At 70.3% G+C, this 227,623-nt stretch carries 193 protein-coding genes, 3 pseudogenes and 1 riboswitch (2 of these 197 running past the window's edge); of the genes and pseudogenes, 106 read left to right on the top strand and 90 right to left on the bottom strand.

The genetic code is table 11. The annotated features are described in order from the left end of the window. The 3 genes from ACGFNU_RS05750 to ACGFNU_RS05740 form a co-directional block, all read right to left on the bottom strand. Positions 1 to 147, bottom strand: the 5' end (the start) of a protein-coding gene (locus ACGFNU_RS05750; RefSeq protein WP_392590509.1) for an ATP-binding protein. The gene continues 342 nt to the left of window position 1, outside the view; only the first 147 of its 489 coding nucleotides appear in the window; the start codon lies at positions 145 to 147; the stop codon falls past the left edge of the window. Between the two features lie 294 nt (positions 148 to 441). Then, positions 442 to 1,329 carry a phosphotransferase gene (locus ACGFNU_RS05745; RefSeq protein WP_392590508.1) on the bottom strand — a complete coding sequence of 296 codons (888 nt, stop codon included), beginning with the start codon at positions 1,327 to 1,329 and terminating at the stop codon, positions 442 to 444. Beyond that, a complete protein-coding gene (locus tag ACGFNU_RS05740) occupies positions 1,322 to 2,644 on the bottom strand; it encodes a helix-turn-helix domain-containing protein (RefSeq protein ID WP_392590506.1) in 1,323 nt (440 codons plus the stop codon). The genes ACGFNU_RS05745 and ACGFNU_RS05740 overlap by 8 nt, the downstream gene beginning before the upstream one ends. Positions 2,645 to 3,116: 472 nt before the next feature. Here ACGFNU_RS05740 and ACGFNU_RS05735 point away from each other — a divergent pair, with 472 nt between their 5' ends. The 4 genes from ACGFNU_RS05735 to ACGFNU_RS05720 all read left to right on the top strand — a co-directional run bounded on the left by ACGFNU_RS05735 (position 3,117) and on the right by ACGFNU_RS05720 (position 5,236). Next, positions 3,117 to 3,371, top strand: a complete 255-nt coding sequence (locus ACGFNU_RS05735) for a hypothetical protein (RefSeq protein WP_392590504.1) — start codon at positions 3,117 to 3,119, stop codon at positions 3,369 to 3,371. Further along, a complete protein-coding gene (locus ACGFNU_RS05730) occupies positions 3,371 to 4,447 on the top strand; it encodes an SAM-dependent methyltransferase (RefSeq protein WP_392590502.1) in 1,077 nt (358 codons plus the stop codon). The genes ACGFNU_RS05735 and ACGFNU_RS05730 overlap by 1 nt, the downstream gene beginning before the upstream one ends. Next, complete coding sequence (locus tag ACGFNU_RS05725; protein ID WP_392590500.1) at positions 4,444 to 4,836, top strand: hypothetical protein; 393 nt, start codon at positions 4,444 to 4,446, stop codon at positions 4,834 to 4,836. The genes ACGFNU_RS05730 and ACGFNU_RS05725 overlap by 4 nt, the downstream gene beginning before the upstream one ends. A 148-nt stretch (positions 4,837 to 4,984) precedes the next feature. After that, positions 4,985 to 5,236, top strand: coding sequence for a hypothetical protein (locus ACGFNU_RS05720; RefSeq protein ID WP_392590498.1), 252 nt, complete (start codon positions 4,985 to 4,987; stop codon positions 5,234 to 5,236). Here the strand turns inward: ACGFNU_RS05720 and ACGFNU_RS05715 are convergent. Further along, positions 5,233 to 5,406 (bottom strand): three-helix bundle dimerization domain-containing protein, encoded by a 174-nt coding sequence (locus ACGFNU_RS05715; RefSeq protein ID WP_392590497.1) that lies wholly within the window; start codon positions 5,404 to 5,406, stop codon positions 5,233 to 5,235. The two genes, ACGFNU_RS05720 and ACGFNU_RS05715, sit on opposite strands and share 4 nt — an antisense overlap. 132 nt (positions 5,407 to 5,538) lie before the next feature. Between ACGFNU_RS05715 and ACGFNU_RS05710 the strand changes: the two genes are divergently transcribed. Further along, the gene (locus tag ACGFNU_RS05710; RefSeq protein WP_392590496.1) at positions 5,539 to 6,285 is read left to right on the top strand and encodes a DUF6879 family protein; all 747 of its coding nucleotides are present in this window, start codon (positions 5,539 to 5,541) and stop codon (positions 6,283 to 6,285) included. Here ACGFNU_RS05710 and ACGFNU_RS05705 read toward each other — a convergent pair. After that, positions 6,270 to 7,145: a helix-turn-helix domain-containing protein gene (locus tag ACGFNU_RS05705; protein WP_392590494.1), complete on the bottom strand. Its 876-nt coding sequence runs from the start codon at positions 7,143 to 7,145 to the stop codon at positions 6,270 to 6,272. The genes ACGFNU_RS05710 and ACGFNU_RS05705 overlap by 16 nt on opposite strands. A 219-nt stretch (positions 7,146 to 7,364) precedes the next feature. Here ACGFNU_RS05705 and ACGFNU_RS05700 point away from each other — a divergent pair, with 219 nt between their 5' ends. From ACGFNU_RS05700 to ACGFNU_RS05680, 5 genes are all read left to right on the top strand, one after another. Continuing rightward, positions 7,365 to 7,748, top strand: coding sequence for a hypothetical protein (locus ACGFNU_RS05700; protein WP_392590493.1), 384 nt, complete (start codon positions 7,365 to 7,367; stop codon positions 7,746 to 7,748). Continuing rightward, positions 7,745 to 8,104 carry a hypothetical protein gene (locus ACGFNU_RS05695; RefSeq protein ID WP_392590492.1) on the top strand — a complete coding sequence of 120 codons (360 nt, stop codon included), beginning with the start codon at positions 7,745 to 7,747 and terminating at the stop codon, positions 8,102 to 8,104. Before ACGFNU_RS05700 ends, ACGFNU_RS05695 begins: the two co-directional genes overlap by 4 nt. Before the next feature lie 179 nt (positions 8,105 to 8,283). After that, positions 8,284 to 9,408 carry a radical SAM protein gene (locus ACGFNU_RS05690; protein WP_392590490.1) on the top strand — a complete coding sequence of 375 codons (1,125 nt, stop codon included), beginning with the start codon at positions 8,284 to 8,286 and terminating at the stop codon, positions 9,406 to 9,408. Next, positions 9,396 to 9,524, top strand: coding sequence for a hypothetical protein (locus ACGFNU_RS05685; protein WP_392590488.1), 129 nt, complete (start codon positions 9,396 to 9,398; stop codon positions 9,522 to 9,524). The genes ACGFNU_RS05690 and ACGFNU_RS05685 overlap by 13 nt, the downstream gene beginning before the upstream one ends. A 78-nt stretch (positions 9,525 to 9,602) precedes the next feature. Beyond that, positions 9,603 to 10,475, top strand: coding sequence for a GNAT family N-acetyltransferase (locus ACGFNU_RS05680; RefSeq protein ID WP_392590487.1), 873 nt, complete (start codon positions 9,603 to 9,605; stop codon positions 10,473 to 10,475). A gap of 132 nt (positions 10,476 to 10,607) precedes the next feature. Here the strand turns inward: ACGFNU_RS05680 and ACGFNU_RS05675 are convergent, their stop codons facing one another. The 3 genes from ACGFNU_RS05675 to ACGFNU_RS05665 all read right to left on the bottom strand — a co-directional run bounded on the left by ACGFNU_RS05675 (position 10,608) and on the right by ACGFNU_RS05665 (position 15,307). Then, positions 10,608 to 11,900, bottom strand: coding sequence for a BTAD domain-containing putative transcriptional regulator (locus tag ACGFNU_RS05675; RefSeq protein ID WP_392590486.1), 1,293 nt, complete (start codon positions 11,898 to 11,900; stop codon positions 10,608 to 10,610). Positions 11,901 to 13,317: 1,417 nt separating this feature from the next. Continuing rightward, the gene (locus tag ACGFNU_RS05670) at positions 13,318 to 14,502 is read right to left on the bottom strand and encodes a helix-turn-helix domain-containing protein (RefSeq protein ID WP_392590485.1); all 1,185 of its coding nucleotides are present in this window, start codon (positions 14,500 to 14,502) and stop codon (positions 13,318 to 13,320) included. Then, on the bottom strand, positions 14,489 to 15,307 hold the full coding sequence (locus ACGFNU_RS05665) for a hypothetical protein (protein ID WP_392590484.1): 819 nt from the start codon (positions 15,305 to 15,307) through the stop codon (positions 14,489 to 14,491). Before ACGFNU_RS05665 ends, ACGFNU_RS05670 begins: the two co-directional genes overlap by 14 nt. 287 nt (positions 15,308 to 15,594) lie before the next feature. Between ACGFNU_RS05665 and ACGFNU_RS05660 the strand changes: the two genes are divergently transcribed. From ACGFNU_RS05660 to ACGFNU_RS05640, 5 genes are all read left to right on the top strand, one after another. Then, on the top strand, positions 15,595 to 15,744 hold the full coding sequence (locus ACGFNU_RS05660; protein ID WP_392590483.1) for a hypothetical protein: 150 nt from the start codon (positions 15,595 to 15,597) through the stop codon (positions 15,742 to 15,744). 1,052 nt (positions 15,745 to 16,796) lie between these two features. Next, positions 16,797 to 18,059: an Eco57I restriction-modification methylase domain-containing protein gene (locus ACGFNU_RS05655; RefSeq protein ID WP_392590482.1), complete on the top strand. Its 1,263-nt coding sequence runs from the start codon at positions 16,797 to 16,799 to the stop codon at positions 18,057 to 18,059. Between the two features lie 64 nt (positions 18,060 to 18,123). Then, a complete protein-coding gene (locus ACGFNU_RS05650) occupies positions 18,124 to 20,478 on the top strand; it encodes an ATP-binding protein (protein ID WP_392590480.1) in 2,355 nt (784 codons plus the stop codon). A gap of 9 nt (positions 20,479 to 20,487) precedes the next feature. Beyond that, positions 20,488 to 21,633, top strand: coding sequence for a hypothetical protein (locus ACGFNU_RS05645; protein ID WP_392590478.1), 1,146 nt, complete (start codon positions 20,488 to 20,490; stop codon positions 21,631 to 21,633). After that, entirely contained in the window at positions 21,630 to 22,286 is a 657-nt protein-coding gene (locus ACGFNU_RS05640) for a hypothetical protein (protein ID WP_392590476.1), read from the top strand. The genes ACGFNU_RS05645 and ACGFNU_RS05640 overlap by 4 nt, the downstream gene beginning before the upstream one ends. Before the next feature lie 474 nt (positions 22,287 to 22,760). On the opposite strand, the gene ACGFNU_RS05635 is transcribed toward ACGFNU_RS05640, so the two are convergent. The 7 genes from ACGFNU_RS05635 to ACGFNU_RS05605 form a co-directional block, all read right to left on the bottom strand. After that, positions 22,761 to 23,060, bottom strand: a complete 300-nt coding sequence (locus ACGFNU_RS05635) for a recombinase family protein (protein WP_392590475.1) — start codon at positions 23,058 to 23,060, stop codon at positions 22,761 to 22,763. Between the two features lie 246 nt (positions 23,061 to 23,306). After that, positions 23,307 to 24,056 carry a hypothetical protein gene (locus ACGFNU_RS05630; RefSeq protein WP_392590473.1) on the bottom strand — a complete coding sequence of 250 codons (750 nt, stop codon included), beginning with the start codon at positions 24,054 to 24,056 and terminating at the stop codon, positions 23,307 to 23,309. A 430-nt stretch (positions 24,057 to 24,486) separates the two neighbouring features. Continuing rightward, positions 24,487 to 25,899, bottom strand: a complete 1,413-nt coding sequence (locus ACGFNU_RS05625; protein ID WP_392590472.1) for a (Fe-S)-binding protein — start codon at positions 25,897 to 25,899, stop codon at positions 24,487 to 24,489. Next, complete coding sequence (locus tag ACGFNU_RS05620) at positions 25,787 to 26,446, bottom strand: FAD-linked oxidase C-terminal domain-containing protein (RefSeq protein WP_392590470.1); 660 nt, start codon at positions 26,444 to 26,446, stop codon at positions 25,787 to 25,789. Before ACGFNU_RS05620 ends, ACGFNU_RS05625 begins: the two co-directional genes overlap by 113 nt. Before the next feature lie 165 nt (positions 26,447 to 26,611). Beyond that, on the bottom strand, positions 26,612 to 27,289 hold the full coding sequence (locus tag ACGFNU_RS05615; protein ID WP_392590469.1) for an FAD-binding oxidoreductase: 678 nt from the start codon (positions 27,287 to 27,289) through the stop codon (positions 26,612 to 26,614). A gap of 172 nt (positions 27,290 to 27,461) precedes the next feature. After that, positions 27,462 to 28,022 (bottom strand): branched-chain amino acid ABC transporter permease, encoded by a 561-nt coding sequence (locus tag ACGFNU_RS05610; RefSeq protein WP_392590467.1) that lies wholly within the window; start codon positions 28,020 to 28,022, stop codon positions 27,462 to 27,464. After that, positions 28,019 to 28,246, bottom strand: coding sequence for a hypothetical protein (locus tag ACGFNU_RS05605; protein ID WP_392590466.1), 228 nt, complete (start codon positions 28,244 to 28,246; stop codon positions 28,019 to 28,021). The genes ACGFNU_RS05610 and ACGFNU_RS05605 overlap by 4 nt, the downstream gene beginning before the upstream one ends. A gap of 644 nt (positions 28,247 to 28,890) precedes the next feature. Here ACGFNU_RS05605 and ACGFNU_RS05600 point away from each other — a divergent pair. The 5 genes from ACGFNU_RS05600 (at position 28,891) to ACGFNU_RS05580 (ending at position 37,717) form a co-directional block, all read left to right on the top strand. Next, a complete protein-coding gene (locus ACGFNU_RS05600; protein WP_392590465.1) occupies positions 28,891 to 30,513 on the top strand; it encodes a TIGR02677 family protein in 1,623 nt (540 codons plus the stop codon). Further along, positions 30,510 to 31,727, top strand: a complete 1,218-nt coding sequence (locus tag ACGFNU_RS05595) for a TIGR02678 family protein (RefSeq protein WP_392590464.1) — start codon at positions 30,510 to 30,512, stop codon at positions 31,725 to 31,727. Before ACGFNU_RS05600 ends, ACGFNU_RS05595 begins: the two co-directional genes overlap by 4 nt. Continuing rightward, positions 31,724 to 35,809, top strand: coding sequence for a TIGR02680 family protein (locus ACGFNU_RS05590; RefSeq protein WP_392590462.1), 4,086 nt, complete (start codon positions 31,724 to 31,726; stop codon positions 35,807 to 35,809). The genes ACGFNU_RS05595 and ACGFNU_RS05590 overlap by 4 nt, the downstream gene beginning before the upstream one ends. 28 nt (positions 35,810 to 35,837) lie before the next feature. After that, positions 35,838 to 37,088, top strand: a complete 1,251-nt coding sequence (locus tag ACGFNU_RS05585; protein ID WP_392590461.1) for a TIGR02679 family protein — start codon at positions 35,838 to 35,840, stop codon at positions 37,086 to 37,088. 248 nt (positions 37,089 to 37,336) lie between these two features. After that, positions 37,337 to 37,717, top strand: coding sequence for a hypothetical protein (locus ACGFNU_RS05580; protein ID WP_392590459.1), 381 nt, complete (start codon positions 37,337 to 37,339; stop codon positions 37,715 to 37,717). A gap of 15 nt (positions 37,718 to 37,732) precedes the next feature. On the opposite strand, the gene ACGFNU_RS05575 is transcribed toward ACGFNU_RS05580, so the two are convergent. Continuing rightward, a complete protein-coding gene (locus ACGFNU_RS05575) occupies positions 37,733 to 37,969 on the bottom strand; it encodes a hypothetical protein (protein ID WP_392590458.1) in 237 nt (78 codons plus the stop codon). 76 nt (positions 37,970 to 38,045) lie between these two features. Here ACGFNU_RS05575 and ACGFNU_RS05570 point away from each other — a divergent pair, with 76 nt between their 5' ends. Next, positions 38,046 to 38,264 (top strand): hypothetical protein, encoded by a 219-nt coding sequence (locus ACGFNU_RS05570; RefSeq protein ID WP_392590457.1) that lies wholly within the window; start codon positions 38,046 to 38,048, stop codon positions 38,262 to 38,264. Positions 38,265 to 38,900: 636 nt separating this feature from the next. Beyond that, positions 38,901 to 40,271 (top strand): glucose-6-phosphate dehydrogenase, encoded by a 1,371-nt coding sequence (zwf, locus tag ACGFNU_RS05565; RefSeq protein WP_392590455.1) that lies wholly within the window; start codon positions 38,901 to 38,903, stop codon positions 40,269 to 40,271. Between the two features lie 146 nt (positions 40,272 to 40,417). Here the strand turns inward: zwf and ACGFNU_RS05560 are convergent, their stop codons facing one another. Continuing rightward, positions 40,418 to 41,254 carry a MerR family transcriptional regulator gene (locus ACGFNU_RS05560; RefSeq protein WP_392590453.1) on the bottom strand — a complete coding sequence of 279 codons (837 nt, stop codon included), beginning with the start codon at positions 41,252 to 41,254 and terminating at the stop codon, positions 40,418 to 40,420. A 65-nt stretch (positions 41,255 to 41,319) separates the two neighbouring features. Here ACGFNU_RS05560 and ACGFNU_RS05555 point away from each other — a divergent pair, with 65 nt between their 5' ends. Beyond that, a complete protein-coding gene (locus tag ACGFNU_RS05555) occupies positions 41,320 to 42,417 on the top strand; it encodes an FAD-dependent monooxygenase (RefSeq protein WP_392590451.1) in 1,098 nt (365 codons plus the stop codon). On the opposite strand, the gene ACGFNU_RS05550 is transcribed toward ACGFNU_RS05555, so the two are convergent. After that, positions 42,414 to 43,097 (bottom strand): response regulator, encoded by a 684-nt coding sequence (locus ACGFNU_RS05550; protein ID WP_392590449.1) that lies wholly within the window; start codon positions 43,095 to 43,097, stop codon positions 42,414 to 42,416. The two genes, ACGFNU_RS05555 and ACGFNU_RS05550, sit on opposite strands and share 4 nt — an antisense overlap. Beyond that, positions 43,094 to 44,716 (bottom strand): ATP-binding protein, encoded by a 1,623-nt coding sequence (locus ACGFNU_RS05545; protein WP_392590447.1) that lies wholly within the window; start codon positions 44,714 to 44,716, stop codon positions 43,094 to 43,096. Before ACGFNU_RS05545 ends, ACGFNU_RS05550 begins: the two co-directional genes overlap by 4 nt. A gap of 204 nt (positions 44,717 to 44,920) precedes the next feature. Between ACGFNU_RS05545 and ACGFNU_RS05540 the strand changes: the two genes are divergently transcribed. The 3 genes from ACGFNU_RS05540 to ACGFNU_RS05530 are packed head-to-tail and all read left to right on the top strand — an operon-like array spanning position 44,921 to position 47,985. After that, positions 44,921 to 45,910 (top strand): Bug family tripartite tricarboxylate transporter substrate binding protein, encoded by a 990-nt coding sequence (locus ACGFNU_RS05540; protein WP_392590445.1) that lies wholly within the window; start codon positions 44,921 to 44,923, stop codon positions 45,908 to 45,910. After that, positions 45,907 to 46,479 carry a tripartite tricarboxylate transporter TctB family protein gene (locus ACGFNU_RS05535; RefSeq protein ID WP_392590444.1) on the top strand — a complete coding sequence of 191 codons (573 nt, stop codon included), beginning with the start codon at positions 45,907 to 45,909 and terminating at the stop codon, positions 46,477 to 46,479. Before ACGFNU_RS05540 ends, ACGFNU_RS05535 begins: the two co-directional genes overlap by 4 nt. Before the next feature lie 3 nt (positions 46,480 to 46,482). After that, positions 46,483 to 47,985: a tripartite tricarboxylate transporter permease gene (locus tag ACGFNU_RS05530; RefSeq protein WP_392590442.1), complete on the top strand. Its 1,503-nt coding sequence runs from the start codon at positions 46,483 to 46,485 to the stop codon at positions 47,983 to 47,985. A 153-nt stretch (positions 47,986 to 48,138) separates the two neighbouring features. Here ACGFNU_RS05530 and ACGFNU_RS05525 read toward each other — a convergent pair whose 3' ends face one another. After that, the gene (locus ACGFNU_RS05525; RefSeq protein WP_392590440.1) at positions 48,139 to 48,429 is read right to left on the bottom strand and encodes an SHOCT domain-containing protein; all 291 of its coding nucleotides are present in this window, start codon (positions 48,427 to 48,429) and stop codon (positions 48,139 to 48,141) included. Positions 48,430 to 48,499: 70 nt separating this feature from the next. After that, complete coding sequence (locus ACGFNU_RS05520) at positions 48,500 to 48,937, bottom strand: DUF6325 family protein (protein WP_392590438.1); 438 nt, start codon at positions 48,935 to 48,937, stop codon at positions 48,500 to 48,502. Between the two features lie 271 nt (positions 48,938 to 49,208). Between ACGFNU_RS05520 and ACGFNU_RS05515 the strand changes: the two genes are divergently transcribed. From ACGFNU_RS05515 to ACGFNU_RS05500, 4 genes are all read left to right on the top strand, one after another. Continuing rightward, positions 49,209 to 49,910: a C39 family peptidase gene (locus ACGFNU_RS05515; protein WP_392590436.1), complete on the top strand. Its 702-nt coding sequence runs from the start codon at positions 49,209 to 49,211 to the stop codon at positions 49,908 to 49,910. A gap of 174 nt (positions 49,911 to 50,084) precedes the next feature. Continuing rightward, positions 50,085 to 51,158 carry an alanine racemase gene (locus tag ACGFNU_RS05510; protein WP_392590434.1) on the top strand — a complete coding sequence of 358 codons (1,074 nt, stop codon included), beginning with the start codon at positions 50,085 to 50,087 and terminating at the stop codon, positions 51,156 to 51,158. 99 nt (positions 51,159 to 51,257) lie between these two features. Then, entirely contained in the window at positions 51,258 to 53,450 is a 2,193-nt protein-coding gene (locus tag ACGFNU_RS05505) for a S8 family serine peptidase (RefSeq protein ID WP_392590432.1), read from the top strand. A 163-nt stretch (positions 53,451 to 53,613) separates the two neighbouring features. Beyond that, positions 53,614 to 54,153 carry an alpha/beta hydrolase gene (locus ACGFNU_RS05500; protein ID WP_392590430.1) on the top strand — a complete coding sequence of 180 codons (540 nt, stop codon included), beginning with the start codon at positions 53,614 to 53,616 and terminating at the stop codon, positions 54,151 to 54,153. Between the two features lie 32 nt (positions 54,154 to 54,185). Here ACGFNU_RS05500 and ACGFNU_RS05495 read toward each other — a convergent pair whose 3' ends face one another. Beyond that, positions 54,186 to 54,893: an SDR family oxidoreductase gene (locus ACGFNU_RS05495; protein WP_392590429.1), complete on the bottom strand. Its 708-nt coding sequence runs from the start codon at positions 54,891 to 54,893 to the stop codon at positions 54,186 to 54,188. 101 nt (positions 54,894 to 54,994) lie between these two features. Between ACGFNU_RS05495 and ACGFNU_RS05490 the strand changes: the two genes are divergently transcribed. Beyond that, a complete protein-coding gene (locus ACGFNU_RS05490) occupies positions 54,995 to 55,834 on the top strand; it encodes a helix-turn-helix transcriptional regulator (protein WP_392590427.1) in 840 nt (279 codons plus the stop codon). Between the two features lie 6 nt (positions 55,835 to 55,840). Here the strand turns inward: ACGFNU_RS05490 and ACGFNU_RS05485 are convergent, their stop codons facing one another. From ACGFNU_RS05485 to ACGFNU_RS05475, 3 genes are all read right to left on the bottom strand, one after another. Next, a complete protein-coding gene (locus tag ACGFNU_RS05485; protein ID WP_392590425.1) occupies positions 55,841 to 56,713 on the bottom strand; it encodes a VOC family protein in 873 nt (290 codons plus the stop codon). A gap of 201 nt (positions 56,714 to 56,914) precedes the next feature. Continuing rightward, complete coding sequence (locus ACGFNU_RS05480) at positions 56,915 to 58,810, bottom strand: AMP-dependent synthetase/ligase (RefSeq protein ID WP_392590423.1); 1,896 nt, start codon at positions 58,808 to 58,810, stop codon at positions 56,915 to 56,917. 168 nt (positions 58,811 to 58,978) lie between these two features. After that, entirely contained in the window at positions 58,979 to 59,422 is a 444-nt protein-coding gene (locus ACGFNU_RS05475) for a hypothetical protein (RefSeq protein ID WP_392590421.1), read from the bottom strand. A gap of 239 nt (positions 59,423 to 59,661) precedes the next feature. On the opposite strand from ACGFNU_RS05475, the gene ACGFNU_RS05470 reads away from it, so the two are divergent. Next, entirely contained in the window at positions 59,662 to 60,243 is a 582-nt protein-coding gene (locus ACGFNU_RS05470) for an RNA polymerase sigma factor (RefSeq protein ID WP_392590419.1), read from the top strand. Then, complete coding sequence (locus ACGFNU_RS05465) at positions 60,236 to 61,474, top strand: CU044_5270 family protein (protein ID WP_392590417.1); 1,239 nt, start codon at positions 60,236 to 60,238, stop codon at positions 61,472 to 61,474. Before ACGFNU_RS05470 ends, ACGFNU_RS05465 begins: the two co-directional genes overlap by 8 nt. Positions 61,475 to 61,766: 292 nt before the next feature. On the opposite strand, the gene ACGFNU_RS05460 is transcribed toward ACGFNU_RS05465, so the two are convergent. Continuing rightward, the gene (locus tag ACGFNU_RS05460) at positions 61,767 to 63,287 is read right to left on the bottom strand and encodes a PQQ-binding-like beta-propeller repeat protein (RefSeq protein WP_392590416.1); all 1,521 of its coding nucleotides are present in this window, start codon (positions 63,285 to 63,287) and stop codon (positions 61,767 to 61,769) included. Between the two features lie 88 nt (positions 63,288 to 63,375). On the opposite strand from ACGFNU_RS05460, the pseudogene ACGFNU_RS05455 reads away from it, so the two are divergent. From ACGFNU_RS05455 to ACGFNU_RS05445, 3 genes and pseudogenes are all read left to right on the top strand, one after another. Next, positions 63,376 to 63,894, top strand: a pseudogene (locus tag ACGFNU_RS05455) (DinB family protein). A 64-nt stretch (positions 63,895 to 63,958) separates the two neighbouring features. Then, entirely contained in the window at positions 63,959 to 64,435 is a 477-nt protein-coding gene (locus ACGFNU_RS05450; RefSeq protein ID WP_392590414.1) for a hypothetical protein, read from the top strand. Between the two features lie 19 nt (positions 64,436 to 64,454). Beyond that, complete coding sequence (locus tag ACGFNU_RS05445) at positions 64,455 to 65,504, top strand: NAD-dependent epimerase/dehydratase family protein (RefSeq protein WP_392590412.1); 1,050 nt, start codon at positions 64,455 to 64,457, stop codon at positions 65,502 to 65,504. Positions 65,505 to 65,583: 79 nt separating this feature from the next. Here the strand turns inward: ACGFNU_RS05445 and ACGFNU_RS05440 are convergent, their stop codons facing one another. Then, positions 65,584 to 66,969 carry a DUF222 domain-containing protein gene (locus tag ACGFNU_RS05440; protein WP_392590410.1) on the bottom strand — a complete coding sequence of 462 codons (1,386 nt, stop codon included), beginning with the start codon at positions 66,967 to 66,969 and terminating at the stop codon, positions 65,584 to 65,586. Between the two features lie 1,370 nt (positions 66,970 to 68,339). On the opposite strand from ACGFNU_RS05440, the gene ACGFNU_RS05435 reads away from it, so the two are divergent. From ACGFNU_RS05435 to ACGFNU_RS05380, 12 genes are all read left to right on the top strand, one after another. Next, a complete protein-coding gene (locus tag ACGFNU_RS05435) occupies positions 68,340 to 69,167 on the top strand; it encodes an aldo/keto reductase (protein ID WP_392590408.1) in 828 nt (275 codons plus the stop codon). A 431-nt stretch (positions 69,168 to 69,598) separates the two neighbouring features. Continuing rightward, positions 69,599 to 70,132: a hypothetical protein gene (locus ACGFNU_RS05430; RefSeq protein ID WP_392590406.1), complete on the top strand. Its 534-nt coding sequence runs from the start codon at positions 69,599 to 69,601 to the stop codon at positions 70,130 to 70,132. A 37-nt stretch (positions 70,133 to 70,169) separates the two neighbouring features. After that, a complete protein-coding gene (locus tag ACGFNU_RS05425) occupies positions 70,170 to 72,770 on the top strand; it encodes a histidine kinase (RefSeq protein WP_392590404.1) in 2,601 nt (866 codons plus the stop codon). A 448-nt stretch (positions 72,771 to 73,218) separates the two neighbouring features. Next, entirely contained in the window at positions 73,219 to 73,950 is a 732-nt protein-coding gene (locus ACGFNU_RS05420; RefSeq protein ID WP_392590402.1) for an ABC transporter ATP-binding protein, read from the top strand. Beyond that, on the top strand, positions 73,950 to 76,487 hold the full coding sequence (locus tag ACGFNU_RS05415) for an FtsX-like permease family protein (RefSeq protein ID WP_392590401.1): 2,538 nt from the start codon (positions 73,950 to 73,952) through the stop codon (positions 76,485 to 76,487). Before ACGFNU_RS05420 ends, ACGFNU_RS05415 begins: the two co-directional genes overlap by 1 nt. 461 nt (positions 76,488 to 76,948) lie before the next feature. After that, positions 76,949 to 77,389: a nuclear transport factor 2 family protein gene (locus ACGFNU_RS05410; RefSeq protein ID WP_392590400.1), complete on the top strand. Its 441-nt coding sequence runs from the start codon at positions 76,949 to 76,951 to the stop codon at positions 77,387 to 77,389. Positions 77,390 to 77,527: 138 nt separating this feature from the next. Further along, entirely contained in the window at positions 77,528 to 78,022 is a 495-nt protein-coding gene (locus ACGFNU_RS05405) for a hypothetical protein (RefSeq protein WP_392590399.1), read from the top strand. Continuing rightward, positions 78,022 to 79,410 (top strand): hypothetical protein, encoded by a 1,389-nt coding sequence (locus ACGFNU_RS05400; RefSeq protein WP_392590397.1) that lies wholly within the window; start codon positions 78,022 to 78,024, stop codon positions 79,408 to 79,410. Before ACGFNU_RS05405 ends, ACGFNU_RS05400 begins: the two co-directional genes overlap by 1 nt. Beyond that, positions 79,407 to 80,900: a VWA domain-containing protein gene (locus ACGFNU_RS05395; RefSeq protein WP_392590395.1), complete on the top strand. Its 1,494-nt coding sequence runs from the start codon at positions 79,407 to 79,409 to the stop codon at positions 80,898 to 80,900. The genes ACGFNU_RS05400 and ACGFNU_RS05395 overlap by 4 nt, the downstream gene beginning before the upstream one ends. 269 nt (positions 80,901 to 81,169) lie before the next feature. Further along, positions 81,170 to 82,288, top strand: coding sequence for an AAA family ATPase (locus ACGFNU_RS05390; RefSeq protein WP_392590394.1), 1,119 nt, complete (start codon positions 81,170 to 81,172; stop codon positions 82,286 to 82,288). Positions 82,289 to 82,302: 14 nt separating this feature from the next. Next, complete coding sequence (locus ACGFNU_RS05385; RefSeq protein WP_392590392.1) at positions 82,303 to 85,530, top strand: hypothetical protein; 3,228 nt, start codon at positions 82,303 to 82,305, stop codon at positions 85,528 to 85,530. Between the two features lie 85 nt (positions 85,531 to 85,615). Further along, entirely contained in the window at positions 85,616 to 86,221 is a 606-nt protein-coding gene (locus tag ACGFNU_RS05380; RefSeq protein ID WP_392590390.1) for a DNA-binding response regulator, read from the top strand. 316 nt (positions 86,222 to 86,537) lie between these two features. Here ACGFNU_RS05380 and ACGFNU_RS05375 read toward each other — a convergent pair whose 3' ends face one another. The 4 genes from ACGFNU_RS05375 to ACGFNU_RS05360 all read right to left on the bottom strand — a co-directional run bounded on the left by ACGFNU_RS05375 (position 86,538) and on the right by ACGFNU_RS05360 (position 91,127). Next, the gene (locus tag ACGFNU_RS05375) at positions 86,538 to 88,766 is read right to left on the bottom strand and encodes a histidine kinase (protein WP_392590388.1); all 2,229 of its coding nucleotides are present in this window, start codon (positions 88,764 to 88,766) and stop codon (positions 86,538 to 86,540) included. Between the two features lie 153 nt (positions 88,767 to 88,919). Next, positions 88,920 to 89,351 carry a nitroreductase family deazaflavin-dependent oxidoreductase gene (locus tag ACGFNU_RS05370; protein ID WP_392590386.1) on the bottom strand — a complete coding sequence of 144 codons (432 nt, stop codon included), beginning with the start codon at positions 89,349 to 89,351 and terminating at the stop codon, positions 88,920 to 88,922. Between the two features lie 793 nt (positions 89,352 to 90,144). Next, complete coding sequence (locus ACGFNU_RS05365; RefSeq protein ID WP_392590384.1) at positions 90,145 to 90,780, bottom strand: SRPBCC family protein; 636 nt, start codon at positions 90,778 to 90,780, stop codon at positions 90,145 to 90,147. Beyond that, positions 90,777 to 91,127, bottom strand: coding sequence for an ArsR/SmtB family transcription factor (locus ACGFNU_RS05360; protein ID WP_392590382.1), 351 nt, complete (start codon positions 91,125 to 91,127; stop codon positions 90,777 to 90,779). The genes ACGFNU_RS05365 and ACGFNU_RS05360 overlap by 4 nt, the downstream gene beginning before the upstream one ends. Before the next feature lie 69 nt (positions 91,128 to 91,196). Here ACGFNU_RS05360 and ACGFNU_RS05355 point away from each other — a divergent pair, with 69 nt between their 5' ends. Further along, the gene (locus tag ACGFNU_RS05355; RefSeq protein ID WP_392590380.1) at positions 91,197 to 91,427 is read left to right on the top strand and encodes a ribbon-helix-helix protein, CopG family; all 231 of its coding nucleotides are present in this window, start codon (positions 91,197 to 91,199) and stop codon (positions 91,425 to 91,427) included. Next, positions 91,424 to 92,488, top strand: a complete 1,065-nt coding sequence (locus ACGFNU_RS05350; protein ID WP_392590379.1) for a Clp protease N-terminal domain-containing protein — start codon at positions 91,424 to 91,426, stop codon at positions 92,486 to 92,488. The genes ACGFNU_RS05355 and ACGFNU_RS05350 overlap by 4 nt, the downstream gene beginning before the upstream one ends. A 1-nt stretch (position 92,489) precedes the next feature. On the opposite strand, the gene ACGFNU_RS05345 is transcribed toward ACGFNU_RS05350, so the two are convergent. After that, positions 92,490 to 93,425, bottom strand: coding sequence for a GlxA family transcriptional regulator (locus ACGFNU_RS05345; RefSeq protein ID WP_392590378.1), 936 nt, complete (start codon positions 93,423 to 93,425; stop codon positions 92,490 to 92,492). A 73-nt stretch (positions 93,426 to 93,498) separates the two neighbouring features. Here ACGFNU_RS05345 and ACGFNU_RS05340 point away from each other — a divergent pair, with 73 nt between their 5' ends. Beyond that, on the top strand, positions 93,499 to 94,128 hold the full coding sequence (locus tag ACGFNU_RS05340; RefSeq protein ID WP_392590376.1) for a DJ-1/PfpI family protein: 630 nt from the start codon (positions 93,499 to 93,501) through the stop codon (positions 94,126 to 94,128). A gap of 6 nt (positions 94,129 to 94,134) precedes the next feature. Here ACGFNU_RS05340 and ACGFNU_RS05335 read toward each other — a convergent pair whose 3' ends face one another. Together ACGFNU_RS05335 and ACGFNU_RS05330 are read right to left on the bottom strand one after the other, a co-directional pair. Then, positions 94,135 to 94,722 (bottom strand): TetR/AcrR family transcriptional regulator, encoded by a 588-nt coding sequence (locus tag ACGFNU_RS05335; RefSeq protein WP_392590374.1) that lies wholly within the window; start codon positions 94,720 to 94,722, stop codon positions 94,135 to 94,137. A 58-nt stretch (positions 94,723 to 94,780) separates the two neighbouring features. Further along, positions 94,781 to 95,383: a TetR/AcrR family transcriptional regulator gene (locus ACGFNU_RS05330; protein WP_392590372.1), complete on the bottom strand. Its 603-nt coding sequence runs from the start codon at positions 95,381 to 95,383 to the stop codon at positions 94,781 to 94,783. Positions 95,384 to 95,488: 105 nt separating this feature from the next. Between ACGFNU_RS05330 and ACGFNU_RS05325 the strand changes: the two genes are divergently transcribed. Continuing rightward, positions 95,489 to 96,472: a hypothetical protein gene (locus tag ACGFNU_RS05325; RefSeq protein ID WP_392590370.1), complete on the top strand. Its 984-nt coding sequence runs from the start codon at positions 95,489 to 95,491 to the stop codon at positions 96,470 to 96,472. A gap of 64 nt (positions 96,473 to 96,536) precedes the next feature. On the opposite strand, the gene ACGFNU_RS05320 is transcribed toward ACGFNU_RS05325, so the two are convergent. Both ACGFNU_RS05320 and ACGFNU_RS05315 read right to left on the bottom strand, forming a co-directional pair. Beyond that, positions 96,537 to 97,400: a helix-turn-helix domain-containing protein gene (locus tag ACGFNU_RS05320; protein ID WP_392590368.1), complete on the bottom strand. Its 864-nt coding sequence runs from the start codon at positions 97,398 to 97,400 to the stop codon at positions 96,537 to 96,539. 60 nt (positions 97,401 to 97,460) lie between these two features. Next, positions 97,461 to 98,753 carry an aspartate aminotransferase family protein gene (locus ACGFNU_RS05315; protein WP_392590366.1) on the bottom strand — a complete coding sequence of 431 codons (1,293 nt, stop codon included), beginning with the start codon at positions 98,751 to 98,753 and terminating at the stop codon, positions 97,461 to 97,463. Positions 98,754 to 98,858: 105 nt separating this feature from the next. Between ACGFNU_RS05315 and ACGFNU_RS05310 the strand changes: the two genes are divergently transcribed. After that, the gene (locus tag ACGFNU_RS05310) at positions 98,859 to 99,767 is read left to right on the top strand and encodes a LysR family transcriptional regulator (protein WP_392590364.1); all 909 of its coding nucleotides are present in this window, start codon (positions 98,859 to 98,861) and stop codon (positions 99,765 to 99,767) included. A gap of 4 nt (positions 99,768 to 99,771) precedes the next feature. Here ACGFNU_RS05310 and ACGFNU_RS05305 read toward each other — a convergent pair whose 3' ends face one another. Genes ACGFNU_RS05305 through ACGFNU_RS05295 form a run of 3 tightly spaced genes read right to left on the bottom strand, consistent with a single transcriptional unit; the run spans position 99,772 to position 102,871 of the window. Continuing rightward, entirely contained in the window at positions 99,772 to 100,515 is a 744-nt protein-coding gene (locus ACGFNU_RS05305; RefSeq protein WP_392590362.1) for an ABC transporter ATP-binding protein, read from the bottom strand. 41 nt (positions 100,516 to 100,556) lie between these two features. Beyond that, positions 100,557 to 101,633, bottom strand: coding sequence for an efflux RND transporter periplasmic adaptor subunit (locus tag ACGFNU_RS05300; protein ID WP_392590360.1), 1,077 nt, complete (start codon positions 101,631 to 101,633; stop codon positions 100,557 to 100,559). A 14-nt stretch (positions 101,634 to 101,647) separates the two neighbouring features. Further along, a complete protein-coding gene (locus tag ACGFNU_RS05295; protein ID WP_392590358.1) occupies positions 101,648 to 102,871 on the bottom strand; it encodes an ABC transporter permease in 1,224 nt (407 codons plus the stop codon). Positions 102,872 to 103,055: 184 nt separating this feature from the next. Here ACGFNU_RS05295 and ACGFNU_RS05290 point away from each other — a divergent pair, with 184 nt between their 5' ends. Further along, the gene (locus ACGFNU_RS05290; protein ID WP_392590356.1) at positions 103,056 to 104,045 is read left to right on the top strand and encodes a zinc-binding dehydrogenase; all 990 of its coding nucleotides are present in this window, start codon (positions 103,056 to 103,058) and stop codon (positions 104,043 to 104,045) included. A gap of 30 nt (positions 104,046 to 104,075) precedes the next feature. Here ACGFNU_RS05290 and ACGFNU_RS05285 read toward each other — a convergent pair whose 3' ends face one another. After that, complete coding sequence (locus ACGFNU_RS05285; protein WP_392590354.1) at positions 104,076 to 107,321, bottom strand: BTAD domain-containing putative transcriptional regulator; 3,246 nt, start codon at positions 107,319 to 107,321, stop codon at positions 104,076 to 104,078. Positions 107,322 to 107,451: 130 nt separating this feature from the next. On the opposite strand from ACGFNU_RS05285, the gene ACGFNU_RS05280 reads away from it, so the two are divergent. Next, positions 107,452 to 108,348: an NAD(P)-dependent oxidoreductase gene (locus ACGFNU_RS05280; RefSeq protein ID WP_392590352.1), complete on the top strand. Its 897-nt coding sequence runs from the start codon at positions 107,452 to 107,454 to the stop codon at positions 108,346 to 108,348. Between the two features lie 50 nt (positions 108,349 to 108,398). On the opposite strand, the gene ACGFNU_RS05275 is transcribed toward ACGFNU_RS05280, so the two are convergent. After that, the gene (locus ACGFNU_RS05275) at positions 108,399 to 109,304 is read right to left on the bottom strand and encodes a LysR family transcriptional regulator (RefSeq protein ID WP_392590350.1); all 906 of its coding nucleotides are present in this window, start codon (positions 109,302 to 109,304) and stop codon (positions 108,399 to 108,401) included. A 102-nt stretch (positions 109,305 to 109,406) separates the two neighbouring features. On the opposite strand from ACGFNU_RS05275, the gene metE reads away from it, so the two are divergent. Both metE and ACGFNU_RS05265 read left to right on the top strand, forming a co-directional pair. Beyond that, entirely contained in the window at positions 109,407 to 111,704 is a 2,298-nt protein-coding gene (gene metE, locus ACGFNU_RS05270) for a 5-methyltetrahydropteroyltriglutamate--homocysteine S-methyltransferase (protein ID WP_392590348.1), read from the top strand. 62 nt (positions 111,705 to 111,766) lie between these two features. Then, positions 111,767 to 112,162 carry an AAA family ATPase gene (locus tag ACGFNU_RS05265; protein ID WP_392590346.1) on the top strand — a complete coding sequence of 132 codons (396 nt, stop codon included), beginning with the start codon at positions 111,767 to 111,769 and terminating at the stop codon, positions 112,160 to 112,162. On the opposite strand, the gene ACGFNU_RS05260 is transcribed toward ACGFNU_RS05265, so the two are convergent. Further along, complete coding sequence (locus tag ACGFNU_RS05260) at positions 112,062 to 114,788, bottom strand: ATP-binding protein (RefSeq protein ID WP_392590345.1); 2,727 nt, start codon at positions 114,786 to 114,788, stop codon at positions 112,062 to 112,064. The genes ACGFNU_RS05265 and ACGFNU_RS05260 overlap by 101 nt on opposite strands. Positions 114,789 to 114,979: 191 nt before the next feature. On the opposite strand from ACGFNU_RS05260, the gene ACGFNU_RS05255 reads away from it, so the two are divergent. The 5 genes from ACGFNU_RS05255 (at position 114,980) to ACGFNU_RS05235 (ending at position 118,577) form a co-directional block, all read left to right on the top strand. Further along, positions 114,980 to 115,903, top strand: a complete 924-nt coding sequence (locus ACGFNU_RS05255; RefSeq protein WP_392590343.1) for an ABC transporter ATP-binding protein — start codon at positions 114,980 to 114,982, stop codon at positions 115,901 to 115,903. Then, positions 115,900 to 116,721, top strand: coding sequence for an ABC transporter permease subunit (locus ACGFNU_RS05250; protein WP_392590341.1), 822 nt, complete (start codon positions 115,900 to 115,902; stop codon positions 116,719 to 116,721). Before ACGFNU_RS05255 ends, ACGFNU_RS05250 begins: the two co-directional genes overlap by 4 nt. Positions 116,722 to 116,928: 207 nt before the next feature. Beyond that, on the top strand, positions 116,929 to 117,894 hold the full coding sequence (locus tag ACGFNU_RS05245; RefSeq protein ID WP_392590339.1) for an AAA family ATPase: 966 nt from the start codon (positions 116,929 to 116,931) through the stop codon (positions 117,892 to 117,894). A 9-nt stretch (positions 117,895 to 117,903) separates the two neighbouring features. Further along, positions 117,904 to 118,350, top strand: a complete 447-nt coding sequence (locus ACGFNU_RS05240) for a MarR family transcriptional regulator (RefSeq protein WP_392590337.1) — start codon at positions 117,904 to 117,906, stop codon at positions 118,348 to 118,350. 32 nt (positions 118,351 to 118,382) lie between these two features. After that, positions 118,383 to 118,577: a hypothetical protein gene (locus tag ACGFNU_RS05235; RefSeq protein ID WP_392590336.1), complete on the top strand. Its 195-nt coding sequence runs from the start codon at positions 118,383 to 118,385 to the stop codon at positions 118,575 to 118,577. Positions 118,578 to 118,684: 107 nt separating this feature from the next. On the opposite strand, the gene ACGFNU_RS05230 is transcribed toward ACGFNU_RS05235, so the two are convergent. Continuing rightward, entirely contained in the window at positions 118,685 to 119,035 is a 351-nt protein-coding gene (locus tag ACGFNU_RS05230; protein WP_392590334.1) for a DUF3140 domain-containing protein, read from the bottom strand. A 125-nt stretch (positions 119,036 to 119,160) separates the two neighbouring features. On the opposite strand from ACGFNU_RS05230, the gene ACGFNU_RS05225 reads away from it, so the two are divergent. After that, positions 119,161 to 120,624, top strand: a complete 1,464-nt coding sequence (locus ACGFNU_RS05225) for an aminotransferase class I/II-fold pyridoxal phosphate-dependent enzyme (protein WP_392590333.1) — start codon at positions 119,161 to 119,163, stop codon at positions 120,622 to 120,624. A gap of 64 nt (positions 120,625 to 120,688) precedes the next feature. Continuing rightward, positions 120,689 to 121,795, top strand: coding sequence for a YihY/virulence factor BrkB family protein (locus ACGFNU_RS05220; protein ID WP_392590331.1), 1,107 nt, complete (start codon positions 120,689 to 120,691; stop codon positions 121,793 to 121,795). A 47-nt stretch (positions 121,796 to 121,842) separates the two neighbouring features. Here the strand turns inward: ACGFNU_RS05220 and ACGFNU_RS05215 are convergent, their stop codons facing one another. The 3 genes from ACGFNU_RS05215 to ACGFNU_RS05205 form a co-directional block, all read right to left on the bottom strand. Continuing rightward, a complete protein-coding gene (locus tag ACGFNU_RS05215) occupies positions 121,843 to 122,253 on the bottom strand; it encodes a polysaccharide deacetylase family protein (RefSeq protein WP_392590329.1) in 411 nt (136 codons plus the stop codon). Positions 122,254 to 122,365: 112 nt separating this feature from the next. Beyond that, a complete protein-coding gene (locus ACGFNU_RS05210) occupies positions 122,366 to 123,412 on the bottom strand; it encodes an NAD(P)H-dependent flavin oxidoreductase (protein ID WP_392590327.1) in 1,047 nt (348 codons plus the stop codon). Further along, positions 123,409 to 124,383, bottom strand: a complete 975-nt coding sequence (locus ACGFNU_RS05205) for a helix-turn-helix transcriptional regulator (protein WP_392590325.1) — start codon at positions 124,381 to 124,383, stop codon at positions 123,409 to 123,411. Before ACGFNU_RS05205 ends, ACGFNU_RS05210 begins: the two co-directional genes overlap by 4 nt. A 50-nt stretch (positions 124,384 to 124,433) precedes the next feature. On the opposite strand from ACGFNU_RS05205, the gene ACGFNU_RS05200 reads away from it, so the two are divergent. Beyond that, positions 124,434 to 125,342 (top strand): NAD(P)-dependent oxidoreductase, encoded by a 909-nt coding sequence (locus ACGFNU_RS05200; RefSeq protein ID WP_392590323.1) that lies wholly within the window; start codon positions 124,434 to 124,436, stop codon positions 125,340 to 125,342. Here ACGFNU_RS05200 and ACGFNU_RS05195 read toward each other — a convergent pair whose 3' ends face one another. The 6 genes from ACGFNU_RS05195 to ACGFNU_RS05170 all read right to left on the bottom strand — a co-directional run bounded on the left by ACGFNU_RS05195 (position 125,343) and on the right by ACGFNU_RS05170 (position 132,274). Continuing rightward, entirely contained in the window at positions 125,343 to 125,978 is a 636-nt protein-coding gene (locus tag ACGFNU_RS05195; protein ID WP_392590321.1) for a TetR/AcrR family transcriptional regulator, read from the bottom strand. Beyond that, positions 125,971 to 127,071 (bottom strand): NAD(P)-dependent alcohol dehydrogenase, encoded by a 1,101-nt coding sequence (locus ACGFNU_RS05190; protein WP_392590320.1) that lies wholly within the window; start codon positions 127,069 to 127,071, stop codon positions 125,971 to 125,973. The genes ACGFNU_RS05195 and ACGFNU_RS05190 overlap by 8 nt, the downstream gene beginning before the upstream one ends. A gap of 5 nt (positions 127,072 to 127,076) precedes the next feature. Continuing rightward, complete coding sequence (locus ACGFNU_RS05185; protein WP_392590318.1) at positions 127,077 to 128,387, bottom strand: cytochrome P450; 1,311 nt, start codon at positions 128,385 to 128,387, stop codon at positions 127,077 to 127,079. Positions 128,388 to 128,467: 80 nt separating this feature from the next. Then, positions 128,468 to 129,673, bottom strand: a complete 1,206-nt coding sequence (locus ACGFNU_RS05180; protein WP_392590317.1) for an Ig-like domain-containing protein — start codon at positions 129,671 to 129,673, stop codon at positions 128,468 to 128,470. A 112-nt stretch (positions 129,674 to 129,785) separates the two neighbouring features. Next, on the bottom strand, positions 129,786 to 130,550 hold the full coding sequence (locus ACGFNU_RS05175; RefSeq protein WP_392590316.1) for a crotonase/enoyl-CoA hydratase family protein: 765 nt from the start codon (positions 130,548 to 130,550) through the stop codon (positions 129,786 to 129,788). After that, complete coding sequence (locus ACGFNU_RS05170) at positions 130,547 to 132,274, bottom strand: acyl-CoA dehydrogenase family protein (RefSeq protein WP_392590314.1); 1,728 nt, start codon at positions 132,272 to 132,274, stop codon at positions 130,547 to 130,549. Before ACGFNU_RS05170 ends, ACGFNU_RS05175 begins: the two co-directional genes overlap by 4 nt. 67 nt (positions 132,275 to 132,341) lie before the next feature. On the opposite strand from ACGFNU_RS05170, the gene ACGFNU_RS05165 reads away from it, so the two are divergent. Then, positions 132,342 to 133,070, top strand: a complete 729-nt coding sequence (locus ACGFNU_RS05165) for a PaaX family transcriptional regulator C-terminal domain-containing protein (protein ID WP_392590313.1) — start codon at positions 132,342 to 132,344, stop codon at positions 133,068 to 133,070. 2 nt (positions 133,071 to 133,072) lie between these two features. Here the strand turns inward: ACGFNU_RS05165 and ACGFNU_RS05160 are convergent, their stop codons facing one another. Both ACGFNU_RS05160 and ACGFNU_RS05155 read right to left on the bottom strand, forming a co-directional pair. After that, complete coding sequence (locus ACGFNU_RS05160) at positions 133,073 to 134,212, bottom strand: zinc-dependent alcohol dehydrogenase family protein (RefSeq protein ID WP_392590311.1); 1,140 nt, start codon at positions 134,210 to 134,212, stop codon at positions 133,073 to 133,075. After that, positions 134,209 to 134,628: an acyl-CoA thioesterase gene (locus tag ACGFNU_RS05155; protein WP_392590310.1), complete on the bottom strand. Its 420-nt coding sequence runs from the start codon at positions 134,626 to 134,628 to the stop codon at positions 134,209 to 134,211. Before ACGFNU_RS05155 ends, ACGFNU_RS05160 begins: the two co-directional genes overlap by 4 nt. Positions 134,629 to 134,781: 153 nt before the next feature. On the opposite strand from ACGFNU_RS05155, the gene ACGFNU_RS05150 reads away from it, so the two are divergent. Next, positions 134,782 to 135,426, top strand: a complete 645-nt coding sequence (locus ACGFNU_RS05150) for a hypothetical protein (protein ID WP_392590308.1) — start codon at positions 134,782 to 134,784, stop codon at positions 135,424 to 135,426. Positions 135,427 to 135,467: 41 nt separating this feature from the next. Here ACGFNU_RS05150 and ACGFNU_RS05145 read toward each other — a convergent pair whose 3' ends face one another. The 3 genes from ACGFNU_RS05145 to ACGFNU_RS05135 form a co-directional block, all read right to left on the bottom strand. Then, positions 135,468 to 135,623, bottom strand: a complete 156-nt coding sequence (locus ACGFNU_RS05145; protein WP_392590306.1) for a hypothetical protein — start codon at positions 135,621 to 135,623, stop codon at positions 135,468 to 135,470. Between the two features lie 125 nt (positions 135,624 to 135,748). Then, positions 135,749 to 136,744: a ribonucleotide-diphosphate reductase subunit beta gene (locus ACGFNU_RS05140; RefSeq protein ID WP_392590304.1), complete on the bottom strand. Its 996-nt coding sequence runs from the start codon at positions 136,742 to 136,744 to the stop codon at positions 135,749 to 135,751. 20 nt (positions 136,745 to 136,764) lie between these two features. Beyond that, positions 136,765 to 139,065, bottom strand: a complete 2,301-nt coding sequence (locus ACGFNU_RS05135) for a ribonucleoside-diphosphate reductase subunit alpha (protein ID WP_392590302.1) — start codon at positions 139,063 to 139,065, stop codon at positions 136,765 to 136,767. Positions 139,066 to 139,269: 204 nt separating this feature from the next. Continuing rightward, positions 139,270 to 139,461: riboswitch (cobalamin riboswitch) on the bottom strand. Between the two features lie 229 nt (positions 139,462 to 139,690). Here ACGFNU_RS05135 and ACGFNU_RS05130 point away from each other — a divergent pair. The 7 genes from ACGFNU_RS05130 (at position 139,691) to ACGFNU_RS05100 (ending at position 145,286) form a co-directional block, all read left to right on the top strand. Beyond that, positions 139,691 to 140,308, top strand: a complete 618-nt coding sequence (locus ACGFNU_RS05130) for a hypothetical protein (protein ID WP_392590300.1) — start codon at positions 139,691 to 139,693, stop codon at positions 140,306 to 140,308. 72 nt (positions 140,309 to 140,380) lie between these two features. Further along, on the top strand, positions 140,381 to 141,106 hold the full coding sequence (locus ACGFNU_RS05125) for a YcnI family protein (RefSeq protein WP_392590299.1): 726 nt from the start codon (positions 140,381 to 140,383) through the stop codon (positions 141,104 to 141,106). Next, entirely contained in the window at positions 141,103 to 141,738 is a 636-nt protein-coding gene (locus ACGFNU_RS05120) for a copper resistance protein CopC (RefSeq protein ID WP_392590298.1), read from the top strand. The genes ACGFNU_RS05125 and ACGFNU_RS05120 overlap by 4 nt, the downstream gene beginning before the upstream one ends. Before the next feature lie 66 nt (positions 141,739 to 141,804). Next, the gene (locus tag ACGFNU_RS05115; protein WP_392590296.1) at positions 141,805 to 142,710 is read left to right on the top strand and encodes a LysR substrate-binding domain-containing protein; all 906 of its coding nucleotides are present in this window, start codon (positions 141,805 to 141,807) and stop codon (positions 142,708 to 142,710) included. Between the two features lie 93 nt (positions 142,711 to 142,803). Then, positions 142,804 to 143,379, top strand: coding sequence for a cysteine dioxygenase (locus ACGFNU_RS05110; protein ID WP_392590295.1), 576 nt, complete (start codon positions 142,804 to 142,806; stop codon positions 143,377 to 143,379). Next, positions 143,376 to 144,446 (top strand): YeiH family protein, encoded by a 1,071-nt coding sequence (locus ACGFNU_RS05105; protein ID WP_392590294.1) that lies wholly within the window; start codon positions 143,376 to 143,378, stop codon positions 144,444 to 144,446. The genes ACGFNU_RS05110 and ACGFNU_RS05105 overlap by 4 nt, the downstream gene beginning before the upstream one ends. Positions 144,447 to 144,518: 72 nt before the next feature. Continuing rightward, positions 144,519 to 145,286 (top strand): group II truncated hemoglobin, encoded by a 768-nt coding sequence (locus tag ACGFNU_RS05100; protein WP_392590292.1) that lies wholly within the window; start codon positions 144,519 to 144,521, stop codon positions 145,284 to 145,286. 54 nt (positions 145,287 to 145,340) lie between these two features. Here the strand turns inward: ACGFNU_RS05100 and ACGFNU_RS05095 are convergent, their stop codons facing one another. Beyond that, positions 145,341 to 145,907, bottom strand: a complete 567-nt coding sequence (locus ACGFNU_RS05095; protein ID WP_392590291.1) for a TetR/AcrR family transcriptional regulator — start codon at positions 145,905 to 145,907, stop codon at positions 145,341 to 145,343. Between the two features lie 88 nt (positions 145,908 to 145,995). Here ACGFNU_RS05095 and ACGFNU_RS05090 point away from each other — a divergent pair, with 88 nt between their 5' ends. From ACGFNU_RS05090 to ACGFNU_RS05065, 6 genes and pseudogenes are all read left to right on the top strand, one after another. Continuing rightward, the gene (locus ACGFNU_RS05090; protein WP_392590289.1) at positions 145,996 to 146,370 is read left to right on the top strand and encodes a DUF4267 domain-containing protein; all 375 of its coding nucleotides are present in this window, start codon (positions 145,996 to 145,998) and stop codon (positions 146,368 to 146,370) included. A 114-nt stretch (positions 146,371 to 146,484) separates the two neighbouring features. After that, positions 146,485 to 148,167, top strand: a complete 1,683-nt coding sequence (locus ACGFNU_RS05085) for an AMP-binding protein (protein ID WP_392590287.1) — start codon at positions 146,485 to 146,487, stop codon at positions 148,165 to 148,167. Beyond that, positions 148,167 to 149,813, top strand: a complete 1,647-nt coding sequence (locus ACGFNU_RS05080; protein WP_392590285.1) for an AMP-binding protein — start codon at positions 148,167 to 148,169, stop codon at positions 149,811 to 149,813. Before ACGFNU_RS05085 ends, ACGFNU_RS05080 begins: the two co-directional genes overlap by 1 nt. A 76-nt stretch (positions 149,814 to 149,889) precedes the next feature. Then, positions 149,890 to 150,753: a response regulator transcription factor gene (locus ACGFNU_RS05075; protein WP_392590283.1), complete on the top strand. Its 864-nt coding sequence runs from the start codon at positions 149,890 to 149,892 to the stop codon at positions 150,751 to 150,753. Between the two features lie 290 nt (positions 150,754 to 151,043). Continuing rightward, positions 151,044 to 151,679: a TetR/AcrR family transcriptional regulator gene (locus tag ACGFNU_RS05070; protein WP_392590281.1), complete on the top strand. Its 636-nt coding sequence runs from the start codon at positions 151,044 to 151,046 to the stop codon at positions 151,677 to 151,679. 74 nt (positions 151,680 to 151,753) lie between these two features. Then, positions 151,754 to 151,882, top strand: a pseudogene (locus ACGFNU_RS05065) (ClpX C4-type zinc finger protein); the annotation flags it as partial. A gap of 244 nt (positions 151,883 to 152,126) precedes the next feature. On the opposite strand, the gene ACGFNU_RS05060 reads toward ACGFNU_RS05065, so the two are convergent. From ACGFNU_RS05060 to ACGFNU_RS05050, 3 genes are read right to left on the bottom strand one after another with little or no spacing between them, the layout of a single operon-like run. Beyond that, positions 152,127 to 153,533 (bottom strand): GntP family permease, encoded by a 1,407-nt coding sequence (locus ACGFNU_RS05060; protein WP_392590280.1) that lies wholly within the window; start codon positions 153,531 to 153,533, stop codon positions 152,127 to 152,129. A gap of 31 nt (positions 153,534 to 153,564) precedes the next feature. Then, positions 153,565 to 155,163 carry an amidohydrolase family protein gene (locus ACGFNU_RS05055; RefSeq protein WP_392590278.1) on the bottom strand — a complete coding sequence of 533 codons (1,599 nt, stop codon included), beginning with the start codon at positions 155,161 to 155,163 and terminating at the stop codon, positions 153,565 to 153,567. Further along, positions 155,163 to 156,431: an amino acid deaminase gene (locus ACGFNU_RS05050; protein ID WP_392590277.1), complete on the bottom strand. Its 1,269-nt coding sequence runs from the start codon at positions 156,429 to 156,431 to the stop codon at positions 155,163 to 155,165. The genes ACGFNU_RS05055 and ACGFNU_RS05050 overlap by 1 nt, the downstream gene beginning before the upstream one ends. Positions 156,432 to 156,542: 111 nt before the next feature. On the opposite strand from ACGFNU_RS05050, the gene ACGFNU_RS05045 reads away from it, so the two are divergent. The 3 genes from ACGFNU_RS05045 to ACGFNU_RS05035 are packed head-to-tail and all read left to right on the top strand — an operon-like array spanning position 156,543 to position 158,744. Continuing rightward, positions 156,543 to 157,580: a sugar kinase gene (locus tag ACGFNU_RS05045; protein WP_392590275.1), complete on the top strand. Its 1,038-nt coding sequence runs from the start codon at positions 156,543 to 156,545 to the stop codon at positions 157,578 to 157,580. Next, positions 157,577 to 158,329, top strand: coding sequence for an IclR family transcriptional regulator (locus ACGFNU_RS05040; protein WP_392590273.1), 753 nt, complete (start codon positions 157,577 to 157,579; stop codon positions 158,327 to 158,329). Before ACGFNU_RS05045 ends, ACGFNU_RS05040 begins: the two co-directional genes overlap by 4 nt. A 10-nt stretch (positions 158,330 to 158,339) precedes the next feature. Beyond that, positions 158,340 to 158,744: a RidA family protein gene (locus tag ACGFNU_RS05035; RefSeq protein ID WP_392590271.1), complete on the top strand. Its 405-nt coding sequence runs from the start codon at positions 158,340 to 158,342 to the stop codon at positions 158,742 to 158,744. On the opposite strand, the gene ACGFNU_RS05030 is transcribed toward ACGFNU_RS05035, so the two are convergent. Further along, positions 158,741 to 159,505 (bottom strand): ABC transporter permease, encoded by a 765-nt coding sequence (locus ACGFNU_RS05030; RefSeq protein ID WP_392590269.1) that lies wholly within the window; start codon positions 159,503 to 159,505, stop codon positions 158,741 to 158,743. The genes ACGFNU_RS05035 and ACGFNU_RS05030 overlap by 4 nt on opposite strands. Positions 159,506 to 159,608: 103 nt before the next feature. On the opposite strand from ACGFNU_RS05030, the gene ACGFNU_RS05025 reads away from it, so the two are divergent. Beyond that, the gene (locus tag ACGFNU_RS05025) at positions 159,609 to 160,520 is read left to right on the top strand and encodes a polysaccharide deacetylase family protein (RefSeq protein WP_392590267.1); all 912 of its coding nucleotides are present in this window, start codon (positions 159,609 to 159,611) and stop codon (positions 160,518 to 160,520) included. A gap of 9 nt (positions 160,521 to 160,529) precedes the next feature. Here the strand turns inward: ACGFNU_RS05025 and ACGFNU_RS05020 are convergent, their stop codons facing one another. Next, positions 160,530 to 161,177 carry a hypothetical protein gene (locus ACGFNU_RS05020; protein ID WP_392590265.1) on the bottom strand — a complete coding sequence of 216 codons (648 nt, stop codon included), beginning with the start codon at positions 161,175 to 161,177 and terminating at the stop codon, positions 160,530 to 160,532. Between the two features lie 276 nt (positions 161,178 to 161,453). Here ACGFNU_RS05020 and ACGFNU_RS05015 point away from each other — a divergent pair, with 276 nt between their 5' ends. Together ACGFNU_RS05015 and ACGFNU_RS05010 are read left to right on the top strand one after the other, a co-directional pair. Beyond that, positions 161,454 to 162,773 (top strand): sensor domain-containing protein, encoded by a 1,320-nt coding sequence (locus tag ACGFNU_RS05015; RefSeq protein ID WP_392590263.1) that lies wholly within the window; start codon positions 161,454 to 161,456, stop codon positions 162,771 to 162,773. Beyond that, positions 162,737 to 163,384 (top strand): LuxR C-terminal-related transcriptional regulator, encoded by a 648-nt coding sequence (locus ACGFNU_RS05010; protein WP_392590261.1) that lies wholly within the window; start codon positions 162,737 to 162,739, stop codon positions 163,382 to 163,384. Before ACGFNU_RS05015 ends, ACGFNU_RS05010 begins: the two co-directional genes overlap by 37 nt. On the opposite strand, the gene merB is transcribed toward ACGFNU_RS05010, so the two are convergent. Next, on the bottom strand, positions 163,381 to 164,055 hold the full coding sequence (gene merB, locus ACGFNU_RS05005) for an organomercurial lyase (RefSeq protein WP_392590259.1): 675 nt from the start codon (positions 164,053 to 164,055) through the stop codon (positions 163,381 to 163,383). The genes ACGFNU_RS05010 and merB overlap by 4 nt on opposite strands. 255 nt (positions 164,056 to 164,310) lie before the next feature. Here merB and ACGFNU_RS05000 point away from each other — a divergent pair, with 255 nt between their 5' ends. Both ACGFNU_RS05000 and ACGFNU_RS04995 read left to right on the top strand, forming a co-directional pair. After that, positions 164,311 to 164,400, top strand: coding sequence for a hypothetical protein (locus ACGFNU_RS05000; protein WP_392590257.1), 90 nt, complete (start codon positions 164,311 to 164,313; stop codon positions 164,398 to 164,400). Between the two features lie 124 nt (positions 164,401 to 164,524). Next, complete coding sequence (locus ACGFNU_RS04995) at positions 164,525 to 165,487, top strand: hypothetical protein (RefSeq protein ID WP_392590255.1); 963 nt, start codon at positions 164,525 to 164,527, stop codon at positions 165,485 to 165,487. Here the strand turns inward: ACGFNU_RS04995 and ACGFNU_RS04990 are convergent. Further along, positions 165,462 to 166,241 (bottom strand): enoyl-CoA hydratase/isomerase family protein, encoded by a 780-nt coding sequence (locus ACGFNU_RS04990; protein WP_392590253.1) that lies wholly within the window; start codon positions 166,239 to 166,241, stop codon positions 165,462 to 165,464. The two genes, ACGFNU_RS04995 and ACGFNU_RS04990, sit on opposite strands and share 26 nt — an antisense overlap. A gap of 256 nt (positions 166,242 to 166,497) precedes the next feature. On the opposite strand from ACGFNU_RS04990, the gene ACGFNU_RS04985 reads away from it, so the two are divergent. The 3 genes and pseudogenes from ACGFNU_RS04985 to rho all read left to right on the top strand — a co-directional run. Further along, positions 166,498 to 168,624, top strand: a complete 2,127-nt coding sequence (locus ACGFNU_RS04985) for a PEP/pyruvate-binding domain-containing protein (RefSeq protein WP_392590251.1) — start codon at positions 166,498 to 166,500, stop codon at positions 168,622 to 168,624. A gap of 10 nt (positions 168,625 to 168,634) precedes the next feature. Next, entirely contained in the window at positions 168,635 to 169,639 is a 1,005-nt protein-coding gene (locus ACGFNU_RS04980; RefSeq protein WP_392590249.1) for a hypothetical protein, read from the top strand. 417 nt (positions 169,640 to 170,056) lie between these two features. Beyond that, positions 170,057 to 171,151 (top strand): annotated as a pseudogene (rho, locus tag ACGFNU_RS04975) (transcription termination factor Rho); the annotation flags it as partial. 50 nt (positions 171,152 to 171,201) lie between these two features. Here the strand turns inward: rho and ACGFNU_RS04970 are convergent. From ACGFNU_RS04970 to ACGFNU_RS04960, 3 genes are read right to left on the bottom strand one after another with little or no spacing between them, the layout of a single operon-like run. Further along, positions 171,202 to 172,710 (bottom strand): serine/threonine-protein kinase, encoded by a 1,509-nt coding sequence (locus ACGFNU_RS04970; protein ID WP_392590248.1) that lies wholly within the window; start codon positions 172,708 to 172,710, stop codon positions 171,202 to 171,204. 53 nt (positions 172,711 to 172,763) lie between these two features. Further along, complete coding sequence (locus ACGFNU_RS04965) at positions 172,764 to 173,759, bottom strand: lysylphosphatidylglycerol synthase domain-containing protein (RefSeq protein WP_392590246.1); 996 nt, start codon at positions 173,757 to 173,759, stop codon at positions 172,764 to 172,766. After that, entirely contained in the window at positions 173,756 to 174,631 is an 876-nt protein-coding gene (locus ACGFNU_RS04960; RefSeq protein ID WP_392590244.1) for a PIG-L deacetylase family protein, read from the bottom strand. The genes ACGFNU_RS04965 and ACGFNU_RS04960 overlap by 4 nt, the downstream gene beginning before the upstream one ends. A gap of 128 nt (positions 174,632 to 174,759) precedes the next feature. On the opposite strand from ACGFNU_RS04960, the gene ACGFNU_RS04955 reads away from it, so the two are divergent. Further along, positions 174,760 to 175,914 (top strand): glycosyltransferase family 4 protein, encoded by a 1,155-nt coding sequence (locus tag ACGFNU_RS04955; protein ID WP_392590242.1) that lies wholly within the window; start codon positions 174,760 to 174,762, stop codon positions 175,912 to 175,914. Here the strand turns inward: ACGFNU_RS04955 and ACGFNU_RS04950 are convergent. Further along, entirely contained in the window at positions 175,872 to 177,458 is a 1,587-nt protein-coding gene (locus ACGFNU_RS04950; protein ID WP_392590240.1) for an acyl-CoA synthetase, read from the bottom strand. The two genes, ACGFNU_RS04955 and ACGFNU_RS04950, sit on opposite strands and share 43 nt — an antisense overlap. A gap of 375 nt (positions 177,459 to 177,833) precedes the next feature. On the opposite strand from ACGFNU_RS04950, the gene sigE reads away from it, so the two are divergent. Beyond that, positions 177,834 to 178,370, top strand: a complete 537-nt coding sequence (gene sigE / locus ACGFNU_RS04945) for an RNA polymerase sigma factor SigE (RefSeq protein WP_392591010.1) — start codon at positions 177,834 to 177,836, stop codon at positions 178,368 to 178,370. 67 nt (positions 178,371 to 178,437) lie between these two features. After that, the gene (locus ACGFNU_RS04940; RefSeq protein ID WP_392590238.1) at positions 178,438 to 179,010 is read left to right on the top strand and encodes a GDSL-type esterase/lipase family protein; all 573 of its coding nucleotides are present in this window, start codon (positions 178,438 to 178,440) and stop codon (positions 179,008 to 179,010) included. Here the strand turns inward: ACGFNU_RS04940 and ACGFNU_RS04935 are convergent. The 3 genes from ACGFNU_RS04935 to ACGFNU_RS04925 all read right to left on the bottom strand — a co-directional run bounded on the left by ACGFNU_RS04935 (position 178,952) and on the right by ACGFNU_RS04925 (position 182,068). Continuing rightward, positions 178,952 to 179,701 carry a MaoC family dehydratase N-terminal domain-containing protein gene (locus ACGFNU_RS04935; RefSeq protein ID WP_392590236.1) on the bottom strand — a complete coding sequence of 250 codons (750 nt, stop codon included), beginning with the start codon at positions 179,699 to 179,701 and terminating at the stop codon, positions 178,952 to 178,954. The two genes, ACGFNU_RS04940 and ACGFNU_RS04935, sit on opposite strands and share 59 nt — an antisense overlap. Beyond that, positions 179,698 to 181,305 carry an acyl-CoA synthetase gene (locus tag ACGFNU_RS04930; RefSeq protein WP_392590234.1) on the bottom strand — a complete coding sequence of 536 codons (1,608 nt, stop codon included), beginning with the start codon at positions 181,303 to 181,305 and terminating at the stop codon, positions 179,698 to 179,700. The genes ACGFNU_RS04935 and ACGFNU_RS04930 overlap by 4 nt, the downstream gene beginning before the upstream one ends. Before the next feature lie 145 nt (positions 181,306 to 181,450). Then, a complete protein-coding gene (locus ACGFNU_RS04925; RefSeq protein WP_392590232.1) occupies positions 181,451 to 182,068 on the bottom strand; it encodes a TetR/AcrR family transcriptional regulator in 618 nt (205 codons plus the stop codon). 134 nt (positions 182,069 to 182,202) lie between these two features. Between ACGFNU_RS04925 and ACGFNU_RS04920 the strand changes: the two genes are divergently transcribed. Then, complete coding sequence (locus ACGFNU_RS04920) at positions 182,203 to 182,751, top strand: YceI family protein (protein ID WP_392590230.1); 549 nt, start codon at positions 182,203 to 182,205, stop codon at positions 182,749 to 182,751. Positions 182,752 to 182,827: 76 nt separating this feature from the next. Here the strand turns inward: ACGFNU_RS04920 and ACGFNU_RS04915 are convergent, their stop codons facing one another. Then, on the bottom strand, positions 182,828 to 184,159 hold the full coding sequence (locus ACGFNU_RS04915; RefSeq protein WP_392590228.1) for a sensor histidine kinase: 1,332 nt from the start codon (positions 184,157 to 184,159) through the stop codon (positions 182,828 to 182,830). Positions 184,160 to 184,382: 223 nt separating this feature from the next. On the opposite strand from ACGFNU_RS04915, the gene ACGFNU_RS04910 reads away from it, so the two are divergent. From ACGFNU_RS04910 to ACGFNU_RS04900, 3 genes are all read left to right on the top strand, one after another. After that, on the top strand, positions 184,383 to 185,864 hold the full coding sequence (locus ACGFNU_RS04910) for a glutamate--cysteine ligase (protein ID WP_392590227.1): 1,482 nt from the start codon (positions 184,383 to 184,385) through the stop codon (positions 185,862 to 185,864). A gap of 74 nt (positions 185,865 to 185,938) precedes the next feature. Next, on the top strand, positions 185,939 to 186,652 hold the full coding sequence (locus ACGFNU_RS04905; RefSeq protein ID WP_392590225.1) for a response regulator transcription factor: 714 nt from the start codon (positions 185,939 to 185,941) through the stop codon (positions 186,650 to 186,652). Continuing rightward, entirely contained in the window at positions 186,649 to 187,692 is a 1,044-nt protein-coding gene (locus ACGFNU_RS04900) for an ATP-binding protein (protein ID WP_392590223.1), read from the top strand. Before ACGFNU_RS04905 ends, ACGFNU_RS04900 begins: the two co-directional genes overlap by 4 nt. Here the strand turns inward: ACGFNU_RS04900 and ACGFNU_RS04895 are convergent. Next, a complete protein-coding gene (locus ACGFNU_RS04895) occupies positions 187,676 to 188,944 on the bottom strand; it encodes a helix-turn-helix domain-containing protein (protein WP_392590221.1) in 1,269 nt (422 codons plus the stop codon). The two genes, ACGFNU_RS04900 and ACGFNU_RS04895, sit on opposite strands and share 17 nt — an antisense overlap. Before the next feature lie 266 nt (positions 188,945 to 189,210). On the opposite strand from ACGFNU_RS04895, the gene ACGFNU_RS04890 reads away from it, so the two are divergent. Then, on the top strand, positions 189,211 to 190,866 hold the full coding sequence (locus ACGFNU_RS04890; protein WP_392590219.1) for a cytochrome bc complex cytochrome b subunit: 1,656 nt from the start codon (positions 189,211 to 189,213) through the stop codon (positions 190,864 to 190,866). A gap of 39 nt (positions 190,867 to 190,905) precedes the next feature. On the opposite strand, the gene ccrA is transcribed toward ACGFNU_RS04890, so the two are convergent. Next, complete coding sequence (ccrA, locus tag ACGFNU_RS04885; protein ID WP_392590217.1) at positions 190,906 to 192,231, bottom strand: crotonyl-CoA carboxylase/reductase; 1,326 nt, start codon at positions 192,229 to 192,231, stop codon at positions 190,906 to 190,908. Between the two features lie 42 nt (positions 192,232 to 192,273). Further along, positions 192,274 to 199,197, bottom strand: a complete 6,924-nt coding sequence (locus ACGFNU_RS04880) for an SDR family NAD(P)-dependent oxidoreductase (RefSeq protein ID WP_392590216.1) — start codon at positions 199,195 to 199,197, stop codon at positions 192,274 to 192,276. A gap of 350 nt (positions 199,198 to 199,547) precedes the next feature. Here ACGFNU_RS04880 and ACGFNU_RS04875 point away from each other — a divergent pair, with 350 nt between their 5' ends. After that, positions 199,548 to 201,881, top strand: a complete 2,334-nt coding sequence (locus tag ACGFNU_RS04875) for a DHA2 family efflux MFS transporter permease subunit (RefSeq protein ID WP_392590215.1) — start codon at positions 199,548 to 199,550, stop codon at positions 201,879 to 201,881. A gap of 19 nt (positions 201,882 to 201,900) precedes the next feature. Continuing rightward, positions 201,901 to 203,145 carry a glycosyltransferase gene (locus ACGFNU_RS04870; RefSeq protein ID WP_392590214.1) on the top strand — a complete coding sequence of 415 codons (1,245 nt, stop codon included), beginning with the start codon at positions 201,901 to 201,903 and terminating at the stop codon, positions 203,143 to 203,145. 52 nt (positions 203,146 to 203,197) lie between these two features. Here ACGFNU_RS04870 and ACGFNU_RS04865 read toward each other — a convergent pair whose 3' ends face one another. From ACGFNU_RS04865 to ACGFNU_RS04855, 3 genes are read right to left on the bottom strand one after another with little or no spacing between them, the layout of a single operon-like run. After that, on the bottom strand, positions 203,198 to 204,181 hold the full coding sequence (locus ACGFNU_RS04865) for an alpha/beta hydrolase (RefSeq protein WP_392590213.1): 984 nt from the start codon (positions 204,179 to 204,181) through the stop codon (positions 203,198 to 203,200). 28 nt (positions 204,182 to 204,209) lie between these two features. Further along, positions 204,210 to 206,921, bottom strand: a complete 2,712-nt coding sequence (locus ACGFNU_RS04860; RefSeq protein ID WP_392590212.1) for an MMPL family transporter — start codon at positions 206,919 to 206,921, stop codon at positions 204,210 to 204,212. Between the two features lie 45 nt (positions 206,922 to 206,966). Beyond that, on the bottom strand, positions 206,967 to 208,760 hold the full coding sequence (locus tag ACGFNU_RS04855; protein WP_392590211.1) for a fatty acyl-AMP ligase: 1,794 nt from the start codon (positions 208,758 to 208,760) through the stop codon (positions 206,967 to 206,969). A 1,974-nt stretch (positions 208,761 to 210,734) separates the two neighbouring features. On the opposite strand from ACGFNU_RS04855, the gene ACGFNU_RS04850 reads away from it, so the two are divergent. Beyond that, positions 210,735 to 211,487, top strand: a complete 753-nt coding sequence (locus ACGFNU_RS04850; RefSeq protein WP_392590210.1) for an IclR family transcriptional regulator — start codon at positions 210,735 to 210,737, stop codon at positions 211,485 to 211,487. A 492-nt stretch (positions 211,488 to 211,979) separates the two neighbouring features. Here the strand turns inward: ACGFNU_RS04850 and ACGFNU_RS04845 are convergent, their stop codons facing one another. Beyond that, positions 211,980 to 212,342 (bottom strand): YkvA family protein, encoded by a 363-nt coding sequence (locus ACGFNU_RS04845; RefSeq protein ID WP_392590209.1) that lies wholly within the window; start codon positions 212,340 to 212,342, stop codon positions 211,980 to 211,982. A gap of 208 nt (positions 212,343 to 212,550) precedes the next feature. Between ACGFNU_RS04845 and ACGFNU_RS04840 the strand changes: the two genes are divergently transcribed. Both ACGFNU_RS04840 and ACGFNU_RS04835 read left to right on the top strand, forming a co-directional pair. Beyond that, positions 212,551 to 212,916, top strand: coding sequence for a nuclear transport factor 2 family protein (locus ACGFNU_RS04840; protein WP_392590208.1), 366 nt, complete (start codon positions 212,551 to 212,553; stop codon positions 212,914 to 212,916). Between the two features lie 182 nt (positions 212,917 to 213,098). Next, the gene (locus tag ACGFNU_RS04835) at positions 213,099 to 214,079 is read left to right on the top strand and encodes an alpha/beta hydrolase family protein (protein WP_392590207.1); all 981 of its coding nucleotides are present in this window, start codon (positions 213,099 to 213,101) and stop codon (positions 214,077 to 214,079) included. A 92-nt stretch (positions 214,080 to 214,171) separates the two neighbouring features. Here the strand turns inward: ACGFNU_RS04835 and ACGFNU_RS04830 are convergent, their stop codons facing one another. The 3 genes from ACGFNU_RS04830 to ACGFNU_RS04820 all read right to left on the bottom strand — a co-directional run bounded on the left by ACGFNU_RS04830 (position 214,172) and on the right by ACGFNU_RS04820 (position 217,907). Then, complete coding sequence (locus tag ACGFNU_RS04830; RefSeq protein ID WP_392590206.1) at positions 214,172 to 214,762, bottom strand: septal ring lytic transglycosylase RlpA family protein; 591 nt, start codon at positions 214,760 to 214,762, stop codon at positions 214,172 to 214,174. Positions 214,763 to 215,291: 529 nt separating this feature from the next. Beyond that, on the bottom strand, positions 215,292 to 216,434 hold the full coding sequence (locus tag ACGFNU_RS04825) for a hypothetical protein (RefSeq protein ID WP_392590205.1): 1,143 nt from the start codon (positions 216,432 to 216,434) through the stop codon (positions 215,292 to 215,294). A 363-nt stretch (positions 216,435 to 216,797) separates the two neighbouring features. Then, positions 216,798 to 217,907, bottom strand: a complete 1,110-nt coding sequence (locus ACGFNU_RS04820; protein ID WP_392590204.1) for a ferritin-like domain-containing protein — start codon at positions 217,905 to 217,907, stop codon at positions 216,798 to 216,800. 210 nt (positions 217,908 to 218,117) lie between these two features. Between ACGFNU_RS04820 and ACGFNU_RS04815 the strand changes: the two genes are divergently transcribed. Beyond that, positions 218,118 to 219,257, top strand: a complete 1,140-nt coding sequence (locus tag ACGFNU_RS04815; RefSeq protein WP_392590202.1) for a sensor histidine kinase — start codon at positions 218,118 to 218,120, stop codon at positions 219,255 to 219,257. 27 nt (positions 219,258 to 219,284) lie between these two features. Here ACGFNU_RS04815 and ACGFNU_RS04810 read toward each other — a convergent pair whose 3' ends face one another. After that, complete coding sequence (locus ACGFNU_RS04810) at positions 219,285 to 219,884, bottom strand: hypothetical protein (RefSeq protein ID WP_392590201.1); 600 nt, start codon at positions 219,882 to 219,884, stop codon at positions 219,285 to 219,287. A gap of 63 nt (positions 219,885 to 219,947) precedes the next feature. Further along, on the bottom strand, positions 219,948 to 220,571 hold the full coding sequence (locus tag ACGFNU_RS04805) for a TetR family transcriptional regulator (protein ID WP_392590199.1): 624 nt from the start codon (positions 220,569 to 220,571) through the stop codon (positions 219,948 to 219,950). A gap of 168 nt (positions 220,572 to 220,739) precedes the next feature. Between ACGFNU_RS04805 and ACGFNU_RS04800 the strand changes: the two genes are divergently transcribed. Then, positions 220,740 to 222,074: a GH1 family beta-glucosidase gene (locus tag ACGFNU_RS04800; RefSeq protein ID WP_392590197.1), complete on the top strand. Its 1,335-nt coding sequence runs from the start codon at positions 220,740 to 220,742 to the stop codon at positions 222,072 to 222,074. Between the two features lie 82 nt (positions 222,075 to 222,156). Here the strand turns inward: ACGFNU_RS04800 and ACGFNU_RS04795 are convergent, their stop codons facing one another. From ACGFNU_RS04795 to ACGFNU_RS04775, 5 genes are all read right to left on the bottom strand, one after another. Next, a complete protein-coding gene (locus ACGFNU_RS04795) occupies positions 222,157 to 223,113 on the bottom strand; it encodes an LCP family protein (protein ID WP_392590195.1) in 957 nt (318 codons plus the stop codon). A gap of 421 nt (positions 223,114 to 223,534) precedes the next feature. Continuing rightward, on the bottom strand, positions 223,535 to 225,349 hold the full coding sequence (locus ACGFNU_RS04790; RefSeq protein ID WP_392590194.1) for an SDR family oxidoreductase: 1,815 nt from the start codon (positions 225,347 to 225,349) through the stop codon (positions 223,535 to 223,537). Positions 225,350 to 225,440: 91 nt separating this feature from the next. Next, on the bottom strand, positions 225,441 to 226,199 hold the full coding sequence (locus ACGFNU_RS04785) for a MerR family transcriptional regulator (protein WP_392590193.1): 759 nt from the start codon (positions 226,197 to 226,199) through the stop codon (positions 225,441 to 225,443). A gap of 32 nt (positions 226,200 to 226,231) precedes the next feature. After that, positions 226,232 to 227,311: a CapA family protein gene (locus ACGFNU_RS04780; protein ID WP_392591009.1), complete on the bottom strand. Its 1,080-nt coding sequence runs from the start codon at positions 227,309 to 227,311 to the stop codon at positions 226,232 to 226,234. Between the two features lie 136 nt (positions 227,312 to 227,447). Next, positions 227,448 to 227,623, bottom strand: the 3' end of a protein-coding gene (locus ACGFNU_RS04775) for a CapA family protein (RefSeq protein ID WP_392590191.1). The gene runs 901 nt beyond the window's last position; the window shows 176 of its 1,077 coding nt (coding positions 902–1,077); the start codon falls outside the window, past its right edge — the gene reads right to left on this strand; its stop codon occupies positions 227,448 to 227,450.

Raw genomic sequence — 227,623 nt, 5'->3', positions numbered from 1 at the left:
GTAGCCGGACCCGGTGAACAGGTAGACGGCGAAGTCGCGCACGACCTTCACCTGGTCGAAGCGGCCGGGGTAGGCGCGGCGCCAGGTCATCTCGCCGCCCCGCAGCCAGTCGACCGCCGAGCCGTAACCGATTTTGCCCTTCTTCATGCCGTTTTCTCCTCTTTGACCTGGCCGCAGGTCGCCGGAACGTCCGGCTGTATGGACACACGCGGCCGGACGCCATCACCACTCGACTCGGTCATGAAGGTCAAGGCCCGCCGGCCCCGCGGATCTCACCCGCACCCCCAACCTCATCGCCCAGCACCCTCCCCTCGGGGGCATTCACGCCTGCGCCGGCACCGGCGAGGACGCCGACGCTCTCGGCCGGTGCGACGTCGCCGCAATCCGCCAGGACTTCAAGGTTCTGTTGAGGATCACGGGCGTGGCGCTATGCGGGTTTCGTCAACCTCGCAGATTCCACCGGCGAGTGGCGTCCCCGGTCATGAGTGAGTCGAGACGGTGTCGCAGCTCGCGTGAGGAGAAGTGGTCTCCTGGGGCGTTGCGGACGTGGATGCCGATGGCGTAGAGGTCCCGGACCCTCATGAGGGCCGCGTAGCCCGCCCAGTCGCGAAGGTCGAATCCGTAGGCGTTGGCGAAGTCATCGACCTGGCTGGGCTCGATACCAAAACGGTTCTGACCGTGGTAGGTGTGAATCAGATCCCAGGGAGTATCGCCGATGGCGACGGCATCCCAGTCGTGTAGGACCGGATGGCCGTCATGCTGCAACAGCAGGTTGTCGATCCATGCATCGCCGTGCAGGATCCGGGCTGATCCGAGCCCGGGGAGGGACTGCCAGGTCGCGGTGAGTTCAGCGATCTGCCCGGTGAGCCAGGACCGTTCGGCGGGGGCGAGAATGCCGGGCCGATGGTGGAGATCGTGACGGATGCTGGCGAGTGGGTCAGTGAGCTGGCGGAGTTCGAAGGGCGGTGTCGGCAGGGTGTGGAGCCGACGCAGCAAAAACCCGAGGTCTTTCGTGGTGGGCCGTTCGGGGCTGGCGGTCAGGTAGTGCCAGAAGGTGACGGTCGCCTGGGGCAAGACGAGTGGCTGCTCAACGTCGAGGGGCCGGACGGTCGGGAAGCCTTGGTCGTGCAGCCAGCGAGTCATAGTGAGGACGCCGGGCATGCGGGCAGGGGCGGTGGCTGACCTGGAGATCCGGACGACGATGGGGTCTTGGAGCTTGTAGACGGCGTTGCTGCGCAGCCGAAGCAACTGAGCGCCAGAAGCGTTGAGGCCTACGGCCTGGCATGCCTGACGCAGGACTTCCTGTGCTTCGGCAGCGAGGTCAGGCATGATCTCGGTGCTGTCCTTCGATCTGGAGTAGCTCGCGAAACCCGCTGGTCACACCGGCGGCTCGCGGCGCGGGAAGAGCGGCGAGCACCTCATGGGCTCTTGCGAAGAGGATATGGGTTCGATGCGCGGGCGGTGTGACCAGGATGGCGTCTTGGCCGATTTGGCAGGCCGTGGCGGCGTCGCCGGCGCGGGCCAGGCTGATTGCTTGGTCGAGTTGGATGAGTCGCGGGTCGAGAGTGGCTGAGCTGGCCGGTTGCGCTTCGAATGCCTCAGTCTGGACAGACAGCGCAGCGCTGGTGTCGGGCAGGTATGCGTGTGTTCCGCTGATGTAGAGATGCAGGCGCTGTTCGCTGAAGTCGAAGGCTCGCCCTGGGACACCCTCGATGCGGGCAAAGGTGTTTCGTGCACGGCCAAGGGCACGTTCTGCCTCGGTTGGTTCGCCGACACGAGCGAGCGCCCGGGCCTCGGCGGCAGCGGCGAGCGCGACCGGCGAGCAAGCAAGCCCACGGCCGATCGATTGAGCCTCTCGCGCCAGGCGGATGACCTCCGAGAGGTCACCGCCGTACTGCGAGAGGTCGTCGCTGTAGTAGAACGGCAGCATCGCTTCCTGCGCTCGGACCAAGGCGCGCAGGCGACGGTCGCCGGTGTCGTCAGCAGCGGTTCTGGCGGTGGCGTACCAGGCGCGGGCCTGACGAGTGTCACCGAGCTTCATGAACGCGTCGGCGGCCAACACAGCGAGGGTCGCGGTCACGCCGGACAGCCTCCGCTGGATAGTGGCTGTCTGCCGGTCGGCCGCCAGGGCTTGGACATCACCGAGGTCGAGTATCAGCTGGCTGAGCATCGCCAATGGCGGCGTGGTGGTGTATGCGTCGCGATAGCGCAGGACCGTCTCGTCGAGGTCGTCGACTTGTTGGTGGGTGATGGTGCCAGCGACCAAGGTGCGATTCATGCGCTTTCGGAGCATTTCGGCTTCGGCGATGATCCGTCTCGCTGCCTCCCATTCCTCTCCACGAGGTGCCGACGCCGATGCGGCAAGTTCATCGTCGGCGTAGTCGGCTGCCAACCCCAGACGCACCGCGTTCGTCCGATAGAGGCGAGCTAGGCGATCTTGGGAGTCCGGACGAGGCCGGGATCTGCCGTTCTCCCAAGAGTTCAGCATGTCGGTGTTCACATGGGACGCTTCCAGACGCTCATTCCGGCAGAGCCGTTCCAGTTCTTGGACGGTCGTGCGCGCCGTCCAGCCCCGGGCCAGCCGGTGTGCTTTGAGCAGGCTTACGCCACAGCACTTATGGATCTCCTGAACGGTGCGCCACATCGTCCAGTGTTCGGCTTCGGCACGCTCACGCCACTGGCGCGCACAGCTGGGCCGGTGTTCACCTCGCGCCATAGCCCCTCCGCTGCGGTGGATCTCAGTGACTCCTGTAGGCAGCGTAGGCAGATCCAGGGCAGCGTCGATAGAAACTCGCACATCTGCACGGCCGCCGTTCTGCGCTCGGAGGCCGCGGCGTCGATAGTGCCGAGCAAGCCAGGCGATCAAAACCGTCGAACAAAGACGGTTTTGGGCCGCAGCAGTGGGTCAATCCCGCGAAACCGTCGATCAACTGCGATTGTCCACGCGCATTACCGGCTGTCACGTTTGCAGCGGACCCATTCTCCGAGGGAGGGACGTCTTCGTGCACAGGTGGCTGCGGCCAGAGTTCGGCGCGTCTGCGAGGACGGCGACGGTTCAGCGGAACGACGCGCTGCCCTTCCGGCTCCAGGATTGGGCGCGGTTGCGCTGCGAGGAGTTGCGCGAGCGCTACCCGGCCTGGACGGTTGTCGGTGCGCCGACCCGATTCATGGCCTGGCGTGCGGGTGGTTTCGAAGCCGCCGCCAGCACCCCCTCAGCGCTGGAGGCTCAGATCATCGGCTTCGGACAGCGCATCGCGGCTGCCGTCAAAGCCGAGGCCGAAGCGCAACCGGTGGTCCGGCTCTACGTCCTCGCGCAAGCACAAGCTGAGCCGGTGTCTCAGTTTTGCGGCTTGGAACGAGAGGGCGACTGATGACCGGCCCGTCCAGCGATCGGTTCCCGGACGAGCCCAGATCCGGGTCCGAGCAGCAGCAGCCGGATCCGCTGGTGCCGTGGGCAGCCACGCCCGACGACGCGCGGTTCTGGCGCAATGTGATCACGGAGGTGCTCGACGTGGAGACGACGCCGCCGTCGTGGGCGCGGGTATTGAACGCGCTGCGCTGTGGCAACGACTGTTTGCCCGTCGACATCGCGTTCGTGGACCGTACCGGCGCCGTGGATGAACTGGCCGATATCGCCTATGCGTGCTTGGGCTTCCGCAACCGAGTCGCCTGGCAGCTGGTCGTCGGGTGCGGAATCCGCCAGCTGCTGGTGATCGGCACGGATCTCCGGGTGTCCTGGACCGCCAACGTGCACTCGCACGTCAACCTGAGCCACTTGGAGCAGCCCTCACAGCCGGTGCGGGTGCTGTACGTCGACGACGATCCGTTCGTCCTGGGCAAGGCCCGAGCCTGGTCGGTCGAAGGCAACCCAGATCCACACCACGTCCGGCGGGCCGCTGTAGAGGACCCGCAGCAGATCATGCGGGCCGCCGCTGACACCTTCGACCTCAGTCAGCCGGTCGGCGTGCTGTTTCTGTACCTGGAGCGCTATGACAACGCCACCGCCGCGCACCTGACCGGGGAACTGGCCCGTCAGCTGGCACCGGGCAGCTATCTGGCGCTGGCCGGCATCACCGCCAAAGAACACGGCCCGGCGCTGCGGACGATCGCCCCGAAGCTGGCGCCGCTGCCCATGGTGGTACGCGACCCTGCCGATTTCCTGGATCTGTACGGCAGTTGGCAGCCGGTGACGCCGGTGGCGCCGCGGCACGTCTGCCAACCCGAGCCCGCGGCCACCGACCCCTTCACCCAGCTGATGCTGACAACGCTCGACGACCCGCTGGTCGAGGTGTGGGGCGGTGTCGCAACCCTGCCCGACAGCTGGCCATCGCCCTGGCACAACGACGACCGCGTGACCACCATGGCGCCCGCCGCCCGTCCGTCGGCCGCGTTGGTGGACGGCTGGGCCGGTGTAGGCGTCAAGCCAGATCAGGCAGAGCCGCGATGACCGACAAACCCATCCATCACCCCTTCCGCCTCTCCCACGCCCAGGCCGACATCGCCGCCGAGTACGCGCACCGGCTAGCACGGCGGCTGAGCGCCTACCCCAGCGTCACCGCCACGGTGTTCCGCAGCCCGCAGGGCCCGCCCGAGGTATCGGTCCGCGTCCAGATCACCTCCGGCAAGGTCCTGGTGGGGCTGCGCGTGCACGTGTGGCCCAGGCACGACAACGGTGATCTGTCGTGGTACCGAGAGCGACGGGCAAGGGGCTGCGTCCGCACCTACTTCCAGTACGTGCGGCTCCTCGCGGAAGCCGAGCTCGACCCCCTAGCCGCAGACTTGGTCGGCAGTCTCCAGCGGCGCGCTGCAGCCACCGCGGCAGGAGCTCAATCATGACCTCCACTTCAGCGTCCCAGCCCAGCCCGCAGCCACTCGAGCCCTACCCGAACACGCTGGCCTGCTCCACGGCGCCGACGCCGGTACGGCCGCTGGGGTGGTGTCTTCATCAACGCGCTGCGGCTGTGCCTGATCGAAGGAGCAGACGATGCCGGTTGAGTGGTCGCGCCATCCCATGTGGACGCAGGCGGGGTGGCGACCCGGGCGGCATCGCAAGCCGCGCACCGTGGCGCAGATCTACACCACGGTGGCCAGCTGGCAACTACTCACCGAGTCCGGCGACGACCTCACGCTCGCCCAACATCCTCCGCTACCGCCCAGCTGGGCCACCGATCACACCGCCAAGCACGCTTCCCGCACGACCGCGCTCGCCTCGTCCCCCCGGCACCGCAAACGCTAGCCGTGCCGCGACAGCCAGCCGTCTGATGCTTGGAGTTGGTCGCGGGCCATACGCCCAACCAGGATCGGCGCAAAACCGCGGATCGGCCTTCTGTCGAAGCGGTGATGAGCGGTGGTGACCGCTTGGACGACTTGGTCGTCGGGGTATGGCCGCGCACCCGCATGGAGCACAGGGTGTAGCGCCTGCTTGTTCAGTACGCATGATTCCTCGACTGCATCGGTATCACCCAGTGCCGCCCTTGACCCGGTACGGGGGCCGGGTGAGGGTCGGACCGGTGGCAATCTCACGAACTGGAGGCACTCATGGTGGATTTCGTCGGCGGCGACCCGGAGTCACAGACTGGCGAGTGCCCGGCGGTGTGGGGTGCGCCCGGTGGCGCCTTCATCAGAGGCAAGACCGTTACCGACCCTGAGCTGATCGGCGACTTCAATGTCGACATTGGCAAGGGTGAGGATGAGACCGACGTGTGGGTGCCGGAGCGGCTGTTCCCCGCGCTGCGCGAAGTCGTCGACGGCACGTACACCGAAGGTCGGCAGGGGCCGGGCAAGCCGTCGCTGAAGTACCTGTTCGAGGGCTGCACCCGATCAGCGATCCGGCTGGAACTGCGTGACGCCTACGACCCGAATGCCGGCGGGTTCGCCGAGTGGAGGGCCACCGGTGACACCTCGGCTTTCGACTGGGGCGACTGGTTGGACATTGTCGGTGACGCCACCGCGCGTGGCGTGCAGATCCGTCGGGTGCGGATCGTGAGTGAGCCGGTGTCGGAGTTCATCAAGTGGGAGCACGCGTGCACCGACGAGAACGTCAAGGCAGGTGAGGACATCCGCTGGCTGCCGCGGCATCAGGCGGTTGATCTCCTGCTTCCGTCCGCCGATCTGTGGATCTTCGACTACCGGCTCGTCCGGTGGAACTTCCAGAGCGGCGAGGGCGCCAATATGCCCGAGACCGCCACGTTCAGTTCCGATCCTCGCCTCATCCGCGACATCGCCGGGAGCTTCGCCATGGCGTGGGAACGGGCTATCCCGCACGCCGACTACCGGCCGTCCTGAGCCAGCGCGGCGATCGCGGCCTCGACGAGCGCCCGCGCCGGGTCGCCGACCACCGCGAGGTTGCTCAGCCGATTCCACGCCTGGCGGTACATGGCGACCTCGGCGGGGTGTGTGAGCCGTAGATAGCCTGACAGCAGCTCGATGGTGACGGTGTCCTCGTCGATGATCTCGAACGCCTCGCGCACTCGGTATCCTCCCCGGTCCGCGCTTTGGGGGATCACCCCGAACGACACCGACGGCAACCACATGACCTCCATCAGGTGGTGGAGCTGCTGGCGGTGCACCTCGGCTCCGAACATCCGGTACCGCAGCGCGGCTTCCTCCACGATGAACGCGAACCGCCGATGCGTTCGCAGATATCGGCTTCGGCTGAGGCGTTCGGTGACGGCCTCGGCCACGTCGTCCACCGCGAGCCGCCGCTCCTCACGCACACCGCGCAGTACGCCGGTCACATACGCCTCGGTCTGCAAAAGCCCGGGGATCACCTTGGTCTGGTAGCTGCGCCATCGGCTCAACTTCTCGAAGGTGTCACCGACGCCGAGTTTCTGGGTCGGGTTCAAGCCCGCTTGATGGGTCTCCTCCCGGTAGGAGGTCCACATGCGCGCGGTGTTGGCCTGCTCGGCGAGCAGTTCGGTCAGCAGCGCGTCGGGGGCTTCACAGATCCGGCACCACAGCCTGATGTGGTCGGCGGTGATGGTGCGTTTCCCGCCCTCAACGATGCTGACCATCGCCGACTGGCTCCAGCCGGCTCGGCGCGCGAACTCCACGCCGGTGAGGTCGGCGTCGGTGCGCATGCGCCGCAGTTGTTGCCCGAGCCGCTGACGGGCTTCCTGGGCGCTTGATGAGGGTGAGGTCGACATCAGTGCTGATCCTGGCGTATTCAACCGAAGCGGCTGGGAGGGATTAGCAGGGTTTAGCATGCCCGCGGCACGCCCTGGTGCTAAAGACTGCTAAACCCTTGGACCCGCAGGCCACAGCGGGTGAACCCTCGGTATCAGAACGAATCTGAACGCTTCTGAACATGCCCCAGGGGGCAGCCGACGGCTACGCCCTGGTCGTCGACGAGGAGTGATCGACCGATGGCCTTGGACGCACCGCGCCGGACCGACCTCCCGCAAGGTGACGAGATCGCCCGGCGCGAGGACTCGCGCGATCACAAGAGGGCGGCACGTCTGCGGCTGCTCACCCTCGCAGCCGACCTGGACGATGTCGGCGTGCACACCCGGATCATGGAGCACCACGAGCACCCAGTGGTGCTGCGCTGTTGGAACCCGGATCTGATGCGCAGGGCCCGAGAAGTGATCTGCGTCCCCGACGGCGCTCACGGGCCGCGCGCCTGGGAGTTCCAGTACCTGCTTCCAGTCGGCAAGACCATCGCCGATGCGACACATGCCCTGCAACCCGGGACGGCGACGGAGGCGGCCGGGAAGGTCCGCGACGAGTTGAAGGGTGCCGGGGTGTGAAGATGCTCATCCCCCGTGGCGACGAGATAGCCGCTGCCGAGCGGGCGGTGCGCCCTCGTGCAGCGCTGCTGGCGCTGGCGTCCGAACTGGACGAGGTGGGGATTCGGTCAAGGCTTGCCGACGACGGTCTGCCAGTAGACGGAGTTCTCCCGGCGGTGTTGCGGTGCTGGAACCCAGCCGGCACAGCTTCGATTCTGATCGCCTGCCTCTGGGATGAGGCCATCGGGTTGCGGCTCCGGCGCCTCCCGTCCGGCAACGACCTCGGTGACGCCGCCGCGATGCTTCAGCCGGGCGGCCCAGTGCGTAGGGAGATCGCCGCGATGGTCTCGGCGATGACCGAGGCAGAGGGGCAATGACGACCCAGAAGCCACGCGGGCGCAGTAGGAGCTACGCGCGCGTTCTGCTCGTCGTGTCCACCGCGCCACCGTGCTCGTCCTGATCTGGAAACAGCAATGAATCTCAAGCCCGGCGGACAGGAGACGCCATCCGAAGCTAACCACCCGCCCGCCCCTGCCAGCCCTGCGAAGGAGTCGCTGTGCATCACCTGGTCGCGAGTCCGACCAGCGGAGACCACGTCGTTCTCCGTCCCGGTTCTCCCAAGGCCCTGCGCATTGGCGCGAGCCGCTTCAAGGACTTGTCCACCGCTGTCGAATGCCCCGCCTGGCTCGTGGAGGCCGGACGGAACCTGTGGGGCTTGAACCTGGCGCAGGTTCCACTGTCAGGAACAGTGCTGGTGCGAGAGCCGCAGCCCTACGGGTGGATCCGGGCCACCCACGAGGTCAATCTCGGCTGCAACTACGACTGCGAGCACTGCTACCTGGCCACCAAGCAGTTCTCGGGTATGGAACTGGACGACCGGATGCGGATGCTCCAGATCCTCCAGGACGCCGGTGTGCTCTGGTTCCAGATCACCGGCGGTGAGCCTCTGGTCGATCGCTACTTCCGCGAGGTCTACACCAAGGCGTGGGACCTCGGGATGATCATCAGCATCCTGTCGAACGGGTCCCGGCTGCACGATCAACGGATTCTGGAGCTGCTGGACGCCCGCAAACCCCAGACGATCACGATCAGCGTCTACGGCGCGTCCGAGACCACCTACAACGCCCTCACCCGCACCAGAGGGGCATGGAACACGTTCATCAAGGGCATCCAGGCAGCCCGGGAAGCGGGCCTTTGCCTGCGAGCAAGCCTGATCGTGACCAAGCACAACGCTCATGAGCTGGATGAGATGCGCGGCCTCGCCGAGCGCTGGTTCGAGTCCTACGACGAGTATCCGATCATGGGGCCGACCATCTACGGCGGCCCGGAATCGATGTTCTCCCAGTCGTATGAGCATCTACGCAGCCGCAAACCGTTCACGGGCTGCAACGCCGGAACAACCTTCTTCCACGTCGATCCACACGGTCACGCCAGCCTGTGCAAGATCGGCCGGGACCCTTACGTGGACATCCTCACCGAAGGCGTGGAAGGGCTTAAGCGGCTCAACCAGATCGCGGACGTCGAGCTTCAGCGGGCCGGTGCGTGCACCGGCTGCGGCATCCAGGCCAGCTGCGGCGTCTGTCCGCCGCAAGTCAAGCTCTACCGCCAGTCAAAGGCCCCGCTGGCGACCTATTGCCAGCACGGCAAAGACCGAGAGGAGGTAGTCAGGTGGCTGTTGTAGACGTTCAGCTCACCCCGCGTCCGTTGGCCGACGACGAGGTGCGGGAAGCCGACATCGACGACGTGATGGCCGACGACACGTGCTCGTGCTCGGCCGGCGACGACAACCCGCACTGATCGCCCACCCACCACAGGCCCCGACGTGTTCCCGCGTCGGGGCCTGTTGCTGCTGTGGTCTTGGTTAACCTGCGGGCTATGCGATTGCGGTGGGACTGGCTCAGCCCAAGAATCTCAGCACCGTACATCCCTACGCTGGGAGTAGTCGGCCCTGGCTGCGTCTCCGCAGACCTGTTCGAGGCCGTGCTCGACGTCGCAGATACCGGACGATTTCTCCCCTGGGACAAAGATCAGCGCTGGTCAGACACCAAGGACGAACGTGTCCTGCCGTCCGAGATCGTCCATGATCCCGACCGGACGTTGATCCCCTCGCTGTCACTGCGCGGCCGCGGCCTGATCAAGCTCTACTGCTACGGCCCACCTCCGGCCCTTCACCAGACTGCAGAGCAAGCGGCCAAGCTCGCCGCCACCTACCGAGCCCACGGCGGCGCCAAACTGATCTGGTGCGACGACCACGCCGACGACGCCAAGAGCCGACTGATGCTCAAGGAACTGAGCGTCGACGACTCGCGCAACGACAACCAGATCACCGAACTCCGCCACTGCGCAGCCGCCGACACCTTCAACTCCTTCGCCGAAGAAGCCGACCAGGCCGGGGAAGGCGGATTCTTGTTCCTGCTCCAGCGAATGAGGGACGGCCACGACGACGGCACGACCCTCGTAGCGGTCCAGGACGGACGCATCGCAGGCGCGGTCGGCCCGCTGTCCACAATGGATGACGCCGTGCGGGTACGGCACCAACCGCCGCAGTACTTCACGGTGCTGCCCCGATATCGAGGCCGGGGCCACGGCCGCCGACTGTGGCAGGCATCCATGGCATGGGGCTGGACCAACGGCGCCCGCTACAAAGCGCTCCAAGCCGCATCCGGCTCGCCCGCCGAACGGCTCTACCTGAGTGAGGGCCTGCGAACTCTCGGATTCCTCCACGAAGTGACCGTGGTAAGTCCGTAGGCCACACCGCAGGCGCTTTCGTCCGCGCTGCGGGCCCCCGACGAGATCACCAAGGCGCTGAGCCTCTGCCGTTCCGCAGCGCCGATATGCCCGCATCCCACACGCAGGTGACCGCGCGGCCACGAGATGAACTCATGATGCCGTGAGGCGCTGATAGACCTCGGTGGTCTGGGGTTGCATACGGGCCTTCCGGGCGGTGAGAGTTTCGGCGAGCCGCTCGTAGCAGAGCTGGGCGGCTTTGATCCGGCCCATGTCGGCGTACAGGTGCATCCGGCGGCGGCAGATGTGCTGATCGGTGGGCGCGATCTCGGCAGCCTTGTCCAGGCGCAGCACAGCGAGGCCGGGGTCGTCTTCGAGGTCGGCCAGTTGGTCTAGGGCGTCCAGGAGGTCATGGCCGATCTTGCGGGATGCCGCGCGGGCCCACGAGTGCGGCACGTCCCGCAGGTACGGTCCGGCCCACAGGTCGACGGCGGTCGTGAGCAGGGCGCGCTTCTCGTGTTCCTCCGCGGTGGCGAGTTTGCGGTGCAGGTCGCGGAACTGCCAGACGTCGACGCTGTAGAGATCGGGGTTGATCATGAGGCCGTGGTTGTCGGCGCTGAGGATCACATCACCCTGGTCCAAGGGCAGATCGAGCGCGGTCCGTAGCTTTCTGCGGGTGCTCTTCAACAGGTTGTTGACACGGTCGGGGCTGACCTTCTCATCGCCCCAGAGCATCGTCTTGATGTCACCGCGGGCGAGCCAGTGAGATCGGTGCTCGGCCAGCAGGCCAAGGAGCGCTTCCACGTCACCGGAGGGGCTGACGCGTTCGCCGGGTCCGGTGACCTCGCTGCCGCCGAACAGGCGGATCAACCCCAGAGCCATCCGCTGCGAAGCGGAGGCTACGGCTGGTATGGGCGCGGTTTGCGCACTGGCGGTGGTCATGGGGACGAGCCCGACACCCAAAGCGGTCAGCTTGCGGGCCACATCCTGGAGGTCCACCGTCGTCAACTGCAGCCCGAGCAGACCTTCGGCAGCCGTTCCGACGGCGTCGACAACAAGGGCGCTGTCGTCAAGGGTCAGGGTGGTGCCGCGTGGCCAGTCCCCAAGCATGAGACCGCCGATCGCCATACGGGCTCCGCGCTGGAGTTCGTAGCTTGCGCGAGTCGCCTGCTCCAGCGGATCGAGCACGAACACCAACGGTGTCACCTCGGCATTCTCAACAGATTCCGCCGAGACGTCGTCAAGGTCGAACTGTTGCGTCCGGGCGGTGCGGTCGACGATTGCGGCGCCGACATGGTTGAGGGCATGTGTGACCGTGGGTGCCACATACAGTCCGGGGAGAGCGGCCTGCGTGACACGGCGGGCGGCGTCTTCGCCGAAGAGGCGAACCAGATCATCCTGGGTGGTGACGGCGTGGATGAGGCCAAGGGCGACGTCGCCGAGCACCTGGACCAGCAAAGCCCGTCCGGCGCCGTCCGCGCCTTGTCCGATCAGGCCCAGGCCCCCGGCCCGGACCAGGTCGACTTTGACCTGGACGTCGGCACGTTGCCCGAGCGCTACCGCGACCGTCCCGAGGGATCTCTCCTCGCGAACGTCCTCCTTCGCGGAGAGCGGCGCGGGGCAAGTCGTCGAAGCTCCACGGCGGCCATGCCTGACCGAAGTCTTCCGCCGCCGGACCACGCCCCCAACCACCGCCGAGTTCAATCGGTGGCGGGCCAGTACCCACACACCAGCAAGGCCCACCACAGCGCCGCCCAGCCAAACTCCGGCCAGTCCCGGGGCCCCGTCCCATGAGTTTCCGTAGGCGACCGGGCGTGTCTGCACCGATGGAGACGCCACGGCCGGCGGAGTCGCCTCCTTCGGCGGAGAGAGCCGAACTGACCGGGGTGCGCCAACCGTCGCCTTTGGGTTGTCCTGCTTGGGCACGTTCCGGGGCCCTACGCCCTTCTTGGGTGCGATTTCTGCAGGTGCGATATGCGGATGACCAGATTTCTTTGCAGAAGACGCCCGCTTATGCGGGGTGCCCCTTGTCCGGCCCGGCTTGCTTGCCGTCGTGGACTTGCGGGGCGCGCCGGCGCCGCTCCCACTTTGAGAACTTGAGGAGTTCGGGAAGGAGTTCTTCATCACCCAGCCCATGTCCGGGCTGCTCGACCCCTGTTGCTTGGCGAGGTTCCGGCAGAGCGCGTCGCCCTTTCCGTAGACCTTCTCCGCTGCACCCTTCAAATCAACGCAATCACGACGCGCGGCCGCACCGACTGGTGCGACAGCCACGATGACGAGGCCCGCGGCCCCCACAGTTGACAGAGCCCGGGGGACCCACGAGATCCCCCGCCGCGAGTCGGCGCGCGCTGCCTGAAGTCCACCCATCGCTTCCCCTGTGTCCGCATCATCACGCATCTTCATCGCGCATCGACTCGGCACACGAACCATGGCGAAGTCGGCACAGCTCAAGGATCAGTGGCCTGAACTGCCGGGATGGGAGCGACACCCCCAAAGTAGTTACAGAACTACGAATAAGAACTTGAGACGCGCAGGCTGCACCAGCCTTGCGCCGACCTGCTCCAGCTCCGTCTGGAATCTCCCGCTCCTGGCCGCCGGCCGCGCCGGATCCACCAGTTCGGCTTCTCCGTCGCCGCTGCCTCGACCTGGACGCCGCCCTCACCTGCCTCATGCTGGTCCCAGCGCTAATGCGGCTCCTGGTTCGCTAGAACTGGCGGCTTCCAGAACCGTTCGCAACCAGAGCATTCGCTACCCGAGGACTCGGCATCGCCCTCAACCCATGACGATCGGCCATCTGCCCATCCCCCGATAAATTCCGAACGCCTCGGGCTGGATCACGGCTATCCGGTCAGGGACTTACGGTTCAAGGGACGAGCCTGAGGGTTGGGCGCTGATCAGGGAGTCCGATCAACTCTCGCACGCGGGGAACGGTCCAGCAGAGCTCCCGCGCGAGGGCAGCCACAGATAGATCCGCTTCGTGGGCAGCAAGCTCGAACGCGTGGGCCAACAGGACCGGCTGCTCTCCTGGATAGCCGACCACGGATTCGCTGGCGAATCCTGGTTGATCGCGTAGGTTGTTCAGGCGCTGGTAGGCCCGGCTGGCAGCGGAATTGGAGAGCAGGCCAAGCTCGCGGCAGCGATAGAGCAACGAGTCCACCGAAACGCCCCAGGTCAGACGCAGCTCGGAGAGTCGTCGGAAGTCCGTTCTGGTGGGAAGTTCGTGAATGATGCTGTCGCGCGGAGTCAAGAACTCTGCGGCGAAAGCATCTGCCTCACGTTCCTGCCGCGTGTCGCCAGATGCCGTGTCACCGTGAAGTACGAGGTGTCCTAGCTCGTGTGCGCCGGTGAAGCGGTGACGGTAGACGTCATCGAATCGGTTGGGCGTCAGCACGATGATGGGGCGAGGCAAGCCTGAGGTAGAGAACGCATCGACGGTCACGGAGTCTTCGTCTTGGCGGGGGAAGGCGACCACGATGCCGTGCGCCTCTAGGTGGCGGACCAGGTGGCTGATCGGCCCGGTGCCCAAGCCCCAATACCTCCGAAGTGCACGCGCGGCCTCGATTGGGTCAGGCGGCAGTTGCTCGCCTGAGGAAACCTCCCCGCCGGCAAACCCAGGTAGGTCAACGGGTGGCAGGTGCACCCGTTTCTCCAGGGCGTAGGTCAACTCCCAGACCTGCTCGACGAAGGCGACTGCCTTGGCCCTCTGATAAGCACGCGCATTGCGCAGGCTACGAAAGTGGGCCTGGGCGCCATCGAGCTTTCCATGCGGTCTTCCGGGCAGGAAGAAGGCCATGGGGACCGACAGCGCCTCAGCCAGCAACGGCACCAGGTCCGGGCGAGGGCTGGTCGCCCCCGCCTCGTACTGGCCTACCGCGGCGGGAGATACACCAATCCGCTCGGCCACTTCCTTCTTGGTAAGAGCAGCGAGTCGGCGCGCCTGTGTGAGCCGCGTCCCCTCAAACGCGTTGGCGATGTCCCTAGGGCTGGCTTGAGACGTGCGGCTGCCGCCGACCGAGTCGAAGATGCGGAGCTGTTCACGGTCCTTCATCGTTGGCAGCATCCTGTGTAGGAGACTCGGCTTCGGTACGTGGCGGGAATGCCTCTTCGTTCTTGACCTCCAGAGGCGGCCGGGCATTGAGCGGCGGTCTGGGCATCGGCCCCTGGTCGAACCTCGGAGTCGCCGCAAGGTCGATCGGGCTCGTGGCCCCGGTGCCTGTGGCAGAGGTCCGCGGGAACGGAATCTCCTCGCAGTGGCGCCACTTCAGCCTGCCGTGCTCGTCCAGCAGCTCTGCTTCTCCCCACCACAGCTCCAGCAATCCAGCCTGAGAGTTGCAGGCATACGGGACGAGGACGAGCGTGGTGTCCTCGGGCAGTCGAGCGAGGCTATCAGCGACGGCCGCCAGCCTCTTGTTTTCCTCCTCATCGGTCGTGGCGAGAGCCAGCTGCACAACAGTCGGCTCGGGACCGAAGGCGTTGAAGAGCACCTTGAGCAGACCAGAGATCTTGGCGTCCCCGCCGATCCGGGCCTTCATCACATTGACCGAGCGGTCCTTGGCGAACTCGAAGGGGAACAGCAGGTTCCCTGACACCACGGTCAACTCGTGGAGCGACCCTTTGGGCCGAACGGTCGTCACATCGGGCATCTCGCTGAACGAACCCTCGAGAGCCTCGTACTTGCGAGACATGAGCGTGAATCCGAACGGATGCTGCCGTCCTGTCCCCGACGCCCCCTGCGCGTCCTGGGCACTCTCGATCGCCTCCGCGACCGACTCACCGACAAGCCGCCGCACAAGAGCAGCGCGCTCCCCGAACCTCTTCTCCGCCCAACGCGAGAGCGGCAGCTCAGCCAGCATGGATCCCCCTCAGGACTTTGGAGCGGGACGCGATCCAGCACCGCTCACTTCAGTTTTCGGCAGACTACTCTCACACAGACTTTCGCGCTAGTCACTCAAACATCACGACACGTCCTCATTCCCTGCAGAACACAGGACGTGCAGTACGGCCTCCGGACACTGGGTGCGGAGTGGGTGAGTGATCAAGAAGTTGAAGATGGCCGACCCCTACGAGTGGATCTGGCGCGACATGGAGTCCGTCTCTGCTGCGGCAAGCGGTAGGTGATGTGTGAGAGCGCGGGCAGCCAGTGCGGCAGAAGACACCGGAACTCGCCAACGAGCGCGTGTTCGACCTGCTGCAGGCGACTGAACTGCATGACGAGTCCGCCGAGTCTGCCGCTGAGTCGGCGGCCGAGTTGTTCGACGGCAGTGAACCTCAGCCAGCCGGGCGGCAGTAGCGCGCGGCACGGGCCCGGGTCGCCGAGGATGAAGATCGTGCTGCGAGAGTTTCTGGCGGTAGCGCGGCACGATCGATCGGCCGCGCGCACGCGACCGCGAGGCCAATGCCCAGGACCGGCTGGCCGCCCGTCAGCACCAGGAGACAGCGAGCCGTGACAGGAATGGGGTCCAGGCCGACCGCGACCAAACTGATCGACAGCGAGGAACTGGCTGAACGGGTGATCCAACGTCCAGACCCTTGACGGTGTCCGGCGCTTCCCCGGCAGGCTGATCTAGGCCGACCGGCGCCCCTTTGACCAGATCTCACGAACCCTGAGACAGTCCGGTGTTCATGTGGCCAGACACGGTAAGCGATCCCTACCCGGCTTAAGTTTGCTTCTACGGGTGGGCGGTGGCCGAGCACCGTTTCTGGCAGACTACGAAGGTGTATAGGGCTGGTGCGGATTGTTCGCTGTCGACTGATGTTGCCGATGGTGCTATGGACGGTGCCGGGGCCGTTAGGGCGGACGCGGAGGTTGCGGAGTTCGGAGAGCCCCCAGGTGTCGTCCTCAACGCGCTCGTCACTAGGTTGGTTCGGTGGTGTGCCCGGCAGAAGGCAGAACCTCTTCCCGAGGCTGCGGTGCCTGGGACCACGGATCGGCAGCGGGCGTTGCTTGCAGCGTTGGGCGGAGTCGCCGGCGGGCTAACTGATCATGGTCCTCATGCTGGCGGCAGCGGTGGGACCGGGATTGACAATTTTCCGCCAGAGGTGGTCGAGTGGTGCTCCGGCGCCCCACGCCCGTCGGATGCTCTTCTCTCGCAACTCTGCCAGGTCCTCGAGGGAGATATTGATCCCCTTGCGCTGACTTATGAGCGAATCGTTGCGGGGCCGAACCGGCGGCGCCTCGGTACTTTCTTCACACCGCCGCCGGTCCTGACCTATATGCGCCAGATTGTTGATGGTCGACTGTCTGGTAAGCCGTTGACTGTCGTTGACCCGGGTGCCGGGGTCGGCGCCTTTACCTCTGCTTCATTGCGGTGGTGGCCACGAGCTGAAGTTCATGCTGTGGATGTGAACCTGGTGACGCTGGGCCTGTTGGCGGCACGTTGCAAATATGAGGCTGGGCGATCGAAGCGTCGTGCTGCCGGTCGGCTCGCCGTCCGTCATGAAGACTTCCTGCAATGGCTGGACGAGCGGTGGCAGGGCCTGCCCGAACCTCGACTGATCTTCGGAAACCCCCCCTACACGCGGCACCAGCAACTGACCCGTAGCCAAAAGATAGCGGCGCAAATGAGCGCGGGAGGGTTGGCACCAGGGCAACGCGCAGGCTTGTCTACCTATTTTCTGGCGGCTAGTCTCAACCGGCTCGGCCCTCAGGATTCTCTGTGCCTGCTGTTGCCAGCCAACTGGTTGGAAGCCGATTACGCGAGGGCTGTCCGAGACTACCTGTGGGGGCTGGCTAGAAGGCGTGTCGAGCTCCACCTGTTCCCCGATGACATGCAGGTCTTTCCGGGCGCTCAGGTCGCCGCGATGGTCATCTTCGTTGGCTCCGAGAAGGGCCGCCGGCAGCCGATGATGCTGCATCAGATAACAGGAAGCACGGCGACGGGCTTCTCCTCTTCAACCCAGGAAAGGGTGGCCCGAGAGGGATCCGCTCCACCGACCTTCCTGTGGACGGAACTTTCCCGGCAGAATGGCCGCCGCCAGTCCACCTCGTCCTCGACGGAGGCTTTGGCACGGATCGCGATCATCCGCCGGGGTGTTGCGACTGGCGCGAACAGGTTCTTCCTGAAAACTACGCAGGAGGTGGAGTTGTTGCCCGCACATTGCTATGTGCGAGCGATCAGCCGTCTGCGTGAGGTCCCCGGAGACGTCCTCAGCCTTGAGGTACACCAGCAGATCGCCAAGGCCGACGTTCGGTGCTGGCTGCTCCAACTCAGTGAGGACCATGCTCAGGACCCGGAGATTGGTCGTCTCATCGCTGACGGTGTTCGGCAGGAGATTCATGAGCGATACCTGTGCAAGGTCCGCAAACCTTGGTATGCGGTAGAGCAAATCCCTGCTCCTGACTTGTTGATCGGCCCGATGGGTAAACAGCAGTTCAGGGTCGTGGCTAATGAAGCTGGCGCCATCCCGACGAACACCTTGTATGGGTTGCGGATGCGCCAGGGTGTACCGAGAAGCGTCCGCCACCGACTGGGAGAGTGGCTGGCGGGAGAGGAGGGGCAGCAGTCGATGCGTGCGATCGCGCGTCGACACGGGGACGGGCTGCTCAAGCTGGAACCTGGAGCGCTTGCGGCGCTGCGGATTCCGCTAAACGTCCTGGAACACTGAACAGTCCCGGACTTGACCCAAAGCTAATAGTCCCAAGCCGGGTCGGCGAGGAGAGGACCGAACGGTGCAGCACGAGTTCAACTTCTCGGTGGACACGCATCTGTTTAGCGAGCTTGGTGAACTACTGGTCGGACGTGACAGCACGGCCCTGGTGGAACTAATCAAGAATGCCTACGACGCCGACGCCACCAAGGTGACAGTAGAGGGACAGGACTTGCTAGGCGGCGGTGGAGTATTGACCATCACCGACGACGGAGTCGGGATGACTCCTGAAGTGTTCAACCAAGCGTTCCTGAGGATCGCTGGCCGGTACAAGGCTCAAGGACGGCGCACCAGCCCTCTGTTCAAGCGCAGATACACCGGCGCCAAGGGGGTTGGCCGCCTCAGCGCCCACAAACTCGCCGAGCGGTTGCAGATTTACACCATTCCTTACTCTGCCCCCGAACGTCCCCCGGGAGAGCCACTACAGGGTGTTTCAGCCCTGATCGACTGGCAGGCAATGGAAGACGATCATGCGACACTCGAAGACGTAGGCACCGCACTGAATGTTACGCCGATCCCAGCTTCGGATCAGAGCCGCGGCACACAACTGCGCCTGGACGGCACCCGCACACCTTGGACCAAACAGGCTTTGAACCAGTTCGTTCGCGAAGTCGCCGCCTGCATGCCACCCTCCGAACTTCTCGCTCCGCCACCTTTCTTGCAGGATTCGAACGGCAACCACCTCGGGACGATCACACCCTGGAGCCGCTGGTCCGAGGACCCTGGATTCACCGTGGATCTTCGCGGTGACCTTGAGGTCGGAGATGACCTGTGGCCGCTCATGCTGTCACGAACTAGCTGGCTGCTGGAGGTTGAAGCGACGCAGGCAGGGGTCATCTTCAATATCAATCCGTCTCCGTCAACCGTCACTGGTAACCCTGCCGCGCGCAGTTACCAGTTGCGACGCGACCATCCCGATCCGGTAAATGGTCCCTTCTTCGTCGCCCGCATCTACAGCCGCGACGGATCATGGGGAAAGGAACTGACCCGTTTCGTTGCCGGAAACACTGGGATCAGGGTGTACTTGGAGGGGTTTCGGGTCGTTCCCTACGGAGACCGTAACGACGACTGGCTCGGGCTCAAAGAGGACTACGTCCGCAGGACCCGCGAGCTGCGCATCACTCTGGATGAGGCATCCGATGCCCAACTACCCGAGCAGCAGCAGGAAGAGTTCGCAGTGCAAGGGCCCCAACAGTATATCGGTGGTGTCTTCCTTACCGCTGCTGGCGCGGCCTGCCTGCGGCCAGTGGTGAACCGTGAGGGCTTTCTTCGGGACAACAGCTTCGAAATTCTCCAAGAACTGGTCCGCAACGGAGTCGATCTACTTACCCGCGCCCGGGTTGCTGCCGAGGCCCAGAAGATACCAGCCTTGGCGAAGCAGTATGAAGACGCCCTCGAGGATGCCAATCGCCAAGCCGACAAGAGCAGTAAGACTGACAATTCACTGACCTCCGGCAGCCCAACGCCCGCCACCGAGTCTGCCCTGCGAGAGGTACGCAGTGCCCGCCGTAACCTGGACTCCTCGCTGTCGCAGGCGCGTCAGAGCCTCGACCGACTCCGCGACACGGTCACCTCCGGCACCGAGGTGGCCGAGAAACTCGAGGTCGTTTCCGCTGCGGTCGACCTAGCCCGGCATTCGGCCCGCCAGGAGCGCGCCGACCAGGCGATGCTGGAGGTACTGGCGAGCGTCGGACTACAGTTCTCGGCCTTTATCCACGAAGTCAACGGCCTGCTCAGCCAAGCGCAGGCCATCCGCACTCTCGCGTCCCAGATCGACTTGAGGGTCGTTCCCCCGGAGCAGCGAAGTCTCGTCACCGAGATACGCTCGGGTCTCGATATCTTGGTGCAGACTCTGGCACGGCAGGCTAGCTACCTTACTGAGGTTGTCGGGCCGGATGCTCGCCGTCGCCGTCGCCGTATCCCTCTCAGCCAGGCTCCGGCAGCGAGCTTGCGGCTCCTGGCAGGGGCGCTCACCGAGCGCGGTATCGACGTCATCAACGAAATAGACGAAAATGTCAGAACCCCCCCAGTGTTCCTGGCCGAGTTGACTATCATCTACACGAACCTGTTGACGAACGCGATCAAAGCCGTCGGCGCCAACGGACGGATTCTGCTGAGTGGTTCGGCCACCGGCGATCGTGGGGTCGTCTTGCGGGTGGAGAACACGGGAGCTGCCGTGGATCTTGAGGAGGCGGAGAGGTGGTTTCAGCCCTTCGAGACCACCACTACCCAGATCGATATCGTCCTCGGCCAGGGAATGGGGCTGGGGCTGCCTATCACGCGCAGGATCGTGACGGAATACAACGGCACAGTCAAGTTCGTGCCACCGTCACCTGGTTACCGCACCGCCGTTGAAGTCATCATCCCTGGACGCTAAAGGATGCCGATGTCCACGCCCCCGACAGTTCCTGCGGCACGACATGTGCTGATCATCGACGACGAGCCGGAAGAGCAGCAGCAAGCGGCTGCGGTTCTGCGGACCCAGGGGTTGGCTGTCGCCGTCCGTGCGCCGGAGGAGGTGACCGAAGACGACCTGATGCACGCTGATGTGTTCGCGATCGATCAATACTACCAGTGGGCTGGTGACGATCCTCGCCCACAGCAGGTGGCGTTCAGTCCCCCCGACGGTCTCGCGCTGGCCGGAATCGTCGCCCGCCGCAAACAAAACCGGATCAGTCGGCCTCCTGTGGTGGTGCTGAGGACCGGCCATCTGGACGAGCTAGCCGGTGGACTTCCCCGCGCTGTAAAAGTCCCGATGATGTCGGCCCAGTACAACATTGACTGGATGCTCTCCAAGACTGATGAGAGCGCGGGCGACAAGTTGATCCAGCTCGCGGATGCGGCGGACGCATTGCGCCGCTTGGGCGCTGCGGGGAACCAGGGTGCTGCCTGGCTTGCGGTGCCCCAAAACGCTTCCTGGGCCGATGAGGCCCTTTTGGAGGTCGCGGTCTGCCGGCCGCCAGAGCACTCCATGGCCGACTACACCCACGGAATCGCCTGGTTGCGGTGGTTTGCCCACCGCGTCCTTCCCTTCCCTTCTTTCTTGGTGTCTGACGTCAAGGCCGCCGTGCTGCTCGGCCTGTCACATGCCGAATTCCACGCTCAAGTATCCGATCCCGCCTCACCACTCGGAAGCAAGATCATCGAGTTCCGGTACACCGGTGAGCTTTGCGACCTGGTCGGGCGGCGATGGTGGCGGGCGGGACTGGAGACCTTCGCCGAGGATCTTCTTATCGATGCCCCTTCGGGTCTGAGCAGACCGGAGATGTTCGCTGAAGCATACCGGCGCACCTACCAGCAGCAGTTGAGGGTACTGCAGTTGGATCGACCGGTCGTCACCATCGACCCGGACTACGACGAGACTGGTGTTGAGGAGGCCGAGGATTGCCTGCGGCTCGCCCCGGATTTCTGGCCGACCTTTGCCGATGAGCCGTGGGCCCTTCGCGAGGATTTGGAAGACGATCCGGGCTTTGCCGAACTAATCGCTCGCGGTGACCGCGGACGGCTCGCCAGCGCAGGTGCCCTGCGGTGAATCAGGTACCCCACCCCCGCCCTGCATCCACACCACCTCAGGCCTCCGACAACGCCTCCCCGGGCGTCGCCGTCGACACCGGCCCACTCCTGTGCTTCGGCCTGGTCGGCCCGAGCCTGCTGATCGACCGTTATCGAGGCCGGCTGCTGTGGGCGAAGGCCGTCTCAGAAGAAATCGGCAATATCGCGCGAACGGCCGCACGCCGGCCCGGGAATCCGAAGGTCGGCGCTCTTCAGGCTGAAGCTGCCCGAAAGTGGGATCGAGCGCGTACACACCTCGGCGAGCCCCAAACGGTCTCCGACCGGTCAAAGGTCAACACGATGCGCACTCTCGTCCAGGATGCAGCCCGCCGGGAGGCCACGCCAGGCCGCGACCTCGGCGAATCAGAAACCCTGGTCCTCGCCCAGCAACATAACTCCAATGTACTGATCAACGAGATTCCCGCAACCAAGGTAGCTCGACAGTTGAGCATCCCCACTCATTGCGCCCTCGACCTCCTCATTACCCTCTGCCAAGAGGGCCAAATCGAACTACGCACACTCCAGAAGCACTACGAAAAGTTGAGGCAAGCCGAAATCGACCCAGGAGGCACTCTCCCATCCCCCTGTCGGGCCAAGACTCTCGCGAAATGGAACAATCTGGCGCCGAGATAAGTTCGCGGCTAGGGATCCGATGCTGCGCCGAGATACGGAGGTCCGTTTGGCCGACGCACCAAACTCGATCCGGCGACGATCACTGTTGGGGTACCACGTTCGCCAGTGGAATAGCGCGTTGGGTTACGGTCTCAGTCCTACCCGTCGAAATGAACCCCCGCCGAGTGCACGATGACTCGATTATGTCGTCACGTCCTGTGACGGACGCCCTGCAACGTAGTCGTACGGGTGACCGTGATGGCGCCATCCGGGGGATAGCGATCATCGCTGCACCCATGCCTTGTGCACCCCTGGCAGATTCGAACCAGTTGCGACACAAGCATGAACATCACCGATCTGGGCCACGTTGAGGCCCTGAACTGTGAAGCTTTGTGAACGATAATTGCTATGTGCTGCTGGGGTGTGATCGTCTCATCGCCATTATAGAAAGCACACTGGCTCCGCGGCAGAATGCCGCCGAGCCAGTGTGCTCGGCTAGTGCTGATACGGCCTCCGCAGTTGTTCCGGGTCGATGCCCATGGATCGGGCAGCGTCGGCCAGGTAGCACGAGTACAGCGCAGTGTCGATCGAGGAAGGCGACCAGCGGGCCCCGCCTCCGGCTGTGGGGATGCGCTCCTCGGTCAGGGTTCGCGCGATACGGATCCGGCTCAGGCCCTGCAGACGTAGCTCGATGATCCGGCGTTGTACCCACGGCGGATGTGGTGACCTGCGGCCAGCCCGCCGAGGTGAATCCTTGGGCTGCGGCGGCTGTGAGGGAGGTACGACCGCAGTCAATGCCGGCCCCGGCGGAACAGTTCGAGTAGGTCACGAAACACCTGGTAGCAGGTCTGAGCGTCTCCGCGGCGAAGGGTACTGAGCGTCGCGAGCCCTAGGAATGCGGTCAGGGCCAGCACCACCAGGGCAGCGACGACGAGGGCGATAGTAAGAGGTACAGATTCGGCCACCAGGTAAGTGGCGGACATGATAGGCGTAATCATTTGGCCTCCTCGGGACGTTAGACAAACGGCGAGGAGGCTTCGGTTAGCTCACCGGCAACTGCTCACACGCCGCGTTGACTCTCGATGCATCGCGCATCCCTGAGGAGGGTCGGTGGTCATCGTCGCTGCCTTCGTGACGGTGCCCATAGCGCAGGTACACCTCGATCAGCGAACGGGTGAACGGCAAAGGGACGAAACGCACCTGTGGCTTAAGCCGACGTGCCAGCCTCTTGAGCTGACGGCGGGTCCACTGCTCGGCTCGAGCAAGCGTGGCCACCCGCTGAGAAAGCTCAGTCACCAGATCGGCAACTAGATGTGCTGTGAGAGATCCCCACGGTGAGCTTGCCCGATGCCAGCCATCCAGGACGAACAAGCGGCCGCAGCCGCCGACGTACGGGAAAGCGAAGTCCTGCTCTCGATGGCCAATCCCGTCCAGCCGTTCTGAGCACGAGAGTCCCAGAGCGAAGAAGTGGCTGGCTTGATAACGCTGCGCCGCCTTCCCCCAGACCTGAACCGGGCGTAGCTGACGCCTGGCTAGTTTGACCTGCATCAGGAAGCGCTCAGTCTTGCCGAGCGCGATCTCGGCATCGACGCCGAAGCCTGCTCTGCTGAAGGGGGGTGTCCCTAAAAAACTTGCGCTGAACGACGTCACAGCCTCGCAAGCGGCCGTCGTACCGAAGCGGTTGGCTCCAACGAACGGGAACTTGACCTCGTACGCCCGATGAGTGGCCAGTACGGAGTCTCCGAGACACAGATCGATGACGGCGAGGAGTCTGCCGCGGTCTTCAGTCATACCGGTCCCCCTCCTGCGCCTGCTGTCGTCCTCCTGCCGCACGATAGCGAGGCACCAGGCGCGACCGGGAATCCTCGGGATCGACTTGATGGCACCGCTGGACGCCTCAAGATCAACGGTTGCCGATGGCACCACCTCCTGTCGGTACCTAGCCTGGATGAGCGCTTGATATCAGCTAGGCCCGACCGTAAGCCGGTAGCGACGACCGAAGGTGCCACGAGGATCATGTGTGGTCGAGTACGACCCGACCAGTGATGCAATCCGACAGCACATGGCTGGCTATGCGCCCACGGTGATCCGGTAGGTGTCGCCGATCGGAACGGTGGGAGCATGTGCAAATGGTTGTGATCCCCCCTCGGACACGTCATAGCAAAGCGGGAGAAGGATCTACTTCTTCCGCTTTGTCGCGTTCCGGGTGCGAGCACCCTGTTCAGGACGGTTCCGCTTGGGGGCGTGAGGCCCGCTCGAGTTGGTTGATCACCGACTCGTAGGCGCGGCCGGTGGTGTGGTGCAGGCCGATCTCGCAGGTGCGGTTGCCACTGAGATGGACGTCCGCGGCGAGTGCCGTCACCTCGGCCGCCTCTTCCCGTGTCGCGCTCTCGGTCAGCTCGGGGTGGAGGAGGCCGCGGTCCCCGGCGAATCCGCAGCAGGTGCTGGACGCGGGCTCGACGACGGTGTCGGCCAGCGAGCGGGAGAGTTCCTTGAGGCCGTGCCCTCCGTCCAGGTGCCGCATGGAGCAGGTCGGGTGAATGACCGCGGTGCCCGTCTTGGTCAGGGTCGCAAGGTGGGGGACGATTTCAGCGCGCGCCCAGTCCACCGCGTCGCGGAAGTCGAGTCGCTGGTGCCGGGCGGCGTTGGTGTCGTCGAGGTGGTCGACGACCTCGCGCGTTGCGCCGAGCGTGCAGGAGCTGGCGTCGAACACCACTGGCAGGCGTCCCTGGTCGGACCACCGCCACAGGTTGTCGACGAGATGGTTGGCCATGAAGCGGTTGCCTGATTGGAAGCCCTTGCTCTGCCAGATGGTCGCGCAGCACGTTCCCCATACGTCGTCGGGAATCCATACGGGGCGGCCGGCCCGTTCACTGACGCGTACGAACGCCTCGGGGAGCGTCAGCTCTCCTCCGGTGGACGGGGTGCCGAAGATCCTGTTCACGCACGCCGGAACGTAGACGGCGGCGGCGCCTGAACGGTCGGTCGGCGGGAGCCGTCGGGGCGCGGCGTCGGGGATCTCGTCGAGCCATTCCGGTATCAGTTCCGCGCTGAGGATCCGTCGCCCGAGGCCCGTGAGCGCCTGGAGGGGGCTCGGGCCGAAGGAGCGGTAGAGCCTTCTCCCGGCCAGTACGGCAAGGCGGGCGTCCCGTTCGGAAACCGAGAATCTTTGTGCGGCCAGCAGGGCGGCCCATTCGGCCAGTGGGCCATGGGCGTCCCGGCGTAGGTGCTTCATGGCCGAGCCGGTGTCGATGTTCACGGGGCAGGTGGTCTGGCAGCTGGAATCTGCTGCGCAGGTCTCGACGGCGTCGTAGGTGTAGTCCTTGCTGAGCTGCCGTACCAGTGCCGGCTCTTCCGGGTGGCGCGCGATTTCTCGCTGTAGTGCGATGCGTTGGCGCGGCGTGGTGGTCAGGTCGCGGCTCGGGCAGACCGGTTCGCAGAATCCGCACTCGATGCATGCGTCCAGTGTCGGGTCGACCTGGGGCATGGTCTTGAGGTTCCGGACGTTGGCGTGTGGGTCGTCATTGAGCAGGACGCCGGGGTTGAGGATGCCATGCGGATCGAACGCGGTCTTGATGCGGCGCATCAGGTCGACGGCTTGTGGGCCCCACTCTTGCAAGACGAACGGGGCCATGTTCCTGCCGGTGGCGTGTTCTCCCTTTGCCGGCAGCGGCATGGCCGGCGATCGACCCGTTGAAGCCGAACTGCTCCAAAACGGCTCGCAGGTCTCGGGCGGCCTCGGCTACGTCGGGTGGTGGGACGCAGACGTCTTCGCCGAGCAGGATGGTGCCGGTGGAACGGGATCCGCCCAATGCGGCCAGCAGGCCCTTGCGGACTCGCCAGTGGCGTCCGGCCACCGTCGGGTCACGGGTGAATTCGCCTTGGACGGCGGCGCCCGCCCGGCTGAGGACGTGGGATGCGGCCTGCTCGAACACCGGCAGGTCCGCCTCGGCGGAGGTGCGGAACTCCACCAGCAGCGCCGCGTCGTCCTCGACCTCTCGCAGCCAGGCTGGAGCGCCTTCGACGTCCTGCGAGGCTCGTAGGGAGGGCGCGTCCATCAGTTCGACCGCGGTCGCGCCGGCCGCGACGAGCGCGGGCACGAACTCGGCGGCCTCGTCGAGGCTGCGGAACCGTAGCAGGGCCGTGGCGTGGTGGCGGCCGAACGGCACCGTCCCGAACACGATCTCGTCAATGAACCCCAGGGTTCCCTATGAACCGACCAGCAGGCCCCGCAGGATCTGCGCGGGGGTCTCCGCGTCGAGGAACGCGTCGAGCCGGTACCGTTGGTGTTCTTGATCGCGAACTTCCTCCTGATTCGCGTGCTCAGAACCCCGTCCGACTCAAGATCATTTTTGATCGCCAGCAGCTCGGCCACCAGGTCCGGCTCGCGGTCGGCGAGAAGCGCGTCGGCATCGGGATCGCCGGTGTCGACCACGGTGCCCGACGCGAGGATCACCCGCATCGACCGCACCGTTCGATACGAGTTGTGTTCGGTGCCGCAGGACATCCCGCTGGCGTTGTTGGCCACCACCCCCGCCGACGGTCGCCGCGCCCGAACTGGCCGGGTCCGGCCCCAGCATCCGGCCATGCCGCGTGAGCAGGGCGTTGGCCCGTGCGACCACCATGCCGGGACGGGCCCGCAGGCGCAGCCCGCCGTCCTCGACCACGGCGGCGGCGAAGTGCCGCCGCACGTCCACCAGGATGCCGTCGCCTTGGGCCTGGCCGTTCAGGCTGGTCCCGGCCGCTCGGAAGGTCACGGGCAGCCGGTACCGCTCCGCGAACCGGAGGACGCCTGCCACGTCATCGCCGTCACGGGCCATGACGACCACCTGGGGAAGCATGCGGTACGGGCTCGCGTCGCTGGCGCACCGTGCCAGGTCCAGGGGCCTGGTGAGGACCTGGCCCTCTCCCACGACTGCGGCCAAGCCCTCGTGCAGCCACTGTGGTGTGGCGGTGAGACGGCTGTTCGTGCCCGTGGGATCGGCCTCTCGCGGGGCGGCTTCCGCCGCGTCCCTACTCCTCATTGGTCGAACTCCGTCTGTCAGAGATCGGACTTGCGGGTGTTTGGCGGCAGCGTCGGCACCGCCGCCCGGCAGCGGGGCCACGCGGCGTGGCTCCAGGCCGTGAACCGGCACCCGAAGCTCCTGGCTCGTGCCGATGGGGGATCCGAGCCGGTCACTGGGGTACCCGTGCCGGTCAGCCTTGCGGGCTGGAGCCCGCCGGACTACGGCTGCCGAGGGCGTGCGGGTCGGCTATGGCCGTGGCGTCGTCCTCGGTCCGTTTCCAGCCGAGCCGTCGTGCCGACAGTTGCGAGAGGTCGGTGCCCGCGGGCACCAGTCCGCGCGGGAGGAAGAGCATGACGAGGACCAGCAGCAGCGCGTACACGGCGTAGGAGAAGACCTGGGGCGCGTAGGCGGGCATGCCGGGTCGCGAGCCGAGGGCGTTCAGCCATTGCACCAGCAGAGTGACGGACGTGGCGCCGACCAGCGGTCCCCACAGGGTGCCGAGCCCGCCCACGACGGCCCTGACGACGAACTGGAAGGACAGCAGCACGCCGAACGATCCAGGGGCGATGTAACCGATGAAGAAGGCGAAGATCCCCCCGGCGAGCCCGGCGAACGTCGCCGAGAGGCTGAAGACCGCGAGTTTGTACCAGCCGACCGGGACGCCGGAGGAGGCCCCCGCCATCTCGCTGGTGGCGAGGGCACGCAGGCCCCGGCCGGGGCGGGAGCGGACGATGTTCCAGGTGACGATCATGACCAGCAGGAGGGCCGGCCAGGCCGCCCATGCGTAGCCCCGCAGGTCGGTGACCCGGTGCGAGCCGATCCCGAGGCGGGAATCCCGCTCAGTCCGATGTCCCCGCCCAGCCAGGCCGACTTGCCGATGAGCGACAGCAGGATGAGCTGGAAGGCCAGCGTCCCGAAGGCGAGGTAGTGCCCGCGCAGGCGCAGCAGCGGCACGCCGACCAGAAAGCCCAGCAACCCGGTGACGAGCGGCGCAACTGCGCCTACGCGAGCAATCTGGGCAGCGCACCGGCTCGTAGCCCGTGGACCATGTGCCGTCGGGTGTAATCGCCCCTCTTACACGACCTGACCGCTCACGGTCCGCTAGGCAGCAGCCGGGAACGGCAGGACGCCCGCTAGCAGGATGGCGTGTGTGGTCGCGGTCTCAGTCTCGGACACGCAATTTGTATATGGTCGCCCGACTTCGGGCACACTTGACCATCACTCAGGCCCAGCCTTCCGGCTGGGCCTGAGCTTTTGGTTTCGCTTACCCTCCACGGTGTCCACCCGCAGGCTGCGGGCGGCGGCGTCGGAGACGAGTGTGATCTTGTGGGTGCGCAGGTGCGCGACGACCTGCTCGCCGGCCGGGGTGGTGTCAGGCCAGTCCGCGGGGTCCGCGCCGTTCAGCAGAATGAACAGGGCGGGGAGGTGCGGGAGGATGCGGTCCTCGCGGATGTAGATGTGATGTCGAACGTCCCTTTTGGACAGTATGCTCGCCTGCTTGTGACGGATGCGGCTTCTCCCCCGGCGATCCGGCAGATCAGCGCGGTCGGGATCTCGCCCCTAGCGAACACATCTAGGAAAGGTGCAATGCGGAGGGCGCCGGATGCGAGGGCGGCATAATGAAGGTCGCCGCGCCTCGACCGAGGGAATTCATGGAGCAGCCGATTCCGCGACCGTTCGCGCATCTTGACGCACCGTTGTCGGAGCTTTATCGCCGGGTCATGCGTGTGTTCGTCGAGAACAAGCGGCGCTTCGTGGTGCACCTGCGTCCTGAGGATGTGGCCGAGACGCTGCGCGGCGACGGTGGTCAGGGCCTGCTTCAGGAGGCGGTCGACAAGGCGCTGGAGAGCCTGGCGGACTGGGGGAACCTGCGGGCCGATCCGGATACCAGCCGGGTCACCACCGTTGAGGACTTCTACCGGGCGCGTTATCTCTATCAACTCAGCCGGGAGGGCGAGGCGGCCGAGCGGGCGCTGGAGGTGTACGAGCAGGAGATCGGGCGGCGCGGCGAGTTGCAGGCGGTCGCGCTGGAGGACATCCGGGTGCGGCTTCGGGCGCTGCGAGACCTGGCCGAATATCCCGATCCGGCCGTGGTCCACAATCTGCTGCTGGAACTGGTCGGCCGGTTGGACAGTCTGGCGGCGAACGCGAGTGCGTTCATGAGCGGGCTGCAGCGCACCATCGATCTTCAGGAGGTCGATGAGGAGGCGTTCCTGGCCTACAAGGATCGGCTGATCGCCTATCTCGAGCGGTTCGTGTCCGAGCTGGTCGTCAAGCATCACGATATCGCCACCACACTGCGTTCGCTGGAACCGGAGCGGGTGGCGGCGCTGCTCGCGCTGGCCGCGACGCGGGAAGCGGCCGACACCGTTCCGGACGGGGCCGAAGGGCTGGACGGAAACGTCGCGTCCGGCGCGGATCCTTCGGCCGGGAGCTGGACCGCCGCTGCGGTGGGCACGGCGGCGGGCGAGAAGGTGGCGCTCTGGGAGAGCCGCTGGTCGGGCTTGTGGTCTTGGTTCGTCGGTGGCCGGGAGCGCCCCTGCCAGGCTGATCTGCTCCGGACGCGGGCGCGCAAGGCGATTCCGGACCTGCTCGCCACGATCAGCGTGCTGCAGGAACGCCGCGCCGGGCGCAGTGACCGGTCGGCCGACTTCCGGGCGCTGGCGCGCTGGTTCGCGCAGGCGCCGACCGACCAGGACGCGCACCGGTTGTGGCGGGCCGCGTTCGGGCTGGCCACGGCCCGGCATCTCACCGCGGAGCCGGGAGCGGCGCCGGCCGAGGTGACCGCGGCCACGAGCTGGCTGGACGCGCCGCGAGTGGAGGTGTCGGCGCGACTGCGGGCCAGCGGCCACTACGCCAAGCGGGGCGCGCCGAAGAACGTCCGCGACCGCACCGCCGACAAGGAGTTGCTCGCTCGGGAGGTGGCCGCCGAACGCGAGCAGACCGAGGCGGCCCGGCGCCGCCTGGCCACCGGACGGCCGACCCTGCTGAGCGATCTGGGCAAGCTGGACCGGCAGGAGTTCCCGCTGTTTCTGAGACTGCTGGGGGACGCGCTGGCGGCCGGTCCGCCCGGGCCCGATGGGGTGATCCGCACTCGCACCTCCGACGGCACGCTGGCGGTGACGCTGGAACCGAGGGACGGCCTGGCGGAGATCGTGACCGAGGACGGTGTGCTGCGCGGCCCCGACCATGAGATCACGATCGTCGATCTGACCGTTCCGGACCAGGCGGTGGTGCCGTGACGGGCACGCTGACCGACGTCCTGGACGCCCAGCGCGACGACGAACGGCGCCGCGCCGTCCGGGCGTTGCTGCGCAACCCGATGCTCACACCGCGTGACGCCGCGTACGCGCTGGTCCGCAAGCACTCCGGGTATCTGGCCCAGTGGTTCACCCGGGAGGCGGGCTGGTCTCTGCACACCGACCCCGGCGTGGCCCGGCTCCGGAAGATTCCCGGGGACCTGGCCGACGGTAGCCGCGCCGCGAGCGTCAAGGGGGGCGGCGCACGGGCGCGGCAGCCGTTCAGCCGCCGCCGCTACGTGCTGGCGTGCCTGGCGCTGGCGGCGCTGGAGCGTGCGGAGGCCCAGGTCACGCTCGGGTGGCTGGTCGACCGGGTGATGGCGTTCGCCGCCGACGAGGAGATCACCCGTGCCGGCATCACCTTCGCCATGGAGGACCGCGACGAGCGCGGCGACCTGGTCGCGGTCGCCCAGCTGCTGCTGTCGCTGGGGGTGCTGGTGAAGGTGGCGGGTGACGAGCAGGCGTTCGTCAACCGCAGCGGCGACGCCCTCTACGACGTGGACCGTCGCGTCCTGGCCGTGCTCCTGGCCACCCGGCGCGGTCCGTCCATGGTGGCCGCTCCCGGGCACGGCGAGCGGCTGGCCGCGGTCACCGAGGACCTGATCCCCGACACCGAGGACGGCCGGAACCGGGCGATCCGGCACGCCATCGCCCGGCGCCTCCTGGACGACCCGGTGCTGTACTACACCGACCTGACGGCCCAGCAGCGGGCCTATCTCGACATGCAGCGCGGTCCGCTGCTCAAACGGCTGACCGAGGCGACCGGCTTCCTAGCCGAGATACGCGCCGAAGGCATCGCGCTGATCGATCCGACCCGCGAGGCGACCGACTTCGGCATGCCGGAGGAAGGCACCGAAGGGCACGCGACATTGCTGCTGGCCGAGTATCTGTCCGAACGCATGCGGCAGGGCGAGGAAACGGTCACGGTGGCCGCGGCCGAGCGGCGCATGACCGGGCTGATCGCCGAGCACAAGGGGCACTGGCGCAAGAACGTCCGTGATCCCGGCGCCGAACGCGACCTGACCGAACACGCACTGAACCGGCTGGCCTCGCTCGGCCTGGTGCGGCTGGCCGGCGACGAGGTGACACCCCTGCCAGTGCTGGCCCGGTTCGGTTACCTCGAGCCCACCATCATCGGAAAGAAGGATCCGCGATGACCGTCGCTCCCCACTCGGGCACGGCGGTGGAGCTGCCGGTGGCGCGCACTCCGCGGTGGCAGCCGCTGCGCAACGGCTTGGTCGATCTGTTCTACTACGACCATCAGGAGTTCTGGTTCCGCGATGGGCGGGTGCTGTTTCGCGGCAACAACGGCACCGGCAAGTCCAAGGTGCTGGCGCTGACGCTTCCGTTCCTGCTGGACGGCGACCTCACCCCCAGCCGCGTCGAGCCGGACGGCGACCGCGGCAAGCGGATGGACTGGAACCTGCTGCTCGGCGGGCGATACGACGAGCGGCTCGGCTACACCTGGCTGGAGTTCGGCCGTGTCACCGAGGACGGCGAGCGCGCGTACCTCACCGTCGGGGCCGGCCTGAAGGCGGTCGCCGGGAAGGGCATCGCCGACCGGTGGTTCTTCGTCACCTCCCAGCGGGTCGGGCACGAGCTGTTCCTCATCGGCCCGGGCGGGGCCGCGCTCACCCGCGACCGGCTCACCGAGGCGATCGGGCTGAACGGCCGGGTCACCCAGCGCGCCGAAAGCTACCGGCGGATGCTCGACGAGCACCTGTTCCAGCTGGGTGAGGAGCGGTACGACGCGCTGATCAACCTGCTGATCCAGCTCCGTCAGCCGCAGCTGTCCAAACGCCCCGACGAGAAGCGCCTGTCGCAGGCCCTCTCGGACGCGCTCACCCCGCTCGACCAGGCGGTGCTGAGCGACATCGCCACCGCCTTCCACGATCTGGAGCAGCAGCGTGCCGAGCTGGCCGGGCTGCGCGACACCCGTGGCCACGTCGCCCGCTTCCTGGATCGTTACCGCCGCTACGCCTCGGTCGCGGCGCGCCGCCAGGCCCGCGAACTGCGCACCGCGCACAGCGCCTACGAGAACGTGCAGCGTTCCCTGGCCGGGGTGCGTGAAGAGATCGGGCGCGCGAAAGCCGAGGAAGACGAGGCCCGTGAGCGGCTCGCGGCCGCCCGTGTCGAGCACGCCGAGCAGACCGCCGTCCGCGAGGAGCTCAGCTCCGACCCCCGGCTGAAGAACTTCGCCGACGCCCAGCGCTATGCCGAGCAGGCCGAGCAGACCGCCCGCGCATCCCGCCGCGCCGCCGAACGCGCGGAGCGGGCGCGCGCGGAACGCCGGGCACGGCGGAACAAGGCCGCTCAGGAGGCCGAGCGCGCCACCGTCACCGTCGCCGAGGCGGCGGCACCGGCCACCGATGCCGCCGCGCGCGCCGGAATCGGCGACGGGCATGCCGCCATCGTCCTCGATCCGCCCGAGGAAACGACCCTGATCGCGGCCGAACGGCAGATGGCGAGCCTGGCCGGCGGCCGCACGGAAGCCGTCCAGCACGTGACCCGCCTCGCGGAGAAGACGGCCCGGGCCGAGGCCGAGCTGGCGCAGGCCCGCCGGATCCTGGGTGAGCGCGAGTCCGACCAGGACGCCGCGGCCGACGCCCTCGGCGAGGCCCAGGACGTCCTCGCCACGCAGGTGGACCGGCACCTCGAACAGTGGCGCGACTACGGGCGCTCGCTCACCGAACTCGCCGTCCCCGACCCCGCGGACGCAGACCTGGCGGGCTGGGCAGAGAGCCTTGAAGGTCCCCACCCGATGCGGACCGCTCTGCGGGCGGCCGCCGACGAGACACAGCAGGCTCTGGCCACCGCGGGGGCGGAGGCCGGGCTCCGGATGCGGACGGCCGAGTCCGGGCTGGGCGAGCTGACCGCCGAACGGGACCGTCTCGAAGCCGGTGTGGTCGAACGGCCGCCCGTACCCCACGCCCGGGGTGACGGCGCCCGCACGGGCCCAGGTGCGGCGCTCTGGCAGGTCGTGGACTTCGCCGGATCGTTCGAGTCCGGCCAGCACGCCGGGCTGGAGGCGGCGCTGGAGGCGTCCGGCCTGCTGGACGCCTGGATCACCCCGGAGGGCACCCTCCTCGACCGGGATACCCATGACGTCCTGGCCCGCGCTCAGGAGCCTGCCGCCCGGCCCCTCACCACGGCGCTGACCGTCGCCATCGACCCCGACGACGTGCAGGCCGCGGCGCTGACCGCCGAGACCGTTTCGGCCGTGCTGAGCGGGATCGGCCTGGGCGAGCAGGACGCCGCCGCCTGGGTCGACACCGGCGGCCGCTGGCGGCTTGGGCCGTTGCACGGCGCCTGGTCCAAGGACGCCGCCGCCTACGTCGGCGCGGGTGCCCGTGAGGAGGCGCGGCGCCGCCGCCTGGCCGAACTTGCCGACCTCATCGAGGCCGCCGAACGCGCCGTCACCGACGCACGTACGGCCGTGGAGACGGTCGAACGCCGCCGCGCCGCGCTGGCCGCCGAGCTGCGGCGCGAGCCCTCCGACCAGGTGCTGCGCGACGCGCACAGCGCCGTCTCCGGCGCGGCCGGTCAGCTGGAGAAGGCCCGCGTCCGGACGCGGCGGGCCGCCGACGACGCCGAGTGGACCGCGCGCGACCACGCCGCCGCCGTCGCCGAACGTGATCAGGCCGCCGCCGATGTCGGGTTGCCCGCCGGCACCGAAGGCCTGGCCGCGGTCCGTACCGCGCTCGACGACTACCGGCGGACGGCGGCGGCTATGCTCGCCGCGGCCCGCCGGCACGCCGACCGCCTCACCGAGCTCACCACCTGGACCGAGGAGCTTGCCGCCGCCACCGAGGAGGCCGAGGAGGCCGGCGCCCAGGCGCGTGCGGCCGAGGTCCGCGCGGCGGAGGAGAAGGGACGGCTGGAGGCGCTGCGCGAGTCGATCGGCGCGTCCATCGAGGAGCTACGCGAACGGCTCCAGGCCGCCAAAGCGCGCATCGAGGAACTCGACATCGCCATATCCCGTCTGGACGCCGAGCACCGCCGGGCCGGCGAGCTGCGCGCCCGGGCCCAGGGCCGCGAAGAACAGCTCACCAGCCAGCTCACCGAGACCGGCGGCCGCCGGGACACCGCCGTCACCGAGTTCCAGCGTTTCACCGTCACCGGTCTGCTCCGGCTCGCCTGCGAGGTGGAGCTTCCCGACACCGATGGCCCCTGGGCGGCCGACCCCGCCGTCCGGCTCGCCCGCCGCGCCGAGGACCGGCTCCGCGACGTCGACGACGGCGATGAGGCCTGGCGTCGCGTCCAGGACGAGATCACCCGCTACTACTCCGAACTGTCCGAGGCACTGTCGCGGCAGGGCCACCACGCGCTCGCCGGGCTCGACGACTGGTTCGTGGTCACCATCCAGTTCCAGGGCCGGGAGCGAGAACCCGGCGAGCTGACCGAGTTGCTGGACGGCGAGATCGGCTATCGCGAGCGGATGCTGACCGCCAAGGAACGCGACCTCCTCGAAGAACACCTCATCAACGACGTCGCCGGCCACCTCCAGGAGCTCATCGGCGAGGCCGAGGCCCAGGTCGGGTTCATGAACGACGAGTTGGAGGAGCGCCCCACCTCCACCGGAATGCGGCTGCGGCTGCGCTGGGAACCCGCCCCTGACGGGCCCGCCGGGCTCGCCGAGGCCCGGGCCCGGCTACTGCGGCAGAGCTCCGACCTGTGGTCGCCCACCGACCGCGCCGCTGTCGGGGATTTCCTGCAGCGCCAGATCGAGCGGATCCGCGCCGAGGACGAACATGGCACCTGGCAGGACCACCTCCGCAAAGCCCTGGACTACCGTTCCTGGCACCGCTTCGTCATCGAGCGCTACCAGGACGGCCGATGGCGCAGCGCGATCGGCCCGGCTTCAGGCGGCGAGCGCGTCCTGACGGTGTCGCTGCCGCTGTTCGCCGCCGCCTCCGCGCACTACCGCTCCGCGCATCCGCACGCTCCGCGCATGGTCGCCCTCGACGAGGCGTTCGCGGGCGTGGACGACGATGCCCGCGCCAAGTGCCTCGGCCTGCTCACCACCTTCGACCTGGACGTGGTGATGACCTCCGAACGCGAGTGGGGCTTCTACGCCACAGTCCCCGGACTGGCCGCCCACCACCTGGTCCGCCGCGACGGCGTGGACGCCGTGCACGTCGCCACCTGGGAATGGGACGGCCACGAACCCGTTCGCGTCGAACACCGAACCCCTGCACGCCCACCCGAACCGCCCCGGGAAGAGCCGGGCCTGTTCTGAACGGCGAACTCTCCAGGAGCGGTCTTCTATGAGCATCGACCAGCCACGGCTGCGCCGTACACTCGGTGATCCTGCTCTCGGCCGGCTGGTCACCGTGCTGGCTCGCCGAATCGAGCTGGGCCGGCCGCTGACCGGGCAAGTGGTGCTATCCCAGCCCTCCGATGCCGAGGTCCGCGCGATCCGCGCCCTGCTCGGTTCCGGCCGAGTCGGCCGCGGCGGCTCGGTCACGATCCCCCTCGATCAGGTCACCGCCGCCCTTGCGGGCGCCGGAGTCGCACCCGACCTGCGCTCAGCCGTGGAGGCCCTGGCCGGTCCGATCACTCCTCGCGCCACGATCGCGGCCACCGAAGACGCCTCCCGGCACGCGTCCCTGGACGCGCTGGCGGCCGGGCGTCACGCCGGCACCATCTGGTATGAGCAGTGGGCCACGGAGATGGCCGCGGGCGGAACGCTGACCAGGCTCGTCCGCCGGAACGAGACCGGCCTGGTGACCGCCGCCGTCGCCGTGCTCAACCTGCTGCCCGCCCCCGGCACCCCGCTTCCGGCCGTCGCCGAGCGCGCCACCGGCGACACCAAGGCCCTCTCCGGAACCCCGCTGGCGAACCTGATCCTGCGGGCCCTCGCCCTACGCGCGGGCTCCGGCCCGCCGCGTGGAGGGGAGGCGGAACGGATCCTGTGGGAGTCCGCCGGAGTCATCACCGATGACTTGTCCAGCCACGTCCTCGTGCTCGGTCTCCCCGCCCACGGCGACCACCCACTGGCCGACTGGCTGACCCAGGCCGCCGATCGTCACACCCCGTTCCGGATCACCCTGCACCAGCTCGTCACCATGCCGATCACGCCGCGCGCCACGGTGGTGCATGTCTGCGAGAACCCCTCCGTCCTGCGCGCCGCCGTCGCCGCCGCGATCACCGTTCCGCTGATCTGCACCGAAGGAGTCCCCTCCACGGCGTGCAACCGGCTGCTGCGAGCGCTGGCCGGCACCGGCGCGCGGATCCGCTGGCGCGGCGACTTCGACTGGACCGGCCTTCGTACCACCACCACCGCGATCGAGCGCTACGGCGCCGAACCATGGAGGATGTCCAGCGCCGACTACGATGCGGCCCTGGCCATCGGAGACTCCGAACCGCTGCGGGGCACCGCCACCTCCAGCCCCTGGGATCCCCGTCTCCGCGAGCGAATGATCGAGACCGGCCGTGCCGTGATGGAAGAGCGGCTGATCCCACTGCTACTCGCTGACCTCTCACCGAAGACAGGATCTGCGTACTCGAGCGAATGAGTCACCGATAGAGCTCGAAGAACCCGATGGCGAGCTCGACTGGTACCGCATCAGGCAACGTTCGCCCGGTGAACTACCCGACGAACGTCGGGGTTGCTGGTGTGGGGCGACGCGTCATCGCGGAAGCGGGACTGGCCGGGGCCCTGGCATGTCGCCGCCCATTGCTCTCACCTCCCCGAACTCGCCACACACGCCAGGGGCGGGCGGAGCACCAGGCTCTTCAACCGGCAGCGAATAGACTCGACAGCATGGCCTATCGCCCGATGTCCTTGGCAGAACTCGCCGACCGGCTGAGGGACTCTGAGAACGAGAAGATCCAGTGGAAGCTGGTTTGGGAGTTCCTCGAGGAGTACCGCTGGGAGCCTGACGCCGACCAGCCCCGCTTGCTCAAGGCGGAGCCGCTCTCAACCGGTGACGAGAAATGGGACGCGCTTCTGGCGGCCCTTGCCGAGCACCTGGCCGCCAAACACGATCTCGCTGCGCCTCCCTGGGCCGAGTCGCGAATCCTGCGCCGCCCCTGGTTCCCCGCGGAACTTCCCTCGCAGCGCGCCGAAGCTCTCGTCTGGGCGCCGGCCTCCTTCCGCAAACACGGCGTCTTTCTCTCTGCACGAGACCTCGAGGCGGCCTGAATGAGCGACGACCGGCTACTGGGCCGAGCCGAGCTGGAACGCGCGTTCACCGTTCTGGGTGAACGGCTCGTCCGCCGCGGAGTTGTCGCCGACCTGTTCATCGTCGGCGGGGCCGCCATGGCTCTGGCTTACGACGCTGTCCGAGTCACCCGGGACGTCGACGCTCTCTTCGTGCCCCACGGGGTCGTCCTGGACGAGGCCCGCGCAGTCGCCAAGGAACTCGATCTTCCGCCTTGGTGGCTGAACGAGCAAGCCAGCCAGCGTCTACATCTCCGGACAGGACGATCCCGGCAAGCGGCATGTCTTCGACCATCCGGGACTCCGGGTCATGGCCGCCTCACCCGAACATATCTTCGCCATGAAGGCCATCGCCGCCCGAACCCGCGACATCGATGACCTGCGCCACCTCGCGACTCTCACCAGCACCACGACCCTTCAGGACGCGCTCGCTTTGTGCTCTCAGTTCTTCCCCAGCGAAGAAATCGCGCCCCGTGCCCAAGCCGTCCTCGCGGACCTGTTCCCCGAGTCCGACCCGAACCACCGCTGACACGCGGAACTCCACCTCGGCGTCGCACAGGTTCAGCTAGCTCTCTCTGATCTCACGCGATCGCAGGAGCCGTTGGAGCGATGGCCTGACGTCGAAGAAGGTCATGACCGTGGTCGCCTCTGTGACTTGCGGAACCCATCACGACTCACCGCCGGCGAGGAACTCGGTTGAGAGTTCCCATTGGGATGTCGTGTGTGTCGGTCCTCGGACACCAACGCCCATTGAAGCGCCAGGTCTATGACCTGGCGCTTTGCGTTTCTCTGGTCATGGAGCCATCTGATGGTCTCCAAGAAACTGCAGGTCAGAGGTATGGGGGGTTCAGTCCCCGGTTTGGTTGACGGCGAGGCGAATGCCGCCTTTGGGAAGCCCTTCGTCCGTCGGCCCTCTCACCAACGAGCAGGCCCGCAGCGCGACCGTCAAGTTCGCGCCCCGCTGATCGGGTCACGGTCCGTCCGCCAACGCAAATCTCCGTGCACCGTGATGGTCGATGGGCGAGGTCGCTCGGCGGTGCCGAGTGGCAGGCATCGGCATGGGACGACACGTTCTGACCGTGACCGAGCACTATGTGATCCGCGGGACGCTTGTTCGCCGGATGGCCGAGACGGCAAGCTGTGAGCCGAGGAGAGGGGAACGACGATGGAGCGGGCCGACGCGTTGGTGCTGTTCGGGATCACCGGGAATCTGGCGTACAAGATGCTGCTGCCGGCGTTGTACCGGCTGACGGCGGACGGGGTCCTGGACCAGCCGATCGTGGGGGTCGCCAAGACCGACCTCGACCTGGCCGGGCTGCGAAGCCGGGCCCGTGAGGCCTGCGAGGCCAAGTACGACAAGGTGAACGACGCGGCGTTCGAGAAGTTCGCGGGGAACCTGCGGCTCGTCGCGGGCGACTACACCGACGGCGCCACCTTCGATGCGATCCGTGGCGAGGTCGGCGACGCGGGATTCCTCGCTCACTATCTGGCGGTTCCTCCTTCGCTGTTCGCGACGGTCGCGGAAGGCTTGGCCAAGGTCGGCCTGAACAGGAACGCCCGGATGGTCGTCGAAAAGCCGTTCGGCAAGGACCTGGAGTCGGCGCGGGCGTTGAACGCCGAGTTGCTGAAGTTCTTCGACGAGGACCATCTGAGGCGCGTCGACCACTTCCTCGGCAAGGAGCCGATCGAGGATCTGCTGATGTTCCGGTTCGAGAACATGCTCCTGGAGCCGATCTGGAACCGGCACTACGTCGACAACGTGCAGATCACCATGGCCGAGGACTTCGACGTCGCCGACCGCGGCTCGTTCTACGACGCCAACGGCACGATCCGCGACGTCGTTCAGAACCACCTTCTGCAGATCCTCGCGCTCCTGGCCATGGACACGCCGCCGTCGACCGACGCACGCGCCTTCATCGACGAGAAGTGGCGGGTGCTGCGCGCCGTCGAGTCCGTCGCGCCCGGCGATGTCGTCCGCGGCCAGTACGACGGCTACCTCGGCACCGAGGGCGTCCGTGAGGGTTCGACCACCGAGACCTACGCGGCGCTGCGCCTGCGCATCAACAACTGGCGCTGGGCCGGCGTCCCGTTCTACATCCGCTCCGGCAAGGCACTGAGCACCACCGACCTGGAAGTGGTCGCCCAGCTCCACACCCCGCCCATCACCTTCTTCGACGGCACCCCAGAGCCCAATCTGATCCGCTTCCGCATCCAGCCCGACGCGGGGGTCACGTTCGACCTGCGCGCCAAGGTCCCCGGACGCGACAGCACCCGGCAAGTCCCGCTCAGCGTGGACTTCACCAAGGTCCTGGGCCCTATGGAGGCGGCCTACCAGCGCATCCTCACCGACGCCATGACCGGCGACCCCCGCCGCTTCGTCCGCTTCGACCTGGCGGAAGAGTCCTGGCGCATCATCCAGCCCGTCCTCGACCTCCCCACCCAGCCCCTCCCCTACGCCAAAGGCACCTGGGGACCGGACGAAGCCGCCACCTTCGTTCCCGGCGGCTGGCACGAAATCTCCACCACCTTCGACTGATGCGCACGGGCCCGAGGGTGGCGACAACGACGGTGAAGCGTGCCTCCGTCCGGTGGGCTTTAACCGCACTTGGTCCCAACGGGAGTTACGCGGCCGCTGGGGAGTCGCGGTCGGCGCGCTGGTGAATGCCGCCATCCTGGGTGCGGTCATTCGCGGCATCCGAAGCCGCTGGTCAGCCATGCGTACTGCCTGACGGCCCACCGGACGTTCGGTTTGTCAACAAGGCCCTCCTTACCTCGGGCCTCATCCATTTCATATGCCTGTGCCTCAATACCCGCGGACCGGAGACGCACTTTTGTCCGACACGATTCTTTCGAAGAACGGGTAGGACCCGGCCTTCGTTGGGAGCGGCGTTCGGGGCGGGCTGTGCCGCCGTAGCGGAGGCGTACCTCGGCGCGGTTGGCCGCGGCGAAGTACTCCAGTCGTAGCTTCGCTCCTTCCGCCTTCACTCCGCTCGGCTGAATCACCCTCACTCCGTTCGCGGCTATTTCCCTGGGGCTCCCAGAAAAGGTTCTTGGAGAAGCTTCGGGAGCTAGGGTCCTGTTCAATTCTTTTGCTCGCTCGCGGGGGGGCTGGGTCAGCGCGGTGTGCACTGCTTGGTCTAGTTCCTCTTGCAGGTGGGTGCATTCGCGGACGGGGTCTCCGGTGGGGCAGGTCAAGAGGTGTTCTAGGAGCCGCTGGGCGGTTTGGAGTTGGTCGATCCGGGCCATGATCGCGGTTATCGAGGTGTTCAAGACCTCACGGCCGGAGGGTGGTCGGGCTTCGGCGTCGTTGATCAATGTGGCGGTGTCGGTGAGGCTCACCAGGCCGTGGTGGTGCAGGCGCTGGATGAGCGCGAGTCTGCGCAGTTCTTCTGTGCCGTAGTAGCGCACGTTCCCCCGGCGCTCGGCGGGGGATAGCAACCCGAAATCGTCGTAGTACCGCAGCGTGGACACCGGCAGGCCGAAGCATCGTGCCACCTGGCTGATCGAGTAGCGCTCCATGTGCCCATCTTGCGCTCAAGTCGACTTGAGCGTGCAGCCTGGCCGCACCGCGAGAAGGAGTCGCGATGCGTACGTTCAGCGTGCCGGTGCTGGTGGTGGGTTGCGGGCCGGTCGGCCTGGCGACGGGGATGTTCCTGGCCCACTGGGGTGTGCGGCCGATGCTCATCGACAAGCGGGACCCGATGTCAGCGCCGCCGCGCGCGGGTGTGAGCCTGCGCACCCTGGAGTTGTTCCGCTCGGTGGGTTTGGAACCCGCCTTGCGGGAGGTCGGCTGGGAAGGTGGCCGGCCGATGCAAACGATCCTCAAGGAGGCTGGAGTCGGCGCCACCCTGCGTCGCAGCGGTCTGCCACCGCGCTATACGCGGAGGTTGGAGACCTGCAGCCCAGCCGACCACCGCCTGCTAGTGATGCAGGACCAGGTTCAGAGGGTGGTGATGGCGGAGCTTCCGCGACGTGGTGGTCAGGTGCGATTCGACACGCGGCTGCTCGACGTCGAGGTGGGTGACGAACATGTGCGCGCTCGGGTCGGGCATGTTTCTACGGGAGAGCAGTGGGAGATCACGGCCGACTATCTTGTCGCCGCCGATGGGGCCAACAGCGAGGTACGGGAACGTCTCGGCATCACCGTGCCCGACCGGGAGGTCCTCACCAGGCTCAACACGGCGTTCTTCCGCGCGGACCTCGGACCGGTCACCGAGGAATGGGGGACGCATTTCTGTTTGGTGCACAACGACCGTGTCTACGCCACGCTCCTTTCGAAGAACGGGCGGGATCAGTGGTCGTCGCACATCATGGACTATCCGGGCAAGCCGGAAGAGCTCACCGAGCTGTCCACGGACAGAACGATCGAGCTGCTGCACGCCGTGATAGGCGACACCACCATCCCGATCGAGTTGCATGAGGTGAACGCCTGGGAAGCCGCCTACGGCATCGCGTCGTCCTTCAGGAAAGGGCGGGTCTTCCTGGCCGGCGACTCCGCGCATGTGCAAAGCTCCGCCGGCGGGCTCGGCATGAACACCGGCATCCAGGACGGCCACAACCTCGCCTGGAAGCTCGCCGCCGTGCTGCACGGCCATGCCTCACCGGCCCTGTTGAACACGTATGAGCCCGAGCGCCGCGCCGCCGCTCGTGCGTCCGTGGCCCTCTTGCGGAGCGGCCGTTAGGGGCGCCAGTGGTAGCGGCGTTCTGGGCGGCCTGTGCCGCCGTAGCGGAGGCGGACTTCGGCTCGGTTGGTGGCGGCGAAGTACTCCAGGTAGCGGCGGACGCTTGGGCGTGACAGGGCTGTTGCCGCCGCGCATTCGCTTGCTGACAGGCCGTCTGGATGAGCTCGGAGGGCCTGTTCTACCAGGTCGGCTGTTTGCTCGCTGAGGCCCTTCGGGAAGGCTCTGGTGGTGCGCGGGCGGGCGCCGAACATCACGTCCACGTCCTCTTGGGCGGCCGCTTCGGCGGGCGGTAGCTGGTGCAGGCGGCGGTGCAGGGCGTTGAAGTGCTCCAGTTGGGCGCGCAGCGCCGTCGCTGAGAACGGCTTGATCAGGTAGTGCAGGGCGCCGCCGCGGAGGGCGCCGCGGATCGTGCCGACGTCGCGGGCGGCGGTGATCACCATGACGTCGATGTGGGCGGTGGCCGGGTCGGCGCGGAGCTCGCGGAGGACGGTCAATCCGTCTATGTCGGGCAGGTAGATGTCGAGCAGGACCAGGTCGGGGGCCAGGTCGCGCACGGCGCGCAGGGCGTCGGCGCCGGTGTGCGCTACGCCGGCCACGGTGAAGCCAGTAATGCGTTCGACGTAGCCGCTGTGCACTCTGGCGACCATGAAGTCGTCGTCGACGACCAGGACCCGGATCATGTCGGCAGCACCGCGGTGAACTCGGCGCCCGCGGAGTTGCGGACGTCCACCGAGCCGCCTCGGCGGACGCAGATCTGGCGGGTGAGCGCCAGGCCGAGGCCGCGTTGCCCGTGCTGGGCGGCCTTGGTGGTGAAGCCGCGCCGGAACACCTCGGTGGCGATCTCGGGCGCGACGCCGGGCCCGGAGTCGCGCATCACGACGGTGACCGCGCCGTCGTCCGCGCGGATCTCGATCTCGACCCAGTCGCCCTCCTCGCCCGCCAGCGCGTCGAGGGCGTTGTCCAGCAGGTTGCCGACGACGGTGACCAGGTCGGCGGACAACCGTTCGTCCACCTGGCCGAGGTGGGTTGCCGGGGCAAGCCGGACGCCGATGCCACGCTCGGCGGCCAGGCTCGCCTTGGCGATCAGGAGCGCGGCCACCGCCGGGTCGCCGATCCGGGCGGTCACCTGGTCGTACCAGTCGTCGTGCGCCCGGCTGACCAGGTCGACGTACTGCCGAACCTGGTCGTACTCGCCGAGCTCGATCAGCCCGGCGATGGTGTGCAGCCGGTTGGTGAACTCGTGCGCCTGGGCGCGAAGGGTGTCGGTCGTCCGGGAGGAGGCGGCCAGTTCCTCGCGGAGCGCGGCCAGCTCGGTGCGGTCGCGCAGGGTGGCGACCGCGCCGATGGGACGGCCGCCCGCGCGGACCGGCAGCCGGTTGAGGACCAGGACGCGGCCCGCGCGCAGCACGATCTGGTCGGGGCCCTCGGCCCGGCCGGCGAGCACGTCGCGGAGCCGCTCGTTCACGTCGAGGTCGTCCACCGCCACGCCCACACAGTCGGACGGGAGCGCGAGCAGCTCGCGGGCACGGTCGTTCACCAGCGTGAGACGGTGGTCGCGGTCCATCGCGATCACCCCCTCCTTGATGCCGTGTAGCAACGCCTCGCGGTGTTCGATCAGCCCGGTGATCTCGCGGGGTTCCAGCCCCAGCGTCTGCCGCTTGACCCGGGAGGCCACCAGGAACGAGCCGGCCACGCCGAGCACGGTGGCGATGAGCAGTAGGGCGAACACTGTGCGCGGTGAGTTGGCTATGCCCTCTTGAAAGCCGGGCATCGCCTCGGTCACGGCGACGATGCCGATGATGCGCGGCCTGCCCCCGTCCGGGGTGGGCGTCCGGCCTGTGCTCGTGCCCGGGGTGGACGTTTGCGGCGTGCGTGGGAGGGGGTCTCCGATCACCGGGACGTGTGCGGCTAGCCGGCCCTCTACCTCGCCTACCCAGGCCCGGCCCTCCCGGACCGTGCTGGCGCCCAGGGGCAGCGCGGCCCCCCGCCGGCTCGGGTCGGGCGAGGCCAGCACCCGGCCCTGGACGTCGGTGATGATCACGGCGTCCGCGCCGGACAGGCTGCGGGCGCTCTCGGCGAAGGTCGGCAGGGAATCGCGGTCGGCGGAGGCGAGACCGGCACGGACGCCGGGGGTCGCGGCGACGTTCTCGGCCACGGCGAGCAGTTTGCGGCCTTCGGTGTCGCGGAACACCACACCCGTGTGCACGATCGAGAAGGCCGCGACGCAGCCGAGCAGCGCGAAGACGATCATCAGCTGCCAGGCCAGCAGCCTGCGGGCGAGCGAACCCGCTGGTCCCATGCGGTCCTCCTCTCCGAGATCTCACCCACGCTCTGTGTAAGTGTGCACCTGCGTGCGGTGTGATCCGGCCCACAAGAAGGTCTGCTCCCGTGAGTTAAATGACCAAAAGTAGAGATAGGCACGAAAACGCGGGCGTGGGCCGAATGTCATGCATGCTGTGCGCCAGCCCACATTGCCCCGTCGTTTCTCTGAGGTGTCACCTGGATGAACAAGTACCGAGCCTGGCTCGCGGTGCTCGCCGCGGCGCTGCTGGTGTTGCTCGTTCCCCCGCTGGTGTCGAGCGGCGACGACCAGGAGACCGGGACCAGCATTCCCGGCCTGCGGGTCATGGTCCCGAACTCGCCCGGCGGCGGCTACGACATCACCGCGCGCACGGCCGTCAAGGCCATGGAGGAGGCGGGCCTCAGCAAGAACATCGAGGTCTTCAACCTGCCCGGCGCGGGCGGCACGGTCGGCCTCGGCCGGATCGCCGGTGAGCGCGGCAACGGCCGGCTGGCGATGTCGATGGGCCTCGGCGTGGTCGGGTCGGTCTACACCAACCACTCGCCGTCCTCGCTCCAGGACACCACGCCGATCGCACGGCTGACCCAGGAGCCGGACATCATCGTCGTCGGCAAGAACTCGCCGTACAAGACCATCGGCGACCTGATCCAGGCGTGGAAGGCCAAGCCCCGCTCGATCCCGGTCGGCGGCGGTTCCTCGCCCGGCGGCCCCGACCACCTGGCGCCGATGCTCATGGCGCGGGCGGCGGGCGTGGCGCCCAAGGAGGTCAACTACGTGCCGTTCGACGGCGGCGGCGAGCTGACCGCCTCCGTCCTCGGCGGCAAGGTCGGCTTCGGCGTGACCGGCGTGGGCGAGACGCGCGACCAGATCGCGGCCGGCCAGCTGCGTCCGCTGGCGGTGACCAGCGCCAAGCGCACGCCCGGCATCCCGGCGCCGACGCTCAAGGAGTCGGGCCTGGACGTCGACTTCAGCAACTGGCGCGGCGTCGTCGCGCCGCCCGGCCTGGACGACCGCGAACGCGATCGCCTGATCGCGCTGTGGACGCGGCTGCAGACCACCAAGCAGTGGCAGGACACCCTGCGCACCAACGGCTGGACCCCGGCGTTCCTCGCCGGCGACCAGTTCGGCGCGTTCCTGAAGGCGGAGAACGACCGGGTCGCCTCGATCTTGAAGGAGCTGGGGCTGGCATGACCGCGGATCCGAACGGTCACCTGACCGCGCAGACGACGGGTGACCCGACCGCGCGGGCGAACGGCCACCCGGCCGATGGGCCCTGGTGGCGCGGCCGGGCCGAGCTCGGCCTGTGCGCGGGGCTGCTGGTGCTCGGCGCGCTGGTGATCGTCGACGCGCTGCGCATCCCGGACAACCTGTCCCAGCGCGGCCCGGTCGGGCCCGAGGCGGTGCCGCTGCTGGTCGGCGGCGCGCTGGCCGTGGTGGCCGTGCTGCTGGCGGTGGACGTGCTGCGCGGCGGCAAGGGCCAGGCCGAGGGCGGCGAGGACATCGACCTCGACGCCCCCGCCGACTGGCGCACCGTACTGATGGTCGCCGCCGCGTTCCTGGCGAACGTGGTGCTGATCGAGCCGCTCGGCTTCCCGATCTCCATGGCGATCATGTTCTGGGGCTCGGTGTACGCGCTGGGCAGCCGGAACCTCGCGCGGGACCCGCTGGTAGCGGCCGGACTGTCGCTGATCACCTGGTTCCTGTTCGACCAGTTGCTGGGCGTCCCCCTGCCCGGCGGCCCGCTGATGGAGGTGCTGTAGCCGATGGACTCCTTCTCCCATCTCCTGGACGGCTTCGGCACCGCGCTCACTCCGACCCACCTGCTGTTCGCCGCGATCGGCGTGATCCTGGGCACCGCCATCGGCGTCCTGCCCGGCATCGGCCCGGCCATGGCGGTGGCGCTGCTGCTGCCGGTGACCTACGGGCTCGACTCGACGGCCGCGTTCATCATGTTCGCCGGGATCTACTACGGCGGCATGTTCGGCGGCTCGACCACCTCGATCCTGCTCAACACGCCGGGCGAGAGCGCGGCGGTGGTGACCGCGATCGAGGGCAATCCGATGGCCAAGTCCGGGCGCGGCTCGCAGGCGCTGGCCGCCGCCGCGATCGGCCACTTCGTCGGCGGCATGATCGGCACCACCGCGCTGGTGCTGCTGGCCCCGGCGGTCGCCTCGGTCGCGGTGGACATCGGCGCGCCCGACTATTTCGCGATCATGATGCTGGCGTTCATCGCGGTCACCTCGGTGCTGGGCGCGTCCCGGATCCGCGGGTTCGCCTCGCTGCTGATCGGCCTGACCGTCGGGCTGATCGGGCTGGACCAGGTGACCGGCCAGTCCCGGCTCACCTTCGGAATGCTGCATCTGGCGGACGGCATCGACGTGGTGATCGTCGCGGTCGGCCTCTTCGCGGTCGGGGAGGCGCTGTGGGTCGCCGCGCACCTGCGGCACAAGGCGGAAGGGCCGATCCCGGTCGGCCGCCCGTGGCTGTCGCGGGCCGACCTGAAGCGCACCTGGAAGCCGTGGCTGCGCGGCCCGGTGATCGGCTTCCCGTTCGGCGCCGTCCCGGCGGGCGGCGCGGAGATCCCGACCTTCCTGTCCTACGTGACCGAGCGGCGGCTCTCCAAGCACAAGGACGAATGGGGCAAGGGCGCGATCGAGGGCGTCGCCGGGCCGGAGTCCACGGCGAGCGCCTCGGCGGCCGGGACGCTGGTGTCGATGCTCACCCTCGGCCTGCCGACCACGGCGGTCGCGGCGGTCATGCTGGCGGCCTTCCAGCAGTACGGCATCCAGCCCGGTCCGCTGCTGTTCGAGCGGGAGACCGACCTGGTCTGGGGCCTGATCGCCAGCCTGTTCGTCGGCACCGTGCTGCTGCTGGTGATCAACCTGCCGATGGCGCCGGTCTGGGCGAAGCTGCTGCGCCTCCCGCGGCCGTACCTGTACGGCGGGATCCTCTTCTTCGCCAGCGTCGGCGCGTACGCGGTCGGCGGCGACACGATCGACCTGATCGTGCTCTTCATGATCGGTGTGGTCGGCCTGGCGATGCGCCGCTTCGGGCTGCCGATCCTCCCGGCGATCATTGGCGCGATCCTCGGCCCGGGTGCCGAACTGCAGATGCGCCGCGCGCTGCAGCTCAGCGACGGCAGCCTCACCGGCCTGGTCAACTCGCCCCTGTCGGTCATCGTCTACGCGATCATCGTGCTCCTGCTGGCCTGGCCCCTGCTGCGCCGCCTGATCACCCGGACGCGCACCGCGAAGACCCAGTCCTGAGATCGAGCGGCCAGAACGTGCGCCCCTCCCCGAGGGGCGCACGTTTCGCTCCGGGGGCGCACGTTTCGCTCGCGAGCAAGCGCCACGGCGACCGGTGGCGCTCGTCCGGCCTCCCAGAGGCGCCGCCCGGCCTCCCAGAGGCGCCGCCGAGGCTCAGCCGGCCAGGATCTTGGCCTTCTGAGCGGCGAACTCGGCATCGTTGAGCATGCCCCGGTCCTTGAGGTCGGCCAGATCCTTGAGCTGCTGGACCGTGTCGGCCCGCGGCTCGGCCGGGGCCGCCTGGCCGCCCACCTGCTGCTCGTACGCCGCCTGACGCTGGGCCGCGATCTGTGCGTCGCGGGCGGCGAACTTCTCCGCCTGGCGGCGCTGGACCCGGCCGTTCACGGCGGACGCCGTTCCGGCGACCACCGCCGCCCGCGCCACGCCCCTCAGCAGTCCTGGCATGCGTCCTCCTTCAGACCGTCGCGCTCCCTCAGACCGTCGCGCTCAGACCGTCGCGCTCAGACCGTCGCGCTCAGACCGTCGCGTCCAGCGCGTCGAGCGCGTCCATCACGTCCGTGGCGGGAATCCGCGCACTCGCGACGACCTCGCCGCCGTTCTCCCGCGCGGCGGCCACGAACGGCACCGCCCAGGTGTTCTCGTAGACGATCAGCGCCGCCACGGTGTCGGGACGCATGGCGGCGGCCGCCTCGTGGACGTCCTCACCACCCAGCAGGCCCGACCGTGCGCCCGCGAACTCGGCGAACCCGCCGAGCTCCGCCGCCGTCGGGCTCTCAAGATCGAGCATGGCGACGGAACCGTCCGGATTCTTGCCGATCACCAGCAGGTCGAAGATCCGGACCAGGCCCCGGTCGACGAGGTCCATCAGGGCTCGCGCCGTGGTACCGGTGAGCCGGTCCCCGGGAAACTCGATGAGAAGAAAATCGATCGGCCCGTGAACATCCACCGCCATGTCCGCTCATCCCGTCCGTCGGATGCGTGATGCCTGTGCGCGAAAGTGTGCGGTGATCCGAGGGCGGTGGCCTCCCCCACTGCGGGTGACGCTCTCGCTGTCACGCACGAAGACTTCTCCGCCGCCCAAGCCGGTCCACGGCCACCGGTCAGATCTGGTGGTTCCCAGGGGCTATGGGTGGCGGTGAACATGGGCCCTGGGCTTCTTACGAGCGGACGGCGCGGGACGCCATAGTCCTTCTTGGCTCAGCCCCCTTCCCCCTGGAGAAACCATGGCGCGTGCATTTACTCGTGTCGGCTCCGTGCTCGTCGCGGCCGGTGTCGCGGCGGCCACACCGTCGATGGCCTTCGCCGCTCCGGCCGCACCGGAGGCTCCCGCCGCCGTCGCCCAGGCGCCGGCGCAGCACAACTGGAAGATCCTCTGGGAGCCGCCGTCCGACGAGGCCACCGCGGCGGCTTACTGGAAGACCATGAAGATCAAGGGCCAGAAGCAGAAAAAGAAGAACTGGTGCGGCCCGGCCGCGGCCGCCAGCGCCCTGAGCTACCACGCCGGGGTCGGCGCCGGTACGCAGGCCTCCCTCGCGAAGAAGATGGCCACCGACAAGATCGGCTTCACGTCGCCGGTCGCGATGGGCCGCGAGATGACCAACTACATCAACAAGGCGTGGAAGACCAAGGGCACCAAGTACAAGGCGCACCGCAGCGTCAAGAACTACAACCTCTGGAACGCGACGCGCTACTCCTACGCGCGCGGCCAGGGCCCGCTCGTCCTCACCGTCTACGCCAAGAAGAGCTGGTACCCGAAGGCGGGCAAGGCGGTCGCCCACTACGTGGTGATCTACGGTTACGACGACACCACCAACTGGGACGACTCGACCTACCTCATCTGGGACCCCGCCCACGGCAAGCGCAAGCTCAAGGCCACGCGGTGGGAGAAGATCGCCTACGCCGGCAAGCTCGTCGTCGTCTGGTAGGCACGCCAAGCTCGACGGACGGCCCGTTCTCGTCGACGGGCCGTCCGTCAGGTTGTGGACCTTGATTCGAGTAGGGGTCACCTCGCGGTCGCGGTCGCACTGACCGGGATCCCGGCTGAACGGGATCCTGGTGGAGTTCGACACCGTCCTGTACCCGCCGCGCGAGGGAGAATCATGACCGTCCCCTATCCGGAGCTCGACACGCCCTCACTGATCGTCGATCTCGACGCCGCCGAGGCGAACATCGCGGAGATGGCGGGGGTCTCGGCCCGGCACGGCGTCCGGCTGCGCCCGCACATCAAGACGCACAAGATGCCGGCGATCGCCCGGCTCCAGCTGGACGCGGGCGCCGCGGGGATCACCTGCGCCAAGCTCGGCGAGGCGGAGGCGATGGCGGACGCGGGCTGCGCCGACATCCTGATCGCCTATCCGCTGTGGGGCCGTCCGAAGCTGGAGCGGCTCGCGGCGTTGCGCGAGCGCGCCCGCGTCCGGGTCTCCCTCGACTCGGTGGAGGTCGCCGAGCGACTGGGGGCCTCGGCCGCCGATCCCGTGCAGGTTCTCGTGGAGGTCGACACCGGGCTGCACCGGCTCGGCCGTCCGCCCGGTGCGCCGACGGCCGAGCTCGTCGCGGAGGTTCGCAAGGTGCCCCGGGTGGACGTGGTCGGCCTTCTCACCCATGCCGGACACTCTTATCGAACTACCTCGCCGGACGAGCTGCGCGCCGTCGCCGAGCGCGAGGTCACCGACCTGATCGAGACGGCCCGGCTGTGCGGCGGCGAGCTGGAGATCAGCGTCGGCTCCACGCCCACCGCGCGGTACGGGGCGGCCGTGCCCGGCGTCACCGAGCTGCGTCCGGGCACCTACGTGTTCAACGACGCGACCATGATCCGGCTCGGCGTGGCCACCGAGGCGACCGCCGCCGCGCGGATCCTGACCACGGTCGTGGCCCGCCCCGCACCCGACCGGTTCGTGGTGGACGCGGGCAGCAAGTCCCTCACCTCGGACGGCGCCGGCACCCCCGGATGGATCATGGTCGCCGGCCGGCCGGAGCTGACGATGTCGTTCCTCTCCGAGGAGCACGGCGTGGGCCGGTGCGCGCCGCGAACGGGACCGGAGATCGGCGAACGGCTGGAGATCATCCCGAGCCATGCCTGCCCGGTCTCCAACCTCTTCGACACGGCCTACGGGGTGCGCGGCGGCCGGCTCGACCAGGAGCTGGCGGTCACGGCCCGGGGACGGGTGCGGTAAGAGCCCATGCGGTAAGAGCCCATGCCGTTATCGGCCACCTTATTGATCCGCTTTGGGGGCGAAGATACCTTTTGCACCAGTCGATCTTGGAGGTGGCCGATGGCGTCCACGAAGCGCGGGAGAGCGGCACGGATTGCCGCTCTGACCTCGGTGTTGCCTGGCGTCCTGGCGTCGTCGGCGCTGGCGGAGCCGGTCAAGCCGCCGCCGATCAAGTCCTATCCGGGAGATCCCGGCCGCCTGGGCGACCCGGCGAGCTGGCGCACCCCCGAGTTCGACCGCGACTCCGGCCTGGTGTCCATCGGAGCGGAGTTCGCCTACGCCGGCGGCTTCGCCGGTGGCGGGATGAACATCGGCGTCGTCGACTCGGGTTACTTCGCCGGGCATGTGCGCGAGCACGGCAGCCTCGACACCGGCTACAAGGTCGGGGACCGCTTCGTGCCGGTGACGGCCAGCGGCGGGCAGACCGGGCCCACGTCGGGGCTGTACGATCCCGCGTTCAACGACAGTCATGGCACGCACGTCAGCGGGACCATCGCCGCGAGCCGCGACGGCGTCGGCGAGACGCAGCCGGACGGGCCCGCGGCCAACATGCACGGCGTCGCGTTCAACAGCCGCCTCTACATGGGCAACACCCACAAGACCGACGGCGTGTTCTACGGACTGCTGCCGCCGACCGCGACTCCCGCGCAGACGCCCGACAACGCCTATCTCGCCAACGTCTACCGTGCCGTGGCCAAGGCGAAGACAGCGAACGGCAAGCCCATCAGGCTCATCACCACGAGTTGGGGCAGCGCGCCACCTACGGAGAACTACAACACGCTGGAGCCGCCGCCTGGCAGCCCGAGCACCTTCGGCCTGAACGCGGCGTGGCGTTACCTGTCGACTCCCGATGGCGTCGCCGATGCGAACGGCAACACCGTTCACTGGCTCAACGGCGCCATCCGGGTCGCGCGGTCCGGCAAGCTCCTGCAGTTCACCGCCGGCAACGCCGGCGTCGCGAACCCGACGGCGCGGGCCGCCACCCCGTACTACCGGCCCGACCTGGAGGGACGCTGGTACACCACCTCGGGGATCAACCCCAACATCGGGCGCACGTTCAACGCGGACGGTTCGGTGCTGGTCCCGGGGCAGCAGGAGTTCAACCAGTGCGGGGTCGCGAAGTGGTCCTGCATCACCGCGCCGAGCCGGCTGATCAACAGCACGTGGGTGGAGGTCGTCGACGGCGTGCCGCAGGCGCGGTACCGGGCCGCGTCGGGGACGTCGATGGCCGGGCCGCACTCGGCGGCGGCGCTGACGTTGATCATGCAGCGCTTCCCGTACATGACCAACACGCAGGCGCTCTACACGATGTTCACGACCGGCCGGCAGAACAACACGATCAACGACGCGAGCGGGACGGCCGTTCCGAACCCCACGCGCGGCCAGATCGTGCAGGTTCCCGACAACCGCAACGGCTGGCACACGGTCAGCCTGCGCGAGGCCATGAACGGCCCGGGCCAGCTGCTGGGCCCGTTCAACGTCGACATGCGCGGATACACCGACGTGTGGTCGAACGACATCTCCGACGTCGCCGCGCAGGCGCGCAAGCAGGAGGACGCCGCCGAAGCGGCCGCCTGGAAGGCGACCAAGGAGGCCAGGGGATGGACGCACGGCCTCCCCGCGGACGCGACTGAGAAGGACAAGTTCGACTTCGCCGTTGGCACGCGGCGCGAGAAGGCACGGAAGAGCCGTGTTTACACGGGCAGCCTCACCAAGCGTGGCGACGGGACATTGTTCCTTGCGGGCAACGGCACCTGGCATGGGACGAGCACAGTCCTCGACGGCAAGCTCTCGGTCGTCGGCTCACACGCCAGCCCCATCAACGTGTACGGCGGGACGCTCGGCGGCAGTGGCCGCGTGGCTGGCAACGTCAACGTTTCCGGCGGCGAACTGCGACCCGGTGTCACGCGCAGGGAAGCCGAGCGTGCCGCCAATGCGCGCGTCGTTCCCGGCAATGTCCTGAACGCCGGAGGGGACGTACGCATCGGCCGTTCAGGTCGCCTCGCCGTGACCGTCTCTGGCGACAGCGACTACACGAGCGTGCGAGCCACCGGTGCCCTGGCGCTGTCCGGAAACCTGGACCTGGATGTGCGCGGACCCCTGACCCGGGGCGCCAAGCTGACGATCATGAGTGGCGGATCGATCAGCGGGACATTCCGCGGGCTGCCCCAGGGGAGCGTCGTGAAGGCGGACGGCCACCGCTTCAAGGTGTCGTATGCCGGCAACAGCGTGACGCTGACCGTCATCCGCTGACCCCTTACCCCTGGGTCTCAGCACCCCTGACACATGAGAACCCCTGGTCACGGCCAGGGGTTCTCATGTTGTGTCCCAAATCGGGGAGTTTCGGACTAGTGCCAGGTAACTAGTCACGATTCGGCAACCCCTGGGGCCTGGAATCTGGACGTACCACGCGAAGGTGCTGGCCGACTGGGTGCTGCGCAAGGACCCGGCTGGGCTGAGGGCCAACTACGCAGGAGAGCCTGACTACCCCGTGCAGAACACCTACGCGACGTACACCGCGACGCAGTGCCGCGACACGTCCTGGCCGCGCGCCTGGAAACGCTGGCACAAGGACTTCTCACGCCGGTACCGCCAGGGCAACAAGTTCATGACGTGGAACAACGCCTGGTACAACGCGCCGTGCGCCTTCTGGCCGGTGCGTGGCGGCAAGCCGCAGAAGGTCGGCGACCGCAACGTGAACATCCTGCTGGTGCAGCCGGAGAACGACGGCGCGACCCAGGTCCGCGGCGCCTCCGAGGTGCACAAGCTGTTCCCGAACTCCCGGTTCGTCCTGGAGCGTGGCGGAATCTTCCACGGCTCGTCCCTGACGGCCAACGCCAACGCGTGCGTCAACGGCCACGTCATCGCCTACCTGAGGGACGGCACCCGCCCGGACTCCACGAAGGGCGCCGACGCCTACTGCGACGCCAACCCGGCACCCGTCCCGACCTCATAGCCGAGGCTGGGACCCCAGGTTCCCCACGAAGATCACCACGGAAGGCGACCGGCGGCGTCGAAGTAGCCGCCGGTCGGCCCGTCGGGGCCCACGGTCGCCATGCGGACGATGATCTCGGCGCCCTCCTCGACCGTCTGCGTGCCGGTGTTGCCGTTCAGGTCGGTCGCGGTGAAACCGGGCTCGACGGCGTTGATCCGCATGCCGGGCAGCGCCTTCGCGTACTGGACGGTGACCATGTTGACCGCGGCCTTCGACGCCGGATAGGCGACCCCGGGGTAGGCGTACGCCGGGTCGTCCGGGGTGCTGACGCGGCTCAGGGAGGCCAGGCCGCTGCTGACGTTGACCACGACCGGCGCCGTGGACCGCCGCAGCAGCGGCAGGAAGGCGTGGGTCACCCGCACCACGCCGAAGACGTTCGTGTCGAAGACGGCCCGCATCATGTCGCCGGTCAGCTCGGCCGCGCCGACGACGATGTTGCCGTCCCCTCTCTGCTCGATGCCCGCGTTGTTGACCAGCACGTCGAGGCCGCCGCCGGCCTCGACGATCTTCGCCGCCGCGGCCACGGACGCGTCGTCGGTGACGTCGAGGACGAGCGGCCGCGCGCCCAGCCGTTCGGCGGCGCGGCGGCCGCGCTCGGCGTCCCGGCTGCCGACGTAGACGGTGTGGCCCGCCTCGACGAGCCGGCGGGCCGTCTCGTATCCGAGGCCCTTGTTCGCTCCGGTGATCAGTGTTGTCGTCATGTCCCCAGAATCCGCCGCGGCGGCGCGGCCAGGCAGTCGTCGGATCTTCCTGGGACTGCCGGTACCAGGCAGGCCCACGGCTCGCGGTGCACACTGGAGACATGGCACACGGGGAGTTCGGCGAGGCGGTGCGCCGCTGGCGTGACCGGGTTTCGCCGGAGGCGGCCGGGCTGCCGACCGGCGGGCAACGGCGCGCGCCCGGGCTGCGCCGCGAGGAGCTTGCCATGCTGGCCGGCATCTCGGTCGACTACGTCACCCGCCTCGAACAGGGCCGCGCGTCCCATCCGTCGCCGCAGGTCGTCGAGGCCATGGCCAGGGCGCTGCGGTTGTCGGGGACCGAGCGCGCCCACCTCTTCCGGCTGGCCGGCCTGGTGCCGCCGGGCCCCGACACCGTGCCCGGCCACATCACCCCGAGCGTCCAGCGGCTGCTGGACAGGCTCACCGGGACGCCCGTCGCGGTCTTCGACGCGTCCTGGACACTCCTCATGGTCAACCAGCCGCACATCGCGCTGATGGGCGACCCGTCCGGGCAGCGGGGCCTCGAACGCAACGGGGTGTGGCGCCACTTCCTCGGCCCGGGCACCGGCGCCCGGCGTTCCCCGGAGGCCCAGCGCGCCCACGAGACCGCGCTGGTCGCCGATCTGCGCGTGGCGTCCGAGCTCTATCCCGCCGATCCGCAGCTGCGGCGGCTGGTCGCGGAACTGCGCGCGGGCAGCGCGCGGTTCGCCGAACTGTGGGAATCGGGTGCCCCCGGACGGCACGAGGCGTCGCGCAAGACCGTCGACCATCCGCGCGTCGGCCCGGTGACGCTGGACTGCGACGTGCTGACCGTGGCGGGCAGCGATCTGCGCATCATGATCTACACGGCGGAGCCCGGCACCGAGGACGCCGAACGCCTCGAACTGATCACCGTCCTCGGCACTCAGTCCCTCACCGGCTAGCCGCGATCATCCGGCCTCGAAGAACAGGGTGGCGCCGTAGGCGTCGCTCGCGGAGATCAAGAAGCCGTCCGGGGTCGAGTGGGCCGGGGTGCCCTCCTTCTCGACGAGGGCGCGGGCGTGGGCGATGTCGTGGACGTGGATGGTCATCGCCGCGAGATAGGACGAGGAACCGCCGGAGGCGGGGGTCGGCTCGTCGGGGAGGAACTCGGCGGCGTTCGAGGCCCTGATCATCTCCAGGCGGCCGGTGGCCATGGGAAGGATGGTGAGCGGGCCTTCGGTGCGCGGCGCGGTCTCCAGGATGCGGGCGTAGCGGTCCCGGACCACGTCGAACTCCGCGTCGCCGGCCACGATCAGCACCGCGCCGAGCGCGCGTGCTCCGTTGGGGTGGTCCAGGTAGCGCGGCTGATGGACGTACTCGCGGGTGAGGTGCTGGGCGATGCCCACGGACGCCTCGGGCGTGGAACGCGGGTCGATGTGGACGGCGCGGGCCCGCAGGACGCGGGCGCCCTGCTCGGTGTCGACGTCGCGTTCGAGGTCGAGGACGCCGGACGTGCGCAGACCGGCGGTGGTCAGGCGGGCGTCGGTGGCCTCGGCGTCGGCGGTGTCGAAGATGAGGATCCGGAAACCATCGGGTATCGCCTTGGTGTGCCAGGGGTCCGGCGCCGACTCGTCCACGATGCCCAGCAGCTCGATGAACGCGTCGCCGAACGGCGCGCAGCGGTTGGCCGTGCAGCCGGTGACCGGGGCCTCTCCGGGGCGCACGCTCAGCAGGTGCCGCGAGCGCGGGCTCAGGGTGAAGCCGAACGAGGTGTACGCACGCTCCAGGCCGTCCAGGTCACGGGTCAGGATGCCGGTGTGGTGAAAGCCGTGGATGTCCATGGGCCGAGACTGACCCTGTCGTCCCCGAACAGTCCAGAGGTTCCGGCCTCGACGCCGCAATCCGACACCGTTCTAGGCTGATCTGGTGGATTCGGTCACGGATTCGCCCCTGGCGGCTGGCAGAGTCCGACCGCCGACCGGCGTCGAGCGGGTGGAGACGAGTCCCGTGACCGGCTACGCCAAGCGGGCGCGGCCGGCGGCTCACTCGCTGTAGAGGGCCTCGATCTCCGCGGCGTAGGCCGTGCGGATCGCTTGGCGCTTGATCTTCAGGGAGGGGGTCAGGAGGCCGTTCTCCTCGGTGAAGTCGCCCTCGATGATCCGGAACTTGCGGATGGACTCGGCCGTGGAGACCGCCTCGTTGGCGTAGTCGACGGCCTTCTGGATGTCGGCGAGCAGATCGGCGTCGTTGCGGAGGTCGTCGAACGGGGTGTCGCGGGGGCGCTTGCGCACCGCCAGCCAGTGCTCGATCGCCTCGGGGTCGAGGGTGATGAGCGCGGCGATGTAGCGGCGGCCCTCGCCGACGACGACGCACTGCATGATCGGGGGACGGCTGCGCAGCCTGTCCTCCAGCGGGGCGGGCGAGACGTTCTTGCCGCCGCTGGTGATGAGGATGTCCTTCTTGCGGCCGATGATCGAGAGATAGCCGTCGTCGTCGAAGCGTCCCAGGTCGCCGGTGGCGTACCAGCCGTCCTGGAGTGGTTCGTCCTCGATGTTCCAGTAGCCGGAGAAGACGACGCCGCCTTTGATCAGGATCTCGTCGTCGTCGGCCAGGCGGACGGAGGTGCCGGGGACGGGGAGCCCGACCGTGCCGGGGCGTGGGTTCAACGGTGGGCTGACCACGGCCGCGGCGGTCGTTTCGGTCAGCCCGTAGCCCTCATAGATGACCACTTGGCAGGCGTAGAAGAAGAGCGCGAGCCTGGGATCCAGCGGGGAGCCGCCGCTGATGGCGTAGCTGAGCTTGCCGCCCAGCGCCTTGCGGATGCGCCGGTAGACGAGCAGGTCGTACAGGGCCCACGCGAGATAGAGCTTGAGGCTCGGGCCCGGGCCGGTGCCGAGGAACTTGGCCAGGTGCGCCTCGCCGAAACGCACCGCGATGCGATCGGCTCGGTCGAAGGACGATCCGCGGCCGAGCTTCTCGGCCATCGCCCGGCCGGTGTCGTGGATCTTCTCGAAGAGGTACGGCACGCCGACGACGAACGTGGGCTGGTACGACTCCAGCTCGGGGCGCAGGTCGTCGGGCTTGATGCTCGGACAGTGGCCGAGCTCGATGCGGGCCTGGAGGCAGGCGATCTGGATCGTGCGGCCAAGGACGTGGGCCAGCGGTAGGAAGAGGAGCGTCGACGCGGTCTGGCCGGTGACCTCGGTGAAGATCGGATGCAGCAACGCGATGGTGTTCGCGGCCTCGGCGTGCAGGTTGGCGTGGGTGAGCACGCAGCCCTTGGGCCGTCCAGTCGTACCCGAGGTGTAGCAGATGGTGGCGATGGTCTCGGGGGTGAGCTCGGCCCGGCGCTTGTCGACTTCCTCGTCGAGAATGTCCTGGCCGAGGGCAGACAGCTCGGCGACGCCCCCATCGTCCAGCTGCCACACCCGCACCGCAGCCGCCGCCTCGGCTACGGAGTCTGCGTTCTCGGCGGTTTCGGCGATGACGAAGGCGGCGCCAGAGTCTCGCAGGATCCATTCGATCTGGTCGAGGGAGGACGTCGCGTAGATGGGCACCGTCTGCCCGCCCGCGGCCCAGATCGCGAAGTCGAGGACGCACCACTCGTACCGCGTCCGGGACATGAGCGCGACGCGGCCACCGGGAGCCAGGCCGGCGGCGATGAGGCCCTTGGCCACCACGCGCACCTCGTCGGCGAAGGCGGCGGCGGTGACCGGCTGCCAGCCGTCGTCGGTCCTGCGGCGGACGACGACCGCGGAGGGGGCCTCGGCGGCGTTGGTGAACGGGATGTCGGCGATGCCGCCCGTGGTGATCGGCGGCACGAGCGGGGACGTCCGGACCTCGCGTACCACCCCGTCCGCACGGATGAGCTCGACGGAGACGCGGTCGGCGAGGTCGCCGCGGCGCTTGGCCTTCTTCATGTCCTGGCGTGGGCCCATGCCCCCGGAAGGGTAGAGGCGGGTCCGCCGAATTTTCTGCTTGCTCAGGAATGGTATTTCAGGGGCCGATGAGTCACATTTCGACAGTCCTCAGCGCAACGGCGGGCAGGGCGGGATCACCCGCCCCGCCCGCCGTTCAGCGCGTGCTGGTCAGGCTGGTCCGACCAGTTAGCGGGCGGCGACCGGCTTCGCGGTGAGGATGGCGCCGTACGCCTTGAACGGGCGGCGCTTGTAGTCCGGGACGGACGTGAACTTCTTCGACTTGCCCTTGCCGCAGACCGTGCCGCGGTCGGTGTCGCGGAGCTTGACCTTCGTGCCCTTCTTGTTGGCCTTGACGTACCAGTAGACGGTCACCTGGACGCACTTGCCGTCGTTCGCGCGGTCGGTCATGACGCCCTTGATGGCCTTGAGGGTGGCGTAACCGCGGACGGAGCCCCAGGGCTTGACGTAGTTGAACTTCTTGGCCGCGGCGGTGGCGCTCGCCGAGCCGGCCTGGACGGACGCGACGCGCTCGGCGCCGGCGCCTGCGGCGTGGGCCGTTCCGGTGGTGGCGACCATCGTGCCTCCGGCCAGGGCGAACGCGGCGGCGGCGGTGATGAGACGGGTCTTCATATGGTGTCGTCCTCTGTAGTTGATCTCCATGGACCAAGGACGAACCTAGAAGATCTTGACCTCTCGCGCATACGGAACGAGACGGATTGTTCACTCTGGAGTGGAACGGATGGGGCAGATAGTGCGGATGGGACGCAACCGCGACCGGGGCTTCGGGATAGAGGAGGTGTCAGCCACCCTGAGTCCCCGGAGGACGCATCCATGAAGAGAGACGCCGGCCTATGGCCACGGCGAGAGCGGTGAGCGGTCTCCCCGGGGAGAAACTGGACGATCTGAGGATCGTCAAGGTCTCCCTGGACGACCCGGAGGCGTTCGGCGAACTGTTCCGCCGCCACGCGCCACGGCTCCACGCGTACATCAAACGGCGCCTCGGGCTCCCCCTCGCCGACGACCTCGTGTCGGAGACGTTCGCGATCGCGTTCAGGCAGCGCGAGAGGTTCGACGGGCGGGCGGAATTCAGCGCCTGGCTGTGGGGCATCGCCAGCAACCTGATCGCGAAGCACCACCGGCAGGAGACCCGCATGTACCGGGCGTTCGCCCGTACCGGCGTGGACCCCGCCGAGGACGGCGTCGCCGACCTCGCCAGCGACCGCGCGGCGGCCGCGGCGCTCGGCCCCCGGCTCGCGAAGGCCCTCGCCTCGCTGAGCGCGCAGGACCGCAGCGCCGTGCTGCTGCTCGCGTGGGGCGAACTGTCCTACGCCGAGATCGCGACCACTCTGGATCTGCCGCTCGGCACCGTCAAAGCCAAGATTCACCGGGTCCGGGCGAAGCTCCGCAAGGCCCTCCCGCAGGAGAACTTCGAGGAGAAGAACCATGGATGAGCTCGACGCGCTGCGGGAGATGCGGACCACGCTCGCGCGCGAGGAGAACTCGGAACAGCTCGCGATGCGGGTCGGCTGGCGAGCGGACGTCTCGTCCCAGCGACGGCGGCGCGCCCTCAAGCTGCCCCCCTCCTTCAAACTGCCACTGGTGAGCCTGGCGGCGGTGACGGCTGTGGCGGCGGGCGCGGTGGCCGTCCTCACCCTGCCGTCTGACTCCGCAGGCACCGGCACGGGCGGTCCGGGCAAGACGGGCGCCGGCCCCGTGCCCGGCAACGCGCTGCTGGTCGCCGCGACCAGCGCGGAGAAGGGCAAGACCGGGAAGTACTGGCACTCGAGGCTGATCGAGGGCGAGATCTTCGCGGCCGGAAAGAGCGCCGCGGATCACTACAAGATCGTGTCCTTGCAGCGGTACGAGGGCTGGGCGGCGCAGGACGGCAACGGCTGGTGGGGCGACCAGGACCTGCCCGCCCGCCCCTGGACCCCCCAGGACAAGCAGAAATGGCAGGCGGCCGGATCTCCCTCTCGACTGGAGGTCCCGTCGGCTGAAGGACCTGTCACCATGTTCCTGAAGAACTCGAACACGGGCTTGTCGGTACGTCCGAGCCCCCCGAACGACGACGGGGTCTTCTACGGGCTGACGCAGAAACAGTTCGTCGCACTGCCGGCCGAGCCCGCCCGACTTCAGAACGCGCTGCTCAACCTCAAGGGTCACTGGCGCGCATACCAGGCCAACGGCCCGGAGGAGCCGATGCGGGCCCTGCGCGGCAAGGCGCGCAGCCGGGCGCTGAGCGATGTGGCCGAGTCCCTGCTGTCCACCGCGCCCACTCCTCCAGCACTTCGGGCCGCCACCTACCGGATGCTCGCCGCCCTGCCCGGCGTCAAGGCCGAGGGCACGACGACCGACCCCCTCGGCCGTACCGGAACGGCGATCTCACTCCCGGTGGACTCGACCGTGCCGCTCGGGCTCTACACCGCCCCCAAGCAGCTCGGCACCTACCGGCGCCAATGGATCATCGACCCCGGCACCGGGGCGCTGCTGGCCGTCCGGGACCTGGTGGTGACCCCGCCGCGAGGCAGCCGCAAGCTCCCCCCCGGCGACAATGGCAAGCCGCGCAGCCTGCGGGTCAAGGACATGCCCGACCGATTCCACAAGCCGGGCGAGATCGCCTCGTACAAGGTGTTCGAGCTCGGGGAGTGGACCGACACCGGCCCGAAGCTGCCGCCCCAGTAATCCAGCGGCCGCCCCAGGCAACCCAGCGGCCGCGCCAAGTAACCCGGCTGCCGCCTCAACAGCCCGGTTGCCGTCCCAAGTGACCCGGCGGCGCCGACACCGACCAAGGCGCGGGGCAGACGACAGTCTGCCCCGCGTCCCGTGGTGGACGGTCGCCTGCCCTGCGCCCCACGATGGACAGTCGCCCCCGCATCTCGCAGTGGACGGCAGGCTGTCCCGCGCCTCTCGGTCGACGGTCGCCTGTCCCGCGTCTCGCGGCGCTCCGGGAACGCGGGTCAGCCGTGGAAGACCGTCAGCGGCGGAAGACCGTCACCGGCGGGGATTTGGGTTCCGCGCCGCTCTGGACGAACACGTAGCGCTCCGGGCCTGTGAGCACCAGGGCGGGATCGTCGCGGAACCCGTGCAGCAGCGTGAGCTTCTTGGTGACCTTGCCGTTCGCGAGGGACAGGACGACGAGTTCGGACGCTTTGTTCTTGCGGCTGCGCGGCGTCAACAGGCTGACCGAATCGGCCGTCGTGAGCAGGCCGTCGACGCCGTTGCTGGTCTTGTGCCGCCAGAGCTCCCTGCCCGTGAGGTCGAACGCGACGAAATCGGCCTCCCAGGAGTACTTCCGGTGGCCTTCGGCAACGGCGACGATGACGTCCCCCTGTACCCGCAAGGTCCGGACGGGCATCCCGCCTTGGTCCCGCGCGTACAACTGCAGGTCGCCCTTGCTGGTGGACGTGGGGAACGCGGCGCGCTGACGGCCGTCCGGCGTGAACGTGACCAGTTGCTGCCTGCCGCGCTCGCCGGGCTCCTTGCTGTAGACGACCACCGGATCCGCGGACACAACGGAGGTGTCTTCAGCCTTGGCCGCGGTGGGCATCGGCGCCGACCAGCGCTGAGCACCGGTACCGGGCTCCAGGACGGCGACGGTGGTCCTCGCCGCGTCGCGCCCGCACTGGACGGTGGTCGCGACGGCCGTGCCGGAGGCGGCCAGCCCGTTGATACGCGGGTCGAACACACACGACTTGGGGGCCTTCCACGTCCACCTCGCCTTGCCCGTGCGCAGGTCCAGACCACGCGCGCCCCGCTCGGTGGACAGGACGGCCGATCCGGCACTCGTGGCGAGGATCCCGGTGACCCCAGGGCTCCACGTCCGCAGAACCTTGCCCAGCCCCGTCTTCCACAGCTGCTTTCCACTGGTGAGATCGACGGCGACGACCTGCTCGCACGGCCCGTTCTCGCGTCCGTACGCGAGCAGCCCGATCCCGTCCGCCGCCGACTCGGCCATCGTGCAGACGATGTACGGCTCGGGCACCTGATAGGTCCACGGCTGCGCGCCAACGCGCAGGTCATAGGCGATCGCGCCATCGGTACGGACCCGGACGACCCGGTTCCCGGTCACCCACGCGCCCTTCCCGCGCAACGAACTCGGCCTGTCGGGCGCGGCCGCCCACAACTCGTCGTAGCTCTCGCCATGCACGTCCGCCCACAGGAGGATCCCGCCATAACCACCCGCGACCAGGGCGACGACCAGCGCGAGGGCCGCGGGCAGCCGGAAGCCCACCAGTGCGGCCGCCCCGACGATCGGGACCCAGCAGACGATCACGAAGAAGAACGCGGCGAAGTGCAGGGCCGAGCCGTTGGGGCAGGAGCCGCTCCCGCAACTTCCGCCCGACTCGACACTGACGGCGATCCAGCCGAGGACGGAGATCACGATCGCCGCGCCGATGAGGATCCCCAGCACGGCCCAGACGACCAGCTGAGCGACCGTCCGGCCGGCCGACGGCTCATGCTTCCTGAAGAGCAACGCCGCGCCACTGCTACCCATATGACCCGCCTCCGACCGGAATGATCAGCAGGAGGATAGATCAATAACCAGTTCAAGATCGCCACCGCGATATGCCAGGGTCGGCCCCATGAAGGCATCACGAGGTGATCTGCTGCGCTGGCAGTTCGACCTGACCTGGTCGTTGTTCGAGTACCACCTGGAACGGCTCGTCCCCGACGACTTCCTCTGGGAGCCGGCGCCGCACTGATGGACCGTACGCCCCACGTCCGACGGAACCTGGCTGCCGGACTGGGCGGACACCGAGCCGGACCCCGTCCCCGCCCCGACGATCGCCTGGCTGACCTGGCATATCGGCTGGTGGTGGAGCACGACCATCGATCACGCCGGCGGAAGACCGCCACGTGAACGCACCGAGATCACCTGGCCCGGCGAGGACGCGACCGTCGAGTGGCTGCGCGACCTCCGCAAAGACTGGCTGACCGTCCTCGACCGCCTCACCGACTCCGACCTCGACGCCACCGCCCCGTTCCCCTGGCAGAACGACCCCGATCACACCGTCGCCCACATGATCGGCTGGGTGAACGCCGAGCTCATGAAGAACGCCACCGAGATCGGCACACTCCGCCTCCAGCGCGCCGCCCGCTGAGGCGGAAGGTTCGCCGCGATCCTGGCGGGCAGGGACCTCCGAAAGAACGCTCGGAGGCTCGATCATGGCGAAGACCGCAGGTCGGACGGGGCTGCTCGGGATCTATCTGAACGATCACCTGGCCGGCGCCACGACCGGTGTCGAGCTGGCACGGCGGATCGCCGGCGCCAAGGACGACAAGGTGCTGCGGGGGCTGGCCCAGGACATCGCCGACGATCGGGACGCGCTGCTGGAGATCATGGCCGCGCTCGACGTCCCGGTCCGGCGCTACAAGGTCATGGGGGCCTGGGCGGCCGAGAAGGCCGGACGACTGAAGCCCAACGGCCGGATCGTACGAAGGTCGCCGCTCAGCGACCTCGTGGAGCTTGAGCTACTACGACTCGGTGTGGAGGGAAAGTCCGCCCTGTGGGCCTCGCTGCGGACAACAGCGGTGCCCGAGCTGGACGGCGAACGGCTGGACGACCTCCTTTCGCGGGCCCGGCACCAGTCCGAGCTCATCGAAGACCTCCGCCTACGCGTCGCCGCCGAAGCGTTGCGATAACTCGGGGGAAGGAATCGTCATGCGGATCGTCGTCATCGGAGCCACCGGCAACATAGGGACGAGCACCGTACAAGCTTTGAGCGCAGACCCACGGGTCACCTCGATACGCGGTTTGGCACGCCGCCTGCCCGACTGGGAGGCCGACAAGACCGACTGGGCCGTCGCCGACGTCCGCACAGCCGATCTCGTCCCGTTCCTGCGCGGTGCGGACGCGGTCATCCATCTGGCCTGGCTCTTCCAACCGACACACGACCCGATCGTCACCTGGCGCAACAACGTGCTTGGCAGCGAACGGGTAATGCGTGCCGTCACCAAGGCAGGCGTCCCTGCCTTCGTCTACTCCTCCTCTGTCGGCGCCTACTCACCAGGACCCAAGGACCGCGCGGTGGACGAGACATGGCCGACACACAGCTGGCCCACCGCGGCGTACGGCCGGGAGAAGGCCTACGTCGAACGCCTGCTCGACGGCTTCGAGAGAGACCACCCGGAATGCAGAGTCGTCCGGCTACGACCGGGATTCTGCTTCAAGCACGAGTCCGCGCCAGGTCAGCGCCGGATCTTCGCCGGGCCCCTCCTTCCGGGCCGGCTGGTGCGGAACGAGCTGATCCCGTTCGTTCCCGACATGCCCGGCCTGCGGTTCCAGGTACTGCACTCGGCCGACGCGGGTGAGGCCTTCCGGCTGGCGGCCACGGGGAACATGCGCGGACCGTTCAACATCGCCGCCGATCCGGTCATCGACGCCGCGGAGCTCGCCGGCCTCTTCGGCGCCCGCACAGTGCGGATCCCTTTGCAGGCCGCCCGCGCCGCCCTGACCGCGGCCTGGTCGCTGCACCTCGTACCGGCCTCGCCCCAACTCCTGGACCTGGCCCTCCGCGTCCCCATCATGAACATCGGCCGGGCCCACGACGAGCTCGGCTGGGGGCCGACACGCAGCGGAAGGGAAGCACTGCGGGAGTTCGTGCAGGGCTTGCGCGGCGGCGAGGGGATGGAGACGCCGCCACTGTCACCAGCCACGAGCGGCCCCTTACGCATCCGGGAGTTCGTCACCGGAGTAGGGCGCAGACCCTGAAGCTTTGGGGTGCAGGCGTGCCTGTAGGCCCGGCGTGGGGTGGTTGCGCCGGGCTGCAGGCTGGAGCTATGGGGTGGGGTCAGGCCGCGTGGTGGTCGTTGCGCCACGGGTTGTCGGCCTGATCGACCAGTCTTCGTCTGGATCGTGCGGCCTTGCCCTTGGGCGGGAGTGTCCGGTAGATGTAGCGTCCGTCCTGCCCCTGGCTGATCTGTATTTGTTCGGGGTTGGCGTGTTTCCACCGGTTGTGCCAGCCGCAGCACAGCGCCAGCTTGTCGATGTCGGTAGGGCTGTGTCCCAGTGCCCATCCATCGACGTGGTCGATCTCGCACAGGAGGCCGGGTACTTCACAGCCGCGGACCGCGCAGGTGTCGTAGAGGGTTTCCAGCACCTGGCGTTGGGCGGGGCTTGCGATGCGGGCGGTGCGGCCCAGATACAGCGGCACCTCCTTGGCGCCCAGGATCAGGGTGGAGATTCCGGCGTTGAGCGCCAGCCGCCTAACCTGCGCGGCGGGAATCGGTGTGCCGTCGCGCAACCGTCCTGGAGTGTCGTCGCCGGTCAAGGTGTCCAGGTGGGCGATGACGGTGACGCGGCTGTCTTTGTGTCCTTGGGATAGCAGTGTGGTCAGCGCTGCGGCGGTGCGTTCGGCGCGGTCCCGCAGATCGTCAGATCCAGCTGGCTTAGCCAACGGTGCGAGTTTGCCGTTCAGGATGGCGGTGTCTTCGGGGTTGAGCCAGCCTTTGAGGTAGCAGCCGCCGTCGATGGACCGGTTGGCCGTCAGCCAGGACCGGGCGTAACCGCGCTGCACATCTTCGGGCGGCTTGTCGGTGCCGTTGGCTTCGTTGACCCGGTCGTGGAGGGTCGTGCCGAGTTGCGCGATCTGCAGCGGTGACACGCCGCCGTCGGCGGCGGTCAAAAGGATCTGTTCGCCTTCGGCGCAGTCTTGGTCGTTGTCCAGGCGTTGGAGGGCGTCAGCGATGGTGGCGGCATACCCATGCGACAGTGTCCCGGCCGCCAGCCGTTCGCGCACCTGGTGCAGGCGGTGTAGTTGCCGGGCCAGGGTGATGCGTTCGTGGATACGGCCGCCGCGCATCCCCATCCGGCACCGCAGCCACGCCTGGGTGGACGCCAGGCCCCAGTCCTTCATCTGCCCGAACCGATCCACCACACCGATCAGCTCGGCCAACGGCAATTCACCTTGATCGAGCACAGCGGCCAGTGTTTCGGCGAGTTCCATGGCTTCGGCGCCGGTTTGGGTGCGGGGCCGGTGGGTGAGTGCAGTGATGATCGTGGCGGCGGCTTCGACCAGTTGCTGGTCGGAAGCGGCCTCCAGGTCGCGGTCTGCCACGATCGAATGCATGGGTTCATTGTATCGCTTTTCACGGTCAGTGACGAACCGTTTACATGATCGGTGTGGCGTTTTCTGGTCATTGATTTTTTGGAACCTTGAGGTGGGTTGTCGTCCCACGGTGGTGGGGTGGTTGCGGGCGGGTGAGTCAGAGATTAAGTCGGCTGATCTAGGCCGCCGGTTGAGCGGAGCCGAAATGACTCATTACGCTCCTGTCCGGCTTTTTGGGGGTTGTGGTCACGTTGGTTGCGGTTGCGGGAGTCCAGTCATGTGCGAAGGGTGGGGGTGGGCTGTGGCCTGGGGTTGCGCCGGGAATCCGCGCTCCGCGCGGCCAAGGCACGAACCTCAGCCACCAGGGAAGTCCCGCCTATCCGAACGCGCCCCGGCCCGCCGCTCCTTTCTTGTCGATGCCGCTTTTAGGTCTTCAGCCCCGCCTCACCTGCCAGCCGGGCGGATTGGTGCTTCAGAGGGGTGACCGATGCCGACCTAACACATTGATTGAGATTGCACAGAATCCTGCAATGCACAAAAGGTGGCGGCAGCCGCCGCCCAGGGCGCAGGCAAATCGTCGCTCTTCGCAGCTAAAGATCGAACACTAGCCACCAGAAAATTGACCGCTGCCGCTGTCAGTGGACCTTCCAGCCTTTAGTGGACCTTCCAGCCTTTAGTGGACCTTCCAGCCTTTAGTGAAATGTCCGGGATTTCAGCGGGTTGCAGAAGGGTGTCAACGACGCCATGGACGTTCATCGGCGCGCGACAGAGGATCACCACGTCGGTAGCCAGCGTGGCCGCCGGCTGATGCAGGGGGCATGGGCGGTCGCCACCCCGAACCCACATACACCAAGGCGACCGGACTGTGCAGAGCGCACGGCGACAGGGCGCCGCCGCCGGACGGCATCGAGTTGAAGATTCCGGCTGGGACGGTCTGGTAGCTCCTCGAACCCAACGGCGCTGGCAAGACCACGACCGCGCAGATGCTGTCCACGCTGATCAAGACCGACGCCGGGTGGCTGCGGATCGCCGCATGATCTGCCGACGAGCCGCAGTCGTAACGCGCTGCAGTCGTACGCGCCGCAGACGCACGAGCCGCGAACGTACGCGCCGCGTACGCGCCACGGACATGCGCGCCACGGACATGCGCGCCGCAATCGGCGTCGCCTGGAGTTCGCAGCGGTGACCGACAACATGTTGATCGGCGCGGAGAACCTCGCCCTGAGGGCCGATCTCCATTATCTCTGCATGCGGCACGGCAAGAGTAGGAGCGGAGTGCGGGACTGCTGGAGCAGTTCGACCTCGTCCGAGCTGGCAAGAAGATGGCGGCCAGCTACTCGGGCGGCTTGCAGTGGCGGCGTACAGCGGCGGCTTGCGGCAGCCGCAGGCGGCAGCGGTAGACGGCATACAGCGGCGGCGGGTGGGGCGGCTCGCTCTGGCAGGAGGGTGGGTCCGGGCTCTGCGGCTGTTAGCGTGATCAACTGGCCGAAGGGTGAGGAATGACGTTCGACACGTTCAGTATTGGTGAGCGCAGTGTCCGGCGGCTCGGGTTCGGGGCCATGCATCTGCCCACCGAGGCCGGAGCTGTACGAGAAGGCGCCATCGCGGTCGCGCGGCGAGCGGTAGAGCTGGGCGTCAACCTGATCGATACCGCGCACCTGTACGGGTGGGGCGCCAACGAGGAGCTTCTCGCCGAGGCACTGTATCCGTATCCGGACGATCTCCTCATCGCGACCAAGGTCGGGGTCGCGCCGCCGGATCCGCCGCGCGAGGCGGCGCTCTGCGGACGGCCGGACTTCCTGCGGGACCAGGTCGAGCAAGGCCTCCGGCGTCTTCGGGTGGAACGGCTCGAACTGCTCCAGCTGCATCGCGTCGACCCGGAGGTTCCACTCGCCGACCAAGTGGGGGCACTGCGCGAGCTCCAGGTCGCGGGCAAGATCGGCCACATCGGACTGTCCGAGGTCACCGTCGCCCAGCTTGAGGAAGCGCGGCAGATCATCGACGTGGCCAGTGTGCAGAACCGCTACAACATGCTCGATCGTGAGCATGAGGCGGTGCTCGATGCCTGTGACGCGGCAGGCATCGCCTTTCTGCCCTGGCGGCCCGTACATCCGGCGGCGGCGAAGCCAACACCCGAGATCGCCACTGTGGCGGCCGAACTCGACGCTACTTCGGCGCAAGCCTCGCTGGCTTGGCTGCTTCACCGTTCGCCGGTCGTCCTGCCGATCCCCGGTACAGGCACGATCGTCCATCTGGAGGAGAACGTCGCCGCCGCGAGCATCAAGCTGTCGAGTGATCAGCGCCGACGCCTTGGCCTGAGCGACTGAGGCGACTGCTCCCCGCGATCACGTCCAGAGGCGACTGCTTCCTGAGACGGTTTCATCCCCGCCTCCTGAGACGGTTCCGTTCTGGGGCGTTCGCGTCCTGAGGCTTCTGCGTTCTGAGGCTTCTGCGTTCTGACTCGATCACGTCCTGGCTCGATCACGTCCTGGCCCGTCTGCACCCTTGAGCGTCGGCTTCCTAGCGCGTCGGCGTCCTCGAGCATCTGCGTCCTGGCGCATCTGCGTCCTGGCGCATCCGCGCCCTCAGCGTCGGCGTCCTTGAGCGTCGGCGTCCTTGAGCGTCCGCATCCTTGAGCGTCCACATCCTGGCCTGTATGCGCCCTCAAGCGTCTGCGTCCTGCGACGCGTTGCTTTTCTGCTGCCGTCGTACGGTCGAGCACCCCGCGTCGGTCAGTCGAACGGTGGGAGCAGGACACATGAAGATCATGCTCACGGCGCTCCTCGCGATGGCGGGCTCCGTCGTCGCGACAGCGCCGACTTCGGCCGCCGAATCTTGGGCGGCCAAGGCCAGCCCGCAGTTCTTCGCGGTCCCGGCGCGCCATCACCAGGAACCGGCCCGCCGGGTGCGCGGCACAGCGGCTCTGCGTGTACCAGGACAAGACGTTCAAGGCCAGAAACGGTCGCTGGTCGCCCTCAACGACGCCGACTGGCGCAACAACCACTACCCGAACGGCAAGAGCCTCGACGACAGCGCCTCATCAATCTTCAACAGCTCGGGATTCGCCATACGGCTGTTCCGCGACACCGGGCACCGCGGGCATGTGCTCTGCCTCGCGCCAAACCGCGGCATCAAGGATCTGCAGCTGGTCGAGTGGCTGGAGGATCCGGGCGAGCCGCTTCCGCCGCGCCTCTTCAAGATGGGTGACCGCGTCAGCGCGTCCAGCGCATACCGGCAGAACATCGCCAACCTGCACTGCAACTGGCGGGCCAGGCAACCACCCGGTCGATAAGATCCCTTTTGTCCTCGTTAGAGGCTTGGGGGGTCGGTTGCACGGGAGACGAACGGCACGCGTCGAGCTGCATCCGCGCACGGCGCGGACCATCGCCATCGCGGTGCTCGGCAGCCTGGTGAGCGTGTACGCGCTCAGCGCGGTCAGCGGGCCGGGCAAGACGTCCGTCGTCGTGCCGCTCTCTCTCGCGGTGCTGGGACTGCAGCTGCAGTATGTGCTGCCCCGGCTGCGGCGGTTTCAGAACCGCCGCGTGATGGCGCTCCAGGCCCTGCTCGTGTACGTGGCGGTGCTGCCGTTCGAGGTCTCGGTCGGGATCATCGGCCTGCTCATCGGGTCGTTGTTGCTCGCCTCGGCCTGGCGGACGGCGCTGCTGGTCGGGCTCACGGTGCCCGTCATCCACGCGACCCGGGCCGAGTCGATCCCCGAGCTCCTCGACTTCACGATCACGGCGGTGCTGATCTCGCTGGTCACGTACGGCCTGTCGCGGCTGACCGACCGGATCGACGAGGTGCACGCCGCCCGCGTCACGCTGGCGCTGGCGGCGGTCGAGGAGGAACGGCTCCGGATGGCGGCCGAGCTCAACGAAAGCGTTGGCCGCGGGCTGGACACGATCGCCAAGCTGAACACGACCGCCGGGCCAGACACGACTGCCAGGCCGGACAAGACCCGCGGACTGGACATGACCGCCAGGCACGACGCTGCTGCCAGGCTGAATACGGCCCCTGAGCTGAACACGACCGCGAGGCCGGACACCACCGGCGGACGCGCCACGGCCCCCGAGCTAGACACTATCGCCGTGTTGAGCACGATCGCCGGGCTGGACAGGACCGCCGGACTCGACACGAACCCCGGACTGGACACGACCGCACGGCGCGACACGACCGCAGGGCGCGACACTACTGCCGAGCTGGACACGGCCCCCGGACTGAGCACGGCCGCGAGGCCGGACACGACCGCCGGGCTCGACACCACCGCCGGGCTTGACGCGTCCCTCGGGCTCGGCATGGCCGCTGGGCCGGACATGACCGGTGGACGCGACGCTACCGCCGGGCTGGACACGACCGCAGAGCCGAACACCGTCGCCGACGTTCGGCCGGAGGATCTTGAGGACGTGCTCGTGGTGGCGCGCCGGTCACTGGCCACTGCCCGGTCCGCCGCCGCCGACCTGCGCAGTCTGTCGTTGACCCCGGAGATCTCGGCGGCGCGGGGACTACTGTCGGCGGCGGAGATCGACGTGACGGTCCGGGTCGGCCACGAGGAACCGCTGGGGCAGGCGGGCGCGCTGCTGGCCACCGTGCTGCGGGAGGCCGTCACCGACGTCGTACGGCAGGGGACGGCGCGGCACTGCGCCATCGAGACCACCGAGAGCGAAGGTCTCGTCGTCCTGCGCGTCACGAACGACGGGGTGCCCACGGCGGCGCTCGGCGCCGAGGCTCTGGCCCCGCTGGCCGGTCAGGTCGAGGCGGTCGGCGGCCACCTTCGTACCGGGCTCGGACCCGACGGCCGCTTCACCGTCGAGGCCGCGATCACCGCCGCGCCCGCACCCGCCGTCCGGGCGAGCCGGGAACACCGCCTGGCCGTGGGGCTGCTCGCGGTCGTGCTCGCCGGATTCTGCGCGAAAGCGTTCCTTCTGCTGACGAGCCCCTGGATGTTGCTGGTCGCGGTGCCTTGCCTGACGGCGGTAGTGCTTCTCCAGCTCCGCTGGACCCGGCCGCGTGGAGAACACTGGGTCTGGCTACTGCTGTTGCAGGTCGTGCTGAGTTATCTGCCGCTGGTGTGGTTCGGGAAGGCGTGGGGTGGGCTGCCCGGCTTCCTGGCGGGCACGCTGCTCGTGATATTGCCAGCGACCCTGGCGTGGCCACTGACCGCCGCCGTGATGGCGAGCATGGGTCTCATCGCGTGGTCCCTGGGCCAGAGCACCCCGGTGATCGTGAACTCCGTGGTGAGCGTGCTGGTGACCGGGCTCGTCGTGTACGGGCTGGTCCGGCTCGCGCAGCTGGCCGACGAACTGCGGGCCGCCGGCGACGTGGTCGCACGCGCCGCCATCGTCCAGGAACGCCTGCGAGCCGCCCGCGACCTGCACGACCTGCTCGGGCACAGCCTCGCCGCGCTCCTGCTCAAGGGCGAACTCGCCCGCAGACTGCTGACCGTCGACCCTGACCGGGCCCGGGCCGAGCTCACCGACGTCGTGGAGATGGCCGTACGGGCCCGCGCCGACATGGAGACGGTGACCGGGGCCGCTCCGCACCTGGAACTCGAACCCGAACTGGAGTCGGCCCGCTCGGTGCTCGGCGCGGCGGGGATCGACGTCCGGGTGGTTCGGGACGGCACCCCGCCGCATGCCGCCGAGAGCGTGCTGAGCACGGTTCTCCGGGAGGCCGTCACCAACATGCTGCGGCACAGCGCGGCCCGGCACTGCGAGATCACGGTCGGCTCGGACAGCCTGGTCGTCGAGAACGACGGCAGCCCGTCCGAGGTCACGCCGCCGGGCTCGGGGATCGGCAACCTCAACGTCAGGCTGGGCACACTGGGCGGACGGCTCGACGCGCGCCTCGTCGGCGACGGACGCTTCCGGATCACGGCGCTCCTGCAGCCCACCTCCGAGAACGAACCCACCCCCGCACCCGCCACCGCCTAAGCCACCGCCCCCGCCACGGCCATTGCGCCCGCCACCGCTTTCGCCTCGACCTTCGCCACCGCCTCTGCGCCCGCCTTTACCTTCACTCCCGTCTCCGCCTTCACCCCGCCGCCGCCTTTACCTCTGTCTCGCCACCGCCTCGGCCTCCACCTTCACCCCGCCTCCACCACCGCCTTCACCTTCATCTCGGCCTGCCTTCGGCTCCGCCTTCCCCCCGCCTCGTCTCGGTATCCACCTCCGCCTTTGCCTCCGCCTTCACCTCTGTCTCGGCCCCCACCTCTGTCTCGCTTCCGTCTCTGTCTCCACTTCCGTCTTCGCCACCGCCTTCGCCTCGGCCTCACCTCCGGCTCCGGCTTTGGGGGCGTCATGGGTGCACCTATGACGTCGTCATGGGTGATCGGTGATCACCTCTCTGTTGGACGAAGGCGCAGGTCAGCAGAGTGGAGGCATGAGCGAAGCAGTTGAGATGAGTGCCGTCAGCAAGGTCTACGGCAAGGGGAAGAGCGCGGTGGCGGCCCTCCGGGAGGTCTCGGTCACGCTGCCCAAGGGCGGCTTCACCGCCGTGATGGGGCCGTCGGGTTCCGGTAAGAGCACGTTCCTGCACTGCGCGGCCGGCTTGGACAAGCCCACCGCGGGGACGGTCCGGCTGGGCGGCACAGACCTTTCCGGGATGAACGAGACGAAGCTGACCGAGTTGCGGCGCGAGCGGGTCGGTTTCGTGTTCCAGGCGTTCAATCTCGTGCCGTCGTTGACCGTCGAGCAGAACGTGACGTTGCCGCTGAGGCTGTCGCGCGGCCGCACCGACAAGGCATGGCTGAATGAGACGTTGGAGCGGGTCGGGCTCGGCGGTCGCACCGACCACCGTCCCGCCGAGTTGTCGGGTGGGCAGCAGCAGCGGGTGGCGATCGCGCGAGCGTTGATCACCAAGCCTGAGGTCGTGTTCGGTGACGAGCCGACCGGGGCGCTCGACACCATGACCGCCAAGGATGTGCTGACCCTGCTGCGCGAGACCGTGGACGCCCTCGGCCAGACGGTCGTCATGGTGACCCACGATCCGGTGGCCGCCTCATATGCCGACACCGTGCTCTTCCTGGCGGACGGGCGCATCGTCGACTCGTTGGCCGCGCCGACCGCCGCCGCCGTGGCCGAGCGCATGACGCGACTTGGAGCGTACGTCTGATGTTCTCTCTCGCACTGAGCACCCTGCGGCACCGCCGTGCCGCCTTCGCGGGCGCCTTCCTCGCGCTCTTCTGCGCCGCCGCGCTCGTCACGGCCTGCGGCATGCTGATGGACACCGGCCTGCGCGGCGAGGTGGCGCCGGAACGGTACGCGGGCGCCCCGGTCATGGTCGCCGGAGACCCCCAGTCGCACTTCCTCAAGGACAAGGGCGACGGTGAGTTCAAGCGCAAGTCCAAGCCGAACACCGCCCGCGCCTGGATTTCTGAGTCCACGGTCGCACGGCTTCGGGCCGTACCCGGGATCCGTTCGATCGTCACCGAGGTCAGCATTCCCGTCATGGTTCCCGGTGCGGGCGCGGTTGAGGGACATGGCTGGGAGTCCGCCGCGCTGACGCCGTTCACCCTCAAGGCCGGGCGCGCGCCGGCGGCTCCCGACGAGATCGTGGTGGACGCCTCGGCGGGCCGGGCCGTCGGGGCGAAGCTGAATGTGCTGACGTCCTTCGGCGCCGGTAGCTACCGCGTCGTCGGTGTCACCGCCCAGCAGCTCGACAACCAGACCGTGATGTTCTTCGCCACCGCCGAGGCGCGCCGTCTCGCCGCCCACCCCGGGAAGGTCAGCGCGATCGGTGTCTGGCCCGTGAACGCGAACGCGGATGCGCCTAACGCGGATATGGCCGCGGATGCGGATGCGGATGCGGACGCTAACGCGGATTCGCCTGCGGATGCCGTCGCTACCGCAGCCACTGCCAGGGCCGTGCGGGACGCGGTGCGTGACACCGGCGCGACCGTGCAGACGGGGAAGGACCGGGGCCGGGTCGAGTTCCTCGGCAGTGACAGCGGACGCGTCAAGCTCATCAGCATGGGTGCCGCCCTGGGCGGCACCTCCCTCATCGTGGCCCTGCTCGCCGTCGTCGGCACGTTCGGCCTGGCGATCCAGCAGCGGGAACGCGAGATGGCCCTGCTGCGCGCCATCGCCGCCACACCGCGGCAACTCCGCCAGATGATCGGCAAGGAGGCCCTGCTGGTCGGGCTCGGGGCGACGATCCCCGGCGCCGCGGCGGGCCTGCTCCTCGGGTCCTGGCTGCACGGCGCGTTCGCCGACCTCGACGCCATCCCGGCCAACCTGCCCCTCGTCGTCGGCCCGTTCGCCCCGATCGTCGCGGTCACGGTGACGGTCGCGGCGGCCTGGCTCGCCGCGCGTATCTCGGCTCGCCGGGTCGCCCGCCTCCGTCCCGTCGAGGCGCTGGGCGAAGCCGCGCTGGCCCCGGCACGCACGCCGTGGTTCCGGGTCGTCGCCGGGGTCGTCGTTCTCGCGGGCGCCGTCGTGCTCACGCTCGTGCTGCGGTCGATCCACACCGAGGCGGGATCGGGCCCGCTGACGCCGGTCACGGCGCTGCTCTACGCGACCTCGATCGGGCTGCTGGCGCCGATCCTGGCCCGCGCCGCGATCGGGCTGGTGGCGCTGCCGCTGCGCGCGGCGGGCGGCGTCGGCGGGCTCGCCGCCGCCAACCTGCGCACCGGCGCGCGCCGCCTCGCCGCCGTGATCACTCCGCTCACCCTCATGATCGCGCTGGCCTCGACGCTGCTGTTCGCGCAGACGACCGTCAAGGGCGCTGCGGATTCCCAGGCCCAGGCGGGCAACGTGGCCGACTTCATTTTGGGCCCGGCGGTTCCGGCGTCTGCCGCCGAGTCTGTGCGACGCGTGCCCGGCGTGCGGGCGGTCACCGAGATCCTGCACACCCGCGTGCGTTCCGCCAACAGCCCGTACAGCGTCCAAGGCGTCACCCCTGCCGGACTCACCCACACTATGGACCTGGACGTGCGATCGGGCTCCCTCGCCGAGTTCGGCGAAGGCACCATGGCCGTACGGGAGAACCTCGGTATCAAGGTCGGCGACAAGAAGTCGTTCTCCATGGCCGACGGCACACCCGTCAACCTCCGTGTCGTAGCCGTCTACAAGCGCGGACTGGGCTTCGGTGACTTCACTCTGCCGCACGCACTCGTGGCCGCCCACGTGGACGTGCCCATGGGGACCGTCCTGGTGTCCGCGCCAGGGGTGAACCGTGACGCGCTGAGCAAGGCCACCGCCGCGTTCCCCGGCGTCAGCGTCCAGGACCGTGCCACCGCGCCGGACAAGGCGAGCGGCGGCACCGCCGTCAACTACCTTTCGCTCGCGCTGATCGTCGCCTTCGCCGCCATCTCCATGGTCAACACCCTCGCCATGGCGATCGCGGGCCGCGTCCGCGAACTCGCCCTGCTCCGGCTGGCCGGCGCGACCCGGCGCCAGGTCCTGCGGACGCTGCGCCTGGAGACCTGGGCCGTCGCGGTGATCGCCGCCGTGCTCGGTACCGCGATCGCGTTCGTCACGCTCACCGCGTTCAGCGTCGGCATGACCGGCTCGAGCACTCCGCACATCCCGCTCGTGGGGTACGTGGGGATCATCGCCGGATCGGCTCTGCTGGCTCTGCTCGCCACCACGGTTCCGGCCCGCGTCGCCCTGCGCGCCGCCCCGGCCGGCGTCATCGCCGCCCGCGAGTAGGCCCTGGACGAGCAATGCGCGGGCGCGCCAGCCGAGCACAACCAGAGCATGACCCGGAGCGCCCGCACAAAAGGTCCACGCTGGACGCCATGGCAGGCACCACGCCATGGCGTCCAGCCACGTCCCTACCCCGACGCCCAGCCACGTGTCCCTACCCCGACGCCCAGCCGCGCCCCCACCCCGACGCCCACCACACCCCCGCTACAGCGCCCAACCACGCCCCCGCGCCAACGCTTAACCGCATCCCGCCACAGCGGCCAGTCGTAGCGTCGCTGCAGCGGGCAGCCGCATCTTCGCCGCAGCCTCCAACCACGTCTCCGCCATAGCGGGCAGCCGTATTGCCGCCGCAGCGGCCGGGCGCATTCCTGCGACAACGCTTGACTACGTCCGAGCCATAGCGGCCAGCCACGTCCGCCAGGCGGCGAAGTACGCTCGTGCCTCGCGCGATCTCTGGAGGGCCCGTGGAGACCTGGGAGCTGGTGGCGCGCGAGCGTGTCCGCGACACGCTGGCCGCTTATACGCACGCCGGTGATCGGGGCCGGGTCGAGGAGCTGGCCGCGACGTTCACCGAGGATGGTGTCCTGGAGATCCGCGGCGGCGAGACCCATACCGGCCGGGCCGCGATCGCGGTGATGCTGGCGGAGGCGGTCGAGCGCGGCTCGGCGCCGGTAGACGGCGATCGGCCCGGCGTCATCCGGCACTTCGTCACGAATCTTCGGTTCGAAGAGGTCGCCCCGGACCGCGTACGAACCTCGGCATACTTCCTGGTGATGAACGCACACGGCCCGGACCACTGGGGCCGCTATCGCGACGCCCTGGTGCCCGTCGGCGACCGGTGGTTGTTCGAGCATCGCCTGGTCGGGGTGGACGGATGGGCCCCGGACTCCACGATGATCCGTTAGAGCGGCCGATTTTGTCGGTGGCGTTCGAAAGGATTCTCGTGACGGTGAGCGAACCGGTTCCGGCATCCGCCGGGCCGCCTCCCTGGAGGTTGCCGACCCTCGTCGGTGGTTCGTGCGGGCACCGGGCGAAGGAGGATCGTGGACGCGGACGAAGACGCGTGGGAACGGGGCAGCGGCGTACGGGTGGTGCCGTCCGTCCAGCCCCGCAAGCTGGCGAAGGTCCCCTTCGTCGAGATGGCGGACGGCCGGTTGCAGGGGGTCGTGTCGAGCGGGTCTGACATCGCCCGCGTGTACGTCTCGTCGATCACGGCGGGGACGCACGGATTCAACTGCAGCACCAACAACAACCGGCCGTGCGGCGGCCTGAGCGGCTCCTACCCCTGCAAGCACCTGCGGTCGCTGGTCGACGAGGCGGTGCTGCAGTACGGGCGCGGCCGGGTGGCCCGCTACCTGCAGGTCGAGGTCGATGAGGCCGACCATCTGATGGACGGTCTGGACGGGACGCGCGAGTCCGCTCCGGCGGCGGTGGTCTTCAGCCGGTTCCTGCGCTACCTGGCCTATCTGGAGCTGCCCGGCATGACGGAGCCCATCGCTGAGATGCACTGGTTCCCGGCGGGGAAGGCGGCCTTCTGATGCTCGGGGTTCAACTCGCCCAGCTTTTCGACGGCGACCGGCCGGGCGTCTCCGAAGCGCTCGAGCTGGTGGCGGGGTTCGACGACGCCCTGGTGCACGGCTTCGCCCGGCTGGGCGAGGAGCGTGCCGCCGCCCTGACGGCGCTGGCCGGCGCGGTGGCGACGAGCCCGCTCGGGCCCGCCGTGACCGAGGCCGCGGCGAAGGTGGCCGCGGGCTCCATCGGTGAAGAGCACCTCACCGCCCTGGCCGGGGCACGGACGGCGCTCTTCGGAGCCGTGCACGACGAGCTGCTCGACCGTCTCGACACCGCGCTCGGACGCACACGCGCCGAGTGGGAAGAGTCGCCCGCCACGGCGACGCCCGCCGACAACCTGCTCAGCGGCTCCCGGTCCTGGCTCCACGAGCTGGCCATCACCGGCTGGCGCGGCGTCGACCACGATCTCGTCTCCTCGTCCGACCAGACGCTGGAGGCGCTCCTCGCCGAGCCCGGCCTGCGGCGTCTCGCGGTGCTGCTCGACGGGCTGGCGGCGGAGCTCCGGGCGTCCTGCCCGATCGCGACGATGGCACGGCTGCCGGTCCGGCGCTGGGCCGATCTGTGGACGCGGGCCGTGCTGCTGTCGCAGCCGGGCGCGCGGCCCGCCGCGTCCGTCGAGCCGGTGAGCGGGCGGCTGCTCGTCCTCGGCGTGGACATGCACGAGCACGGCACCGCCGTCCAGGCCCAGGTCCATGGCGTGCTGGAGCCGACGGGCGACGCGCCGTCCCGCCTCGTGCGCGCGAGCGTGATGGCGCCGAAGGTCGACACCATCGTGGGGACGTCCGTGTGGCGGCTGCTGGACGGGCATCCGGCACTGCTCACCGCGCTCGCCGAGCGTCGCAGCCTCGATCTCACGGACATGCCCCTGGCGAGCAGCGGCGACCTGGTGTGGCAGGACGACAAGGCGAACGTGGGGGCGGCGGCCGACCCGTTCGCCACCGCGCGGCTCCAGTTGACGACCGCGACCGCGCCGGCCGTCCCACCGCTGGAACGCCATCCGATCCGTATCTCGGAGCCCGTCCTGGTGGAGGGCTACGAGATCGACGGCGACCAGTGGACGCTGGACGGGCAGTCGCTCACCGTCGACCTGGATCGGCTGCCGCCGTCCGGGCCGCTGACACCGGAGCTGGTGGCGGCGTCCACGGCATGCATCGGCCTGATGCGCTGGGACGCCGGGCGGTGGCGGGTCCAGCCGCTCGCCGTCCAGGCCACGGTCAAACGCAAGCCGGTCGAGGCGCACAACGGCGACTGGGCCCAGGGTCCGACCGATCCCAAGGTCGTGAAGGCCGCGGCCAAAGCCGGTGACGCGGTCGCCGTGCTGCGCGAGCGGGCGGGACGGTTGCTGCGGAAATGAGCGATGCCAACGCGAGCCCCGCCGCGACCCCCCACGCGGACCCCACTGCCGATCCCATCGCAAGTCCCACCGCTGATCCGACAGCGGCTTCCACCGCCGATGCCACAGCGGGTTCCGCCGCGGGTTCCGCCGCCGATCCCACCGCGGGTGCCGCTGAGCCCATCGCGGGGCCCACCGCCGATGCCAGTGCGGGTTCCACGGCCGATCCGACGGCGGATCCCCATGCCAACCGGCGGCAGGTGCTCTACTGGCGGCTGCTGTCCCGGCTCTTCGACGGCGACGAGCAGCCTTCGCTGGAGGCCGCCAGTGTCGCAATCGTCGATGACCTCGGCCTTCCACCGGCCCTGCTCGATCCCGGCGTCTCGGTCGACAACCTCGTTCAACGCTTCCCTGACCTCGGCCCCGAGTTGCAGGATCTGATGGCCCCCAAGGACGAGGGCGACGATCCCCAGGAGCAGGTCCGCAGGGCCGCTCTCGTCTCCAAGCTGCTGCTCAACGTCTTTTCGACCGGCTCGGGCAGCGTGACCGCCGGGCAGCTCGCCGGATGGCAGCAGGACGCGGGCTGGCTCAAGCAGGCGCTCGGTGAGGAGGGCGCCGGCGAGATGTCGGGCGTCCTGTCGGGCATGGAGGGCGACCTCGTCAAGCGCATGAAGCTGCGCGAGGTGCTGGCCGACCCCATGCTCGCGGCGCGGCTGACCCCGAGCATGTCGCTCATCGAGCAGTTGCTGCGCGACAAGTCCAACCTCTCGGGCGTCACGCTCGCCAACGCCAAGTCGCTCATCCGCCGGTATGTGGACGAGGTGGCCGAGGTGCTGCGCACGCAGGTGCAGCAGACCAGCGCGGGCACCATCGACCGGTCGGTGCCGCCGAAGCGGGTGTTCCGCAACCTCGACCTCGAACGCACCATCTGGAAGAACCTCACCAACTGGAGCCCCGAGGACGAGCGGCTCTACGTCGACCGGCTGTTCTACCGGCACACCGCCAAGCGGACCACGCCCGCCAAGCTGATCGTGGTCGTCGACCAGTCGGGCTCGATGGTCGACTCGATGGTCAACTGCACGATTCTGGCCTCGATCTTCGCCGGGCTGCCCAAGGTGGACGTGCACCTCATCGCGTTCGACACCCGGGCGCTCGACCTGACGCCCTGGGTGCACGACCCGTTCGAGGTTCTGCTGCGCACCAAGCTCGGCGGCGGCAACGACGGCCCGGTCGCGATGGCGATGGCCCGGCCCAAGATCACCGACCCGGCCAACACCGTGATGGTGTGGATCTCCGACTTCTACGAGTTCGACCGCTCGCAACCACTGTTCGACGGCATCGAGGCGGTGCACCGGTCGGGCGTGAAGTTCATCCCGGTCGGCTCGGTCAACAGCTCGGGGCACCAGAGCGTCGACCCGTGGTTCCGGCAGAAGCTCAAAGGCCTGGGCACACCCGTGATCTCGGGCCACATCCGAAAGCTCGTCTTCGAACTTAAGAACTTCATCGGCTGACCGCGTCCCACAGGACGAGCTGTGTCCCACAGGAAAAGCAGCGTGCCGCAGGACGGGGCGCGTCCCGCTGGATGAGGCGCGTTGTACAGACCGAGTCGCGTCCCGCAGGGCGAGGCGTCCCACAGGACGAGCCGAGTCCCGCAGGACGAGGCGCGTACCGCAGGACTAACCGCCCAGACAAGGCGCGTCCCAGACCAGCCAGCGTTCCCAGACCCCATCGACACACAGGCCTCTCGCAGGCCGCACCGGACGTATTGGAGAACCCGAGAATGACCGACGAGATGTTGCGCGCCCCGGCCGAGACGAAGTACGCGGAGGAGCTCGACTGGCTGGAGTCCGTCGACGACGCGCCCAAGCCGTTCTCGTGGCGGCTGAGCCCGCGGATGGTCCGGCTGTTCATCCTCGGCTCGGAGCCCTCCGACGGGCTCGACCGCGAGATCCCGCAGAAGTGGTTCGGTGATCGGAGCTTCGTCGAGCGCAGCATCGTCACGCTCGCGTCCGACCGCGGGCTGCTGCTGATAGGCGACCCCGGCACGGGCAAGAGCTGGCTGGCCGAGCTGCTCTCCGCCGCCATCTCCCGCAACTCGACGCTGGTCGTGCAGGGCACGGCGGGCACCACCGAGGACCACATCAAGTACTCGTGGAACGTCTCGATGGTGATCGCCAAGGGCCAGTCCCGCGAGTCGATGATCCCGTCCCCGATCATGACCGCGATGGAGCAGGGCGTGATCGGCCGCTTCGAGGAGCTGACCCGGTCGACCAGCGACGTGCAGGACGCGCTGATCTCGATCCTCTCCGAGAAGTACGTGTCGATCCCCGAGCTCGACGACGACAACATCGTCTTCGCGCAGCCCGGTTTCTCCATCATCGCCACCGCCAACAGCCGCGACCGCGGCGTCAACGATCTGTCGTCGGCGCTCAAACGCCGGTTCAACTTCGTCCGCATCCCGGTGGTGACCAACAAGCGCAGCGAGGCGGAGATCGTCCGCTTCCGCACCACGGAGCTGCTGCGGCGGCACCGCATGGAGCTGGAGCTTCCGCCCAACCTGCTGGACATCCTGCTCCAGAGCTTCGCCGACCTGCGGGCCGCCGCGGCGTCGGCCACCAGCGACGACGAACGGCTGGAGTCGGCGCTGTCCACCGCCGAGCAGATCGGCGTGCTGGAGGACGCCATCCTGCACAGCCAGTTCTTCGGGGATCGGACGCTGCGGGCGCAGACGCTCGCGGGTTCGCTGGTCGGGTCGCTCGCCCGGCGCACCCCTGAAGACCTGGCCATCCTCAACAAGTTCTGGCACGGCGTCATCGAGCCGCGGAGCAAGAAGGACGAAGGCGGACCATGGGCGGAGTTCCTGGAAGGCGGCCGCGAAGCGATCGCCAAGTTGTCATGAACGGCGCCCCCGCCATGAACGACGGCACAGCCACCAAAAGCGGCACCGCGACCGGCGACACCGCGAAAACCGGCGACACCGCCATGGACAACGACACCATCACGGACAACGGCACGATCACGGACAACGGCACCGCCACCAACAGCGACACTGCCACTAACGCCGACACTGCCACGAACAGGGGCACTGCTGCGACCGGCGGCACCTCTGCGAGCAGCGGCACCGCCACGAACAGCGACACTGCCACGAACAGCGACACTGCCGCGAACGGCGCCGCTGCTACAAACAGCGTCACCGCTACGAGCGGCGCTCCCGCCGCGACCGACGACACTGCCACGGAGAGCGGCACCGCCACGAACAGCGGCGCTGCGGCGAACAGCGGCGCTGCGACTAACGGCGAGAGTGCGACGACCGGGCCGTTCGGCGCGTTGCGCGCTCAGCTGCTCGACGCCGCTGAGGCGTTTGCCGATGGGCCCGGGACGTTGCCCGGTCTGCTGGCGGGCATGGTCGACGACGTCGATCGGGCGCTCCGCGAGGAGCTGGAGATCTTTCCGGTCTGCCACCACTCGCCGGCCTCGGCGCTGGCCATGGTTCGGCGCCTGCGTGAGAAGCAGCCCAAGGTCATCTACATGGAGCTGTGCGAGGACCTCCGGCCGCTGCTCGACGAGCTGCGTAACTGCTGGCTGCCGGTCGCGCTGCAGGCGTTCGCCAGCGAGATCGACGGTTTCCCGTCCGAGTGGGCGCCGCTGAGCGTGGTGGCGCCCATCACCGAGGCGTCCGCCGAGTACCAGGCCATCGCGTACGCGCTGGACACGCCCGGCGTCGAGCTGGTGCTGGTCGATCGTTCGACCGACCACGTCTTCCAGTGGGAGCCGCGCGACCAGCCCGACCACGGCCGGGCTGAAGGCGATGGTCCCGATGTCGATCTGGCGGGGGCCGCCGAGCCCGCCGCCTCGTCCTCCGAAGCGGAGGAGGAGGCGGCGCTCCACGGCGATGCCGTCGGTATCGAGATCGGTGACTTGCGGCCGGGTTTCGCGGAGCTGGAGGCGTACCTGCTCCACCACGGCAAGGTCCGGCACTGGTCCGAGTGGTGGGACCAGTACGTCGAGCAGCCCCTGGCCGATGCCGACTACGCCACGTACCGGCAGGTCATGGTCCTGATCGGCAGCCTCTTCCGCCGCCTGCGCCCCGACACCGCCAGCCACGGCCGGGATCGGGACCGCGACGAGGACCGCGAGCGCTACATGTGGACCCGGATGCGCGAGCATCTGGCCACGTCCGGTGCCGATCCGGACGACTGCCTCTACGTCTGCGGCGCCTTTCACGCGGCCAGCCGCGTCGAGCAGTTCGGGCTGCGCGCGGAGGTGACGGAGTTCGAGATCAGCCCGCGGACGGCGACGCGCTGGCAGTACGGGCTCATCCCGTCCAGCCACTCCGCCATCGAGGCTCAGTTCGGCCTGGCCTCGGGGTCGGTGTCCATCGCGTCCGCCACGTGGGCCAAGGCCGTGACCCGCGGCGGCCTCGCCCCGTTCCAGCTCGAAGGCCAGAAGGGCACGCGCAAACGGTCGAGCCGCAAACGCGCGCTTGGCGCACCGCCCCAGCAGGAACCGGTCGCCGACCGGCTGTCGGGTTTCCTGTCGAGCCCGCCCGCGCTCGACGCGCTCGACGAGTCCGAGCTGCTCGGCTGGTGCGTCGACATCGTCCGGCTGGCGCGCCGCAACGGCTACCTGGCCAGCACCGCCGACGCGATCGCGGTGTTCGAGACGTCCATCCTGCTCGCCGGGATGCGCGGTCGCGCCCGCCCGACGCCGTACGACTTCCAGGACGCGGCGATCACCTGCATCGAGAAGGACGCCGTGCCAGGCCGTCGCGACGTGCGGCGGCTGTGCGAGATCCTGCTCGGCGGCGACCGGGTGGGCGAGGTCGGGTACGACGCGCTGCCGCCGCTCGCCCGCGACGTCCTCGATCGGCTGAAGCCGCTCGGGCTCGACCTGGAGAAGCGCACGATCCAGCGGGCCCTGCTCGATCTCGACGCGCGCCCCGATCTCGTGCCCTGCTCGAATCTGCTGTGGGTCCTGCGCCGCCTGCTGCCGAGCGACGCCGTCCGGCCCATCATGGGGTCGCGCAGGCTGGGCGAACGCTCGATCCAGGAGAGCTGGGACCTGGCGATCGGCCGCAACCAGCGTTCGATCGTCGAGCTCGGTTACGAGGGCGTCACCCTCGAACAGGTGCTGGAGCGTCGCCTCCGCCGAGTCGTGTGGGCGCCCAAGGCCACCGCCGCGCAGGCGCTGGAGGCCGTGGAGGATTCGATCCTCTATCTGGGCGGCCGGAGATTCACCGACGAGCTGGGCACGCGGGCCGTCGAGCTGCTCGCGGCCGAGCGCACCGTGGACGAGGCACCCGAGGTCCTGCGCCGCATTCGTCGCCTCCTGACCCATTACCACGCCACCGAGCCGGAGCTACCGGAATGGTGCAAGTCGTTCGTCACGGCCGGATACGCGCATTACTGCACGCTGCTGCCGACCGCCTTCGTGGACGAGGAGACCGGCGTCCGCCAGGTGGCGGCGATGCTCGGGTTCCTGTTCAGCATGGAGAGCCTCGCGCTGTCCCTCGGCTGTGACCACGCCCAACTCGAACTCGCCGTCCAGCAGTCGCATCCGGAGGCGCCCGCCAAGGTGGCACTGCTGTGGGCGGCCAAGTCGCAGCTCGGCCTGATGACGATGAGCGAGCTGCGGTCGAAGTGTGACGAGCTCCTGGGCAACCCGCTCGTCGTGCCGTCGTTCCCGCAGTACATGAGCGGTTTCGTGCAGGCGCTCGAGCCCGCCCCCGCGCTGGCGCCGTTCATGGTCGAGGTGTTGTCGAAGGCTTTCGCCCGCCTGCCCGACACCGTCCTGCTCCCCTGGCTGCCCAAGCTGATCACGACACTGCGCGATCAGGCGCACGAGCTGGTGCCGGTGCTCGTCCGGGAAGCGGGCCGGACCTTCCCCGCCGCCCTCCCGGCCGTCGACTCCTGGATGCCGCCATGGACGTCAACGCCCAAACCACCTCCTTTGGCGCCTGTTCACGGCGGGCCGGCAACGGATCTCCTGGTGAGCCACCCCGCGGCCTGTGACGCCGTGGCCGGACTCCTCGGATACGAGGCGCAGTGGCGACCGGCCTCCGCGTCCGCCGGAGAGGTGACCGCCCTACTGAACGATCACCCCGACACCGCCCGGGCACTCGCGGCCGTCCTGCGGCTGTAACCGCGCCAGGACGCTCCGCACCTTTGGGATCACCTCGTCCACCAGGCAGAATGGGGGGCTCGTCGGCGCGGACAGGGAGGCGCGAATGATTCGTGTACTGCTGGCCGAGGACATGGGCATCCTGCGGGAGGCGCTCGCCGGGCTGCTGGCGCTGGAGGACGACATCGAGGTCGTCGCCACCGTCGAGTCCGGCGACGCCATCGTCGCCACCGCCCTGAAGCACACGCCGGACGTGGCGGTCATCGACATCGAGCTGCCCGTCCTGGACGGGCTCAGCGCGGCGGCCGAGCTGCACCAGCGGCTGCCCGGTTGCCGGACGCTGATCCTGACGGGCCTCGCCAGGCCCGGGAACCTCCGCCGGGCCCTGGCCGCCCACGTCTCAGGGTTCATGGTCAAAGACTCCCGGCCCCAGGACCTGGTCGAGGCCATCCGCACCGTCACGCGCGGCGGCCGCGTCATCGACCCGCAACTGGCGTTCCAGGCGCTGGACGTGCAGGGCAGCCCGCTGACCGACCGCGAGGCCGAAGTCCTGCGCCTCACCGCGTCCGGCGCCGAGCCGCCCGAGATCGCCGCCAAGATCGGCCTCTCCTACGGCACGGTCCGCAACTACCTGGCCTCCGCCGTCACCAAACTCAACGCCCGCAACAGAGTGGACGCCATCCGCATCGCCACCGACGCCGACTGGATCTAAGCCACCAGCCAAGCACCCGTCAGCAGACACCACCTCAGCCAGCCACCGCACAGAGCGCTGCCGCATGAGAGCGCCATGACATCAGCCAGGCGCGGCGGCCAGCAGGTGCAGTGCAAAAGGGACGCAGCATAAGCGGCGCGGCGCCAAACGGACACGACAAATGCGGCGCGACATCAGACGGGCGCGGCATCAGACCGGGACGGCATCAGACCGGCGCGGCGTCAAACCGGCGCGGCATCAGACCGCCGCAGCGCAGACGGGGGCGGTGTTAGAGCGGCGCGGCGTCAGAGCGGCGCGGCGTTAGACGGGCGCGGCTTTAGACGGGCGCGGCTTTGACTTGGTGGTTTGGGGTTTCTTGATTTGGGGGGTGGGGGAGTTCGGCGGTCAGGGTGAAGGTGTCTGGCCCGCGCTGGACGGTCAGGCTTCCGCCGGCTTCCTCGATTCGTCCTCGCAGGTTGTCGAGTCCGGTGCCTGGACGGGCCGGGCACTGGTCTACGGCGCCGTTGTTGTGGACGCGCATGTGGAGCGTCGCGTCCTCGATCCACGTCTGGATCTCGCAGACGTCGGCGTGCGAATGGCGGACCACGTTCGTGACGGCCTCGCGCAACACGATCGCCAGCAGGACGTCGGTGTCGTCCGAGTGCACCGGGGCGGAAAGGTCCACCCGGGCCTCGATCCCCGATCCGGCGAGCAGGGACCGGGCCACCAGCGCTTCGGCGCCCAGTGTGATCCCGGCGAGGTCCCGGGTGATCGACCGGACGGCGGCGCGTGCCTCCTCGGCGATCGTCACCAGCTCGGCCAGGTGCGGGCCGGGGGTGCGGCTCCGCGGATCGGCCGCGAGCTCTCCCTTGACCACGATCGCCGACAGCTGGAACCCGAGCAGATCGTGCACATCGCGGGAGACCCGCAGCCGTTCCTTGATCACCGCCATCCGCGCGGTCGCGCGGCGGGCGGCGTCGAACTCGGCCACGGCGACCGGCAGGGCGCACAGCGCATGGACGATGACGATCCACTGGCAGTACGAGAGGACGCACTCGAAGAGCATCTTGGGGCCGGTCCCGTAGATCATCGGCAGCGGGACGAACAGCGCCAGCACGATGCAGGCCGCGAGCCGCCGGGGCCGGACGTGGAAGAGCACGACCCCCGCCACCAGGCCCGTGTAGGGCGCGGGGACGGCCTCCCCGACGGTCACCATGACGATGAGGAGCAGCACGGTCTGCAAGGTGAGGGTCACCGGCCAGGCGCGGGGCGGCGCACCGAGCTCCCGCGGGAACACGTGGTAAAGCTGGAGCGCGCTGACCAGCGGCAGGGCGACGACGGCCGCGGCGATCTGGAACGCGTCGTAGCGCGCCACTCCCACGTCGGCGAGCCACGTCATGTTGGTCGCGGTCGTGCCGACGAAGTCGATCTCGACGGCCAGCAGGACCGCCCAGGCGAGCCAGGGGGCGGCGGCCCTACCCCGCATCGGTGTGGCCTCGCGCCGGCCGACCGGAATCCGTGCGTCCACGGCGGTTCCAAGATCGATCCGGCCGCCCAGCCTCTCGACCTCGCGTCTCGGCTCCGCGAGCGCCTCATCGAATGCCGCCGAGGCGTCCGGGAACGACACTCGCAGCCGTGCCGAACCGTCCAGTTCGATCCGGCAGCGCTCCGGCGTGCCCTGCCGCAGCGCGGTGATCACCGTGCGACGAAGTACGGCCGCCAGGGCCGCGTCGATCTCCTCCGGCAGGCCGTCCGGCGGCCCGTCGGCGGAGACCTGGACCCCGGCCGCGGTCAGCACGGCCAGAGCGGCCTCGATCTCCTCGGCCAGCGACCGGCTCCGGTAACCGTCGGCCACCGAGCGCATCTCGGCCAGGGCTTCCCGCGCGGTCGCGACGAGGCCGGCCACCCGGCCCGGCTCCGCGCCGGCGCGGCGGCCGTCGTCGATGATCGACGTCAGCCGCTCGCCCAGCGCGGTCCGCAGCCCGTTCTCGATCCGGAGCCGCTCCTTGCTGACCTCCAGCCGCGCGACCTCGGCACGGGTCTCGTGGAGCCTGCGCACCTGGTCACCGAGGCGGACGATCGCGAAACAGGACAGCCCCACCGCCATGGTCGCCAGGAACGCCCAGACGGCGCGGGGCGCGATGGCGTCCGGCAGCAGCCACCGCCCGATCACGAACTCGCCGATCGCGACGGCCGCCGCCAAGCCCCACGACCACCGCCCGGTGAACGTGAGCAGGATCGAGGCCATGAGCAGTCCCGACACCGGATCCCAGGTCGTGCCGAGGAAGGCGTACGGCGCGTAGGCGAGCACCGCCTGCGCTCCCATGATCCCGACCGCGGCGCGGCGGGTGACGCGCCGGAGCACGATCGGCAGGTGCAGAGCACAGAGCAGCACGACGAGCATTACTCCGCAGGCGATGGCCGCCTCGCCCGGCCGGGCGACCCCCGGCACGCTCGTGGTGCTCGTCAGACGAACGATGCGGTACACCAGGTACAGGCCGAGCCAAATCAGGATCGGCACCGTGGCCAGTCGCGGCACCCGGCCGAGGTCAGCGGCCCGTCCCATGTGCACCCCCCGCCTCCTGGCCCTCGTCCCTCACCCGAATGACCGAGAGTCACTTTATGCACTGTGCATGGGCGTTATGTGCAAAATGCACCTCGGGTCGGGTGCCTGGCGGCTAGTCGGCCGGTTTCGGCCGCGGAGAGTCACCCGGCCCGTTCATGGCCGGGCGTCCGCCTGGCGTAGGACGATCACGGGCAGGACGCGGGACGTTCCGGCCTGGTAGTCGGCGAAGCCCGGCGCGACCTCGACCACCCTCGCGAACAACCGGTCGCGCGCCTCGCCCTGGGCGGGCTCGGCGATCATCGCGGTGGTCTCGATGCGGGTGCCGTCGCCGGTCTCCACGGTGACGCGGGGGTGGGCCACGAGGTTGTGGTACCAGGCCGGGTGCTCGGGCGCCCCGGCGGCGGACGCGACGATCAGCAGCGATTCGCCGTCGCGGACGAAGCCCACCGGGCTCGTACGGGACTTCCCCGTCCGGGCCCCGATGGTGGTCAGCAACGCCAGCACGGCGCCCTCGAACGGACCGCCGACACGTCCGCCGTTGGCGCGGAACTCCTCGATGATCTGCCGGTTGAAGTCGTTGGTCATGTCTAGTGGATCTCCTTGCTCAAAGGGTCGTCTTGCTCGGGGACGCCTTGCTCTGGGGTCGTCTTGCTCTGGGGTCGTCTTGCTCTGGGGTCGTCTTGATTTGGGACGTCTTACTCGGGGGTGCTGGGGCGTAGCCGGGCCGGGGACGGTCGTCCAGGGACGCGGGAATCAGCGCCGCGCGCGCGGCGTGAAGGGGTGGATCAGAGAAGCCACGCACGGAATCAGGTGTCGTCATGCGTGTCTGTGAAGGTGTGCCGCCTGCCTGCCGCTGCCCTCCTGGTCAGCGTCACATCTCTCGCGGCACGGTGATCATTAGAGCCCGGCCGGGAGCCCGCGGTCAAGATGCGCGTGGCCACACAGCGGGTGGCCGATACGGCTGAAGGCCCCTCCGAAGGTCCTTCGGGGAGCTCGTGAAGGTCCCGGTGAACAGGGCCCCTTGGCAACGCGTTGCGGGTCATGGCCAAGCGCTTGGCGGCCAGACATGCGGGCGCGGCCCGGTGGAACCGGCCCACCGGTGCGGAGTCGACCCGGGACGCGCTCCAGGAGCGCTGGCGGACGAACGGCGTGGCTATGGGCGGTGTCGGCGGGGGTGGGACGGTTGCGGACGAGGTGAAGGAGGGGGAGTGGTTTTTCGGCTCCGCAGCGGGCATCCCGGATTCGGCGGAGGCCAGGCTTTCGCGTCCGGGATGCTCGGAGTGACCTCTCTCGTACGGGGCACTCCGGCGAGTGGGGCGGCTGGTGCACACTCCCCCCTGCGCACCAGCCGTCCACCTCTACGATCGCGGGCCGGTGATCATTCCTCGGGGGACGCGGTGTAGGCCGCGGTGCACCGGTCCCCGGCGGCCTTCGCCTCGGCCTCGTCGGTTCCGGCCTCGATGCTCGCGTCCCGCCAGGCCTCGCTGCTGAGGGTCACGAAGGTCTTGCCCTCCTCGGACACCGTCCAGGCCGCGCCCTCCGCCGCCGCGTCCGGCTTGCCCGAGAAGTGGAGGGCGAGCCCCACAAGACCCATGTCCCAGCCGATGCCGACCGCGCCCGGGCCGAACTCGGCCCAGCGCGTGTCGTCGACGTGGGCGATGTGCTCGAGCTCGAAGCGCGTCCGGCCGTCGGACTCGGGCGTCAGCCGCACCTCGATCCAGCTGATCTCGCCGCCGTACTCCCAGGTCGCGGCGAAGCTCTTGGGCGGATCGCAGCGCTCGATCGTGCCGCCGGCGTTGCCTTCGAACTGGTAGCGGCCGCCGAGCCGCAAATCACCGGATACCGGCAGGAACCAGCGCGGGATGCGCTCGGCGTTCGTGCAGGCGTCCCAGACGTCGTCGAGTTCGGCGTCGTAGGCCTGGCTGATCGTGATCGTGCGGGCCTCGCCCGCCTCCAGCACGCGGCTGCCGACCCGGCGGCGGACGGCGTTGATCTGGTGGTTGACGTCGATCATTCGTCGCTCCTCTGCTCTCTGCGCCGGCGTTCTCGCTTGCCCCGGGCCAGCTCGGTGCCGAGCGCGTCCAGGTGCGGTGTCCAGAAACGGCGGAAGCGGTCCAGCCACTCGTCCACGTCCCGCAGCGGCGCGGGATCCACCGCGTACAGCCGCCGGGTGCCCTCCGGGCGGACCGTCGCGAAGCCGCTGTCACGCAGCACCTTGAGGTGCTGCGACACGGCGGGCTGGGAGATCCCGAACTCCTCCCGGATGACGGCGCAGACCGCCCCGGAGGTCATCTCCCCGTTCGCGAGCAGTTCGAGGATCCGGCGGCGCACCGGATCACCGAGGACATCGAAGGCGTGCACAGGCTGACAATATTCGCTTCTACTTATATAAGTCAACGCCAATATCAGATGAGGTATCGTGATATCACGATGTCTAAAGAACGAGCTACCAAGAACATGGTGTTGCGGCTCGACCCCGAGCTCGCCGAACGGCTGCGGCTGGTCGCCGAGGTCGAGGGCCGCACGGTGTCGGACGTGGCGCGCGAGGCGGTGGCCGCGCTGGTCGACCAGCGGCGTGCCGACGAACGTTTCCAGGCCCTGCTCGAAGAGAACCTCGCCCGCCACGAGAAGTCCCTTCGCATGCTGCGGGACTCCGAATGACCCCCGCCGATCTCGTCGCCATCGCGGCCCGGCTGCTGAGCCTCGATACCGCGCGGGCCCTCGCGCTCGTCGACCTGGATGCCGCCGAGGCCGCCCTGAGCGAGGCGGACGTGCCGGGCCACCCGGTTGAGGGCCAGGCGGCCGGGCTGCTGGTGGCCCTCGTCCGGCACCGCCCGTTCGCCCGGGCCAACCGGCAGGTGGCACTGCTCGCCACCCTCCAGTTCGTCGGCGAACGCGGCCTCGATCTCGACCTGCGGCCGGCCCGCGCCGCCCGCGACCTCATCGACGCGATCGACGCCGGGACGACCGGCCAGGCCGCCGTCGCCGCGTGGATCGCCGCGCGGCTCCGTCCGGCCGAGACGCGCCCCTCCCCCGAAACGCGCCGCTCCACCGACATGCGCCGTTCCACCGGGACGCGTCGATCGGCCGAGGTACTCCCTTCCCCCGAAAGGCCGGACATGTCGAAGAAGCCCGCCCAGCTGACCGAACGCGCCCACCAGGCCGTGGCGGCCGCCCGTTCCGCCGCCACCTCCATGGGCCACAACTACGTCGGCACCGAACACCTGCTCCTCGGCCTGCTGGACGCCGGAGGCATCGGCGGCCAGGCGCTCGACCGGCTGAGCCTCACTCCGTACGAGATCCGTGCCGCGATCGAACGGATCGTGGGCTACGGCACCGACGCCTGCACCGACGACCCGCGCTTCTCGCCGCGTTCCAAGAAGGTGCTCGACCTCGCCCAGCGCGAAGCCAGGCGCCTGCGCTGCGGCCATGTCGGCACCGAGCACATCCTGCTCGCGATCCTCCGCGAAGGAGAGGGGCTCGCGGCGCAGATCCTGCACGGACGTGAAGGCGCCGACCGCGCCGCGATCGTCGGCACGGTGATGGACCTCATCCGCGCCGGGGACGCGCCTTCACGAGGCCGCCGCCGCGAATACATCCTGGCCGAGCTGGAGGAGGTCTTCGAGGAGAACGAACGTCTGCACGGCGAGGTCGACCGGCTCCGTGCCCTCCTGCGCCGGCACGGCATCGAACCGGACAACGGCACGTCCCGCAGCGCCTGACCTAGATCTGCCTGGCGGTGGTGCGGAAGCGGCTGCGGTAGGCGCTGGGCGGGACGCCGAGCTCACGGAGGAACGTGCGGCGCATCGTCTCGGTGGTGCCGAAGCCGCTCAGCCGGGCCACCACCTCGACGCCCTCGTCGCCGTTCTCCAGGAGGAGGCGGGCCGCCTCGACCCGGGCCCGTTCCACGTACCGGCCGGGACTGCATCCCACCTGCCTGGTGAACATGCGGCTGAAATGGCGCGGGCTCATCGACAGGCGGCCGGCCATCGCCGCGACGGAGAGATCCGCGCCGGGGGCGGCGGAGATGTGCTCCAGGAGCCGCCGGAGCGCGGTGTCCCGCACCGGCGGCGTGCGGTTGTGGACGCTGAACTGCGACTGGCCGCCGGGCCGCTGGAGGAAGACCACGAGCCACTTGGCGATCTCGCGGGCCATGCCGGCGCCCTCGTCCTCCTCCACCAGGGCGAGCGCGAGGTCCACGCCCGCGGTGACGCCGGCGGCCGTCACGATCGGGTCGTCCCGCACGAAGATCGCGTCGGGGACCACCGTGACCGAGGGGTGGCTCGCGGCCAGCTCCGACGTGAACGCCCAGTGGGTGGTGGCGCGGCGGCCGTCCAGCAGTCCCGCGGCGGCCAGCAGGAACGCGCCGGTGCAGACGGAGGTGACGCGGCGGGCCCCGGCGGCGAGGCGCGCGATGCCCTCGACCAGCCCGGGATCGGCGGTGCCATAGGTCCAGCCGCCCGCGATGAGGAGAGTGTCAGGCGGTGGGACGTCCAGAGCGCAGTCGACGCCGAGCCGCGCGCCGGAGTGCGCGATCACGTCCTTCCCGTCCGGGGAGGCCAGCCGCACCTGGTAGCCCGCGCCGTGGAGCACTTCCAGCGGGCCCGCGGCGTCGAGAAGCTGGATGCCGTCGTAGACGACGATGAGAACGTCGCGCATGAACCCATCATGTCCCGATACGTGGGGTTCGCGTCATTGATGCCGCTGGGGCGGCGGGCACATGCTGGGGCCCATGGACGCCGCATTTGTTCTCTACGACCGGATGACCGCCCTCGACCTCGTGGGACCGTACGAGATGCTGGCCCAGCATCCGGAGATCAACGCGCACTTCGTGGGCGCCCGGCGAGGTCCGGTCCGAGCTGACGCCGGGCTGGAGCTCAACGCGACCACCACGTTCGACGAACTGCCCCAGCCGGATCTCATCGTGGTGCCGGGCAGCGGATTCTGGAGCGCGGTGCTCGAGGAGAACGACGCCCTCGTGGCCTGGCTGGCGGCGGCGCATCCGAACGCCACCTGGACCACCTCGGTCTGCACGGGAGCGACCCTGCTGGCCAAGGCGGGCATCCTCGCCGGGCGGCCCGCGACCACGCACTGGCTCGCGCGGGACCTGCTCGGCGAACTGGGCGCCGTCGTCAGCACGGATCGGGTGGTCGTCGACGGTGACGTGATGACGGCGGCGGGGGTGTCGGCCGGGCTCGACATGGGCCTCACCCTGGTCGCGCGCCTGTTCGACGAGGCGCAGGCGATGGTCGTCCAGCTCTTCACCGAGTACGACCCGCAACCGCCGTTCAACGCCGGGTCTGCGGAGAAGGCGCCCGCAGAGGTCGTCGAGTTCGCCAGGGCGTTCGCCGCCGGGCGCTAGGCGAGCTCAGCGTGCGGTTAGGTCGTCTAGGTGGCGGGCTATTAGTGCCGCCAGGCGTTCTGGGCTGTTGCGGTCCGGGCGTGTGGCGGCGTGGACGGCGAGGCCGTCGACTAGGGCGTGCAGACGTTCGGCCTGCGTCTCGACCTCCGGGTCGGCCGCCCCGGCACCGAGCAGGTCCTGGACGATCTGGCGGCATCCCGCGGCGAGGACGTCGTATCCGTGGTCGCGGAGCGGGCGGAGCTCGGGGTCGACCTGGGCGCGCGCGGTGAACGCCAGCCACACCTCGTTCTCGGCCTGGCGCTCGGCGTCCATGGGGAGCAGCTCGGCGAGCACCAGCTCCGCACGCCGCCGCGGGTCGGGTTGCGGGCCCAGCGCCGAGATCCGCCGCTCGATGCGTTCGATGACCATGTTGAGCGCGAACGCGAGCAGCTTGCCCTGGCTGTCGAAGTAGTGCCGGAGCGACCCCATCGAGAGGCCGGCCTCGCGCGCCACGTTCCGCACGGACGCCTGCTCCAGCCCATCGCGGCGGATGACCCGCCACACTGCCTCGGCCAGCTCGCGCCGCCGTTCCACGGGATCCACGACTCTCGGCATGGACTTTTCATAGCACAGCCGTGCTAACCCATGCTGGCTGCTTCCGGGCGCCTCGTTCTCATAGAGCGGGGTCTGTGGAGAGCAACGTTCGCATCCCTTCACGAAGGGTCTCGGCATCCGCGTCGCCTAGTACCAGTCGTTGCATGATGAACCCGGGAATGATGCTGGTCAGCACGGCCGCGATCGCGTGCGGATCGGCCTCCGGCGCGAGCTCGCCCTCGTCCTGGAGACGCTCGGCGACGCGCAGCCACCACGCCCTGCTGTCGCGGAAGAGGTCGGCGATGGCCTCGCGGATGGGAAGGTTGTACGCGGCCAGCGCCCACCCCTGGGGCGCGATCCACGCCGCGCCGCCCGGCCCCATCCGTTCGACCACGCCGACGGCGAACCGGGCCACGATCTCGTCGAGCGGTGGCAGCTCGTCGGCGTCGAGGATCTCTTCGAGGATGGCCACCACCAGCGGCTGGCTGCGGGCGGCGATGGCCCGGATGAGGTCGTCCTTGCTGCGGAAATACCGGTAGACCGCACCGGCCGACAGGCCCGACTCCCGGAAGATCTCCTGGAGCGAGGTCTCGTGGAAACCCTTGCGCGCGAAGCAGCTCTGCGCCGCGTCCAGGATCTGGAGGCGGCGACGTTCAAGGTGCTCTTCACTGACTCGAGGCATGGCTCAATATAAAAACGAACGTCCGTTCTTGACAACCGGACGCGGCCCGTGTGAAGCTTCGGGACATAAAGAGAACGGACATCCGATTTAAACGGAGCAGCCACCATGAAGTCGCCGATCGCGGCCCGCGCCCTGATCCTCGGAGCCGCCGCCACCCTGCTGCAACTGGTCATGGTCATCGCGTTCGCCTGGCCGGCGACGCACATCGCGCCCCGGGACGTGCCGCTCGTCGTGGCCGGCCCGCAGTCCGCCGCCGTCGCGCAGCAGCTCGAGCGGCACCAGCCCGGCGCGTTCGACATCGAGGAGCGGGCCGACGAGGCCGCCGCCCGGCAGGCGCTCACCGACCGTGAGGCCTACGGCGCGATCGTCACCACCCCGGCCGGGCCGCGCGTCATCGTGGCCTCGGCGGCGAGCCCGCTGATCTCGCAGCAGCTCACCCAGGTCGCCCAGCAGCTGGCGGGCGTCAAGGCCGTGCCGGTGCAGGACGTGGTGACCGCCGATGCCGACGATCCGCGAGGCGCCGGATTCGGCGCGATGGCACTGCCGTTGATCATGTCGGGGATCGCCGGAGCGGTGTTGCTGACCTTCCTGATCCCGTCCCTGGCGTGGCGGCTGGTCGGCGCGGTCACCTTCGCCGTCCTCGGCGGCCTCGCCACCGCGGCCCTCGCGCAGGGCTGGCTGTCGATCCTGCCCGGCGACTACCTCGCGGTCTCCGGTGTCATGGCGCTCGCCATCCTGGCCGTCACCGGCACGGTCGCCGGGCTCGCCGCCGCCATCGGCCGGGCGGGCATCGGCCTCGGCGCGCTGACCTTCCTGCTGGTGGGCAACCCGCTGTCGGCCGCCACCTCGGCGCCGGAGCTGCTCCCCCAGCCGTGGGGCATGATCGGCCAGCTGCTGCCCCCGGGCGCGGCCGTCTCGCTGCTCCGCTCGGTGGCCTTCTTCGACGGGGCGAACGCGGGCGGCCCGCTCACCGTCCTGCTCGTCTGGGCGGCCGCCGCGCTGGCGCTCTTCGGCATCGGCGCCCGCCGGGCCCGCGGCCCGCAGGAGGCCCAGGCCGCCGACCACCGCGAACCCGCCCTCGCCTCCTGACCCTGGCTACTACACGGAGAGGCCGACGCCCACACTGGGCGCCGGCCTCTCCGGCGTTGGTGGATTAGGCGTTCACTACGCGGAGGGCGCCTGGTTGGCGGCCGGTGAGGTGGTCGAGGGCGGTGGACGTGGCGTCGTCGGCGGGCAGGTGGACGACGAGGCGCTGCGCGTCGGTCTCGGTCAGCTCCAGGAATTCGCGGGTCAGCCGCAGCTCCCCGACCTCGGGATGGTCCAGGCGTTCGACCGCGAGGGGCTTCGGCGGCTCGACGGGCAACGCCAGCCGGTCGCTGAACGGCGGGCCGCCAAGGATCATCAGCTCTTCGACGAAGCCCGTGACGTGCGGGTCGGTGCAGTCGGACCGGTACCGGAGGTCGATGACGAGCTCGTCCGCGATCCGTTCCCAGTCGCGGTAGGCGGCGCGCGCCCGGCTGTCGGTGAACGTGAACAGCAGGAGGTTGGGCCGTTCGGCGTCGAGCAGGCCGATGGGCCGCGCGAGCCGTTCGTAGCCGGTCGTGTAGGCGAGCACGTCGCCCAGCCGGTTCAGCAGTACGGCGGGCGCGGGCTCCAGCCGTTCGAGCAGCATCCGCACGCTGGGGCGCACGGACCGGCTGGGCGGGGTGAGCGCCCCCGGGCAGAGCGCCCCGAGCCCGCCGCTGCTCGCCTTGGCCAGGTGGCGGAGGTGCACCCGATCGTCCGTGCCGAGGCGCAACGCGTCGGCGAGCGCCGCCAGTACCTGGGCGGACGGGTGGCGGTCGCGGCCCTGCTCCAGGCGCGTGAGGTACTCGACGCTGATGCCGGCGAGCGTGCTCAGCTCCGACCGGCGCAGGCCGGGCGTGCGGCGCCGCGTCCCCTCGGGCAGCCCCACGTCGGAGGGCTTGACGGCCTCCCGGCGGAGGCGGAGGAACGTGCCCAGCTCATTGTCGCTCACAAGGCGCAATGTACCTGCTCGCCCGGTTCCGGATCGTGGCCCTCTCAGGGCCAGGCTGTCTCATGTCGCGGTGGACTTCGTCAGTGCCTCGTCGAGGATCCCGGCGGCCGTGTCGATCTCGTCTTCGGTGACCGTGAGCGGCGGGGCGATGCGCAGGCAGGCGCTCATGCCCGTGCCCGCGGGGCTGCGGACGATGTTCATGCAGAGCCCGGCCTGCTCGCAGGCCCGTGTCACGGCGGTGCCGAGTTCGGTGGCCGGCTCCTTGGTGTCCCGGTCGGTCACGAGCTCGACGCCCCACAGCAGGCCGTGGCCGCGGACCTCGCCGATCGCCTCGTGCCGCTCCGCCATCTCGCGCAGGTGACCGCTGAAACGTTCGCCGCGTTCGCGTGCGCGGGTGGGCAAGTCCTCTTCCTGGACGACCTGGAGCACGGCGAGCGCGGCCGCGGCGGGCAGCGGATCGGACTGGTGGGAGGTGTAGTAGAGCAGGTTCCGGTCCTGGGCCGTCCGGGTGATCCCGGTGGACGTGACGACCGCGCTGATCGGCAGGCCGCCGCCGAGGGTCTTGGAGAGGGTCACGAAGTCGGGCGTGATCCCGTACAGCTCCATCCCGTACATCGCGCCGAGCCGCCCGAAGCCCGTCTGCGCCTCGTCCAGGATGAACAGCAGCCCGCGTTCGTGCGCCAGCTCCATGAGCCGGGTGAAATAGCCGGGCGGCGGTACGAGGATGCCGCCGGCCGAGAGAACGGGTTCGGCGATGACGGCGGCCGGCGCGCCCACCGACTGCTCGTCGTACTGCTCGAATCCGACGTCCAGGCACGTGGTGTCGCAGGTGCCGGCGCAGTGCTTGATGGGGCAGCGGTAGGAGTAGGGCGCGGGCAGCGTGAAGATGCCCGGCTGGGTGGGCCCGTGCCCGCGGCGCCCGGCGGAGAACGTCAGCGCCTGGCTCATCGCGGTCATGCCGTGCCAGCTGCGTCCGAGCGCCAGGACCTCGAAGCCGCCGGTCGCGAGCTTGGCCATGCGCACGGCGGCCTCGTTGGCCTCGCCGCCCGTGCTCAGGAACATGGCCCGGTCGAGGCCGTCCGGCAGCGTGGCCAGCAGGCCCTCGGCCAGGTCGAGGACCGGCGGCGACAACATCGTCGAGTTGAGGTGGACGACGTCGTTCAGGGACCGCTCGATCGCCGCCACGATGCGCGGATGGTTGTGCCCGATCGTGGCGCAGATCTGCCCGGAGGTGAAGTCGAGGATCCGGCGCCCGTCCGTGGTCTCCAGCCATGACCCGGCGGCGCTCTCGATCAGGTCCGGCCACCATTCGCCGCCGGTGTAGCGGATCAGCAGTTCGGCTCGTGGATCCATCTGCCTGCTCCCTCCGTGGGGGACGTCCTGAGCCGATCGTCGCCCGCACCGACCCATCGGGTCTATCGGATGTTTTCGACCGATATTCGTGGAAGAGTTCGACGCATGATGGACTTGCAGCGGCTTCGCCTGCTCAACGAGCTCCGGAGCCGCGGCACGATCGCCGCCGTCGCGGCCGCCCTGTCGTACAGCCCCTCGACGGTGTCCCACCAGCTGTCGGAGCTCCAGCGCGAGGTGGGCGTCACGCTCTTCGAACGGGACGGACGGCGGCTCCGCCTCACCGAGGCCGCGCACGTCCTCGCCCGCCATGCCGACGTGCTGCTGGCGCGGGTCGAGCTGGCGGAGGCCGAGGTGGCGGCCACCGCGGGCGCGGTCAGCGGCGTGGTGCGGATCGTGGCGTTCCAGACGGCCGCCTTCCTGCTCGCGCCGGTGCTCGCCGACCTGGCCGCCCGCCATCCGGGGCTGCGGATCGAGACCGTGATGTCCGAGCCCGACGAGGCGCTGGAGGTCCTCGAACGGCGCGGCTGCGACCTCGCCGTCTGCGACGAGTACGAGGCGGTGCCGCGACCTCGGCCCGCCGGGTTCGCGTTCGAGGAGCTGCACGTCGAGGAGGTCAGGCTGGTCGTGCCGCGCGACCATCCGGTGGCCGGGAGCGCGCCGGTGCGGATCCGCGACCTGGAGTCGGAGGTGTGGGCGGCCGGGGCTCCCACCGAGAGCCACGGGCGGGTGGTCATCGAGGTCTGCCGGAAGCACGGCGGGTTCACGCCCGACCGCCGCCATCAGACGTGCGACGTGCTGGCCCTGCTCGCGCTGGTCTCCGCCGGGCAGGCCGTCACGCTGCTGCCCGAGCTGGCCCGGCCGGAACGCGATCCCGGGGTGGCCGTGCTGCCCATCGCCGGGGCGCCGGTGGTGCGCCGGATCTTCACGGCCGTACGGGAGGAGAGCCTGGCGCGTCCGGCGCTGGTGGCCGTCCGGGCCGCACTGCGAGCAGCCCGCGGCAGAGAGAACGCCTGATGGGTTACGCCGGTGGGCCCTCGGTGAGGCGTCCCTTGTCGAGGACGTAGACGGCGTCGGCGCGCCCGGCCAGGGCATGGTCGTGGGTGACCAGCACGAGGGCGTGGTCCTCCTCGCGGGCGCGCGTGAACAGCAGGTCCATCACCTGGCCGGCGGTCACCGGGTCCAGGGCGCCGGTGGGCTCGTCGGCGAGGATGAGCCGCGGGTCGCGGATCAGCGCGCGGGCGATCGCGACGCGCTGCTGCTCACCGCCCGACAGGCTCGACTGGGTGGCGTGCAGACGTTCGCCCAGGCCGACCCGGCGCAACGCCTCGTCGGCCAGGTCGTACCTCCGGCGCAACTCCCCGCCGCCCGCGTACAGCAGCGGCGCCGCGACCTGCTGGCGGGCGCTGCGCCGCTGCAACAGGTTGAGCTGCTGGAACACGAAGCCGATCGTCTCGCCGCGCAACTGCGCCCGATCGCGTTCCCGCATCGTCGTGGTCTCCTGGCCGTACATGCGCACGGTCCCGGTGTCGGGCCGTTCGAGCAGGCCGAGGACGTTCAGCAGGGTCGACTTGCCGGCGCCCGACAGGCCGACGATCGCGACCGTCGCGCCCGGGCGGACGGTCAGCGAGACATCGTCCAGGACGGTGAGCAGCTCCTTGCGGCGGCGCACCTTGAACCGCTTGGTGACGCCGGTGACCTCCAGGACCGGCTCCGCCTCCACGGCGCGGGGCGGCGGGCCCGCGACCCGGACGTCGGCGGCCATCGGCGGAGGATGCCGTATGTCCAGCGGGCCCTGTTCGGGGGTCATTCGCCGCTCGGCATGATCTCGACGCCCCCGTCCGGCGGGCCCTCGTCCGGCGGGCCGCCGTCGGGTCCCTCGTCCGGCGCCCTCGGCACGTCGAACGCGGCGTCGGAGGGCGCGCGGTCCAGGATCTTCTCCCCCGCGCGCAGGCCGTCCACGACCTGCACCCGCTTGCCGTCGTTGATGCCGAGCTCGACCTTGCGCACCTCGCGCTTGCCGCCGGGCCCGACCACGGTGACGCGGCCCTTGTCGTTCTCGCCGAGCACCGCGGACAGCGGGATCACCACGGCGTCGCGGACCGAGTCGGTGGTGATGGCCATCTTGCCGCGGATCCCGGCGAAGACCCGCTGGCTTCTCGGGACGCGGCAGGTGACCTCGACGGACTCGCCTCCGCCGCCTCCTTCGCCGGGATCGCCGCCGCCGTCCGGCCCCGAGCCGTCCCCGCCCTTGGCGGGCTTGCCCGAGGCGCCCACGCCGTACGCGAGGAGGCGGCAGTTGAACGGCGCCGGGCCATGATCGATCGCCAGCCGGATCGACTCGGGCCGGTTGTAGAGCCGGTAGACCTCTTTGGCGTCGATGGCCGCGACCGCCTGGAAACGTCCCCGGTCGAGCTGGGCGATCGTGTCGGACGGCGCGACCTCCTGGCCTGCCGTCGCGGTCAGCTCGGTCACCTTCCCGGCGACCGGCGCGACGACGGCGAGATAGCGGGCCTTCGGCTTCTTCTTCGAGCCCGGGCCGGCGCCCGGATCGGCGTCGGGCAGCTTGATGGTCAGCAGGCTCTGACCCTTGGCGACGCGCTGCCCGTTCTTGCGGTGCACGGCGGCGACCGTCCCGGCCTTGGCGGGCCGCACCGGGACCGCCGGATCCGCCTTGATCGCCGCGGCGACGGTGAGCCGGCTGACGATCGTCCCCTCCTCGACGCTGATCTCCTTGGGCGACAGATCGGCGGCCGGCAGCGAGTCGGGCGGGGTCTCGGGGGTGGCGCCGCCGTTCCCGGCGAGCCAGCCCGTCCCGCCGACGGCGGCCAGCACGACCGCGATGATGCCGCCCTTGGCGAGGCGGTTCGCCCATCGGGGCATAAGTCGTCGTCTCCCTAACTGCGGATCGCCTGGATGACCGAACGCCGCATCGCGCGCAGCGCCGGGATGAGTCCGGTGAAGAGCCCGACGCAGACCGCGACGCCCATGCCGAGCAGCGCCGCCCGCCACGGGAAGCCCAGGGTCAGATCGGCGTTGGCGAACGGCCCACGCTGGGACAGGAAGTCGAAGAGCGGCCCGCTGGCCGCGTACACCGAGCCGATGCCGAGCAGGCCGCCCGCGCACGACACGATCAGCGCCTCGAGCAGGACGGTCAGGAACAGGTCGGAGCCGGTGGCGCCGAAACACCGCTGGACGCCGAGCTCGCTGCGGCGCTGCCGCACCGCCATCAGCCCGAGCACCAGGACCGGCAGCGACCCGAGGATCAGCAGGAACACCGCGGACGCGACCAGCACCTTGCCCACCGTGCCGCTGATGAAGCCCGTGTCGCCCTCGTCCCGCTGGATCATGATCTCGCCCAGGCCCCACGTCCCGGACGCGTCGGTCTTGAGCCGTTCCCGGACGTCGTCCGCCTGCCGCTTGGGCACCCGGACGACGTAGGACGTGCTCTCCTCGCCGAGGTCCCAGCGCACCATCGCCCGGTACGGCATGTAGATCTCGGTCGGCGACCAGGGTGTCCCGCCCGACAGGACGCCCACGACCCGTGCCCGGACCCACGTCCGCGGCGCCGCGATCTCGATGACGGCGCCCAGCGGATCGGGGCCGAGCTGGTCGGCGAACTTCTTGCTCACCACCAGCTGCGGTTCGAGCCGCTGGGCGTCGGCCGGGGCCAGCCACCGCCCGGCGTCGAGCCGGAACCGGCGGATCCGGTCGAGCCGGGGATCGGTGCCGATCGTGTTCAGCATGCCGCCCTGGTCGTCGCTCGCCTTGACGGGACGCGTGCCGCCCGGCAGGACCTGGCGGTAGGAGACCCGCTGGGTCGACCGGATCGGGCTGCCGACGATCCGGTAGCGGCGCAGGTCGGCCTCGATGCGGGTGATGACCTCGTCGGACATCTTGGACGGGCCGTCGTTGGACGGCGCCTCCATGGAGAGCGTCACCGGGCGGCCCACCTCCTGCTCGAAGGCCTGGACGAGCGACTGCTGGGCGAGGCCGCCGAGCGCGATCGCGAGGGTGACCACGGCGACGAGCGCGGAGACGCACAGCAGGGAGAGGGTGACGCGCACCTTGCTGGTGCGGATCTCCGCCAGGGCGGACAGCACCATCCCCCAGATGGGCATCGCTGGGCCCCCGTCATGGCGTCGGCGAAATGTACTCCCGGAATGCAGTGATCAAGGACCATACAACAGACCATTCGGCGTATGCCATACCGAGTATGCCCCTGCCCGAAGTGGACCGTTCTCACGATTTGACCTCAACTCAACTTGAGGTTCGAGACTGCCTTCAGGACCGGAACAGAGGAGCGTGATCGGTGTGCTGGTGATCGAGGCCGAGAAGTTCGGCGGACCTGAAGTGCTGGTGGCGCGCGAGGTACCGGACCTGGTGGCGGGCCCCGGCGAGGTCGTGGTGAAGGTGGCGGCCGTGGACACGTTGTTCGTGGACGCGCAGATCCGCTCGGGCTGGGGCCAGGAGTTCTTCAATATCGAGCCGCCCTATTCTCCCGGCGGGGGTGTGTCCGGAGAGGTGATCTCGGTGGGCGAGGACGTCGATCCCGCATGGGCCGGCCGCCGCGTCCTCACCTACACGGGCGGGCTTGAGGGGCACAGCGGCTATGCCGAGCAGGCGGTGGCCGCCGCCGACGGGCTCGTCCCCGTGCCCAGCGGGCTCGGGCTCCAGGAGGCCGCCTCGCTGCTGCATGACGGTGTCAGCGCCTACGGGCTGTTCGAACGGGCCAAGGTCACGCCGGAGGACAGCGTCCTCGTCGTGGGCGCGACCGGCGGCGCGGCCATCCTGCTGATCCAGCTGGCGCACGCCGCGGGCGCGAAGGTCATCGGCGCCGCGCGCGGGGAGCACAAGCTCGATGTCGCGCGCGGCCTCGGCGCCGACGTCGTCGTGGACTACTCCGAGCCCGGCTGGGCCGAGCGCGTCCGGGAGGCGACCGGCGGCAAGGGCGTCCGCGTCGTCTTCGACGGGGTCGGCGGCGAGATCGGCGAAGCCGCCTTCCAGGTCGTCGCCGACGGCGGCTGGATGTCGGCGCACGGCGCCCCCACCGGCGGGTTCAGCGCGATCGACCCGGCGCGGGCCGCACAGCGGGGAGTGACCCTCCACGGCATCGCCGAGATGCAGCTGGACCTCGCCGACCGCACCCGGCTCACCGAGCAGGCCCTGAACGACGCCGCGGCGGGCCGGATCCGCCCGCTCATCGGCCAGACCTTCCCGCTAGAACGCGCCGCCGAAGCCCACACGGCGATCGAAGCCCGCACCGTAGTAGGCAAAACCCTCCTCCTCCCCTAACCCCACGTGCGAGCGGCCTCGGTGCGCGGCTTAGGGGAGGGTTTTGCGTTGGTCGTTCGGGGTGCGGTCGCGGCCCTCGGTGAAGGCGGCCTTGAAGGCTTCTTCGCCGAGGGCTTGCCGTGCGGACGCGGTGATGCGGTCGACGTCACCGCGTTCGGCGGCGGGGAGGGGAGCCCCCACGGACTCTCGGGTGGCGGCGGCCGTGCCCAGGAGGCTCGCGGCGCTCTTCGGGCGACCGGCCAGTGCCTGGGCGCCGGCCAGTCCTTCGAGGGCGAGGGCTACGGCTCTTGGGTCACCTGTGGCGGTGGCGCCGTCGTAGCCGTCGAGATGTAGCGCCAGGGCTTTCCGAGCGTCGCCGCGCTGTTCGGCTACGAAGCCCAGTTCGGCGGTGATGAACGCCGTGCCTGCACGGCCGTTCACCCGTTCGAGCCATGCGAGCGGGCTGCGCAGGTGCGCTTCGGCGTCGTCCAGCCTGCCCTGGCGGCGGGCCACCATCCCCAGGCCGATCTCGGCGAACTCGCGCGAGGACCTGCTCGAATGCTCGACGGCGAGCCGCAGGGCACGTTCGTGCAGCCCCCGTGCCCGGTCGAGGTCGCCGGTCAGGAGCGCGATCCGGCCGAGCCCGGCGACCTTGAACGAGACCTCGTGCCACAGGCCGAGCTCCTCGGCCATGCGGACGCCCTCCCGGCGGAGCCGGCCGGCCCGCTCGTAGTCACCGGTGATCTCGGCGGCCCGTTCGAGCGGGTCCATGGCGGTGAGCCGGCCCCAGGCGTCGCCCAGCTCCTCGAAGAGGGCCAGGCTCTCCGCGCCGTCCCGCTCGACCCGCGCGAGGTCTCCGGGTATCGCCGCCAGGGTCGTCCGCGTGCTCAGAGCGGCCGCAATGCCCCAGCGGTCGCCGAGCGAACGGAAGGTCGCGAGCGCGCGATCCACCCGCGCCGTGGTCTCCGCCATGTCGCCGTACGCCCAGTGCACGAAGCTCAGGAACCACTCCGCCATCGCGCGGCCACGCGGATCGTCCACGCCGTCGTACGAGCGGAGCGCCGTCTCGATCAGCCGGGTCGGATCAGCGCCGTCCCCGGAGATCATCGCCATGGCCGCGCGCCAGGTCACCGCCGCGGCGCGTACTGCGGCCGGGGCTCCGTCCTCATGCGCGGAGCCCTCGACGGCGAGCGCGCGGTCGAGCGACCGCCGGGCCTCGCCGAAGCGGCCGCGCAGGTACCAGTGCCATGCCTGCGCGTTGACGAGGCGGAGCGCGAGGCGCGCGTCGCCGTCCCGCGCCGCGTGGTCGAGGGCGGCTCGCAGGTTGGCGCTCTCGGCGTCGAGCCGCTCCAGCCATCGCCGCTGCTCCGGCCCGCGCAGCCCCGCCGCCGCCCGTTCGGCCAGGTCCGCGTAAAAGCGGCCGTGTTTCTGACGGACGAGCCGTTCCTCGCCCGCGTCTCCCAGTCGTTCGAGGGCGTACGCGGCCACCGACTCCAGCAGGCGGTAGCGAGGCCCGTGCGGAAGGGCGGTGACGACGAGCGACCGGTCCACGAGGCGGGCCAGCACGTCGAGTATCTCCCCGGCCCGGACGTCCCCGTCCGCGCAGATGGCTTCGGCGCTGTCGAGCGTCGCGCCCTCGGAGTGCACGGCCAGGCGGCGCAGCACGACGCGTTCGGGCGCGGAGAGCAGCTCCCAGCTCCAGTCGATCATCGCGCGCAACGTCTGCTGGCGGGCGGGCGCGCCCCGGTGCCCGGCGGCGAGCACCCGGAAGCGGTCGTCGAGGCGGGCGGCGAGCTCGTGGACGCCGAGCAGGCGGACCCGGGTGGCGGCCAGCTCCAACGCCAGCGGGATGCCGTCGAGTCTGCGGCAGATCGCCGCGACCGCGGGGGCGCTCTCCGCGTCGAAGACGAAGCCCGGCGCGGCCGCCTCGGCTCGTGCGACGAACAGCCGTACGGCGCTGAATTCCTGCAATTCCTTTGGCGATTCGGCGGCTTTGTCTGGCAGGTCGAGCGGCGGTACGGCGATGACGCGTTCGGCGGCCAGGCCCAGCGGTTCCTGGCTCGTCGCGAGGACCTGCACTTCGGGAGCGGCCTTCAGCAGGTGCTCCACCAGCTCCGCTACCGGTTCGATCACGTGCTCGCAGTTGTCCAGGACCAGCAGCGCTCGCCGTGCCGCCAGGGCGTCGGCCAGGCGGTCGGACGGCTCGGGCCGTTCCCCGGTGGCCGCCCGTCCCGCCGCGTTCTCCTCGCGGACGGCCAGGGTCGCTGCGACCAGCTCGGCGACCTCGCGGCCGCCGGGCGCGAGCGCGGTCAGCTCGACCAGCCAGACGCCGTCCGGGAACGCGCCGTCGGCCTCCTTTGCGGTCTCGATCGCGAGCCGTGTCTTGCCGACCCCGCCCGGTCCGGTCAGCGTCACCAGCCGCGGCCCGCCGTACCGGCCCGTCCTCAGCAGCGCGCCGACCTCGCTGACGGCCTCGGCGCGGCCGATCAGGTCGCTGAGCGCGGCGGGCAGGCGGGGCGCGCGGGTCGCCGTCACGGCGGCGGCAGGGGTGAGCGCGGGATCCTGCCGCAGGATCGCCTGGTGGAGCGCGGCCAGCTCGGGGCCGGGGTCGAGCCCCAGCTCATCGCGCAGCCGGTCGCGCAGTTCCCCGTACGTCGCGAGCGCCTCGCTCGGGCGCCCGGCCCGGTAGAGGGCGCGCATGTACGCGGCGCGGAGCCGTTCGCGGAGCGGATGGCGCTCGACGAGATCGGCCAGCTCTCCGGTCAGCAGGGTGTGCTCACCGAGCTCCAGGCGCGCCTCGGCGTGTGCTTCGAGTGCCGCAAGCCGCTGCTCGTCGAGACGTACGATCGCGGGTCTGGCGAACTCGTCGTCGGCGAAGTCCGCGAACGCGGGGCCGCGCCAGAGTGCGAGCGCATCCGCCAGAAGGGCCGCCCGCGACCGTGGGTCTCCGTCCTCGCGTGCCCGCCCGGCCAGGGCCTCGAAACGGCGGGCGTCCACGGCGTCCGGCGCGGTCTCCAGGACGTATCCGGGCGCACGTGAGATCACCAGGTCGCGTCCGCCCGGCTCGGCGTCCGCCAGGGTGCGGCGGAGCTGGGAGACCCGTGCCTGCAACGTCCCGAGGGGATTGCGCGGCGGCCGGTCACCCCACAGATCGTCGATCAGCCGGTCGGTCGAGACCACCCGTCCCGGCTGCGCCAGCAGGCCCGCGAGGAGGGCGCGGACCTTGGCCTCGGGAACCCTGACCTGCGTCCCCTCATCCGTCCAGACGGCCAGTGGACCGAGCACCCCGAAGCGCATTCCCCCAGGTTAATGGAGTACTCGGACACTCCCCTCCGGGCGACCCGTAGCGCGTTGGAAGCGGACCCGAAGCGCTCCGCCGCACTGTGGAGCCGCAACGTCAGAGACGACGACTACTACGGAGAAGACGATGACGACTCAGAAGACTCCCGTGACGGTCATCGGGCTGGGCCCGATGGGCGCGACGATGGCCGAGACGTTCCTGAAGGCCGGTCACCCGGTCACGGTCTGGAACCGTACGGCGAGCAAGGCCGCCCCCCTGGTCGCCCAGGGCGCGACGCTCGCCGCGACCCCCGCCGACGCGCTGGCGGCGAACGACCTCGTCATCATCAGCCAGATCGACTACCAGGCGATGTATGACTCGATCGGCTCCGCGACGGGCTCGCTCGAGGGCCGGGTGCTGGTCAACCTCAGCTCCGACACCCCCGAGAAGCTGCGGGCGGCGGGCGCGTGGGCGGCCGGGCACGGCGCCGACCTGATCACCGGCGGCATCATGGTCCCGCCGCCGGGCATCGGGCAGCCGGGCGCGTACACGTTCTACAGCGGTTCCGAGGCGGTCCTGGAGAAGCACCGCGAGACGCTGAAGGTGCTGACGGACGTCACGTACGTGGGTGCCGACCAGGGCCTGGCGATGCTGTTCTACACGGCGCAGCTGTTCATCTTCTGGTCGTCGCTGGCCAGCTACATGCACGCGGTGGCGCTCGTCGGCTCGGCGGGCGTCGCCCCCGAGACCTTCCGGCCGTACGGCGCGGCGACCATCGGCGACCTCGCCGGCGACGGCCCGATGGGCTTCGTGAAGATCCTCACCGCCGAGATCGAGAAGCGGGAGTACCCGGGCGAGCTCAACAGCCTGCTCATGCAGGCCGTCAGCTCGGACCACGTCGTCGAGGCGAGCCGGGCCGCCGGCCTCGACACCGCGTACCCGACGGCACTGCGCGACCTGTTCTGGCGCGCGGTGGACATGGGTCACGGAGCCGACGGCCTCGGCAGCCTCTTCGAGGCCCTCAAGACCCCCGCCAAGGCATAGAGGTTGTCGCGCCGCTAAGAGACGGCCTCCGGCGCTAGGGCACCTTGGCGCTAGGGGACGCCTCGGCGGCGGAGGGCCTCCTGGACGGTTTGGACGAGGGCCATCACCGGCGCCGAGGCGTTCTCCCGGTCCCAGACCAGCCCGTACGTCATCCGGAGGCCGCCCAGGTCGCCGTCGCCGAGCGGCGGGAAGCCGATGTCGGGGCGGCGCACCGTCTCGGCGAGGAGGCGCGGCGCCGGCATCAGCCCCCGCCCGGCGGCGACGAGGTCGAGGGCCGCCGCGAGGTCGTCGATGTCGTGCGCGGCGACCTGGGACTGGAGGGCGGCACGCAGCCGCCCGGGGAGCTGCACCCACAGGGCGCGCGGCAGGAGCACCGGGTGCCCGGTGAGCTGCTCCAGCCGGACGGACGAGGCGGTGGCCAGCGGCGCGCCCGCCGGGACCGCCAGATGTGTGACGGGCACATGGAACCGCGCGGTGGTCGCGAGCCCCGGCGGGAACGGCGCACTCATGATCGCGACCGCTGCGGTCCCCTGGACCAGCTCGGCCGTCGCCTCGGCCCAGCTCGCCGGGCGCAGCTCCACCTCGGCGTCCGGCGAATGCCGGGCGAGGCGCCGGGCCACCTGCGCGGCGAGCGTTCCGACGAGCGGGTCATAAGCGAAACGAATCGACTTCCCCTGGGGACCGGCCAGCCGGTTCGCCTCCGCCGAGAACGCGGCCGCCTGCTCCAGAAGGGCCTCGGCATGCGGCAACAGCGTCCGGCCCGCCGCCGTCAGCTGCACCTCGCGGCTCGTCCGCTCGAAGAGCCGCAGATCAAGGGCGCGTTCGAGGCGGGCGACGGCCTGGCTCACCGCCGGCTGCGACATGTCGAGCCGGGCCGCCGCGCGCGAGAAGCTCAGGCTGCGCGCGACGGCCGCGAAGCATCCGATGTCGCGCAGCGGCGGTCCTTCTGAGGCCATGCGACCAGTGTCGGCGATAACCGGCGCTGATAGATCGGGCAGGCCTGGATCGGACTGTGCACACTGCGTCTCCTCGCCATCGCCGCATTCGAAGGAGATCGCATGACCGCCGGGCCGAACGCCTTCCCCGCCGCGCCGAAGGACGCCTTTCCCGCCGCCACGATCCTCGGCTATCCGAGGATCGGACCGCACCGCGAGCTCAAGCGGGCCCTGGAGTCGTACTGGAACGGCCGATCGAGCCGTGACGACCTGGCCTCCACGAGTCGCGGGCTGCGGGAGGCCACCTGGCGGCGGCTGACCAAGCTGGGGCTGGAGACGCCGCCGTCCAACACGTTCTCGCTGTACGACCACGTGCTCGACACCGCGTTCATGCTGGACGCGGTGCCCGAGCGCTATCGGGCGGCCGACGACGTGTACTTCGCGATGGCGCGCGGCACCGACGACGTGGCGCCGCTGCGGATGACCAAGTGGTTCGACACCAACTACCACTACATCGTTCCGGAGATCGGTCCGGAGACCGCCTTCCGGCTGGCGGACGACAAGCCGCTCCGTGAGGTCGCCGAGGCGCGGGAGCTCGGCATCCCGACGCGGCCGGTGCTGCTGGGGCCGGTGACCTTCCTGCTCCTCTCGCAGGCGTCCGCCGGGAGCCCGGACGGCTTCACGCCCCTGCATCGGCTGAACGACGTGCTCGACGTGTATGCCCGGTTGCTCACGGCGCTCGCCGCCGAAGGCGTGGACTGGGTGCAACTGGACGAGCCCGCCCTGGTCGCCGATCGTTCGGACGAGGAGCTGGTGGCCGTCCGGGTGGCGTACGAGCGGCTCGGCGGTCTCGACCTCGGGCTCGGCGAACGGCCACGGCTCTTCGTCTCCTCCTATTTCGGGAGCCTGGACGCCGCCCTGCCCGTTCTCGCGGACTGCCCCGTCGAGGCGGTCGGCCTGGATCTCGACCGCGGACGCGACGTGCTGACCAGGCTCGACCTGGGCTCACTCGCGGGCAAGACGGTCGTGGCCGGTGTCGTGCCAGGCCGGAACGTCTGGCGCACACACCTGAACGACGCGTTGGACACGTTGCGTTTCCTGAGGAGCAAGGTCGGCGAGGTGACCGTGAGCACCTCATGCTCGCTGCTCCACGTCCCGCATGACCTGGATCTGGAGCCCGGCCTCGATCCCGCACTGCGCGAACGGCTGGCCTTCGCCGACCAGAAAGTGGGCGAGGTCGTCGAGCTCGCCCGGCTGTTGGCGGCGGCGCCCGACGACGCCGTGACGGCCCCGCCCGCCCGGCGGCGGCCGCAGGCGCCGGATCAGCTTGCCGAACGCACCGCCTCGGATCAGATCGCCGAGCGCAGCCCACATCCCGTGCGCGCCGCCGCGCAGGCCGATCACCTGCGCCTCCCGCCGCTGCCGGTGACCACGATCGGGTCGTTCCCGCAGACCGGCGACATCCGGGCGGCCCGCGCGGCGCTGGCCGCCGGAGAGATCACCGCCGAACGCTACGAACGGCTCGTCAAGGTCGAGATCGAACGGGCCGTCCGGCTCCAGGAGCGGCTCGGCCTCGACGTCCTCGTCCACGGCGAGCCAGAGCGCAACGACATGGTGCAGTACTTCGCCGAGCATCTCGACGGCTTCGCCATCACGCGGCACGGCTGGGTCCAGTCGTACGGCTCCCGCTGCACGCGTCCGCCGATCCTGCACGGCGACGTCGGCCGGCCTGCCCCGATCACGGTCGGCTGGGCGCGGTACGCGCAGTCCCTGACCGCCAAGCCGGTCAAGGGCATGCTGACCGGGCCCGTGACCATCGTCGCCTGGTCGTTCGTGCGCGAGGACCGCCCACTGAAGACCGTCTTCGACCAGGTGGCGGACGCCATCCGCGCCGAGGTCGCCGACCTGGAGGCCGCGGGCGTCTCGATCATCCAGGTGGACGAGCCCGCGCTGCGCGAGCTGCTGCCGCTGCGCCGGGCCGACCAGGCCGCCTACCTCTCCCGGGCCGTCGGCGCGTACCGGCGGGCCACGTCCGTCGCGGCCGACCGCACCCAGATCCACACCCACCTCTGCTACTCCGACGCCGCCCAGGTGCTCACGGCCATCGACGCCCTGGACGCCGACGTCACGACGATCGAATCGGCCCGCTCCAACGCGCGCGTCCTCGCCGATCCGGCCATGGCGGGCTTCGGCCGCGGCCTCGGCCCGGGTGTCTACGACATCCACTCGCCGCGAGTCCCTGCGGCGGAGGAGATCACCGGGCTGGTCGAGACGATCCTGGGCGTCCTGCCCGCGGAGCAGGTCTGGATCAATCCCGACTGCGGCCTCAAGACCCGCACGTACGAGCAGGTCGAAGCGGCCCTCGCCAACGTCGTCACCGCTACCGCCCGGCTCCGCGAACGCCTTGCCGTGTCTCGCTGACGGGGCACCGGGATGCATTCCCGGTGGCCCGGTGACCTGCGCGCCTGCGACAGAATCGGCACATGTTGCATGGGCGGGGGACGGAACGGGCGGCGATCGACGAGGTGGTGGCCGCCGCCCGCGCGGGCACGAGCCGCGTCCTCGTGTTGCGCGGCGAGGCAGGCGTGGGCAAGTCGGCGCTGCTCGACCAGGCCGCCACAGCCGCTGGCGCGGAGATGCGGGTCTTGCGGGCGAGCGGGGTGGAGCCCGAGGCGGGGCTGGCTTTCGCTGCGTTGCATCAGTTGTTGTGGCCTGTGATCGGGCTCCTCGATGCGCTGCCCGAGCCCCAGCGGCGCACACCCGTGCACGCTGACAGATCTACGAGCCGCCCAGTTCAAGGCGGGCCAGCTCACCTCGGGAGGCCACGCCCAGCTTGGGATAGGCCTTGTAAAGGTGATAGCCGACCGTGCGCGGGCTGAGGAACAGCTGGGCTCCGATCTCCCGGTTGCTCAGTCCCGCGGCGGCCAGCCGGACGACCTGGAGCTCCTGCGGGGTCAGCAGGGCGAGCACGTCCGGCCGGCCCTCGGGGCGGTCGCCCAGGCTCTCCCCGGCCGCGCGCAGCTCGGCGCGGGCCCGCTCCGACCAGGGCTCCGCGCCGAGCCGTTCGAAGATCTCCAGGGCGGTGCGCAGGTGGCCGCGCGCCTCATTGCGCCGCCGGGACCGGCGCAGCCACTCGCCGTGGAGCAGCTCGGTACGGGCCTGTTCGAACGGCGGGCCGCCCTGGAGGTGCAGCCGGACGGCCTCCTCGTACAGGGGTCCGGCCTCGTCGTCCGGGGCGAGCAGCGCGGCGCACCGCGACGCGATCGCGCGGACCCACGGCTGCCCGACCTGCGCGGCCCAGTCGTGGTGCCAGCGTGCGGCCTCGCGGGCCCGGTCCGGCCGGCCGACCCGGACGGCCGCCTCGACGAGATCGGGAATGGCGGCGATCACGCCCGCGCGGCTCGTCCCGGCCACGACACCGGCCAGGCGGTTGAGGGCCGCCTCGTGACGGCCCAGCCCCAGGTCGAGCAGGCTCAACGCGGTCGCGGCGTGCACGTCGCTGGGCGGCAGGCCCCGTTCGAGCGCCTCGGCCGCCAGCTCCTCGCACCGCCGCTCGTCCCCCTGGATCGCCGCGAGCTGCGCGAGGGTCGTGGCCTGGTAGACCCGGATCCGGTGCTGGCCGGTGTCGGCGGCGAGGCGCAGGCCCTCCGTCGCGGTCGTCAGCGCGTCGCGCGTCCGGCCCAGCATCAGCTGCAACCGTGCCAGCGGCATCTGCACCAGCGAGAGCAGGCCGAGGGCGCCCTCGCTGCGGTAACGGCTCTCCAGCTCCAGCGCCGCTTCGAGCCCGCCGTCGAGGTCGCCGCTCATCAGATGCCACATCACGGTCCGGACGGCGTCGCGCGGCGCGAGGCAGGCGCCCGTACTGTCCATGAGCTCGCGCAGGGCCGCGATCCCGTCGGCGGGGTCGGCGTGCCCGTCCGGATTGAGCCCGGTGAACGCCCTGGCCAGCGCGCGGACGAGCCGCGCGTTCGGCATCGCGAGCTCCTCGGCCCGTGTCGCGGTGCGGTCGAGGAGGGCGCGGTCACCCGTGTTCGCGGCGGCCGCACCGGCCTGGAAGAACAGGTATCCCGCGGTCCGCGCGTCGAGGCCGGCCACCGACTCGGCTGTGTCGCTCAGCAGCCGGTGGGCCTCCCTCATCCGGTCCTGCTCGTCCGCCAGCCCGGCGCGCAGCAGCATGAGGCCCGCCCGCGCGAGGGGATCGGTCACATCGGCCATGGCACGCTCGGCCAGCGAGATCGCCCGCTCGGACAACCCGGCGTCAGCGGCCGCCACGGCCGCCGCCGACAGGCGCCGGCCGCGCTCCCCCGGAGCCGGCGAGAGCGTGGCGGCACGCTCGTACATGGCGGCGACCGAGGCGTGACCGCCGCCGGCACGTTCGAGCTCCGCGGTCTCCTCCAGGACGGCCGCGGTCTTCGCGTCCGGCCCCGTGGCTGCGCTCGCCAGATGCCAGGCGAAGTGGCAGCGGTCGCCCGCCGCGCGGTAGGCCTCGGCGAGGGCGTTGTGCACGCTCAGGCGGCGGCTGAGCGTCGCCTCCTCGTACGCTGCGGTGCGGATGAGCGGGTGGCGGAACTCCAGCCTGCCCTCCGCGGTGCGCACCAGCCGCTCGCGTTCGGCCGGTTCGAGGTCGGCGACCGTGGCTCCGAGCCGCGCCGCCGCCGAGAGGATCATCGACAGCTCGCTCCGGTCGTCGAGCGCGGCGACCAGGACGACGAGCTGGGTGGGCTCGGGCAGTGCCGCGACACGTTCGGCGAACGCCCGCTGCAGCCTCGTGTACGTCGTGGACGGCCCGGCGGACGGCCCCGTCGACGCCGACATCTCGGGACGCGTCGCGGGCAGCTCCAGCAGCGCCAGCGGATTGCCCATCGCCGTGACGAGAACCTCGTTGCGGGCCTGCGCGGAGAGCTCACCGGCACGGTCGCCGAGCAGCTCGGCGGCGGCCCGCTCGTCCAGGGCACGCAGCCGCAGCTCGGGCAATCCCTGCGTGGTGAACTCGGGCGCGTCCGGATCGCGCACCGCCAGCACCATCACGATCGGCTCCGCCTCCAGCCGGCGGGCCACGAACAGCAACGCCTCAGCGGTGGCGGAGTCGAGCCAGTGCGCGTCGTCGATCAGACACAGCAGGGGTCGTTCGTCGGCGAGATCCGAGAAGAGCGTCAACACCGCGAGCCCGACCAGGAACCGGTCGCCGCGCGTCTCGTCGCCGGTCCCTAGGTTGAACGCCCCCCGCAAGGCCTTCGCCTGGCCGTCCGGAAGGGTGTCGATCCGGTCGAGATATCTACGCAGAAGCAGGTGCAGCCCTGCGTACGGCATGCCGCTCTCATGCTCGACACCGGTTCCGCGCAGCACCCGCATATCGGTGGCCGAGCTCTCCGCGACCCCCAGCAGAGCCGACTTGCCGATCCCCGCCTCGCCCCGAACGACCAGGACCCCGCTCTGGCCCGCGCGAGCGTGCTGGAGGAGGCGCTCGATCGTCGCCTGCTCCTCGTCACGCCCGTACAGCCGCATGCCCGCAACCCTACTGACCCCGCGGAAACGCGATCTTCGTCCTGACCGGCTCCGAGACACGGAGAAAAGATCCATTCACGATCGGTCAGATTTCGAGAAGCCAAGCCCGGCCCCCGGTCCGTAGCGTCGTGCACGCATCGGCATCGCCCAGTGACGGAGTCCTACGAGCGGCACGGTTAAGGACGCAACGGATGATCGAAGCCAGGAACCTCACCAAGCGCTACGGCGACAAGACCGCCGTGGACGACCTCTCCTTCAGCGTCAAGCCCGGCAAGGTGACCGGGTTCCTCGGCCCCAACGGCGCCGGCAAGTCGACGACCATGCGCCTGCTGCTGGGGCTCGACCGTCCTCATGGCGGCGACGCCACCATCGACGGCAAGCACTACCGGGACCTGCCGCAGCCGCTCCGGGTGGTCGGCGCGCTGCTGGAGGCCAAGGCGGTCCACACCGGCCGGAGCGCCTACAACCACCTGCTGTGCCTTGCCCAGACGCAGGGCATCGGCAAGGAACGCGTCGAGGAGGTCCTCCGCCTGGTCGGCCTGCACGACGTCGCGCGCAAGCGGGCCGGGGGCTTCTCCCTGGGCATGGGGCAGCGGCTCGGGCTCGCCGCCGCCCTGCTCGGCGATCCGTCCGTGCTCATCCTGGACGAGCCGGTCAACGGGCTCGACCCGGAGGGCATCGTCTGGATCCGCACCCTCATGAAGGAGCTCGCCGCCGAGGGCCGGACCGTGTTCGTCTCCAGCCACCTGATGAACGAGATGGCCGTGACCGCCGAGCACCTCATCGTCATCGGCCGGGGCCGCCTCGTCGCCGACTGCTCGACGGAGGAGTTCATCGAGCGCAGCACCGACCAGACGGTCCTGGTGCGCAGCCCGGACGCCGAGCGGCTGACCGAGGCCCTGGCGGCGGAGGGCGGCACGGTGACCCGGAACGGCACCGGCGAGCTGATCGTCGCGAACATGGAGGCGGCGCGGATCGCCGAGCTCGCCGCCGCCGGCGGCCACGTGGTGCACGAGCTCACCCCGCGGCGCGGCTCGCTCGAAGAGGCCTTCATGGAGCTGACCCGGGAGACCCTGGAGTACGACGCCGCGAAGAACAAGGGAGGTGCCGCATGACCGCCGCCACCGCCACCACCGTCCCCGCGGCCCGAGCCGGGTTCCTCCAGCTGCTGTCGTCGGAATGGACCAAGATCCGCTCCGTCCGGTCGACCGTCTGGTCACTCGTCATCCTCGCCGTGCTCTTCCCCGGCTTCACCGCGCTGTTCGTCGGGGTGGGCGTCTCCCAGTGGGACCAGACGAGCGAGGAGGACAAGGCCCAGATCGTGGCGGACCCGGTCGCGGTCATCCTCGGCAGCGGCTTCCTGACCGCCCAGCTCGCCGTCTGCGTCCTCGGCGTCCTGGTGATCTCGTCGGAGTACACCACCGGCATGATCCGGTCCAGCCTGCTGGCCGTGCCGCGGCGGCTGCCGATGCTCGCCGCCAAGGCGGTGGCGTTCAGCCTGCTGGTGCTGGCCGTCAGCCTCGTCGCCGCGTTCGCCTCGTTCTTCATCGGCGCCCCGATGCTGAGCGGCAAGGTCTCGGTCTCGCTGGGCGACCCCGGCGTGCTCCGGGCCGTCGTGGGCGGCGGTCTCTACCTGGCGGTGCTCGGCCTGTTCTCGCTCGCCATCGGCGCCATCATCCGCCACACGGCGGGCGGGATCACCGCTGTGATCGGCTTCGTGCTCGTGCTGGCCCCTCTGGTCCAGTTGCTCCCCGGCAAGGCCGGCGACTACCTCCACGCGTCCATGCCGACGGAGGCCGGTCACCTGATCGGGCAGGCCAAGCAGGCCCCGGACGACCTCCTCACGCCCTGGCAGGGCTTCGGAGTCTTCTGCCTGTGGACCGCCGCCCTGCTGGTGATCGCGGCGTTCCTGCTCAAGCGCCGCGACGCCTGACCCCGAAACGTCATCAGCCCGAGTCCCCTGACGCCCCGTCAGGGGACTCGATGCTTCTGTTTAACAACCTTTGACTGGCGTACGGTGCGCAAGTGAACAGCTACTCTGGGTAGCCGAACTTCTGTGGGAGGCATCTTGACGCACTTCGACCGGCCGTTGGGGTCACCGCCCAGCCCCAGCGACGTCACGGTTCCGCTTTCTCTGTACGTGCCCCCTCCTCCCCCTCCTCCGAAGGAGCCGGCGGCGCCCAGGCTTGATGACGCGCTGACGCCGGACCGGTTGTTGCCGGGACGGCGGGACGTGCCGGAGCACGGCTGGCGGCGAGCCGTCCATCGGCTCTCGCGCGGGCTGGTGCACCCGCCCGAATCGGCGGCCGAGACGCGGCGCAGGGAGCTGGTCGCGCGGGTCCGCACGCCGGTCGCGGGCGGGCACCATCGCGTGGCGGTCCTCAGCCTCAAGGGCGGCGTGGGCAAGACCACCACGACAGTGGGCTTGGGGGCGGCGCTCGCCTCGATGCGGGGAGACCGCGTCATCGCGATCGACGCCAACCCCGATCACGGCACGTTGTCGGAGAAGGTGCGGAAAGAGACGTCCGCGTCGGTGCGGGACCTGCTGGCGATGGCGAGCCAGAAGACGCCGCGTTACGCCGACGTGCGGGCGCTCACCTCGCAGTCGGGCAGCAGGCTGGAAATCCTGGCGTCGGCGCGCGATCCGGAGCTGTCCAGGGCCTTCACGGACGAGGACTATCGCGTCGTCGTCGGGCTGCTGGAGAGCTACTACTCCATCTGCATCACCGACTGCGGCACCGGGCTGCTGCACTCGGCGATGAGGGCGGTCCTCGATCTGGCCGACCAGATCGTGCTGGTCACCATCCCGTCTGTCGCCGCGGCGCGGTCGGCGAGTGCCACGCTCGACTGGCTGGAGGCGCACGGTCGTGACCACCTCGCCCGGTCGGCGACGGTCGCGCTGTCCAGCATCCGGCCGGGACGGGGGACGGGGGTCGACGTGGGCGCCTTGCGCGCGCACTTCGACCAGCGGTGCCGGGCCGTGGTGGACGTGCCGTTCGACGCCCATCTCGCGGCGGACGCGGAGGTCGACCTCGACCTGCTCGCGCCGGGGACGCGCGACGCGTTCCTCATGCTCGCCGCCACCGTGGCCGACGGGTTCACATAGGCTCGCCGTGTGGACGATGGACTGGACGTCGAGTCTGGCATCCGCGCGCTGCTGCTGCTCATGCCCCGGGTGGTCGGGCGGGCCAAGAAGCTCGGCGTGCCCGACGGGCTCGCGTCCTTCTCGCTCGCGCCGCGGCATCTCTCGCTGTTCGCCTACCTGCTGTTCGACGGCCCGATGACGGTGAACGAGCTGGCGGCGCGGCTGGAGGTCACCCCGGCGACGGTCAGCCTGATGATCGGCGAGCTGGGCCGGCAGGGCATCCTCGACCGCCGGACCGACGAGGACGACCGGCGCCGGACGATCGTGAGCATCGCCCCCGCCCACGAGCCGGCCATCAAGGAGTGGCTCGGCCGGGGCGTCGAGGCCTGGCGGCGCGCGCTCGACCCCCTGACGGCCGAGCAGCGGAGGCTGTTCGTCGACACCCTGCTCGCGTACGAGCGCGCGCTGGACGGTTGATTGCCCGGCGCCTCCGTGGGCAGGACAGGGCCATGGACGAGAAGGATCAAGACAAGTCCCTGGCCGACCGCCGTGCCGAGGCGAACGCGCCGCAGGAGGACGCCGAGCCCGACTTCGCCGACGAGCACGCGCCGGGCCCGACCGATCCGCCCAACGCCACGGCGGACGCTCCCGGCGGGGAGGACGACGGTTACAGCCCGCAGACGGAGATCCCGAAGGGGCCCTGATCCCGAAGGGGCCCAGCCAGGCCCTGACCTGGGCTTCTCAGCCCAGGTCAGGAACCGCTGCTCAGGTCGATGGCGGCCGGCTCAGGGACCGCCGGTCAGGCTGATGGTCAGGCTGACGAGGGGTCGGGCTTGAGCGGGTCGTGGCCCACGGTCATCAGCTCCCGCCGCCAGCGGTCGTCCTGCTCGGCGCCGGGCGACTTGCCGTCCAGCCTGTCTTCGACGAAGTCCACGACCTGCCGCATGGTGTCGGTGTCGGCGCCGGTGAGATCGACCTTGCGCTTGCGGAGCACGTCGAGCACGCGGGTGCCGAGCTCCGGCAGCTTCGCGTCGGCGGGAAGCGCGTCCTCTCCCGAGGCGTCGGTGAGGAGCCAGGTCCGCAATTCGTCCGAGGTCATATTGACGATCTGGTGGAACTCCTCCCAGAGGAGCTCCGTCTCGCCAGGGATTCGTTCCTTCATGCCCGCCCCCTACCCGAGGGTGGCGGAGGCATTCGGCCCGATGATCCGATCCTGCCGGACCCCGGCCGAACGCCTGCCGGACGGAGGCAAAGTTAGGCGGCGGGCTGGACGGGAAAGTGCAGCGTATGGACCACTCGGAGACTCCCGTACTGGACGCGCTCGCCGGATACCACCGTCGAGGCGAGACTCCCTTCACCCCGCCCGGGCACAAGCAGGGGCGTGGGGCCGACCCGCGCGTGCGCGAGGCGCTCGGTGACGCGGTCTTCACGCACGACGTGCTGGCCGTCTCCGGGCTGGACGACCGGCGGTCGACGCACAAGGTGCTGGAACGGGCTCAGGAGCTGATGGCCGACGCCGTCCACGCGGAGCAGACGTTCTTCTCGACCTGCGGCAGCTCCCTGTCGGTCAAGTCGGCCATGCTGTCGGTCGCGGGCCCCGGCGAGAAGCTGATCATCGGCCGGGACGCGCACAAGTCGGTGATCTCGGGGCTGATCCTCAGCGGGGTGCGGCCGATCTGGGTGGAGCCCAGCTGGGACGCCGAGCGCAATCTGGCGCATCCGCCGTCGCCCGAGGCGTTCGCGCGACGGTTCGAGCAGCATCCCGACGCCCGTGGCGCGCTGGTGACCAGCCCCACGCCGTACGGCACCTGCGCCAACCTGGCCGAGATCGCCGAGGTCTGCCACCGGAAAGGCAAGCCGCTGATCGTGGACGAGGCGTGGGGCGCGCATCTTCCGTTCCACCCCGATCTGCCGTCATGGGCGATGGACGCGGGCGCGGACGTCTGCGTGACCAGCGTCCACAAGATGGGGAGCGGCCTTGAACAGGGCTCGGTCTTCCACCAGCAGGGGAACCTGGTCGATCCGACCGTCCTGAAGGCCCGTGAGGACCTGCTCGGCACCACGAGCCCGTCCGTGCTGTTGTACGCGGGCCTGGACGGCTGGCGGCGCCAGATGGTCGAGCACGGCCACGAACTGCTGCAGGCGGCCCTGGATCTGGCCGCCGACGTGCGCCAGGAGATCGAACGTCTGCCCGGCATGCACGTCAACCGGGACGAGTTCGTCGGCCCCGGCAAGGCGTTCGCCCTGGATCCGCTCCAGGTGATCATCGATATCTCCGAGCTCGGCGTGCTCGGCTACCGGGCGGCGGACTGGATCCGGGAGCACCACCACATCAACCTGCACCTGTCCGACCACCGGCGGATCAGCGCCCAGCTGACGTACGCCGACGACAAGGACACGGCCGCCACCCTGCTGACCGCGCTGCGCGACCTCGTCGAGCACGCGGCCGAGCTGCGGGGAGGGCCGGAGGTGAAGGTCGCCGATCCGGACGAGCTGCAGCTCGAACTGGTCGTCCTGCCCCGCGACGCCTTCTTCGGACCGGCCGAGCAGGTGCCCGCCGGCGAGGCCGTCGGGCGGATCAGCGCCGAGATGCTGACGCCCTACCCGCCGGGCATCCCGGTCGTCCTGCCCGGCGAACGCATCACCGCCCCCGTCATGGACTACCTGCGCAGCGGCGTGGCCGCCGGAATGGTCGTGCCGGACGCAGCCGATCCCGGCCTGGACAGCGTCCGGGCCTACATCGAGTCCTGACTCCTCGGCATCCCCTCGGGTTGAGCGGGTAAGGGCTCCGCCACGCGGCAAGGAGGTGGTTCCAGTGGCCAAGAAGACGACGCCTGGCGGCAAGGCGACCGAAGCAGAGGTGCCTGCCGAGATGACGGCTGATGACAAGGCGGCGGGCGAGAAGGCCGCCGGTGACAAGGCGGCGGGCAAGGGCGCGCAGCCGCAGGAGGGACGGCAGGAGAAGCCTCCGGAGAAGCCGACGCAGATCGGCCTGCGGGGCTGGTGGGGCGTCGCCAAACGAACCGCGACGGAGTTCCAGAAGGACAACCTCGTCGACTGGGCCGCCGCGCTTACCTACTACGGCATCCTGTCTGTGTTCCCCGCCCTCATCGTCGTCGTCTCACTGGTCGGGATGTCCGGTGTCTCCGGCACGCAGACGCTCGTGGACAACGTGCGGCAGCTCGCACCGGGGCAGGCGCGGGACACCGCGGTCAGCATCATCCAGAGCCTGGAGGGCACCGCGCCGACGGCGAGCGTCTTCGCGGCCATCGGCCTGGTCGTGGCGCTGTGGTCGGCGTCGAAGTACGTCGCGGCGTTCATCCGGGCGGTCAACGCGATCTACGAGATGCCGGAAGGGCGCCCGCTGTGGAAGCTGGCGCCGCTGCGGCTGGCGCTGACGCTCACCATGGTCGTGCTCCTCGGCGCCAGCGCGCTCGCGGTCACGTTCACCGGCCGGTTCGCCGAATGGGCGGGCGACCTGCTCGGCCTGGGCTCGGCCTTCGTGACGATCTGGGGCATCGTCAAGTGGCCGGTCATCCTGCTGGTGGTCATGGTCGCCATCGCGACGCTCTACTGGGCGGCGCCCAACGTGCGGCAGCCCGGCTGGCGCTGGATCACGCCGGGCAGCGCCTTCGCGATCCTGGCGTGGATCGCCGCCTCGGCGGTCTTCGCGCTGTACGTGGCGAACTTCGGCTCGTACAACAAGACCTACGGCGCGCTCGCGGCGGTCGTCATCTTCCTCGTGTGGATGTGGGTGTCGAACGTGGCGATCCTGCTGGGAGCCGAACTCGACGCCGAACTCGTCCGCGCGCGGCGCATCGAGGAGGGCGTGCCGGAGGACGCCCAGCCGTACGCCGAACCGCGCGACACCCGCAAGATCGATGACATGGACGACCGCGAAGGCGGCCTCGGCAAAGTCTGACGGGTCCGGGTCCGGATCCGGGGCCGGATCCGGGCTTGGGTCCGGCTCTAGCGGATCTGGATGTAGTCCTCCAGCCGGGCCACCGCGAAGCCCTGCTCACGGACGCGCTTGAGCAGGTTGGTGAACATCTGCGTCATGGTCTTGCCCTTGAGCTCGGCGGGACCGCGGAAGTGGGCCAGGATGATGTCCCCCGGCCGCAGGCGTTTGTCCGGTTCGCCGTACTGCATGTTCTTGATCTGCATGGCCTCGCGCCACATCACGATCGCGCGGACTCCGCACTTGATGGCGGCCGCCTGGGTGCTGTCGCCGTACCGGCCGTACGGAGGGCGGAACAGTACGGGGCGCGTCCCGTACCGCTTGGCGAGGATCTTCTGCTGGCCGCAGATCTCCTGCCGCTGCCCCTCCTCCCCGATCCGCCAGGCACACCAGCAAACAAATCCCTCGGAACCATCTCCCATGCAGCATTCCGCCAGGCCTCCCCCGATGCCCACCCATTCCATGATCTACATGGCGAAAGGTATCGCTGGGAGACGCCGGACGGGATACGCGGGTGGTACCAATCGCGGACGATCACTGGGCGGCGGCGGCCAGCTCGTCCAGCAGGCGGGCCGCGACCTCGGCGGCGGGGGCGTCCACCGCCAGGCGGAACGACTCTCCCGCCCACAGGTTGACGGCGTCGGCGTCCCCGCGCGCCGCCGCGGCCTTGCGCAGCGGCGCGGTCAGGTAGTGGACGTCCGGGTACGCGACGGGCGCGTACGCCGAGTGCTCGGACATGAACCGGTTGACCAACCCGCGCGCGAACCGGCCACTGAACGCCCTGGTCATCGCGGTTTCAGTGAACCTCGGATCGGCCAGCGCGGCCTTGTGCACGGCGCTCGCACCGCTCTCCGGGCATCGCAGGAACGCGGTGCCGAGCTGCGCCGCGTCCGCGCCGAGCGCGAGGGCCTCGGCGACGTGCGCGCCCGTCGCCAGCCCGCCCGCGGCGAGCAGCGGCAGGTCGGTCGCCGCCCGTACGGCCGGCAGCAACTCCCGCAGCGGCGTGTCTCCGGCGTCGGTGAACGTGCCGCTGTGCCCGCCCGCTTCCTTCCCCTGAACGCACAGCGCGCCGGCCCCCGCCACCGTCGCCGTGTGCGCCTCGGGCACCGAGGTCACCGTGACAATCGTGATCACGCCCTTCTCCCGGAAGGCCGCGAGCACCTCGGGATCCGGGCAGCCGAACGTGAAGCCGACGATTGCCGGCGGATCGGCCAGCAGGTCGGCGATCTTGGCGTCCCAGTCATCGGAACGATCGCCGGCCGCCCCGAGCTCGACGCCCAGGCGTTCGGCCTCGGGGACGAGCCGCTCCCGGTAGGCCGCGACCGCCGCCTCGTCCACACGATCGTGCGACGGCATGAAGAGGTTCATCCCGAACGGCCGGGAGGTGGCCTTCCGCGTCCGCTCGATCTCCTCGCGCATCCGTGCCGCCGGCTTGTACCCGGCGGCCAGGAAACCGGTGACGCCGGCCTCGGACACGGCCGCGACCAGCGCGGGGCCCGACGCCCCGCCCGCCATCGGGGCCTGCACGACGGGGCTCGCGAGCACTTCGGACAGCACCTGCGCTTCGGACGGTTCGGTCACACGTCCAGTGTCTCCGATGAGGTGGCCGCCCTCTGAAACCGGTCCGCCAGAGTCCGCAGGTGATCGACGAGTTCGGCGGGCTCGATCACGCTGAAGCCGAAGCCGAGATTGCCCAGAAACGAGGCGAGGTCGTGGATGTCGTCGGCGCCCGCGATGAAGAGGCAGGAGGTCTCGTCGATGGGCTCCAGCATCCCCGCCTCCGGCGGGAGCCGCTCGGTGGCGGCCGCCAGCGGGACGTGCAGGCGGATGCGCGCCTGATGGCTCCGCGCCCTGGAGCTCACACCCCGCAGGACGTAGGCGGCGGCGTCGCCCTCGGGCGGCTCGCGCGGCGCGAACCGCGGCCCGTTCGGCGTTCGCAGCCGCATCCGGTCCACCCGGAACGTCCGCCAGTCCTCCCGGTCGGTGTCCCAGGCCGCCAGGTACCACCGGCGGCCGGTGTAGACGAGCCGGTGGGGCTCGGCCGAGCGCACGGTCGGCGAGCCCTCCTGGGTCAGGTAGTCGAACCGGAGGGTCTCGTGATCGCGTACGGCGGAGGCGATGCCGGTCAGGGTCGCCGCGTCCACGCCGGGACCGCGCCTCGCCACCGACACCGTCGCGGCCTGCACCGAACTCAGCCGGCGGCGCAGCCGGGACGGCAGCATGCTTTCGAGCTTGGCGAGCGCCCGGACCGAGGTCTCCTCCATGCCCTCGACCGTTCCCGCCGCGCTCGTGCTCAACGCGACGCCGACCGCGACGGCCTCCTCGTCGTCGAGCAGCAACGGCGGGAGCTGGGCGCCCGCGCCCAGCCGGTAGCCGCCGGCGGTACCGGTCGTGGAATGCACCTGGTAGCCGAGGATGCGCAGCCGTTCGATGTCGTTGCGCACCGTCCGCGTCGTCACGCCGAGCCGGCCGGCGAGGTCGGCACCCGACCATTCGCGCCGGGCCTGCAGCAACGAGAGGAGCTTCAGCAGCCGTACGGACGTCTCCAGCATCCGCCAATCCTGCAGCATCGGGCGTTCACGCGGGTTGGCAAGATGGGCGTATGCGAATTCTGCTGCACTACGACATGGACCACAGCGAGCCTGGCCTTGACGTGGTGAGCTGCCCCGAAGAGGACGACGAGCGGCTGTACGAACTGCTGCCGGAGACCGAGGTTCTCTGGCACGTGCTGCGTCCTTTCACCGCCGCCGATATGGACAGGGCTCCGAAGCTGAGGCTCATCCAGAAGCTCGGTACCGGCGTGAACACCATCGACCTGGACGCCGCCACCGAACGCGGGATCGCCGTGGCCAACATGCCCGGCCAGAACGCGCGGGCCGTCGCGGAGACCTCGCTGCTGCTGATGCTCGCGGCGCTGCGGCGGGTCGTCACGTTCGACCGGCTCACCCGGGAAGGACGCGGCTGGCCCGCCAACCCCGGGCTGGTCGGCGGCGAGATCGCGGGCCGTACGGTCGGGCTGCTCGGCGGCGGCGAGATCGCCGGGCTGCTGCGCGGCATGCTGGAGGCGATGGGCGCGCGGGTCCTCTTCACGTCGCGAACGCCGCGGCCCGACGACCCGGCCTGGCGGGAGCTGGACGATCTGCTGCGGGCCAGCGACATCGTCTCGGTTCACATCCCGCTGACCGATGAGACCCACCACCTCCTGGACGAACGCAGGCTCGCGCTGCTCCCGTCCGGGGCCGTCGTCGTCAACACCGCCCGCGGCGCGGTGATCGACGAGGCCGCGCTGGTCGAGGCGCTGACGTCCGGGCAGCTCGGCGGCGCCGGGCTCGACGTCTTCGAGGAGGAGCCGGTCAAGGCGGCGAACCCGCTGCTGGCCCTGGACAACGTGGTCGTCATGCCGCACGTGGCCTGGGTGACGACCGAGACATGGCAGCGCTACTTCGCCGTGGCGACCGAAAACGTCCGCCGGCTGGCCGCCGGGGAGGAGCTCCTCCACCGGGTGCGCTGATCAGCGTTGTGGCTGCTTTCCGAGGGACGCCAGGACGAAGTCGACGGCGGCGGCCGCGTGCCGGGCGGGCTCGGCGGCGATGCGCGGGCGTTCCCGGCCGGGGGTGAGCACGATCGCGCTGAGCACCCGTCCCATGATCGCGTCGATGACCAGATCGGGCGGGGTCGCGGCGGGCAGCTCGCCGCGTTCGACGGCGGCCCGGACGAGCTCGCGCGCCGCGTCGAAGCGGGCCCGCGCGATGGTGAGCACCGTCTCGTCGAAGAGCGGCGGGTAGAGCGAGGCCTCGATCAGGACGCGCGGCAGCACCAGCGCCTTGGGGCCGACGAACATGTCCACGACCTGCTCGGCCATCAGGATCAGGCAGCCGCGCAGGTCGGCGGGGTCAGCCCAGTCGGGCGGCGGCTCGGCCAGGAGCTCCAGCGCGGCGGCGAGGAGGCGTTCCTTGTCGGGCCAGCGGCGGTAGAGCGCCGCCTTGCCGACGCGGGAACGGCGGGCGACGGCGTCGAAGCTGAAGCCCGCCCAGCCGAGCTCCCCGTACACCTGCAGGGCCGCCCCCAACGCCCGCCGGTCGATGCCGGGGTCCGGCGGGCGGCCTTTGCGGGTCGCAGAGGCAGGACGGCTCGCGGGCTCAGCCACCGGGCAGCAGCACCGGCTTGACGACCTTCCCGGACATCGAGTCGGCCTCCGCCTGGTTGATCTGGTCGAGCGGATAGGTGGTGATGAGCCGGTCGAACGGGAACCGTCCCTGGCGCCAGAGCTTCACGAGCCTGGGGATGAAGAGCTGCGGGACGGCGTCACCCTCGATGATCCCCTTGACCGTGCGGCCCATCAGCAGCAGCGACGGGTCGAACCGGTACTCCTCGCTGCCGACGCCGACGAGGCCGCAGACGCCGGTCGTGCGCAGGGAGGCGACCGCGGCGGAGACGATGGACGGCACGGCGGTCGTGTCGAGGGCGTACTGGACGCCCTCACCGCCGGCGATCCCGCGGATCTGCCCGGAGAGATCGGCGTCCGCGCCGTTCAGCGTGTGCGTGGCGCCGAGTTCGCGCGCCAGATCGAGCCGGGACTCGTGCAGGTCGACCGCGACGATCGTGGTGGCGCCCGCGACGTGGGCGGCCATCACCCCCGCGAGACCGACCGCGCCCGCGCCGAAGATGGCGATGGTGTCGCCGGCCTCCACGCCGAGCGAGACCAGTACGGACGCGGCGCCGGTCTGCATGCCGCAGCCGAGCGGGCCGAGCCGTTCCAGCGGCACGTCCGGATCGATGGTCACGGTGTTGCGCACAGTGGCGAGCGCGTGGGAGGCGTAGGACGACTGCCCGAACCAGCGATTGCCGACCGCCACGCCCTCCGCGTCATGCGCACGCGGCACTCCGTCCAGCGGCAGCGACAACATGTTGAGCTCGGCCATCTTGACGCAGTTGCCCGGACGGGCGGCGCGGCAGTTGGTGCAGGCCCCGCACGAGTCGATGGACAGCACGACGTGCGCGCCCACCGCCACCTCCGTCACGCCCGGCCCGACCGCCTCGACGATCCCGGCGCCCTCGTGGCCGAGGATGACCGGCTTGCCGACCAGGTCGCCGGGCACCCGGCCGATCAGGTCGGTGTGGCACATCCCGGTGCCGACGATCCGGACGAGCACCTCGCCGGGACCCGGATCGGCGAGTTCGATCGGCTCGACGGCGTACGGGCCGTCGGCGGCGCGCAGCACGGCGGCGTCGATGCGCATCTCGGTCAGCCCTTCAGGGAGTAGCGGACGGGCAGGCGCTTGAGGCCGCCGACGAACGTGGTGGCCACGCTCTCAGGCTCCCCCGCCAGCTCGATGGAGTCGAGCCTTGGCAGCAGTTCCTCGAAGAAGGCGCGGACCTCCATCCGGGCCAGTGCGGCGCCCAGGCAGTAGTGGACGCCGAAGCCGAACGCCAGGTGCTTGTTCGGGTCGCGGCCGACGTCGAAGCGGAACGGATCGTCGAAGACCTCTTCGTCGCGGTTGGCCGACGGGTACGACAGCAGCAGCGACTCGCCCTTGCGGATCGTCACGCCGCGCAGCTGGTAGTCCTCGGTCGCGGTGCGCATGAACTCCTTGACCGGCGTGACCCACCGGATCATCTCGTCCACCGCGTACGGCATCAGCGCGGGGTCGGCGCGCAGCCGGTCGAGCTGGTCCGGGTGCTCCATCAGCGCGTGCAGGCCGCCGGAGATCGTGGAGCTCGTGGTGTCGTGCCCGGCGGTGGCGATGATGACGTAGTACGAGGCGGTGTCGAAGTCGTTCAGCGGCTCGCCGTCGACGCGTGCGTTCGCGATCGCCGAGGCCAGGTCGTCGGTGGGCTCGGCGCGGCGGGCGGCGGTGAGCTCCTGGAAGTAGGCGAAGAAGTCCAGAAGAACGGCGAGCTGCTCCTCCGGGGTGGTGCCGCGCCGCATGTCGGAGTCGTCGCCGCCGAACAGCTCCTGGGTGAGCTTGAGCATCCGGTCGAAGTCCGACTCGGGCAGCCCGAGCAGCGAAAGGATCACGTACAGCGGGTAGTGCACGGCGACCTGCTGGACGAAGTCGCACTCCTCGCCGTACTCGATACTGCCCGAGGGGGGTCGACCCCCCACGCCCCCCGCCGCGGCTACGCCGCGCTCACACATGCGGTCGACATACCGCCTGGCGAGCTCCTTGACCCTGGTCTCCAGGGCGCGCATCGCCTTCGGCCGGAACCAGTCGGCGCCGATGGCCCGGATCACGCGGTGGTCCGGGTCGTCCATGTGGACGAGCGTGCGCAGCGCGATGCCCTGCTCGGCGCGCTCCCGGTTCATCGCGTCGTACTCGGCGGTGCCGAGGATCGGGCGCGGCGCGTTCAGGAAGATCGCGTGGTTGCGCTCGATCTCCATGATGTCGGCGTGCTTGGTGACCGCCCAGAACGGGTTGTAGCCCGGCGGGTCGGCCACCCAATGCACCGGCGACTTCCGCCGCAGCAACGCCATGGCGTCGTGGAAACGCCCTTCGTCGGTGTACGAGCGCGGGTCGGCGAGCGCGCGGCCCGCCTCGTCCACGGTCAGGCTCATGGCGTCCCCTTTTCCGGACGGATTCCGTCTGAAAGGACGCTAGTAAGCAAACTCTTACCGGTCAAGCTCTTCGGTGATCATCAAGCATGGTGGAGCGCGCTGCCGGACCGCCACTGGTTCCAGCTCAGCTGCCAGTAGCTCCAGCCGTTCGTCCACGGCAGCCGGCGCGCGGTGCCCTTGACGTCCACGACATCACCTCGCTGCGCGATCCCGAAGAACCACTGCGACCCGTCCGGCGTCGTCCGCACACACCCGTGGCTCTGGTTGGAGACTCCCAGAAACTGGAACTGCCCGTTGCTCTGATGGACGTACTCGCCAGAGGCGCTGATCCGCACCGCCCAGTTGACCATCACGTCCCAGCCGTTGTTCTTGTCCTTGGGGTCGATCCCCGACCCCTCCGACGTCATGCGCTCCACCCGCTTCTTGTCCATGACCAGGTGCACGCCACTAGCGGTGAGGAAGATGTCCTCGCCATTGACGGTCTTGCCACCAGCCCCCAGGCTGACCGGAAGCGTGCGGATCACTCGCCCGTCCCTGCGCACAGTCATCCGATGCGTCCGCGCGTTGACCGAGCTGATCTGCGCCGCTCCCACCGCGAACCGCCGCGAGACGTCCGCCGCGCCGTACACGCCCTTGGCCGCGGCGACACCGGTGAGCCGCGCAGTAAGCCGCACCTTCTGATGCGCAGGCCAATACCGCTTCGTCCGATAGATGACCCGCGTGGAGCTCACCCACCGCCACGCGCCCTCCACGGGCTTCTGCGCCTTGACCTCCAGCGCCCGCTCGACAACGGCACGATTGGTCACCGGCCGGTTGAACGTGACGATGATCGGAGCGCCCACACCGATCCGCTCAGAGCGATCGCTCATCGGCGTGATGTCAGCGATGCCGAAGGTCTTCGCAGGCTTCAGGGTGCGAAAACGACTGGTCACCGTAGTGGTCTTGCCACCCTTCCCGGTGGCCTTGGCGGTCACCTCGTACGCCGCGTCCGGCTTCAGCCCACGGCTCGCCCGCCAGCCCGTCCTATCGGCCGTGAAGCCGCCCGCGACGACCAGCCCGCCGCCGGTCCGGACCGTGACCTCGGCCAGCGTGCCACCACCCGCCGTCACGGCGACCCGGCTGTCGGGACGCACCCGCGACGTCCCGTCACCCGGGGTGACGGTGAGCGAAGGCGCCCCGTCCTTCCCGGAAACGGTGCCGCCGCCGGGCTTGGAGCCTCCGCCACCGCAACCCGCCGCGGTGGCCAGCGTGAGCAGGGCCGCGACCGCGGCCGACCTGAGTCTCAATGCGTCTCCTGGGGGTGATGAGCAAAGGGGGCACTATGTATTGCCCGCTCGCCCATATTTGTTTCACTCCGAAGAGTGACCAGGGTGACGGCTCCGACCAGGGATGAGACTTTCAGATGTTGGTGAAGGTGCCGTGGCGGCCTGCGCCGGAGGCGAAGCGGGCGGCACCGGTGATGGCTTCGTGGAGGGCGTTGGTGCCGTGGGTCAGCTCGTTGGCGAGGGCTTCTTCTTCGGAGAGGCCTGCTTGTTCCAGGGCTGAGAGGCGGTCTCCGCGCATGCAGGTCTGGGGGAAGCGGGCTATGTCGGCGGCCAGCTCTTCGGCTGCCTGACGGGCCGTGCCGGGCGGGACGAGGCGGTTGGCCAGGCCGATGTCGTACGCCTCTTGGGCGGGGACGGGGCGGCCGGTGAGGATCAGGTCCATGGCCCGGCTTTCGCCGATCAGGCGGGGAAGCCTTAGGGTTCCGCCGTCGATCAGCGGGACGCCCCAGCGGCGGCAGAACACGCCGAACGTCGCGTCCTCTTCGACCACGCGGAGGTCGCACCAGAGGGCCAGCTCCAGGCCGCCCGCGACGGCGTGGCCGGATACGGCGGCGATGACCGGCTTGGACAGCTTCATGCGGGTCGGGCCCATCGGGCCGTCGGCGGGGAGGGGGTCCACGCGGTTGCTTCGGGTGGAGCCGATGGCTTTGAGGTCGGCTCCGGCGCAGAACGTGCCGCCCTCGCCCCAAAGGACTGCCACGGAGGCGGCGTCGTCGGCGTCGAACGCGCGGAACGCGGCGGCCAGTTCGGCCGCTGTGGGCCCGTCGACCGCGTTGCGGACCTCGGGCCGCGACAGGATGACGGTGGTGACGGGGCCTTGGCGTTCCGTGCGGATCACGCGGGTTCCTTCCGGTCGTCGATGAACGCCCCTGCCACGAGTTCCTCGAATCGGTCGAGCTCTTCGGCGGGGGCGTCGATGTCACGTAGGGGGTTCGGGGCGGCTAGGTGGTTTCGGGCGTATAGGTGGGCTACCAGTGCCTTGCGGTCGTTGTCCGCCTGTTCCAGGAGCAGGGCGGCCGCGTAGACGTCCGCCATGTATTGGGCCAAGGGGAAGAGGCGCGCTTCTGCGGTGGTGGTGTCTAGGCTCTGCCAGCGTTTTACTGCTTGGCGGAGGTTTGCGATTCGTTCGTTCACCAGGGTGTCGTCGGCGTTGGCGACGGCTTGCTCCAGGCGTTCGAAGAACGGCTCGTGGGCCTGCTCGCGGAGCATGGCGCGGCGGACGTCCAGGCAGAGGATGTTGTCCCCGCCCTCCCAGATGGGGTTCACCTGGGCGTCGCGCAGGATCCGCGCGACCGGCCACTGTTCGATGTAGCCGTTGCCGCCGTGGATCTCGATGGCGTCGCTCGCGGCCGTCACGCCCAGGCGCGCCGCCCGCAGCTTGATGAGGGGGGCTCCGATGCGCAGCCGTGGTTTGCTGAGATAACCGTCGAACACCATCGCCTGCACGGCCTCGGTCTCCACGATCAGCTCGGCCAGCTTGCGGCGCATCAGCGGCTGGTCGTACAGCGGCGCTCCGAACGCCTCGCGGGCACGGACGTAGCAGAGTGCCTCGACCAGCGACCGGCGGGCACAGCCGAGGCCCATCATCGAGATGCCCAGTCGCGCGCCGTTCGTGAGCTCCATCATCCGGGAGAGCCCCTTGCCGTCGCCCTTCGCCTCGGGCGCCAGCAGGAACGCCTCGGCGTCGGCGAACTCGATCTCGCCTGAGGCCACCGAGCGTGTGCCCAGTTTGTCCTTGAGCCGCCGGATCTTGATGCCGTTGCGCGAGCCGTCGCGTCTTTCTCGGAGGATCAGGAAGGGAGAGATCCCTCGCACGCCGTCTTCGGCGCCTTCCGTCTTGGCCAGCACCACGAACGCGGAGCCGTTGGCGTTCGATGCGAACCACTTGAAGCCGTTCAGCCGCCAGGCGTCGCCGTCGCGGGCGGCGGTCGCCTCCAGCGCGCCCAAGTCGGAGCCGCCCGAACGTTCCGTCAGCATCTGAGCGGCCTCGCCGGAGAACATCCCGGCTGAGAACAGCTCCCTTACCCGCGCCTTCACGTCCTCCGGTGCGAAGAGCTCGGTCAGCCCCACGACCATGTCGCCGCCCGTCCCGAGGGCGCACGCCATTCCGATGTCGGCCTGATCGAGCATGTAGCTCCACGCCACCGCCATCGGCGCCGGGTCGACTCCCGCGGCTTTCGCCTCCGCGACGAAGTCCGGACGCGTGAAGCCCGTCGCCACCAGCTCGCGTCGTGCGGCCTCGAACGAGGGGGGCATCACGACCTCGCTGATGTCCCGTCCCCACCGGTCGTACTTCTCCAGGCGCGGCGGATTGCGGTCGGTCTCCTCGGCCCACCTGGCGACCCGTCCGCCCATCAGTTCGCCGAGGGCCGTCAGCCGGGGCTCGGCCCAGGCCAGCCCTTCGGCCCCGAGATATCGCCGCATCAAGAATTGCAACGACGGGTCGGACGTCCACCAGTTGAGGCCGACGGCCCCCTGGTAGCGCTCCGTCGCGTACCGCCGGGCCTTCTCGGGTGTGCCGAACGGAAGCCGGTCGACCGGTTCGATCAGATACGAGGCCATGACCCGGACATTACGCTTTTTCTGTATGCGACGGAAGAGTGTAATCCGGGTACAGTCCCGATCAGTCATGACGAACACTCTCGGCCTGCGCCCGCTGACCGCCCGTTCCGTGGTCCTGAGCACGCTGCTGGGCTCGCACCCGCCCCGCCTCCGCGCCCGCTATCTGGTCCGCGTGGGCGAGCTGTTCGGCATCGCCGAGGGAACGATCCGGGTCGCGCTCTCCCGCATGGTGGCGGCCGGCGACCTCGTCCAGACCGGCGGCGAATACGAGCTGACCGAGCGCCTTCTCGCCCGGCAGGCCCGCCAGGACGAGAGCCGCTTCCCGCGCACCCTCCCCTGGGACGGCACCTGGGAGATCGCGATCATCACCGCCGAACGCCGCCCCGCCGCCGAGCGCGCCGCCCTCCGCCAGGCCATGGCGGCCCTCCGCCTGGCCGAGCTGCGCGAGGGCACCTGGCTGCGCCCCGCCAACCTGAGCCGATCCCGGCCCGGCATCGTCGCCCAGCAGTGCACGTTCCTCACCGGCCGCCCCGAGGACGACCTCACCGCCACCCTCTGGGATCTGGACGGCTGGACGTCCAAGGCGCACGCCCTCACCACCGCCATCGACGAGGCCGACAGCCTCGCCGACCGCTTCACGGTGGCCGCCGCCGTCCTCCGCCATCTCCTGAACGACCCGCTCCTCCCGCCGGAACTCCTCCCCGGCGACTGGCCCGGCCCCGACCTGCGCGCCCACTACGAACGCTTCGAAGTCGACTTCGGCAACCTCCTGGCAGACCACGTCCTCGCGCCCTGACGTCAGAAGGTGATGACCTGGCGGACTGCTTCTGCCGTGTGGAGGCGGTCGAAGCCTTCGTTCACCTCGTCCAGGGTCAGGCGGTGGGAGAGCAATGCGTCCACCGGGAGCACCCCGGACTTGTACATGCCGATGAAGCGCGGGATGTCGCGGCGCGGAACCGAGGAGCCCAGGTAGCTGCCGCGCAGGGTCTTCTCCTCGGCCACCAGGCTGAGGGCCGGAAGGGTCAGGTTCTGGCCGGGGGCGGGCAGGCCGACGGTGACGGTGGTGCCGCCCGCGCGGGTCGCCGCGTACGACTGCTCCAGGACGGGGACGACGCCGGTGGTGTCGATGACCTTCTCGGCTCCGCTGCCGGTGATCTCGCGGACCTGCTCGACCGCCTTCGGGCCACCCTCAACGACGTGGGTCGCGCCGAGCCGCAGGGCGAGGTCGCGCTTGTGCGGGACGACGTCGATCGCGATGAGCGTGGAGGCCCCGGCGGCCTTGGCGGCGATGAGCGCGGCAAGGCCGACTCCGCCGAGGCCGAAGACGGCGACGCTGTCGCCGGGGGTGATCTGCGCGCTGTAGAGCGCGGCGCCGGCTCCGGTGAGGACGGCACAGCCGAAGAGCGCGGCGGTCTCGAACGGAAGATCCCGATCGACCTTCACGGCGGAACGGGCGGAGACGACGGTGTACTCGGAGAACGCGGAGACCCCGAGATGATGATGCGGACGGGTGCCGTCGGCGGCCTCGAAACGACGTCCCCCACCAAGCAGCGTGCCCGCCCCGTTCGCCTGCGCGCCGGGGCCGCAGAGCGCGGGCCGCCCACCCACGCAGCGTTCGCAGTGCCCGCACGCCGGGACGAACGCCAGCACGACATGGTCACCGGGCTCGAACTCCGTGCCCTCGCCCACCTCGACGACCTCGCCCGCGGCCTCGTGGCCCAGCGCCATCGGAAGCGGCCGCAGGCGCGACCCGTTGATCACCGAGAGGTCGGAGTGACAGAGCCCGGCGGCACCCACTCTGATCAGCAGTTCGCCGGGGCCGGGCGGGTCGAGCCGGAGGGACGTGACCTCAAGTGGCCGGGACTCGGCGTACGGGGCGACACGGCCGGACTCGACCAGAACGGCGGCACGGGTCCGCGTCCCCTGAACACCAGTCATGCGATCACCAGCTTCTGCATCTCGGCGCGGATCGGGTCGACGATCTCGGCGGGGCGGCGGTCGGCGCGGCCGACGAAGACGTGCACGAAGTGCCCTTCAGCGATCAGCGCCTCGTCGGAGCCGCGGTAGAGCCCCGCCTCCCAGCGGACGCTGGACCGGCCGAGCTTGCCGACCCGCAGCCCCAGCTCGATGGTGTCGGGAAAGGCGACCTCGGCCTTGTAGACGCAGTGCGACTCCACGCACAGGGCGATCTGGTCGCTGAGCAGCGGATCGAACCCGGCGGTCCTGATCATCCATTCGTTGATCGCGGTGTCCATCAGCGAATAGTGGACGGCGTTGTTGACGTGCCCGTACAGGTCATTGTCCTTCCACCGCGTGGGAACGCTCTGCCAGTGCGAGTACTCGCCGTTGTTCACGGCGGCAAGTCTACGTACCGCCGGGTAACCGCAAGGGGCGGCGCCCCTGTGCTTCGATGTCGCCCCATGAAGGGAAATTCACCGCAAGACCGCTCGCCGTACCCGCTGCCAGGCCGATTCGACCAGCCGCCCCAGGCACCTTCCAGAGATGAGATGCGCCCCCCGCCGCGCTCGGCCCAGACGAGACTCCTGTTCCGCCTCAAGGGACTCGCGGTCATCTACGTCGGCGGGACGTTATTCCTCGGCATCGCCGTGGCCGCGATCATGATCGTTCAGCGGCCCGACAAGATCGGCGACAAGCTGGAGAGGAAGCCGGCTCCGTTCACATGGAGCACGTTCGTCGAGGACGATCGGCATTTCACGATGCGGATCGACAAGACCACCGAGACCTATGACAGGACCGGCGAAAAGGTGCTGGAGGGCGCCGCGGGCTGCCTGGCCGGAGCCGTCGACCCGGCGACGCGGGCCCTGCTGTCGACGCTCGGGTGCGACGGACGCATCGAGGTCTCGTTCACCACGCCGAGCAAAGTGCAGGTGAGCGTGCAGGTGCTGCGGCTCAAGGACGAGGACGCGGCCGAGAGGGCCGAGGCGCAACTCAAGGCCGCGGGCATGCGGTTCGTGACGGCGACGTCGGTGCCCAAGCGGATCGGTGCGCGATGGGGCGATGTCGGATCCGGCGGACGGTACGCGGTCGCCACGGCCGCGGTGTCGCCCCGGCAGAAGGACGCGCAGCGCCTCGTGAAGCGTGGCGGCTGGTGCATCCATGCCGAGACAAGCGTCACGGCGGTCTGGAGCTGAGTCCAGACCGCCGAGCGACGATCAGTGGGTGGTGGCGACGATCAGTAGTGGCGGCGCTTGCCGCGGAACTTGGCCAGCAGGCCGCGGGCCTTGGCCTGGGTACGGGGATCCCGGGCCATCCGCTCGGCCCTGGCGCGGGCCTTCTGGCCCTGCGGACTTCGGGTCCAGGCCTTGATCTTCGTCATGATTCCAGCCATGTGGTCCTCCTAGCCGTACAGGCGGCCCGGCGGGGTCCGGCCGCCCGTGTACCGTTCAACGAACGGCCAGGCCCCAGAAGTTGCGAGGCGACCCTGTGACGTGGCCGTCTCAGGGTCGCCTACCCTCAGAAGGCCTCGTCGAACGCCACACTTCCCTCCACGCCGATCTGGTACGCGGAGACCCGGCGCTCGAAGAAGTTCGACAGTTCCTGCACGTCCTGGAGCTCCATGAACGCGAACGGGTTGGCCGTTCCGTAGCGTGCCGGGATGCCCAGCCGGGCCAAGCGCTGGTCCGCCACGTACTCCAGGTAGGCGCGCATGTCGTCGGCGCCCATGCCGGGCAAACCCTCGCCGCAGAGGTCGTGCGCGAACGCCATCTCGGCCTCGACGGCCTCCTCCAGCATTCGCGTGACCTGCTCGTTCAGGCGTGTATCGAAGAGCTCGGGCTCCTCTGCCCGTACGGTGTCGACGACCGAGAACGCGAACTCCATGTGCATTGATTCGTCGCGGAAGACCCAGTTGGTCCCCGAGGCGAGGCCGTTGAGCAGGCCGCGGGAGCGCAGCCAGTAGACGTAGGCGAACGCGCCGTAGAAGAACAGCCCCTCGATGCACGCCGCGAAGCAGATCAGGTTGAGCAGGAACGCGCGCCGGTCGTCGGCCGTGCGCAGCTCGTCCAGCTTGTCGATCGAGCCGATCCAGCGGAAGCAGAACTCAGCCTTGGCCCTGATCGACGGGATGTGCTCGATGGCGGCGAACGCCTTGGCGCGCTCGTCGTGATCGGGCAGGTACGTGTCGAGCAGCGTCAGATAGAACTGGACGTGCACGGCCTCCTCGAAGAGCTGCCGCGACAGGTAGAGACGTGCCTCGGGCGCGTTGACGTGCTTGTAGAGGTTGAGGACGAGGTTGTTGGCCACGATCGAGTCGCCGGTCGCGAAGAACGCGACGAGCCGGTTGACGAGATGCAGCTCGGTCGGGGTCAGGCGGGCCAGGTCGGCGAGGTCGGTGGCGAGGTCGACCTCTTCTACCGTCCAGGTGTTGCGGATCGCGGCGCGGTAACGCTCGTAAAAGTCGGGGTAGCGCATGGGCCGCAGGGTCAGGTCCATGCCGGGATCGAGCAGCATGCTGTGTCCTTTTGGCGCGCTCACTGGCACGCCTCGCAGGTTTCGGGGTTTTCCAGGGAGCAGGCCACCGCCGCCGATGGCGTGATGGTCGTCTGCGCGATGCGGGTGGCCGGGCGGGAACGCAGGTAGTAGGTCGTCTTCAGGCCCGCACGCCACGCGTAGGCGTACATCGAGGAGAGCTTCCCGATGGTCGGCGTCTCCATGAAAAGGTTCAGCGACTGGCTCTGGTCGATGTAGGGAGTACGGGCCGCGGCCAGGTCGATCAGCGACTTCTGCGGCAGTTCCCATGCGGTGCGGTAGAGCGTCCGCATCTCCTCGGGCAGGTCGACGAGCCCCTGGACGGACCCGTTCGCCTGCTTGAGGACGTCGCGCACGGCGGGCGTCCAGAGGCCCAGGGACTTGAGGTCCGCGACCAGGTAGTTGTTGATCTGCAGGAACTCGCCGGACAGCGTCTCGCGCTTGAAGAGGTTGGAGACCTGCGGTTCGACGCACTCGTAGCAGCCCGCGATGGACGCGATCGTGGCGGTCGGGGCGATCGCGATCAGGAGCGAGTTGCGGAGGCCGTGCTCGGCGATCCGGGCCCGCAGCTTCTCCCATTCGGCGGAACGGCGTGGTGCGGCGTCGGCGAAGTGGTCGATGTGCAGCTCTCCACGGGCCGTGCGGGTGTGGTCGTACGCGGGGAGCGGCCCGTGTTCGGCGGCCAGGTCGGCGGACGCGCCGTACGCGGCGAGGGCGATCTCCTCGGCGATCGCGGTGGACAACTCGCGCGCCTCGGCCGAGTCGAACGGCAGCCGCAGCTTGAAGAAGACGTCGGCGAGGCCCATCACGCCGAGCCCGACCGGACGCCACTTGCGGTTGGCCGCCGCCGCCTCGTCCGTCGGGTAGAAGCCGCGGTCGATCGTCCGGTCGAGGAAGCGCACGGCGGTGCGGACGGTCGCGCGGAGCCGCTCCCAGTCCACGCCACTGGGATCGGCGTGTGCGGCAAGGTTGATCGAGCCGAGGTTGCAGACCGCGGTCTCGCCGTCGCTGGTGACTTCGAGGATCTCGGTGCAGAGGTTGGACAGGTGGACCACGTTGCCGGGCTCGGCGGTCTGGTTGCAGGCACGGTTGGCGGCGTCCTTGAACGTCATCCAGCCGTTCCCGGTCTCGGCGAGCGTCCGCATCATGCGGCCGTACAGGCGACGCGCCGGGACCTGCCGGACGAACCGCCCCGCGGCCTCGGCGGCCCGGTAGGCGGTGTCGAACTCCGCGCCCCACAGGTCGGCGAGCTCGGGCACCTCCTTGGGGTCGAACAGCGACCAGTCCGCGTCCGCCTCGACCCGGCGCATGAACTCGTCGGGCACCCAGTTGGCGAGGTTGAGGTTGTGGGTGCGGCGGGCCTCCTCGCCGGTGTTGTCGCGAAGCTCCAGGAACTCCTCGACGTCGGCGTGCCACGGCTCCAGGTAGACGCACGCCGCGCCCTTGCGCCGCCCGCCCTGGTTGACCGCGGCGACCGACGAGTCGAGCGTGCGCAGCCATGGCACGATGCCGTTCGAGTGGCCGTTGGTGCCGCGGATCAGCGAGCCGCGCGACCGCACCTTCGTCCACGAGACGCCGATGCCGCCCGCGTACTTGCTCAGCCGCGCCACCTGCGCGTACCGCTCGTAGATCGACTCCAGCTCGTCGCGGGGCGAGTCGAGGAGGAAGCAGGACGACAGCTGGGAACGTCGCGCGCCCGAGTTGAAGAGCGTCGGCGAACTCGGCAGGTACGACAAGGTGCTGAGCAGCCCGTAGAGCTCCGCTGCCTCCGCCACCGTGTCGGACAATCCGCAGGCCACCCGCAGCAGGAAGTGTTGCGGGCGCTCCAGCACGCGCCGCGAACGCGGGTGCCGCAAGAGATACCGGTCGTAGAGCGTGCGCAATCCGAAGTATTCGAAGCGGTCGTCAGCGGTCTCGTCGATCAGGGCGTTCAGCGCCTCGGCGTGCGCGGCGACGAACTCGGCGGTCGCCTTGTTCAGGAGACCTTCGGAACGGGAGGCGGCCACGGATTCGGCGAAGGAGCGCACGCCCTCGCCGGCGGCCTCGTCGGCGATCAGCGTGCTCAGCAGCCGGGCCGCCACCTTGGAGTACGCGGGCTCGACGGCCACCAGCGCGGCCGCCTCTCCGATCGCCAGCTCGCGCAACCCCGCCGTGCCGAGACCGGCGCCGGCCCGGATGGCGATCAGAACGCGCTGCGGATCGGTGTCGGGCAGGCCCGCGCACGCGCGCGTCACCTCGGCGTCGATGCCGGGATCGGCAGCCGGCCGTGCGATCGGTCGTGGCGCGATCAGTTCCTGTGTCACGTGCTCTCTTCCCTCGCGAGCTCGCCTCGTCGAGGGCGCACGCGAACAAGAGCACGGCTGACCGCCGCAGACCTGCCCAGCGGCCCTCCCACGAGGCCTGTGGACTGTGCGGGACCGGGGCGAACCCCAGACCCCCGAAGGGGCGGCAGGTGATCCTCACGCGCTGGCGCGTCGCTCCGGTCGCCTGCCTCCAACGGCACTGGCAGGTCTTCGGACTCGCGGGCGACGCACCCTGATGGATGCGGCCTAATGGCCGTCGCTTCCCAGCCCGTCTCGACGGGCCAGTGCTCGATGACGGCGGTCGTTCCCGCTCACCGCTGCGGGGCAGTCCCGGAATTGGCGGAGCCGATCAGATCGGCATGACTGATCGGCAGGGCCGCACCGGGTTCCCTCTTACGACGCCCCCGCCGGCAGGGTGGGCTGCCGCGAGATCACGGGGACTCGGCGTGATCTCGCCGCAGTCCACCCCCGCCGGCGGGGGCGAACCAGCACGGGCAAGACCCTACATCTTGTCCATGGTCACCGCGCACAGCCCTACATGTTGGGCGTGTCACAGGGCTGGTGCGGACCGGAACCCCGAGGGGGCATGGAGCTCGCGAGGAAGAGATGGCACGATGGGCCCGCCATGTCCCCAGATTCTCCCCGTCCCTTCTTCCGCCTCGGCAGGGCGGTGGTGTTCGCCACCGTCTGCGTGACTCTGGCGACGATCGGGCACGCCCTGGTGTCCCCGGTGCGGGTTCCGGCCTGGGCGGTCATGGTGGGGTTCGCGGGAGTACTGGTGGTGGCGGGCACGCTCGCCGGCCACGAACGTTCGCTGGCCACCATCACGGGCGGCCTCCTGGGCGGGCAGTTCGTGCTGCACAGCCTGTTCGCGAACGCGTCCGCGCCGGTCGAGCACCACGTGCAGACGGGCATGGCCGCCCCCGCCGATCCCGTCCCGGCGCATGGCTCCGGGCTGGGCATGACGCTGGCGCACGTGGTCGCCGCCGTGATCTCGGCCTGGTGGCTGCGGCGCGGCGAACGGACCGCGTGGGCGCTGACCCGGCGGCTCGCGGCACAGGCCGGACGGCCCGTTCGTGATCTGCTCGCCGTTCTTCTGGCCGCCGTCGAACCCCTGGCGCTTTCCGTCCGTATCCCTATGCGGCAGGCGACGGCCTCCGTCGGCCCCACGGGCCGGGTGTTGCGGCACGAGGTCGTCCGTCGCGGGCCACCGCACCGTTCGAGGGCGCTCGCGCACAGCTGAGCGCAGTACGTCACCGGACGCCGCCACGGCGCTCCGGCCTTTTCCTCGTACGTTCTCGAACGGAGTCTCCGCATGTCCATGTCACCGCACGTCCGCAAGGCGGCCGCCGTCACCGGCCTCACCCTCGTCTCGGTCCTCGGCCTCGCCACCGCCGCGTCCGCCCATGTCACGGTCAACCCCCGCGAGGCAGAGCAGGGCGGGTACGCCAAGGTCGCCTTCCGGGTGCCGAACGAGCGGGACAACGCGGGCACCACCAAGGTCGTGGTCGATCTTCCGATGGACCACCCGTTCGCGTCCGTGTCGGTGCGGCCGGTGCCGGGCTGGCAGGTCAAGGTCGAGAAGTCCAAGCTCAAGACGCCGATCAAGGCCCATGGCGGCGAGCTCACCGAGGCCGTCTCCCGCATCACCTGGAGCGGCGGCAAGATCGAGCCCGGCCAGTTCCAGGAGTTCGACGTGTCGATGGGGCAGCTGCCCACCGACACCGACCGGCTGGTCTTCAAGGCCGAGCAGACGTACTCCGGCGGCGAGGTCGTGAAGTGGGACCAGGAGACCAAGGAAGGCCAGGAGGAGCCCGAGCATCCGGCCCCCGTCCTCAAGCTGGTGCCCAAGGCCGCCACGGGCACCGGGGCAGGGGCCTCCGGCGCACCGACGGTCAAGACGGTCGCGGCGGGCACCACGTCCGACAAGGCCGACGACGGCACGGCCCGGCTGCTCGGCGGCCTGGGCCTGGCGACCGGCCTCGTCGGCATCGCCGTCGGCGGCTACGGCATCTCCCGCGCGCGTAGGAGCCAGTCATGACGTTTCAGACCCGTAGGTCTCAGACCCGTAGGTCTCAGATCCGTACGTCCTCGACCCGTGCGTTCCTGGTCCGGAGCGCGGCGGCGGCCGGCGCCGTCACCGCCGTGCTGGCGCTGACCGCCGCCCCCGCCTCCGCCCACACCGCCCTGACGGGCTCCGACCCGAAGGCGAAGTCCACGGTCGAGTCGCCGCCCGAGATCACGCTGACGTACAACCAGCCGGTCACGCTGCCCCGGGTGCTCCTCACCGACGGCAAGGACGGGCGGCCCGCGATCGGGACGCCCAAGGCCGTCGACAACAAGGTCACGCTGCCGATCTCCGGGACGCTGCGGAACGGCGAGTACACCGTGGGCTGGCGGGTCGTCTCGGCCGACGGGCACCCGGTCACCGGCTCCTACGAGTTCACCGTGAACGGCTCGTCCGAGTCGCCGTCCGGCGGCGCCTCGACGCAGGCGGCCGGGCCGGCGCCGACGCTCACGTTGAACCGGACCACCTCGCCGGCCGCGGCGGAGGAAGAGTCCGGCGGTTCCTCCGGCTGGTGGTGGATCGGCCTGATCGCCCTGGCGGTGGCGGCCGCCGCCGGCGCGGGAGCCCTGCTCAGGCGCCGCAACACCGGCCCGGCGGACGGATAGCGATCACGTTCATACGGTCAGTGACGCTTCCTGGAGGTTGGCCAAAGCACTCCTTATGATTCGAGGATGCTCGAATCGCGGCACATCCGTACGTTCCAGGAAGTGGTCCGGGAGGGGTCGTACTCGGGCGCCGCGCGAGCGCTCGGGTACACCCAGCCCGCGATCACCCAGCAGATGAAGGCCCTGGAACGGGCGGTGGGGATGCCGCTGTTCGTCCGGGCGGGCCGCGGGCTCCAACTGACCGAGGCGGGCACGGTCCTGGCCAGGCACGCCGAGGTCATCGTCGGCGATCTGGCGGCGGCGCAGCAGCAACTGCGCGCGCTGGCGCGGCTGGAGGCGGGCCTGGTCCGGATCTGCGCGTTCCCCAGCGCGAACGCGACGCTGGTCCCGGACGCGATGGCGCGGCTGCTCGCGAGCCATCCGGGCGTGCGGGTGGAGCTCCAGGAGGCCGAGCCGCCCGAGTCGGTGCATCGGCTGGTCCGCGGCGAGAGTGACATCGCCCTGGCGTTCACCTACCCGGGGCCGCAGGCCGAGGTGCCCGGCGAGCTGGTCGAGGTCCCGCTCATGGAGGACCTGCTCACGGTCCTGCTGCCGACGGGGCATCCACTGGTCCGGCATCACGCCGTCCGCCTGGAGGACCTGGCGAACGAGCGCTGGATCGCGGGCTGCCCGCGCTGCCGGGCCAACCTGCTGCACCTGTGTGCCGAGGAGGGGTTCGTCCCGGACATCGTCTTCAGCACCGATGACAACCTCGCCGTTCAGAGCCTCGTCGCCGCCGGTGTCGGCATCGCCCTCATGCCCGCGCTCGTCCTCTCGTTCCTGTGCCACTCCAAGGTGACGGGACGGGTCGTCGCCCGGCAGCCCACCCGGAAGGTCTCGGCCTACGTGCTGCGCGACCACCTCCGCATCCCCGCCGTGGAGCTGGTGATGGAGGAGCTCAAGGCCGCGGCCGCCACCCGCGTGGGCTGCTGACGAGACCAAGCCAGAGCGTTCCATAAGCTCTGCTTTGAAGGGTCTAACAGATCGTCGTTAGACGTTATGGATCGGCGGCCCGACCCTGGGCTCATGGCCGCACTCACCGCCACCACGCCCACCATCCCCGCCGCCCCCCTCACTCCCGCCCTCGCCGGCGTGATCGAGGCGGTACGCGAGATCGTCCAGCGCGGGCTGGCACCCGAGCCGACGGCACATCTTGCGGGTCAAGCGCTGCGGCCGTTTTTGGGACGGCCCGGCCTGCTGACCCCCGAGCAGTGCGAAGGCGACCCCGAGTGTTACCGCCAGCACGTCCTGCACGCCGAACCCGACGGCGGCTTCTCCGTCGTCGCGCTGGTGTGGCTTCCCGGCCAGCGGACCCCCATCCACGACCACGTGTCGTGGTGCGTGACCGGCGTCCACGAGGGCGAGGAGACCGAGCGGCGGTACCTGCTCGAATCCGACGGCCGCACCTCCCGGCTGGCCGCCGCCGAGGAGGTCGTCAACCCGGCCGGGGCGGTCGCCGCGTTCGCTCCGCCCGGCGATATCCACAGGGTGTGGAACGGGGGGACCACGAAGGCGATCTCGATCCATCTCTACGGCGCGGACATCGCCAGGCTCGGCACCAGCATCCGCCGGACCTACGCGGAACCGGCCGAGGAGTCGTGAGCCAGGCACATCCCGCCCTCCGGGCACGGCACACGGCACCCGCGGCCCGTTCCGCCACGCCGCACCTCCGCTGGCCGCCGGCCCTGAGGCGCAACGCTCCCGGGCTGTGCCTGGCCGCCGCCGGCGTGGCGGTGGCGCGCCTCGTCCACGACGTCCTGCCCATGATCCCGACGCTCACCGCGGCCATGGTGCTCGGGATCATCGCGGCCCATCTGCCGGCGCTGCGCACGATCACGCAGGGCGTCGCGCGGCCGGGGCTGGGCGTCGCCGCCAAGCGGCTCATGCGGGTGGCGATCGTTCTCCTGGGCCTGCAACTGAGCCTGTCCGACGTCATCGGCCTCGGCTGGGTGACCGCCCTGATGGTGCTCGCCGTCGTGATCGTGACGTTCACCGGCACCCTCTGGCTGGGCCGCCGCCTCGGCCTGCCGGGAGACCAGCCGCTGCTGGTCGCCACCGGCTACTCGATCTGCGGCGCCTCCGCGATCGGCGCGGTCAGCCAGACGACCAGGAGCGACGAGAAGGACGTCGCCAACGCGGTGGCCGTGGTGACGCTCTGCGGCACCCTGGCCATCGCGGTGTTGCCGCTGCTGCACCACCCGCTCGGTTTGACCGACGCCGCGTTCGGCCGCTGGGCGGGCGCGAGCGTCCATGACGTCGGGCAGGTCGTGGCCGCCGCCCAGACGGCGGGACCGGCGGCCCTGACGGAGGCCGTCCTGGTCAAGCTGATGCGGGTGGCGCTCCTCGCGCCGCTGGTCGCCCTGATCGCGATCAGCGGACGGCGCCGGGCGGTCGCCGCCTCGACCGCCCGGCCGCCGCTCGTACCGCTGTTCGTGGCGGGCTTTCTCGCGACGATCCTGCTGCGGACGAGCGGCCACGTCCCGGCGGCGGCACTCACCCAGGCGGCGACGATCCAGCACCTGCTTCTCGCGGCGGCGCTCTTCGGTCTCGGCGGCTCCATCCATCTGCCGTCGATGACGAAGACCGGCGGCCGGATGGCGCTGCTCGGCCTGGCGTCCTGGATCGTCATCGCCGGGCTCTCCTACCTGGGCGTGATCGTCACCACCTGAATGATCATCCCGCTGGACCGGTCGAAGATTACATGATTACATCGGCTCACCACAAGCCGCAGGGGGCGTTTCATGATCGTCGAATACATCCGCTACCGGATCCCCGAGGCCCGGTCCACCGACTTCGAGGCCGCCTACGCGCGCGCCGCCGTCCCGCTGGCCGCGGCACCCCAGTGCGTCGACTACGAGCTCTCCCGCTGCGTGGACGAGCCCGGGTCGTACATCCTGCGCATCACCTGGACCTCCGCCAAGGACCACCTGGAGGTCTTCCGCGGCGGCGTGCACTTCAGGGCCTTCTTCGCCGAGATCCGCCCGTACGTGGAGCAGATCGAGGAGATGCGCCACTACGAGCAGACCGCCGTGAAGGGCACGGGCTCCTCGACCCCCACCCTGTACGAGTGGGCGGGCGGCGAAGAGGCCTTCCAGCGGCTCACGGAGGCCTTCTACGCGAAGGTCGTCAAGGACGAACTGGTCGGGCCCCTCTTCGCCCACATGGATCCCGGCCACCCCAAGTACGTCGCGATGTGGCTCGCCGAGGTCTTCGGCGGCCCCGCCCGTTACAGCGACGAGCGCGGCGGTTACCACCATATGGTCACCCAGCACCTCGGCAAGGCCATCAAGGAGCCCCAGCGCCGCCGCTGGGTCAGCCTCCTCATGGACGCCGCGGACGAGGTCGGCCTGCCCGGCGACCCCGAGTTCCGCGCCGCGTTCACCGGTTACATCGAGTGGGGCACGCGCATCGCCCTGGGCAACTCCCAGCCGGACGCCCACCCGCCCATGCAGGCCCCCGTTCCCCACTGGGGCTGGGGCGTGGCCCCGCCCTACATCCCCAGTTCCTGACCACGGCGAAAGGGGCGGCGTCCGGAAGACCGGCGCCGTCCCTTTCGCGCGCGCTCAGCCGGAGAAGCGGCCGATGAAGATCGCGAGGCGGCGTTCGTGGCCTTCCCGGCGCATGCGGCCGTTGCGCATGAGGGTGACCAGGCCGTGCAGGCCGCTCCAGAACGTCTCGGTGAGGACGTCCACATCGTCGTCCCCGGCTATCGGGCGGACCGTCTCCCGGAGCTCGCCGAACGCCTCCTTCAGCGGAGCGGGCGCCTCCGGAGTGGCGAACGGCAGGTCGACGGCGAGGGTGAACATCACGTCGTAGAGAGCGGGACGGCGCTCGGCGAACGCGGCGTACGCCGCCGCGACCTCGGCGAGGGCCGGGCCGGACGCGGCCGTGCGGACGGCACGGAGTTCGGCGGCGAGCTCGGCGCACCCCTCCACCGCGACCGCCGCCATGATGGCGTCCTTGCCCTTGAAGTGGCTGTAGAGGACCGGCTGGCTGTACTCGATCTCCGCGGCGAGCCGGCGGGTGGTCACCGCGTCCCAGCCCTCGGTCTCGGCCAGGTCGCGCGCGGCCGTCACGATCAGGCGTTCCCGCTCCGCTCGCTCGCGCTCCCGGCGCGACTGAATCGACATGACCCGAATTCTAGCACTGCTAGCCGAACTGTCGCGGCTATGCTAACGTCGATCTCGTTCCTAGCAGCGCTAGCAATTGGAGAAACCCATGCTCACCGTCACCGCCTACGGCCTGGCCATCGTTCTCAACCTCTTCGTGGTCTTCATCGGCCTGCGCTTCATGCTTCAGCCCGAGGCCGCGGCCACCGGCTACGGCATCCCGGCCAAGAACGACGGCGATGCGGGGCCCTACCTCGCCATCAAGGGAATCCGTGACGGCAGCTACGGCGTCCTGGGCCTCGCCCTGCTGGCCTTCGCCGGTGCCGAAGCGGGCGCGTGGTTCATGCTGGTCGTGGCGCTCAACCCGCTCTTCGACACCGTCAACGTGTTGCGCAATGGCGGCACCAAGGCGACCGCGTACGGCATCCACTTCGCCACCGCCGTGGTCGTCCTCATCAGCGCCGCCCTCCTCTTCGCGGCCTGACCTTGATCGGACCCGACGCGCGGGAGCTCTGGTGGGTCGGTACCCCCGTTCGGGGGTGGCGCGCGTCACAGGCGTGACGAACGATCCTTCTGACCGGCGCCACGAGGAGGAACCATGCCCGCAGTCGAGTTCCAGGCGGCTCGCGACTTCTTGCTCGCCCACCGGGAGGACTACGCGACGGCGTACGAGAAGTTCCGCTGGCCCGTCCTCACCGGCTTCAACTGGGCGCTGGACTGGTTCGACAAGATCGCGGTGGACAACGACGCCCCGGCGCTCTGGATCGTCGAGGAGGACGGCTCGCAGGAGCGCCACTCGTTCGCCGATCTGTCCCGGCGCTCCAACCAGGTGGCCAACCACCTGCGGGCGAGCGGCGTGCGGCGCGGTGACCGGATCATCCTGATGCTCGGCAACCAGGTCGAGCTGTGGGAGACGATCCTGGCCGCGATGAAACTCGGCGCGGTGATCATCCCGGCCACGCCGCTGCTGGGGCCGGCCGATCTGCGCGATCGGCTGACCAGGGGCAAGGCCCGGCATGTGGTGACGGCCTCCACGCAGACGGGCAAGTTCGACGACGTGCCCGGTGAGTACACGCGGATCGCGGTGGGGGCGCCCGTCTCGGGCTGGCTCTCGTATGGGGCCGCGTACGAGAGGCCTTCGGCGTTCACGCCGTACGGCACCACGATGGCGAACGACACGATGCTGCTCTACTTCACGTCGGGTACGACCGCCCAGCCCAAGCTCGTCGAGCACACGCACGCCTCCTATCCGGCGGGGCATCTCTCGACGATGTACTGGATCGGGCTGCGTCCCGGCGACGTGCACCTCAACATCTCCTCGCCGGGCTGGGCCAAGCACGCGTGGAGCAACGTCTTCGCGCCTTGGAACGCCGAGGCTTGTGTGTTCATTTTCAACTACACCCGGTTCGACGCGGATCGGCTGCTGCGTGAGCTGGACCGGTGCGGTGTCACGAGTTTCTGTGCCCCGCCGACGGTCTGGCGGATGCTGATCCAGGCCGACCTTTCGCGGCTGGCCACGCCGCCGCGCGAGGTGGTCGCGGCAGGCGAGCCGCTCAACCCTGAGGTGATCGAACGGGTCCGCGAGGCTTGGGGCGTGACGATCCGCGACGGGTTCGGGCAGACCGAGACCACCGTCCAGATCGCCAACAGCCCGGGGCAGAAGGTGCGACTCGGGTCGATGGGGCGGCCCGCGCCGGGCTACAAGGTGACGCTGCTCGATCCGCTGACCGGGCAGCCCGCCGACGAGGGCGAGATCTGCCTCGACCTGGAGGACCGTCCCACCGGCCTGATGAAGGGCTACCACGGCGACGACGCCCGGACGGAGGAGGCGATGGCCGCCGGGTTCTACCGCACCGGCGACATCGGCTCGCGGGACGACGACGGCTACATCACCTACGTCGGCCGCTCCGACGACGTCTTCAAGGCGTCCGACTACAAGATCTCGCCGTTCGAGCTGGAGAGCGTGCTGATCGAGCACGACGCGGTGGCCGAGGCGGCGGTGGTCCCCTCACCTGATCCGCTGCGGCTGGCCGTGCCGAAGGCGTACGTGACGCTCGCCGCCGGCTGGGAGCCGACCGCCGGGACGGCCGCCGCGATCTTCGCCCACAGCCGCGCGCAGCTGTCGGCGTACAAGCGGGTCCGGCTGCTGGAGTTCACCACCGAGCTCCCCAAGACCATCTCCGGCAAGATCCGCCGCGTGGAGCTGCGCGCCAGCGAGATCGACAAACATCCCGACGAGGCCGCCCGGCCCATGGGCGAGTTCCGCGAGGACGAACTGTGATGACCGACCTCTCCTACGCCTCCGGCCCGTCCGCCGCACCGTTGCTCGGCGACACGATCGGGGCCAACTTCGACCGCACGCTCGCCGCGTTCCCCGATCGCGACGCGCTCGTCGACCGGAGCACCGCCCGCAGGTGGACCTACGCGCAGCTCGCCGAGACCGTGGACGCGGTCGCGCTCGGCCTGCTGGGCCTCGGCGTCGGCAAGGGCGACCGTGTCGGCATCTGGGCGCCGAACTGCGCGGAGTGGGTCTTCGTGCAGTACGCGACGGCCAAGCTCGGTGCGATCCTGGTCAACATCAACCCGGCCTACCGCGTCCACGAGCTGGAGTTCGTGCTCAATCAGGCCGGGATCCGCACGCTCGTCGCCGCCCCCTCGTTCAAGACCTCCGACTACGCGGCGATGATCGAGGAGGTCCGGCCGAAGTGCGACGACCTGCGGGACGTCCTCCTCATCGGCCAGGAATCCTGGACGGCGGTGCTCGACGCGGGCGCCGCCGGCGACCGGGCCAGGCTCGCGGAGATCGGGCGCACGCTCAGCACCGACGACCCGATCAACATCCAGTACACGAGCGGGACGACCGGGTTCCCCAAGGGCGCCACGCTCTCGCACCACAACATCCTCAACAACGGCTTCTTCGTCGGCGAGCTGTGCGGCTACGACGAAGAGGACCGGATCTGCGTGCCCGTGCCCTTCTACCACTGCTTCGGCATGGTCATGGGCAACCTGGCGGCCACCAGCCACGGCGCGTGCATCGTCATCCCCGCGCCCGCGTTCGACGCCGCGGCCACCCTGGAGGCGGTCGCCGCCGAGCAGTGCACCTCGCTCTACGGCGTGCCGACGATGTTCATCGCCGAGCTCAACGACCCCTCGTTCGAGTCGCATGACCTGTCCTCCCTCCGGACCGGCATCATGGCGGGTTCCCCCTGCCCGGTCGAGGTGATGAAGCAGGTCATCGAGCGGATGGGGATGAACGAGGTCACGATCTGCTACGGCATGACCGAGACCTCGCCGGTGTCCACCCAGACCCGCGCCGACGACTCGCTCGACCGCCGGGTGGCCACGGTCGGCACCGTGCACCCGCATCTGGAGATCAAGATCGTCGATCCGGAGACCGGGGTGACGGTGCCGCGCGGCACGCCCGGCGAGTTCTGCACCCGCGGCTACTCGGTGATGCTCGGATACTGGCGCGAGCCAGCGAAGACGGTCGAGGCGATCGACCAGGCACGCTGGATGCACACCGGCGACCTCGCGGTCATGGACGAGCACGGCTACGTCAACATCACCGGCCGGATCAAGGACATGGTGATCCGCGGCGGCGAGAACGTCTACCCGCGCGAGATCGAGGAGTTCCTCTACACCCATCCCGACATCCTCGACGCCCAGGTCATCGGCGTCCCGGACCACAAGTACGGCGAGGAGCTCATGGCCTGGGTGCGGCTGCGCCCGGGCGCCGAGCCGCTCACGGCCGAGGCCCTCCGCGCGTTCTGCGCCGGCCGCCTGGCCCATTACAAGATCCCGCGCTACGTGCACCTGGTCGACGAGTTCCCGATGACCGTCACCGGAAAGATCCGGAAGGTGCAGATGCGGGCGGAGTCGATCGACATCCTCGGGCTGTCCGAGGTCGCCTCGACCCGGCACGCCTGATGAACGTCTGATGAACCCCTGGCGAACGAGCGGAACGCTCTGGTGAAGGGCAGCTCGGGGAGGCATGCTGACGTGCATGGGAGACGACGCCGGCGCGGTGCGTTCCGCGGTGCTGTCACTTCACCGGACCACCGGGCTTCCGATGGTCTTCGGTGGTGCGGTGGCCGGGCAGGAGCGGTTCCGGATCACCGAGATGGTGGGCAACACGACCGATTCCCTCTCCGGGCTTCTGATCAAGCAGGGGTCCGGCCTGGGCGGCAAGGCGATGGCGCTGGGCCGTCCGGTCTGGGTCAGCGACTACCCGCACGCCGCGACGATCAGCCACGACTACGACGGCCCGGTGGGACGGGAGGGGCTGCTCTCGATCGTCGCGGTGCCGGTCGTGGTGCGGCGCCGGGTGCGCGGCGTGCTGTACGGGGCGTTGCGCGAGCCGCTGTCGCTCGCCGACCGGGTGATCGCCGCCGCCGTCGTGACCGTGCGCGACCTCGAACAGGATCTGGCCGTGCGTGACGAGGCGGACGAGGCCCTCGCCCGCGGCCGGCATCCCGGTGCCGGTGCCGGGGGCGTCTCGGCCGCGCGCTGGGAGGAGGTCCGCGCCGTCCACGCCGAACTGCGCGGGCTCGCCGAGCAGGTCGCCGATCCGGAGGTGAAGGCCCGGCTGCTCGAAGCGTCCGTCCGGCTGGCCGGCGCGAACCTGGACGATGTCGACCGGCTGCCGGTCAGGTGCGACGGACCGCCGCCCGGCCCGGCGTTGTCGCCGCGCGAGCTGGACGTCCTGTCGTACGTGGCGATCGGCTGTACGAACGCTGAAGTCGCACAGCGGCTGGGGCTGCTGCCCGAGACGGTGAAGAGCTACCTGCGCTCGGCCATGCGCAAGCTCGGCAGCCACACCCGGCTGGAGGCCGTCACGGCCGCGCGCCGGGCAGGCCTGCTGCCCTGACGAACACGGATCGGGGAGCAGGAAGGGATCGATCAGCCCGGCGACGGGGTCAGCGGCACGTGGTGCTCCGGACGCTCAGCAGCGCGGCCCCCGTGGCGCCCTGCTCGAGCGGAGTGGTCACCACGAGCCCGCTGCGCCGGGCCCTGATCGTTCGGGCCGTCCGACTTACTCCGCGAACCATGGACGGCCGCCCCCGATGCGAAGACGGTAACACCTTCACGAACACATGTGTTCGTGACGTACGAGATTGTTCTCTGTCGTCCTCGGGGACCCGTTGGTAACTTTGTCACGTGGACTCCCCGGGCTATGACGCACTGCCGAGGGGACGTCATCACCTCACCCGTGAGCAGGTCGTCGCCTCGCAGCGCTATCGCCTGCTCCAGGGCATCACGGAGGTCGTCGCCGAGAAGGGCTACCTCCGCACCTCGGTGGCCGACGTGCTCAAGCGCGCCCGGGTCTCCAGGGAGACCTTCTACGAACACTTCTCCGACAAGCAGGAGTGCTTCCTGACGGCGTTCGAAGAGAACGCGGAGCTGCTCCTGGAGGTCGTCGAACGGGCCGCGGGGCCGGCGGGCGAGCCGGGCCTGACACGGCTCGAACGCACCCTCGTCGCCTATCTGGAGGGACTCGCGGGCGACCCGGCCGGCGCGCGCACGTTCCTGCTGGAGGTCTACGCCGTCGGCCCGCCCGCGGCGGCCCGCCGCTTCCAGATCCAGCGGCGTTTCGTCGAGCTCATCAACGGCCTGCTGCGCGACGACGACCGGTGGCTGCGGCTCCCCGATCCCGAGTTCGCCTCGCGCATGGTCGTGGGCGGCGTCGCCGCACTGGTCACCGGCCTGGTGGCCCAGGGCGACCACGCCGCGCTCCCGGCGCTCCGCGAGCCGATCATGGCGCACGTCCGCACCCTCATCGATCCGGCCCGCTGACCCACCCTAGGGCGTTGTCAGGGTGTCCCTGACGGTTCTATCCTGTCAGGGACACCCTGACGTAGGAGCGCACGATGCCCGATGATCCGCTGCAATGCTCGTTCTGCGGCAAGTGGAGCTTCGAGGTCGCCAAGCTGGTCGCCGGCCCGGGCGTCTACATCTGCGACGCGTGCGTCGACCTCGCCGACTCGATCGTCGACGAGTACCGAGACAAGCCGCCCCTCCCGCGCCTCCCGCTCTGGGGAGACCTCACGGAGGACCAGATGCTCGCCCAGCTTCCCCGGATCTCCGTCGCGGCGGACCAGGTCGAGGCCAACCTGCGCGCCTGGGTCCAGGAACTGCGCCGCCGCGGCGTCACCTGGGCGAGGATCGGCGAGTCCCTCGGCGTCACCCGCCAGTCGGCGTGGGAACGCTTCTCCGGCGAGAAGTAGGCGCGCGGCCCGTTCCCTAGATGACCAGGCTGAGCAGGGCGGCCATCGCGAAGCCGACCACCGACAGGATGGTCTCCAGCACGGTCCACGTCTTCAGGGTGTCGCGGACCGACATGTTGAAGTAGCGCGACACGATCCAGAAGCCGCCGTCGTTGACGTGCGAGGCGATGATCGAGCCGGCCGAGATGGCGATCGCGATCAGGGCGATGTGCGCCTGGGAGAAGTCCTCGCCCTTCAGCAGCGGCGCCACGATGCCGCCGGTCGTGACGATCGCGACGGTCGCCGAGCCCTGGGCGAGCCGCAGCCCGCAGCTGATCAGGTACGCCAGCAGGATGAGCGGCAGGCCCGCGTCCGACAGCGTGGTGGCGAGCGCCTTGCCGACCCCGGTGGCCGAGATGACCGCCCCGAAGAACGCGCCCGCGCCGACCACCAGCAGGATCATGCCGATCGGCCGGAGCGACTTGGACGCCAGGTCGGACAGCTCCGCGGCGGGGATGCCGCGGCGCAGGCCGAGCAGCCACATCGCGAGCAGCACCGCGATGGTCAGCGCGACCGCCGGGTTGCCGAGGAAGGTCAGGACCGGCAGTGCCGGGCTGTCCTTCCACCACACCGTGCCGAACGTGGCGAGCAGGATCAGCACCAGCGGCACCGCGATGACGGCGAGCACGAGGCTGAGCGCGGGCTCCGGCCGTTCGGCGCCCTTCTCCGCGGCCTCCGCCTCGGCCTCCTCCTCCGCCGCGATGTAGTCCTCGGGGACCTCGACGATGATCCGCTTGCCGATCCACGCGCCCCATGCCACGCCTGCGACCAGGAAGGCGGGGATGCCGCAGATGACGCCCATGATGATGAGCCAGCCGAGCGAGACGCCGAGCAGCCCGGACGCGGCCACCGGCCCGGGGTGCGGCGGGAGGAAGGCGTGGGTCATCGACAGGCCCGCCAGCAGCGGCATCGCGTACAGCACCAGGGAGCGGCCGCCGCGCTTGGCGGTGACGTAGACCAGGGGCGCCAGGACGAAGATGCCGACGTCGAAGAAGACCGGGATGCCGAAGATGAGCCCCGCCAGGCCCATGGCGAACGGCGCGCCGCGTTCGCCGAAGATGGCGAGCAGCCTGCGGACCAGCACGTCGGCGCCGCGCGAGGCCTCCAGGATCGCGCCGAGGATCGTGCCGAGCCCGATGATCGGCGCGATGTGCCCGAGGATGCCGCCGAAGCCCGTCTCCAGCAGCGAGGCCTTGGAGCTCAGCGCCGTGCCGACGATCTGCTCGACGCTGAGGCCCGCCGCGAGCGCGAGCAGCAGCCCGGAGATCAGCAGCGAGATGAACGGTTCGAGCTTGACCTTGATGATGAGGACGAGCAGGACCGCGATGGCGAGGGCGCACAACAGCAGCAGCCCGCCGGTCTCGTGTTGCAGCCAATTGACCATGGAGTGCCCTTCGGGGAGAGGGAGATGGGGGTTACCGCGTGGCTCCGTCCGGTGTGCGGCGCAGCGACCGACCCGGCAGCGCGCCGGTGTGCCGGCCGTCCCCGATGACCGCGACGCCACCGACGAAGACGTAGGGGATGCCCTCGGCCTGCTGGCGGGGCTCGGCGAAGGTCGCCGTGTCCCGGACGGAGGCGGGGTCGAACAACACGAGGTCGGCGTGGTGGCCGGGGCGGATCAGCCCGCGGTCCGCGAGCTTGAGCCGCCGCGCCGCGCGCCCCGTCAGGTGCGAGACGCACTCTTCGAGCGACAGGACGCCGAGCTCGCGAACGTAGTGCCCCAGATAGCGCGGGAACGTGCCCCAAGCGCGCGGATGCGGCTTGGCTGGGGCCAGAAGCCCATCGCTGCCGCCCGTGTGCACGGGATGCCGCATGATCGCCTGGACGTTCTCCTCGTGCCCGACGTGCTGGAGGATCGTGGTGGCGAGGTCGTCGGCGATGAGCCGTTCGCAGTAGACGTCGAACGCCGGGCGGCCGCTCTCGGTGGCCAGTTCGGCGATGGTGCGGCCGACGACGGCGGGCTCCGGCGAGCCCGAGATCTCGATCGTCTCCCACTCGGCCGGAACGCCGTGGCAGCCGTCGGAGCCTTCGACCTCCATCGTGTGCCGGATCCGTGCCCGTACCTCTGGATCCGCGAGCCGGGCCAGGGCCGCGGCGGGCCCGCCCTCGGACGCCCAGCTCGGCAGCAGGGCGGCGAGCGTCGTGGCGCCCGGCAGGTAGGGATAGGTGTCGAGGCTGATGTCGCAACCGCCGGCGATGGCCTCGTCCAGGAGCCGCAGGAGCTCGGGGGCGCGTCCCCGGTTGACGCCGAAGTTCATCGTGGCGTGGGCGAGATGCAGGGGGCAGCCCGACTCGCGTGACACCCGCACCATGTCGGCGTAGGCCTCCAGGGCTCCCGCCCCGTACGAACGGTGGTGCGGGGCGTAGAAGCCGCCGAGCGGCGCGACGACCCGGCACAGCTCGATCAGCTCGTCGTCGTCCGCGTACATCCCGGGCACGTAGGTGAGCCCGCTGGACATCCCGACCGCGCCCTCGCGCAGGCCGGTCGCGACGAGCTCGCGCTGCCGGTCGAGCTCCGCCGGGGTGGGCGGACGGTCGTCCCAGCCCATCGCGAGCATCCGTACCGCTCCCTGCGGCACGAGATAGCAGGCGTTGACCGCGATGCCCTGATCGAGCCGGTCGAGGTACTCGCCGACGCTCCGCCAGTTCCAGTCGAAGCCGGCCGGATCGCCGTTCCAGCCCGCGATCGTCTGCCGCAGCACCGGGAGCGTGCCGTCGTCCACGGGCGCGTACGACAGGCCGTCCTGGCCGATGACCTCGCAGGTGACGCCCTGGCTCACCTTGGCGAGGTGATCCGGCTCCGCGAGCAGCGCCAGGTCGGAGTGGGCGTGCATGTCGATGAACCCGGGCGCCAGCACAAGCCCGGTCGCGTCGATGACGCGGCCACCGGGGCCGCCGGAGAGTCCCTGGCCGATCGCCTCGATGCGGCCGTCCGTCACGGCGACGTCCGCGATCCGGCCGGGCGCGCCCGTGCCGTCCACGACCGTGGCGCCGCGGATGACCAGGCCGGACATCAGAACCAGGTCCGGATCAGGTCGACCACGGCGGGCCGTTCGGCGCCCGCGTCGTCCACGACCGGGAGCAGCGTCCACTTGTCGAGCGCCGTGCACGGATGGGACAGGCCGAGCCTGACCACGTCGCCCACCTCGACGTCGCCGCCTTCGAGGAACGTGTGCTGGTCGTTCATCGCGGTGACGCGGGCACCTTCGAGCCGCTCTGATCCAGCGCCGCGTACGAGCTGGGGCTCGGGCATGCCCTCGTCGAACGGCAGGTCGCGCTTGCCGGTGTCGAGCAGGGCCAGCGAGGGCTCCGGACGGGAGACGACCCTGCCCCAGCCGTGCATGGCGGAGCGCAGCCGTTCCTCCGCCACGCCGCGTGCGAAGGGCGAGATCTGCCGGTAGAAGCCGTCGTCGTGGATGATGTACGCGCCCGACCGCAGCACCACCTCGCAGCCGTCCACGCAGGCCAGCCCGGACAACACTTCGGTGACCTGGTCGAAGAACGAGCTGCCGCCCGCGGTCACGATCGGCTCGGCCGTCTCGTACTCCAGCCGCCCGTGCAGGTCGGCCAGCCTGCGGAGGTAGGCGTCCACGGCCGCGCGTCCCTCGTCCGACGCGTCGTGGGCGAGCGCGCCCTCGTATCCGCCGAGCCCGGCCAGCCGCAGGGCCGGGGCCTTGCGGACCGCGTCGGCGACCGCCAGCGCCGTCTCCTCGTCGCGCGCGCCCGTACGCCCGTGCGCGCCGCCGAGCTCGACGCAGACATGGACGGGACGCTGGACGCGGGCGGCCAGCAGCCCCTCGTTCATCAGCTCGACGGTCCGGACCGAGTCGGCCCACGAGACGAACGTGAAGTCCGGATCGCCGTCGAGCTCACCGCCGATCCACGCCAGCCCGGCGGGATCGACGAGCGTGTTGGCCAGGAGCAGCCGCCGCACGCGGAAGGCACGCGCGACGCGGAGCTGCGGGAGGTTGGCGACGGTGATGCCCCAGGCCCCGGCGTCGAGCTGGCGCCGCCACAGCTCGGGCGCCATCGTCGTCTTGCCGTGCGGGGCGAGCCGCACGCCCGCCCGCTCGCACCAGCCGGCCATCAGCCGCAGATTGTGATCGAGCGCCCCGGCATCGAGCGTGAGCAACGGGGTACCGAAGTCGTCGAGCGAAGGCCGGCGGCCCAGGTATTCCTCGACCGTCGCGCCGTGGGCGGCGGCCGGGATCGCCTTGAAGCGCCAGTCGAGACGCTCGCTGCGCTGCGCGTCGACGGCGTCGTCGTCGATACCTGTGCCCATGCTGACCTCCTATGTTGCGCAAAGTGCAATGCACATTGCATCCTGCGCTATTGCGGTTGTAGCATCGCCGTGGCGTCGCGGTCAACGGCCGCCGGACACGGGAAGGGCCGAATGGAACGCTTGCCCGAGGCGGTGTGCATAGGCGAAACGATGGCGGCGCTCCTCCCCGACCGGCCGGGTCCCCTCGAGGACGTCGACACGTTCCGGCATTCGATCGGCGGCGCCGAGGCCAACGTCGCGCGCGGGCTGGTCGCGCTCGGCGTCCCCGCCGCCTGGGTCGGCCAGGTCGGCGACGACGGATTCGGCCGCCGCATCGTCCGCGACCTCACCGGCGCGGGCGTCGACACCAGCGGCGTCCTGACCGACCCCGGCCGTCCCACCGGGCTGTACGTGAAAGAGGCGGGGCGCAGCGGCAGCGTTCTGCACTACTACCGCGCGGGATCGGCGGGGTCCGCGCTCGGCCCTGGGCTCCTCGACCGGCCGCAAGTGACCCGCCTGCTGTCCCGCGCCGACCTGGTGCACCTGTCGGGCATCACGGCCGCGCTCTCGGACGGCGCCCTCGATCTCGTGCGGACGCTCCTGTACGACCGCACCCGCACCCAACTGGTGAGCTTCGACCTCAACTGGCGCCCCGCCCTGTGGTGGGACGCCGACCCCGGGCTCCTCGTGCCGCTGCTGAACGCGGCCGACATCGTCCTCCTCGGAGCCGACGAGGCCAGGGCCGTCCTCGGGACGAGCGATCCGGCGGAGTTGCGCGAGCTTCTGCCCGATCCCGAGACGCTCGTCGTGAAGGACGACGCCCATCACGCCATCGCGGTCCCCCGTCCCGGACCGGACTCAGGGTCGGACTCAGACTCGGTGATGGTGACCGAACCCGCCCTGCGCGTCGATACGGTCGAGCCGGTGGGCGCGGGCGACGCGTTCGCCGCCGGATACCTCGCCGGGACGCTCCGCGGCGACGGCCTCCGGCAGTGCCTGCGGCTGGGCCATCTCGCCGCCGCCGCGACGCTCGTCGTCCACGGTGACCACGGACCGCCGCCGCCCGCGGCGCTCGTCGAGACCCTGCTCGACGCGGCGCCCGACGAGTGGGCCGCGACGACCGTGAGCGCCGCGGGGTTCGGGACGAGACCGGAGAAGGGAGGGCGATGAGCCAGAGCCTGGCGCGGGCCCTGCAGATCATGATCGAGCTGGGCGAGGGGCCGCGCACGCTGGACGAGCTCGCCGCCACGGTCGGCGTGCACAAGACCACCGTGCTGCGGCTGCTGCGCCCCTTGGAAGAGGAACGGTTCGTCCACCGCGACGCCGACCACCGTTTCCATCTCGGGTCGCGCCTCTTCGCGCTGTCGGGGGCGGCGCTGGAGCAGCGCGGGATCCGCGGCATCGCGGGCCCGCATCTCGCGCGGCTGAACGAGGCGACCGGGCACACCGTCCACCTCGGGGTCTACGAGGGCGGCGAGGTCGTCTACCTCGACAAGTACGACTCGCGGCACGCCATCCGCATGTACTCCCGGGTCGGGCTGCGGATGCCGCTGCACGCCACCGCGATCGCCAAGGTCCTGCTCGCCGATCTGCCGGAACGGCGGCGGCGCGAGATCGCGGCGACGATCGACTACACCCGTTTCACCGAGCACACCATCGGCGGCCCCGGCGAGTTGCTGGCCGAGCTGCTCAAGGTGGCGAGGCAGGGCCACGCGGTCGACGACGCCGAGCACGAGACGTTCATCCGCTGCATCGCCGCGCCGATCCGGAGCGCCGAGGGCCGGGTGATCGCGGCCGCTTCGATCTCGGTTCCGGAGGTCGTGTTGAATCGTGCGCAGGTGCTGGAGCTGTTGCCGGAGTTGCTCGCCACGACCCGGGCCATCTCCGCCGACTGCGGATTCGAGCAGGAGCCAGTGTGAAGGAGCCAGTGTGAGCGACAAGACCGCCATCAAGACCGACGCCGCCCCCGCGCCCTTGCCGGTGTTCTCCCAGGGCGTTCGCAAGGGGCCGTTCGTGCAGGTGTCGGGCCAGGGCTCGATGGAGCCGGGCACCGGCGCGTTCCTGCACGAGGGCGATGTGAAGGCCCAGACGCGGCGCACGCTGGAGAACGTCCGGGCGATCCTGGAGGCGGGCGGCGCGAGCGTCGAGGACGTGCTGATGCTCCGCGTCTACCTGACCAAGCGTGAGGACTTCGCGCCGATGAACGAGGCGTACGACGAGTTCGTCCGCGAGCACTGCCCCAGCGGCGCGCTGCCCGCCCGCACCACCGTCTTCGTCGACCTGCCGCTTCCGCAGATGCTCGTCGAGATCGACGCCCTCGCCGCCGTCGACTAGCCGGGCCGGCCGGCATCGCCGTCCCGCAACCGGCCGGTGGCCACCAGCTCCAGGGTGATGAGCACCGCGACCGCCTCGATCGCGAGCAGCCCGATGAGCACGAGCAGCTGGGTGGCGCCCGCCTCGACGGGGTCGGCGCCGCCCAGCAGCACGCCGACGAACGCGCCGGGGAGGGTGACGAGTCCGACGGTGCGGGTCTGGTCCAGGACGGGGATCAGCGCGAGCGCGGCGGCCGGCCGGCAGACCTCCAGCGCGGCGTCGCGGGGCAGCAGGCCGAGCGCCAGACCGCCCTCGTACTCGCCCCGGCGCGTGCGCAGCTCGTCCAGCGCCCGTCGGCCCGTCATCGCGCACGAGGTCATCGCGCCGCCGATGAAGATGCCGGCGATCGGGAGCACCGCGACCGGACGCAGCGGCACCAGCGTCGAGGCGAGCAGCAGGCCCAGGACGGGCGCGACGCCCGCGACGATCGGCAGCGCCGCCCACCCGGCCCGGCCGCGCGTCGAGCCGGTGATCCGGCGGCCCGCCGTGGCCGCCGCGATCACCACCATGCCCGCCACGAAGACCGCCGTCCATCCCGCGCTGCGCAGCACCGCCGCGATGAGCAACGACACCGCCGCGAGTTGCACGGTCGCGCGCACCGCCGCGACCACCACCTCGCGGCCGAGGCCCAGCCCGCCGAGACGCAGCAGCCACGCCGCCATGACGGTGAGGACGAGAAGGACCAGGCCGAGCAATGGACCGACGGCGGGTGCCGCGCTCATGTCATCCCCCTGAACCAAACGACGGCCGTCCGCCACGTCATTTGAACCGATTGTGATCTGACTGGCACCACGTAACCCTCACAAACCCCGCTAACGTTGTCTTGTGGGGGATCTCGAGTCGAGTGGGCCATCTCGCCGGAAGGCGCTCGGGCTGATGGGCGTGGCGGGCTTCTTCGCCCTGGGCGCCGACAGTGTGCTCGACTCCGCCAAATCGCAGAAGTCGCCACCGCAGACGGCCGTGCCGCGGCCACGCGCGGTGATCCATCCTTCGCCGGCGCCACCGGCCTCTGCTCCGCCGGGTACACCGGGCCAGGTGCCGCCCGCGCCGCCGCCTTCGACGCCGCCGGCGCCCGTCGTCCAGCCCACTCCGCGCCCCGCGTCCTGGACGCCGGCGCGGCTCACCGCGGCCAAGCCGCGCAAGCCGCTGCGCGACCTCCAGGATCTCATCCCGCCGCCGCCCCCGAAGACGATCGCGCTGACGATCGACGACGGCCCGCACCCGCTCTACACCCCGCAGGTGCTCGACCTGCTGGCGGAGCACGAGGTGCGCGCGACGTTCTTCATCATCGGCGAGCAGGTCATCGAGTACCCGAAACTCACGCGGCGCATCGCCGAGGCGGGCCACCAGGTGTGCAACCACACCATGACCCACCCGCTCTCGCTCGGCCGCCTGTCCACCAAGAAGGTGCGGCGGGAGATCGTCGAGGCGCACGACCGGATCGGGCAGACGACCGGCATCGTGCCCACGTTCTTCCGGGCGCCGGGGGGCAACTGGTCGCGCGCGACCCTCGACATCATCGGCGAGCACGGCATGCTGCCGGTCGACTGGGCCGTCGACCCGCAGGACTGGCGGCGGCCGGGCGTGGGCAGCATCCGGCGCGGGCTGGTGAAGTGCGGCCCCGGCGACATCCTGCTCTGCCACGACGGCGGCGGCGACCGCTCGCAGACGGTGAAGGCCCTGCGCGGCGCCATCCCCAAGCTCAAGAAGCGCGGCCTGACGTTCGTCTCGCTCTGAGCCCGCCGGTCAGAACTGGTCGGCGGTGCGGGGCGGCGGCACGATGGCGCTGACCACGTCGTTCATCCGCTCGGTCATGCGCTGCTCGGCGGCGTCGGAGAGCGCGATCTGCTTGCCGATCCGGAGCCGTGCCCAGCGGGAGACCGGGACCGCCGACTGGTTGACCTCCTGCCAGCGGTCGGTGAGGGTCGCGAGCGCCTCCCGGGCCTGCTCGAAGTACTGCGCGGGCAGGTCCACCTGGCGTGCCTGCCGGGCCAGCGCCTGGACGGTCTCGAACGCCTTCGCCGACTCGTTCGCCTGACCCTCGCGGCGGGCCGGCCCCAGCATCCCGATGAGGGTGGAGAGCAGTGCCGCCACGAGGGCGAGCGCCCCGGCCACGATCCCGTACCGGCTGCCGGCGAGCATCATGCTGCCGGCGACGCCGGACGTCACCACCGCGCTCCCGGCCAGGAAGAGGTTGATCGCGCGCCAGACCCGCGCGGTGCCCTCCTGGCAGAGCGTCGCGCAGGAACAGGTCTCCTCGATCCAGAACAGCTCCGCGCCGATCGCCGCACGCCATGAGTACTCACCCAGGGCGCGCCCAGGGCCGGGCGTGGCACGGCCGTCTGACGGCTTGCCGTCCTTCGGATCCGGCCGACGCTTCTCCCTGTCCGCCATGACGAGCCCCCCTGTGCGCTTGCGTGGTCAGCGTCATGATTGGGGAACGGGCCGCCGCGCTCACCCGGCGATACTCAATCCGGGAGTCGCCTTTGCCGAGGAATCAGGACGCAGACCCGCGAATAGATCGTCCTCGGGGAGAACGACATCGACCAGTGAACGAGCGGTCGGGGTGTACTCAGGTACACCCCTGGTCCGGGTTGCGGGCACACTGTGGGCGGCGCCCTCCGGCCGGAGACTGGATCCGTACGCAGGGCGAGCTACGGAGGCGGCACGATGAGCGGTGAACTGGTGAAGGAGAGCTGGGCGGCGGAGCGGCTCAGGGCTCCGTGGCGGGGGTTCCGGCTGGGGCTCCTGGCCTTTCCAGCGATGGCCCTCTCGGTGCTGCTGATCAGCTCGTACTCGATGGTGACCAGCATCGTCGGCATCCTGATGGTGCCGCCGGTGGTCATGCTGGTGCGCTCTCTCATGAACGTCTACCGCGACCTGATCGGGAAGTGGACCGGCGTCCAGATCGAACGGCCGTACCTGCCCGAGCCTCCGGAGGAGGAGGACGCGGGTTTCGTCGGCCAGTGGAACCGCTTCGTCCGGCTGTCCTCGGACCCCGCCACCTGGCGCGACATGCTCTGGCTGATCGCCGACCCGATCGTGGTGTTCTTCACCGCGGCGCTGCCGTTCTACCTGGTCGCCTACGGCCTGTGGGGGCTGATCCTGGCGGGCGGCATGGGCAGCGTGATCACCGGCCTCGACGGCGAGGAGTGGTACGGCTTCATCCACATCCAGGACGGCTACAACGACGACGTCATGAAGATGACCGCCACGGTGCTGCTGGGCACGATCTTCATGGTGATCGGGTTCCTGTCCGGGCCGGGTCTGCTCAAGGTGTACGGGAAGTGGGGGCAGACGCTCCTCGGCCCGACGGAGAAGTCGAAGCTCGCGCTGCGCGTCCAGCACCTGACCGAGACCCGTTCCGAGGCCGTGGACGCGTCGGCCGCCGAGCTCCGCCGCATCGAGCGGGACCTGCACGACGGCGCCCAGGCACGGCTGGTCGCGATGGGCATGACGCTCGGCGCGATCGAGCACCTCCTCGACAAGGACCCGGCCAAGGCGCGGCTGCTGCTCGCCGAGACCCGGCAGTCGTCGGCCAAGGCCCTGCACGAGCTGCGCGACCTCGTCCGCGGCATCCACCCGCCGGTCCTCGCCGACCGCGGCATCGGCGACGCCGTCAAGGCACTGGCGCTCGACCACCCGCTCCAGGTCGAGGTCGAGTCGACGCTTCCCGGCCGGCCCCAGCCGCCGGTCGAGTCCGCCGCGTACTTCGCGGTGTCGGAGATCCTGACCAACGCCGCCAAGCACTCGGGTGCGAGCCGCGTCTGGATCGACCTGCGCCACGAGGGCGGCATGTTGCGGATCACCGTCACCGACGACGGCCATGGCGGGGCGACCCTGGAGGGCGGCACGGGCCTGCGCGGCATCGAGCGGCGAATCGGTACATTCGACGGCGTACTCGCCCTCAACTCCCCGCTGGGCGGCCCGACGATCGTGACCCTGGAGCTGCCGTGCGAGTTGTCCTCGCCGAAGACCTTGCCCTCCTGAGAGAAGGCCTGGTCAGCCTGCTCGAATCGCACGGCTTCGAGATCGCCGCCGCGGTCGACAACGGCCCCTCGCTGCTCAAGGCACTGCTCGACCACCGCCCGGACGTGGCGGTGGTCGACGTGCGCCTGCCGCCGTCGTTCACCGACGAGGGCCTGCAGGCGGCGCTGGAGGCGCGGCGCCAGGTGCCGGGCCTGCCGGTCCTGGTCCTGTCCCAGTACGTCGAGCAGCTGTACGCGCGGGAACTGCTCGCCGACGGCAGCGGCGGCATCGGCTACCTGCTCAAGGACCGGGTCTTCGACGCCGAGCAGTTCGTCGACGCCGTCCGCCGGGTCGCGGCGGGCGGCACCGCGATGGACCCGGAGGTCATCTCGCGGCTCGTCGCGCGCGGCACCCGGGACGAGCCGCTGGGCCGGCTGACCCCCCGCGAGCGGGAGGTCCTGGAGCTGATGGCGCAGGGCCGTTCGAACGCGGCGATCGCCCAGCAGCTCGTCGTCACCGAGCGGGCCGTCACCAAGCACACCGCCAACATCTTCAGCAAGCTCGACCTGGCGGTTCATGACGACGACAACCGGCGCGTGCTCGCCGTTCTCGCGTACCTGAACCGCTCCTAGCCGGAGGGCAGCCCCCAGAACGGGCCGCGCAGCCCGGCCTCGCGGAGGTAGGCGGCGGCCGTGGCGGGCTCGCGGCGCGTGTAGCCGCGGTCGAGGCGGCCCGCGTACCAGCCGCTCGCGAGCCGCCACAACGTGGCGAGATCCATGACGTAGCCGCGCTCGTTGCCGGAGCGTTCAAGCCAGTCGTCCACACAACTCTCACCGCAGAAGAGCCGCTGGTGCCCGCAGGTGTGGACGACGTCGTCCCACATCCGCGCCACCGGGACGAGGAAGTGCGCGACCTGGTCACCGCCGGGTGGCGCGTCCCGGCCGACCACCCAGGCGTGCGGACGGTCGCAGCCGGGACAGCGCGTCGAGACCAGGACGTCCGGCTCGTCCGGCAGCAGGTGAGCGAGCGCGAACGAGTCCCACGCGCAACCGCCCCACCACAACGTGGACGTGCCCATCACGGCGAAGCCGAGCGGGATCGACGCGAACGGGTGCGCCATGAGCACCCGGTCCTGGTCGTCGAGCACGACATGGCGCTGCCCCGCCAGGGCCCGGAGCCCGCCACGAACGACTCCGGTATCCACGCCGAACCGATCGGCCAGCTCCGCCACCTGCGGCGCTTGGCCGGTCTCCGCGAACCAGCGATACACCGCCAGCCGGAGGTCCTCGTTGTCGATCGTCACCCTGCCCAGCCTAGAGCCGCGAGATCGGCAAGTACCGCGGCAGCCGGTCGCGCACCGCGGCATGACGCGCTCGCACATGTCGATGATGGCGGCCTGGACCTCACCTCGCGGCGCGTGAACGGCCGGGCGGCGCGTACGTGCGGGACGCCGTCGAGGTGAGCGACCCGGTGCTGTCCAAGCAGGCGACCACCCTGGAGAGGGCTACGTCAAGATCACGAAGGGCCACGTGGGAAACGCCCGCGCACCTGGCTCTCGTTGACCGCGCGCGGCCGGTCCGCGTTCGCCGCGCACGTGGCGGCGCTGCGGGCGATCACCGCGGCCGCGGACGACGTGACCCCGGCCTGAACGCGGCGGATCTGGCGACCCGATAATCCCCGCCCGTGCCGCCCTCACGGAATTTCGGGCTATCACGGTCGGGACATGGTGTTCTATCTTGCCAGGCAGAACAGAGCCCTTCAGGAGGGGCGTCATGACCGCGATTCTCATCCTCCTCTGCCTGGCGATCGCCGGCCGCGAGCTCTACCTGGCGTTCGACCGGAAACGGATCGCCGCCGCGCCCGCCGCTCCCGAGATCGCCGACATCCGCACCCAGCTCACCGCGCTCAAGGGCACCCGCGAGGAGCTCGAGGAGTTCCGTGCCGTCCAGCGCGAGCAGCTCGAACGGCTGGCGGCCGGGCAGGTCACGCACGCCGAGTCGCTGCGGGAGAACGACGCCCGCATCCGCTCCCTGATCTCCCAGATCAACGACCGGATGCTGCTGGAGATCAACACCCGGCTCACCCAGAACCGCGACTCCGTCGACCGGCTGGCGGCGGAGGTGGCGCGGCTGCGCGGCCATCTGATCGGCCGGCTCGACCAGGCCGTCGCGGCCTCGCTCGGCGCCGACCCGGTCGACACGGTGGCGGGCGGGCTCGGCACGGACGCCGCGGAGGCGCCGGCCAGGCTGATCCGCGCCTACGAGGGGTTCGCCGAACGGTACGGCCTGCGCGTCGAGCTGTCCGACCCCACCCTGTCCGACCCCCCTCTGTCCGAGGGTGCCCTGTCCGGCGCCACCGGAGAGGACGCGAGCTGGAGGGCCCGCTACTACCTGTCGGGACGCAGCCCGCGCGGTCTCGAAAGCGACTTCATCGAGCTCGTCCGGCTGCTGCGCTCGTCCGGCGGCACACCGGACGGGAACGGCACCGAGGCGGCCGGCACGCTGCTGGGCTGCCTGCACGACATCGAGATGGGCGGCGCCCAGGTCGGCCCGTTCGTCCTCGTCCGCACGCCGGAGGCCATGCTCTGCGGCGTGTTGTCGCTCGCCGAACTGCGCAAGGCCGGACCGGCGCGGCTCCTGGCCGATCCGGTCGGCGCGGCGGTACGCCTGCACAGCCTGCCGGCGACCCGGTTCTGTGACCTGTCGGCCTTCAACGGGTCGGGGCACTCCAGGTGAAGTTCGGCTTGCGGCGCTCAAGGAACGCCGCGACGCCCTCCGCCACATCACCACCCGCGACGACCTCCGCCAGCCACGCCTGAACCCTGGGCTCGACCGGGTCGCCGGCGGCGATGGCGTCGACGATCTCCTTGGTGGCCTGCTGCGTGAGCAGCGAGCGGGACGCGAGCGTGGCGGTGAACTCCGCGACCCGCGCGCGCAGCGCCCCGGCGGGGACCACCTCGTCGAGCAGCCCGATGCGGAGGGCGTGGTCAGTGCCGATCAGGTCGGCGGAGTAGAGCAGGTACTTGGCCGACGCCGGGCCGACGAGCCGCACGATCCGCGTGGTCGCCGACGCCGGGTAGACGATGCCGAGCTTGGCCGGAGTGATGCCGAACCGCGCGCCCTCGGCCGCGAAACGCAGATCGCACGCGGCGGCCAGCTGGCAGCCGCCGCCCACGCAGTACCCCTCGATGGCGGCGATGGTCGGCTTGGGAAACGCGGCGAGGGCCTCCTCGGCCTTCGTCGACAGGTGCCCCTCGTCGTGCCGGTTGATGGCGCCGAGCTCACCGATGTCCGCCCCAGCGCAGAAGTTGTCGCCGGCGCCGGTGAGGACGACGACGCGAACGGACGGGTCGGCGGCCATCCCGTCCAGCAGTACGGGCAGCGCGCGCCACATGTCCGCCGTCATGGCGTTGCGCTTGGCGGGCCGGTCGATGGTGATCGTGCCGACGCCTTCCGCCACGGCACCGCGCAGGCCCTGCTCGCCGGCCATCGGCTCCCCCTCGGTCTCGGCCCTCGATCTCGGCCTCGGTCTCGGCCGTCTGTTTCGGTACGACGCGCGGTCATCGTACGTACCCGGAGATCGCGTCCCTGAGGCCGGGCCGGGGATTCTCCGTCCTCCGGACGATGACACGGCGCTTCACGTACACCCAGGGGTGAGATGTGAGACACCCCTTACGAGGGAGGAATTCATCGGGCGTTCGGCGGATTCTAAAGAGAGGGGCGGCCCTGAGGAATCGGAGTTCGCAGTGCCACGAAGCACACGCGTCTTCTGGACCATCCAACTCGACGACCGCATGGCGTCCATCGCCGACCGCACGGGAGCCAAGGCCGCCAATCTCGCCCGCGCGGCGGGACACGACCTGCCCGTGCTGCCGGGGTTCGTCATCCCGGTGCAATGCGCCGACGTCGAAGGGCCCGCTCGCTACCTCAACACCGGAGAGCTGCGCCAGGCCTGGTCACGGCTGAGCCGTTCCGGTGAGATCCCGCTGGTCGTGCGTTCGTCGTCCACGGTGGAGGACGGCGCGGTCTCCTCGATGGCCGGACGGTTCGTCTCGGTGCTCGACGTGACCGGCTGGGAGTCGTTCCTGAAGGCCGTCGGCGCGGTCGTGGAGTCGTCGTCGGGGCCCGGCACGATGGCCGTGCTCGTCCAGCCCCAGCTGTCGGCGGCGGCCGGCGGCGTGATGTTCGGCGCCGACCCGGTGGACGGGCGCACCGACCGCGTCATCGTCTCGGCGGTGCCCGGCGGGCCGCAGGCCCTGGTCGGCGGCGAGGTCAACGGCACCCGTTACGCGCTCACCCGGCGCGGCAGGGTCATCAGCGTCGAACGCGACGACGGCGCCGCTCCCGGTGACGCGGCCACGGCGGACGAGGGGCCGCTGACACGGTTGCAGCTGCGGGCGCTGGCCCGGCTCGCGGCGAAGGCCGCGGCCGTCTTCGGCGGGCCGCAGGACGTCGAGTTCGCCTTCGACCACGACGGACGGCTCTGGTTGCTGCAGAGCCGCCCGGTGACCGCGCTCGCCCCCGTGCCGCCGCGACGGGCGACGCTCCTCGGGCCGGGGCCCGTCGCCGAGACGCTGCCCGATCCGCTCGCCCCGCTGGAGGAGGACCTCTGGCTCGTCCCGCTGGATCACGGCATCGGCGAGGCGCTGGCCACCGCCGGCGCGGTGTCCCGGCGGGCGCTGCGCAGGAGCCCGACCGTGGTGTCGGTCCACGGCCGGGCGGCGGCGGACCTCAAGCGGCTGGGGGCCGCTCCCGGGCGCCGGTCACGGCTGCATCTGCTCAACCCGGTGCCCGCCGTCCGGCGGCTGTCGGTGGCATGGCGGGTCGGGCGGCTCCGCGCCGACCTGCCCGGCCTCGCCGCACAGACGGCGGCCGCGGTGGACGCCGACCTGGCGGCCGTGGCGCCGCCCGCCGAGCTGACCGACGCGCAGCTCCTGGCCGCGCTGCGCTGGACCCGGGCGGCGCTCGCCGCCCTGCACGGCCAGGAAGCGCTGGCCGGCTCCTTGCTCAAGGACACCGGGCTCTCGCAGGGCACCGGCGTCACTGGGAGTGCGGCCGCACAGGGGCTGGCCGCGCTCCACCGAGGCAGGGCCCGGGGTCAGGACGACGCGCAGCTCCTGGCCGCCGAACCCGCCGTCCTCGCGCTGACCCCGCCCGCCATCGGCCCCGCGCCGCGCCTTCCGGCCGTGGCCGCCGACGTCCTCGGCCCGCCCGGCGCCGCCGGGCCGCTGCCGCCACGCGAGTTGTTGCGATTGCGGATCCGCTGGGTGCAGGAGCTCGGCGCGCGGCTGGCCTGGACGGCGGGGCGGCGGCTCGCGGCGTCGGGGGCGCTCTCGTCGCCCGAGCTCGTCCGGGCGCTGCGTTTCGACGAACTCGAACGGGCACTCGACGGCGGTTCACCGCCCATCGGCACCGGGGCGTCCGGGAGCGGGCCGGGCATCGAGCGCCGTCTCCCGCAGCCGCGTTCCGCGCCGCTGCCCGCCGTCTTCCGGCTGGCGGGCGACCGGATCGTGGCGGAGGCCGCGCCGGCAGGGGACGGGGCGCGGCCGGCGGGCGGCGGGCGAGGCTCCGGGCCGGCGCACTCCGGCCCGGACGCTCCCCCTGCCGGTTCCGTGCTCGTCGTCGACACCCTCCGGCCGTCTCTCGCCGCCCGCCTGCCGAAGCTGGCCGGGCTGGTCGCCGAGACCGGCAGCCCGCTGTCGCACCTGGCGATCCTCGCGCGCGAGCTGGGAGTCCCGACGGTCGTCGGCCTGCGCGGCGCGCTGGACCGGTTCCCGCCGGGCACCGGGCTCCTGGTGGACGGCGACACCGGCCGCGTCGAGGTCCTCGCGCCGGCCGACGACCAGCAGCCGGACGAGGAGTCGGTGGCATGAGGGGCACGGCGTGAAGGGGAGCAGGCGCCTGGTCTACGCGGGCCTGGGCGCGATGGTGGTGTTCACGGGCGGCTACGTCGTGGTCTACCTGGCGCGTTGGGAGTGGCAGCGCGCCCTGATGGCCGGGGAGTTCCTGCTCATCAGCCTGATCGTGCTGCTCGCGGTCGCGGGCGCGCACCGGCTGGCGCGGCTGGAGCAACGCCTGAGCGTCCTCATCGAGAACGCGCGGCAGGATCATCGGCCCGCGCCACCCGGCGTCCAGAAGGCTCATCTGTCCGCGCTTCCGTCGCCCCGGGACGCCGAACGGCCCTACGCGGCGGGCGCGGACGTGGAGGAGACGGAGGCGCCGAGCTTCAGATGGCTGGCGCCGGAGTCCGAGTCGTACAAGGTCTTCATCCCGGTGCTCCTCGGGGCGGGGATCGTGGTGTCAGGCCTGGCGGCGCTCGTGGAACGCGCCGCGACGGCGTTCGGCTCCTCCCGCCGGGCCGCCGCTGGGCGCGGGGCCGAGCGCAGCGCCGCCTTCGGGCAGGTGCGGGCACCGGCGTCGCTGACCTTGCCGGAGGGCGGAGTCCTCGCGGGCGCGCCCGACCTGTCGCCCCCGCCCGGCCCCGACCGCCGGCGCCGGCTCAAGGTGGCGGCGCTAGCGCTGGCGGTCCTCGCCATCGCCGCGCTGATCATCATCGAGATGGCGGAACACACGCAGGACCGACCGGATTCGCCCGTCGACGCCGCCGCCACCACGCTGCTCATCGAGGCCAGCACCAACGGCGCGACCGGAGCCGCCACCGCCGGCCCTCTGGCGACCCGGCTGTGGGAGTATTGCCGCGGCTCGACCAGGCCCTACCTCGACAAGGGGGGCCTCGCGCCGCTCGGCGAGCGGCAGTACGCGCTCGTCGTACGGCCCGCGCTTGGCGAGCACGCGCTGCGGCGGCTGCGGGGGTGCCTGGAGGACGCCGTCATCGACCGCGGCCAGTTCAGGGTCGTCTCCGTCCAGCCCGCTCCCGAGGACGACTGAACGGCTCCATGAACGACGTCACGAAACCAGGGAATGCGCGACGACTTCGATGTGCTGTACTGTCTAGGTAGCACCTTCGCAATCCGTTACACGTTGATGACGCCACGAAGGTGTTTCTTCCCCGCCCGGGCCATCTGAGTGCCCGGAGTTGCGAGTTCCCCATTCATCACCGCCCAGGGATCCGTGCAAGGCCCAGGGCATCCGCACCGAGGGAGCCACCGTCAGCCCGGTGAACCGAGCTCCAGTTTCCGGCTCCCGCTCAGGTGCGCAGAAGGGATGCACATGCCCACCACCATGACGACGGCCGAGCCGACGGTTCCCCGGCAGGCCACCACCCAGAAGTCTTCGAGGCAGCAGTCTTCGAACAAGCAGAGCCGGCAGCAGGCCGGCGCCCCGGCCGGCGACGAGCTGGTCATCCCCTTCCACGGCATCCTCGCGGTCGAGGACAAGCACGCGTTCGTGCGGACCAGCGGCTACCTGTCCGGTCCGGACGACGTGTACGTGTCGCTCGCGCAGATCAAGGCGAGCGGCCTGCGTTCCGGCGACGCCGTCGCCGGTACGGCGCGGGCCCCGCGATCGGGCCGGGAGAAGTACAACGCCCTGGTCCACGTCGAGACGGTCAACGGCGTCACGCCCCAGGAGGCGGCGGGCCGGCCCGAGTTCGGCAAGCTGACGCCGCTGTTCCCCGAGGAGCGGCTGCGGCTCGACACCGGCCCCATGGCGACCCGCGTCATCGACCTCGTCTCGCCGATCGGCAAGGGCCAGCGCGGCCTCATCGTGTCGCCGCCGAAGGTCGGCAAAACGATGATCATGCAGGCGCTGGCCAACGCCATCGCCGAGAACAACCCCGAATGCCACCTCATGGTCCTGCTCATCGACGAGCGGCCGGAGGAGGTCACCGACATGCAGCGCACCACGCGCGGCGAGGTCATCCACTCGACCTTCGACAAGCCCGCGGCCGCCCACACCGCGCTGGCCGAGCTGGCGATCGAGCGGGCCAAGCGCCTGGTCGAGCTCGGCCACGACGTGGTCATGCTGCTCGACTCCATCACCCGGCTCGGCCGGGCCTACAACCTCGCGGCGCCGTCCAGCAGCCGCATCCTGGCGGGCGGCGTGGCGACGACCGCGATCTACCCGCCCAAGAAGTTCTTCGGCGCCGCCCGCAACATCGAGAACGGCGGCTCGCTGACCATCCTCGCCACCGCCCTCGTCGAGACCGGCTCGCGCATGGACGACGTGTTCTTCGAGGAGTACAAGGGCACCGGCAACATGGAGCTCAAGCTCGACCGCGGCCTGGCCGACAAGCGGATCTTCCCCGCGGTCGACATCGAGGCCTCCGGCACGCGCCGCGAGGAGCTGCTGATGTCGCCCGAGGAGCTGGCCCTCAGCTGGCGGCTCCGCCGCGTCCTCCAGGGTCTCGACCGGCAGCAGGCCGTCGAGGTGCTCATGGACAAGATGAAGGGCACCTCGTCCAACGCGGAGTTCCTGCTCAAGGTGCAGCAGACCACCTGAGCGAGTTGATCGCCTCAGCCGGGCGGTCGCCCTCCTTCACCACCGCGCATTCACCACCGTGAATCGGGCAGCGGGCTCCGTGTCTCGATCTGTTCCGGCCGGAAGGTCTGGAGGATCTTGTCGTACTGCCGCTGGCCGGGTGTCCAGCGCCAGGCGGGCGCGAAGAAGTAGAACTCATAGCCCGCCGCACGGCTGCGCAGGCCGTGCTGGTCCTTCTGCCAGGTGAACTCCCACTCGGCGCCGCCCTTCGAGAGCTCGGGCACGAGTTCCAGGCGCAGTCGCCGGTAGCCGGGGTACGTCCCCTCGCCCATCTCCCGGCGTTCGGCCGTCCGGAGCCCTTCCAGCGCGTCGCCGCTGACGGGCGTGATGCGCAGGCCCTGTCCCGTCGTCGCATCGTTCCACTGGACGCCCTCGGTGAGTTTCTGGCGCCGCCAGCCCGACGGCATCTCCACCGTGTACCCGTCCGCCTCGTGGTACTTGATGCTCTTCGCGGCCGGGGCGCCGGACGAGGGCAGCAACACCATCGCGTCGCTCTGGCCCACCGAGGTCCAGCGCGCGGTCCAGGCCCCCAGCGCGCCGACGAGCACGGCGATCGTGGCCACGCTGATGATCGTCCCCATTCGCGGCCGACGGCGCGCCCGCGGATCGGCCGCCGCCTTCCCCGGCGCGCCGCGCCAGGACGGGGACTCGTCGCCGGTTCCCTCGACGGCCACGGCGCCGGGCGTGCTTCCGTCGGGCACCACCTCGGTCAGCTCGCGCGAGGTCTCGCCGGCCGAGAGCCGATCATCGGGCTCCTGGCGCAGCAGCCCGTCGATGACCGGCGTGAGCCGCCCGCCCCGCGCGGACGGCTCGTACTCCCCCATGAGGACCGCGACCATCGAGGCCAGCGCGTGGCTGCGCAGAAAGGGCGAGCGGCCCTCGACGGCGGCGTAGAGCGTCGCCCCCAGCGACCACAGGTCGGACGCCTCGACGCTCGGCTCGGCCAGCACCCGTTCGGGCGACAGGTAGGCGGGCGACCCCTCGATGCCGGCGACGATCGTGTCCGCGATCTCGCGGCCCTGGTCCATGTGCACGGCGAGCCCGAAGTCGGTGAGCAGGACCCGGCCGTCGTCGCAGACGAGCACGTTGCTGGGCTTCACGTCGCGGTGCAGGATGCCGGCCCCGTGCGCGGCGCGCAGCACGCCGAGCACCGCGACGCCGATCTCGGCGGCGCGGTCCGGGGCGACCGGGCCGTCCTCGGTGATGATCTGGCGCAACGACCGGGCCTCGAGGAACTCCATGATGACCCAGGGGCGGCCGTCCTCGATGATGACGTCGTGGACGACGACCACGCCCGGATGGCGCAGTGCCGCCGTGGCGCGGGCCTCGTCGATGAGGCGGCGGCACATCAGGCGGCGCTCGCCCTCGGTCAGGTGTTCCGGCAGACGCACTTCCTTGACGGCCACGTCCCGGTCGAGCATCTCGTCATAGGCACGCCAGACCGTGCCCATTCCGCCACTGCCTACCACCGAGAGCAGCCGATACCGCCGTGCAAGCGGTATCAACCGTTCTCTCCCCATGGGGTGGTTATGCGCATGATCCGCCCCAAGCCACTCTCGCTGCGACGGAATCATTATTTGACCAATGTCCGGTTTGGGGTGGATGAGGTGATGTTCTTCCGTCGCCGCCGCAATGTCCAGGCCGCCCAGGCGGCGCCGCCCGTCGGCATTTCGATCGCGTAGGTGTAGAAGGAGTAAAGGATCGTCGCCGCGGCGGCGGGCGCCGCGGGCACGGCGAAGTGCACGAGCAACGCGGCGGTGCTGGTCTCGCTGATGCCCGCGCCGCCCGGCGTGATGACGGCGGTGGTCAGCATCCGGTTGACGGCGAAGACGGCGACGACCTCGGCGGGTCCGACGTCGGCACCCACCGCGACGAGGCAACCCTCCAGGAGCAGTGCCTGCGACAGCAGGTAGGCCACCATGCCGAGGGTGAGCCCCTTCCAGCCGGCGCGCACCACGCCGACGGTCCTGTGGCGCAGGGCGAGCAGCAGGCGGCCCGCGCGCGGCGTCCAGCCCTCCACCGCGCGCGCCGCGGCCTCCGACCGCAGGACGAAGGCGAGCAGCACGACGACGCCGAGCAACGCGGCCGCGGCGAACGACGCCGTCACCGCCGTCCGCCGATCGGGCAGTTCTCCGGCGATCAGCAGCGCCGCGACGCCCACCGCCGGGAGCGACAGCCGCGACAGGACGTTCCACACGCCGGTGACGAGCGTGGACACCGTGATCGCCGCGTTGCGGTGCCCCCAGCCGCGTGCCATGGCGAACGTGACCGCGACGCCCGCCGCGCCGCCGAACGGCAGCAGGTTGCTCACCGCGCTGCCCACGGCGTTCAGCATGAACGCGTGCACGTGGGTCAGCCCCGGCAGCGACGTCGTGAGCACGAACGTGTAAGCCCAGAGTCCAGCCGCCCACAGCAAGGTCAGCAGGAAGATCTCGACGGTGCCGAGGTGGCCGATCTCGATACCGATCTGTCTCCAGTTCACCCCCACCACATACGGCAGGGCGATCAGGAGCGCCGCGGCGCCGAGGAGCGAGGCGGCGGAGAGAACGATCCTCGTCCGCCCGCTCAACCGTCCGCCGCATCGCCGGACGAGACGACCGGGCGAGCGGCATACCGCGCCCTACCCTCTTCCTCTCCGCCGCACGGCCAGTCGTCCAGCGGATGGCCGAGCACGGTGCCGGGCGGCACGTCCCTCCGCACGTACCACTCGGTGCCGAGTGCCCGGCGGAACAACGCCCGTGGCAGCCTGAGCAGCGCCGCCAGCGTGCGGACCGAGTCGCCTCCCGCGGCCTGCGTCGCGTGCGCCTCCATCGCGGCGCGCTTGACCTCCGCGTACGCCGCGACCTTGACGCGGTGCGTGATCTGGTCGCCGGGAACGTAGGCGCTCTCGAAGCCCCGCACGTCCAGCGCGCGAGGCGCCAGCCGCAGCCGTGCGAGCGGCCGGAGAACGTGCAGCAGCAGGTCGCGGTCGACGGTCGCCTCCAGGACCACCGGCGTCTCGGCCAGTCGTGCCGCCTCGACGCCGACACGGTGCACCTGGACGTGATCGGGATGCCCGTAGCCGCCCGCCGGGTCGTACACGGTGAGGAGGTCGGCGCGTTCCTGGAGGAGCAGTCCGGCGAGCGCGGCGGCGGCCTCCGCCACGTCCGCGCTGGCGAAACCACCCGGCGCGTCGCCCGCCAGGCCGGAGTCGGCATAACCAAGGAACACGACTCTGGCGCAGCCAAGCACGCGCGCCGACGCGTGCAGTTCGGCCGTACGGGCCTCACCGAGTGGACGGTCGCCGCCGGCAGCGCCATCCGCCGCGAGGCCCCGTTCGCCGGCGGTGGCGACGACGAGCACGACGCGGTGCCCCTCGGCCGCCAGGCGGGCCATCGTGCCCGCCGTCAGCAGTGCCTCGTCGTCGGGATGGGCGTGGAAGAAGACACAGGTGCGTCGCACGAGATCAGGATTCCCTGATCATCTTGAAGATCAGGTCTGGCCACGGTCAAACCTGGACCACCAGGCCGGCGGGGGCCGCGGGCGGGGCACGCGGCGGCCGACACTTCGGTGGGGTGAGGATCCTCCACGTGAGCGACTGCTTCCTGCCCCGGCTGGGCGGCATCGAGGTGCAGGTCGACGAGCTGTCCCGCGCGCAGCTCGCCGCCGGCCACGACGTCTCGATCGCCACCGCGACCCCGTGCCGCACGGTCCGCGCGCTGGACCGGCTGCCGATGGACCCGCCGCCGGGCCGGCCACCCCTGGATCCGCCGCCGGTGCATCGGCTCGTCGCGCCGATGCCCTGGGAGCTCCCGATCGGCCGGTCGCTCCACCCGGTGCTGGCGGTGCGCAAGCCGGACATCGTGCACGTTCACGCCGGCGCCGTCTCACCGTTCGCCTGGCGCGCGGTCGAGCAGGCCAGGCGGGCCCGGATTCCCCTCGTGCTCACCGTCCACAGCCTGTGGGGACCGGCCGGCCGAGGCGTCTACCGTGGGCTGTTCGCGAGCTGGGCCCGGGACGCAGGCGGCCTCGTCGTGACCACGGTGAGCGAGGCCGCCGCCGCGCCGGTCCGCCAGGTCGTGGCCGGCAGGCTGCCCGTCCGGATCGTCGCGAACGGGATCGACACCTCGCGCTGGCACGACTTCGCGCACGCGCCGATCCGCCTCCGGACGATGCCGGACGCCGACGATCCGCTGCACGTGGTCGCGGTCGGCCGGCTGGCGCCGCGCAAGGAGCCGATGAACCTGCTGCGGCTGCTGCGCGAGGTGGGCGCGGCCGCGCCGATCCGCGCCACGATCGTCGGCGACGGCCCGGCGCGCGCCCGGATGGAGCGCTACCTGCGCCGCCACCGGATGTCCGGCTGGGTGCGGCTCACCGGCCGGCTGGACCGGTCGGCGGTACGGGGCGTGCTGGCCCGCGCCGACGTCTTCCTGGCACCGGCGGCACGCGAGTCGTTCGGGCTGGCGGCGCTGGAGGCGCGGCTCGCCGGGCTGCCGGTGGTGGCACAGGCGGGCAGCGGCGTCGCCGACTTCGTGGAGTCCGGCCGGGAAGGGCTCCTCGGCCGGACGTTCCCCGACATGTCGGCGGCGTTGTTGCGGCTGGCCCGCGACCACCGGCTACGGCATCGGATCACCGCGCACAACCGCGTCACCGAACCCTCGCGATGTACGTGGCCCGCGGTGCTGGACGACTTCGGCGAGTGTTACGAGCTCGCGTCGGCGAAGACTCCCTTGGCCCACTTGTAGTCGGACTTGCCGACGGCGGTGCGCCGCACCTCGTCGACCAGGTGGATCTGGCGCGGCAGCTTGTAGCCCGCGACGCGTCCCCGCAGGTAGTCGGTGAGCTCTTCGAGCGTCGGGCTCGTCCCCGGGCGCGGCGCGATCACGGCGGCGACCCGCTGGCCGAAACGTTCGTCCGGCAGCCCCACGACGACCACGTCATAGACGTCGGGGTGGTCCTTCAGGGCGACCTCGACCTCTTCGGGATAGACCTTCTCGCCACCGGTGTTGATCACGAGCGAGCCGCGGCCGAGCAGCGTGATCGTCCCGTCCTTCTCCAGCGTGGCGAAGTCGCCCGGCACCGACCACCGCGTCCCCTCGGCGTCGGTGAAGAACGTGGTGGCCGTCTTCTTCGGGTCGTTGTAGTAGCCGATCGGGATGTGGCCGCGCCGGGCCAGCTTGCCGATCTCACCGGGGGCGACCGGCGTGAGGTCGTCGTCGAGGACGGTGACCTCCGGCTTCATCATGAACCGGGCCGCCCCGGAGTTGCCGCCGACCGACGGACCGGTGGTGCCGGTCTCCGAGGCCCCGTAGTTGTCGAGGAACATGACGTTCGGCAGGTGTGCCTTCAGCTCGTCCTTGGCGCCCTCGGTGAGCGGCGCGCCGCCCGACGCGATCGCGAAGAGCGAGGACGTGTCGTACGAGCCGTGGCCGAGCTCCTTGGCGACCGGACGCGCCATCACGTCGCCGACCAGCATCATGACGTTCGCCTGCTCCTCGGCCAGGAGGCCGAGTGCCTTGGCCGGGTCGAAGGCGTGGTCGGTGTAGAGCACGACCTTGGCGCCGCTGAAGAGCCCCATGAACGCGGCCCACTGGCCGGCGCCGTGCATGACGGGCGCGCAGTCGAGCACGGCCATCGGCGGCTGCTCGGCGTTCTTGGCGATGGCTTCGGGACTTTCGATGGGATCGCCCAGGGCGTTGCCGCCACCGAGGGCCCCGAAGAAGATGTCCTCGCAGCGCCACTCGACGCCCTTGGGGTAGCCGGTGGTGCCGCCCGTGTACATGATGTAGCGGTCGTCGCTCGAACGTTCCGGAAAGTCGTCCCCGGAAGGCGCCTCCGACAGCGCCTTCTCGTACTCGACCGCGTCCGGGATCCCGGCCGTGGAGCCGTCGTCGATCACGACCACGTGCCGCAGCCTCGGCAGGTCTCCCCGGATCTCCTCGACCCTGGCCAGCAGCGAGCGCTCCCCGATGAGCGCGACCGAGTCGGAGTCGGACAGGACATGGTGGAGCTCGGCGGCGACGTACCGGAAGTTGACCGGGATCGGCACCGCGCGGATCTTGAAGACGCCGAGCATGCTCTCGATCCACTCGGCCTGGTTGTAGGCGAGGATCGCGACGTGCTCGTCCGGGCGGACCCCGGCGGCCGCCAGATGGTGGCCGACCCGGGCGGCCCGCTCGTTCAGTTCCCGGTAGGTGCGGCGTTCGCCCCCCGCCACCAGGGCGGGGCGGTCCGGGCCGGCTTCGGCCAGGATCTCGAGCAGGTCGGCCAGGTTGTAGCTTCGCGCCATGCCACTGCCTCGCGTTTCGGGGGTGGGGGTGGGGGTGGGGTGGGCGTGCAGTTCACCCGATCATCGTCACGCGGCCGATAAGGATTCAATTATTATTGACAAATGATCTAATGACTTGGATCACACCCCGGCCGGCGCGGAGCACGGCTCGCAATGTGCGATCTGTCACTCCCGAACCCCCGCGCCCCACCCGCGCACCGCTCGATCGGCACGCGAAAGCCCAGGTGAACCGGTCGAACGTGAGAGACGTAACACGTTATGTAAGCGCCGATTCCGGCCAGCCCGGATCGTTCTTACACGGCTCTTATCCGGGTACCGGCATGCTGTGCCGTAACGATTTCGTATCAGACGGGGGTAGTGGTGAGCGCAGGCGCTATGGCGTGGACGCCTCCGACTTGGGAGGAGATCGTCAGCGAGCACTCCACGCGGGTGTTCCGGCTGGCGTACCGCCTGACGGGGAACCGGCACGACGCCGAAGACCTGACCCAGGACGTGTTCGTCCGGGTCTTCCGATCCTTGTCCTCCTACAGCCCGGGCACGTTCGAGGGCTGGCTGCACCGCATCACCACCAACCTCTTCCTCGACCGGGCCCGCCGCAAGGCGCGGATCCGCTTCGACGCGCTGGGCGACGACGCCGCCGAGCGCCTCCAGGGCCGCGAGCCGAGCCCCGCGCAGGCCTATGACGAGCGCCATCTCGACGGCGACATCCAGGCCGCGCTCGACGCCCTGGCGCCCGAGTACCGCGCCGCGGTCGTCCTGTGCGACATCGAGGGCCTCACCTACGAGGAGATCGCCGCCTCCCTCGGGGTCAAGCTCGGCACCGTCCGCAGCCGCATCCACCGTGGCCGCGCCCAGCTGCGCGCCGCCCTGGAGCACCGCCGCCCGGCCCCCGAGACGGTCCCGGCCACCTGACCTTGCCAAACGGCGTCCAGAGGCGTCTCATGAGGAGGACGGCACCCCTCCGGACGGGAGGCCGACCATGGCCTGGCCGATCTACGTGGCGCTCGGCGACAGTCTCGGCGCCGGGAGAGACGCTGACGCCTGGCCCGCGCGGCTGGCCCGGACGCTCGCCGAACGCACCGGGCGCTCCTGCGTCCTGACCGACCTCAGCGCCGACCGGGCGGAGGTCGCGGACGTCATCGACGGCCAGTTCCCCGCCGTGCCGGCGCTGCGGCCCGATCTGATCAGCGTCACCGTCGGCATGACCGACATCCGGGATCCCGAGTTCGAGGAGTGCCGGTTCGGCAGCGACGTGAAGTGGCTGTTCGACGGGCTCGCCGCGATGACGGCCACGCTGCTCACCTGCACGCTGCCCGACATCGCCGATCGGCTCCCCATCCCGGCGGTGCTCGTCCCGATGGTCCACGACCGGATGCGGGTGGCCGGCGAGGCGATCCGCGCCGAGGCTGCGGCGCACGGCGCGCTGTGCGTCGACGCGTGGCGCCTGCCCGGCCTGGCCGGCCGCGCCAACTTCAGCGACGACCGGGTGCACCTCAGCCCGCACGGCCATCAGACGCTGGCCGACACGTTCGCGGACCTGCTGACGGGCTAGCCGGGCAGGCCAGGCGAGCCGAGAGCCACCGTTCAGTCGCCGATCTCCGCCAGGCCGTCCTTGATGACGACGTCACCGCTGCTGGACGTGGACTCGAAGGCCACGACTCCGGCGCCCTTGTTCCAGATGCGCGTGGTGACGTCCTGGCCCGGCAGCGGAACGTCTGGTCGTCGTCGACATGCTGGACGACCTCCGCCACCGGGGCGTCGCCACGCAGCGCCTCGTCGAGGCCGTGCCCCGGAGCGTGCTCGCCGACCGTCTCACCAGCTGAGAAACCGCGGAAGAACGAGACCATCCACTGCTCGTTCACGAGTTCACCGGCGTCAGTGCGGGTCTCCAGCTTGAGCGAGACCGTGGTGCCGGACGACTTCGACGCGTACCCGGTGACCTTGGCCCGCGACACCAGCGTCTGGCCCGGCACGATCGGCCGATGGAAGACCATGTCCTGCTCGCCGTGCACGACGAACGGGATCAGGCTGTCCGGCACGACCTTGAACAGCGGGTCGATCATCCCCTGGAACACCGGCACGATCGCGAAGACGGGCGGTGCCAGCTCGCCGGACAGGTAGCGGGGATGGTCGTCATTGGTCGCCTTCGCGTAGGCGATCGCCTGCTCCCGCTCGACCTTGAAGTCGAACGGTTCGCTCCACACCCCGAGGTTGGCGGGGTTCATGGTCGGCTGGTCGCTCATCGGGGGTCGTCCTCCTTGCCACAGACGCTCTTCGCCCAGCGGTAGTCGGCCTTGCCCGCCGGCGAGCGCTTCACCTCGTCCACGATCTGGATGTCACGCGGGACCTTGTATCCGGCGAGCTTCGTGCGGCAGTGCGCGATCAGCTCCTCCACCGAAACCGTCTCGCTCAGTGAGACGACGGCGGCGACCCGAGACCCCAGGAGCTCGTCCTTGACGCCGACGACGAGCGCGTCGTACACGGCCGGATGCGTCTTGAGCCTCGCCTCGACCTCCTCCACGAAGACCTTCTCGCCGCCGGTGTTGATGACCAGCGAGCCCCGGCCGAGCAGCAGGATCGCCCCGCCCTCGTCCATCCGGGCCATGTCGCCCTGCAACGCCCAGCGGGTGCCCTCGTCGTCGGTGACGAAGGTCTTGGCGGTCTTGTCCGCGTCGTTCCAGTACCCCAGCGGGATACGGCCCGTCCGGGCCACGACGCCGATCTCGTCCGAGCCGGGCGGGATCCGGCGCAGCGAGGCGTCCAGCACGGCCACGTTCCCGTCGCGCGGCTGGAAGCGCGGCGAGCCGTCCGCCGCCGGCTCGACCGCCTGGCTGAACGCGCCGGTCTCCGAGCCGCCGAACGCGTCGAGGATCATCATCAGCGACGGGACGGCCGCGTGCAGCCCGGCCTTGACGTCGGGCGAGGTGGCCGAGCCGCCGGTGGCGATGACCAGGAGGGACGAGAGATCGTAGCTCCCCGGGGCGGCCGCGAGGGTGTCGGCGACCGGCCGGGCCATCGCGTCCCCGACGAGCAGCAGCACCTGCGCCTTCTCGGCGGCGGCGGCCGCCAGCACCCGGTCCGGCGCGAACCTGCGTTCCGACCACAGGACGACCGTCGATCCCGCAGTGAGCGACGCCCACGCCACCCACATGCCCGCGCCGTGCATCATGGGCGCGCACACCATCGTGGTGAGGCCGCCGTCCTTGGCCTTGTCGCCGAGCTCCTCGGGGGTGGACACCGGGTCGCCCAGCATGTTCCCGCCGCCCATCGCGGCGATGAAGATGTCCTCGCAGCGCCACATGACGCCCTTGGGCATGCCGGTGGTGCCGCCGGTGTAGAGCAGGTAGAGGTCGTCGCTCGATCGTTCGGCGAAGTCACGCCCGGCCGAGGCGCCCGCCAGCGCCTCCTCGTACCCGGCCGCGTCCGGCACCTCGTCGTCCGACCCGTCCTCGATCACCACGACATGCCGCAGGTCCGCGAGCTTCTCCCTGGCCTCGCCCAGCCGCGCGATGAGCGACCGCTCGCCGACGAGCGCGACCGACTCGGAGTCGGCGATCACGTAGGCCAGCTCGTCGGCCGTGTACCGGTAGTTGACGTTGACGGGCACCGCGCGGATCTTCCAGGCCGCGATCTGGGTCTCCAGCCACTCGGCCCGGTTGTAGGCGAGGATCGAGACGTGATCGCCAGGCTGCACGCCCGCCGCCGCGAGGTGATGCGCCATCCGGTTCGCGCGCTCGTCGAGCTCCCGGTAGGTCAGCCGTGACTCGCCCGCCACCAGCGCGAGCTTCTCGGGAACCGCGTCGGCCACGATCTCGAACAGGTCGGCCAGGTTGAAGCTGCGTGACATCCGTCCTCCGGGGCGCCGCTGAAGGTAACTCGACAGACAGAAACATACAATCTTGACTGTTTATTAGACAGGCCCTAGCGTCGCGAGGTCGTCCCCCCAGAAAGGTAGAGACGTGAGCAACCCGCCCGTTGATCCAGAACCCTGATCAGGGGAGGTGGCGTTCGGCGATGAGGCGGAGGCGGGACTTCGTTCGCAGCCAGCGTTCGCGAGTCCGCTCCGGCGAGGTCGGGTGGACGAACTGGAGGAGGCGCAGGCCGCGGATGGTCTCCAGCATGAGGTAGATGTCGCCGCGGAACTCGGCGTCGTCCACACGATCGCCCAGCAGGCGGCGGCTCAGGTCGAGGATGCCCGCGGTGACCGTGCGCTCCAGGGACGCGACGTGATCGCGCATCTCGGGGTCGGTGCGGGCGGCGATCCACAGCTCCATGGACGCCTCGAAGAGGGGCCCCTCGTGGGCCTCCCAGACCAGGTCGAGGGCCTCGCCGATGCCGTCCTCGGCGGCCTGGAGGCGGCCGAGGTCCTGCTCGACGAACCGGTCGGCGCGCTTGCGGGCCAGATGCTCGACGGCCGCGAGGACCAGGTCGTTCTTGGTGGGGAAGTGGTGCACCTGGGCACCGCGCGAGACCCCGGCGCGCTCGACCACGCGGGTGGTGGTCGTGCCGTGGTACCCGTGCTCCACCAGGCAGTCGATCGTGGCGTCGAGCAACGCCCTGCGGGTGGCCGCGGTGCGTTCTTCCTGCGTACGCCGCGTCTGCGTGGACATGGCCGAAGTGTAACCAGCTAACAAACAGTACGCGCTGTATGTAGCCGCCGACCCTCCGGACTTGACAACTGTTTGAAGTCTCAACTAACCTCGGTCGTGTTGGTTGAAACTTCAAGCACTAGCGGGAGAAACCCATGAGCCTCGCCACCGTTGCCAAGGAACTGACCGCCGGCACCTGGAACATCGACCCTGCCCACTCCGAGGTGACCTTCACGATCCGCCACCTCATGTCCAAGGTACGCGGCAGCTTCACCGAGTTCTCCGGCGCCGTCGAGATCGCCGAGGACCCCGCCGCCTCCACGGCCACCGCCGAGATCAAGCTCGCGTCCATCGACACCCGCAACGCCGACCGCGACGCCCACGTCCGCACCGCCGACGTGCTGGACGTCGAGAACCACCCCACGATGACGTTCGTCACCAAGGGCCTGCGCGTCGAGGGCGACGACTACCTCGTCGACGGCGAGCTGACCATCAAGAACGTCACCCGGCCCGTCACCCTCGAGGTCGAGTTCAACGGCGTGGGCGAGGACCCGTGGGGCGGCACCCGCGCCGGCTTCTCCGCCGAGACCACGATCAACCGCAAGGACTGGGGCATCGAGTTCAACGTCCCGCTGAAGGGCGACAAGGCCCTGCTCGGCGACAAGGTCGACATCCAGCTCGAGGTCCAGGCCGTGCGCGCCTGACCCAGCGCATCCACAGGCGCCTGACCCGGCGCATGACGAAAGGGCCGTCCACACCCTGTGGACGGCCCTTCGCGCGTCAGCTCAGGGGCAGGCGCAGGACGAACCGGGCGCCCCGGGGAGACTCTTCGAGCTCCAGAATGCCGCTGTGGGCCTGCGCGATCTCGCGGGCGATGGCCAGCCCCAGGCCGGTGCCGCCGGCGCCGCGGCTGCGGGCGCTGTCCAGCCGGGTGAAGCGTTCGAAGATGCGCTCGCGGTCGCCGGGGTCGATGCCGGCGCCGTCGTCGGTGACCTTGAGGACGGCCTCGCCCGCCTCAGCGATCACCTCGATCTCGACACGTTTGTCGGCGTACCGCTCGGCGTTGTCGAGGAGGTTGCCCAGCAGCCGGACGAGCTGCATGCGCACGCCGCGCACCGTCGCGTCCGGATCGAGGCGGGTACAGGCGAACAGGTCGGAGCCGCGCTGGCGGACCTCCGAGCCGACCAGTGCGGCCAGATCGATCTCCTCCTGGGCGGTGGTGCCGCCGGTGCCGATCCGGGCGAGCAGCAGCAGATCGGTGACGATCGACTCCAGCCGGTCGGTGTCGCGCAGGGCGGACCGGACCGTGTCGTCCAGGTCGCTGTCCTCGGGGTGCATCGCGGCGTCCTCGAGGTTGGCGCGCAGCCCGGCGATGGGGGTCCGGAGCTCGTGGGAGGCGTCCGAGGCGAACTGGCGTTGCCGTTCCACCGCGCGTTCGAGCCGGTCGAGCGTCTGGTTGGCGGTGCGGGCCAGCTCGGCGATCTCCCCGTCGCCGGTGGGCTCCGGCACGCGGCGGGTCAGATCGCTGCCGCTGATCTCGGCGAGCTGGGCGCGGATCGCCTCCACCGGCCGCAGCGTGCGCCCGACGATCTGCCAGGTGATCCAGGCCGCCAGGGCGGACAGGAGCAGCACGGCCGCGCCGAGCAGCACTTCGAGGAGCCCCGAGACGATGAACGCGGGCATCGGCTTCGCGGCGTAGACCACCACGGAGTCGGGCGCGGTCGTGACCCGGATGGCCTCGATCATCACGCAGCCGTCGTCGTCGCATTCGACCCTGTCCTGGACGCGCTCCTGGACGGGCGGCCAGAAGGTGCTCAGCGGCGGGCGGCCCGCGGCGGCGGGGGTCGAGTCGAGCACGTGCCCGCCCGGCCCGACGACCTGGACGAGGATGCGGCCGCCGGAGTCGTCCGGGATCGGGCTCGTCAGCGTCCCGTCCCGGACGCTGGCGCTGGCGCGGCGGGCGGCGAGCTGGGTCTCCTGCAGGATGCGGGCCTTCGCGCCGTTCCGAATGCCCAGATCGAGGGCGACGGCGACCCCGCCGAACACCAGCGCCGCGAGCACGGCGGCGACAAGGGTGTCCCGCGCCCTGATCGACCGGGGCCGCAGCCGCATCCGTCCCCCCGCTCCGCGCACGTGTCCTCGGCGACGGCGCCTGGCGACGGCCCGCCCATCACAGAGTGTCATGAACGCAGGTCCCACGCCGAGACCACGCCACAAGGTACCCACCGGTATGCCCTTTGGACCGTCCGTAACAAGGCCTCGGGTTTGGCCTACGCCCTGGCGGGACATCCGTTTCGTAGTAGTTCATCCGGAATCGTAGGAGACGGACCAGACCATGGGCAGGGATGTATCGGCCGTCGCCATCAGCGGTGAGGATCGACGGCGCTATCGCGACAAGGTGCGGCGCTGCCTGGATGTGCTGGCCCGCATGCTCAGCGAGTCGCAGTTCGAGTTCGAGCGGCCGCACATCGGGCTGGAGATCGAGCTCAACCTGGTGGACGGGCTGGGCGACCCGCTGATGCGCAACGACGACGTGCTGAAGGCGATCGCGGACCCGGCGTGGGCCACCGAGCTCGGCCAGTTCAACCTGGAGATCAACATCCCGCCCCGGGAGCTGGGCGGGGAGGGCACCGGCGAGCTGGAGGCCGAGGTGCGCGAGCACCTCAACCACGCCGACGGGGCCGCCCGCCAGGTCGGCGCCTCGCTGGCGATGATCGGCATCCTGCCGACGCTGCGCCGGTCGGACATCGGCGAGGAGACGCTGTCGTCGAACGCGCGCTACAAGCTCCTCAACGAGCAGATCTTCGCGGCCCGGGGCGAGGAGCTGCACATCGACATCGAGGGCCCCGAGCCGCTGAGCATGCACGCCGACAACATCACGCCCGAGGCCGCGTGCACCAGCGTGCAGTTCCACCTTCAGGTCAGCCCCGACCACTTCGGCGCCCACTGGAACGCCGCCCAGGCCATCGCCGGCCCCCAGGTGGCGATGGCGGCCAACTCCCCGTTCCTCTTCGGCCACCGGCTCTGGCACGAGACGCGCATCACCCTGTTCGAGCAGGCCACCGACACCCGCCCGGACGAGCTCAAGGCCCAGGGCGTGCGCCCCCGCGTCTGGTTCGGCGAACGGTGGATCACCTCGGTCTTCGATCTCTTCGAGGAGAACACCCGCTACTTCCCCGCGCTGCTCCCCCTGTGCGACGACGAGGAGCCCCTGGAGACCTTGCAGGACGGCGGCATCCCGGAGCTGGGCGAGCTCTCGCTGCACAACGGCACGGTCTACCGCTGGAACCGCCCCATCTACGCCGTCGTGAACGGCCGTCCCCACCTGCGCATCGAGAACCGCGTGCTCCCCGCCGGACCGACGGTGGCCGACATAGTGGCCAACGGCGCGTTCTACTACGGCGTCCTGCGCATGCTGGCCGAGGAGGAACGGCCGGTGTGGAGCCGGATGTCGTTCTCCACCGCCGCCGACAACCTGCACCGCGCCGCCCGCGACGGGATGGACGCGACCCTCTACTGGCCCGGAATGGGCGACGTGCCCGCCGCCGAGCTGGTGCTCCGGCGCCTGCTGCCGCTGGCGCACGAGGGCCTCGACCGGTGGGGCGTCGATCCGGCCCGCCGCGACCGTCTCCTCGGCATCATCGAGCGACGCTGCGTGACCGGCCGCACGGGAGCGTCCTGGCAGATCGACACCGTGCAGGCGATCGAGGACTCCTTCGGCACCGAACGGCACGAGGCCCTCCGCCTGATGACCCGCAGTTACATCGAGCGCATGAACAGCAACGAGCCCGTCCACACCTGGACCCCCGGCCCCTAGGACAGGTACGGATCTTCACAGACTCGCCACAATTCGCCCCCAGAGCACCCACGAGACCCGCCTAAAGTCGGGCCGTGACAGAGAACACGTCGTCCGCGAACAGCCAGCGAGTTTTGGTGGTGGAGGACGAACCCACGATCGCGCAGGCGGTGGCCGATCGGCTGGCCGCCGAGGGCTTCGCGGTGGAGATCGCCTGTGACGGCCCGTCGGCGGTCGAGCGGGCCCGGACGTACGTCCCGGATCTGATCGTGCTCGACGTGATGTTGCCGGGCTTCGACGGCCTGGAGGTGTGCCGCCGCGTCCAGGCGGAACGCGGCGTCCCGGTGCTGATGCTGACCGCCCGCGACGACGAGACCGATCTCCTGGTGGGGCTCGGCGTCGGCGCGGACGACTACATCACCAAGCCGTTCAGCATGCGGGAGCTGGTCGCCCGTGTGCGGACGGTGCTGCGGCGGTTCGAACGGGCCGAGACGTCCGCCGACACCCCCGCCGCGCCGGAGCTCCTGCGGCTGGGCCCGCTGGAGATCGACCAGAAGGCGCGGCGCGTCCGGCGGGACGGCCACGAGGTGCATCTGACGCCGACCGAGTACGACCTGCTGGGCTGCCTGGTGCGCCATCCCGGCACCGTGCTCACCCGCGCCCTGCTCCTCGAACAGGTGTGGGACTGGGCCGACGCGTCCGGCACACGCGCGGTCGACAGCCACGTCAAGGCACTGCGCCGCAAGCTGGGCGCCGACCTGATCCGTACGGTGCACGGGGTCGGCTACTCGTTCGAGGTGCCTGAATGAAGTTTTTCCACAGGCTGTGGGCGCGGCTGCCCCGGCCACTGGACCCGCTCCGTTCGATCAAGGTCAAATTCGGGATCGTCACGGTGGTGACGGCCTGCACCGCCATCCTGATCGTGCTCTGGGGGTACATGCTGGGCTTCCGGGCCCGCCACACCATGCCCGTCGGCGTCCTCATCTCCCTCGGCGTGGTGCAGCTGATCGCGCACGGCATGACCGCGCCGCTGCGCGAGATGACGGCGGCCGCCCGGGCCATGGCGCGCGGCGACTACAGCCGCCGGGTCCGGGCCAGCTCGCGGGACGAGGTGGGCGAGCTCGCCCAGGCGTTCAACCGGATGGCCGCCGACCTGGCCGCCGTGGACCGGCAGCGCCGCGAGTTCGTGGCGAACGTGTCGCACGAGCTCCGCACCCCGATCAGCGCGCTCCGCGCCGTGCTGGAGAACGTCGCGGACGGCGTCACGCCGGCCACCCCGGAGGTCCTCGAATCCGCGGTCGAGCAGACCGAGCGGCTCGGCCGCCTGGTCACCCAGCTCCTCGATCTCTCCCGGGTGGACGCCGGCGCCGACACCCTGGACCGCACCAGCCTCGACGTGGCCGCGTTCGTCGCCGAGGCGACCGCCGCGTATCCGGACGCCCGACTCAACATCGACGTCACCCCGGGCCTGGCGGCCGTGGCCGACCGGGACCGGCTGCACCAGGTACTGGCCAACCTGCTCGACAACGCCGTCCGCCACAGCCCGCCCGGCGGCACCGTCACGGTCACCGCCCGGCCGGTGCTGGACGGCGGGCTCGCCCTCGACGTCGCCGACGAGGGCCCCGGAATCCCGCAGGCCGAACGGTCCCGGGTCTTCGAGCGCTTCAGCCGCGGCGCCGCGGCGGGCACCGGGGTGGGCACCTCCGGCGGCGGCACGGGCCTGGGCCTGGCCATCGCGCGCTGGGCCGTCGACCTGCACGGCGGGGACATCTCCGTCGTCGACAGCCCGCGCGGCTGCCGGATCCGCGTCCTGATCCCGCGGCCGCCCGCGGTCAGCGACGGAAGTTGACGATCTCCGCCGTGTCGCCGACGGCCTCGCGGGCGGCGGAGATGATCTGCTCGCCGGGACGGTCGCCGAGCAGGGCGCGCGCCCGCAGGACGATCTCCAGATCGAAGCGGAGATCGGGGTCGAGCAGCTGGTCGCCGAAGAGCTCCTCCAGCTGGCGGAGCCGGTAGCGGACCGTCTGCGGGTGGACGTGGAGGCGCATGGCGACCTCGTTGGCGTTCCGGCCGGACTGGAGCCAGGCGAGGAGCGTCTCGGCGAGCCGGTCCTGCTGGCTGGACCGCAGATGGGTCAGCGGGGCCAGCCGCAGCCGGGCCAGCGACGTGATCAGCTCCTCGTCCTGGAAGAGGATCAGCGTGGACATGTGCTCGACGCTGCGGATCACGCCGGTGGTCGCCTCGATGACGCCGCGTTCGGCCAGGCCGAGGGTCTTGCGGGCCCATTCGATGGACCGCGCCGCCTCCTTCAGCGGCACGGTCGGGCCGACCACGGCCAGCGACCCGCTCAGGGCGCGGTCCACCAGCTTGGCCCGGCCCGGCCCGTCGGGGTCGGGAATGATCAGGCTCGGGGTGCGGCGGCTGAGGTCGGACAGGATGTCGGGCGGGAACCCGGCCGGCTGGCGGGCCTCCTGGCCGAGGGCGACGGCGGCGACCGTGCGCGGGATGGGCCAGTGGGCGGCGGCGGCGAGGTCGGCGATGGCCTCGGGCGCGGCGGGCGGGTCGGCGAACAGCAGGTCCAGCAGGCGCTTGCGGCGCCGCTGCATCTCACCCGCGACGGCCGCCTTGGCCTGCGCGTACCCCTCGGCCGCCGCGGCCGCCAGCTCGTCCTGGAACAACATCAGCGCCTCACCGACGGCGCCCAGCGTGCGGGCGGGCACCTCCAGGGCGGCGGCGCCCTCGGTCATGCGGCGCCAGGCCACCATGCCGCCGACGCGCATCGCGGTCTGCACGGCGTCCAGGCTGCGGCCCTCGCCGGCCTCGCCGCGGCCGATGGCCCGGAAGAAGTCGATCACCGAGGACTCCGGCTCGCGGGGATCGGCGACCCGCTCGACGAAGTAGTGCAGGACCCGCTCGACGGCGAGCCGGAGCGTGCTGGAGTAGGGCCCCTCCCCCGGGCGGTCGTACTCGCGCACGCGCGTCTGGATCTCCTGGATCATGTCGTCCGCCACCGCGTCGAGGTGCGGCCGCATGTGGTCGGCCAGCTCCCGGGGCAGATCAGTCCAAGGTCTGCCGCTCGCCTCGGCACCGTCGTCCGTCACGTGCGCCTCCCCACGCTCGCTCCCCCGCGTACAGCGCCGGACACAAGGGGTAATTGCTTACTTATGTGCACCGTGTGGTGGAAATCATGTCCCTTTGCTCACCTGGGTGCAAAGTCTAGGTCGGACCGAGACCAGATCCGGCCGGACCGCACCACTCGATGTCAGAAAACAGACCACTGGCCCCGCCCTCCCTGTAGTGCGACATTGGATGCGAACGACCAGTGCGGCAGGTGGTCGGATCCGGACCACCGGTGCAGGAGGTCCGAGTGTCCGTCCCCCCGCAACCCCCCAAGGCGCTCGCGGCGACCGGCCGCGCGATCGACGAGCGGCTCGGCGGCGGCTCGTTCGCCCGTAAGGCCATGCGCAAGGCCTTTCCCGACCACTGGAGCTTCCTCCTCGGGGAGATCGCGCTGTACTCGTTCGCGATCATCATCCTCACCGGGGTCTTCCTGACGCTCTTCTTCAAGCCGAGCATGACCGAGGTCGTCTACGAGGGCTCGTACCAGCCGCTGCGCGGCGTGCGGATGAGCGAGGCGTACGAGTCGACCCTGAACATCACGTTCGACGTGCGGGGCGGGCTGCTCGTCCGGCAGATCCACCACTGGTCGACGATCCTCTTCATGGCGGCGATCGTCATCCACCTGCTGCGCAACTTCTTCACCGGCGCGTTCCGCAAGCCCCGCGAGCTCAACTGGCTGATCGGGATCGTGCTGTTCATGCTCGTCATGGTGAACGGGCTGTTCGGCTACTCGCTGCCCGACGACCTGCTCTCCGGCACCGGCATCCGGATCCTGGAGGGCGTGATCCTGGCGATCCCGGTGGTGGGCTCGTACGCGCTGATGTTCCTGTTCGGCGGGGAGTTCCCGGGCGACCTGATCATCCCGCGGCTGTACGTCATCCACATCCTGCTCATCCCGGGGATCCTGCTCGCCCTCATCCCGCTGCACGCCGTGGTGCTGACCTGGCGGCAGACGCACACGCAGTTCCCCGGCCGGGGCAGCACCAACCGCACGGTCCAGGGCGGGCCGTTCTTCCCGATGTTCATCGGGAAGACGACGGCGTTCTTCCTGTGGGTCATCGGCGTGACCGTGCTGCTGGCGACGTTCTTCCAGATCAACCCGGTCTGGCTGTTCGGCCCGTACGACCCGGGCGCGATCAGCTCGGGTTCCCAGCCGGACTGGTACATGGGCTGGCTGGAGGGCTCACTGCGGATCATGCCCGCCTGGGAGATCACCGCGCTCGGGCACACGGTCCCGATGAACGTGATCGTGCCCGCCCTCGTCGTGCCGGGCGTCCTGTTCACCGGGCTGGCCGTCTACCCGTTCCTGGAACGCTGGGTGACCGGCGACCACCAGATCCACCACCTGCTCGACCGGCCGCGCGACGTCCCCGCCCGGACCGGCATCGGCGTCGCCGGAGTGATCTTCTACGGCGGGCTGTGGGCGGCCGGCGGCAACGACGTGATCGCGGAGCGGTTCGAGATCCCGCTGTTCTGGACGACGTGGTTCTTCCGCGGCCTGGTGATCCTGGGGCCGGTGCTGGGGTACGTCATCGCCTACCGCATGTGCCTGGGCCTCCAGCGCCGCGATCTGGCCCTGGTCGAGCACGGGCTGGAGACCGGCGTCATCCGGATGGGGCCCGGCGGCGAGTACAGCGAGGTCGAGCGCGACCTGCCCGGCGACCAGCTCGCCGAGATCATCGATCCCCGCCCGCGGCCCGCGCTGCCGATCGGCCGGCCCGAACGCGAGGGCGTCGAGTCCCCGGAGCTCCGCGGCCGCATGGGCAGGGTCCGAGCGGCCCTCAACCGTCACTTCCTGGCCGACCTCGCCGAACCGCCCACCCCCGGCAACGGTCATGGCGATGGGCCCGGCGACGAAGACCGCACCCACGCCATCACCGAAAGCAAGACGATCCGGCCCTGACCGGCAAGGCCGCGAAGGCCGAGGAGGCCGCGAAGGGCCTTAGACCGACCGTCGGTAGAGGTGGAACTTCTCCTCGCCGATGCGCTCGCGCATCGCCGGGTCGTCCACGCCCTGCCCCTCGGCGGTCGCGCCGCAGAGGACGGCCACCTTGCCGATGTGCTGGTTGGTCTGCACCGCGCGGGTGGCCTCGCCGGCACCGTCGAGCGGGAAGACCGTGGACAGCGTCGGGTGGACCATGCCGAGGCTGATCAGCCGGTTGACCTCGACGGCCTCGTGGTAGTTGAAGCCGTGCGAGCCGATGATGCTCTTGAGGCGCATCCACAGGAAGCGGTTGTCGTACTCGTGCTTGTAGCCCGTGGACGAACCGCAGGTGACGACCTTGCCGCCGCGCTTGGCGACGTAGACCGAGGCGCCGAACGTCTCGCGGCCGAGGTACTCGAAGACGATGCCCGGGTCCTCGCCGACCAGGCCGCGGATGGCCTCACCGAGGACACGGCCCGCCTTGGGGTGGCGCAGGCCCTGCTCGCCGAGGTTGAGCTCGTTGCGGTTGATGACGTGGTCGCAGCCCTGCGCGCGGACGATCTCGGCCTTCTCCTCGGAGGAGACGACCGCGACCGGGATGCCGCCGCCGTTCTTGACCAGCTGGGTCGCGTACGAGCCGAGGCCGCCGGTGGCGCCCCAGATCAGCACGACGTCGCCCTGTTTCATCCGGGCGCCGTGCGTGCCGACCAGCATGCGGTACGCGGTGGCCGCGCACAGCGTGTTGGACGCCGACTCCTCCCAGGTGAGGTGCCTGGGCTTGCGGATGAGCTGGTTGGCCTTGGCGATGCAGTACTCGCCGAGCGAGCCGAAGTTGGTCTCGAACCCCCAGGCGAGCTGAGTCTCGCTCATCATGCCGTCGTCGTAGGAGCCGTGGTCCTCCTCGTCGACGTACGACGGCGACAGGACGACGCGGTCGCCGACCTTCCAGCTCTTGACCCCGGCGCCGGTGCGGACGATCACACCCGAGCCGTCGGAGCCGAGGATGTGGTACGGGAGGTCGTGCCGGGCCCCGTACCAGCCCTGGCGGCCGAACTTCTCCAGGAACGCGAACGTCGGCACCGGCTCGAAGATCGCCGACCAGACGGTGTTGAAGTTGATCGCGGCCGACATGACCGCGACCACGACCTCGTCCGGGGCCAGTTCGGGCATGTCGACGTCGCCGACGTGCAGCGACCGCCGCACGTCCTTGTCGGTCTGCCCTTCGAAGATGCCCACCTCGTTCTTGAGGGTGAAGGCGGCGCGGAAACGGGTGGGCAGTTCGCAGTCCAGCAGCTCCTTCTCGGACGCGCCGGACCGTACGGCTTCGAGCAGGGGGTCGGACATCGATCTCCTCCGTTGAGGCGGGGTCGCGGAAAGCGGCCCGGATCAGGGGGCCGTGGTGTCGGACACGGAAAGGCCGGCCTCGTACGCGCCCCCGGCCTCCGGTACGTCCCGTGCTGCGCGCGCGCCGTTCACGCCGCGTGCGCCGTTCACACCGTTGAGCGCGGGCCGGGCGCCGTTCGTGGCGGCGGGCCGGTCCTCGTTCGCGGCGAGCTGTCCTTCCAGGTGGGCGGCCAGCGCCTCCACACCCGGCGGGTCGAGCAGGTTCAGGTGGTGCGCCCCGGTGATCGTGACCTTCTCCAGAGCGCCGCAGAGCTCACCGAAGCCGTTCATTCCGTCGAGCACGTACCGCGCGTCCCGCACGGCCCAGGGGGTCTCCTCCGGGGCGTAGTAGAGGATCACGCGGCCGTCGTAGCGCTGCGGCTCGTAGGCCTCCAGCGATCGGGTGTCCTGGTGCGAGGTGAGCTGGTGATGCAGCGCCGCCGGCGGGATCAGGTCGGCCAGTGCCGCCGCCCGCTCCATGACCAGCGCGAACTGCGCCTCCTCGGCGAGCCCGGACAGTTCCTCGTAGGTGAGGTCGACCTCCAGGTCGTAGGTCTCGTTGATGTAGTCGGTGAACGCGGCGAACCGGCGGGCCAGCGTGTCGGACTCGTCCTCGACCGGCAGCGGCAGCCCCGCGTCGAACAGCGCCACGAACTCGACCTCGCGGCCGGCGGCGGTGAGCTGCCGGGCCGTCTCGTACGCCAGCACGCCGCCGAACGACCAGCCGCCGAGCCTGAAGGCGCCTTCGGGCTGCACTTCCAGCAGGTGCTCGACGTAACGCGAGGCCCGTTCCTCCACCGAGGGCGCGTCGTCGAACCGCTCCAGCCCGTACACCGGCTGGTCCGGGCCGAGCAGGTCGATCAGCTGCCGGTAGCACGCGGTGGTGCCGCCCGCCGGGTGCGCGATGAAGATCGGGCGGCGGGTGCCGGCCGTCTTGAGCGGCCGGACGGTCTGCCGCGCGGCCTCCTCGTCGGCGGCGCGCAGGTATTCGGCGAGGTGCTCGGCGGTCGGCGTCGCGAAGAGCTCGCCGCGCGTCATCTCGCCGCCCAGCTCCGCCGTGACCTGCGCGACGACCTCATCGGCCTGCCGATCAGTGCCGCCCAGGTCGGCGAAGAAGTCGGCGGTGACGCTGACCCGGTCGAGCCCGAGGACGTCCTCGATGATCCGCACGGCCAGGCGTTCGGCGGCGTCGCGGGCCATGACGTACCCGGCCTCGGCGCCCGAGACCGCGCTCACGCCGCCCGCCGCCGGCGCGGGCGCGCCGGACAGCCCGAGCTCCTCGGCCGCCCACTCCTCGAACACGTTGACGCTGGCGCCCTTGAGCAGGACCGCCGCCGGGACGGTGAGCCCGAGGTCGTGCTCGACACCGCTCTTGATCCGGACCGCCACGAGCGAGTCGAGGCCGAGGTCGGTGAGCGGGATCGCCGGGTCGAGCCGTTCGGCGTCGAAGCCCAGGACGGTCGCGATGCGCCAGCGCACCTGGGCGGCGATGCGCTCGCGGGCGGCGGCGGGCTCCAGCTCCTTGATCGCGTCGATGCCCGGCCAGTCGCCCGCGTCCGCCGTGCCGCCGCCCTCGGCGGCCGCGGCGGTGAGCGCGGCGAAGTACGGCATGTTGGTGATCTCGGGGAACAGCCCCACGGCCGCGGCCGGGTCGAACCGCAGCACGCCGGTCGCGGCACGGCCATCGGCCAGCAGCGCCTCCAGCGCCTCGGCGCCCTCGTCGGGGCTGATGGGCTCGATCACGGTGACCCCATGGCCGGCGGCGAAGCCGCTCCGGGGGGTGCGGGGGGTCGCCCCCCCTCGGGCGACGAGGCCGGCGGCGAAGCCGCTCCGGGGGGTGCGGGGGGTCGCCCCCCCTCGGGCGACGAGGCCGGCGGCCAAGCCGCTCCGGGGGGTGCGGGGGGTCGTCCCCCCTCGGGCGACGAGATCGGCGGCGCCGCCGACCTGCGACCAGGTGCCCCAGTTGATCGTGCTGCCGGGGCGGCCGTGGGCGCGGCGGTAGGCGATGAGCGCGTCGATCGCGGCGTTGGCGGCGGCGTACGCGGCCTGGCCGGGCGAGCCGATCAGGGCGGCGGCCGACGAGTGCGTCACGAACCAGTCGAGTTCGAGGTCCCAGGTCGCCTGGCTGAGCAGCCGGGCGCCCTCGACCTTCGCCGTCCACACGCGGCGCAGGTCCGTGCGGCCGAGGTCGACGATCAGCCGGTCGTCGATGGCGCCCGCGCCGTGCACGACGCCGTGCAGCCGCTTGCCGCCCTCCTGGGCGACCTGGACCAGCCGTTCGGCGATGCCGGGCGCGGCGATGTCGCCGAGCACGACGCCGACGTCCACGCCGCTCTCCCGCAGCTTGGCGATGACCTTCTCGGCGTCGGCGTCCGGCCCGGACCGGCCGGAGAGCACGATCCGCCCGGCACCGCGTTCGGCGAGCAGGCGCGCGGTCACCAGGCCGATGCCGCCGTAACCGCCGGTGACGATGTACGAGCCGCCGCGCCGCACGATGCGCCGCGCCTTGCGTCCCGCCTCGCTGGTGAGAGCGGCCTGGTCGAGCCGGGCGGCGTACCGGACGCCGCCCCGGTAGGCGACCTCGCGGGCCGTGCCGTCGCCGAGGAGCTCCCCGACCAGGTCGCCCGGGCGGTCGACGTCGACGAGGGTGGTGCGGAGCACGGTCCGTTCGAAGGCCAGCACCCGGACGATCGCCCTGATGAAACCCTGGCCGGGCTCGCCGGCCTCGTCCGCGCGCACGGGCAGGGCGTTGCGGGTGGCGATCCAGAGACGCGTGCCGTCGGGAAGCGAGTTGGCGACGCCGGCCACCGCGAGGACGAGTTCCTCGTCCACGAGGTCGGCGGACGGGATGAGGACCACGCCGGTCGGTGGCTCTTCGACTGCCGGGCCGTCGGCGAGGACGCGGCGGGTGACGCGGTGACCGCGGCCCTCCAGATCGGTCGCGACGGCGGCGGCGAGCGCGTCGTCCGCCTCGGCCAGGAGGAGCCAGGAGCCCTCGCTCAGGACCGGCTCGGGAGCGCCGGTCTCGTCCCAGTTGACCTCGACGAGCTTGTCGGCGAGAGGGACGGGCAGGTCGGGGCGTTCGACCCGGCGCAGCACGACGCCGCTGACGTCCGCGAGCACCTCGCCATCGGGGCCGACGAGCTGGAGCGCGCCGACCGTCTCGTCGTCGTGCCGGACGATCTCGGTGCGGACATGCCCGCCCCGGTGCGTCGGCCGGTACACCCGCAGGCTGCCCACCGTCTCGGCCAGCCAGACCCCGTCGCCCGCCTCCGCGTAGAGCACGGACAGGGCCCGGTCGAGGACCTCGGGGTGGAAGCGATAGTGCCTGCTGCCGCGTTCGGCGGCCGCGACCTCGGTGGCGGCGCCGGTCAGCGGCACGGCCGGGCCGAGGTGATCGTCACCGACGTCGGCGCTGGCCAGCCGGACCCAGGTACCGGCGGGTGTCAAGGCGTGGATCTCGACCCGCTGGTCCGTCTCGGCGAACGTCGTGGTGACGGTGGTCCGCTCGGCGAGCGCGAGCGGCCGCTCTATCCACAGGCTGTTGACACGCACGGAGTCGGTGCCGAGGGCCTCGGCTCCCGCGGCGAGGGCCATCTCGGCGAACGCGGCGACCGGCAACGTGGCGAGCCCGTGGATCCGCGTCCCGGAGAGCCAGGACTGGGCGGCGGTGCCGACGTCGGCACGCCAGGCATGCCGGTCTTCGCCGGGCAGTTCGACGTGCGCGCCGAGCAGCGGATGCTCGTCACGGCCGCCCCTGCCGCGCTTGGACGTGTCGATCCAGTGCCGCTCGTGCCGCCAGGGCGACGACAGCACGTCGATCACCGAGCCGCCGGCGGGGGCGCCGACCGGCAGGCCGTGGGCGGCGAGGAGCGCGAGCTGGGAGTGGAACGTCAGGGTGTCGTCGGTCTCCTGGCCCTTCGGGGCACGCTTGAGCGTGTGGGTGACCAGGGTGCCCGAGCCGTCCAGGGTCTCGCCGACCGCGTGCGACAGGATCGGGTGCGCGTTGATCTCGATGAACGCGCGGAAGCCGTCTTCGGACGCCGCCGCGACCGCGTCCGTGAGCCGAACGGGATTGCGCAGGTTACGGGCCCAGTAGGCAGCGTCAAGCCGCGTACCGTCGGCCCGGCCGTGGATGTCGCCGCCGACCTTCGCCACAGCGCCATCGGTGCCAGCACCAGCGGCGCCAGCGCCAACGGCAGCGGCGTCAGCGTTGGTGTTGGCCGCGGTGGCTACAGCGTCAGCGTTGATGTTGGCCACGGCGGCGGCGCTGGCCGCGATCTCGGCGTTGATGAAGGTGCGGGGGTCGTCTAGGGCGGTCGTGTAGAGGCGGATGCCCTCGGCGAACGGGGTGCCGCGTTCGGCTCCCACGTCGGCGAGCAGTTCGCGTAGATCGTCTAGCAGCGGGTCGACCTGCGGGGAGTGGCCCGCGCCCTCCGCCTGGACCATGCGGGCGAGCCGGCCTTCGGCCTCGGCCCGCTGCACGATGGTGGCGATCTGGTCGGCGTCGCCGGTGACGACCGTCTGCCTGGGCGAGGAGTGCACGGCCGGGTAGACCTCAGGGAGGTCGTGGCCGAGGCGGGCGATCTCGTCCGCGGACGCGCCGAGCACGGCCATCGCGCCGCCGCCGACGAGCCGGGTGAGCAGCCGCGACCGGCGGCAGATCACCTTGACGGCGTCCTCAAGGGTGATCGCACCGGCCACGACCGCCGCCGCGATCTCGCCCATCGAGTGACCGACCACCGCGCCGGGCGTGACGCCGTACGACGTCCACATCCGGGCCAGCCCGATCTGGATCGCGAACAGTACGGGCATCGTCACGGCGATGTCGGTGGGCTTCTCGCCGGATTCGAGCAGCGACCAGAGCTCAGGGCCGCCCTCCTCCGCGAAGAGCGTGTCGAGGTCGTCGATGGCCTCGGCGAACGCGGGCTCCTCCTCCAGGAGGCGCTGCGCCATGCCGGCCCGCTGCGCCCCGTACCCGGAGAAGACCCACACCGGACTGCCCGGCATCCCGAGGGCGCTGCCGGAGACGACGCCGGGATGCGGACGGCCCTCGGTCAGCGCCGCGAGCCCGTCCCGGAGCCCGGCGCGGTCGCGTGCCGACACCGCCGCGCGGGACCGGCCACGGCCGTTGCGGCGGAAGAGGGTCTGGGCGACGTCCGCCAGAGCGACGTCCTCGTGCGCCTCCAGCCATCCGGCCAGGACGGCTGCGTGATCACGAATCCGGTCGTCGGAGGTGTCCGAGAGGGCGAGCGTGTGCAGTGAGCCGGCCGCGGACTCCTGGGCGGGACCGGCCGGAGCCGGGGCGGCCTCAAGGATCACGTGCGCGTTCGTGCCGCCGAAGCCGAAACCCGAGACGCCGGCGCGCGGCGGGCGGCCCCGGTCGGGCCACGGCGTCTCCTCCGCCACCACGGCGAGCCGCAGCTCGTCGAACGGGATGTGCGGGTTGGGCTCCTTGTAGTGGTTCGAGGCCGGGATCGTGCCGTGGTGCAGGGCCAGCACGGTCTTGATGAGCCCGGCGATGCCCGCCGCGGACTCCATGTGACCGAGGTTGGACTTGGCCGAGCCGAGGAGCAGGGGCTCACCGGCGTCACGGCCCGCGCCCAGCACCTCGCCGACCGCCTTGGCCTCGATGGGGTCGCCGAGGAACGTGCCGGTGCCGTGCGCCTCGATGTAGTCGACGTCACGGGTGTCGATGCCGGCCGACGCGTACACGTCCCGGAGCAGCGCGCGCTGCGCGTCGGAGTTGGGCGCCACCAGCCCGTTGGACCGGCCGTCGGAGTTGACGCCCGAGCCCTTGACCAGCGCGAGCACACGATCGCCGTCGCGGACGGCGTCGGACAGGCGCTTGAGGACGAGGGCGCCGCAGCCCTCGGCGCGGACCATGCCGTCGGCGGAGGCGTCGAAGGCCTTGCAGCGGCCGTCCGCCGCCGTGCCGCCCGCCAGGTCGAACGTCATCGTGACCGTCGGCGACAGCAGGACGTTGACGCCGCCCGCCAGCGCGACGTCGGCCTCACCGTCCCGCAGCGCCTGGACCGCGAGGTGGGTGGAGACCAGCGACGACGAGCAGGCCGTGTCGACGATCATGCTGGGGCCGCGCAGGTCCAGCAGGTAGGACAGCCGGTTGGCGATGATGCTCAGCGCGGCGCCGGTGGCGGTGAACGGTTCGAGCGAGGCGAGGTCGGACGCGGTGAACGCGGCGTACTCCGGCGCCGAGACGCCGACGAACACGCCCGTACGGCTGCCGCGCAGCGAGGCGGGGCCGATGCCGGCGTGCTCGAACGCCTCCCAGGCCACCTCCAGGACGAGGCGCTGCTGGGGGTCCATGACCGCGGCCTCGCGCGGGGTGATGCCGAAGAACTCCGCGTCGAACCGGGAGATGTCGTCGAGGAAGCCGCCGAGGCGGGTGGTCTTGTCGAGCAGGTCGGCGACCTCGGGAGAGCCGTCGTCGAAAGCGTCCCAGCGGCCCTCGGGCACCTCGCGGATCGCGTCGCCGCGCCCGGTGAGGAAGCGCCAGTAGTCTCCGGGGCCGTTGAGGTCGCGCTCGCCGCCGGGGAACCGGCAGCCGACGCCGATGACGGCGATGGGCTCGTCGTCGCGGCGGGCGGGGGGCGCGGCCGGGGCGGGGGGCGCGGCCGGGGCCAGGTCGGCGCCACCGGCGAGGGCGACCGACAGCTTGTTGATCGTGGGGTGTTCCCAGACGAGGGTGGCCGGGAGCGCGCGGCCGAGCATCTGCTCCAGCTCGCCGGCGACGGCCACGGCGTCACGGGACGCGAGACCGAACTCCTCCAGCGGGCGATCGGGGTCGACGTGGTCGGCGGGAATCCGGGAGCGACGCGCGATCTGGTCGATCAGATAGCGACGAATCGAATCCTCACTGATCCGCGTCTCGTCCTGCGCGGCTCCGGAACGATCGGTCGTCTGCATGCGTGCGGTTCCCCCAACTGAACCTGGGATCGTTCGAAGCAAGGGGGACCACTTTGTCCTACGGTGACCGTCTCACGATGCGCACCCAGACCACTTTTCTCTGTGGTGACTTGTCACGGCGATGACAAGACTCACTGGTAACCAATGTGGCCTGATGGGATAGTTGGGACCTCTCGACCAACAGGCGGACCAGGGTGACCAGGTGCCAACGAATAGTAACAATATTCTCTCACGCATATGGGGGGAAGCGGTGATTCTCCCGGTGGGGAGAGACGCCGCGTGACGCATTGACCCGGGGCCGTTACAGATGGGCGCTGGCGGTGGTGGCCGTCAGCGCATTTATGATCACCATGGACAACACGGTGGTCGCCAACGCGCTGCCCACGATGATGCGCGACCTCGGCATGTCCAACTCCGCCAAGGACTGGGTCGCCACCGGCTACATCCTGATGTTCTCCTGCCTGATGATCGCGGGCGGGCGGCTCACCGACGTCTACGGCTGCCGCGTCACGTTCACCGTGGGCATGGCCGTCTTCACCGCGTCCTCCGCGGTCTGCGGCCTCGCCGGCGACGAGGCGATCCTGATCCTCGGGCGCATCGTCCAGGGCGCCGGCGCCGCGCTCGCCCTCCCCGCGACGCTGGTCATGGTCACGGTCGGCCGGACCGACAAGCAGCGCTCGATCGGCACGATCGTCTGGGTCGGCGCGGCCTCCGGGGCCACCGCCCTCGGCCCGGCCATCGGCGGCTTCATCGTCCAGCAGTGGCACTGGGGCTGGATCTTCCTGATCAACATCGTGCCGGGCATCCTGGTCATCCTGCTCGGCCTGGTGGTGCTGACGTCCAAGGGCGAGAACAAGAACTCCCGCGTCGACCTGCCCGGCGTCCTCATCTCCGCGACCATGCTCTTCGCGCTCGCGTACGGGCTGGAGGCCGGACGCAAGCACGGCTGGACCGACCCCTCCGTCCTCAGCGTCTTCGTCCTGGCGGCCATCGCGCTGGCCTGCTTCGTCGTCGTCGAGACATGGGCCCCGGACCCGATGATGAACCTGCGGTTCTTCCGCAACCGGGTCTTCGTCGGCGGCCTGCTCTCCCAGATGCTCTGGGGCATCGGCTTCAACGGGATGATCTTCTACTCGGCCACGTTCCTCCAGCGCTACCTGGAGTTCTCGCCGCCCGAGGCGGGCCTGGTCATGATGCCCCCGGCCATCGCCATCATGGTGCTGACGCCGATCGGCTTCTGGCTGGCCGCCAAGCTCGGCCCCCGTCCGATCATCGGCGGCGGCATGGCCGCGATGGCCGTCGGAATGGTCATGTTCTCCGCCCTGCACCGCGGCGACGGGTTCGCCGACCTCATGCCCGGCGTGATGATCGTCGGCCTCGGCTCCGCGCTCTGCATGCCCCTCGCGATGTACGTCCTCAAGGCCGTCCCCGAGGACCAGGCCGGCGTCGCCAGCGGCATCCTCAACGTCATCCGCGAGGTCTCCGGCGCCTTCGGCATCGCCATCGTCGGCATCCTCATCCACGAGGTCCCGCAGGAAGGCGCCAGTGCCGCGAGCCTCGAATCGTTCCGCGCCGGCACCGCCAACGGCCTCATCCTCGGCGCCACACTCGTCCTCGTCGGCGGCCTGATCAGCGGCCTGACCCTCCCGAGCAAGCGCGGCTGGCTCGGCCCCAAGCACAACAAGCAGTCCCACCGCGTGCCCTACCCGGAGCCCGAGCCCAACCTCGCGGCGGACCCCCGCGCCACCACCCCGGACCCGATCCCCGTAGTCCGCGCCAATGGACGTGCGCCCCAGGTCGCCGATGACCTCCTGGCCCCGCTGCCCGCGCCCGTGACCGTGGACTTCAACCCCTACCCCACCGCTCCCGCCATCCCAGTCCCGCAGCCTGAACAGCCACGCTTCGAGCAGACGCCGCAGCCTGGGCCGGAACCGCGCTCCCTCGCCCCACCAGACCAGCCCGTGGCAGGCCCCATGGCCAAGCCCGAGACCTGGCACGCAGCCGGACTCTCGGCGGACCCCCTGGCAACACCCGCGCAGAGGCCCACGCCCGAGCCAGAGCCCACACCCGAGCCCACACCCGCAGCCGAGCCCGCGCAGGAGCCCGCGCCCGCGCAGGAACCCGCTCCCGCGCAGGAGCCGGTGGTCGCGCGGGAGCCGGTGGTCGCGCAGAGGCCCGCCCCCGAGGCGGAGCCCATGCCCGTGGCCGACCCCGCGACGGAGGCCGCGGCCAAGCCAGAGACCTGGCACGCAGCGGAGCCCCTGGCAGGGCCGACGCCCCACCTCACACCCGAGCCGGTACCGGAGCCCGCGCTGTCGGAACCCGAGCCCGAGCCTGTGGCGGAGCCCGTGACCGCCTCGGCGACGGAAGCTGGACCGGATCCCTCGACCGAGCTCCTGGCCGACCCCTTGACCGAGCCGGTGACCGAGCTCCGGGCGACCGCGCCCGCCGTGGAGCCCCGGTATCCGGTCAAGCCGCGCTACCCGGCGAAGCCCCGGTATCCGGCTCGCCAGGTGGTCGGCGGCGATGACCTGGCGAGCTCCGGTGACACGAGCTGGCCGCCGCCGCCCCCGGCCGGCTGGTACCAGCCGTACGTGCCCGGCGACGCCGCGGCCGAGCCCGGCGAGGGGCAGGAGGACGGAGACAACGCCGCGGGTGCGCGGCCTCGGGGTGACGCCTGGTGACACCGTCGGAAGGAGCAGCATGGGCCGCCGCATTGTGATCTTCGCCGCCGGGTCGCGCGGTGACATCCAGCCGTGCGTGGCGCTCGGGCAGGCCCTGGCCGCCCGCGGTGATCAGGTGCGGCTGGTCGCGAGCAACCGGTACGCGCGGCTGGCGCTGTCGGCCGGGCTGGAGCTCGCGCCGCTGACCGCGGACCCGACCGAGATCCTCGAATCGGACGCCGGTCAGGAATTGCTGGCCGGGGGCCGCAATCCGGTGAAGTTCCTGGGCGGTTTCCGGCGGATCCTGGCTCCGATGGCCGAACGCCTGCTCTCCGAATGCCTGGACGCGTGCAAGGACGCCGATCTTATTCTGGGCCCGACTTTGGGATTTCTTCCCCAGCACATCGGCGAGCATCTCGGCGTTCCCTGGGCGTTCGTCCACTTCCAGCCGAGCCAGCCGACCCGGGCGTTCCCGCATCCGTTCGTGCCGCAGGCGAGATTCCTCGGCGCATGGGCCAACAAGGCCAGTTTTCTGGCCGTCGACCAGATCGCATGGCAGTTGTCGCGGCCATTCATCAACCCATGGCGCCGTGATGACTTGCGCCTGTCGCCGCTTTCGTTGCGCGGCCCTATGCACAAAGTACGCAGCCAACGCCGGCCCGTGCTGGCATGCTTCAGCCCTGCCGTTGTTCCGAGGCCGGCTGATTGGCCTTCGTACGTTCATGTGACCGGTTATTGGTTCCTCGACGAACCCGAATGGCAGCCGCCGGGCGACCTGGCGGATTTCCTCGCGTCCGGCCCGGCGCCCGTCTATGTGGGCTTCGGCAGCATGGTCCCCAAGGACCCGGAGTTGACGGGCCAGCTCGTCCGGACCGCCCTGCGGCTGGCCGGTGTCCGCGGCATCGTCCAGGGCGACCCGGCGACCTCGGACGACGACATCCTCGCGGTCGACGACGTACCGCACTCGTGGTTGTTCCCGCGGATGGCGGCCGTCGTCCACCACGGCGGCGCGGGCACGACGGCTGCGGGCCTCCGGGCCGGTGTCCCGACGGTCGTCACGCCGTTCTTCGGCGACCAGCCGTTCTGGGGCGAACGCGTCGCGGCGCTGGGCGCGGGCCCGGCACCGGTGCCGTTCTCCTCGCTCACCGTCCCCCGGCTGGCCGCCGCCATCCGCCGCGCCACGAGCTCCGAGGACATCACCCGCCAGGCCGCCGATCTGGGCCGGCGCATCAAGGCCGAGGACGGCGTCGCGAAGGCCTGCGCCCTCCTGGACGCCCTCACATAGCGATGCTCCGGGCCGGTGGAAGTACCGGCCCGGAGCATCGGAGTGCGGAGGGTTACCGGCGCTTGGCGCCGATCGTCTTCATCATCTGCGGCCAGGCGGTGTGCATCTCGCGCTTCCAGTACGGCCAGCTGTGCCGTCCGTTGCCGTAGATGTGCGCGGTGATCGGCACGCGGAGCTGCTTGGCGCGCGCGGCGAAGTCCTTGACCGTGGGGCCGATCGCCCGCTCGCTCATCAGGCCGATGTCCCACGGGGGCATGTCCGGCTTGTCGAAGGGGCCGGGCTTCCCGGTGGTCCCGGCCGACACGTAGAAGCGGGTCGAGCGCATGCGCGGCAGCAGCTTGATCGGGTCGTGCGCGTCCCAATTGGCCCTGTCGAACACAGGGTCACCCCAGATGAGCGTCGGGTCGACGCCGTTGCCGCTGTTGGTGTACATCAGCAGCGCGGGGATGCCCGGGGAGCTCATCGAGAGGACCCCGCTGAAGCACGCCGCGTAGCGGAACATGCCCGGCGCCCTGCCGGGGTAGGTGCACGCCCCCTGAGCGCCGGAGGAGATGCCCATGACGGCCCGCGAACCACCCGCGTGGTAGTTGCGCTCGACGAGCTGGCGCACCTCGCGGAGGTGGAAGTCCTCCCACTTGGGACGGCCGCCCTTGCCCTTGTTGTACCAGTTGGTGTACGAACCGTTCGCGCCCTCGGGCATGACGACCATGACGCCCCACTTGCGGGAGAGCGTCTGGATGTCGGTGCTGCGGGTCCATGACTTCCAGTTGTCACGACCACCGTGGTAGGCGTAGACGACGGGCCAGCTCTGCCGGGACTTGTACTTCCACCCCTTGGGCAGCAGCACGCGTACGTTCTGCTTCTTTCCGAGCGATGGCGACTGAACGGTGAAGTCGAAGGCCGTCTTGCCCTTGTTCAGCCATTTGACCGCGGCGATGCGGGCACCGTTGTCCGCCTTCTTGAAGGCGGCGGCATGTGCGGGAGCGGCCACGCCCAGGGGCAGCACGGTCGCGCCGACGACGGCGGACACGGCCACCGCTCTCCGGGCGCCACGGCGACGTGACTCAATTGGCATCGTTGTCCTCCACTGTGCTCCAGCGCCACCCTGAACCAGTCGGGTTGGGAACTATCTCACGTTTGGTGCGGGTGGTGTGGGTGGGTTTTGGTTGCGGCTGCCCGTTCGCCCACGGCGACCAAGGCTGAGCCTCTGAATCCGCCGAGGTCGGAGGGGCGGCGCTCTGGAATGTGATGTTCGGTAGAGCGGCCTCTTGGTAGTCCGCGAACGCCGGCGAGGCGGACGCCCCGTTCGTCCTGGACGCAGGAGCCGGGGCCTGCGGCGCCGGGGCCTGGGCTGGTGGAGCCGGGGTCTGGGCTGGCGGGGTAGACATTGGATCCGCACCGGGAGCCGGCTCTTCCCAGCGCATCGCATACGGGTACGGCTGCTCGTCGGGAAGGCGCGGCGGCGCGACGTTGGCGGCGGCGCCCGGCAGGTCGTCGCGTTCGCGAAGGTCCATCTTGGCGTGCAGGCCGGCCAGCGCGGGCGGGAGCCACCAGTTGGCCGAGCCCATGAACCGCATCGTGGCCGGGACGAGCAGCGAGCGCACCAGTGCGGCGTCCACGACCACGGCCACGAACATGCCGACGCCGATGAGCTTCACGACCGTGAGCCCGGCCATGCTGAACGCGCCGATCACGACGAGGAAGAGGAGGGCGGCGCTGGTGATGATGCCGCCCGTCCGCTGCATGCCGACCGCGACGGCGGCGCGGTTGTCGTGCGTGCGGTCCCACTCCTCGCGGATCCGGCTGAGCAGGAAGACCTCGTAGTCCATCGACAGCCCGAACACGACCGCCAGGATGAGGATCATGCTGGTGGCCTCGACGCTGCCGGTCGGGGTGAAGTCGAGCAGCCCGGCGAGATGCCCGTACTGGAAGCCCCACACGATCACGCCGAACGAGGCGCCGATGGACAGCACGTTCATGACGATCGCCTTCAGCGGCAGCACGACCGAGCCGAAGAACATGAAGAGCAGCAGGAACGTGGTGAGGCAGACGAGCGCCGCCATCTTGGGCAGGCTGCGCATCAGGGCGTCCATGAGGTCCATCTGCGCGGCGGTGCTCCCGCCGACGTCGATGTGCATGGGGTAGCCGTTCTTGGACAGGCTCATCTCGCGCATCTGGGTGACGAGATCCAGCGCCCGCTGGTCGAGCGGCTCGTACTTGTGCGTGACCGAGATGCGCACGCCGCCGTACGCGCCGGAGTAGCCGGTGAACTGGGCCTGCGTCACGCCCGGCAGCTCGCTGAGCCGCGTGCGGAACTCCTGCAGGTAGGGCGGGATGTTGTCGCCGCTGCGCACCGGCTTCCAGTCGCGCGGGATCAGGTCGCCGGACACGACGACGTCGATCGGCTCGGCGGAGCCGTTCGGGAACTCCTTCTTGACGAGCTCGACGACGGCGCGGGTCGGGCTGTCCTTGGGCAGCACGCGCGCGTCGACGCTGCCGAACTGCACGTTCAGGAACGGCCCGAACAGCACGCCCAGGATGACCACGGTCACCGCGAAGTACGGCAGCGGGCGCTTCATGACGCTGTGCCCGAGGCGGTACCAGAACCCGCTGTCGGGGTCGCGCTGGGCGCGCTTGGAGGTGGGGCGGCGCCAGGGCATCCGGCCGGCCTCCACCCGCGTGCCGAGCAGCGCCAGCATGGTCGGGAGCAGCACGACCGCGCCGAAGACCGCGACGAGGACGGTCGCGATGCCCGCCAGGCCGATGGTCCGCAGGAACATCTGCGGGAAGACCAGCAGACCGCCCAGCGCCGCAGACACGGTGATGCCGGAGACGGCGATCGTCCGCCCGGCGGTGGCCATGGTGCGGGCCAGCGCCCCCTGCTGCACGGGCCGCAGCGCCCGGCGGTACGCCTTCTTCTCCGCCTTGCGCTGCCGCCGGTCGGGGGCCCGTTTCCAGGGCTTGCCGGGCTGGACGCCGCCCGCTTTCATGCCGCGTTCCAGCTCCTCCCGGAACCGGCTCACGATGAACAGCGAGTAGTCGATCGCCAGGCCGACGCCCATCATCGTGACGACCTCGAGCGCCATGGACGTCACGTCCGTGACGTACGTGACGATGTGCAGCACGGCGAGGCCGCCCACGATCGAGAACAGCGCGACGATCAGCGGCAGCACCGAGGCGGTGAACGCGCCGAACACCAGCACGAGCAGGATCAGCAGGATCGGCATCGAGATGATCTCGGCCTGGACGATGTCGGTGACGACCTGCGTGCCGAACTCGATGTTGAGCGGCACGGCGCCGCCCAGCTGCGCCGTCAGGCCGGGGGCCTGGAGCCGGTCCTTGATCGCCTCGTAGTGAGGACCCTTGTCGGCGTCGGTGCCGGTCAGCTTCAGCGCGACGAACGTCCGCCGCTTGTCGTGCGAGGCGAACGGCGCCGCGTCCTTGGCGTCGAACGACCAGTACGAGATGATCTCGGCGACCTTGTCCTTCGGCAGCCGCGACACGGTGCTGACGACGCCGGCCATGTAGCGCGGGTCGTCCACCGTCATGGTGTCGCTGCTGTAGACCACCAGGACGTCGGGGTTAGTGCTGCCGAAGTAGGTGGCGCCGAGCTTGGCGACGAGCGTCGAGGAGGCCTTCGGGTCCTCGAAGCCGCCCTGCTTGAACTTGGCGAAGACCCCCAGGCCCCAGCCCCCGGCCAGGACCGTCATGATCAGGATCAGGACGAGACTGGTCCAGCGTCGTCGATGAATGAGACGCCCCAGCCCGGCGAGCATGATCCTCCTGTGGTCCTCTGGACCGGGCGCTGTCCGCGTCCGGCTCTACCTGCGTCCCGCCAGCCGCGCCGCCGTGGTCGGCAGCTCACCGGCCTCGAACCGCGCGCGCGTCGCGGCGCGGGCGATCTTTCCGCTGGAGGTGCGGGAGACGGCTCCCGGCTCGACCAGCACGAACTCGTGCACGCTCATCTCGTGCTCGACGTTGACGGCGCCGCGCACCGCGCTCTCGACCTCGGCCAGGTCGAGGCGGGCCAGCGGCACCCGCCGGTTGCGCTCGGCGACCACCACGAGGAGCTCGGTCTCCTCGCCCTGGACGGCGAACGCGGCGACGTAGTCGGGGCGGACGGCCGGGTGCGCCTCCTGCGTGGTGACCTCGATGTCCTGCGGGTAGTGGTTGCGCCCGTCGACGATGATGAGGTCCTTGATGCGGCCCGTGACGTACAGCTCGCCCTCGTGGATCACGCCGTAGTCGCCGGTCTTCATCCACGGACCGGCGGGCAGCCCGCCCGGCTCGGCCAGCTCGCCGCCGAAGGTGTCCTGGCTGCGCTCGGAGTTGCGCCAGTACCCGGGGGCGGTGTTGGGGCCGTGCACCCAGATCTCGCCGACCCGGCCGTCGGGCTGCTCGATCCGCGTCTCGGGATCGACGATCGCCACGATCTGCCCGACCGCCCGGCCGCACGAGACGAGCGTGCTGGCCCCGTCGCCGCCGGCGTGGAGCCGCAACTCGCCCTGCGTCAACGCGGCCCGGTCCACCTCGATGATCTTCGGTGGCACGTCGTCGCCGTCGGCGGTGACGAAGACCGTGGCCTCGGCCAGCCCGTAACCCGGTACCTGCGCGCCCGGCCGCAGCCCGGCGGGCGCGAAGGTCTCGGCGAACGTCGACAACGTCGAGGTGCGGATCGGCTCGGCGCCGTTCAGGCAGGCGGTCAGCCCGGTGAGATCCAGCTTGGCGACCTTCTCCGGCGTCGCCGTGGACGCGACGTACTCGTAGGCGAAGTTCGGCCCGGCCGTGTACACGTTCTTGTCCGGACGCTCGGCGATCAGCTGCAGCCAGCGCAGCGGGTTCATGATGAACGACACCGGGTCGGTGTAGATCGCGTGGTCGCCCTTTACCAGCGGCATCGCCATCGTCGCGATGAGGCCCATATCGTGGAAGAGGGGCAGCCAGCTGACCAGCTCGGGGTTCGGCTTCTCCGGCGCCCACCCGGCCCACAGCTGCGCCGCGTTCGCCGTCACGTTCCCGTGCGTGATCTCGACGCCCGCAGGCCTGCGCGTGGACCCCGAGGTGTACTGGAGGTACGCGAGGTCATCAAAGCCGATCGGCTCGTCCGTCCACTGCTTGGCGAGCCCCTCGTCGACCTCCTCCGCGAAGATGATCTCCCTTGGCCGCGGCACGTCCTGGTCGGCCAGGAACTTCTCCACATGCGGCAGCGCGTTGCGCGAGGTGACGATGACCGCCGGCTCGGAGTCGCGATAGGCCCCGATCAGCCGGTCCGCGTGGCCGGGCAGGTCAGGAGAGAAGAGCGGCACCGCGACCACATGTGAGTAGAGCGCGCCGAGCATCGTCATCATGTATTCGAGCGTCTGCGGCAGCAGCAGCGCGGCCCGTTCACCCGGCTCGGCGGACTGCCGCAGCCGGACCGCCATCGCCCGCGCCCGCCGGTGCGTCTCGGCCCACGTCAGCGTGATCTTGGCCCCGGCCGGGTCGAGGGAGTAGTCCACGAACGTGAACGCCGACGCCTCCGGCTTCTCCGCCGCCCACTGGGCGACGCGCTCGATCAGCGGCGTACGGCCGGTCCCGCCGGGTTGGAGTTCGGGAAGCAGGGAGCCCAGTGCCATAGATCCATCTCCCGGGGGAAGGGCCGCGCGGTCGGCGGACGTGAGCACGAAGGCCGGACGACGGTCGGCGCCCCCCGGCACACGGCATTGATCGTGCAGCGTGAAGCTACCCGATGGTAGGCATGAGGGGCTTTAGCTCGCGAACACATAAGAGTCGGCTGATTTTGTCACCGGGGTGACAAGCGTCGATTTCGTGGAGAAGTGCGCGCCCAGCTTACCGACGCTTCAGCCCAATACGCCGCTTATTCGCCAGCGCGCCCTGACTGCGCAGAAGCCCCAGACACGCCGCCAGCCACAACAACACGATCTGGCCGATGAGCGCGATCGCGAGCAGGACGGTCCAGGAGGTGCCGTCACCCTCATCCGTACCACTGGGCCTTACCAAGGCCAGTTGCGTAGCGCTAGGTGCAGGCGACGGAGCATTCATCGGCGGCAAAACCGGATTCTGTCCAGCAGTCTGAGGACCGCCCCGGCCCAAGGGCGGAGCCACCGGATAAGACCCCGCAGGAGGAACCGACCCCGAACCAACACCCTGCCAAGGCGCCCCACCAGCCCCCGCCCCAGGCGCCCCCGCGATCGGTGGCCGCGCCCCAACGCCAGGCGGCCACATCCCACCAGGCGCACCCGGCCCTGCGGCAGGCGGCCGCATCTCGACGCCAGGCGTCCTTGGCACAGCGGCGGGTGGCCGCGCCCCCGTGGCAGGCGGGCGGATCCCGGCGCTAGGCGATCGCGGGCCTGCGGCAGGCGGCCTCGCTCCTGTACCAGGCGTTCCCGGCCTGGCCGCAGGCGGCCGCGTCCCGACGCCAGGCGCCCCCGGCCCAGTGGCAGGCATCCCTGGCCCGACGATCGGCGATCGCGGCGCTGTGGCAGGCGGCCACGCCCCGACAATCGGCGGCTGCACTCCAACGGCAGGTGGCCGAGGCCAGGTGCTCGGCGGTCGCGTGCCAGCGGCAGGCGGCCGAGTACCGACGGCAGGCGGCCGGATCCCGGCGCTGGGCGATCGCGGCCCGATCCCAGGCGGTCGTGGGCCTACGGCAGGCGGCCGAATACCGGCGCCAGGTGCCCCTGGCCCGCCGCTGTGCGTCCATGGCGCGGCGCTGGGCGGCCTCGTCCCGGGCTTGGGCGGTCGCGGAGCCGTGGCAGGCGGCCTCGCTCCAGCGCCGGGCATCCCTGACCCGGCGGCAGGTGGCCGGATGCCAGCACTTGGCGATCGCGGGTTGGTGCTCGGCGGCCGCGTGCCAGTGGGCGGCTGTAGTCCAGCGCCAGGCTGTCGGGGATCGGTGACAGGCGGCCGGGTGCCGGTGCTGGGTGCTCGGGCTGGCTTCTTCTCTGGCCCGGAACGGGGCGTGCTGGAGGCTGGCAGCTGGACGGCGAGCGTCGACTCTTGTTTGGCGTTGGCGGCGGTCGCCACGGCCACGATGCGGGGACGGCCCGTGGTGCGCGCCGCCGCCGGGGTGCGTACTCCGACCTGAAGCCTCCGGGAACCTGCGAGGTCGCCGAACGAGCACCGGAGGCGGTGCGGGGCGCGGCGGGCGCCGCATTCCACCGGGTAGGCCTCCCAGGCGAGCGGGCGCTGCGCGATGAGCGTCAGCGCGGCCGCGCGGGCGACGCCGCCCTTCGTCCGCACCTCCACGTCATAGGTACGCAGCAGATCGGTGCCGAGAACGGACCGGCCGGCGGGCGTCAGCCGGGTCGTCATCCGTACCTCGGAGGCGCCGGACGACGGCGAGAAGACGATCACCGGCGTGATCACGCCGGTCAGCACGACCGCTCCCCACCGGCTCCTGCGCCGCCAGACCCCCGTAGTCACACGTTCCCCTCTCCGTCGTGCACGTCGGGGGGACCGGACAAACTGAGTATTGCCACGTCAGCGCCAGCAATAACGTCGGTTGTCCCTCCTTTGCGACGGCCCCGATTTCGCAGAACGAAATCATTCCTCCGTACAATCGAGGCTCGCGAGGAGAGGAGACCCTGGTGGCGGAGGCCGTACGGTCGCTGGAGCGGGCCTTCGAGCTGCTGGAGCATCTGGCGGACGCCGGAGGCGAGATGGCCCTGTCGGAGCTGACAGAGGCCTCAGGGCTGCCCATGCCGACGATCTACCGTCTGATGCGCACGCTGGTGAACCACGGCTACGTCCGCCAGGAGCCCTCAAAGCGCTACGCCCTCGGGCCGCGCCTGATCCGCCTCGGCGAGGGCGCGAGCCGCCTTCTGGGCGCGTGGGCCCGTCCCACCCTGGCGCAGCTCGTGGACGCCATTGGCGAGACCGCCAACATGGCCGTGCTCGAAGGCGACGAGGTGGTGTACGTCGCGCAGGTGCCGTCCCGGCACTCCATGCGGATGTTCACCGAGGTGGGGCGACGGGTCCAGCCCCACTGCACCGGTGTCGGCAAAGCGCTCCTCGCCCAACTCCCGGAGCCGAAGGTTCGCGACATCCTCGCCCGGACGGGCATGGCGGCGCAGACGCCCCACACCTTCACCGACCCGGACGCGCTGGTCGACGAGCTGGCCCGTATCCGCGCCCAGGGTTACGCGCTGGACGACGAGGAGCAGGAGATCGGCGTCCGCTGCGTCGCCGTGGCGTTGCCCGGGGCCCCCAGCCTGACCGCCATTTCGGTCTCCGGCCCCTCCGCACGCATGACGGCCGGCACCGTGGCCGACGTGGTCCCGCTCATGCGGGACGCGGCCACCCGCTTCACCGCCAGCCTGAAACCCCCCGCCGACCGATAACTCCGCGCCAGCCGATAGGCCCCCGCGTCGGCCGATAGTTCCGCGTCAGCGGTAGCTCCGCGTCAGCTGGTTGCGTCGCGTCAGCTCACAGCGTCGCGTCGGCCGGTTGCGTCGCGTCGGCCGGTTGCGTCGCGACAGCGCCGATGACTCGATTCGGCCGATGAGCCGCAGTCGGCGATGGTCCTCGGTCGATGGCCGGGTCGCTAGTCGATGACCTTGCCGACGACCACGCTGAGATTTCGCAGGTGACGAGGTCGCCCGCGGCGACCCGGTTCACCGCTGGCCTGAAGCCAATCGATGATCCCCGCGTTGGCCGATGGCTCGCAGTCGGTGATGGCCCGGCGCCGGTCGATGACTCCGCGTTCGCAGGTGACGAAGTCGCCTGGGGCGACCCGTTTCACCGCTGGCCTGAAGGCCGCCGCCGATCGATGATTTCCGCGTCGGCGGATGACCCGCGGTGGCGATGGCCCGGGGTCGGTCGATGACTGCGCGTCAGTCGATGACCTCGCCTACGACGACGTTGGGGCGGCCGCCGCGTTCCCAGGTGACGAAGTCGCCTGCGGCTCTGACCAGGAGGGTGGCCAGCCACAGGGCCACGCCGGTGTCGTCGGCGATGCCGACGATCGGCAGGACCTCGGGGATGGCGTCGATCGGCGAGACGATGTAGATCAGGCCGAGCGCCAGCAGGCCGAGCGTCCCGTACGACATGCCCTTGTAGTCGCCGCGCAGCACCGACTTGATCATGCGGGGTACCGCTCGGATGCGCTCGAACATGCCCGGGGTGTCGGGCTGGAGCGTCTCGCTGTAGATCTGCCAGGCCTGACCGGCCGCTGCCGAACCGCGCTTCTTGTTCACCGGGCACTCCTACGTCACACGAACAAGGGCGCGCCCCCGCGGCGCCCACGACTATCTACGACGCACGCCAGGTCCGGGATGTTCCCTTTGCCGGACATGATGCGGATCACCCTGGGCCTGACCGGAGACGGCCAGCTTGCGGCTGCACCGCGATGATCCCGAATAGCGTTCGCATCCACTGAGCCGTGTTGGTCCCGTTGGAGGACGTATGCAGCGAGACATCGGTCACCTGGAGATCATCGTCCGCAGCTACTACGACCATGTGGACGATGGGCGGCTGGAAGCGCTGCTGGCGCTCTTTCACGAGGACATCGAGTACGAGCGGCAGGGCACCCCCACGATCGTGGGCCTGCCCGCCCTGCGGACGTTCTACGAGTCCGGCCGCGTCATCGAGGGCGGCGTGCACCGGCTCGACCAGGTGCTGCCCGGCGACGAGTGGGTGGCGGTACGCGGCAGGTTCGAGGGACGCCTTCGGGACGGGCAGGAGGTGCGGCTGCGCTTCACCGACTGGCACCACTTTCGGAACGGAAAGATCATCCGGCGCGAGACCCTGTTCCCCGGGCGAACGGTCTGACGCCTTCCCCGCGGGGTGCCCCTTGGTTACCAATGGTGAGGTTTCCCTTACACATCCATACCAATGGCGGTGATTCGGGGGTGTTTCCCTGCGCCCGCTGGAAATATGGCGTTCGAGACCCCGCGGGAGGGCGCCGCCTCCTGGGTCTCCCCAGCGTCGAGCACGGGGAGCTGACACAGGACATGTCCGGCGAGCGTCCGAACCAGCCCGAATTCAGCCGGCCGATCTCCGGGACCGCGGCCGGCACCACCTACCTCGCACTGCCGCCGACCGCCGTCGACGCCCGCCCGGCGGGCCCCACCCGGCTCATCGTCGTCTGGCCGGGCCTCGACCCGCCCCGCACCGCCCCGGCGTTCGCCGCCGCCGTGCCGCTGACCGGCGTGCCGACCTGGCGCGTCTTTCTCGACCTGCCGGTCACCGGCGGCCGGCCACCGGCCGCGCTCGTCTCGGGCGACCTGCTGGACGACGCGGGCGTCGAGCGGTACGCCACGATCGTCGAGCAGGCGGCCACGCGCGTTCCTGCCGTGCTGGCGGGGCTCCGGCGCGATCTCGGGCTCAGTGACGGCCCGATCGGCCTGGCGGGCTTCTCGACCGGCGGTGCCGTGGCGCTGCTGACGCTGGCCGAGGCCATCGTGCCGGTCAGCACCGCGGCGGTCGTCGGGCCGGTGATCGCCCCGTCCCGCGCCGCGCGGTTCCTCGAGAAGCGGGCGCGGCGCGAACGAGCCTGGTCCGACCGCGCCCGCGACCTCGCCGACCGGCTCGACCTCGGGGCGCGGGCCGGGGACATCGCCGAACGCGGCGCCCCGCTGCTGCTCATCGGCGGCGCCAAGGACCGCCTGGTGCCGCCGCCCGAGATCACCGCGCTGCGCGACCTGCTGAGGCGGCGTGGCACCGCGGCGGTCGAGTCGGCCACGTTCCGGATGGGCCATCAGCTGACGGCCGAGCCCGGCACCCGGCCGCTGCCGCCGACCACCGAGGCGGTGCGCGTGGACACCGTGCTCACCGACTGGTTCCGCGAACGGCTCGCCACGGTCGACGCGCGAGCTCCGGAGCCACGTCCCCGCCGCGAAACGGCGGAGCACCGGCCCGCTCAGGGGCCGGTGCCCCTCCACCTCGAAGGATCCAACCTGGAGCCCGCCAGCAGCGCCGGCCCCCGCACCTGATCGGACACGCGAACCCGCGGGCGGACGCGTGCACCCACCTGCCGGACGCGCGAAACCAGGGACGGGTGCACGAGACGCGGTGCGGGACGGGCTCAGGTGCGGGCGAGGACCTGGTAGCGGACGGGGATGACGCCCGATCCGGTGCCGCCGACCTCGGCCATCGCGGCCTTGGAGAGATCGAGGCAGCGGCCGCCCACGTAGGGCCCGCGGTCGTTGATGCGGACGATCACGGCCTTGTCGTTGTTCTCGTTGGTCACGCGGACCTTCGAACCCAGCGGCAAGGTCTTGTGCGCGGCGGTGAGCTCGCTCGGGTCGAACTGCTCGCCGCTGGCCGTCGGCTGGCTCTCCCAGTAGTACGAGGCCTCGCATGAGCCCGACCCGATCACCTTGTACGGGGACTTCCTGGGCTTGGGCTTCGCCGTCGGCTTGACTGCCTTGGGCTTCGGCGTGGGGGTCGCCTCCCGGGCGCCTTCTCGGCCGGCCCTGCTGGGAGTCGCCCGCGGCGGGTCTGCCTGCGGGGCGAACGACCGGGGTGCGGACTGGGCGACCCGGGCGGAGCCCGGTGCTCCGCTGCTCGCGAGCGTGGCCCAGCCTCCTGCCGCGAGGACCGCCACGGCGACGCCGGAGACGATCAGGATGGTGCGAAAACGGTGTTCGAGGCGATGCTTGCCAGGGCTACCCACAGAGGAGGTCCTTTGATCGGGGACAGGTCCCCGGACGCCCGGCGTGGCTCATCGCCGTTACTCGCGGCCGTTCAGGCGCCTTCCGTCGGCAGGCCCGAATACATCGCCGCCCGCGGGACGGTCCACCGGGGGAAACGACCCCGTGAACTCCCGCCGCTGCGCGCTCTGGAGGCGCTCCGCTTCATCGCGGTGCCGGCGTCCGGCAGGTGCGGCGCCCCCTGCTCTCTTTGCTCTCCCTTGGGACTCCGCACACAAGTCCATGACCGTACGTCGCGATTCTCGATGGACAAGCAAACAAAGGCCTCTTTGTGGGCTTTGTCACTCACCTTTTGTCGCTCTGGAGTCGATCAAACACATGGGGTAAAGAAACTTAAGATCGTCTTTACTCCGCTTCAGGATGCCCATCTCGGCGCGATAACGACCATGGGCATGGTGTACGCCCGGGTCGTTCGGACATACGCGAACGGGGCGTCCGGGAGTGCTGGGAGCACCCCCGGACGCCCCGTTCGGGCGCCGTCCGGCCGGACGGTCAGTCGACGTCCGGAGCGTCCTCCTGATCCTCGCTGTTGGACACCGCCGGAGGCTTGACGGGAAGCTCCGGGAGCTTCGGCAGAACGCCGTTCAGGCCCGGCAGCCCTCCGAACAGGCCGCTCAGACCGCCCTTGTCAGGCGCGGGCGCGGGTGCGGCTCCGGGTGCCGGTGCCGCACCGGGCGCCGGCGCGCCGCCGCGCGCGGGTGCCGCCGCGGGCGCGGGGCCGCCGGGGGCACCGGGGGCCTTCGCCTGCCCGGCGTCCGGACGGAGAGCACCCGTCACCGAGTTCAGGGCGCCGCTCAGCGCACCCGGCACGTCGCTCGACCGGCCGGCGACGCGACGGCCCGCCGGTGCGGCCGGGCTCATCTGCGGCTGCTCCGGGCTGCTGAAGCCGGCGATGATCGGGCGGCCGTTCGGCAGCGCCTCCACGGCGGTGTCGGTCACGGCCCGCAGCAGCGCCGCGAGCGAGTCGTTCTGTTCGTCGTGGGCGCGCTGCCCCTGCCCGGCCGGAAGGCTGCCGCCGCCCGCCAGCCGGTCGATGGGCAGAGCGTTGGTGACGCTGCCGACAGGCACGCCGTTGGCGAGGCCACCGACCGGCAGGCCGCTGGCGACCCCGGCGATCTGCACGCCGTTGACGATGTCGGTGAGCTGCTTCACCGGCAGGCACTTGGCGCCGAGGTCACCGCTGAGGCCGCCGGGCGGGACGCGGAGGCCGGCCGGGTGCGCGACGGGGACCTTGGACACCAGGGCGCCCGCGGGGCCCTTGGTCACGACACCGCCGGCACCGTTCTCGTCGGTGATCCTGGTGCACTCGGCGGCGCGGCCACCGAGCGCCACGCCCCCGCCGGCCGTCCCGAGCGCCCGCTTGCCGGACGCGGCGACCGTGCCCCGCGCGCCGTCCTTGACGCGCTCGACGTTGCGGTAGGTCCGCCCGGTCCAGCCCTTGTCGGTCGTGACCGCACCGGTCACCCGGATGACGCCGAGCTCTCTCAGCGGGTCGAGGACGGGCTGCGCCTGCGACGGCGTGACCTTGTTGACGGTGTTCCTGAGCAGACCGGTGACCGGACCCTCGTTCGCGTGCGCCGGAACGGTCCCGACACCCACCACCACGGCCACCGGAGCGAGGACGGAGGCCCTCACAAGGCTCCTGGCAGATCGATTCATTTTCCCCCCCGGGGGTTTGACGTTTGACCCTGCACGTGCGCGCGGCGGAACCCGGTGAACAACCCGGCGAACATCGCCGGGCCCGGAATTCGGCCGCACCGTCGAGCCGGGACATTAGTACACGCCAAGTATCCGCACAGCGAATTCACGAATGGTTTGAGGTGCCAGGTAAAGATCTACGGAAATGGCTCGGCGCCATTCAGATGGGCGAACATTTCCCGACATGCCGGCCCGTCCATGACGATCGCTTGGATCGTCGCTGGCCCACAATTGCACCTACGACAAAGCGAGGACGCCCCGGCAGGGCTCCGGGGCGTCCTCGCTTTTTACCCAACGCTGTTACGCGGGAGTACCGCCCATGGCGATCGCCTCGTCGACCTCCTGCTTGCGCGAGGCCAGCTCCTGAGCGTGCCGCTCCTCGTCGACCTGCTCGGCGATCTCCTCGTCCTGGCGCATCAGCGCCTCCAGGTCGGCCTTGGCGTTGTCGAGCACGCCCATGTCGGCGTAGGCGGCCTGCACCTTGTCGCCCCAGAGCCCGACATCCTTCACACATGGAACGATCCGGCTGAAGAGCAGAGACTGGTAGAGCGTCTGCATTTCGGAGTTGTCGACGTATTCCATGCACTTGTCGACGGGCATGTCGAGCTGCTCGAAGATCTCGCGGCCCTTGAAGCGGTCCCGCATCAGGTAGCAGCCCTCGACGACGAACTCCTCGCGTTCGGCGCGTTCCTTCTCGGTGAGCTCGGCGTAGAAGTCCTTGAGCGCCAGCCGGCCGAACGCGACGTGCCGCGCCTCGTCCTGCATGACGTAAGCGAGCAGCTGCTTGACCAGCGGGTTGGTGGACAGGTCCCGGTAGAGTCCGAACGCCGCGAGCGCCAGGCCCTCGATGAGGACCTGCATGCCGAGGTAGGGCAGGTCCCAGCGGGAGTCCTCCAGCGACTCCGAGAGCAACTTCGCGAGGTCCTGGTTGATCGGGTAGTACATGCCGATCTTCTCGTGCACGAACTTCGTGTAGAGCTCGACGTGCCGCGCCTCGTCCATGGTCTGGGTGGCGGCGTAGAACTTGGAGTCCAGGTCGGGCACCGACTGGACGATCCGCGCGGAGACGTTCAGGGCGCCCTGCTCGCCGTGCAGGAACTGGCTGAACAGCCACGCGCCCTGGTGGCGGCCGAACTCGTCGCGTTCCTTCTGCGTCATCCGGTCCCAGATCTCCGACCCGAACAGCGGGTTGAAGTGGTCGGGGAGCCCGGCGACGTTGTCGGGGTCCACCTCGATGTCCCAGTCGATGCGCTTCTGCGCGTCCCACTGCTTGTCCTTGCCCTTCTGGTACAGGTTCAGCAGCCGGTCGCGGCCGTCGTCGTACTCCCAGGTGAAGCGGGCGTCCCCCGCCATCGGCACATTCCAGGTCTCCTGCGGCACCGGGGTGACGTAGCGGTCGTAGGAACTCACGTGTGAACCTCCTGGCGGGCGCGCCGTGGACCTCGTCCGTGATCTGGCCCACCGCTTTACATCCCTTCGTAACATGTAAAGCGACCATCCACCAGACCCGAAATATCCGGCTACGAGCACCTGCAACGACCCCATCGGAGGCTCCGAGCGGCCCTGACCGATCTCGCTCGCGGTCGTGGCATGCCGCCGCCGCGCTACCGTGAAGGCCTGATGAGCGGGATTTTCGGAGACGGCGACGCCGCGGGCAGCTCGCCGGAGCGGATCCGGCGCGGCTTCTGGACGTCGTTCGGCCTCCTCTATCTGGTTCCGGTGGCGATCGCGGTGGCCCACTACTCCGCGGCACGGCGCGTCCTCGGCGTCCTCGCGCTCGCGGCGTTCGTCGGCACGTATCTGGCGACGGCCCTCAGCAAGCGCAGCTGGTCCGGCCCGATCAGGCCGGTCACCTGGGTCCTCCTCGCGGTCCTCGCGACGCTCGCCGCCGTGCTGCCGCCCGCCTTCGGCCGCGACTGGATGGGCCTGCCGATCTATCTGGCGATCATCTGCGCCATGATCCTGCCGTTCCGGCGGGCCCCGGCGGGAGTGATCGGCGCGACCGTCCTCCCGGTGGCGCAGGCCGGCCTGATCGGGTCCGACAGGTGGGCGATGGCGGCGATCTCGGTCACCACGTTCTTGCTCGGCATGATGATGTACGGGTTCCGGCATTCGCGCATGCTCGTCGCGGAGCTCCGGGAGGCGCGCGGCGAGGTCGCCCGCCTGGCCGCCGCCGACGAACGGCTGCGCATCGCCCGCGACCTGCACGACCTGCTCGGGCAGAGCCTGTCCCTCATCGTGCTCAAGAGCGAGCTGGCGCGCCGCGTGGCCGACCGCGACCCGGCCCGGACGCTCGGCGAGGTCGCCGACATCGAGTCGGTCGCGCGCCAGGCCCTCGCCGACGTCCGCGAGGCGATCTCCGCCTACCGGCGCCGCAGCCTCGCCGAGGAGCTCGGCAGCGCCCGCGCGATGCTCACCGCCGCCGGCGTCGAGCCGGCCATCCGGACGTCCGGCACGCCACTGCCGGACGAGGTCGACGGCCTGCTCGCCTGGGCGGTCCGCGAGGGCGTCACCAACGTCGTCCGGCACGCGCGGGCCACCCGCTGCACCATCACGATCTCCAGTGACGGCGCCGGCGCCGCGCTGGAGCTCGTGGACGACGGCGCGGCCACCGCCCCGTGCGAGCCGGGCAACGGGCTCACCGGCCTGACCGAACGTTTCGCCATGGCGGGCGGAACGCTCACCGCCGCGTCCCTCGACGGACGGGGTTTCCGGCTCGCGGCCCGCGTCCCCGTGGCGAAGGCGGAATCACCCGCGTGATCGAGTGACGCGGGCGCGCGTCCCAGGTCAGCGGGACTGGAGGGCGTCCAGGGCGACGGCCTGGGCCAGCACCAGGCGGCGGTCGAGGTTGGGGTCCTTGATGTCCACCACGTAGCGGTCGCGCAGGCCGAACTTCTTCTCCACGGAGAAGACGGGCTGCTCACCCGCGTAGAAGTCGAAGTGGTACGGCCAGGCGAAGGGGATGTTGTTCGCGAACGGGATGAACTCCCAGACCCGCCGGAGGATGGCCACGTTCTTGTTGCGCTCGCTCCCCGTGGCCACACCGAGGCCGGGCTGCTCCAGGTGCCAGGTCGAGTTCAGCAGCGACTTCGCGAAGTCCTTGCGGAAATTGCCGATCGGCTGCCCGCCGGGGTCGGTGACGTCGTACGTCGCGCCCACGTCGATGACGCTGCGGGCCTTGAAGCCGAGGATCGGCCGGGACTTGGAGTCGTCGGAGTAGAGGGTCACCTGCTCCTTGAAGGCCAGCCGCTTCTGCTGGGCGAACGCGACCATCTCGCCCTCGGAGCCGTCCGGCGCCTCGGCGCGGACCTCGTACTGGTTGACCATCATCCGGACACGCTGGCGCACCAGGAAGCGGCTCTGCATCTGGAGCTTCTCGAGATCCACGGGGAGACGTCCTGTTCTTTTGCGCTTCGGGAGGAGTGTGGCGAGTGTGCCACATCTACCCGATCAGGTCTCCTCTATGTAGGTCGCCAGATATCCGTGGATCAGGCGTTCGGCCTCGGCGAGGATCTCGGGATCGCCGTCGGGGTTGCGGCGGAAGGCCATCTTGAAGACGGCGTCGGCGGTCTCGACGGAGATGGCGAGGGCGAGGGCGAGCTGGGGGGTGTCGGTGACCGCGAAGTTGTCGACGATCATCGTGCGGATCCGGTCGGCCACCACGGCGTTGTTGTCGGCGGCGGAGTCGAGCAGGTTGATGTCGGCCACGTCGCCGAAGCGCAGCACCCGGAAGCCGGGCACCTTGCGGTGCATGTCCACGTAGATGTCGATGATCACGCCGACCGTGTCGGACCAGTGGGTGAAGGCGCCCTCGGCCAGCTGCCGGGAGACGCGCTGCCCGAAGAGCTCCAGGTTGCGCAGCGCCAGCGCCTGGGCGACGGCCCGCTTGTCCGGGAAGAACTGGTAGACCGAGCCGATCGCGACCTCCGCCCGCTGCGCGATCCGCGTCGTGGTGAGCCCGTCGTAGCCGTCCTCGTCGAGGATCTCCGCACAGGCGTCGAGCATGCGCTGAACTCGTTCGGCGCTGCGGCGCTGGGCGGGGCGGCGGCGCAGTGGGGTCCGGATCTCCGTCACCGTCCCATTGTCGCGCCTGGGGCCCGGCCGCGGGACCAGGACCTTGGGTAGGTGCGCCGCGATGCCTTCCTAACCCCGCCGGTCAGGCCCTAAAATGCGAGAGTTATTCGCGTTCAGCCGTGGATCCGGGTGCGTTTTCGGGTGGTTCGGGTGGGGAGAGGGGATCGCATGGGCTTTCCGGCGGGCTTCCAGTGGGGCGTCGCGACCGCCGCGTACCAGATCGAGGGCGCGGTCGGCGAGGACGGCCGCGGACCCTCGACCTGGGACACCTTCGCGCACACGCCCGGCCGGGTGAAGGACGGCCACACCGGCGACGTCGCGTGCGACCACTACCACCGCTGGCCCGAGGACCTGGAGCTGATGACCGGGCTCGGCGTCGACTCCTACCGCTTCTCCGTCGCCTGGCCGCGCGTCCAGCCGGCCGGCAGCGGCCTCGTCAACCCCAAGGGCCTGGACTTCTACGAGCGCCTGGTGGACGGCCTGCTCGAACGGGGCATCTCCCCCGCCGCGACGCTCTACCACTGGGACCTGCCCCAGCCGCTGGAGGACGCGGGCGGCTGGATGAGCCGCGACACGGCCTACCGGTTCGCCGAGTACACCTACCTCGTGGCCGAACGCCTCGGCGACCGCGTCGACAAGTGGATCACGCTGAACGAGCCGGTCGTGGTCATGGCCTACGGCTACGCCTTCGGCGTGTACGCGCCGGGCCAGGCACTGATGATGGACGCGCTCCCCACCGCGCACCACCAGCTGCTCGGCCACGGACTCGCCGTCAACGCCCTGCGCGGCCGCGGCGCGCGCCAGATCGGGATCACCAACCACTACTCGCCCGCCTGGCCCGCCGACCCGGCGAGCGACGCCGACCTGGCCGCCGCCGGCGCGTTCGACGCGCTCATGAACGGGCTCTTCACCGACCCCGTCCTGCGCGGCGCCTACCCCGACCTCGGCGCCGTCGGCGGCCCGGACCTCGCGGGCTTCGTCAAGGACCAGGATCTGGCGGTCATCTCATCGCCGATCGACTTCCTCGGCGTGAACTACTACCAGCCGACCCGCCTGGCCGCCCCGCCACAAGACGGCCCGCTGCCGTTCGAGATGACCGAGATCGAGGGCCGTCCAGTCACCGGCATGGGCTGGCCGATCGTGCCCGCCGCGCTCGGCGACCTCCTGCGGGGGCTGCGGGACCGGTACGGGGACGCCCTGCCGCCGGTCTACATCACCGAGAACGGCTGCTCGTTCGCGGACGAGGCCGGGCCCGACGGCACCGTGGACGACACGGCCCGGATCGAGTTCCTGGACGCCCACATCGGGGCCGTGCGCGACGCCATCGACGACGGCGTGGACGTTCGCGGCTACTACACCTGGTCGCTCATGGACAACTTCGAGTGGGCCGAGGGGTACGGCCCGCGGTTCGGCCTGGTCCACGTCGACTACGAGACCCTGCGTCGCACGCCGAAGCGCTCGTACGGCTGGTACCGGGATCTGATCACCGCGTGCCGCGGCTGAACCGACGAACCATCGAACTGAGGCATGACGTGCCGGGCCATCGGGCGGGGGCCTATGGCCCGGCTCGCCATGCCTCAGGGGATCACGCCAGCCGGGCGAAGAGCCGCTGCGCGGCGGGCTGGGTCCACTGGACGCGGTTCGGGTCGAGCGGGTAGGGCTCGACCGGCACGGTGACGAACTTCATCGTGGAAGGGTCGCCGGTGCTGCGCGCCAGGTCGTACATCGAGCGCAGGCTCAGCCCGGGATCGGTGGTGATCGACTTGGTCGCGGCGCGCAGGAACGAGTAGAGCCTGGCCGGATTGGCGAGCTCGGACTTGGCCTTCGCGGCCATGGCGCTCATGAGCTGCTGCTGGCGCTTGATCCGGGAGAGGTCGGAGCCGTCACCGACGGTGTACCGGGCGCGGGCGTAGGCGAGGGCCTGCTCGCCGTCCAGATGTTGCCGGCCCGCGGCGAGCCTGAGCTTGGCCTTGGGGTCGTTGATGGCCCTCGGAATGGTGAGGTCGACCCCGCCGAGGGCGTCGACCATGCTCTTGAACCCGCTGAAGTCGATCTCCATCACATGGTCGACCCGGATCCCGGTGGTGGCCTCGACGGTCTTCCAGGCGCAGGACAGCCCGGCGGTGTTGAACGCCGAGTTGATCATCCCCGTCCGGGCCGGCACGACCGTGCCCGCCGGGCTCTTGCAGGCGGGGAGCCGCACCATCGAGTCGCGCGGCAGGCTGATCGCCCGCACGTTCTGCCCGCTCGCCGGCACATGGAAAAGGATCATGGTGTCGGTGCGGGCGCCGTCCTCCCGCCCGTACTGCGCGTTGGCCCCGGCGCGGCTGTCGGAGCCCACGACGAGGAAGTTCTCGGCCTTGGTGCGCTTGGGCGGCCGGTCGCCCAGGTCCTCGGCGCTCACGTGCCGGATGTTGCCGTCCAGGCCGGTGTACACCGCGTACGCGCCGACCGTCATCAGGCCCAGGAGGGCGACCATGATGCTCAGCGACCAGCGCATGCGCTTGGACGGCCCCCGCCGGGCAGCCCGGTGCCTGCTCATCTCTCGTACCTCCAGGTTGTCTCGCACCCCCTCCGAGGTACGTGCCAGACCCGCCGCGAGGCTCACCTCGGCAGGACTGGGAATCGACAGGAACCGCTTGCCTGACGGCAAAACGGCCACTCACATGCGAGGCGGCGCCTCGTGTCTCCAGGGAATTTCGCTCAGGTGGAGGACCACCTGGCGGCCGCGGCCCGGCTCACGCACCGACCAGTAGCCCTGATCGCGTACGGCTGCGGCCCGGTCAACCGGTGCCGAGGGTGCTCCCGATGAACCCTCGGCGCCGGTGCCGAGCACCTTGCCTGCCTCTCAGCCGGTTAAACGGTCCTCTCCCGCGATCAGTTCCCGCCTCCCCCCAACCGACCACGCCCCGACACCGGGCCCCCAGAGGCGGCCCGGCGTAGAGCGGCCTGGTGTTGGGTGGTTAGGCGTCTTCTGGGCCTCGGGTGATCTCGTCTTGGGGGGCTTCGCGTTCTAGGCGTTGCTGGGTTCGTTCGCCGACGCGGCGCCGGAAGCGGGCCAGGGCTCGTCCGGCACCTGGCGAGACCCGGGAGAGCATGCGGCTGGCCTGGGCCTCGGGCGCGACGGGGACCACGGCTCGGTTGTGCTGGACGGCGCGCATGATCGCCTCAGCGACCTGCTCCGGGGGGTGGCCACGGCGCTCGAACAGCCGGATCGCCTGTTCGCGCAGCTGCTCGGCGACCGCGGGAGGCATGCCGACGAACTTCGTGTGGCGCACGATCGGAGTGTTGATGACGCCGGGGCAGACGGCGGTGACGCCGATGCCGTCCGGCTCCAGCTCCACCCGGAGGCATTCGCTCAGCTGGAGGACGGCCGACTTGGTGATCGCGTAGGCGGGCAGACCGGCGCTGGGCGCGAACGCCACCATCGACGCGAGGTTGACCAGGTGGCCGCCCTCGCCCCGTTCGGCCATCTGCCGCCCGAACAACCGGCAGCCCCGGTAGACACCGTCCAGGTTGACCGAGCGGACGCGTCCCCAGGCCTCCTCGTCGGTGTCGAGCAGCGCTCCGCCGATCCCGACGCCCGCGTTGTTGACGACGACGTCCGGCACGCCGAACGTGGCACGGACGTAGTCAGCGAACCGCTCCATCCCATCCGCATCGGCCACGTCGACCCGGTAGACATTGGCCTCACCGCCGTTCGCGGCGATCTCGTCCGCCGTGTGCTTGGCCGCGCCCTCGTCGATGTCGGCGGCCACGACCCTGGCACCCGCGCCCGCGAAGGCCAGCGCCGTGGCCCGGCCGATCCCGCTGCCGGCGCCGGTGACCACGACGAGCTGGCCGCCGAAGTCCTTGCCCGGCTCGCCCGCCGCGCGGGCCCGCAGGAGATCCTGCGTCTCCGGCCCGCCCTCGACGTGCTCGACGAACTCGGTGATCCACCGGGCCACCACGTCCGGATGGCTGCGCGCCACCCAGTGCCCCGCCGGGACGCGCCGCACGTACAGCCGGCTCGCCCTGCCCCGCGCCGACAGCAGCAGGCTGCGCACGGCGTACCGGTCCTTGGTCGGCACGATCAGCTGGACCGGCAGGTCGGTGCGGGCCTCGCCCTCGGGCGGGTTCTGCCGCCCCATGTTGGCCCGGTAGAGCCCCAGCCCGTTGAGGGCGTCGCGGTGCAGCGTCGGCGCCGGGTGGCCGGGACGCGGCTCGGCGCCCTCCATCGCCCGCATCCCGCGTTCGAACACGAGCGGGATGGCCCGCGCGAGCAGCTCGCCGGCCCGCGGGGCCATCAGCAGCGGCATGTACGCGCTGCGCCGTGCCTGCCCCAGGACCTCCATGACCCCGCGCGGCCCCAGCTGCGCCGTCTCCCGTGCCCACTGCCCGACATGCTGCCGGGCCGGACCTGAGATCGAGGTGAACGAGGCGATCCGGCCGGTGAAACGTCCGCCGGCCACCGCCTCCCAGCCCTGGATCGAGCCCCAGTCGTGGCCGACCAGGTGCACCGGTCGGTCGACGCCGACGCCGTCGAGCACCGCCGCGAGGTCGTCCATGAGCGCGTCCAGCGCGTAGTCGAGCGGGTCCTCGGGGGTGGTCGAGGCACCGGCCCCGCGGACGTCGTAGGCGATCACGCGGAACCGGGGCGCGAGCGCCTCGGCCACCTCGTCCCAGACCGCGCTGGTGTCGGGATATCCATGGACGAGGACCACGGGTGGCCCGTGCTCCGCTCCCCGTTCGCGCACGGCCAGCTCGATCTCGCCTGATCTCACGCGGTGATCACGCATCTTGCACCTCCGCGGGTGAGGCTGCCCTTCCAGTTGCGAACGTACGCCCCTCAGGTGAGCTGTCCAGACCGCGAGCACGACGATCGATCGGTCATGCTCCGTCGTCCAGCCGGATCATGAGCTGGGTCACCAGCCGTTCGGGCGGTGTCAGGGTGGGCGCGTTGAGATAGACCTCGCGCAGAGGCCCGATCGGCAGATGCCCGTGGTCCGCGCACCACGTGAGCAGGCCGTGTGAGGTCAGGGCGATCCGGTCATACGGGCCGACATGCGTGGCCACCGCGTATGAGCCGCCCGGGAGGACCTCATCGGCACGGTCGTCGTCGGTCTCGGCGGCGATGGCGACCGTGAACTCGTCCGCAAGATCGAGCGGGAAGAGCCCGATCAGCGGGCCGTGCGGCGTCACCGCCGCCAGCGACCGGGCCACGCACCGCGACGTCGCCGCGCCGATGGTGGCGGGCGTCGCCGTGTCCCGTTCGACGAAGACCCTGCGCGCCGGCTCGCGGACGACGGTGACGTCGGCCCTGGGAAGTCCTTCGGCGAGCACGCGTTCGAGCAGATCGAGCGCCTTGCGGCGGCGGGCAAGATCGGCTTTCATCCGGTCACGGACCGCCTGGAGGGCGCTGGTTCCAGACGACAGCGCCTTTCCGATGTCAGGCAGCGGCACGTCGAGCGACCGGAGAAGACCGATGGACAGGGCCTCTCCGGCCTGGTCAGGCCGGTAGTAGCGGTAGCCGGAGGCCGGATCGACCCAGGCGGGGGCCAGCAGGCCGAGGTCATCGTAGTGCCGCAGCTGCTTGACGCTCAGCCGGCACAGGCGGGCGAACCGCCCGATCGGCAGGAGATCTGTCACTCGCACCCCACGCTGGCAAGCCGGTCGGGAGGCTAAGGGGCGGCGGTGAGGCCGGTGCAGGAACGGAGGGCGTTCCAGCGCTTGACCTCGGCGGTCGCGGCGGCTCCGCTCAGGGGCATCGGAAGGCCGGACGAGATGCGGGCGGGCTTCCACTTGGCGGCCGAGACCTTGCCGTCTTGCAGCTTGAGCTGGAGGACACCGGAGCTGGCGGTCTTGCCCGCGGCCGAGGAGAACACGAAGTTGCCCAGGCCGTAGTGAACGTACTTGCCCTTGAGGTAGCCACCGCCGAGCGGAACGTGTGCGTGCCCACCGACCACCACGTCAGCGCCAGCCGCGATGAGCTGCTTGGCGAGATCCTGCTGACGCGGCAGCGGGCATGCCTTGAGCTCCTCGCCCCAGTGCAGATGGACGATCACGTAGTCGTTGCCCTGGCGCGCCGCACGTACCGCCTTCACCATCCGGGGCACGTCCTTGGCGGAGGCGAGGCCGCCCTTGGTCTCGGTGGCCGTCCAGGCCTCGATCAGGTGGTCGTCGAGCACCTGCGTGGCACCGATGATCGCGAGCCGGTTGCCCTTCACGGTCACCTGGTGCGCCCGGTAGGCCTCGGCGGCGTTCTTGCCGATGCCGACCGTCGGGAAGCCCGTCCGGCGGATCGCCTTGAGGGAGTCGCGCAGCCCGGAGTCCATGAAGTCCATGCCGTGGTTGTTGGCCATGGACGTCACGTCCACCCCGGCGGCGCGCAACGCCGCGAACGCCGACGCGGGCGCGCGGAACGTGAACTCCTTGCCGGGCGCGGGCGTGCCGCCGGTCGTGATGGCGGTCTCCAGGTTGACCATGGCGAGGTCGGCGGCGCGGAGCGTCTTGGCGATGGGGCCGAGGGCGGTGGCGGGCTTGGCCAGCCGGGACCTGAGGTAGCCCTCGAAGTGCGTGTCGCCGCCGAAGGCGATGACGATCGGCTGCTTGGCCGCTGGTGCCTGCTTCGGAGGTGCGGACGTGGCGGGCGCCGCGGGCTTCGTGGGGCCCGTGTCGCCCTCGGCCTCGGAGTTGCCGGACCCGCTGCTGCACGCTCCCGTCGCCAGGGCCAGCGCTCCGGTCACGGCGGTCATCGCCATAACGTTCCTGTGCATCGGACCCTCGCCCTCGTGATCGCCTCGGCCCAGCATGCCATGCGGCACCGACGGTCTCCGGATCAAGATCCACGTGAAACATCGCGTGAAACATCACCCCGGACGCGCGGCGTGAGACCGGTCAGGCGGGCCGGGCCTTGACGTCGGCGCAGTTGCGAAGCCCTTCCCACTGCGTACGGGCCTGCTGGGCGAGCGTCCCGGTGAGGGGCTGCGGGACACCGCCGGAAATCACGGCCGGCGCCCAGTCGGCCTTGGTGACCCGCGTGGCCTTGGCCTTGGGGTCGAACGTGAGGGTGA

The organism is Spirillospora sp. NPDC048911, assembly GCF_043198015.1.
In the GTDB taxonomy this organism is placed as follows: Bacteria; Actinomycetota; Actinomycetes; order Streptosporangiales; family Streptosporangiaceae; genus Spirillospora.
This window is presented reverse-complemented; position numbering and strand designations above follow the sequence as displayed.

What these genes read in the sequence shown, in the direction of transcription:
- ACGFNU_RS04930 (WP_392590234.1), bottom strand. Translation starts at nt 181,305, where the DNA reads ATGTCACGCAGCTTCAACCTGGCCGACCTGTTCGAGATCGTGGCCGAC.
- ACGFNU_RS05545 (WP_392590447.1), bottom strand. Translation starts at nt 44,716, where the DNA reads ATGGGACCAGCGGGTTCGCTCGCCCGCAGGCTGCTGGCCTGGCAGCTG.
- ACGFNU_RS04875 (WP_392590215.1), top strand. Translation starts at nt 199,548, where the DNA reads ATGGACAACACGGTGGTCGCCAACGCGCTGCCCACGATGATGCGCGAC.
- ACGFNU_RS05680 (WP_392590487.1), top strand. Translation starts at nt 9,603, where the DNA reads ATGCGATTGCGGTGGGACTGGCTCAGCCCAAGAATCTCAGCACCGTAC.
- ACGFNU_RS05165 (WP_392590313.1), top strand. Translation starts at nt 132,342, where the DNA reads ATGACGAACACTCTCGGCCTGCGCCCGCTGACCGCCCGTTCCGTGGTC.
- ACGFNU_RS05365 (WP_392590384.1), bottom strand. Translation starts at nt 90,780, where the DNA reads ATGATCGACGTCAACCACCAGATCAACGCCGTCCGCCGCCGGGTCGGC.
- ACGFNU_RS05265 (WP_392590346.1), top strand. Translation starts at nt 111,767, where the DNA reads ATGTTGCATGGGCGGGGGACGGAACGGGCGGCGATCGACGAGGTGGTG.
- ACGFNU_RS05740 (WP_392590506.1), bottom strand. Translation starts at nt 2,644, where the DNA reads ATGTGGCGCACCGTTCAGGAGATCCATAAGTGCTGTGGCGTAAGCCTG.
- ACGFNU_RS05720 (WP_392590498.1), top strand. Translation starts at nt 4,985, where the DNA reads ATGCCGGTTGAGTGGTCGCGCCATCCCATGTGGACGCAGGCGGGGTGG.
- ACGFNU_RS05510 (WP_392590434.1), top strand. Translation starts at nt 50,085, where the DNA reads ATGACCGTCCCCTATCCGGAGCTCGACACGCCCTCACTGATCGTCGAT.
- ACGFNU_RS05380 (WP_392590390.1), top strand. Translation starts at nt 85,616, where the DNA reads ATGATTCGTGTACTGCTGGCCGAGGACATGGGCATCCTGCGGGAGGCG.
- ACGFNU_RS05050 (WP_392590277.1), bottom strand. Translation starts at nt 156,431, where the DNA reads ATGGGCACAGGTATCGACGACGACGCCGTCGACGCGCAGCGCAGCGAG.
- sigE (WP_392591010.1), top strand. Translation starts at nt 177,834, where the DNA reads ATGGCGTGGACGCCTCCGACTTGGGAGGAGATCGTCAGCGAGCACTCC.
- ACGFNU_RS05370 (WP_392590386.1), bottom strand. Translation starts at nt 89,351, where the DNA reads ATGACCAACGACTTCAACCGGCAGATCATCGAGGAGTTCCGCGCCAAC.
- ACGFNU_RS05375 (WP_392590388.1), bottom strand. Translation starts at nt 88,766, where the DNA reads ATGGGACGGGCCGCTGACCTCGGCCGGGTGCCGCGACTGGCCACGGTG.
- ACGFNU_RS05330 (WP_392590372.1), bottom strand. Translation starts at nt 95,383, where the DNA reads ATGCCTCGAGTCAGTGAAGAGCACCTTGAACGTCGCCGCCTCCAGATC.
- ACGFNU_RS05280 (WP_392590352.1), top strand. Translation starts at nt 107,452, where the DNA reads ATGACGACTCAGAAGACTCCCGTGACGGTCATCGGGCTGGGCCCGATG.
- ACGFNU_RS04815 (WP_392590202.1), top strand. Translation starts at nt 218,118, where the DNA reads ATGAGCGGGATTTTCGGAGACGGCGACGCCGCGGGCAGCTCGCCGGAG.
- ACGFNU_RS05275 (WP_392590350.1), bottom strand. Translation starts at nt 109,304, where the DNA reads ATGGCCTCAGAAGGACCGCCGCTGCGCGACATCGGATGCTTCGCGGCC.
- ACGFNU_RS04990 (WP_392590253.1), bottom strand. Translation starts at nt 166,241, where the DNA reads ATGGCCGGCGAGCAGGGCCTGCGCGGTGCCGTGGCGGAAGGCGTCGGC.
- ACGFNU_RS05185 (WP_392590318.1), bottom strand. Translation starts at nt 128,387, where the DNA reads ATGAGCCTGACCGTGGACGAGGCGGGCCGCGCGCTCGCCGACCCGCGC.
- ACGFNU_RS05430 (WP_392590406.1), top strand. Translation starts at nt 69,599, where the DNA reads ATGAAGATCATGCTCACGGCGCTCCTCGCGATGGCGGGCTCCGTCGTC.
- zwf (WP_392590455.1), top strand. Translation starts at nt 38,901, where the DNA reads ATGGAGCGGGCCGACGCGTTGGTGCTGTTCGGGATCACCGGGAATCTG.
- ACGFNU_RS04790 (WP_392590194.1), bottom strand. Translation starts at nt 225,349, where the DNA reads ATGCGTGATCACCGCGTGAGATCAGGCGAGATCGAGCTGGCCGTGCGC.
- ACGFNU_RS05725 (WP_392590500.1), top strand. Translation starts at nt 4,444, where the DNA reads ATGACCGACAAACCCATCCATCACCCCTTCCGCCTCTCCCACGCCCAG.
- ACGFNU_RS05420 (WP_392590402.1), top strand. Translation starts at nt 73,219, where the DNA reads ATGAGCGAAGCAGTTGAGATGAGTGCCGTCAGCAAGGTCTACGGCAAG.
- ACGFNU_RS05110 (WP_392590295.1), top strand. Translation starts at nt 142,804, where the DNA reads ATGGCCGCACTCACCGCCACCACGCCCACCATCCCCGCCGCCCCCCTC.
- ACGFNU_RS04860 (WP_392590212.1), bottom strand. Translation starts at nt 206,921, where the DNA reads ATGCTCGCCGGGCTGGGGCGTCTCATTCATCGACGACGCTGGACCAGT.
- ACGFNU_RS05250 (WP_392590341.1), top strand. Translation starts at nt 115,900, where the DNA reads ATGACCGCCGCCACCGCCACCACCGTCCCCGCGGCCCGAGCCGGGTTC.
- ACGFNU_RS05090 (WP_392590289.1), top strand. Translation starts at nt 145,996, where the DNA reads ATGCTCACCGTCACCGCCTACGGCCTGGCCATCGTTCTCAACCTCTTC.
- ACGFNU_RS04835 (WP_392590207.1), top strand. Translation starts at nt 213,099, where the DNA reads ATGTCCGGCGAGCGTCCGAACCAGCCCGAATTCAGCCGGCCGATCTCC.
- ACGFNU_RS05485 (WP_392590425.1), bottom strand. Translation starts at nt 56,713, where the DNA reads ATGGACATCCACGGCTTTCACCACACCGGCATCCTGACCCGTGACCTG.
- ACGFNU_RS05385 (WP_392590392.1), top strand. Translation starts at nt 82,303, where the DNA reads ATGAACGACGGCACAGCCACCAAAAGCGGCACCGCGACCGGCGACACC.
- ACGFNU_RS05710 (WP_392590496.1), top strand. Translation starts at nt 5,539, where the DNA reads ATGGTGGATTTCGTCGGCGGCGACCCGGAGTCACAGACTGGCGAGTGC.
- ACGFNU_RS04855 (WP_392590211.1), bottom strand. Translation starts at nt 208,760, where the DNA reads ATGGCACTGGGCTCCCTGCTTCCCGAACTCCAACCCGGCGGGACCGGC.
- ACGFNU_RS05630 (WP_392590473.1), bottom strand. Translation starts at nt 24,056, where the DNA reads ATGACTGAAGACCGCGGCAGACTCCTCGCCGTCATCGATCTGTGTCTC.
- ACGFNU_RS05225 (WP_392590333.1), top strand. Translation starts at nt 119,161, where the DNA reads ATGGACCACTCGGAGACTCCCGTACTGGACGCGCTCGCCGGATACCAC.
- metE (WP_392590348.1), top strand. Translation starts at nt 109,407, where the DNA reads ATGACCGCCGGGCCGAACGCCTTCCCCGCCGCGCCGAAGGACGCCTTT.
- ACGFNU_RS05215 (WP_392590329.1), bottom strand. Translation starts at nt 122,253, where the DNA reads ATGGGAGATGGTTCCGAGGGATTTGTTTGCTGGTGTGCCTGGCGGATC.
- ACGFNU_RS05615 (WP_392590469.1), bottom strand. Translation starts at nt 27,289, where the DNA reads ATGAGGAGTAGGGACGCGGCGGAAGCCGCCCCGCGAGAGGCCGATCCC.
- ACGFNU_RS05300 (WP_392590360.1), bottom strand. Translation starts at nt 101,633, where the DNA reads ATGCCCCGATGGGCGAACCGCCTCGCCAAGGGCGGCATCATCGCGGTC.
- ACGFNU_RS05520 (WP_392590438.1), bottom strand. Translation starts at nt 48,937, where the DNA reads ATGGCGGTGGATGTTCACGGGCCGATCGATTTTCTTCTCATCGAGTTT.
- ACGFNU_RS05585 (WP_392590461.1), top strand. Translation starts at nt 35,838, where the DNA reads ATGAGCATCGACCAGCCACGGCTGCGCCGTACACTCGGTGATCCTGCT.
- ACGFNU_RS05095 (WP_392590291.1), bottom strand. Translation starts at nt 145,907, where the DNA reads ATGTCGATTCAGTCGCGCCGGGAGCGCGAGCGAGCGGAGCGGGAACGC.
- ACGFNU_RS05140 (WP_392590304.1), bottom strand. Translation starts at nt 136,744, where the DNA reads ATGCTGCTCGATCCCGGCATGGACCTGACCCTGCGGCCCATGCGCTAC.
- ACGFNU_RS05340 (WP_392590376.1), top strand. Translation starts at nt 93,499, where the DNA reads ATGGACGCCGCATTTGTTCTCTACGACCGGATGACCGCCCTCGACCTC.
- ACGFNU_RS04840 (WP_392590208.1), top strand. Translation starts at nt 212,551, where the DNA reads ATGCAGCGAGACATCGGTCACCTGGAGATCATCGTCCGCAGCTACTAC.
- ACGFNU_RS05390 (WP_392590394.1), top strand. Translation starts at nt 81,170, where the DNA reads ATGACCGACGAGATGTTGCGCGCCCCGGCCGAGACGAAGTACGCGGAG.
- ACGFNU_RS05550 (WP_392590449.1), bottom strand. Translation starts at nt 43,097, where the DNA reads ATGATCCGGGTCCTGGTCGTCGACGACGACTTCATGGTCGCCAGAGTG.
- ACGFNU_RS05230 (WP_392590334.1), bottom strand. Translation starts at nt 119,035, where the DNA reads ATGAAGGAACGAATCCCTGGCGAGACGGAGCTCCTCTGGGAGGAGTTC.
- ACGFNU_RS05625 (WP_392590472.1), bottom strand. Translation starts at nt 25,899, where the DNA reads ATGGCCCCGTTCGTCTTGCAAGAGTGGGGCCCACAAGCCGTCGACCTG.
- ACGFNU_RS04940 (WP_392590238.1), top strand. Translation starts at nt 178,438, where the DNA reads ATGGCCTGGCCGATCTACGTGGCGCTCGGCGACAGTCTCGGCGCCGGG.
- ACGFNU_RS05730 (WP_392590502.1), top strand. Translation starts at nt 3,371, where the DNA reads ATGACCGGCCCGTCCAGCGATCGGTTCCCGGACGAGCCCAGATCCGGG.
- ACGFNU_RS04920 (WP_392590230.1), top strand. Translation starts at nt 182,203, where the DNA reads ATGAGCCTCGCCACCGTTGCCAAGGAACTGACCGCCGGCACCTGGAAC.
- ACGFNU_RS04970 (WP_392590248.1), bottom strand. Translation starts at nt 172,710, where the DNA reads ATGGGGAGAGAACGGTTGATACCGCTTGCACGGCGGTATCGGCTGCTC.
- ACGFNU_RS05020 (WP_392590265.1), bottom strand. Translation starts at nt 161,177, where the DNA reads ATGGCGGACAGGGAGAAGCGTCGGCCGGATCCGAAGGACGGCAAGCCG.
- ACGFNU_RS05705 (WP_392590494.1), bottom strand. Translation starts at nt 7,145, where the DNA reads ATGTCGACCTCACCCTCATCAAGCGCCCAGGAAGCCCGTCAGCGGCTC.
- ACGFNU_RS05100 (WP_392590292.1), top strand. Translation starts at nt 144,519, where the DNA reads ATGATCGTCGAATACATCCGCTACCGGATCCCCGAGGCCCGGTCCACC.
- ACGFNU_RS05160 (WP_392590311.1), bottom strand. Translation starts at nt 134,212, where the DNA reads ATGACTGGTGTTCAGGGGACGCGGACCCGTGCCGCCGTTCTGGTCGAG.
- ACGFNU_RS05145 (WP_392590306.1), bottom strand. Translation starts at nt 135,623, where the DNA reads ATGGCTGGAATCATGACGAAGATCAAGGCCTGGACCCGAAGTCCGCAG.
- ACGFNU_RS04950 (WP_392590240.1), bottom strand. Translation starts at nt 177,458, where the DNA reads ATGGCGCGAAGCTACAACCTGGCCGACCTGCTCGAGATCCTGGCCGAA.
- ACGFNU_RS04995 (WP_392590255.1), top strand. Translation starts at nt 164,525, where the DNA reads ATGACCGCGATTCTCATCCTCCTCTGCCTGGCGATCGCCGGCCGCGAG.
- ACGFNU_RS05315 (WP_392590366.1), bottom strand. Translation starts at nt 98,753, where the DNA reads ATGGATCCACGAGCCGAACTGCTGATCCGCTACACCGGCGGCGAATGG.
- ACGFNU_RS04935 (WP_392590236.1), bottom strand. Translation starts at nt 179,701, where the DNA reads ATGAGCGACCAGCCGACCATGAACCCCGCCAACCTCGGGGTGTGGAGC.
- ACGFNU_RS05040 (WP_392590273.1), top strand. Translation starts at nt 157,577, where the DNA reads ATGAGCCAGAGCCTGGCGCGGGCCCTGCAGATCATGATCGAGCTGGGC.
- ACGFNU_RS05260 (WP_392590345.1), bottom strand. Translation starts at nt 114,788, where the DNA reads ATGCGGCTGTACGGGCGTGACGAGGAGCAGGCGACGATCGAGCGCCTC.
- ACGFNU_RS05400 (WP_392590397.1), top strand. Translation starts at nt 78,022, where the DNA reads ATGCTCGGGGTTCAACTCGCCCAGCTTTTCGACGGCGACCGGCCGGGC.
- ACGFNU_RS05325 (WP_392590370.1), top strand. Translation starts at nt 95,489, where the DNA reads ATGAAGTCGCCGATCGCGGCCCGCGCCCTGATCCTCGGAGCCGCCGCC.
- ccrA (WP_392590217.1), bottom strand. Translation starts at nt 192,231, where the DNA reads ATGTCCGACCCCCTGCTCGAAGCCGTACGGTCCGGCGCGTCCGAGAAG.
- ACGFNU_RS05590 (WP_392590462.1), top strand. Translation starts at nt 31,724, where the DNA reads ATGACCGTCGCTCCCCACTCGGGCACGGCGGTGGAGCTGCCGGTGGCG.
- ACGFNU_RS05030 (WP_392590269.1), bottom strand. Translation starts at nt 159,505, where the DNA reads ATGAGCGCGGCACCCGCCGTCGGTCCATTGCTCGGCCTGGTCCTTCTC.
- ACGFNU_RS05075 (WP_392590283.1), top strand. Translation starts at nt 149,890, where the DNA reads ATGGGAGACGACGCCGGCGCGGTGCGTTCCGCGGTGCTGTCACTTCAC.
- ACGFNU_RS05080 (WP_392590285.1), top strand. Translation starts at nt 148,167, where the DNA reads ATGACCGACCTCTCCTACGCCTCCGGCCCGTCCGCCGCACCGTTGCTC.
- ACGFNU_RS05295 (WP_392590358.1), bottom strand. Translation starts at nt 102,871, where the DNA reads ATGCCCATCTGGGGGATGGTGCTGTCCGCCCTGGCGGAGATCCGCACC.
- ACGFNU_RS05570 (WP_392590457.1), top strand. Translation starts at nt 38,046, where the DNA reads ATGGCCGCCTCACCCGAACATATCTTCGCCATGAAGGCCATCGCCGCC.
- ACGFNU_RS05745 (WP_392590508.1), bottom strand. Translation starts at nt 1,329, where the DNA reads ATGCCTGACCTCGCTGCCGAAGCACAGGAAGTCCTGCGTCAGGCATGC.
- ACGFNU_RS04780 (WP_392591009.1), bottom strand. Translation starts at nt 227,311, where the DNA reads ATGGCGATGACCGCCGTGACCGGAGCGCTGGCCCTGGCGACGGGAGCG.
- ACGFNU_RS05395 (WP_392590395.1), top strand. Translation starts at nt 79,407, where the DNA reads ATGAGCGATGCCAACGCGAGCCCCGCCGCGACCCCCCACGCGGACCCC.
- ACGFNU_RS04900 (WP_392590223.1), top strand. Translation starts at nt 186,649, where the DNA reads ATGAAGTTTTTCCACAGGCTGTGGGCGCGGCTGCCCCGGCCACTGGAC.
- ACGFNU_RS05450 (WP_392590414.1), top strand. Translation starts at nt 63,959, where the DNA reads ATGGCGAAGACCGCAGGTCGGACGGGGCTGCTCGGGATCTATCTGAAC.
- ACGFNU_RS05125 (WP_392590299.1), top strand. Translation starts at nt 140,381, where the DNA reads ATGTCCATGTCACCGCACGTCCGCAAGGCGGCCGCCGTCACCGGCCTC.
- ACGFNU_RS05355 (WP_392590380.1), top strand. Translation starts at nt 91,197, where the DNA reads ATGTCTAAAGAACGAGCTACCAAGAACATGGTGTTGCGGCTCGACCCC.
- ACGFNU_RS05170 (WP_392590314.1), bottom strand. Translation starts at nt 132,274, where the DNA reads ATGGCCTCGTATCTGATCGAACCGGTCGACCGGCTTCCGTTCGGCACA.
- ACGFNU_RS05465 (WP_392590417.1), top strand. Translation starts at nt 60,236, where the DNA reads ATGGATGAGCTCGACGCGCTGCGGGAGATGCGGACCACGCTCGCGCGC.
- ACGFNU_RS04800 (WP_392590197.1), top strand. Translation starts at nt 220,740, where the DNA reads ATGGGCTTTCCGGCGGGCTTCCAGTGGGGCGTCGCGACCGCCGCGTAC.
- ACGFNU_RS05560 (WP_392590453.1), bottom strand. Translation starts at nt 41,254, where the DNA reads ATGGAGCGCTACTCGATCAGCCAGGTGGCACGATGCTTCGGCCTGCCG.
- ACGFNU_RS05645 (WP_392590478.1), top strand. Translation starts at nt 20,488, where the DNA reads ATGTCCACGCCCCCGACAGTTCCTGCGGCACGACATGTGCTGATCATC.
- ACGFNU_RS05255 (WP_392590343.1), top strand. Translation starts at nt 114,980, where the DNA reads ATGATCGAAGCCAGGAACCTCACCAAGCGCTACGGCGACAAGACCGCC.
- ACGFNU_RS05480 (WP_392590423.1), bottom strand. Translation starts at nt 58,810, where the DNA reads ATGGGCCCACGCCAGGACATGAAGAAGGCCAAGCGCCGCGGCGACCTC.
- ACGFNU_RS05115 (WP_392590296.1), top strand. Translation starts at nt 141,805, where the DNA reads ATGCTCGAATCGCGGCACATCCGTACGTTCCAGGAAGTGGTCCGGGAG.
- ACGFNU_RS05540 (WP_392590445.1), top strand. Translation starts at nt 44,921, where the DNA reads ATGAACAAGTACCGAGCCTGGCTCGCGGTGCTCGCCGCGGCGCTGCTG.
- ACGFNU_RS05045 (WP_392590275.1), top strand. Translation starts at nt 156,543, where the DNA reads ATGGAACGCTTGCCCGAGGCGGTGTGCATAGGCGAAACGATGGCGGCG.
- ACGFNU_RS05055 (WP_392590278.1), bottom strand. Translation starts at nt 155,163, where the DNA reads ATGTCCGGCCTGGTCATCCGCGGCGCCACGGTCGTGGACGGCACGGGC.
- ACGFNU_RS04915 (WP_392590228.1), bottom strand. Translation starts at nt 184,159, where the DNA reads ATGCGGCTGCGGCCCCGGTCGATCAGGGCGCGGGACACCCTTGTCGCC.
- ACGFNU_RS05495 (WP_392590429.1), bottom strand. Translation starts at nt 54,893, where the DNA reads ATGACGACAACACTGATCACCGGAGCGAACAAGGGCCTCGGATACGAG.
- ACGFNU_RS05350 (WP_392590379.1), top strand. Translation starts at nt 91,424, where the DNA reads ATGACCCCCGCCGATCTCGTCGCCATCGCGGCCCGGCTGCTGAGCCTC.
- ACGFNU_RS05580 (WP_392590459.1), top strand. Translation starts at nt 37,337, where the DNA reads ATGGCCTATCGCCCGATGTCCTTGGCAGAACTCGCCGACCGGCTGAGG.
- ACGFNU_RS05445 (WP_392590412.1), top strand. Translation starts at nt 64,455, where the DNA reads ATGCGGATCGTCGTCATCGGAGCCACCGGCAACATAGGGACGAGCACC.
- ACGFNU_RS05345 (WP_392590378.1), bottom strand. Translation starts at nt 93,425, where the DNA reads ATGCGCGACGTTCTCATCGTCGTCTACGACGGCATCCAGCTTCTCGAC.
- ACGFNU_RS05475 (WP_392590421.1), bottom strand. Translation starts at nt 59,422, where the DNA reads ATGAAGACCCGTCTCATCACCGCCGCCGCCGCGTTCGCCCTGGCCGGA.
- ACGFNU_RS05120 (WP_392590298.1), top strand. Translation starts at nt 141,103, where the DNA reads ATGACGTTTCAGACCCGTAGGTCTCAGACCCGTAGGTCTCAGATCCGT.
- ACGFNU_RS05015 (WP_392590263.1), top strand. Translation starts at nt 161,454, where the DNA reads ATGAGCGGTGAACTGGTGAAGGAGAGCTGGGCGGCGGAGCGGCTCAGG.
- ACGFNU_RS05610 (WP_392590467.1), bottom strand. Translation starts at nt 28,022, where the DNA reads ATGATCGTCACCTGGAACATCGTCCGCTCCCGCCCCGGCCGGGGCCTG.
- ACGFNU_RS05600 (WP_392590465.1), top strand. Translation starts at nt 28,891, where the DNA reads ATGAAGGTCGCCGCGCCTCGACCGAGGGAATTCATGGAGCAGCCGATT.
- ACGFNU_RS05670 (WP_392590485.1), bottom strand. Translation starts at nt 14,502, where the DNA reads ATGAAGGACCGTGAACAGCTCCGCATCTTCGACTCGGTCGGCGGCAGC.
- ACGFNU_RS05505 (WP_392590432.1), top strand. Translation starts at nt 51,258, where the DNA reads ATGGCGTCCACGAAGCGCGGGAGAGCGGCACGGATTGCCGCTCTGACC.
- ACGFNU_RS05130 (WP_392590300.1), top strand. Translation starts at nt 139,691, where the DNA reads ATGTCCCCAGATTCTCCCCGTCCCTTCTTCCGCCTCGGCAGGGCGGTG.
- ACGFNU_RS04870 (WP_392590214.1), top strand. Translation starts at nt 201,901, where the DNA reads ATGGGCCGCCGCATTGTGATCTTCGCCGCCGGGTCGCGCGGTGACATC.
- ACGFNU_RS05700 (WP_392590493.1), top strand. Translation starts at nt 7,365, where the DNA reads ATGGCCTTGGACGCACCGCGCCGGACCGACCTCCCGCAAGGTGACGAG.
- ACGFNU_RS05190 (WP_392590320.1), bottom strand. Translation starts at nt 127,071, where the DNA reads ATGCGCATCGACGCCGCCGTGCTGCGCGCCGCCGACGGCCCGTACGCC.
- ACGFNU_RS05515 (WP_392590436.1), top strand. Translation starts at nt 49,209, where the DNA reads ATGGCGCGTGCATTTACTCGTGTCGGCTCCGTGCTCGTCGCGGCCGGT.
- ACGFNU_RS05060 (WP_392590280.1), bottom strand. Translation starts at nt 153,533, where the DNA reads ATGGTCAATTGGCTGCAACACGAGACCGGCGGGCTGCTGCTGTTGTGC.
- ACGFNU_RS04795 (WP_392590195.1), bottom strand. Translation starts at nt 223,113, where the DNA reads ATGAGCAGGCACCGGGCTGCCCGGCGGGGGCCGTCCAAGCGCATGCGC.
- ACGFNU_RS05525 (WP_392590440.1), bottom strand. Translation starts at nt 48,429, where the DNA reads ATGCCAGGACTGCTGAGGGGCGTGGCGCGGGCGGCGGTGGTCGCCGGA.
- ACGFNU_RS05460 (WP_392590416.1), bottom strand. Translation starts at nt 63,287, where the DNA reads ATGGGTAGCAGTGGCGCGGCGTTGCTCTTCAGGAAGCATGAGCCGTCG.
- ACGFNU_RS05435 (WP_392590408.1), top strand. Translation starts at nt 68,340, where the DNA reads ATGACGTTCGACACGTTCAGTATTGGTGAGCGCAGTGTCCGGCGGCTC.
- ACGFNU_RS05235 (WP_392590336.1), top strand. Translation starts at nt 118,383, where the DNA reads ATGGACGAGAAGGATCAAGACAAGTCCCTGGCCGACCGCCGTGCCGAG.
- ACGFNU_RS05665 (WP_392590484.1), bottom strand. Translation starts at nt 15,307, where the DNA reads ATGCTGGCTGAGCTGCCGCTCTCGCGTTGGGCGGAGAAGAGGTTCGGG.
- ACGFNU_RS05555 (WP_392590451.1), top strand. Translation starts at nt 41,320, where the DNA reads ATGCGTACGTTCAGCGTGCCGGTGCTGGTGGTGGGTTGCGGGCCGGTC.
- ACGFNU_RS04925 (WP_392590232.1), bottom strand. Translation starts at nt 182,068, where the DNA reads ATGTCCACGCAGACGCGGCGTACGCAGGAAGAACGCACCGCGGCCACC.
- ACGFNU_RS05305 (WP_392590362.1), bottom strand. Translation starts at nt 100,515, where the DNA reads ATGGCCGCCGACGTCCGGGTCGCGGGCCCGCCGCCCCGCGCCGTGGAG.
- ACGFNU_RS05285 (WP_392590354.1), bottom strand. Translation starts at nt 107,321, where the DNA reads ATGCGCTTCGGGGTGCTCGGTCCACTGGCCGTCTGGACGGATGAGGGG.
- ACGFNU_RS04910 (WP_392590227.1), top strand. Translation starts at nt 184,383, where the DNA reads ATGGGCAGGGATGTATCGGCCGTCGCCATCAGCGGTGAGGATCGACGG.
- ACGFNU_RS05150 (WP_392590308.1), top strand. Translation starts at nt 134,782, where the DNA reads ATGCGCCCCCCGCCGCGCTCGGCCCAGACGAGACTCCTGTTCCGCCTC.
- ACGFNU_RS05490 (WP_392590427.1), top strand. Translation starts at nt 54,995, where the DNA reads ATGGCACACGGGGAGTTCGGCGAGGCGGTGCGCCGCTGGCGTGACCGG.
- ACGFNU_RS05085 (WP_392590287.1), top strand. Translation starts at nt 146,485, where the DNA reads ATGCCCGCAGTCGAGTTCCAGGCGGCTCGCGACTTCTTGCTCGCCCAC.
- ACGFNU_RS04880 (WP_392590216.1), bottom strand. Translation starts at nt 199,197, where the DNA reads ATGCAGACGACCGATCGTTCCGGAGCCGCGCAGGACGAGACGCGGATC.
- ACGFNU_RS05530 (WP_392590442.1), top strand. Translation starts at nt 46,483, where the DNA reads ATGGACTCCTTCTCCCATCTCCTGGACGGCTTCGGCACCGCGCTCACT.
- ACGFNU_RS05415 (WP_392590401.1), top strand. Translation starts at nt 73,950, where the DNA reads ATGTTCTCTCTCGCACTGAGCACCCTGCGGCACCGCCGTGCCGCCTTC.
- ACGFNU_RS05335 (WP_392590374.1), bottom strand. Translation starts at nt 94,722, where the DNA reads ATGCCGAGAGTCGTGGATCCCGTGGAACGGCGGCGCGAGCTGGCCGAG.
- ACGFNU_RS05310 (WP_392590364.1), top strand. Translation starts at nt 98,859, where the DNA reads ATGATGGACTTGCAGCGGCTTCGCCTGCTCAACGAGCTCCGGAGCCGC.
- ACGFNU_RS05200 (WP_392590323.1), top strand. Translation starts at nt 124,434, where the DNA reads ATGCGAATTCTGCTGCACTACGACATGGACCACAGCGAGCCTGGCCTT.
- ACGFNU_RS05205 (WP_392590325.1), bottom strand. Translation starts at nt 124,383, where the DNA reads ATGCTGGAGACGTCCGTACGGCTGCTGAAGCTCCTCTCGTTGCTGCAG.
- ACGFNU_RS05535 (WP_392590444.1), top strand. Translation starts at nt 45,907, where the DNA reads ATGACCGCGGATCCGAACGGTCACCTGACCGCGCAGACGACGGGTGAC.